The organism is Algoriphagus sp. 10J20-15 (assembly GCF_055809615.1).
In genome coordinates this window covers 115,343-279,585 of sequence record NZ_JBVVUG010000044.1, presented here as the reverse complement: position 1 = coordinate 279,585, position 164,243 = coordinate 115,343, and the positions used below count along the sequence as shown (strand labels likewise).

Here is a 164,243-nt window from a genome sequence, read left to right as displayed (position 1 = left end):
CTCAAAAGAGATCTGTCCATTATCCAATTCACAGGTTGGACTATCCACCAGCATGTTGATCATTTCAATTGCTGTTGCAGGGCCTTTTACTTCAATATTTTGAACTAAAACATTACAAGATTCAGAAGTAATTACTTCTACTTCATAAATTCCCGGTGCCACGTTAAATATATTTGTAGTAACGGGTGCTGCTCCGTTTAGACTGTAAGTAAAATTGCCAGATCCACCAGTAGCATTAATGATGATTTCACCATTTTCTCCAAAGCATACCTCATCTTTCACTGTGAAGGAAGCTGTAGGAATATTGTAAACAGTGACTTTGGCTTCCCCACAAAACCTGGACAGATCCCAGGTCCTGAAGCAATCACATAGAATACATGTTGGGTACTTTGTGCAGGTAAACCAGAAGCTTCCAAGGTACCTCCAGCATTTTGATTGAATACATAGCCATTAGAATCCGGCGTATTATCTGCAGGAATTGGTGAGGTCATTGCTTTGTCATAAAACCACTGATAACTCACTGGAGTTGCTGCGGGGTCAATAGTCGGAGCAAAAACCACAGATTCACCAAAGCAAATTGCTTCCTCATCTACCAGCACTTGTGTAGGGCCATCCACCAAGGTAACTTCCTCTGATATAACCTGGCAACCTTCGGCGTCAGCTACTATTAAGCTGTAGGTGCCTATAGTCAGTCCAGAAATTTCCAGATCTGGGCCTGATGTAGATTGAACTGAGAAAGGAGCACCATCTTTAATTAACTCCACTTGGTACGGAGCCCATCCCCCTGAAATCTTGGTGGAAATTTTTCCATTTGAAGCACCGCATCCTGGATCAATAGGTACTAGTGGGGTAATGGCGAGTGGAGCTGTTGGCCCTTCCACTTCCACAGATAGCACCTGAGCACAACCTGCCGGGGTAGCAATGGTAATAGAGATAAGTACCGGGGGAAAATTTCTTGCTTCTAATTCAGCTAAACTGCCAGGAGTGTCCGAATTCACCTGATAATTGTATGCAGGTAGATCTCCAGATACAAGACGTATTTTACCATTAGCATCTCCAAAACAAGTCTCAGGATCAGTCTCCAGGACAACTTGAGGTGTGTCAAAAACCTCTATAGCTATTGGAATTTCTTGCCCTGTGCAGACTACATAGAAATAATATGTGTATTGGCCGGCAGGAAGACCATCTATAAGTAATTCTGGATTGAGCCAGTCAGTTTCGTCAATGGTATAAGACACTCCTGAAATAGATGCATCAGGTCCTGTAGTAATTTCATCTTCCTGACCGGCAGATTTATACCATCTTACTTCTGTGGCAGCACTAGGCGGCATGCTAGGGTCAGGGGCTATGTGTATAGGTCTGATTTGAACTTGATTTCCAGTACAATCATCAATTGTAGGCACTAATTGGTAAACAGGATCGGAAGATTCCTCTACTACAAAGGAGAATGTATCGGTACATAAAAGTGAATCAGTGACTATCAAGAAATAAGTATCAGGAGCTAAATCAGTAGCGCCATTTTCATCTCCTGAGACTACAGTTCCTGTAGGACTGCCCTTTCTCCATTCTACGACATAGGTAGGCCACCCACCAGAAATAACTAGATTTTCTATGCTACCATTATCCAAATCACAAGAACTTCGGATGATATCAGGAGTATTGGTAGAAATAGCGGCAGAGGGCCCCTCAATTTCTACATCGTAAGTAATTTCACAGCCTATATCATTACGGACTGCAACCGTATAACTTCCTGGAGCCAAGCTAGACCAGGTAGATACTGCGGAATAAGCAGCTCCATTTAAGCTAAATTCAAAATTTCCGTTACCACCCGAAGGTGTAGATGTAATGGAACCATCAGCTGCTTGGAAGCAGGTTTCGTTTGTAGTCTCAACAACTGCCTCAATCGGAGGATATACAGTTACATCAGTTTTTTCTACAGAAGTACAAATTCCTGGTCCAGATATTTCGAGATAATAAGAATAAGTGCCTTGCGGTAAGCCTGAAATCGTCAAGTTGGCATTTGCTCCTGAGATTTGATAGGTATATCCATCCGAATCCGGAGTGGCGCTGGATGAGATAGGTTGAGCTAAAGCTGCATCCTTATACCATTTCATAGTAGGCGCAATTGGCGGAGTTGCTTGAAATACTGGATTCAAAGTAGCGTCCTGACCTTCGCAAATTTCAATCGCTAAAGGATCTATTGTTACATCAATTCCTGCATCATTTACCAAAGTGAATAAATCAGGTCTATCCAGTACACATCCATTTGCATCTACCACTGAAATAGAATAAGTGCCTGGCGCTAGGTTTTTCACCTCATAATTTTCTCCAGTTAAGCTGAATGCGTAGGTCTCAATAGGATTTCCATTGACTGTAACTTGGTATGCAGGAGTAGCTCCAGTTACATCGAATGAGAAAGATCCATTATCTGCATCACAGGTAGGGTCTGTTTTAGTTTCGTTTAGCAACTGCAATTCTGTTGGCTGATCTACCACCACAGTAAATTGATTATTGCAAGGTGCTCCAGCTTCCTGTGCGGTAATAGTATATGAACCAGCAGGTATATCAACAAAATTACCTGTGGCATTACTGATACCAAGTTCCTCTAGGGTATAGGTCATATTGGTAGAAGGATCACTCGAAATCAGATTGATCTTTCCATCATTTCCAATAAAACATGAGGTTGGCTCGGACTCAAAAACAACCTCAGGCAGTTTAAGCACAGATACTTTGGCAGGAATTGGGTTTTTCAGGACAAACCAAGTCACCGGTAACATTCAAATAATAAGTATATGGAGAACTGGTATTGCTTAAGCCAGCGATCTGAAGATTGTCACCAACTAGGGTATGTGTGGCTCCATTGATCGAATCCCCGTCGGAAATGCTAATGTATGAACCGGCATTTGCTGCGATCTTCATTGGGCAGGAAGATATCTGGTGCTGGATCCAGCTTGATCTATTATTACAGGAGTTAACGTTGCGAAAGCATCATTTTCACAGAGTACCACATCGGCAGTTTCAAAAACAGGAATCGGTTGAGCCAGCAAATCAATGCTGAGCTGAGCTGGACAAGAATTAGCATCCTGAACGGTAATAGTATGAATACCAGGAGCTAGGTTGGAAATTGTAAAATCATTGGTTGCATTGACCAAAAGATCAGCGCCCAAGGATGCGATTGGATTTCCATCTAAGGTAATCTGATATTCTCCTGCGGCATTTGGAGTACCTCCTGTAACTGTAAAACTCCACACACCATTAGAATTAGCACAGGTTGGGTCTGTGCTATCAGTGGTCTGTACAAGTAATTCGGTTGGTTCAGTGATCAGCAAGTCCATCCTTTCCTAGTGCTACATCCTTCAGCATTCTGAATGGTGAGTTGGTAAGTGCCTGGAATTAAGTTTTCAAAGAGACCATTATTTGAGGAAAAAGGTATGTAAACCCCATTATCACCCTGAAGGCTAAATTGAAAATCAGAAAGGTTACCTGAAGGAATTGCCGCTTGGATAGTCCCATTTCCAGCATTGAAACATGAAACCATTGTTAATACTGGATCACTCATTTCCGGTCCAAAGTTCACTAAGACCTCTGCTCAGGTAAGTAACTGGTGTCGCAAACCTTAGGTCCGGTCACCTGGAGGTAATAAGTATAGGGCGTAGCTGAGGCAGCCAGACCTGAAACACTCATGGAATTGGTAGCTGCATCTATGGAGAAACGTCCCCCATCAAAATTCGAACTTGCGGTAATTGGAGTGTACCCTCCTGCCCCATCCGTGGCAAACCAGCTATAGGAAGGAACTGCAGTAGAAAGTGTGATTGTTTGGGCTTGAACTGTAGCAGTTTGCCCTTCACATATTTCGTCATTGGTCACGGAAAATTCCGATGGTTCTTCATAAGGAACATCTATAGAGATACTGGTTTGACAGCCTTTTTCATCTACAACCTCAATTAAATAAGTCTGGCCTGCCAATCCAGATACAGTATAGGTACTACTATTTGGTCCAGATTGAACATAAGTAAATGTATTGATATCCTGACCAGCGATTGTAATTAAATAATCGGGATTACCTCCTGTCAAAGTGAATTCCAACTCTCCATTCTGCAGGTCACAATATTCGGCTGATTTTGATACTTCCAGGAGAATAAGGCTTTCATCCGGCCCGTCAATTGTAATTTCAGAGGTAAAAGAATTACAAATTGGGCTAGACGAAGTTGCATATACTTCATAATTACCTTTATTCAATCCAGTGAAATTCCCAGTAGCATTAGTTTGAATCTGATTGCCATTTTCATCTAACAAATAATAGGATATCGATCCAGATGGGTTATTCACCGAAGCCTGAATAGATCCGGATCCATCTAGGCACCAGTCATCTTGTACTTTTATTGCCGTAAAATCAATAGGTGGATAAACTTTTACCCTTGCAGCTGCTTCTACATCGCCCAAAAATGGACAAAAACTGCCACTTGGATTAACCTCGTTTTTAGCTTCCACATAAAAGATGTAATCCTTTGGGGTGGCACCATTTGAAATCAATCCAGAAACAGTCAAGACGCGATCTGATGCAATAGAAAAGGTCACATCAACCCCATCAATATTTATTATTTGACCATCCAGAATTACTCCGCCGGATTTATCTGGAGTTAGGTACCAATTAAATTTTGCTCCTGAATCATCCCCATATATTGGCGGAATAATTGGATTAAAGGACACCTCATTTCCTTTTCACAAATGATTTGATCATTTAATTCAAGATCAACGGGTGTTCCTTTTTCTTGAGTAACAGTGACGTCTATTGGTATACTACAACCTCCCAAATCGGAAGGATTCCAAACTTGAAGTGTATAAGTCCCTACATTAATTCCCGTCAATGAAAAAGTAGCTTCTCCATTAGAAATTGGGGTGACGCTTGCACCCTGCTTCCAATAGAAGTACCTTCATAAAACCATTCATAATCAAATCCATTTGCTAAATCACCAACGATAAGATCATCAATCGAACCATCTGATTGACCATCACATGTAGGATAATCAATTACCTCGTCCTGAATCTTTACTGGGTATGGATTTGAAATAATGGTAATAGTTTTAGCATAGGATAAAATGCCATAATTATCCAATACCTGATAATATGCCTGGGCAGTACCTATAAATCCAGGCTCAGGAACAAAGCGAATACTTGCTGCGTATTTTTCATCTTCAAAATTATCTGAAGTCAATTGTTCAAGCTCTACATAAAAAGTCCCTTTACCGGGAATTGTAAGCGTGCTTTTTGTTGGATAGCATTTTTCGATACAAACATTTGAAAGACCACAATTAGATAAAGAAGGATCTCCTCCTGCGGGAGGGGTGTTATCAGGATCGCCTGGGTCTGAATCAAAAAGTTGAACACACCTTAAAAATGAGTTTAAGCTTGTCATTTCAACATCAAATTCAAACAAACGCTCCTCGCCCACGCAAACTTCTGATTCTAAGTTTTCAATTTCCGGAAGGGGGATATTTGCATAATCGGAAACTTCGGCAGTTACATTTCTAATCTGGTGAAAATTAGTGTTTGGTGTTCCAGTAGAGGCAGCAAACCCTATTTTTAAATTTTTTGGAGCAGGGAAATTGTAAGGAACATTTTGAAAAATATTTTCCAATCTTAATGTTCCCCCATTATTGACAAGCATGTCGACTGTTACCAAATAATCTCCATTACCTACCGGAGCAAGGTCAATAAAAACCTTTCTATAACCATCTTGAGAGCATAATTCAGCTTTATTAATTGACCCTATTTTAAATCTGCGGGCTAAAAACTCTAAAGGAGGCAATGTTTCAAACAAATAGTAATTTGAAGGGATAGGATCTGTATACACCAGAGGTTGTTCTTCATTTAGAAAACTTCTGCTGTACGTTCTTTTTCCATCAATAAATTGATAATTGGCAGATTCTGGTCCTCTTATGGCTATACTGTTATAATATTGTCTTTCATCCGGCACGGGTCCGTACCCAATTGTAGAAGGGTCTTTAAACCCACCAAATCTACCTTCGAATTCATTACCCCAATTTCTAAAGGCGTCAAAACCAATTCCTATATAACCTCCCTTTAAGCCAGGCTGGTCAGGTATTGGTGTCAAATTTGCATTTCTCCTCCATGGGGCATAACCTAATGATCCTCCTAGCCCACCAATTTGAAAATTTGAAGGCCCTATATCTCCGTCAAACATGAAAAAACTAATCCCGTCAGCAAATGCCGGAGGATTAATACCTCCGTAGGCAAAATATTCAAAGGAAACTTTAATTCCATATGCTGAGGAAAATGGTAAATCAACAAAGACATATCCTCTTTGATCCGTAGTATTATCTGTCAATTGTAAAAACCCATCCCCTTCTCCGTCTATTCCTGCGGCGGCTGTCAAAAAAGCATCTTGTGGAGTACCGTCAAAAATTGTATTTGCTCTGGTAGTCGAATTTGTAAATGGCTCACAATAGGGAAAGCCATCTCTCGGTATAATAACTACTTGAGAAAAGCCTGAAAAAGTTAATGCCAAGAAAAACACCAACAGTAAAAAAACTTTGGCACAGTCAACTATCGCTTTGCTTTTCGGACTGCAAAAACTCATATAGTATTGATTATGAATCAAATGGTAGATATGATCTATAGTAGTAGAACGGCTAATTTTAATCAAAGCACTGAGCAACAATCATTCCATCCCAACCAGGGCTTCAGCAGTAGATTTCTGATTGAGGTGTGAAAAGATTATACAGTCAAATCAACTCGACGCTTTCTTAACTCAAAGAAAGGGAATTTTGAGGCCAATGTTTAGCTTTCTATTGTTCTTTTTTGGATTGTATATCTTGAAAAAATCAAAGTTTGGTAGGTTCAAGGAAGAAATAAATCTTTAGGAAATAAAAAAAGCCTCCCATGGAGGCTCTATGCTTATTCTTTGCGGACTTTCGGGAAAATCATCTTATTTCATCCAGTCGATAAATCTTTTTTGCTTGGATAAAGTCCAAAAATCGGGGTTTCTCAAGGATTCCATAAATAGTAGGTCGCTTCTTCCATCTCCAAATAAATCCTCTTTTTCGAAATTGCAATCTTTAGTCTTTGCTATAGCATCTATTATCTCAGCTTTAGCATAGCCACAATTAATAATATCCTGATGCAATGCGCGATTTTGTTGGCGCGTCCCAATATTTACTACCGGAATACCGTAATAAGGAGCTTCTCTGATTCCAGCGCTTGAGTTACCTACCATAAATTTGGCTTTTTTCAGCAAAGTGAGAAAGTATTCAAAACGAATGGATGGAAATACTTTGAACTGCTCCGAATCTCCCAATCTCGTATATTCTTTCAGTATAAATGAAGAACCTAAATCATTGTTTGGAAAGATTACCACCATATTTTGATTTGACTCTATGATAGCATCCACAAATTCCTTTGCGTATTTCGCCATGGCATCCACCTCTGTAGTTACTGGATGGAACATTGCCAATCCATAGCTATCAAAAGGGATTTCATAATAGGCCTTCACTTTGGCTATATCGGGAAGATTTGAGGAAAGCATAAGGTCTACATCCGGAGAACCTATTACCAATATGGAGGAGTCCTGCTCCCCCATTTGTACGAGTCTATCCTTGGCCCTTTGGTTGGAAACAAAATGTATGTGACTCATCTTGGACACTGCATGTCTGATGAGTTCGTCGATGGTTCCGGAAACTTCCCCTCCCTCAATATGAGCAACCAAAATATTATTAAGCGCACCGACAATAGCACCTGCCATGGCTTCTATTCTATCCCCATGAATTACAATCAAATCAGGACTTAAACTGCGGACATAATTGCTGAATCCTTCCACGGTTTTAGCCAAACTTAGATCCATGGTTTGCTCATGAGTATGGTTGACAAAGGGGTAGATATTATCATACCCACACTTTTCAACCTCCTTCAAGGTGTAGCCATATTCAGGTAACATGTGCATTCCTGTCACAAAAATATGCACCTCGAAACCCGGCTCTTGTCGGGTAATCTCAATGAGAGACTTCAGTTTCCCGAAATCCGCCCTAGTACCCGTAAGAAATACTATTTTCTTATTTCCCGACATTCTCCCAAACAACCTGAGTATCCACTTCTATATTTGAATTGGCTGTTTTGCCTAGAACCTCGTCATAAAACTCAGCTAAAATACCGCCCTTACCAGGTTCTTTTACCCAGATATTGTCCTTGGTGAACAGCTCGCCAGCTTTGACTGGCTTGATTGTGCAAATGGTAGCAAAAGCAAAATCTATGGTAACTTTTTCTTCTTCTGCAGGACCTTTGGTGCCTCCTCTTTGGAGTTGAAGCATTTTGGAACCTTCAATTAATTCCTTACAGGCAGCCTCATCCATAGAACAAATGATATCTGGTCCAGGCCTATCCATGGTATCTGTAAAATGCCTTTCCAAAATGGATGCTCCCAATGCTACAGCTCCAAAACAAGCGTGATTACTTAGCGTGTGGTCACTCAACCCTACCACTGCTCTTGGGAATGCTTGCTGAACTTCCACCATCGCACCTAATCTTACCAAGTGATTTGGAGTTGGATAAAGATTCGTGGTATGTAGTAAAGCATAAGGGACTTGATGCTTTTCCAAAATTGCCACTGCCTTTCGAATACTTTCAATGGTATTCATGCCAGTACTCATAATGATAGGCTTTCCAAAGGATGCAATATGCTCGAGCAGGGGGTAGTTGTTACACTCTCCAGAGCCAATTTTGAAGGCTGGCACATCCCATTTGATTAAGCGGTCTGCAGCAGCTCTACTAAAGGGCGTACTGATAAAAATCATACCCTTTGACTCTACATATTTTTTCAATGCAAGTTCGTCTGCCTCATTCAGGGCGCAGCGTTCCATGATTTCATAGATGCTTACTTTCGCATTACCAGGGATGGTTTTCTTGGCAGATCCTGACATCTCATCTTCCACTATATGTGTTTGATGTTTGACCATTTCTGCACCAGCTCTGTGAGCTGCATCTACCATTTCCTTTGCTACAGCAAGAGAACCTTCATGGTTGATCCCAATTTCAGCAATGACTAAAGGAGGAAAGTCATAGCCGATCTTTCTTCCACTAATTTCAAAAAAGGTATGTGGCATTGTACTATTTACGGTTTATGAGTTATGATATTTTTCTAATGATATATTGAGCCTGGCTTTCAGGGGTACAGTACGATTCAAAATAGGCTTTTCCCCCATTTGCAATCTTTTTGTGATAGTCCGGGTTTTTAACCAAATATTTCAGAAATTCCTCCACAGCATCTGTATTTTCTATCATGTGGATTTCCTTCTGATGCGCTGGGGCGATTGGCAATTCTATATACCAAGGCAAAGAAAGTATAAAAGCTCCACGATTCAAGCATTCCGCTACTCGCCAACTAATGGCTCCCAAAACAGCCGGATTATTAAAAACTACCAATGACTGGGCTGACTTCTCTGAAAACTCATCTGCGGAAAATCTTCTTTCTGCCAATACGGCATCGAAACCTAGATTATCCCCATCGGTTCGAGGAATCATTCCCCCTTCAAAATCTATTTCAGGTATATTTTTACAAGCCTGGATAAAATCCGCTCTGGTTTGATTTGCCCAGGCTTCTTTCTTCCAAATAGAACCGGCAAAGAAAACGTAGGATTTAAATAAATATTTCAGTTGAAAATCTTTGTAAGTAGGTCTTCTTTTCAGGGTATAGGCTTCTTTCAGGGCATTTTTTGCTCCTAAAGAAATCCAGTTTGTGCCGAAAGTTTTTAGATATAAACCTAGCTCATTGATTGGATAGTGGGGGAAAAGCGGGAGAACCTTAGCTTGCTGATAGCTAGTATTATCCAGGAGTTTATTCGTAGCAAAGTAATAATCAACCTTATCATAGATTTCTTGCTTCACACCCATAGGGTCGTCATTATCTATACAAACACGTTTGCCATTATATTCAAAAATCAAGAATGGCATTCCGTTCCAAGGACTGAATTCAGCTGCGGGTTGGAAAGAGAGTTTCGAGATCAAGCTAAACCCTCTCAGGTAATAGCCGCAATAATAATTGGGTATGTTTAAGATTTTAATGGTATCCATGATAATGGGAAAACTCAGTAGTTTTAAAGGGTTTTCAACCTTTTTCGTGAGTTAAAGCGTTCATTTTTAATGCTAGGTACTTTAGGCTTCCTTCGAGGACAAATGCTTCTTTCCAGATTTCCCTAGCCCTGATTTGACAGGCAATTAATTGCTCGGTAGACTTTGTAGCCAAAAATCGCCGAATATAGTCGCCAGTCTTAAATCTTTCTTCATAAGGCACTTTCAGAACGACATCAGAATAATCGATAAGGCCTTCAAATGGCAATTCAGAGTCAGTCACAATCTCAATTGGAATTCTACCCATAGCCAGCGTTTGAAAAAACCGAACCGAATAATTCCCGGATCCTCTGAGGCAAAGTGTGAATAGGTTTGACTCTATATTCTCGAAAAAACTCCTGCTCGATTTGAACGGAATCCTGAGTAGTTTTTGCGCCGCCCTTATACTTTTGTCTAAGTAGAAAATTGCATTTGATACCACTGAAATAGCTGAGGTATCTTAAAATTGAGGCTCTTTCAAACACCGGAAGAAAGAATGGAAAATATGCGTGAGGTGATTCGCCTGAGAGCATTTTGGACCTTAACTTTTTCATTGTGAAAAAGTCTTTTGCCAGCTTCAGCAGGTGAAAACTCGCTTGTCCACAAAAGCCTATAGAGTAATTTTTTTCAGATGAAATAGGTTTCCAATCTCCATTAAACCATCTTTCTACGGGGTCATAGGCAAGGAGTGCCGGATAAGAAATTTGATTTTCTTTACTTGCGTAAGAGCCTGGGGTAAAGATCTTGGCATTCTTCAGTTTGGGATCAACAATAAAATCAGAATTTGAAAAAAGTGCAATTGGCTTGTTGTGTACCAAAGCCAAAGCTTCAACCTCTTGATAAAATCCTTTCCCTTCTGCTGACACCATTGAAGTGGTAAAAGCGGGAATAATTATCCAATCAGCATCCTGAGGATTTTGAACCAACTTAAAATAAGGTTTTGCTACCTCGGAAATTGAGATCTGCTGCCCAGTCTTCTTAAAGATTTCAAAAAAGATTCTCTCTCCAAAATCAAAATTTGGAACAAATAATTTCTGCATTAATTGGACAGCTTTGCTTTCAATTGATTTTTCAAATTGCACCCTTTATACTATAGTGTATTAGGAGAGATAAATCTCAGAATATTTATCAAAAATAGACTATTAAGTATGTTTGCGGGGAAAGACCTACCATACAATGTTTTACAACATTGAAATGCGGGTGTAGAATTTACCTCCCCAATGCCAAGGTTCAGGAGGGACTGAATTGCATAAAAGGCTTGCATATTGTCGCGGAAAAGCTTTTAACTATTGAAGAAGATATTTCAAATCCTCCTACCTATTAAGTTTTTAGGGAAGTAAGAAACTTGAAAGCTAGTCACCAAAATTTTCTTTGTACCAGAGCGATAAGAAGAAAAGCTGTCTGATCATTCCATAATTCTTGGATTGATCTTTCATGAAATCCTCTTTAATCTTTTTGATGTTTAGTTTTTCAAACAACTCCACTTGGAATAATGGACTTTTCTCCATGTTTTCAAAATGTTGCCTGAATTCGTCCTGCTTAAGGAAATATACATCCCAGGGTACTGAAAGCCCTATTTTCGGATGCTTAGTAATGTAATCCGGGAGATTTTTTCCGATGGAATTAAACAACAACTTTTTGCCTTTACCTTCAGTATCAAAATAAGCATCCGGCAAACTGGCTGTGCCAATGACTAAATTAGGATCGAGAAAAGGATCTCTACACTCAATAGAAGCCCCCATCGTAGTACGGTCATTTCTATCGTTTAGGGTAAATAAATGAGTGTGCTGCTCTAGGTAAAGAAGTTGCCTTAATTTATTTTTAGGATAGAGTGATTTGGCCTCCTCCAGTACCTGCTCTCTATAAGGTACAGTCAAAGAAGCCGACCTACCCATTAATTGGTTGAATTCAGTTTTAAAGATCTCGTTTGAATTGCTCATCATTTGAAGATCCTCATTGGGATCTGACAGATAACGCTGCATCTTTTTTAGTCGATCTGTTTTTAGATATCTGGTAGGAACATATCGCAGACTTTGCAGGAGTTGGTATCTCCAAGCTTTATCATGCACCTTGTATCTCACATAACCTCCAAGCACTTCATCTGCTCCTTCCCCACTCAATAAAACAGAAACCTTCTCTTTTGCATATCTAGCTATTCCTAGTAGATGTCCATCCTGCAAATGCATCAGCGGCTCATCATGATTTCGGATCGCCTCGGTCACCAGGCCCATCAATTCCTCTCCTTTAAATTCCTTGGTATGGAAATCCACGTCTAGGTCCTTTGAGAATTGGGCAGCAACAGTTGATTCATCGTGCTGATAGTTTTGGAAAGAAATATTCCAGGAACTTAGTCCTTGATAGCCTTGATTAACCTGACTATAAAGTACTGAACTGGAGTCCAAACCGCCGCTTAAAAGAGTCCCAACGGCTACATCTGAAATCATTCTGTAGCGGATAGACTGATTAAAAGTGCTTTCAAACCATTCAAGAGGCTCTTTTACAGCCTCATAATTTTGGGCAGCATCTTTCAGATTAAACCATCGTTGTTCTTCCAGAATTTTTCCTGTGGTAGAAAGCTTGATGTAATGCCCAGGAAGTAATCTTTTCACTCCCGCAAATACTGTATTTTCTCCACTCACATATCGGTAGAAGAACAGTTCGCCTAGCGCATCTTCTTCTAATCGCTTAGGATACCCTGCTTTGAAAACTGCTTTGGCTTCTGAAGCAAAGGCAAAAAGCTCCGAATTATGAGCATAGAAAAGTGGTTTCACTCCAAACCTATCCCGAACTAAGGTGATTTCGCCAGTTTCCCTATCTAAGAAAGAGAAGGCGAAAAACCCATTTAATTTATCCAATACTTTTAGGCCATAAAGAATTAATAAATGCATCAATACCTCGGTATCTGAGGTGGATTTTAGATTTATACCTTCTTCTTCTAACTCCTTGTAGAATTCTTTGAAATTGAAAATCTCCCCATTGAAGACTAAAATAAACCTTCCGCAAGGTGAAAAATACGGTTGGTTTCCTGCCTCTGACAAATCCAAAATAGAAAGTCTGCGGTGAACAAAACCCACATTTCCTTTAGCGTAAATCCCTCCCGCGTCCGGGCCTCTATGCCTAATACTTTCTCCTATTTGAAGTAATAGGGACTCCTCTACTTGCTTGTCGGATTTATAAATAATACCTGCTATTCCGCACATGGTTTATTAAATGGGGTTTGATTTGGTTTCCTCAATATGTGAGATAAAATCCTTTAGTTTTCCTTTCTTTTGCCTGAAATCATGGTTTTCTATGAGTTCCAGTTCTATGTCGTGGAAGTACTTTTTGGACTCGCTAAGAATAAGATTTTCCAGAGCTGGTGTAACTGGCTCTTTAAGCCAAATCTGGAGTTTTCCAGGCTCAAACTGATGTGCTTGGAAATCTATCTTTCTATCCTTATTGAAGTAAATATTTTTGAAAATATAGTATAGGGTGAGGCTAGGATAGTTTTGACTTATTCCTTGAATTTTCTTACCTATCCTTCCGGTCACTTCTTTGATTACGGGATGTGCCATACCGCAAGGGCATACACATCCCGGTTCTGCCAATTCGATTTGATCTCCTAGTTTATACCTGATTGAGGGGAAAGAGTAACTATGAAGATTGGTGACCAAAATCCCTCCATCTGATGGATCCTGCTCTACATAGACGCCTTCCATATTGATGTGCATACTACCTTGAGGACATTCAAAAGCTATAATACCCGACTCCGTGGAGCCATACTCATTGGCAATAGACATGCCGTAAACTTGCTTTGAAATGGGCTGGTAATGTGGAAAAACCTTCTCAGAAGTACCCTTTACCAATTTCAATTCTTTAAAATCCAAGTTCTGCTTTTCCATTAAGTTGGCAAGCTCGTAGATCATGCTGCTGTACCCTTCGATAATCTGAACTTTGGAAAGCTTAGGAAGCAATTTCTTGAGTTTATCAGGATCGTAGTCAAATATTCTAAATCTATTGACTAGAAAATCCATGACAGAGAGTTTGATTCGTTTGAACCTGGCCGTATTATAGCCCCAGAAATAGAGTTTTCTATCCCAAGGAGTAGCTCCAAACCAGGAATATCCTCTCCAGATACTGGCTCTATTAAATGAATCCCAAGATTCATTCCTATGAAAAGTGAGTATTTCACCAGAAGTTCCTGAGGTTTCTACAAAAAAGCGTTTTTTAAAATCCTCTGCAGGGGTATGTATCTGCTCGTTACTGTCTATGAGATCTCTTTTAGTAGTGATGGGTATTGCCTGAAAAGCTTTAATAGACCAATTATTAACCGGATCAAAGCTGCTCTCTCTGAATAAACGCTTGTAAAAAGGAGATTTTTCAGAGACATATACGCAAAGTTCTTGTAGCCGCCTTTCGTTCATTTGGACCAGCTCAGCCCGAGACAGTTTTTCTGAGATTTTGAGGTCCCGGTAATGTGCGAAGATTGAAGGATTTCTCCTTTTTGCCCCAAATGTGAAAAGTGCTTTGTGAATGTTGCTCATTAGAAAAGTTAATTAACCTGCTCCAATAAACTTAAATAGCGAGAATAAATCTTTTTCATATTGGTAGCCAGATTGACATTTGACTCTATGTACCTTCTGTTTTGATTGATCGCAGGATAGAATTTATCTGAACTAGACAAAAAGGATTGAATTGCTCCGGCTAAAGCAACAGCATCATTTGTAGGTATTAAATAACCATTATCTCCATCCCTTATAAATGCTTTAGTCCCTGGCAACTCTGTCACAATAGGAAAACATCCAGAAGCCATTGCTTCAAATAAGGAGGCGGAAACGCCTTCAGTTTCGGGAACTGAGATGTATATAGAGGATTCCTGCAATAACTGCGGGAGGTCTTCATTCGGGATTCTTCCTACAAAGGTGACCAGATTTTCAACTTGCAATTCTTTCACCTTGTTCATCAGAAAATCTTTTCTAGGCCCATCCCCTACGATAGTGAGTTGAATTTGGGAATCTGCCAGATTAAGAATAGAGATAGCATCAATAATCACTTCATGATGATAAACATCTGAGAGCGATCTAGTGACAATTGCTTTAGCTTGAATATTTCTGGTAAAAGGGTCTTTGAATCCGTAAAAATCCAGATCTAAGCCCTTTGGTATCACCATGATTTTTTTCAGGTCAGCCTCAGCCTTAACCATTGCAGGTACCATTACTTCGCCCCAAGCATGGATTAAATCAACCTCCTTATACACCTTCTTTTTAAGCAAGCGCTTATAAAAACCTGAAAAGCCAGTTTCAGGAAATGCATCAGTGATCCCTTGCTGGGCGACAATATGAACTTTTGCATTGACAAACAAAGAGAAAAAGCCGTAGCTAGTGGCTCTTTCGGCAAGCACAAAATCATATTTGGTTTTGAAATTCAGCAGAATAAGATCCAGTCCAAATTGCAAAAACTTAAAGATCCTTCCAATTCTGGAAGAAGCTCCCATAACCTCCATAGTGTCTACTTTTTGCCCTGACTCCTTTTCTATTCCTTTGATCCAGGTTTGGGCATCAGCGCGATAAGTTTCGCCGAGAAAAAGAATTTTTGGTTTGAATGAGTTTTCCAATTAGTTAGTCGAGGTCTAGATTTCCAATGACATGGGAAGGATTCCAACGTAAGATCTCCCTAGCTTGTTGATCTTTAAAAGTCAGGGCTTGATTTAATTTGTCGAGGCGGTACGAATTGATTGGAAAAAGGGAAAGATATCCCCTACTTTGGATAAAATATGCAAAATAGACAAGGGCAAAGCTTTTACAGATTTGCCAAATTCTTTGGCTAAGTATTGATCCAATTCCCTGATGCTAGGATGGGCTCCATCTGTAAGATTAAAAACCCCACTCTTCCCTATTAGGGTAGGAACTAGCCGGGCGACATCTGAGGCTAGCACCATAGATTTTCTGGCTTCTCCCTTACCTACTCTGAAGTAGAACCCCTTTTTTATAAACTTGATCATAGCCCCCAGATTTCCGGGGGTATTTGCACCACCGGCAATCAATGGTAGGCGCAGGATTACTAAGTCAACATGATTTGTATTAGCCCAAAGTTGAATTTCCTTCTCAGCTTTCAATTTACTCACAGCATAAGGAGTACTGGCTTTAGTTTCCGTATTTTCAGAAATATCGGTTCCTGATTCCAACCCGTAAACTGCCACTGTACTTATAAAGACAAAGGACTTTGGAAGGCTTTTCGAATTGGAAAGACCTTGCAAGAGGTTTTTGGTTCCTTGCAGATTAACCTTGAAAAACTGCGCAGATTCTGCTTCTGACTTAGGAACTATATGTGCGTGGCCCGCTGCATGTACTACCATATCTACTTCTGGAAGAACGGGTATTTCATGAGAGAGATCACAGGAAATACTATTTTCATTAGATTTTCCTAAAGTAATTGCCTTTTCAAGTTCTTTAAGCAAATAAGATCCTAAAAAACCACTGGCTCCAGTGAGTAAATATCTCATAGAATTTGCTCCATTTTACTAAGTAATTTAGAAGAGAGAACATCCCTACTAAACTGAGTTTGGGCAAGTTTCATTGCTTCTATCCCCATTTTTTTCGTCAGTTCCGGGTCCGCGGCTATTGCTTCTATTGCTGAAGCCATGGTCCTAGGGTCTTTAGGGTCCACATTGATACCAGCTCCATGCTCGTCAATTAACCTGGCTATCCAGCCTCTTGTCGATTGGATAACTGGAATACCGGCAGCAAAGGAATCAAAAAGTTTATTTGGGGAATTGGTATGAAGTACTGGGATATCCTTGAAGGTCACAAAACTTGCATGCATCAGATGAAACCATTTGATCAATTCTCTTTTGGGCTTTAGACCCAAAAAGAATAGTTTTTCACCCAAACCATATTGAGCCATTAAGTCCTGTAAATGAGATTTTTCAGCTCCATCTCCTATAAAGAAAACCCGGACGCTCTCATTTTTCACCAGGTTTAAACCATGGATTATTTGCTCGCATTCATCCATAAACCCCAATGATCCTGCATAGATGAAATTTACTGTGTCCTTCCATTCTGGTCTGAAATCCACCGGGACACCTTCATTAATCGCAAAAAGGGAAACGTCTGAAGAATTAGGAATTACTATAGTCTCACACCTAGGATTCACTTCTTTCACACCTTGCTCCATTCCTTCAGAAAGAGCGACCACCAGGTCTGAGTTACTATAAATAAGTTTTTCAAAAGACAGGGCTACTTGTTGGGCAAGTTTGTTGTTTAACTTTCCAAGTTCTATACCTCCTTTAGGCCATAAATCCCGTACCTCAAAAACAAACTTCTTGGAGCGAAACCATTTTGAAAGTAAGCCTGGCAAGGCAGTAGTAATTGGTCCAGAACTGGAAATCACCAGATCATGCGGCTCTGACAAAGCAAAATATTTGGAGACTGTGGCAAACTTCAAGGCATTGATGGCTCTCTTGATAAAAGAGTCTTTATTTGAATCCGGAGCATCGATGACAATCAATTTGATTCCTTCAATTTCTTGTCTGGATATAAATCCATTTGCCTTTATATCAGATTTATAATAAGGTGCCGTAACAATGGTAACCTCATTTCCAGCAGCAACCCATCGCTTGGCAAATTCATAATATCTCGTGCTCCAGCCACCATTTGGGGTTCCGAAGTATTGGTAAAAAATTAAAATTTTCATGATATCAAACCAGAGGCCTTGCAAAGGTTTTTGCGAGCTGTGGCTGTAACTCCTTATCAGGAATCTCTTTCTTTTTTTCTTTTGGGATAGTAATAGTCAGCATGCTTATTCCGATCATAAGTGGCGAAACAAAGGTTCGCATAGCGGCATGAAAACTAGTCATTAGGCCAAGCACAAAACAGGCCGTCATTATACCTGCAACGAGGGGATTGGGATGAGATCGGGGGAGTTTTGCGCCATAAAACAGCAAAATAACAAAATAGGCTAAGCCAAGTATTCCATGCTCTGAAAGGAGTCTACTGAGTTCTATGTGAGCCACAACTCCAGTCATTTTTTCTCTGGCAAATCTAAGAGGCGCCAACACCTGCACCTAAGATTGGATGCTCCACCCATAAGTCTATGTCCCCAGTGAAAATATCAAATCTTCCTGAGGTAATAGAGTTTAATGATTTCGCTTTGGAACCCGCCAAGGTACCTGCTGTCTCTCCTTGGTATCTAAGTAGGAGCATGCCATCTGTCAGCTGGTTGATAATAAAAAATGAACCTGCAAAAATTAGAAATGCAGGAATGATGTAATTCCCGATCCTAATGAGCCGGTATTTTGCGATTTGAAGCGGAGAGGCAAAACGAAGAAAAATCAGAATAACGAAAATTGAAAGGAATCCCCCAATCATCCCTCCTCTGGAGAATGTCAGTAGCCCTTGTAAAATAAATAAGCCTAGAATGGTTGTATCTAGCCAATAATGCCCAGAGAATTTCCACTTATTTAACCAGAAAATAAACAGCAGGAAAGAAGCTAAGCCCATTCCGGTTGATACTTGATTAGATCCAAAACCACCAGCAGCCAAGGCATTTGCTCCCAGCTCAAAATCTAATTCATTTAGGTCTGGTGCTTTTACCATCACATGTGCCAAGACTGCAATGAGCGGAAGTAGAATCAGTTTAAAAATATTGGACAACATGGGTGGAGTAACCTTTTTCCCTTTGAAAAAAAGTATAGCCAATCCAACGTTGAGAGGTCCTACAAAATTAAAGATGATGTCCAAAAACCCTACAACATACGAAACATCAAAAGTAAGCGCAGGTAATAGAAACAAGACCATCCAAAGAGCCGGAGCCGAATTTGCCTTGTATTTTATAATCCCCAGAAGCAATAAAAATGACAATAGGTATTTACCTACTTCATATGGAATATAGGGTGAAGTTCCTGACATCCTGGCAAGTAGCTCCATTGAAACAAAATAGACCATAGTGCACGCATAGATTCCTATAGGTGCACCCGGTCTAAGTACTTGATATAAGGAAGAAATTAAAGCCAAGTAAAACCAAGCAATCAGAGGATAAGGGCTTACTGTACAAGCTACTCCTAGGATCACATGAAATATTATCCAGAACAAATAAGACCTTGAATTGAGGAAATATTTTATCATGCCGTAATTAATATAAAGCTTGTTTGGATCATTTCTGAGTGTGGATTAAAATCCGATTTTTGCCAATATTTTTTTTGGCCAATCCTTATCCATGCAAGGTTTTTCTACCAGTAGATAAAATACTGCACAAACGATGAGCAGTATTGAAATCGCTAGAATGGATTGAAAAACTAAATTAGGTAAGTAATTATCCGAAAAAATCAATGTTTTTGAAAATTTCACAAAGAGGTAGAAAAAGGCCAAATGAAGTAAATAGATCGAGTAACACATTCCCCCAACCAAAAAGATGAACGGAAGTCTGAATAATCTATTTAAAAGTGGGCCTTTAAAAACAGCTACAAAGGTGATAAACATCCCAATATTGAAAAGAAGATTATTTAACATGGAGGCTTGAGGCTTGTAAAATAGGAAAAACATAAAGAAGCCTATCAGACCAAATAGATCGAATAGAACTGTTTTTTTTCTAAGCCAATCTTTGTTGTACAAGTAGAACATTGCAAAAAAGGTACCTACTAAGAAATGACTCAAAAAAACCAAAATATTCGTACTTAGTCCATAAGGATGATTGTGTAACACAAAGTTTTTAAAGATAATTGATCCTACAAAAAACAGTGCTAAAACTAGCAAGCCAAGTTTTTTATTCTTCAAACCAAGTGTAAAACTTGCCAAAAATGGCACTAAGATATAAAACTGAACTTCGGTTTCAAGGCTCCATGTCACCGGATTGATGATGGAATATTGATCGTAGACGATATTATGTACGTAGAATATGCTGGCAATAAAATTAGGCAGCATTGCAGTAAACGATTCATTCAATACAAAGATGTGAACCAAGAAAAATGCCGTCAGCGCAATAATAAATGGGGGCTCCAAGCGTGTAAGTCTTCTCCAAAAGTAGTTTTTAATATTGACGGTCTTACCTCCTAACCAATACTGATTTAAGAAAGGAATGCTTAGTATAAAACCACTTATACCGAAAAACACTTTCACACCTAAGTCCAATCTCACTAACCACCAGCCAAGTTGCCAAAACTCCTGATCCGGCAGAGAGACTACCACTTCACTTCCAATTTGTTTTGCTAATAGAAAATGAAAGTGGAAAACCACGACTGTCATAATCGCAAAAAATCGTAGTCCATCAATTTCAGGGATAAAATTGGAACTGCTTGTATTCCGTTGGAACAGCTGTATTAACTTGCTATTCATTTATTTGGCTGTATCACTGATCAGAAGTTGACTATAGGATTCAAAAAACTTAACAGCTCCATACTCCTCCAAAATATGTTGCTTCAGTTGGGATGCTTTAGGTAATTGACTATTCAAATCCAGAAGACAGGTCTTCATTGCTTCAGCCAATTGTAGCGGATCTTTTGCATCTACTACAAAACCAAGTGCTCCAGACTTCAACACTTCCGTACAATCTCCGACGTTGGTACAAATAACAGGAAGCGATGCCAAGCCATATTCCAAAAGAGAAACAGGAAGTCCTTCTGACTCTGAGCTGAGAACTCCGACATGGGATTTTCCCAACAACATAGAAACATCTTCAGAAGGCCCTTGGAGAAGCACTTTACCTTCCAACTGTAGGTCGGCAATTTTATACTTAAGTTTCTCCTCCCAAGCTCGATCTACCTGTTGTCCCACGAGCAGAACCTGAAAGTTAAATCCCTCCATATTAAGGATTTTTGCTGCCTCAATTAAAGTCAATTGATCCTTTTGTGGACGGTAATTTGCTAAATTTAAAAAGGTAAAATGTTTAAATTTTCCGGTGCTCTCTTCTAATTTCAGGTATGGGAAGTTGGGCAAAAAGGCAATAGAATTCTTTCTGTAGGGAAGCAAATTTTGCCAGTGGTGCAATAACTTATGGTTGACAACTACTATTCGATTTATCCACTTAGAAAGAATAACAAACTCATTCCGTTTATTTTCTTCAAGCTGATCACTCAAGCCAAAGTGGTCATGCCAGATCAGCATAAATTTCCCAACCAAAATTTTCAACACTACAGCCCAATAAATTGAGGTGCTATGCGCATGGACATAAGTAGGTTTAATTTTCTGATTTAGCTTTACAAGCCTCCAAAAGGCACCCAAATCTCTGAAGCTTTTCTTATTTAGAAAATGCACCTGAACGTCCTTATTAAGGTAGTTTTTCAACCCTCCACTATTTCTAGAAACAATCAGATGACTCTCCCAACCATTTTCTTGAAATGTATTAGCCAGGTTTACACTCATTCTTTCAGTACCTCCTGGATCGAGAGTGTCCACGAGTTGAACGATAACTTTTTCCTTCATCTTCTTAACACTCCTTGAATTTCCTGATCAAATTTTTCCAAAGTATAGATTCTTGACCATTCCATTGCTTTGTTAGCTTTTTCCTGATACTCTGCTGGATTCCTTAAGAAGCCAATAATTTTTTCACAGACTTCCCATGGATTTGCCTCAACCAAGACCCCTCTTTTTCCATTTTCCACCATTTGTGGGACGCAGGAAACGGCCGTGGTAATGGGCAAACATGCCCAAAACATAGCTTCTGCCACTACTTTGGGCCAACCTTCACTCTCAGAAGTAAAAATTAAGAAATGAGCCCTGAAGAAAGCCTCTTTAATCGTTTGGCTAGTTTGATTTCCTCGCAAAATGATATCCTGCTCCAGCCTATTGTCCTTGATAAATGCTTCTAAAAGTGGTCGTTCAGGACCTTCACCAAAAAGTTCTAAACTGGCATTTATCCCTTGATCTTTTAATAATTTCAGCGACTGGCAGCTGATCAATGGCCTTTTACCTGGCAGTAGACCTCCTATAAAAACCAGTTTAATGGGTACGTCTAATGAACGTGGCTTGCAGGGTTCAATTTCTAAGGTTGAGTAAGTGGCGGTGAAAAAACTTTTCAGGTTTCTGGTCATGGGCTCCCAGTTGCCATAAATGAGTACCTGCATATTTCGTGTCCAGAATTCGCTTGTCAGGATTTTTTGTTGCAATCTGTAGGTTGAAGGCTGAATACTTTTCCAGTCCCAGTTACCGGCATACTTGGCTGATTTGGTTTTCCAGGAAAAAAGATCTGCGCAAAAACTCCCAAAAGCCCCATGTTTCCAGGGCACCTCAAGTGAATATGATCAGCCTTTGTCATTTCGATTAGTATGCTGATAAAAATGTAAGGGACGGTAACTAATGCCTTGAAGCGTTCTGGCCAACTTAGAAAATTAAATTCAGGAACTGACCTGAATCGAATATCGGAATGGATATACGGTAACTCGATCTGATCTTGATTTTGTGAGCTTGTTAGTGGGGCAATTACTGCTACTTGGTCCACATGATTGAACCAAAGGTTCATTTCCTTCACATAAGGACCATATCCGAAATATTGCTGACCGATTTTTTTGTGAAGTACGTGCGTTACAATCAAAAACCTCATGCAATCAACTTACTATAAAAGTCAAGATTCTTTTTTAGAATTACTTCAGGTGAGAATTTGATTTGGGCTGCATGGGCTGCTGATTGTGCAACCGCTTTCATTTTTATAGGGTGCGCAAAGGCATTGATTATTGTTCGAGCAATATCATTGGGACTATTTGGGTCACATAACCAGCCATCTACACCTTCTGATATCACTTCTGGGCCTGGCCCTAATTTGGTGAAAATCACTGGTCTTTGCATTGCCATTGCTTCAGGAGCTACGAGTCCTAAAGTCTCGGAATGGGAAGGAAATATACAGATAGATGCATTCGCGTATACTTGCGGTAATTCATTTTGGGGAATTGGCCCCATAAATGAAACCATCTTTAATGAGGTAGCTGGAAGTTTCTTTTTTAATGATTCCAGATAGCTCTGACCATCTGCGTTATTCCAATCTCTGCCGTAGGCTAGCAGCTTCACTTTGGGGAATAATTCAGCTACAATAGGAAGCGCCTCGCAAAGTTGCCTTATCCCCTTTTTCTCACAGATCGTACCTACAAAAACCAATCGAAAAGGTGTTGCGCGGCTCAACTCTGCTGGCTGAAAAAGTGAAGTATTGATGGGGTTAAAAATAACCTCAGTTGGCTTAGATAGAAATGAGATGTATTTGGACGTATGAGATACCACGTATTCGGATACGCCTATGAATGCATCAGCCTTTTTGAAGGATCGTTTTTCCTGAAAGCCTTTCCAAGCATTAACTGATCTATTTTCACCTTCTGCAAAAAAATGGTGTCCACCATGGAGACGAATCAAGTACTTAATTCCTTTAATCTTATTTAAAAATGAAAAGGACATTTCAGAACCTTCAACAATGTCTATAGGAGATGATTTATGAAGGATCCTGAGTTCCTTATTTACAGCTTGGAAATTATTCCACCAAGAGATCCCGGGAACATATCTAAAAGGCGTATAAATAATTGAAACTCCTTGATCATCTACTATTCTACGGTTCGAGTTGGTTCCATTTATAACAGACACCTGATGCCCCGCCTCAGCCAGCCCCCTACAGACTACCTTTAAAAAGCTTCCAATGCCTCCATGAGCATGCCCATCTTGAGGGTATTCATTGGATAAAAAGCAAATATGCATTAAGCTAGATTATTAACCATATCAATTAGTGCTTCAGAAACTCTCTGCGAGGAAAGCTTCATAGGGTCGGGTTGCACAATCTTTTCAAACCATTTTTTATTGTCTGGGCTAATTTTTTCTGGGTTTGAGATGGCATTTTCGACCATAGATAGAATTTGATCGGGGCTATTTATCCACCCAACGGCTTTGAAACTTCCCATAGATTTAAAATGCTCAAATCTATATACTGTATCAACTGACCAATCTGAAGAGGTATTAGGGTGATCGTAATTTAAATAAAGACCAACATTGCCAAAAGCCGTAAAGTCCAGAGCCATTGTAGAACCAATATTTACGACCACTTTGCAATGGTATGCTAGATTGACCAGCATCTGGATATCTTCAAAAAGTGGGAAATAGCTACTCCAATGGCCACCTTTTTCCCAAATTGGTTTCAGAAGTTTCATTTCCCTGAATCTATCTAAAACCGATTGATAACGACTTTCTGACTCAACCGGAACTGGTCTAAAGATTAATTGTATTTCTGCATGGCCATCCAAAGCAGATGCAACGTCATTCAGATAGAGTGAGTCATTAGGAGAGGTAATGGTATCACAACCGGAAAAGCAAACCCAACTTTTAGATGCATCTAATCCGTACTTGGTGGCAAAGGCATCTTTCTCCATAAGTAGGCCCTTATCAAAATAAAAATCAAATTGAGGAGTCCCTGTGATATAGATTTGATTGTCAGTTATTTCCGGATAATAATCTCTCAACTCCTGCTTCATATATTCAGACCAAACAAAATATTTATTCGTTCGAAATGGCAATCTCCCTTTAGGAAGATTATCCCATGAAAATATGGCAGTTGCAGTTGGGATATTTAAAGCTTTAGCAGCCTCCATAGTAGCAGTTACACTAAAAACGCGTTGATGAGTACAAAAAATCAGATCAGGATTAATCTCCTTTATGCGGTTGATTGCTTCTTTGAACTTCTTGGATTTCTGAATCAGCTTAAATTCTCTATCCTCCAAATCAGCAGTTTCTTTGTAAGACTTAGCCCTACTACCTACCCGTTCAGCCAATTTCATCAACGTTTTATTTTTAAAAGAACCTGCTCCTACCAACCAATTTGTCATGATGGTAGGATTATTCTTTTGCTGACTATTCAGCTTAAGTCTAGCGTATCTAGCACTTTCTCTAAACAGCTGAACAAACATATTATCTGGAAGATGCTGGAATTCATATTGCTCAAATTTCTCCCCAAACTTTTGCTCAGAAAGCTCAATCATCGAACTATCCAAGCTATGCCATAAAATTACTTCATGACCAGCAGTTCGGATATGGTTGATGATGTCTGAATAAAGGTAGTTTCTAATACCTACTCCATCAGGTATTAATAAACATATTCTCATATTAATTAGTGTTTGTTTTGGAAAGCAAATCAACCTCAACTTCAAGGTGGAAAACTCTCAACCAGATTTCTAAAACCAGTATGGTGAAAAGAACCCTGGCTATTCTTTGCGTTGGACCTTTCCGGAAGGAATAAAGTAATTGCTTTATTCCTGTTGTATTAAAATTAAAGTAATCTGAAGAGATGTCTTCATGTAGGTACGCCTCTAATATATCTCCCCATGATTCCTGGAGGAATTTCATGTATGGTATTGAAAAGCCTTTTTTGGAACCGTTTGACAATTCCCCTGTAAAATCCATCAAAAGACTTTTTGTGATTTCCTTATCGATTCCATTTGGCGATAAAGCTTGCATAGATGATTCCAAACTTAAATTCACCAATCGATGATCCAAGAATGGTGCTCTCACTTCTATGCTAGCATACATGGCGGCAGAGTCCACTTTATGAAGGAAATCTCCAGGAAGTCTGGTTAAAATATCTACTCCGAAGGAAGCTTTTTCGGGATTAGAAGCATATTCATCTTTTATTTTTTGATAAACTTTGGAGGTATAATCAACTTTATCGTCTGTCCTAAAAACCATTTTTCGGATACCATAGCTGAGGTTATTCTTAGCATAATAAGATTCCCAGGAACCGTATTTTATCCTATTTTTATCAGAGAGATATTTATCTGTGGAATCGGATTTAAAGTCAAGAGTTTGATTAATTATTCCTGAAAAAATGGCATTAGAACTTCCAGCTTCCTTTAAGTATAAGTTAGGTTTATTATAAGACCCAAATACCTCATCGCCACCGTCGCCTGAAAGCATCACTTTGGTATGATCAGAGACAGCTTTTGTCACCAAATAAGAGGGGATTAAGGAGGCATCTGCTAAGGGTTGGATATTTTTCAACAGATTGCTCAACACATCTAAAGACCCCGGATCAACATGAACAATTTCCTGCTTGATATCCAGCTTCTTCGCAAACTCAGAAGCAGCGGGGGCTTCGTCTGAGTGGCTTTCGCTGGTGGCCATTGTTACCGCTAAAATATCAGGTTTCAATTCCTTTGAGATAGCAGTTATTAATGATGAATCAATACCCGAACTAAGAAAAGTTGCTACTGGTACATCCGCATGAAGCTCCTGATCTATAATTTCATAAAGCAACTCCTTCACTTCCGATTTCAGTTCATCAAAACTATTCTCCCTAGTTACCTTTCTAGGAAACTCGTAATAGGATTCAATTCTGAGATTTTCACCTTTTATATGCATAAAAGATGCAGGCATTAATACCTGCACTTCATTGTAGATAGCATGGCAGCTATTAATATACATATTCTCCAAAAGGTCAACTATTGCACTCTGATTAATGGTCAGCTTATTATTATATAGCTTTCTTAGTGCTTGAAGTTCGGACGCAAAATATAGCGTGTTGGCTTGATGAATGTAGAAAAATGGTTTTTCACCAAATCTATCTCTAGCAATAAACAATGATTTATCTGAAGTATCGTATATAACGAAGACAAACATTCCTACCAGATGCTTACACAAATCCTTACCATATTCCTTAAATGCTACTAGAACCACTTCTGTATCAGAACTTGTCTGAAAAATATAGCCTTTAGCTAAAAGCTGATCTTTTAGAATTTGGTAATTATAAATCTCACCATTAAAAATGATTTTGAGATTTAAGTCTTCTCTAGAAAATGGCTGATTAGCAGTCTCTGAAAGATCAATAATAGAAAGTCTATTATGTCCTAACGCTACTGTTTCGTCGTGCCAAACACCTGTGGCATCTGGCCCTCTATGAGCTTGAGCCTGTAAACCAGATTTTAGGTTATTTAACTCAAACTCCTTGAGAGCTCCCTTCAGTTTAATTATTCCCGCTACTCCACACATAAATCAGGAAGTAAGTGCAATCTTATATTTTGTAAGCCAGTCAGAAATGGAATGGTAATTATTTAAGTATTCCAGATTTGCTACGTAGGTGAAATCCTTAGAAGCGAGATGGAATGCTTCCATCCAATTTTCTATTTTATTTGGATCTTTGACAAGATAGGCTTGATCCAGATCTTGAATCACCTCAGGAATTCCTCCGTTATCTGAAGCAATGACTTTGTTTCCTGATTTGGCTGCTTCTACCAATGAAAGTCCAAAACCTTCTTTCCATAATGATGTAAAGAAATAGATATCCCCAATCTGTAGGTATTGAGATAACTGATCGTTCGGTATTTTACCCAAAGCGCTAATATTGGGATGATCCATACTTTCAGTATTTTTCACACCTATAATAAGAACCTTGAAACTTAAATCTTTTGAAAGGATTTTATTTATAATTTTCAAAAATAAATGCAGGCCTTTTTTAGGTCTGTTATTAGACATCCAAACCAAGATTTTATCCTCTTTTTGAAAACCAAGTTCAATCTTTTTATCTTCTTTTTGTGCTTGGGTTAAAGGAAAAAAGACATCAGATCTTACGCCATTTCCTACTATAAAAACTTCAGGAGTGAAAATCTCATTTATCTCCAGAGCTCTCTTGTAGGCTAGATTTGTCAGGAATAACACCTTGTTTACACCCTGTTGGACCTGAGGGCTAATTCGAAGTTCATGGCCATGAAATGAAAAAACCAATTCAATTGAGAGATTTGAGCGGCTTTTAAAAGCTGACAATACTTCAAGCAAAAGTGTATCATCCATAACCACGATTTGGATAATATGATCAGCCTTCGCTAGATTCTTTATATCCCTAATGTAGTCTGCTCCTACTCTATTTATTAACTGCCAATTTCTAAATCTTGAAGGCAACTTCAGCAAGGATTTCTTACGGCAGAAACGAAATTGCTGATTTGAATCTTCAGTAGGTGACAAGATGAAGTCGAAGAAGCCAGGGTTCTTTTGAATAAAGAACATAATCCTGTTTGTCCAGCTACCTATCTTCTTGGAAGGAAGGGCAGTATTTGAAACAAGAAATCTCTGGATGCTCACCTAATTAATTAAATTCTTGAAGTTCTACCATTCTTTTAAACTGACCATTTTCAGATACTAAATCTTCGAATTTTCCTGTTGCCATGATTCGCCCTTTATCCATAAGTGAAATTGTGTCCACCTTACGAATGGTACTTAGCCTATGGGCAATAATTATCATAGTAAATTTACCCATCAGCATGTCAATGTTATCTTGAATAAGCTTTTCTGTTTCGGAGTCAAGCGCGGATGTTGCTTCATCAAAAATCAGCACATCTACATCTTTGAAAAGTTCTCTCGCAATAGAAATTCGCTGTTTTTGCCCTCCGCTCACCATGACACCATTATCTCCTAATCGAGTATCTTCTTTTTGCGGCAATGATTCTATGAAATTATCAATATTCGCTAAAGCGACAGCTTTTTGGAATTTACGTAAATTATTGGGTGACTTTTCAGCCCAGAGAGTAACGTTATTGTAGATGTTGTCATTAAAAATAACCGGTTCCTGTGTGATATACCCGAAGCGTTGCCTATAGGAGGACAAATTGAGAGCTTCCCTATCTTGACCATTGACATTGATTTTTCCAGAGCTAGGGTGGAAAAGCCCAATAAGCATGTTGACTAATGTGGTTTTCCCACTTCCACTTTCTCCTACAAAAGCATATGTTTTAAGGGGCTCGATATCTAAATCGATTTTGTTTAACACCTGAAAGCCATTTGGGTAGACAAAGGAAGCTGATTGGATTTCGAGCACTGTGATTTTATTTACCTCTGGAGTTATATTGAATTTCTCCTTACCGTCTTTAAAATCATCGATAAGATTGACCGAAGAGATTACCCCACCAATATTTGAAATGAAACCTTGCCAACTCCCTTGAAGTGTCACTATATAGTTCAGTGATCTATAAAAAAACAATAGACTCATAGCTATAGATGACAAAGTTCCCCCCAAAAAGTTGAGTTGAATTAGTATGATAATTAATACAACCACCAAGATGATAGGTTCTCTGGCACTTTGCATAATGGCACCATAGATTCCTATTTTTCTTTGGCCTGTCTCTATTTGATTGATGACAGACTTTAATTTATGGTTATAGCTTGAAAAATAATCTGTAGCTTTTAAATACTTGAAATTGTGAACTGCTTGGATCAAATACGACTGAAATTGATGGCCCAATAATGATAGGTTGATGGATTCTTTTTCTGTACGTGTAAAGAAGAATCTAAAGAGAAAATTAGATAGATAACCACCAAGAGAAACCAAGATTGCGAATTGCCAGTTGGACAAAAATGCCAGTCCAATATATACTAGCAATAGGACTAGATGCTGTATACTGTTGAAATAAGAAAGAAAGCCATAGGTAATCTTCACCGCTTCAGTGGAAAGAGTATTTTGTACTTTTCCTGAATCTAAGTTTAGAAAATGCTTGTAATCCAGTTCGCTCAAGCCATCCACCATTTGAAATCTGATCTTCTTTACGAACTGATTTTGGAGTTTGATTTTCACATACCCATCTAAAAATTTGAAAACTGCCTTCAACATGAACATGATGACCATAAAAACTACTACTGAGTTTAGAGTAAGGTCAAATCCAATCCATTCAATTCCAGTTAATAGGAATTTCAAGTCCCCCATGTTATCAGCAGAGGATAAATCATTACCATCTGCTGCAATTTGAAAGATGGGCATAATCAGAGCCAATCCAAATCCATCTAAGACCCCAACAAATAGACTTAGCAGGATCAATAAAATAAGTTTGGGACCTACATAGGAATAGAAAAAGCCAAAATGCCTTAAATATTTATTAAATATTTTCTCGAACATGAATAAGTAGTGAGTGGGATTTTAAGCGATGTGCTTAAAAATGAATCTCTTTAGTTTGAAATATGCCTGATATTTCAATTTTTTGACGAAAGGAAAATTGACGGGGTCTCCATAGGAACCGTCAACTCCGAAATAACTAGGGTAAACCGGCCAGAAACCAAACTCTCCACCTTGAGAAAGGTGCAAGTGAACAGCCCTAGCAAATACTCTTTCTAAAATGATATTGTTTTTCTCATCCAGATTTTTGTCACAAAATGGAGAGAAAATACCCTTGTAGAAGGACTTGCTCATCAAAAGCAGGCGGGTATCTCCCCAAGAAAGATCCCGTATAAAATTGATATAGACTGGTTTCATTTCTTCGCCCAATCCAGCTACAAACTCTTTAATATTTTGAATAATGTACCTGCCAGTGATTTTAAGGAGAAAATCAGTTTGTTCCATCAATTTGGAATGCTCCAAGGCATAATCCATTAACTGTTTTTCACCATGCCCTTTACCTAAGTGGCTACTAGTAGATTCAAATTGAAGTATTTCAAAATCGGGGAATTCTACTTTCAGGGAAAATATTCTCTCCGAATGAAACATGCTATTTTCTACGAAGACTACTGGAAAGCCCTGTTTTAAGTAAAATTCAGCTGCTCTGAAATAATCTTCCTCACGTTCTTCGATTGATCTGGCTGCCATAAATGTGTCCATATATGGTTTTATGGTAGCAGAAAGAAGGATTACTAGCTTAGGCAATTGAGAATTACTATTTAGGCTGAGAAATTGATGTTTGAAAGTTCATTATTCAAGCCTTTATAAATGAAAATCATATTATGATAAAAATGAATTGAAACAATATGTTTAGTTAAATAATCTGGCTCATAGCCTGGGATGGGGAATTCCTGATAGTTGAGCGTATCTACGAATTTTTTAAAATATCCATTTATCGTGTCAGGAGAATTCAAATCGGATATTTTACCACCAAATTCTTCCCAGTACGAAGTTTGCGTATCCTCGACCACATAAATTCCTCCTATTTTCAGTTTAGGGAAAAGATGCTGGAAAGTAGTGATCACATGTTCATTGATATGGCTTCCATCGTCAACTATTAGTTCCAACTCACCGATTTCAGCGCAAACCTTATCTAAAAACTGTAAATCGACCTGACTTCCTTGAAAAATCTTAATTCTTGATTCATTTAAGGCAGATTTATCATAGATATCTATCGCATGGATTTTGGCTTTAGAAAAGTATCTTTTCCACATTCTCAAAGACCCCCCACCTTGATGGGGATTATCATATCCACCTACTCCAATTTCCAAGAAATTAAAAGCCTTATTCCGGAGATGCTTAAAATGCTGGTGATAGTTTGGGGTGTAGAAGTGCTTACCAAACTTATCTGTCTGGAATAACTGGGCGAGGTAATCCAAATCCGAAGATTTCCCTATACTTCTGACATAATTAAACCTTCTCTTAATCCTTCTTTTCCTTTCAAATGGAAGCCCTTCCACCCAAGTTTTTAATTTTTCGAGCATAAAAATACAGACTATTTACCCCTTACTTTCTCAAAAATCCCCTTCTTAACATGGTCATCATCATAGTAACCATATCCATATCCGTAGGTGTAGCCGTAACCGTAAGTCACCTTGCTTCCATCGACACCATTAAATACAGCATATAGATTCTTAAGATTTTTACCTGTTTTTAGGCCATTGAGGGCATTTACAAAGTTTCTCTGGCTATAGTCCTGACGGAATACAAATAGGGTCAAATCCACATACGGGAGTAAGTCTAAGGTTTCGCTCACAAGTCCCACTGGAGGCGTATCCAAAATCACCACATCATATTCTTCCTTCAATTGGCCGATTAATTCTTCGAAGCGCTTGGTAAATAATAGTTCAGCCGGGTTAGGAGGTGTTGGTCCAGAGACCAATAGATCCATATTATCGAATTTGGTCTTTTTGACCCCCTGTTTCCAATCCTTTAGCTGCCCGGATAAAATAGTAGATAAACCTACATCATTACCAACTTCAAAATCTTGGAAAATCTTCGGCTTTCTCATATCACAACCGACCAAAATGGTTTTCTTTCCCGTCAAGGAGTAAACCGAAGCTAAGTTCATAGCACAAAAGGTTTTTCCCTCGCCAGAGATAGTGGATGTAATCATCAGGGTGAGCTGTTCTTCTTTTGGTGTGATGAAGCGAATATTTGCCCGCAGGGACCTAAAGCCTTCTGCCAATCCAGATTTACCTTGCTCGAAAACCACCAAATTGCTAGCTCCTTTATTGTAAAGAATAGTGGATAGAACCGGAATTTTTAATTTTTTCTCCAGTGAAGCTTACATCATCTATTTTAGTTCTTAGCAACTCTTTAATGAATATGAAAAGAATTGGCAGAAGGATACCAACCAAAAGACCAATAGTGTAATTCCTCATGGGAATAGGGCTAACCAGAAACCCTCCTTCTGCAGGTTCTATGATTTTATTTTGGGCAGTATTAGAAGCTTTGGTAATCGCAGCTTCGGCTCTTTTTTGCATCAAAAAAGTATAAATATTCTCCGTGAGACCTTGTTGTCTCTGAATACTGATTAAGTTTTGCTGAGTTTGTGGTAGAGATCGAAATGAATTTTCCATCTCAGAAATTCTATCTCGTAAATCTTGGATCAATAATTCTGAATTCTGATCTACATTTTTCAGAATCTCTTGAATAGAAGCATTGATTTCTCTTATTTTCTTATTTGTAGCTTGAACCTGCGGTGAAGCTTCAGTAAGTGTAGCAAGCTGCTTCGATTTTTCAACTTGATACTCAAGCAGGTTAGCAATTAAACTATTTAATATAGGGTCATCAATTCCTATTCCGGATGGCACGACTACATCCTGGTAATTTTCTCTAATCAAATAATCTTTGAGGTTTCTATAGTAAGACTTTTTAAACTGTTCTTGTCTTAATTCTGTCTCATACTGGGTCATTTGATCAAACACCGAAGAACTCTCACTTCCTAGGTCATAAATCTTATTGTCGGATCGGAAATTTTGTAATTGATCTTCGAAAAGCTTCAATGTATCGGCTACTCCTGCAACCTGGCTATCTATGAATCTTACCGTATTGCTAGCATTTTCATTTTTCTCAGCAAGCTCCATTGCAATGTAAGTCTCCATCAATTTATTGATATAGACTTCTCCTTTTTTGGCATGCGGCGTAAGTATACTCAGTTCGAGAATTGAGCCTTCTTTTTGAATGGAGCTAACACTCAATTTGTTAGCATATTCATTAATAATGGACTTATCATCTCTGATTTTCACTAGCAATTCCCCAGATTCATCAGCTCCTGTTTTGGAAATTCTCAGCCTATAATTGTTTGTCTCTACCCATTCCCCAAACTGAAATGTACTGGCTTCTGGTATGATTTCCATGTTGACATTCGAACCATTCGGAACATACTGGGTGTAAGCCTCGGCATCAAAGGAAAGTTTGTAGCTTTGGTTATCTTCCCATGTAAGGGTGATTAGACCATATAAGACCTGTGGGGATTTCCAATCCACCTCAACCAATACAGGCGTATTATTATAAAGCTCTTTTTTTACATAAGTCCCTTTTTCGTAGTATTCAACATTAAAATCCAATTGGCGCAAGGTTTCTTGTGCTATTGGTTTGGATTGTAGAATTACAATTTGATTGAGGAGTCCAACATCAGGGGAACCTTGTAAACTAGGTGCATCGAACAGCCCGAATTTACTTTCAGCTTCTTTGATAAAAAACATACCTGAAACCTTATATAAAGGCACAGTCATCCGAGTATGAATATATCCGATTCCTAAAAATATAATAGCTGAAACAACTATTATAGGCCAAATCCTAAGGATTTTGGGAATAACCGATTTTATATCAAACGAACTCTCTTCTTTTAAGAATTCACTTTCGTCTTGATCGAAATTCATAAGTAAATAAAATTAATTTCTTAGAGATAACACCAATGCTATGGCAGTTACCATAGAAGTTACTAGTGCCAACGTTTGAATAAAGTTTGTTCCTGCTCCAATTTCACGAACCTTCAAAGGCTCCGCGTAGAGCACATCATTAGGTCTTAAAAAGAAAAATTCAGTACCCAGCAATTTTTTATCATTCAAATTGATTTTATGGATTTTTGATCCATCAGGGTATTGTCTCAAAAGTATAATTTCATTTCTTTTTGCTAAAACAGTCATATCCCCTGCAGTGGCGATTGCTTCAAATATGTTAGCTCTGTTTTGAAGTATTGTTTGTTTCCCAGGATTATTAAATTCACCAATAGCACTGAACCTAATGCCACCTAACCTTACCTTGACGAAATATTCTCCTTCATTCACAAATCTGGAAACTTCTTTTTCAACTAATTCTTTTGCCTCCTTTGTTGTCAATCCTATCAACGTTAAATCTCCAATCAGTGGCATTTCTATTTTACCCTCTTCATCTAAGGTATAACCATTCATGAAGAAAATATCTCCCCCATTTTGGCCAGACATCATGCCTTGATTATTGGAGTCTCCAGAGATAGCACTAAAGATCAGGTTGATTTCAGTATTGGTTGTTTTTACATTGATATCTACGATATCAAATGCTTGAAGTAAATATTCCTCAGCTTCATAAGGGATAGTAGCACCAGTTGATACTACGGGATTACTATCTGCTCCCAAATCTTGCATATAGACGATACGCTTATTGGAGATGCAGGAAAAAATCAAAAATAATAGTGGCAAAAGCTTGATATACCTGTACAGATTTTTCATATAGGAATTATTCATTAAAGAGCAAAGAATGAAAATTTAGATTCAATTTGTAAAATTATTTTTAAAGGCGTGCGTCAATTTTTGATTTATCAAGAAATCCTTTGACATCGTAAACCACAAGATTATCTGACTTGCTGATATCCAGATCTTTAAATTGTTGATGCGAAACTGCTAATATAATAGCAGAATACACTTCTAAGTCCGGGGTTTGTTTGCCCCCGAGTATTTGAATACCATACTCATGTTGGACTTCAGCGGGATTGGCCCATGGATCATAGACATCCACATCCATATCGAAGGATTTCAGCTCTTTGTAAATATCTATCACGCGGGTATTACGGACATCTGGGCAGTCTTCTTTAAAGGTAAAGCCGAGAATAAGCACTTTGGCATCTATTACCTTCAAATCCTTGCGCATCATGAGTTTGATGACTTCAGTAGCAACGTGCTTGCCCATGCTATCATTTAATCGTCGCCCTGCCAAAATGATTTCTGGATGGTAGCCCATTTCCTGAGCCTTTTGAGCCAAATAAAATGGGTCAACACCGATGCAGTGACCTCCAACTAATCCTGGTTTGAATTTAAGGAAATTCCATTTTGTTCCTGCAGCTTCTAACACCTCTGTGGTGTCTATTCCAAGTAGGTTGAAAATTTTAGAAAGCTCATTTACAAAAGCTATGTTAATGTCACGCTGTGAGTTTTCAATTACTTTCGCAGCTTCAGCTACTTTAATCGAAGATGCTTTATGTGTTCCTGCTGTGATGACAGATCGGTACAGCTGATCTACAAACTCAGCAATTTCTGGCGTGGACCCTGAGGTGACTTTTAAGATTTTTGCTACCGTATGCTCCTTGTCTCCAGGATTAATACGCTCAGGGGAGTAACCTGCAAAGAAGTCTTCGTTATATTTTAATCCGGACACCTTTTCTAATACAGGTACACACTCATCCTCAGTGACCCCTGGATATACCGTGGATTCATAGATGACCACATCTCCTTTTTTCAAATAAAGGCCAATATTCTCCGAAGCCTTTAACATAGGAGTAAGAACAGGACGATTGTGCTTATCGGTGGGTGTAGGTACTGTTACAATAAAAACAGTGCAATCTGCTAATTCCTGTGAATGATTTGTAGGGAGTAAACCGTGTTTATCTGCATCTGTAAACCCATTCACCAATACTTCTTTCAATAAATCGTCTTCTACTTCAAGCGTATTATCTCTACCGGCGATCAATTCCCCTACTCTTTTTGTGTCAATGTCAAAACCCACTGTTGGGTATTGTTTGGCAAACTCAACAGCAAGAGGTAGACCTACATAGCCTAAGCCAATTACAGCAATTTTCACATCCTTCAAATCATTATTCATTGTTGCTTTTTTTCCTAAAAAACCACCCAAATGTGATTCCTTCATCAAATTTTCAAAATATGGACAGCTTCGCCCTTTCAGTCCCAGAACTTAGCCTTATTCAAAGGATATGAGCAAACCCTTTAAAAACGTATGAATTCAGCTATTAAAAAAACTCAATACTTAATCACTAACCTTCATTCTCAAGTCAAATGAGTACCAAAGTTACTCATTTGAAACTTGATGCAAAACTAACAGAATTAGAGGGATTTCAAACAGACAGTTATCTAGTTTGACCGATTCTATAGATCAAATTAAAACTACCGTAAAATGCTAATGGATTATATCCTGAGGGATAATCAGCAGTACTTATCCCTTCGTTTACCCACTGATAATTGTAGCTCTTTATAAATTGAGCTTTTCCGCTTAGAATCAGGTTGTTCCACTTCTGATCCCATATAAGTCCAAAACTCAGGTCAATCCAGGATTCCTTTTCTGGATTTCTATAAAATGCTTCTCGAATGAAAATCTTGATTATTTTCTAATCTTTCGAGCACAAATCCTCTTTTATTGAAGCCCGAGACATGGGAAACTTCTAAGCTTTGAACATTTGAACCTATTCCGCTGCCTACTCCTAGAGTTTCTCCATAATTCACAAAACCTCTTGCCAGTCCATGCGTATGCCAGGTTTGATTACCGATTTGACCCGGATAACGGATATACCTATTTACCGACTCTTGTTGATGGGTCATTTCGCTACGCACCTGAATAAATGTGTTTTCAGGACCTAAAGGAAATAGCTTTTGGAAGCCTACTAAATAAGCTCTTGCATGTTCGGGGTTTAATATAAATTCACGCCAGTTTAACGCATGATCCCTTCGACCAAATTCTCCATAAATTTCAAAGTTTCCTTTGGGAACCAAAAGTCTAAAGAAAATTGATACTTGCTGATCCTGTCCGTTGCTATCATAGACTACGGAATTGCCATTAGTAAATAGCTTATCCTTTTGAAAACCTTCAAATATTGGGAACCAATCAACAAATCTGTCGCCTTTGTACTTGCTGTATTGCTGAAATGTCCTGTTGATTCCTACAAATAAGTGCCGGATAAATGAAGGGTTATACGTCAAATTGAAGCCGTTTAAATAACGCCAGTCACCATCAAATTTTCTGAATCGTGCGTCATTTTGACTTTGGATTTGACTTGGGGCTAGCCCACTATTTTCAAGTCTTCCCATGACAATCTGCCCCTCAAAGTTCCCTATAAAAGTCCTTAGAGGTTTTCTAGTTGCAAGACTTAAATGAGGAAATCCTTGCGCATTATCACTGAATACCAAAGAATTAAACTGCCCAGGTCCCCACCAGATATTCTGAGTAGAAACACCTACTGCTACCGGGCCCGCTACAATATTTATACTTGATTGCCCCCACCACAATTTAGAAATAGACCTTGGGCCAAATCGCTCAGGGTTATCTCCATTGTTCCAGTAAAAAAATCTAGCGCTGATTTCTCTGGAAGTAAAATCCTCACCGAAGCCCTGATAAGGCTTGTTTTGAGCAAATAAATACTCTGGCTGAAATTGTATTTCTATCAGATGAAACCTTGCGTAGAATCCTGTACTTAGAGTGGTTTGGATCCCTACATTCGGAATCATTAGTTTGTTTCCCCAGCCGTATGGTCGTTTGGTATTTACTTCTGTCCCAACAAGCACAGGCAACATGCTAAATTGAACATTCTTCTTTTTTGGGATTTTGCTTCCCGCAAGGAAATGCATGACTTCTCTGACAGCAGGTGTGGAATCCCACGGAGTAAAATGATAGGGTCTTATTTGAAAAGAATAGGCGGAATCAAATTCTTCAAGAAGCTGCTTTCTTCTCAAAAACTCTTCTAAAACAGGCGTATCCGTATTTAAAATTTGACTGAAACCGGGATGGGTAACCAGGCCTAGAATTGCAAAAAGCACATAACTACCCCACAATTTCAATAATCTAAATGCTAGATTGGATTTGGTAGCCTGTCTCATTTCCTGCCAGGTTTTTTACCCATAAATACACTAAATGACTCTATAGCTTCGACCCATCTAAGGTTTTGTCTAATTCCAAAAAATCTCAATTTCTCTACTATACTCACCTCACTAAGACTAAAGATCTCGACTATATCTTTCCATTGAATACGAAATTTACCGATGAGTTTAATGGTAATTAAAAACTTGCTTTGGTCTTTTGGCAGACGCCCTCCAAAGCGAATGGCACGTACTCGAAGCTCATTCCAGGTTGATCTAGCTGGATGTCCAATTTTCAACTCCGGTCTATAGTGAATTTTAAAGCCTGCGTCAACGGCGCGGTTACAAAACTCCGAATCACCTCCAGTGAAAAGATTGGCATTAAATCCTCCAACAATATCTACAACTTTCTTTCTCACAAGAAGATTAGCAGTTACCCCGAAATTATTTTTGGAAACATAGCTAGCGTTGGGAAAAGCAAAAGCCTTTTCAAGTCGGACATATATATTATCCAGATGAGAAAAAACCTCGATGGAGCCTGCAAAAAGGTCAGCCTTGCCTTCTTCGAGAAGTCTACCCGCTTGATAAATCCAATCCTGCGCCGGTATACAATCCGAATCAGTAAATAAAAATGCATTTCCAGAGGCTTGAGAAAGCCCCATATTTCTTGCTGAATAGGATCCTGGGATATTTTGATTCAAGTATTTAATTGGAAAAGAGTACGTTTCTGAGGAAATGTGCTCTTCTGAGGGGTCGTTATTTACCACCAGCACTTCGAATGAACAAGTTGAACTCAATTGGTTATTCAAAGCATTAAGACAGAGCGTTAAGCGGTTCCAGTCCTTGAAAACAGGAATGATAACTGAAATAGAAATTGAAGTCAAATCTACTTTTTGGTTTTATGGAGATAGGTCTTCAGTACTCCGAAAATTGCATAATGCGAGAAATAATAACACGCCTGTAAGAGGTTAAGATGCTCAAATTCCCGATACACCCTCCATTGGTACTTAGCAGCTCGGAATTTATTTCCTGAAATAGAATCCCCACGTAACCGGTATTTAGCTAAGGGTTGATTAATCCCATAAGCATAAGGAATTTCCTTGAGAATTTTCAGCCATAGTGCAAAATCTTGCCTCCTTGAGATTACTGGCATGTAAACTTTGCCTATTTGACTGGTGTCATACATTGCCGTAAGACAGCCAATAGAGCAGGTTTTTAAGAGTTCCTCGTGACTAACTTTGGCAGGAACCTGATGAACCCCAACAATATCCTCACCCCGGAATTTATAATACCCTGAAAATGTAAAGGCATAGTTATTATCCAACATGAATTTCAATTGGACTTCAAGTTTATTCGGTTCCCAGAGATCATCACTATCCAAAAAAGCTATAAATCTTCCCTGAGCCATTTCTATCCCCTTATTTCTGCTGAGTGCAGCTCCGAGATTATGTGGGTTTTCATACAGATGAATTCTGGGATCGCGCTTATCATACTTATTCAAAATATGAATTCCCTTATCAGAAGAATAGTCATCAATGAGGATTAATTCCCAGTCCGTAAACGTTTGATTCAAAACGGATTGAATAGTCTCCTCAATATGAGAGTATGCATTATGTACTGGTGTAATAATTGAAACGAGCATCAAAGATTTGAGATGGAATTAAAGCCTTTAATACTTTCTTTTACGGATTGAATCACTGAAATAGATTTTTGAGGTTTCAATAGTTGCTTTACCATAAACGCAAATCCTAGCCAAAGTTGCGGAGATTTACCATATAATCTACGAACCAAAGCTCCTTTGCTTCGGAAGTAATTCTGATCTAAAATTTTGCCTGAACTTTCTAAAGGGTGAGAAACGATGTATTCAGGCACGAAATAAATAGTGAGCCCCTTATCAAGTGCATCATTAAGAAAAATCATTTCTTCACCACTTGGGTAAGCAGTACCCAAGCCAAATCTTTCATCAAATTTCAATCTTTTTTCTTTCAATTTTGATAGTCTGACAACCATTTCCACTGAAGACACCTTATAAATACTACTTCGATCATGCTTAAAGGCATGCTTTGAATAGTTCTTATAAGGTTCGCCTGAAGGCGTTTGTATCTTGAAAGTCAGAATATCAGCATCAGGAAATTTTGCAAAACCAGCTTCTATCTTGTCTTGGAGATCCTCTGTAAAAACGACATCGTCATCTGCAATCAAGCCTATTTCAGCAGATGAATGTTCGATTGCGCGATTTCTACTTTTAGAAAGTCCTCGCTCATTGAAGGAAATAAACTGAAAATTGGTACTAGACTCCTGATATTCAGTAGCATTTTGGGAAATAATCAAAGTGGGGATTTTCAAATCCCGGAATGAAGAAGGATCTTCATTCATAGTAGAAATTAATACTTGAAAATCCATTTAAATTTCGGTAAATAATGGGCCAATGAACTGGCTGCGATGCCCAGAAACAGCAAAGTGGCAGGCAGTCTGTGCCGCACAGCCCCTAGTAAGTGAAATTCGAAAAAAGCTGACATCCCAATATAGATTGCTATATATATAAACCATAAGCCATAGTTTTTCCAATGTCGCACAAACAATATACTTAGGAAAAGGATAACTAGAAGGTATAATCCATCTGCAAAATAAGCCAATTTAGTCCAGAACGGAATAAAGATGATCACTGGAAATGGCGCCAATAGAAACTGAAAAAACAAACCTGGGAAATCTATGATTAGATCAAACCAATTTGTCCAGAAAACTTCAGGAAAAGTAACCCCACTTTCAAAATAATTCAATCGCTGTAGATTTCTAAATAGCGCTAAGCTCTTTGGAGAAATTGGGATATTCAAAATAGTCTTGGAAATGAAATTTAGCCCAACGAATAAGATTGGGACCAGGACTATTGCTATGGTTACCAATTTCTTCCTGCTCAAGTTGATTTGACTTAAATACTGTAAACCAATGATAATAAAGAAGTAAAGCAAGAGCTGTATGCGAAGTATTCCTGCCAGAATAACCCCTAAAACAAGAAAAAAATTGAACGTATTCTTACGTGAAAGTCCATAGAAAAACAGCCCCAAAGCCAACACAAAATAGCTCTCTCTCAAAGGAGTGAAGGAATAAACAACTACAGAAGGTGCAACAGCTGCTAAAACTAGAAAAAAACGTTGTACAAGAACTTCCTTGATTTCATACGTTTGGTTAAATGCACCTGCTAGAAATATTAAGCCAAGTTGGAAGAAAAAGACATTGAATAAGAAATAGTTGAAAATAGACTTAAGCGAAAGAATATAAATTGGAATTGCAAGAAACTTATAACCGATTTTTACACCAATGGACTGATTATTCGGTGTTATTCTTTCTTAGATCGTCAGAGAATATTCGTAAACAGCTTGGTATCAGGGAAGAAAGGAATGAGTTTGATTTTGAAATCTATCAAGCCAATCGCCAGATAGAAAAGTAATAGACCCAAAAAATAGACATTGATAAACTTATTGTCCTTCAATAATACGCTTTTTGCGAAAACAGTCAATAAAAAATACAGTAACACAAAATAGAATGGAAGCGTGATCAGATCCCAGAATTCAATATTTTGATAATATGCTTTCAACTATTTAGCTTTCTTGTCTGAGTAAATCTATATTTCCTATACCATAGGTAGCTCAAATACTTTCTGAATCGATTAGGGGCTGATAGTATCTTATCAAAAAGATTCACCATTATTGCCAAATCTCCTTTCAAATAAGAGTGCTTATTTCCCTGTGCTTCCGTTTGAAACAATCTCTTCACCTCCTTTACATCTGCCGCAGTAAATACTTCTTCAAATCTGAAAAGTAGGTAAAGAAAAAGCCCCTCCGACTTTACAAAATCCTGGGGCCTCAAAACTGATTTCAATTTCTTGGCATACAGGAATCCTTGATCTAAAATAAACCGTCGCTTTTCAAGATCAATTTTAGTGTGGAAGGATGACTTTCGATAATAGGATGTATAGCCATGGGAAAAGTCAATTCTAAACTTTACCTCAACGTTACTCAATGCCCGAGCATGTAGTTCCACGTCTTGGAATCTTTGCTGAGAACTATCGAAACCTCCAATTTTTTGAAAAAATCTTTTTCCCCAAAGCCCACTACTCATATGCCAAGGAATCCAATACCCCCAAAAACATATCTCTATACTTAAGAGGTGCCAGATTTAAGTTTAGCCCACGAATAAATGTCGTGGCTTCTTCCACAGAGTCTGTAAAATGAGCGGTTGAAAAAATTATAAGATCTTCATCTCTCAGCGTATTCTTTCTTATTTCCAGACAGTTTTCAGATAAAAGATCATCTGCATCTAAAAAAATCAAATGTGTACCAGAGCTTTCTTTAACACCATAATTCCTGCATGAATTAGCTCCTTTCGGGAGATCCGCTGGCCTATCCAAATAACGAAAGCGCTCATCTGAATTACAAAATTTATTGACTATGGCATTAGAGTCATCCGATGAGCCGTCATCCACTACCATGCATTCCCATTCAGGAAAAGTTTGGTTTTGAACAGAAGATAAAGTCTCTGCAATATGGTCCGCATTGTTAAAACACGGAATGATTACTGATATTTTCAATTAGGAATTTTCTCCTTGATGAATTAGAAGATATTCACGAGTATAAACTGCGAATATCAAAATAAGACCAAACACAAAGCCCAAAGTTATTGCAAACCCTAAATTAAGGTAAAGTTTTGGAGAACTTGGGCTATTTGCTATGTAGGCAGGTTCTATTGCTGAGAAAATTGGTTTTTGACTATTCAATTTGATTTTCGCCAGTTCAAGTTCCTGTGCTATGGTTCGAAACAGCTCAAATTTCAGGTTGTATTCAGCACTCAGATTTTGTTCTATGGCTTTCATACTTTCCAAAAACAAGCCTTGATTCCTCTCTCTGAAAGTAGATAAAGCAGATTGGGCATCTTTAAAACCTTTTTCACTTTTGAGGTATTGTGCATTCAGGTATTCTACTTGGGCCTCTTGCTTTTCCACCAAATATTTGGTGGCATATTCTATTAATAAGTTTTCCACCAAATGGGAAAATGCAAAAGAAAGCTCTGCCTCTGGCATTTCAGTCGTGATCGTCAAAAGCCTACCGTCCGAACTTGCGAGGATACGCTTACCAATTTGGGAAAGTGCATACTGCTCAAGCGGATCATATTGAATTCTCTTTTTTCCGATCTCCTCTTTTATTTGTGAATCATCTACTCTGAGGGGAGCACTGTAAAGTGTAGATGGCCTTTTCAAAACCTTGTAAATACTATTTTGAGGTCTTGTTTCCACCATATATTTGAAGTAGGTAATTGAATCTTCGTACAGCTCCGATTTTAATTTGGAATACATCAATTCCTCCAAAAATGGTTTACTAGTCAAAATCAACGGGTATAAGGAAGGGTCAAGGGTTGACAATTGATTATCATTTCCACCTACCGAAATTCCTGCCGCTTGAGCTAAGGAGCCCAGACCACTAGGTGAGCTTGAATTCTGCGCTTCTACGAGCAAAACAGAGTTAGAAACGTAGGAAGGGGGTGTTGTCAAAAATATGGTGAAGCCAATAATCATGAAAATGACTATAGTAACAATCACCAGATATAGCTTCATTCGTACAAGTTTGACCAAATTAACAATGGTAAAATCGTGATTTTGAAGGATCTTAGTTGCTTTCTCTTTCATAAGGTAATTCTGCAATGCGCGCGAGTCATTGGATTTTGAAATGAAATGAATATCAAACTCTTTCTGCCTCTTTAATTCCTAAATCTAACTTCAACATTTCTTTCATTCCTATGCACTCCACATACCAAGTTGCAAAAAACAATTTTACTTTTTCAAATGCACTTAAATCAGAATAGGCAAAAATAGAAACATGAGGCCTGATAAAGTGTAAAGCGAATAATACTTTTTGCTTGGGAGTATAGGCACTATAAAACCTAGTGTACATACCTCCGATTGTTCTTTTCTTTTTACGAATTAATTCAGCAATATTTTTTCTTGAAGGATGGAAAACGACAACGTCTTCACCATATACCATTATAAAACCGGAAGAAGTAGCTTTTTTGGTCCACTCAAAATCACCTCCAGATAGAAGGGTTTCAGAAAATAGTCCGATTTTGGTAAAAACCTCTTTCTTACAAAATAGATTGGCAGTGACACTTTGACCCTTTTCTTCAACGTTTCTTTTTTGATCGAATCCAAATTTCTTTTCATAAATGAAAGCCAAATCTGTGGCGTCTAAGGGCTTGAAAAATTCCATCCTTCCACCAACCATATCGAATCCTTGGGATAAAAGATTTAAACCATTTTCCAGCCAATTTTCAGCTCGGTGCACAGTCAGAATCTGTAAATGCCACAAAACCAGAAGTGATTTCATTGACTCCTTTATTTCTTCCAAGCATAAGAACCAGGCGAGGATTCACTGATCACCCTCGTATTTGGAGGAAGTTCAAAATCTTGTGGCAATAAATCTGAAGGTTCATTATTTACTATCACTACTTCAAATTGATTTTGCGAAAGGGTTTGATTTTGTAGATGCTTCAAGCATTCACTTAAGGTTCGCCAATCCTTGTAAGTAGGAATAATGACAGAAATCTTTAAATCCATCTTTTTTACTAACTAGAATAATTAATTCTTAGCATCACTCGGCTTTGACTCTACAGGGTACCCCAAAAGCTGTATTCCCATCAGCAATATTCCTAGTGACTACAGAACCAGCGCCTATCTTACAATTTGCGCCTACATGAGACACCAGGAAGAATAACAGCACCTGCACCCAATTGAGTAAAATCACCAACGCTGGCATTACCCAAAACAAGAGCTCCTGGTCCTATTTCCACAAATTCCCCTATTCTGACTTCATGGTGGATTTTGGCTCCTACATTAATTAAAGACCCCAATCCAATTTGGACTTCAGGACCAATAAACGATAGATTTAAAGCATCATATAAACCAGATGAGGAAGCACTTACGCTAGCGTTTTTAGATCTTATTGGAAAGTAGATTCCTCCCATACCTTCAAGAGAATCAATCATTTTCTTTCTAATTTTAGAATTACCTATTCCCAAGCAAAAGAGAAAGGATCCTGAAACTTCTTCCCCTAATTCCTCCTCCGTATGGAGAATGCGAATATTTCCCTTAAAAATTAATTTACTGAAGTCTTTATCTAAGCAGATGATATCTTCAACCCTTAGCTCTGGGTCAAGAGTAATTAATTCATCAAAAACCTCCAAAGCATGACCACCGGCCCCAGCAATAACCATTTTCATCTACAGTTATTTTAAAAATAAAAATTTAACATATTTGATCAATCACCATTTCTAGATCTATAAGGTTTGTAACATCCTTTTTTCCAATGTGAGCGCGAATAGAAGATAATAAATTCTCAGTGCTACCGGCTACCCCACCCTTTGCTTTTTGCTCATCTATCAGGTGGTGATAAGTAACCTCCCCTATGGTCTCCAATATAATGCTGAATGTACCTAAGTCAGCAGCTTCGGAAATACAACCAGAAAACTTTGATATATGAAGATCAACTCCTTTCAATAATAGAGGCAAAGGAGTTTTATTTGCTAATTCCCATGATTTCTGATTGAAAACTCCCAATGACTCTAATGCCTCAATCAAGCTTTCCTTCGAAGCTTTGTCTATCCTAGGATGAAGACGAATCAGCCATTCAAACTCATCCTTTGTTTGGAGTATAGTATCAATAATATAATCATCAATAATGGGACTCATAGGCTGTAGTGTAAACAATATAGTAGGCTTATTACTATCCAACTTATTGCCAGTATTCCTCAGAAAATTATGCCAAGGATTTCCACTGATTTTAGTTTGAAAAGTAGAGAAATTAAAATTCCCTTTTAACTGTTCTTCAGACTTATGATCCCATAACCAGAACATAGTAGGAAGAATAGAATAATCCTCTTTAAATCCAGAATATGCTGCGTGAAACACGCCCTGAGTGCCATGTTGTATATCAATACATTCAATTCCTCTATTCCTTGCAGCGATCAATAAACCGAAGCAAGGAATATTGTAATACGATAATAAAAAGATTTTTTGAGGGTTAGTTTGGTCCAAAATCCAATCAAAACTAGCCTTCCAAATATAGACTTTTCTGAGAGTGTCAACTACTTCTTTTCGAATGGAGAAAGTTGAATTTGAATTCTTGCTTTCCAAAAAAGAGTTTAGCTCCTCAAATCCTACCCATTTAGAATAATCTATGTGTTCAATTTTAACTCTATTTTCAAAATAACTATAAACTAATTGAATATTTTCACCTCTGTTTTTGTAAGTCTTTGCTTGAACCTCCTCTCCGTACTCCAAAAAAATAAATCCCTTATTTTTCTTAGCTAAACTATCACCGATGGGATCGAAAAATTTATTGAATGATTCACCATTGAAACTTTCTCTAAAATTAATACCACTAAAAAACAGGTAATCAACAGAATCCAGCTTTACCTTTTTTAATCCAAAATATGATTTTAATCTTTTAATAGGTCTTTTTATGGAATTTTTAATCAATCCTGGATTTATACTGTGATTGGATTTAACTTTCTGTACTAGTCTTAAAAATAAAGTCGTCTTAAGTATTGGCCAGATTTTAACTCCTTCAAAAAGCCATTCTTCCGTTTGGTTTTCGTCTTCAAAAGCATTCAGGAATTCAATTAATTCTTGCCTCTCTCTAAAACTCATGCTGCAAATCTATTTTTGAAAAGGAGACCAGATAGTATCGAAATAGCTAAAACAATCAGAGTGATTACCAATTTTGTCAGAATTGAGAAATCAACTATAAAATAAGCGCCAATCGTGAGTGCCAGCGTCAAAATCAACCAAATGTAGGGATGATAGTTAACGGTATTCACTGCCTTGATGGATGGAATAAAAAAACCAATATATCCCATAAATAGTAAGGAAATAAAGGTTGTGTACGCAGCTACTTCAAATCCATAAATCGGAATTAATATAGAATTAAGAACTACGTTAATGATGCCCGCTAAGAAGGTGATTTTCCATATTATATTAGTCTTTTCTACAAAAAAGAGCTTATTACTAGATCCCATATACATAGGCCGGTAGTTATAGCCCATTACGATAATTATCCCCAAGGAATACATTTGATCTAATCCAGGACTCTTAAGCAAAAATGAGAAAAGCTCTTTAAGCCAAATACTTACTAAAAAAGTCAAAACGAAAAAGGCAAATTGTAGCCCGAAAACTAAATTCCTAGCAACTATATCTTTGCCTTCTTTGAATTTCTGCGTCATCATAGGTCCAAGGGCAAACCCAGCAGCCATACCTATTTGCTGAAATATGTTTCCGACCGTGTAAGCTGCATTGTATTTACCTATATTATTTACTCCTACTCCCAGCACATCCATCACCAATTTATCTGAAGAGTTCAGCAAATAACTTGAGTAATAGTGAGGAACAGTAGGCAAACTAACCTTAAGCGATTGCTTGATAAGTCTCCATTTGAAATTAAAAATAGGCTTTAGTCCAAATTTAAAATTAACGGGATAGTAGTAAGAGGCATTGGATAGAACAGTAGAAATCAGGCTTGCCCAAAACCAGCCCATATAGCCTAATTTCAAGTACGAAATAAAATAAAGGTTTAAGAAAACAGTTAAAACCCCAAATAAAGCCGTTCTCAACCCTATCTGCAAGGGCTTTTGCTTAAGCTGAAAATAGGTTGAACCAATGATCCCAACTGGACCAAAAATCACCAGAGGCGCTACGTTAATGAGTGTAATCAACCAACGGTTTTCCTGCGCCTCCTCCGGAACTATCCAATAGATCAGCAATCCCAAAATGAACGCGTAAACCAAATTCCAAAGGGTCAAAAAGCCATAAATTTGCCTCCATGCCCACTTAAACTGATTTGGTGATTTGTAGAAGGTATTGACTAAGATCACTCTAAGCCCTAGAAATGCCAATACAGCTATACTACTCGTATAAGCAGTAAGTATACCCGCAACTCCAAAATCAACCTCTGTTAAATCCTTGGTAATAACAGGTAAGATAAAAAGTTGGGCAATTTTAGGGATCTGAGGAGCAAAACCATAAATAACCGTGTGGCTAAATAACTTTTTGAACATATTAAAAATCTGAGCTACTTAAGAAAACCAGCAATTAATGAAATCTCCTCTCTTTCTTAAGTTTGAAGTAATGTTCTTTGTCTCTTTCCTTAAATACTTTCGCAGGATTACCACCAGCAATCGCACAGGCTGGGATATCACTCACGACTACTGCTCCTGCTTGAATAATAGCTCCCTCACCTATGGTCACTCCACCTAAAACAATTACATTATTTCCTAACCAAACGTTATCTTCTATGGTAACATCCTTAATGATATATGTATTGTCATAAGGAATCTTTCCGCCTTCATAATTATGGTACTTTGACAAAATCATGCAGGATTTACCAGAATGAAAGTTATCTCCAATCTTCACAATTCCGCCTTTAGGAATTTCAATTCCATTAAAATGACAATTGTTCCCCAAGAACACATTTTCATTAAAAACACTTTTATAATTCACTTTCAAAGGCTCTCCATACCCTCCCAAAACTTTTTCTGCTTGCTGTGTATGATAATTGATTCTGGACTTCTTTTTATAAGTCCTGTAATGATGTCGTATGAACTTAAAAAGATTCATTAATGAGAGCTATCAGATTTTTGGCTTAAAGAATACTCTGCAATTGCAAAATCCATCAAATCATCGATATCCTGAGAACTTATCTCATCCATTTCATACTTCCTGACTTTTGTGAAGTCCTGAATTGCTTTAGACTTCAGAGCATCGACATGGATGATATAGATGGCACCATTAAGTTCATAAACTTTAGGGCAATCTTGTCTTCTTGTAAAATTTCCTTCTTTGGATTTCACTAGCCACCCAAATTCATTCTCCTCTCGCAACACATAATAAGGGTTAGATTTGGTTTCTTTCACGGAAGTAAGCATCTCACAAGAATCATCAAACTCTGCCAATGCTTCTTTGATATGCGCTCCTGTTCTAAAAGGCGAAGTAGGCTGTAAAACAATCAGGGCATCCGGTTGGTAGTCTATTTTTTCGTAAAACTCCAGTGCATGCAGCAAAACTTCATAAGTGCCACTTGTGTCAGTAGCCAATTCCGTTGGTCTTAAAAAAGGAATTTTTAACCCCAAGGATTCTACAACCTCTTTGATTTCAACATTATCTGTAGAAACGCAGATACATGAATCATCAAAAACCTCCCTCGCCGCATCGATGGTATATTGAATTAAAGGTTTGCCACCAAGCAGCTTAATGTTCTTTTTAGGAACTCCCTTGGACCCTCCTCTTGCTGGTATAACTACTAAGGGTTTCAAAATTTGATTTGGCTAAAATCTTGTTGAGCTTTGCTATAATCTTCATGCTTACCTATATCTAACCAATAACCTACCAAAGGGTATGCGACCACTTTTTTCCCTTGAGCGATTAATAATTCTATAAAATCAGTAGCATTAAAGTGACTTTCTTTAGGAATGAGTTTTATTATTTCCTTTTTCATTAGATAAATACCCGCATTAGAATAATGAGTAAAAGTTGGTTTTTCTTTCAATCCTTTTACATTTTTCCCTTCAGTCTCTATAACTGCGTAAGGAATATTTACCTGATAAGGAATACAGGCTACTATTAGGTCCGCATCCTCTCTTTTCATATACAAAAAGAAATCCTCAAAATCAATATTGGTAAGTAGATCAGAGTTCATCATTAAAATATGATCATGCAAAAAATCATCTACTAATCCTAGAGCACCTGCTGTACCTAAAGGCTGATCTTCCCAAACATACTTAACTCGTACCCCCTTGCTTGATCCATCTCCAAAATAATTTACCAGCTGATCGCCTAAATACCTTACTGATAACCAAATATCATCCACCCCGAAAGATGCCAACCGATCAATATTGTGTTCAATTATTGGCTTTTCTCCTATTTTCAAAAGAGGCTTGGGAGTATGGTCTGTTAATGGTTTTAGTCGTTCACCTCTTCCGCCTGCCATAATAAGAGCATCTAACGGCAAATAAGACTTTTGATGCTTAAAGTTGACAACATGAATAATTTGTATCTGATCATTTACTACTGGGAAAATTGAAAAATGCTTCTTCCTTAACTCAATAATCTCATTCAAGTCATACTTACCTTGCTGAATATATTTTGGATTGGGCTGTATAAATTCTGACAAGTGACTCTCAAACCCTAAACCTTTAATAAAGCCTCTTCGCAGATCTCCATCTGTTAGTGAGCCTAATAGTTTGTTTTCTTGATCAACCAAAAATAAAATTGCATCTGAAGCTAGACTATCCAACTGCTGTAGAGCAACTTTTACAGAAGAATTAATATTAGTTATATGCCTATCAAACATCTGCATAAATTTCTTTTATGATTTTCATAATATTTTGAGACGGATTGGGCTGATAGTAAGGATTTTGCCCTTGAAAAGTCTGAGAAGAAAAAGTTAACGCCCTTTCTACAATTTGACTAGATGCAAAAGGTAAATGAATCACATTCTCACCGGCTAATCTTCCTTTTTGCCTATCTCCTAGGTTTAAAACATATTTTTGAAAGGAAGCGGCTTCAATGATTCCACTTGAAGTGTTACCTATCATAAGTTTACAGTACTTCATACAAGTGAAGTAAGATTGAGTCCCAAAGTTTTCAACTATTTTAACTTTCTGGTTCTTTCTAGCGAGCTCTTCAAATGCTACCCGGAAAACTAGGCCTGCGGTATCAGCATTGGGCATGGTAATGACTATTTGAAATTTTCCAGAGAGCTGTATCAACGCATGGATTACTTCCTTACAAAATTTGTCATTTAACTCAACCGCAACTGTTTCAGGATGTATAGTGACTAAGATTGTGTCCGTGTTGAGATCTATTCCCCATTTTTGATAAAATCCCCCCGGATTTAAGAAAGGTATATTTTTCAGGTTTTCTAAACTTAGGGACCCTATCTGGTAAATATTTGAATCTACATTACCCAGTAATTGAATAAGACGCTTTTTGAAAGCTCCTGCAGAAACAAAATGTATACAGCTAGAAAGTGAAATAAAATGCCTGTAGATATTATCAAATGCTCCTAAAGTAGTTTCTCCACCATGGAGATGAGCTATTTTAATTTGAAAGGGAATTGAAGATGCCACAGCTGATGCCATTTCAAAGCGATCGCCTAAAGCGAAAACAAGATCAAATTCCTGACGATTTTCTTGCCAAAAATCTGAGAATTTCAGAGCAGTTAGCGCGTAACTTGTAGAAACAGCATTAGGTGTATCACTTAATAACAAAGATTCAATTTTACAGAATGGATGGAAACCATCAGATTCAATCTGAGAAATAGTGTAACCATGAAGTTTGGAAAGGTGGGTACCGAAAACTATTATTTTCAGTTCAATCTCACTATCCTTTTCCATCGCTCTCAGTAAAGGCAAATAAATACCATAGTCAGCCCGAGAACTAGTTAGAATCCCTACCCTTATCATCTTAAGTCTCTTTTGAGAAGTTTTGTGCCTTCAGGTAGATCTTTTAGTATTTCCTTGCCTAAAACATCATCAATCTCCATGGGAGATATTCCATCCCCCGGGCGCAAAGCGATCAAATCATCAGGTCTTAGAACATGCCCCTTTTCTACTTTACTTTTCAAATGAAGGCTCTTTCTTGCTATTGCTATATTTTTCTTTTCTGAGTTACTTGGCTCCTTAATACCAGATCCAGAAATAGCTTTTTCGATGTTTCTAATTGCCTGAACCATCGCTAGTAATTCCTTGGGCTCAAGAGATGCAGCATGGTCAGGCCCAGGCAATTTCCTGTCCAAGGTAAAATGCTTTTCAATCACAACAGCACCTAGAGCTACAGCAGCAATAGGTACCTCTATTCCTAAGGTGTGATCAGAATAACCAATACCCACGCCCAGATCTTTTGCCATTTGGTTCATTGCCAGAAGGTTGACATCTTCCATGGGGGTAGGATATTCAGTATTGCAATGGAGAACTGTTACCTTATCTCTTGGCGTCCCTGCGAGAGTTAGAACTTCCACCGCAGATTTGACTTCCTTTAATGAGGACATTCCAGTAGAAAGGATGATGTTTTTCCCTTTACTAGCTATGTGCTGTAAGTAAGGCTTATTGGTGATTTCTCCAGATGGGATTTTGTAGAAAGGAATTTTAAGATCATCTAAAAAATCAATGCTTTCCAAGTCAAAACCTGTTGAAAGAAATTTAATTCCCTTTTCATGGCATCGCTGGATCAACATAGGATACCAATCTTCCCCCATTTCCAAGCTTTTGAGCATACCAAACTGCGTGTCCTCTTGGTCTTTTGTATTGTTTTTTTGATAGTCAGCCTTTTGGGCGAAAGGATTAACTATTTTCTCTGCTTTAAAAGTTTGAAATTTTACATAATCGGCTCCAGATTCAGCAGCGACATCTATCAATTCCAGTGCTTTTTTAATATCCCCATTATGGTTTACTCCTGCTTCTGCAATTACCATCACTTGCCGGATGCTCATAATTCCCTCATTTTAATTCCTACCCATTTATTTTTTTCATACGGAGTATTATGGAGTTTTTGTAAATCAAAATAACCATTACCTGGAAATCCCGAATCCAAAAGTGATTCCTTGCTCATCAAGGCTTGACCTGATAACCCAAAATGAAAACAAACTTAAATCCTAACACTACTTGGAATATTAACAATTCGCTGTTCTAGAAATTCAGCAACCTTTTGATCATCTCGGTAACAATTTTTGTACATCGGCAATCGAAACATCAGTTGCCAAATAGGACGAGTCATAGTCTTGGCCTCATTGGTCTCTTTAAGAAAAGCATTACGCTCTTTTAGATTTTCCAATTCTACACACATCAACCAATAATTTGCTTGCGTATTTTCCAATTCCTTTCTAAAGACCATGTTTTGTGTCTGGAAAAAATCAGCATAATCATAGGCGAGCCCCCTTTTATTGGTCAAAAATGAATCCAACTGTTCAAGTTGAGCACAGATCAATGCAGCATTTAGGTTGGGCATCCTAAAATTATAGCCTATAGCGTCATGGATGTACTCATACGAATGCGGGATTTTAGCGGTAGTGGTCAGGTGTTTACCTAACTTTCCTAATTCTTCATCAGTAGATACAATCATACCTCCACCTCCTGAAGTCACTATTTTGTTTCCGTTGAAAGAAAAAACGCCCATTTTACCAAATGCCCCTGTAGGTTTCCCCTTATAAAAGCTCCCTAAGGATTCTGCTGCGTCCTCCAATATAGGAATATTCCAATCTAGACATACTGATATTAGTTCCTCCAAATGAACGGGAAAACCAAATGTATGCATGGGTAAGCAAGCAGCGATTTTCTTACCTGTTTTCTTGTTGAATGTTCCTGTTTCACGTTTTTGTCCAAATTCTTGCAAGAAAGTCAAAACTGCCTTTGGAGAAAGACCCATAGTATCATAATCCACATCCAAAAAAACCGGTTCAGCGCCGTTATGATGGATGGCATTTGCTGTGGCAACAAAAGTCAAGGCTTGGGTAAGGACTTCATCTTCAGGTTGCACACCTAATAAACGTAGAGCTACCTGCAATCCAGCCGTACCATTTACTACTGCGATGGCTTTTTTCGTATTGCTAATTTCAGCAATCATTGTTTCAGCCCTATCCACATAAGCCCCAACCGAGGAGACAAATGTCGAATCCAAGGTATCTAAAACATATTTTCGTTCATTCCCATTGAATACGGGTGCATGAAGAGGGATAAAATCCGTGGATTGGAATTTATCCTGTATAAACTGTATCGTATCCTGAAAGGCCATAGTTACATCTTCGCATCTAAATATTTACCTGTCTCTTTATGAGAAAATGCAGGCAATAATTCTTTAAAAATGTGGACTAAATCGGATTTTGACCAGTTTCCTAGGGTTGCTAATCTCTTCATTTCATCCAAGAAAAAATCGAGTTTCTCCAACTGATAGTTTAAACTACTCTTTACTATACCCAACTTCTCAAATCTTTCTAAATCCAGTGCTTCACCTTCCATAAAAAACTCTTCAAAGTCCTTCTCACCTGTTGTGTCACTATGCGAAAAAAAACATGGCCAATAGTTAGTATTAGCCTTTTTGGAAAGATGCTTGTTTTGGAAAAACTCTCGGGCCTCTTCCTCAGATTCGCAGAGATAGGGGACATACCCTAATTGCTTCAAATAATTAACTGCTATTTCTGCAAAAGTGACTAAGTGCAAGTCTTCGTTGAGTTTAGGGAAGAAAATATCTCTTGAATCACCTAATATGCAAGACATTAAGCAAAGTTCTCCTGACTCCTGAGGAGTCACAAAATATCTTTTGATATCATTGGGAGCTACTATGGGTTGCTTCTTCTGAATTCGTTGGTTAAAGCCATGCAACAATGAGCCATCTGAAAAGGCTACATTAGCAAATCTTGCAGTGGAAATGGAAATTTCTTGGCTTTCCTTCATTAAATAAAGCTCCATAATCCTCTTGGAAGCTCCCATCATATTCACAGGATTTGCTGCCTTATCTGTAGATACACAAAAATATTTTTTTACTCCCTTTGCTTTAGACTGATGGATTGTCTTGATGGTATTTAAAATATTTACTTCCACCATCCGCATCAAAGTAAAAGGGTCTTTTTCGCTTCTTACATGCTTTAATGCAGATAGATTCAACACATAATCGTATTTGCCATCTGATTCCCAAAACACATCATATATGTGTGACCCAATATCCAGCGCGAAAGTTTTGAAATCTCCATCTATATAGCCAAATGAACTCCTGATATCACGAACTAACTCGACTAAGTTATTTTCACTGATATCAACGACGTGTAATTTTAAAGGATTTCGCTTAAAAATCTCTTTGGTTACAGCTTGCCCGATTGATCCAGCAGCACCAATTACCAAAAATTTTGATTCAGCGACCTTTTGAGCTAGTTCGGCTTCATTGGACTTAATGTCATTTTCAAAAAGTAAATTTTTTCGTCCAATCAAGTCAAGAATATCCATTATATAAAATCTTCAGATTTAAGGAATTAAACGTAATGTTCTCAATATGCTAGATATGCATTTTAATGAAACTCCAGAATCTGGTTCCGTAGACAAAGACCGAAGTGGCCTCAATTCTTAAGTTTAACATTTCTTACATTTGCTTTGGCCACCTTACGGGTAGAAAAGCGGAAATACATATAAGGTTTTGATTACTATTAAATTTCTTACGCTTGTTTATGCTATCAGCATAATAATATTGCGAACTAAGCATAGTAATGCCCTTGAGTTTAACCCAAGGGCAAGACAATTTACTTAGATCCGATTCCGTAAGATTCAAAACCCAGCGTTTTCAGATACTTTTTGTCGTAGATATTTCGGCCATCGAATATCACTTTGTTCTTCAATAGTCTACCTACTACATCCCAACTTGGAATTCTGAATTCTGACCATTCAGTAACCAAAAGAAGTGCATCAGCATCCACCAAAGCTTCATAAGCATCTTTGCAATAAGTCACCTTGTCAAAGATATAATGTTCTTTGGCTTCTTCCATGGCCACTGGATCATACGCTTTTACTGTTGCTCCGGCTGCTCTCAACTCATCGATGATCACTCCTGCTGGTGCCTCACGCATGTCGTCTGTATTTGGCTTGAAGCTTAGTCCCCACATTGCAAAGGTCATTCCTGTCAGATCCTCACCGAAGTGAGCCTTCACTTTCTTGGAAAGCACATATTTCTGATCATCATTCACATCCTCCACAGCTTGAAGAACTCTCAGGTCATAGCCATACTGTTTGGCCGTTTTGATGATTGCTTTTACGTCTTTTGGGAAACATGACCCACCATATCCTACTCCTGGATAGATGAACTTATTCCCGATTCTTGGATCTGAGCCGATGCCTTTTCTCACCATGTTTGCGTCAGCACCTACCAATTCACATAGGTTTGCTACATCATTCATGAATGAGATCTTGGTTGCAAGCATGGCATTCGCAGCATACTTAGTCATCTCTGCAGATGGAATATCCATGTAGATGATTCGCTCCCCACTCAACTGGAATGGCTTATATAGACGCTTCATGATTTCCTCAGCGCGCTCATCATCCACTCCGATCACAATTCTATCCGGCTTTAAAAAGTCTTCAACAGCAGCTCCCTCTTTCAGGAATTCAGGGTTCGATGCTACCGCAAATGGTAAATCAGAGCCTCTTTTGTCCAAAGCTCCTTTGATGGCTGCTCGAACTTTTTCCCCAGTGGTCACTGGAACTGTACTCTTGGTTGCAACTACAATGTAATCGGTCATCTTTGAGCCGATTTCATCTGCAACGGCCAATACGTATTTCAAATCCGCAGATCCATCCTCTCCCGGAGGTGTACCCACAGCTATAAAAGCTACCGATGCTCCTTCGATGGCTTCGCCCAAATCCGTGCTGAATTTAAGTCTTCCGCTTTTGAAATTTCTGACTACAACCTCTTCCAAACCTGGCTCATAGATTGGCATGATGCCTTTCTTAAGGTTGTCTATTTTCTTCTGATCGATGTCTACGCAGGTCACTTCGATACCTACATCTGCAAAACATGCTCCTGATACCAAGCCTACATAGCCTGTACCTACAACTGCAATTTTCATGTATTAATGATTTTTATTTCTAAGGAAGTAAACGATCTATTAGAATCCCGAGGGTTGCTAAACTTGAGGCCAAGCCTATCCATCCTGCGGCATTTAATCTTTGTCTAACTGGTTTTCTAGGAACTACTATTTCCGCTCCTGGTTCAATTTTAGGATATGACTTTATTCCTAGAAAGCTACGTGTACTTTGTGCGTCTCCATTGGCATATACAACATATGTTTTAGTTCTTCTGGAATCCTCCGTAAAGCCACCCGCTTTAGAAATGTATTTCTTGAGACTTTTTCCTGTCATAAATCTTGTGGTGGTAGGCAATAGTACTTCTCCTACCATCCTAACCGTTTGAAGCTCTTTTGGTATATGGATAACATCTCCTTCCATCAAGATCAAATCTTCTTCTGAGCCCGGGTTTTCCAAGATATACTGCAAATCAATTCCCACAAAATCCTGCTCTTTCATTCGCATTGATATAAGAGTAGAATCTTGCCTTAATGAATCAAAGGCAGGAGATATAGCGAAGAGTTTTCGTTTCTGTTCCTCTTGCTGCAATTTTAATTTCTCCAGTTCGTTTTGAGCTATTTTCTCATCAATCCTTTCAAAAAGCAGTTCTTCCGCTTCATTTCCTACCCTATTTTGATCTGGGTCAAGATTGGCCCGGATATCCAAAAGTGCTTGATCTCTCAATTCCTCTTCTGTTGGCCCTTTATAATAAACAGTTCTTCTAATCAAACTTGCTCCCTTTGGATAAGCATATTGATTAATACCCCCAGCCCTTTTGATCACATCTGATATTCGCTCATTTGCTCCAGCTATAGCAAATTCACACTGGATACATCACTTCTCCTTGAATAGTAACCAACTGCTCTCTTTCGAATTCCAGGGCTTCTGCGAATAAATACATGATCGAATGGTTGAAGAGCTTGATTTTTTTCCTCCACTGATAATTCAAGATTGGGGTCTATGGAAAGTGTAGTTATCTCCGCTATTTTACCTGAAGTGGCATCTCTCACTCTTCTTGCTATCTCAATTTGTGAATTTGTAGCAGATTCCAACATGCCTCCGGATCTTAAAATAAGATCACCTACAGTCATATTGGATGCAAAAGGATAAGTCCCTGGATAATTAATTTCTCCAGATATTTTCACATAATACTCTTCCTGAATATCATACCTACTCGGTACAAACAAAAGATCTTCGTTTCTCAATGGAATATCTGGAGATGCACCACTCAATATTCCTTTAAGATCCAGAGGTTCTGCAGCCAATGTCAAATCTGCACTAGTCCGGTATAAAGTTGCTCTGTTAGAAAATGCCTCTGGCTTAAGACCTTCTGCTTTTTCAATTAATCCTTTGACCGTAAGACCTTCTTCATCTAAGGAGTATTCTCCCGGGCGAATGACTGATCCAGTCACTTGTACTCTATTTGAAAATCTTTTTAATGCCTCACCGATTAATATTTCATCCCCATCTTTTAAAGAAAAAGACCCAAATTCACTGGATGGAACATCTACTACTTTTCGCTGATTATCTTCAATTCGCCTGACTGTTACTCTATCACGATATGCCAAGCTAGTCATTCCTCCTGTGTAGATGAATAAGTCTTGCAGCGACTCATCAGGCTTCACTTCAAAAAGCCCTTCTCTTCTTACTGGACCTATTATTTCAATACGAGTCTCTACCGCTGGAACTAACACCACGTCGTTGTCTTGAAGGGTAATATTTGAGTTTTGATCTCCTTTGGACAAAAATTCATAAATATCTACGGTCGCAACTAACCTACTGTCCCTGTAAACCTGTACTTTTCTAAATGCACCATTCTCATTTGGACCGCCAGCAGCATAAAGCCCATTGAAAACAGTAGCAAATGAAGGCAGGGTATATGTTCCCGGTTTAGTTAACTCACCTACCATCGAAACTTTTATGGATCGGATATTACCTAATCTTACTTGGATAAAAGTATTTGGGTTTACGCCATTTAATCCGGAGTATATTCTACTAAGAGCTGTTTTGATCCGAACGCTAGCTGCTTCAATACTTGCTCCACCTACTTGTACAGGGCCAATATTTGGAATAAATATCCTTCCTTCAGGTGAAACACTTAAATCAAATGATTGCTGTGAGGCACCATAAACATCAATTAATAACTGATCTCCCGACCCAATCACATAAGACTGAGGAGTTGGAATGTTGAGACTTGGACTAAAATTAAGATCTCTATTATGAAAGAGTTTATAACCGAAAATCTTCTTCTGCATTACACTCAAATCATAGTAAGGATCAGATTTTCGGATAGAATCGAACATATCAGTTTCCTGAAATCCATTCACAGATCTGCTTTCTGAAGTAGGTTGAGTACCAGCTGGTGAGTTGACTGACATTTGCAGGGCGCTGATTCTCTTGCTTAGTTTGGCCGCCTCTGAAGCCGGCATACCTCTTTCCCTTGCCAAGGCAGTCAACTGATTTGTAGTGAGTCCACTTGATTCTGCCCTCTTAATCAATTGCTCTATCTGCGCATCTGACAAATTATCCACCTTAAGGTTCTGGATATCAGAAAGACTCTGACTTTGGACAGCTAAACCCAACAATAAAAAAATCACCAGCAAAAGGTAATTTCTAGTATTAATCAACCAATTATATTTTTTCAAATCAATAATTTTCGTGTTGCACACAATTTTCACTTTCTAATCAGCTGCTAATTTCTGATTTTTAATCAATTTACAAGCTATTCCGCACAGCTTCGCCCTTTCAGTCACAAAAGCGCCTATCACAAAATTTACTCTATAAACTCGAGCTCCTAAGCCCCTACCTCTTTGTCGAACAAAACCAAGCCCGTAGAGACCATCCTATCAGATAGCAAGGTCAATACCACTTTTCGTTCTATCATTTCCTCTATCTTATTCGAGAGGTTCAAAATGTAGCTCTCGTTAAGGTTATCTCCGGTGACTACTACATCTATTTTTCCTGAGTCTATGCCTTTAGATAGATCCCCTACCAGGATTACTTGACTCACCTCTCCCATTCTCTCCAGAATTTGCTCGAGCAACTTGTCCAAACCTAGATATTTACGAATGATATCTTGTATGTTAGAGAAAAAGGGATGAGTAACATTTGCCTTGTAGGCAATTTTATTTTTATCTGATTCCTTTACTAAAATACCTGCTTGTGTTAGGTTATTCAATTCCTTGCGAATTGCATTGGTCGACTCACCAAACTCGTCAGCCAAACCTCGCAAATGACTTTGTGTTTTGGAGTTAACAAAAAACTTAACAAGTAACCTCAACCTTGTTTTTGAGGTAATTAAGGATTCAAGCATAAAAATTCACTTCAATAGTGAGTAACAAAGGTACTCAATCGATTGAAATGGAAAAACAAAAGACTGGTTTTTGAAGTCAGACTAAGAACTTTTAACTAATTTCTTTTTTTATGATTATCAGCAATAATGCCAGTCGCCTGATAGTCTTTGCATATCAGATTGGAAGACCGAAGTAGCACAATCCCTAAGATTAACTACTCCTACCTTTCTTTTCCCTCCTTATTGGAATAGAAGCGGAGATACATATTGCTTTTTATCATTCTCATCCCCCATAGATATTATCAGGCTTTCTTTTGAAAAGATTGCGCAACAAACTTCCTGTCAAAGCGCTAAAAGCACCCAGTAAAAATCCGAGTATACCTGTGAGAGCCAAAAGTGGCATTTCAGAACCAAACCCCATTAATTCGCCCATTTTATCAGGCAATGAACTACCTGAAAAAGTACTGATATAGATACTTTGACCTAGCCACGCTAAGCCCATGCCTAAGCCACCTGCAAAAAAAGCCGCTACGCCGCCATTACCAATTAAAGCTGCAAAAATTGCTATGATAATCATTACAGACCAGTAAGGCAGAAAGGGGTTGAAAATGAGGACAAGTACAGCCGTGAGAAAAGTAAATAATATAAATTTCATGTGTTTATAATTTGTCTTTTAATTGTCACATGGAATCTCGCTGGGTTTATAATTATCCTAGTGAGAGTCGTTTGCGACCTGCTCAATTTTATAGCGCTTAGTTTAAATTAGTTTTGAATAATAGGCCATCTACGTGATCAGGTGTTCTCAGGTCAAAGTTTAGGTATTCACCATTTGCCCAGATGGGGATGAAATTGCTATAAAATTTACTTTCCAGGATTTCCGGATTGACCACCTGGATAAACACCAAATGCTTTGACTTCTGGTCCTAATTCCACGACCATTCTCCAGCTTGCACCTGATCTACCACTTGTAGCATTCAAAATTCCAGCACCCCCTCCTGTGTAGACATTTTCCACAGAAAATGAATTAAACTGGGGAACAAGATGCTGAATCTTGGTTCTTTTATAATTAGCCCAAGAGTAATCCCCCTCCTCTTCTTCCCATTTTGTCATGACTTCTAGCAATCCTTTGAAACCGAATTTGATGTGGGTTGCTGCAGTCTCCCTTTCAGAGGTCTTCTTATGGTCAAACACTTCACTATTCGGCTCATTTTTCATAAATAATACCGTTTGATAATAGTTTGGAAGTACAACAGGTGCTAAATTTTCTGACAAGTCCTTCCATATCTGACTGTAAGTTTCGCGCCACCAGATATAGAATAAAGTTGGTGCTTTCTGATTTGGATCTGCATAAAAATCCCATTGCTTCAAAATAGAAATGTATTTTTTTGCGGCAGCGTCATTTTCAACATCACTCCCAAGCAAGTCCAACATAATCGGAAGGGCTTCGGAAGCGTGTAGGTAAAAATCATCAAACTGTAGCCCTTGCATATCCTCCACAGTAATATTACTCATTTCAGATAGTCTGTTGTTCAGTCTGCGATTTCGATAAAATTCGTAGCTATTATCAAAAACATAGTACGGATACGTTGAATCCGTAGGGTGCTGGTTAGCTGAGCTAACAAAACCGCGAGAAGGATTTAATGTACTTGCATTTTGTTCATTCGGAATATATCCTTGCCATTCCATTTGCGGGTCTGCTCCATCCATAAAGAATTTTCCTTGCCCTTTCCATTTCAACGGGAATTTACCCTGAATCCTCATAGCTATATCACCACTTTTGGATGCGAAGACAAAATTTTGAGCTGGAGCAGTGAAATTATCTAGGGCAACATTATAGTCATCATGGTTTTTTGCTGTATTTAACTTTAAGAAAGTTTTTTGCTCATTTGATCCTTCATGTACATTCCATTTTAAGGCGAAATTGACATCTTGACGGTTGGAATTGAAGGTCTTATCATACACCACAGGTCCATAATGGGTATAAACTACAGTGTCTATTAAAGCAGGCTCACCTTTTACTTTAATTTCTTCTATTCTAAAAGTAGTCTGCTCCCACCTTTCGCCGTATCGGTAGGCTTTTCTAGCTTTATCCTGAAAAGTAATTTTATACCAATCACGTGTATCGCGAGTTGCATTGGTGACACCCCAAGCAATATTTTCATTAAACCCGGAAATAACACCTAAGGCACCGGGAAGAGTGGCTCCTTTCACTGAGTGATTAGGTGTGGTCAATTGCATGGAGTACCAAAGCGAAGGAAGATTTAAACTCAGGTGGGGATCATTGGCTAAAATTGGATTACCACTTTTCGTTTTCGAACCAGATACTGCCCAATTATTAGAACCTGTACCTTCTTCTGGTTGTGGTAAAGGATCAATGACTAGTTGATCGTTAGGGTAATTAATACTATCTGGCCGGGTAACTTCGAGAGACTTAAAGTCCCACTTGTGTCCTGCTTCAATGATGGGTTCCACACCAATTGGATATTCTGGATATAATTTATCCAGCATCACTTCGCCTAGAATTTTTCTCAAATTCGAATATTCCAAATCCCGATCACCAACCAACATATCGGTCATATATTTCAACAAAAGAATGGATTTAAATGCAGTCCAAGGTTCTGGTCTATAGTTTAGGATTTTATATTCTACCGGTAATTGTGCATCTTCTAGCTGATCGATGTATTGATTCACTCCATCCGCATAGGCCTCTAATAGGGCATACGTCTCAGGGTCGGTTTCTTGGGTGAATTTTATTCCTTTTTCCGCTCCATATGCCAAGCCTTTTCGTCTAGTCATCCTATCTAGATCTATAGCTAAGGGTCCGACTATTTCGGAGATTCTGCCTGCAGCAGCCATAGTCTGGAATTCCATTTGCCAAAGTCTATGCTTTGCAGTAATGTAACCTTGAGCTCTGTATAGGTCAGCTTCATTAGCAGCAAAAATGTGAGGAATCAAGTTCTCATCGTAAACCACTTGCACTTCACTGCTTAGGTTATTGAGTTCCAGTTCATCCTCAGCCAATTCATCTTCTGAAATTGAATTTTGCCAAAACCCATGATTAGGGTCAAGCAAAGGCGCTAAGGGCGGTATCGCACCAAAGGGAGTGGAAACAGCTACTCCAAGTGCGATAGTCAGCGCTAAAACCACTAAAAAACCTATATACTTCATCGAATCATATTTAAGTAAGGAGACGAATTTACCCTAAACCTAATATTAAAACACATATCCGTTTGCCCTTTTGGTATTTACCTAAAAAAAAAAGCCCTCAATTTTGAAATTGAGGACTTTTTCAGGGAATGTAATTCCTTAGTTTATTGTAATTGGTAGCTTAAGCTTCTCCCAGCGGATAACGATACCTGGGTTTTCAATGTCTATAGAAAGTGACTCTTGGGTTGATTCTTCCCATACAGGAGTCACGTCTACTCTTAGCACGTCATTCTTTTCATCGTATTGGAAATGACCATGTTCCAGATCCCATTCCGAATTAAAAATAACTGTCCAAGCTCCTGTTTCTTTGGGAATTGTAAATAAGGAATATTTACCTGCTTCCAACTTCTTGCCTTCAACCGTCATGTCCTCAGCTAGGTCAACATAGGAGGCTTCATTTGCACCTGTTCTCCAAACCACATTGTATGGAACCAAATCACCCCACAGGTCTCTGCCTTTTACTGCGGGAGATCCATACTGTACTTTGATTGCCTTTCCGGCAATTTGACCTTCTTTCACCATTAATGGGCTTGGTCTGGATTCTGCTTCTGTAGCTGCTTCCATGGTCTCCTCAGCTACTACTGACTCTGAAGTTTCAATAGCCTTTGGTTCACTACATGAAGCAAAAACTATGGCTAAAATTGCTGCCGATAAAATAGGATGGTTCGTTTTCATCTATTAATGTTTTGTTTTTGAATTGGCGACCCGAAAACTATCGGGAGAAATCTGGCATGAGGAATAATCCTTCCAGGGTGTAGCGACCTTCGTCATGCGCGATTTCCTAGTGGTAATTTTCTATTGAAATAAGTAATAATTGACAAAGCTGCAAAATTCAAGCCTCTATTTTACCATTTGTAGCACAATCATTTTATGGAGAAACAAATATTCTACCTTTACCGATTAGTTAAATGATATTTTGAATTCAATCTTCATTTGGATCGAAGATTGTGTATAAAGTTAAAACACGAATCACTATAATAGGGACATGATTTATTGCTTACTTTATTTCCAGAATAATTTCAATTCATGAAAGTCATTACCTGGTTAATTTTTGCCGTTACCTTAGTGTTATTTGCCAGCGTATTTATCTCTCCGGAGTATTTCAAATACGTGGGACTTTTACCTTTCTTCATTCCAGTTTTTTTACTACTGAATCTATTTTTGCTAGTAATTCTGATTTTATCATGGAGAAAACTATCCTTTTTGCCTCTACTGGCGCTAATTCTGGGCTATAAATTTTTCCTTGCCACATTCCAGATTCATCCTAAAAATGAGAATGTTGAAGGACTAAAAGTATTGACCTACAATGCTCATATGTTCTACTATAAATCCAGTAATAAAGGAGCGGCAGACTCGAATGTATTCACCTGGCTTCAGGATCAAGAGGCTGACGTAAAAGTTTTTCAAGAATTTTACCAAGATAACACCACGCCTTCCCGAGATGCAGTAAAAATTCTGGGGAAGAATTCTAACTACAAAGTTTCGTACCACATCACAGACGGTAATCCAAAGAAAAGATCAAATGGATTGGCGATTTTCTCTAAATACCCAATTATCAATGACGGGAAAGTATTTGATGCTCAAGGCACAAACGGGGCTATTTTCGCTGATATTTTGGTGAATAGTGATACGATTCGAATTTATAATGCACATCTGGAATCCATGCGAATTGATTCAGATGGCTTGGAAAATATCGAAGGCGTAAAGGAAAATTATAGACAAACCTTAGGAAAGCTTCAACGAGGAAGTTTAGCCCGAAGCAAGCAACTGAAGGTCCTTTTGGAGCATATGGATAACAGTCCGCACCCATTGATCTTGATGGGAGATTTAAATGAAATCCCATATTCCTATACCTATTTCAAACTGAGTGAAAATTATGATAATGCTTTCGAAAAAGCTGGGACAGGATTTGGTTTCACTTACAATCGCATACTTTTCTTTCTAAGAATTGATCATATTTTTTCAAGCCAAAAGCTTCAAGCGGTGCAATTCAAGACTCACAGAGAGGTTGACTATTCCGATCATTATCCTGTCACAGCTACATTCAGTTGGGACGGTTTTAAGCAATAATTTTACATTTATTTATTGAATTTTTGTTCCCACATTTTCTTCAAGGGCAAAAGCAAAAGCGGGAGAAGTAACATATCTGCCAATAGCGCAAAAATCAACGAAGCTGAAATCAACAAGCCTGTAAAGTGAGTTACGCCAAACTGGCTAAAAATCAGCAAACCAAATCCAGCTGTTAAGACCACTGTAGTCAAAGCTATCGCTTTCCCGGCTTCTAGACAGGTACGCTTCAGCGCATAAATTAGGTTTTTGCCCAAGCTAAGCTCATGCTTTAGCCTGCTCATAAAATGAATGCTGTCATCTACCGCAATTCCAAAGGCAACAGTAAAAAGTATGGCTGTGGTCAATTTAAATTCTATATCCAGTAAATACATTAGTCCTAGCATCCAGATAAGCGGAATTAAATTAGGGATCAATAACAGGAATGAGATTCGCCAACTTCGAAACAAAAAACCAACAATAATCCCTACTAATAAAAAAGCGACACCAAGACCTTTTGCCATTTGCTTGGTGACTGACTTATGGCCTTTGTCAATTAGATAAGCGGTCCCTGTCCATCGAACTTTTAATAAGTCAGAATCAATTTCATTGTTTACAAAATCATTTAGTTCATCCCTGAGTTCAGACATTTTCAAAGACCCTAGATCAGGTACCCTGGAGCTGATTCTACCAGTTTTTCTATCCTTACTGAGTACTTGCTTACCATTTAGTTCCAAAGCTTTATCAAGCCAGCGCCCCATTCGCTGACGCTGCCCAGAGGACGGAAGAGTAAATGCTTTAGGATCTCCTTGATTCTGCGCCTGATTGATAGATTTGATCAGTGTCAAAGGTGAAATTATCTTGCTATCTCCAAATAACTCATGAATTTTAGCCTCAACTTTTTCCAGTTCTTTTAAGACCTCTAGGTCTAGTAAAGAGATTGCTTTGGGACCAATGGAAACAGAAATCTCTAATGGATTTGACCCTCCAAATTGCCCATCAAAGTATTCAAAATCTTTTTGAATCGGGTGGTCCAAGGGCAGGTTATCCAGTAAGTAGCCGTTTATCTCCAACTTTGAACCAAGAAAAACACAAAGCATTGTAATCCCTAAAAATGAAAGATAGATCGATTTTCTCTTTTTTAATTGCCAAGCAAAAAGCCTGTGTAAAATGTCAGGTTGTTCAACCTTTGGGATTGAATAACTTTTAGCTATTGGGATGAGAAATAATAAGCCTGGAGAAATAAGTATTACTGCCAAAAAAATAACCAAAACTCCCAATCCAGTTGTCCAGCCAAAATCCTGAAGCGCTGGAATTGTGGTGAAATAAAGTGAAACAAAACCTAACGAGGTGGTTAATACTGTCAACCAGACAGGCATGAGAAGTTCCTTGTAAATAGCTGTGATAGCGTCCCCTTTATTTACTCCAGTTTTGAGTTTCTTAGTTAGATGGGTGAAAAAATGGATTAAAGCGCTCAAGCCAACAATCATAAAAATAGTTGGCTGCATGATTGACATTACATCGAATGGTTTTCCCAAATAAAGAAGTAAGCCAAAAGCCCATGCAACTCCAATAAGAAGTACAACTAGGGGAATAACTACACCCCACCAAGAACGAAAAATGATAATCAGCAAGAATACCATGAGCAAGATCGAGCAACCAAAAAACAGCCCGAATTCATTTTGCATTAGCACGATAAAGTCACCTTGCGTTTGAATTTTCCCTGCTATGGCAAGTGGTTCAATTTCAAATTGGGAGAATAATTCTTTGATTGAACCATACAGTTCGTCACCAGCAACCTTGGATATATTTTGTTCATTCTTGATCAATAAGAGCAGTGCATTCCCGTCTTTCGATATCAATTGGGAACGATATTGATTCAAATTAGCCGACGTGTTGGCCAAAGATTTTTCATCAGACCAATCCAGTAATTTTCTATAGGTTAAGCCAAAAACACCAATTACCGGTTGCCTCAAGTTAAGAATGGAAATGACCGTATCCACTTTCTCCAATTTTTGAATTTGGGACTGGATCCTATTTGCCTTTTCTAAAAAATCTGGCTTCATTAGCTCATCCTCAGAATTGCTGAGGGCAATAAGCAAGTAGTCATTATCATTTTCAAACTGACTTTTGAAGCTATTATAGAAATCTAGATCTGTGTCATTCTGCGGAAAAAAGGTCTCAAAATTATAATTAAATTGAGGTAGAGGACGGAATATTATGAGTAAAATGCTGAGAATGGCAGCAACAGCGAGTAAAGAATAAGCGGTAGATTTTTGGAACATTAACTAATCTGAAATGGCATTTAGACCTGTTTGCCTCTCCAAGTATAATAATATTGAAGGTGGTTTGTTTTAAATCAATTCCATTTATTATCTGAACTGATTAACTTGCCGAAACTTGAAAATCAAACTTAGAAGATGAAGCAATACCACGATTTGATGCGCAAAATCCTTGATGAAGGAGCTGTAAAAGGAGATAGAACGGGAACAGGAACACGGAGTATTTTCGGTCATCAAATGCGTTTTGATTTATCAAAAGGTTTTCCAGTAGTCACTACCAAAAAGCTCCACCTTCGCTCTATTATCATCGAGCTGCTTTGGTTTCTAAAAGGTGATTCAAATATCAAATACCTTAACGACAACAAAGTTTCTATTTGGAATGAATGGGCTGACGAAAATGGTGATTTAGGGCCGGTTTATGGTTATCAGTGGAGACATTGGCCAGATGGCAAAGGCGGAGAAATCGACCAGATCAAAAACCTTATTCATCAGATCAAAACTAAACCTGACAGTCGCAGACATATTGTAAGTGCCTGGAATGTAGCCGATGTAGACAATATGGCATTGCCTCCATGTCACACTATTTTTCAGTTTTATGTAGCGGATGGCAAATTAAGTTGTCAGCTCTATCAAAGAAGTGCAGATGTTTTTCTTGGAGTACCTTTTAACATTGCGTCCTATGCTTTATTTACCATGATGGTGGCGCAGGTTTGCGGGTTGGAAGCGGGTGATTTCATTCACACCTTTGGAGATGCACATTTGTATTCCAACCATCTGGAGCAGGCAGAATTACAATTGAGTCGGGAGATCAGGGATTTACCTACTATGAAAATCAATCCTGAAGTCACTGATATTTTTGAATTCAAATACGAAGATTTTGAATTGATTAATTACGATCCACACCCACATATTAAAGCTGCAGTTGCGGTATAATCGCTCCGAAAGAAGTTTGAAGAAATAGTTTGGCTGATGGTTAGAATTACCAGAAATAGTTAGATTTAGGTTAACTATTTTTACCAGTCACACTTACATCATATGAAACTAAACCACTTAAGTGCTTTGCTAATTCTATTAGCATGTTGTGGATGCTCTTCTGAAGAAGAGTACCCGGTAATTGAAGCCAATTTTGAATTAAAATCCGACAAAACTTTAGCCTTTGTCCCTGTGCAATTTGAATCAGTTGTAGATGGTGCTTATGCTTATTTCTGGGATTTCGGTAATGGCACCACATCAAATGAGAAAACGGTATCTCCTATTTACGAAGAGCCTGGGACCTACACAGTAAGCTTAACCACCACCTCGCTCAATAAAGTGAAAAATACGGTTAGAAAAGAGGTGAAAATCGGCGCCTATTTCATCAATAAAATAACCGCAATCCCAAGAAATGGGTATTCGAATGGGGATTTGTATTTTGGAATCCAGCAAGATAAACCATCCGGCTGGATTGCGGTCGATCAGAATAAAATCCCTTTTGAGCTTAGTTCCTCAGGAGAGCCATTTCAGATCTCCACTCCAAAAATTGCATTTGGAGGTAATAGCTTTGACTTTGGACTCCCCATTATCATCCTAGTTGATAACACTACAAATACAGAACCTGCCAACTCCTATTTACAAAGTGGTTCAGCAAAGATGGAGTTGAATGAAGAGGGAACTGCAGGAAAGATATATCTTAATTTAAGAGCTGTGGCTAAATATGATTTTGAATTAGAGTTTAGCTATGAATATGTAGATTAAGTTTCTAGTATTTACCTAAAAAAGCCCTGAACCGTGAGATTCACGGCTTTTTTGCGTTTAGGGTGCTACCCGGTTTAAACACCTGTTCACTGCTTCCTGATCATTCCATATAAATACTTGTGAATGTCCGAAAACATCAAGAATCACGGAATAATGATCATTTGAAATAAAATAGCGATTACTATCCTCTTTAGATTTTCTGATTTCCATACTAGAAATTAAATTAGTTTTAATTTCATTAAAGTATATACCATGATCATAAAGTCTAGAAAAAAAGGCGAATGTGTAATCATTTTCACTATATGCATAAATACTCACAGGTGTCTTGCCTTCCTTCGAAACATACCTAGATATTTTATACGTACTGCCATCAATTTGAAATTTGGCAGAACAAGAAGGCAATACATGTTTCACCTTCGCCAACCTTGTTTCCCAATGTTCCTTAAAATCAAAAGAATCAACATTTACACGTGGAGTAATAGAGATTTTCTCCTTCAATTCTTTCAAGAAAGCTAATGGACTAGTAGTGGGGAATTTACCAACGTAAGATATCTTGATTTCAAAGCCATCTACAGCTATATTTTTTATTTTATAACCTGTGAAAGCCCGAAGAATTTTATTAAGCATTGTGTGGTTTTGAAAAGATTTGAAGCAATTAGTGAAGATACATTAATAGATCGACGAAACACATTATATAAGCTATAAAAAACCCTGAATTAGTTAAAATTTAGTCAAAAAAAAATGGCCTCCATTATTAATTGAAGACCATTTTAGTAAAAATCAATTATTGATTGAGCTCATATTTTAATGTCTTACCTTTCTGCACAGCAGGCAGCCCTTCTGTCATCCAAAGAGGTGCTGGAGCTCCCTTTAGGTAATGATCAAAGAATTGACTTAATCGAACTGATAAATCCTTTCTATTTTTACGTTGTACCAAATTGTGATCCTCACCATTATATTGAAGTAACCAAGCTGGCTGATTCAATCGCTTCAATGCCATAAACATCTCTATCCCCTGATACCACGGCACAGACCCGTCTTCGTCATTATGCATGATCAGTACTGGCGTTTTGACTCTATCCATAAAAAACAGAGGAGAGTTCTCTATATAATAGACTGGTTTTTCCCAAAGAGTCCCTCCTATTCTAGATTGTGTTTGCTCGTATTGGAACATGCGGCTCATACCTGTTCCCCATCGGATTCCTCCATAAGCTGAAGTCATATTCACTACCGGCGCACCAGCTCCTGCAGCTTTAAACATGTCAGTTTGAGTGATAAGATAAGCTACTTGATAACCACCCCAGCTCTGTCCCTGAATCGCAATATTATCAGCATCTACGAAGCCTTTGGCCACAATTGACTGAACACCTGGGATAATACAGCTATAGGCACTTGGCCCTGGAAGTCCCAATTCATATTTGATATCCGGTACAAAAACCAAGTAGTCGTTACTGACAAAATATGGGATGTTAATCGTTGAAGCGCTAGGTGCGGGAGCTCTATAATTGTGTAAACCATCACTATTTCTCTCATAGAAATAAACCATCATTGGATATTTCTTTGACTCATCAAAATTCTCAGGCTTGAACAGTAGGCCTTGCAAAGGATCTCCATCATTGCTCACATATTCCACTAATTCCACTGACCCCCAATTTACACTGGCCTGTTGAGGATTGAGGTTAGACACCTTCTTAAGATTCTTAAAACTCAGATCACCTAGATAAAGGTCTGGGTTCTCTTGATAAGTAGATTTGTTTAAAATAATTTCTGAACTTTCCTTGGCTTTGGTCAGTCCGGAATAACGATTTGCTGTCATTATTAACTGCTTTGGAGCAGTTTTGCCATCAAAAGAACCAGTGAAATAGCCAGCATCTTTTGTTTTTTCATTAAATGCAGTTAGTAATAACTGCCCTTTGGGATCGATACTACGCTCTTCTCTATCCAGATCCTGTCTTCTAAAAACTATGGAAGACTTTCTTCCTTCTCCCTGAGTCAAGTTAATAGCAGAAGAAGGATTTTCAGGGTCTATTTTCCAAATATCGAACCTATCATATACCAGAAATGCCTCATCACCAGCTAGCCAACCCGCGTTACCATAGCTTCCAGGAAGAGATGGTGAGTCATGCAACTCTTCGTAGAATACTTCTGAGAGTTGTTTGGTTAGATTAATTTTCGATTTCTTCGCTACATCGTAAGCTACCCAGCTACTATCACGTCCATCATACCAGTAAACATACTTGCCTTCTGGTGAAATCGAAGGAAATCCTGAAGCGTCCTTCTCAATCAAGGTCTTTGAACCATCGGTGAAATCAATCAAGTACAAATCTCTACCAATCTGAATATCCCAACTGTAATTGATCCGATAAGGGGCATCTGAATAGGCCAGCCCAAAATCACGCTCTACTTTTGGTTCCAAGCTCACATTTTTCACTTCTAAATCAGCAAGTTGAGTGATTTTATCAGTGGTAAGATTTATAGCAGCTAGGTAAGAGAAACGTTCTTCCCTTCCCTTATTCTTGAGCTGCATGGGCTGAATCTCCGAATCCTGCCATCCCCAAATATCCAAGCTAACTCTTTGATCGTCTAATATTGTGGTATCACTTTCATAGCTATAATCTACGTAGTCTGGAGCTACACCAAAAAATAGGCGTTCTTCACTTTCAGAGAATTTAAGATTACCATTCTCGCTTATTCTCCCATTACTTAAAATTCCCTCAGAATCTTTTGTTACAATTTCTTTAAGATCAGCAGTAGCAGTCTTTACAAGGAAAAGTGAATGATATGGTTTCTTAGACTTTGCAGAATCATCGGTTGCTAAATATGCCAGGTACTTTGTTTTAGGTGAGAATGTTACTTCAGAATAGGAAGTCATGCCTTCAGAGATCAGTTTACTCTCCCCGCTCTCAAGGTTAAGTAGGTATAAAGCAGCATTGTCTAAGGTATCTTCCTCGGCAAGGACGTAATGAAGAAAAGCTCCATCTTTGGAGAAGCTGTATGACTTCACTCGTTCAAAATCATAGCTCAGAGATCCATCCAATTTCCTTACGTTAAGCAGGGTTCCGTCAGTCTTTTTAGGTTTTTCAGCTTTAGTGGTAGAATCATTTTCGACTTCTTTATCCACTTTAGCTTTCTCTTTTTTCTCTTTTTCAAAATGAATAGCAACCCAACTTCCAGCCTTTTCAGGGAGTGAAAATGATTTTACTCTTGGGAATTTCTCCAAACTGCCGGCTTCCATATTATAAATGAATAGGCTGTCAGTTGGCATATCCTCCTTCTTAGCCTTTTTCAATTTCAATAAATAAACTGAATCAGCCTCAGGAACTATTTTTCCCACCGCATATAAATCATCTGCAGAAAATTCAAAGGAAGTTCCTCGTGGAATAACCTGACGGGTTGAGGGATTTTTGAAAGAAAAAATCTCCAGCCTATCATCTCCATCTTGAGGGCTGATTTGAAAACCCACCCATTGGCCATTTTTAGTTATTTTCTCAGAAGCCATTCTTTCCCAACCATCATAATCGGCATGGGTCAATGGTCTTTTCTGTTGCGCAAAAAGAATTTGCGATACCAAGAGTAACACTAAAAGTGTAGCTCCCAATTTGTGAAATTTCATAGTAAAGTAGATTAGCTAATAGTATAGGACCAAGAACCCAAAAATCGCATTTTCGATAATACTTTTCGAAAAACCGGCTATCAGGCACCCCTCAAAAGTAAATTACCCACATACTATTCACTAACCGCTCAAAAAAAAGCTGGAAAAACCAGCTTACTATTTTTGTATGATTAGCTCAAAAGTTTCTACACCATAAGTATCGAAACCAGGAACCGGTTTACAATCAGGCAACTTTCTAAGCACATAATCAATTCGTTCATGCAACCCTTTATCTACATCGCTTAACACTTCAAATCCCATCAAACTTCCCTTGGAATTTACTTGAAGTAGAATTTTCACCTCGTCAATCAGAGCAGATTTTTTGGTTCTAAATAAAAAAGGGGAATAACTATCTATGATATCAAGCGTATTTTCAGACCAAACCCAATGAGAATTCAAGTTGGTAGCTAAATTATTTTCCACAGCAGAAAGTGGCGTAAAAGTCAAATCTGTTGATTCACTGGTTTTTGAGGAGCTAGAAGCACTTTCTACACTTCTCAACTTCAGCTTATGGTATTCAACAAAATCATTTGTAGCGATAGCACCACCATTAGAAACCTGGGCCACCAGTGGGTTACCTGCAATAGGTGTAAACAGACAAAAAATAACGACTAAATAACTTAAAACTCTTAGAGAGCGCATTTTCATAATATCGAAGTATAAAAACAAAATATGATTAACCTCAATGTTGCCAGTCAACTTAGATTCTTTGCTTATCAAATTGGAAGAGCGGTGACCGAAGTGGCCTCACTTCTTAAGTTACCTTGCTTTTGCCACCTTCTGGTAGAAAAGCGGATATACATAACACAAAAATACAGCTTTTAATTTTTCAAATACAATTTTATGTATTATAAATTTTAAACAGAAAACAAAAAAGTCTCGCCAAAAGCAAGACCCTTTTCAGAATATAAACCCAAATATAACTTTAGAGATTAAAAGTTTCAGAAGAAATTAAACTAAAATTTGGAAATGCAAATGATCTCAAATTTTAATTCGACTTTTTACTCTATGAACAAAATATTCGATTGAACATTTATATCAGGTCCAAAGTAAGTAGATTTTACTTTTAATTACAAATTGAAAAAAAAATTTTGCTATATTTTGAACAATCTCTAATTTACAGGCAGATTCATTAACAATCATCCAAAATCACTCGATAAAAATGGACAAAATTTTAGATATCGATAACATAGACTTAAAGATCATTTCTCTTTTGAATGAAGATGCGAAGACTCCATACACGGAAATCGCTAAAAAAGTCTTTGTATCCTCAGGAACTGTTCATGTGCGCATGAAAAAACTAGAGGATATGGGTATCGTAAAAAGTGCAACTTTGAATATTGATTTCTCAAAACTAGGATATGACATTTCCGCATTTTTAGGCATCTACCTTGAAAAAAGCTCCTTATACGATACTGTTATTGAAAAACTCAAGACAATTTCCGAAGTAGTAAGCGCTTATTATACGACAGGAAACTATTCGATTTTTGCAAAAATTATATGTAGAGACACCAATCATCTGCGATTTGTGCTTGACAATATTCAAAAAGTGGAAGGAATTGATAGAACAGAAACATTGATCGTATTGGAAGAATCAATAAACAGACCTATACAGTTTTTTGATAAGGAGAAATAAGCCAATTAAGATTAAATCTAAATAAAAGATTTATACAAATTCATTTAAAACGAAAAGTATTGAACCTTCAATACTTTTTTTTTGTAAAGACGGTATAGATTGGACGATAAGGGCATTTTCTATCGAACACTTATATGCTCGATAGAATTATCCAATGAGTAAAAACATATTATTTTCATTATATGTTGTACCTTCGCCGTTAAAATGTAATTAGTCTAAATAACTCAGCAAAAATGAGCAAAGACAATCAAATTTTAGAAGAACTAACGTCAAAAGAATACGAACACGGATGGTCAGTGAACTATGAAGCCGATGAGGCTCCTGTAGGGTTAACTGAAGAAACTATCCGATGGATTTCTGCCAAGAAAGAAGAGCCTCAATGGCTTCTTGATTGGAGATTGAAAGCGTTCAAAACTTGGGAGGGCATGGCTGAGCCGAAGTGGGCTAATGTGCACTACCCTAAAATTGACTTACAAGCTCTCAAATATTATTCTGCCCCAAAACAGACTAACAAACCAAAGAGTTTGGATGAAGTAGATCCTGAATTGCTGGATATTTATAAGCGCTTAGGTATTAATTTGAATGAGCAGAAGAAACTCCAAGGGATAGCTGTGGATGCAGTTCTTGATTCAGTTTCTGTAGCTACTACATTCAAAGGAACTCTTTCTAAACTTGGAATCGTATTCTGCTCTTTCAGCGAAGCTGTAAAAGAGCATCCTGAATTGGTTAAGAAATATTTAGGTTCGGTCGTACCAATGACTGACAATTATTATGCAGCGCTAAATTCTGCTGTATTCTCTGACGGTTCCTTCTGTTTTATTCCAAAAGGCGTTCGTTGCCCAATGGAGCTTTCTACCTATTTCAGACATCAATGCTGCAAATACCGGTCAGTTTGAAAGAACACTGATTGTGGCTGAAGATGAATCTTACGTATCCTATTTGGAAGGTTGTACAGCACCGCAGCGTGATGAGAATCAATTGCATGCGGCAGTAGTAGAAATCTACGCTGGAGCTCATGCTGAAGTTAAATATTCAACTGTTCAGAACTGGTTCCCAGGTGATAAAGAAGGAAAAGGCGGGATTTACAATTTCGTAACTAAACGAGGTATCTGCGCGGGTGACTTCTCCAAAATCTCTTGGACACAAGTAGAAACAGGTTCGGCAGTGACTTGGAAATATCCTTCTTGTATCCTTAAAGGAGATAATTCGATCGGCGAATTTTATTCTGTAGCCGTTACTAATAATTATCAGCAGGCAGATACGGGAACGAAAATGATTCATATTGGTAAAAACACTAAGTCAAGGATCGTTTCCAAAGGTATTTCCGCAGGTAAATCCCAGAACTCTTATCGAGGTCAAGTTCAGGTAATGAAACGTGCGACAAATGCACGTAACTTCTCTCAGTGTGACTCTCTACTGATGGGTGATCGCTGTGGAGCACACACATTCCCTTACATAGACATCAATAACCCAACAGCGAAAGTAGAGCATGAAGCGACTACTTCGAAGATCGGTGAAGACCAGCTTTTCTATTGCAACCAACGAGGTATCGCTACTGAAGATGCAGTTGCTTTGATCGTCAACGGTTATGCAAAAGAGGTATTGAATCAATTGCCAATGGAATTTGCTGTTGAAGCACAGAAGTTGTTGGCATTGACGCTAGAAGGATCTGTTGGGTAATGGAATTTGAGATTTGAAATTTCTGATTTGAAATTATGGCAACCATCACTCGCTTTGAAGATCTAGACATCTGGAAAAAGGCGAGAGAATATTGCAAGATTATCTTTGACTTAACTCAACAAGAGGGTTTTAGCAATGATTTCAGTCTGAAAAATCAAATTAATTCATCTTCTGGATCTATCATGGACAATATAGCTGAAGGTTTTGAGCGAGAAGGAAATAGAGAATTTATCCAATTCTTGAGTATTGCCAAAGCATCAGCAGGAGAGTCAAGGTCTCAACTTTACAGAGCTTTTGACAGAAAATTTATCACAGAAGAAACACTTAGTATAACTAGTGAAAAAAGTCTCGAAATCAGCAAGTCTATTTCCGGCTTTATAAAATATTTAAAGGACAGTGAGATAAGGGGAAACAAGTTTAAAAGCTAAAAGTAAGGTTGCCCCAATTTCAAATATCAAATGTCAAATTTAAAATTATGTTAACAATAAAGAATTTGCACGCCTCTATCGAAGGGACTCCAATCCTAAGAGGTATCAACCTAGAAGTGAAAGCAGGAGAAGTTCATGCGATCATGGGACCAAATGGTTCTGGTAAATCTACTCTTGCCTCAGTTTTGGCAGGTAGAGAAGAATATGAAGTGACTGAAGGAGAAGTTTCTTTCAAAGGAAAAGATTTACTTGACCTTTCTCCAGAAGATAGAGCAAGAGAAGGTGTATTTCTTGCATTCCAATACCCTGTAGAGATTCCAGGAGTTAGCTCGACTAACTTCCTAAGAACTGCAGTAAATCAAGTGAGAGAATACCGTGGTGAAGAAGCCCTTGACGCGGTGAAATTCTTGACACTGATGAAAGAGAAAATGAAACTGGTAGAAATGGATCAGAAGCTGCTAAGCAGAGCACTGAACGAAGGTTTCTCTGGTGGAGAAAAGAAGAGAAATGAGATCTTCCAAATGGCTATGCTTGCCCCTACCCTTTCTATTTTGGATGAAACTGATTCAGGACTTGACATCGATGCGCTTCGTATCGTTTCAAACGGAGTGAATCAACTGAAATCAAAAGATAACGCAACTATAGTGGTAACTCATTACCAGCGTTTGTTGGATTACATCGTTCCTGATTTTGTTCACGTTTTATATAAAGGACAAATTGTAAAATCAGGTACTAAAGAGCTTGCACTAGAGCTAGAAGAAAAAGGATACGACTGGATCAAAGACGAAGTAGATTCCAAGGCGACCGTTTGATTTTCATCCTAACACATCACTCATGAGTACGCTTATTAAGCAAGATATACTTGTGGAATTATTGGCAAATGCAGGAACTGGCTTTGAGCAAGTTCGTGTAGCAGGAAAGGAAGCTTTCCAAGCCCAAGGATTCCCTACCAATAAATCAGAAGAGTACAAATTCACCGCGATCACTAAAAAGATAGAGCAGAGAATTCAAAACTTTCAGTTAGCAGGAGCTTTTGAAGTAACTGCTGAGCAAGTGAAATCAAATGTATTTGAAGGTTTCGAAGGAGATGTTTTGGTATTTACCAATGGGCATTTCCAGCAAGCACTTTCTTCTACTGTAGAGGGTGTGGAGACCTCACCTCTTTCAGAAAAAGCTAGTACAGCCCTTGGAAGTATTGCTAAGCCAGAGAAAGATCCGTTTTGTGCTTTGAACCAAAGTTCTTTTGACGGAGGGGTTTTCATTTCCGTTCCAAAAAAAGCTCAGATCCAGAAGCCTATCCTATTCTTGAATTTCTTTAAAGCTAACGCTGGTCAAGTGATTCAACCTAGAGTTTGGATTGAAGCTGGGGATTTCGCAGAAGTAACTTTCATCAATCACAGTGTGAACCTTAGTGACGCATCCTACTTTGTAAATAAAGTTGTGGAAGTGAAAGGAGGAGTAAACACTCAGATACGTTACTACAAATTGCAGAATGAAGGTGAAAATGGGATCGAGGTAAGCAATATAGAGACCGACATTCAGAAAGACGGAAGATTCACTTCAGTGAACATTTCACTCTCTGGAGAAATGGTGAGAAACAACCTCAGCATCAATATCCTTGGAAGCAATTCTGAAGGCAATATGTACGGTTTATATTTGCTTGATGGCAAATCTCACGTGGATAATCATACCAATGTGGATCATACTGTACCACACAGTGAATCCAATGAGCTATATAAGGGTATTCTGGCTGGCAGTTCACGAGGAGTTTTCAACGGAAAAATCTTTGTAAGACAAGATGCTCAGAAGACCAATGCTTTTCAGCAGAACAACAATATCCTCTTATCAGAAGATGCTGTGGTGAATACTAAACCGCAACTCGAAATCTGGGCTGACGATGTAAAATGTTCTCACGGCTGTACAACCGGTCAGTTGGATGAAGAAGCATTATTTTACCTACAAGCAAGAGGAATTGGCAAAGAGCAGGCAAGAGGTCTATTGCTTTATGCAGTAGCTGGAGAAGTAATCGAGCATATCACAGATGAGAGCTTCCGAGACTATTGCATAGCGCAAGTTCAGGAACGCTTAGGAAGTAACTTCTAAGAAATGGGATTAGACATAGAAAAAATCAGAGGTTTGTTCCCCGTGCTTCATCAAGAAGTGCATGGCAAACCTTTGGTCTATTTTGATAATGCCGCTACAACTCAAAAGCCTCAAGCTGTACTTGATGCACTGACGAATTATTATCAGCATGATAATTCAAACATTCACCGCGGAGCTCATGCGCTAGCTGATCGAGCAACTCGTTATTTCGAAGAAACGCGAGAGGCTATTCAGCATTTTATAAATGCCCGCGAAGCTGCAGAGGTCATTTTCACTAAGGGAACTACAGAAGGCATCAACTTGGTAGCTTCTACTTTTGGGAGAAAATTCGTGGAAAAAGGTGACGAGATCATCATTTCTACATTGGAGCATCACTCCAACATTGTGCCTTGGCAAATGCTTTGCGAGGAAAAAGGAGCTATTTTAAAAGTAATTCCTATCAACGAGGCTGGGGAAATTCTTTTCGAAGAATTCGAAAAACTACTTTCTCCTGAAGACCAAATTGGTGAGTATCGTTCACGCATCGAATGCGTTGGGAACCATCAATCCTGTCAAGCAGGTAATTGATGCAGCACATGCTGTTGGAGCAAAAGTTTTATTGGACGGAGCGCAAAGTTCCAGTCACTTGAATATTGATGTGCAGGAGTTGGATTGTGATTTCTTTGCTTTCTCAGCGCATAAACTTTATGGTCCTACGGGTCTTGGCTGTTTGTACGGAAAAAGAGAAGTATTTGAAACCATGCCTCCTTACCAAGGTGGTGGAGAGATGATCAAAGAAGTGACGTTTGAAAAGACTACTTACAATGAAATCCCTTTCAAATTCGAAGCTGGCACTCCAAATATTGGCGATGTCATCGCTTTCAAAGCGGCTATTGACTTTATCAACGAACTAGGTAAAGATGCTATTAGAGCACATGAAGACGAGCTACTTAGCTATGCGAACGAGCAACTGTCCCAAATCAAGGGCTTTCTCCCAGTAGGAACAGCTAAGGAAAAAGTCAGTGTACTCTCATTCAATATCAATGCAATGCATCCTTACGATGTAGGAATGATGCTCGATGCTAATGGAATAGCGGTAAGAACTGGTCATCACTGTACGCAGCCATTGATGAAAAGATTGGGACTGGAGGGAACTGTGAGAGCCTCTTTCTCGGTTTATAACTCGAAATCAGAAATAGATAAATTGGCAGAAGGCCTAAGCCGAATTGCCAGAATTAAAAATAAATGAGCAGTATTCAGGAAGTTCAAGATGAGATAGTTTCGGAATTTGAAATCCTTGGGGATGACAAAGAATCCACGATTTATTACATCATGGAGCTGGGTGGAAGCCTGGAAGATTTCCCTGAAAATGAGAGAATCGAGGAAAATACCATCAAAGGTTGCCAATCCAAAGTATGGTTGATTGCGGATGAGAAAGATGGAAAAGTACATTTCCAAGCTGATTCCAACACAGATATTACCAAAGGATTGATCTCACTTTTATTGAGAGTATTGAACTATCGTAGCCCAGAAGAGATTATCAAGGCGGAATTAAATTTCGTAGAGAGAATCGGAATGGGCTCTATCATCGGAAGTCAGCGTTCAAATGGATTTGCCTCGATGATCAAGCAAATAAAACTATACGCTTTGGCTATTCAAACCAAGCAAAATGCCTGATAGTATGTCAACAGAAAGTAAAACGGAAACATCAGTAGGACAAATAGAAAACCTAAAGGAAAAAGTGATCCAAGCCATTAAGTTGGTTTATGACCCAGAAATTCCTGTGGACGTGTACGACTTAGGGTTGATCTATGAGATCACAGTTTACCCCGTAAATAATGTATATGTGTTGATGACATTGACATCGCCTAATTGTCCTTCTGCGGAATTTATCCCTTCAGAGATCAAGGATAAAATCCAGCAGATTCAGGGAATCAATAATGTGGAGATCGAACTAACCTTTGACCCACCTTATTCTCAGGATATGATGTCTGAAGCAGCCAAACTTGAATTGGGCTTTCTTTAATTAAGAACTATATAAACTAGTAATATTATGTATCCAGAAGAATTGATCGCTCCAATGAGAGCGGAACTTTCCAGCGTAGGATTTGAAGAGTTCAGAACAGCTGAGCAAGTTGCAACGCATCTTGGTCCAGACCATAAAGGTACTACCCTTGTTGTAGTGAATTCAGTTTGCGGTTGCGCGGCAGGAGCTGCAAGACCAGGAGTAACTTATGCGGTAGAGAATTCACCCGTAAAACCAACTACACTTGCTACCGTTTTTGCAGGAAACGACAGAGATGCAGTGGAAAAACTTAGAGAGCTTTGTCTTCCTTACCCTCCATCTTCTCCAGCAATGGCACTATTCAAAGACGGGGAATTGGTTCACTTCATCGAGCGTCACCATATTGAAGGTAGAAACGCAAAAATGATCGGCGACCACTTGGTTGAAGTATTCGAGCATTTCTGCGCATAATATAAAAATAGCCCTTCGGGGCTTTTTTTATTCCTGAATTTCAATAATCAGGTACAAACAATAGAAACAAACTAGACTTATTGGAGGTTTAATAGTAAATCGATAGAATTTCTTAAAATTTCTTTCACTTTCACAGGAATATTATTCCACCAAGCTATTTTCACCGCCAAAAAACTACCTGATTTTATTATCTTACGACCCTAATTCGAGGTTTTTTAAAATACGCAATCCAAACAATAATTATATGTCTGAATCAGCTAAGCTTTCTTTCAAAGGACAAGACTATGAATTCCCGGTAATCACCGGAACAGAAAATGAATCAGCGATTGATATCGCAAAACTTAGAGCATCCTCAGGTCTTATCACCCTAGACCCAGGATACAAAAACACAGGAGCTACAAAAAGCGCCATTACTTTTTTGGATGGTGAAGAAGGAATTCTTCGCTACAGAGGTTACAGAATTGAGGATCTGGCGGAGAAATCCACCTTCCTTGAGGTTTCTTATTTATTGATTTATGGAGAACTCCCTACTCAAGCTCAGTATGAAAGTTTCTCAAAAGAAATCACACATCACACACTAGTTCACGAGGACATTAAAAAGATTCTTGAGGGATTCCCGTCCAATGCTCACCCAATGGGCGTGCTTTCTTCAATGATTTGTGCACTTACGGCGTTCTATCCTGATTCGTTGAATCCTAACAGAACCGAAGAGGAAGTAAACTTGAGCATTATTCGTTTGATCGCAAAGATGCCAACTTTTGCAGCATGGGCATACAAAAACGAAATGGGTCATCCGGTAAACTATCCAGACAATGCATTGGACTATTGTTCAAATTTCCTGAAAATGATGTTTGCGCTTCCTGCTGAAAAGTATGACGTAGATCCAGTAGTAGCATCAGCATTAGACAAACTTTTGATTCTTCACGCAGATCACGAGCAGAATTGCTCCACTTCTACTGTTAGAATTGTTGGTTCTTCTCAGGCAAGCATCTACGCTTCTATTTCTGCAGGTATCAATGCGCTATGGGGTCCGCTTCATGGTGGAGCAAACCAATCTGTAATCGAAATGCTGGAAGCAATCAAAGCAGATGGTGGAGACGCGAAGAAGTATCTTGACAAAGCTAAAGACAAAAATGATCCATTCAGATTGATGGGCTTTGGTCACAGAGTTTATAAGAACTTCGATCCAAGAGCAAAAATCATCAAGAAAGCAGCTGATGATGTATTGGAAAAATTAGGTGTTAATGATCCAGTTTTGGATATAGCCAAAGAGCTGGAGCAAGCAGCATTGAATGACCAATACTTCATCGATCGTCAGTTGTATCCAAACGTTGATTTCTACTCAGGAATTATCTACAGAGCGCTTGGTATCCCAACAGACATGTTCACAGTGATGTTTGCACTAGGCAGACTTCCAGTGCTGGATCGCCCAGTGGAAAGAAATGCGTGAAAATGGTGAACCAATCGGTCGTCCAAGACAGGTATATACTGGAGAAAATGAGCGTGACTACGTATCAATGAATAAGCGTTAATCGTAGAATACTTTCCCCAACTCAATAAAATAACCAGCTGAATCAGCTGGTTATTTTATTTATATGCAAGTATAGCTGCAAATTAACAACTGGTATTAAATTTGGGCTTTCACCCCTAACCAAACACTATAGAAATGTCTAGCAACACCTTTGAAGAAGCCGTAGCAGCAACAAAAAAATTCACTTCCAAACCAAGTAACGAGGAGCTATTAAAGCTTTATGGCCTATACAAGCAGGCTACTGAAGGAGACAATGAAACAGAACGTCCTGGTGGATTTGACTTCAAAGCAGCTGCCAAGTACAATGCTTGGATGAACATGAAAGGTAAGTCCAAGGAAGAAGCTGCTGATCAATACGTACAACTAGTGGATCAACTCTCAAAAACACATGCATAACAATAAAAGCCCGAAATTGGGCTTTTGTAGTTCTTAGACTAATGCAGATTTTCAAGAAGTGGTATCCTTTCTCGAAAATCTTGATGCGATAATACTACCTGCAATTAGTTGCTGAATGTGATACAACATGAGTGGAAGCAGAACCAAACCCAACGTAGCAGGATCTGGGAAAATCACTTTCCCAATAACTACACCTTGGACAAGTGACTTTTTGGAGCCACAAAATAATGCCGTCACCCGGTCTTCCCAGCTAAAGCCCAGCATTCTCGTCAAGACTTCAATAACCACCCATACAAGGAAAAATAATCCAAGCATGGTCGCTCCCACCTCGAGCAAAACGCTGGATTTGTATGGCGAAAAGACATCCTGAGAAAATGACTGTGCAAAAGAGGTAAATACGATGATCATGATGACCGACTGATCCACGTATTTCAATGCTGATAGATGTTTCTCTATTTTTGGGAAGAGCCATCTATGTGCTAATACACCCACTATTACCGGCAATAAGACTTTCACAGAAAGCTCTCCCAGTGTAGGCAAGAAATCCATTTCAATGTCTGAGGAATCTGCCAGAATCCCCATCCAGGCTGGAGAAATTACCACTCCAAGTAGACTGGAAATACTGGCATTGAAAATAGCCCCCGGAATATTACCATGTGAAATAGAAACCATCACTACCGAGGCACTGACTGTGGATGGAAGTACGGAGAGGTAAGTAATTCCTAATTGAAAATCCTTGTCTATCCAGCTCATAAAAGGCAAAAGAGCAAGCACTAGCAATGGAAAAATCACAAAGGTGGTGAGCTGAATGAGTACATGTAGCTTCCAGTTTTTTAACCCGGTAGCCAACTGTACTGGATCAAGCTTCACTCCGTAAAAAAAGAAAACCAACCCTATTCCAACATTGATGATAGGTTTCCAAGGCACTGGAGATTGATTAGAACCTGCAAATGGGAATAACCATGCTAAGAAAATAGCGGCAAATAATCCTAGCAAAAACCCGTTAATTCCGACTTTATTGAGTGTTCTGGCTAACTTTTGAATCATCTGACTAACAATCGCTTGAAATTATCGCAAAGTATGGCGGTAGCGATAGCTACATTCAATGACTCAGCTTCACCGAATCCCGGAATCGTCACCTTATCTGTCACTACAGCTTCAAGTTCTGTAGAAATTCCGTTTGATTCATTTCCCATCAAAATCACTCCCTCCTGGATTTGATTCATTTGGTGAACATTTTTTCCGTTCAAAAATGCTCCATACACAGGAACATTCCATTGCTTAAAAACAGCTTTTAAATCCGCATAGAAAAAGTTGACTCGGGTAAAAGAGCCCATGCTGGATTGGATTACTTTAGGATTGTAAAAATCAGCCGTCTGGTCAGAAAAAACCAGATTTTTAATGCCATACCAATCTGCAATTCTAATGATAGTTCCGACATTTCCTGGATCTCTCACATCGTCAAGGCCAATTACGAAATTACCCTTTGGGAAATCAAAAGCGCTGTTTGTTTTCATGTGAACTACGGCTAGCGCACTGTCATTGCTTTGGTATTGACCTAGAGTTTCAAGTTGATTCTGAGTAGCCAAAATCACCTGGACACCAGACTTACCGATGAGACTTTTATACTTTTCAAAGAATGAATCTGTAGCCACAAGTAAGTCCAGCCTGAAATCTGAGTTCAATACTTCTACAACACTCTTTTCACCTTCCACAAAGAACTTTTGTTCCTGATTTCGGAATTTCTTTTGATGTAAGGATTTAATAAACTTAACTGTATTTTTGCTAAGCATTCGGATCGACTCTGCCATTTTGAAATTCACCAAATATATACTTTTTATCTGTGTCCTCTGGGCCATGTATGCGTGCTCGCTGAGCAAAAATTTGCCTGAGGGCAAGTATGTCCTTGAGAATAATGAGCTTAAGGGAGTACAGAAAGCTAATCATCTTGAAATTGAGAATTTATTTTTTCAAGAACCTAATACCAGAATCCCACTTACCAATTCCTCCCTCGGGGTGAGTATTTACAGATTTGGTCAGCTCTTTTACGATTCTGCGAAAGTGAGAGCAAAACTAGCTCTGAAAGAATCGGAACTACAAGAGATAAAAACATCTCTTGATGAAGAACAGACAAATCGAAAGCTTATTAAAAAGCGTGATAAAGTCCAGACAAAAATTCAGGATCTGGAAAAAATGGAAGAATATGGCAATTTCCTAATGAGAACAGGAAATCCGGTGACTATCCTTGATAGTGCAGAAACCAAAAAAACGGTAATAGAAATTGATAATTACCTCTATAATAAAGGTTTTTTGGATGCTCAAGTCTCCTTTGAAGTAGAGACCAAAAAGAAAAAAGCGACAGTAACATATATTCTGGAAGAAAAAGAACCCTACGTACTAGATTCGATTTATACCAACTCGGTGAATGAAGGCTTATTAACCTTGATCAGAGAAACAAACACAAAATCATTTATAGTAAAAGGAGATAGCTACGATCAAAGCAATTTCACTAAAGAAAGAGCACGTCTTGAAGAGCTTTTCAAAAACAATGGATATTACATGTTTACAAAAAGTTTTATCGATTACAATCTCTATTACGATACAACTTCCAAAAAAATTAACGTTGAGCAACGGATCCTCAAGCCCTCTTTTGCAGATAAGCATGAAGTCTATAGTGTTGATTCAATCACTTTCAAAATAAGTCCGCCTAGTGATGAGTTTGTGGATGAAAAAATCCAGCGAAACTATCGTGATATTGACTTTACATTTTATAGAGATCGTTTTTCCACAAAACTCCTTAGCTCCAGAATATTGTTTGATGAAGGGCAAATTTACAAGCGAATAGACATCGTAGAAACTCAAAAGCAGTTAAGTAACCTTGACCTCTTCAGGTATATAAACATTTCATTTGATACTGTTGGGACGCGTCTTACGGCCAAGATCCTAACTCAGCCTAATCAGAAATATCAGCTGACCAATCAGCTAGGTTTGAGCATAACAGAGCAATTGCCCGGGCCATTCTTCAGTACTGTGCTGAGAAACAGAAATTTCTTTAGAGCGGGGGAAATTCTGGAGTTCAACGCACGAATAGGTTATGAAGGAGTAGCATCAGCAACAGATCAGGGAGTTTACCAAAGTAAGGAATTTGGCGCATCTGCCTCTGTTATTTTCCCAAGATTCCTTATTCCATTTTATGGAATAAGCTTACAGAAGTTTGGACAGTACAATCCAAACACTAGAACCCAACTTGGCTATAATTATACTAATCGCCCGGAATACACCCGTTCTGGTCTCAATGCACTTCTCGCATATACCTGGGTTACCCGAGGCAATAGACAGCAGTTCACCATCAATGCTGCAGATATTAATTACATTAGAACACCTAATATTTCTGATGAATTTGGGCAGGTATTGCTGGATTTGGAAGACCAGGGAAACAACCTAATCTGGTCTTTTCTTCCATCTTTAATCAGTAGCGTATCTGCTCAGTCTATCATTAACTTCAATGATTATGGCAACTATAATTCAACCAATAAAGCGTCGCTGCTCAAGCTCTTTGTAGAAAGTGGCGGAACTACTCTGAATTTTGTAAACGCATCAAGCAATAACGAAACTACTGATTTTGCCCGATTCCAATGGCTAAAACTTCAAGCTGATTTCAGAAGATATTATCCCTTAAACCAAAAGTCTACTATTGCTTATCGCGCTAATTTTGGAATAGCAAACCCCTATGGAGTGAGTAGCGGAATTCTCCCGTACGAAAAGTATTTTTTCGCAGGTGGAGGTACAAGTATAAGAGCTTGGCAAGCGAGGCGATTAGGTCCAGGAAGCTATACACCTCCTATAGGCGAAAAAGGACGGTATGATTATGCTTTCGAGCAACCTTCAGAGATGATCTTTGAAACTATGTTGGAATATCGAAGAAACTTGGCTGGATATTTCGACATGGCAGTTTTTGTCGACGCAGGAAATGCTTGGATGATCGGTACTGATAGCTCGCGTCCAGGATCTGATTTTAGATTTAATAGGTTCTATAAAGAAATAGCAGTGGGAGCTGGAGTAGGTTTACGGATGGATTTCAATTTCTTGGTAATCAGGCTTGACTTGGCTACCAAAGCAGTAGATCCCTCAATGCCTGAAGGAGAGCGCTATGTGTTGGATAATATATCCTTCAATAGACTCTTTGGTTTAAAAGGTCAAACTGTGCTTAACTTTGGCATAGGTTATCCCTTCTAATAAAAGAATTACAATAAAAATGTCACGCAAGAGCAAAGAAGAAATAGCTGAAATCTACAGCCAAATTCAGGATTACATCTGTAGCCAACTAGAAATAGCCGATGGATCTGGCAAGTTTATCGAAGACAAGTGGGAAAGACCAGCTGGTGGTGGCGGTAGAACCCGAATTTTTAAAAATGGACAAATTATTGAAAAAGGCGGGGTTGCTTTCTCGGCTGTGCATGGGCCAACCCCTGATAAAATTCTAAAAAAGCTAAACTTAGATCAAACTGACTTTTTTGCTACAGGCGTATCTATAGTCTTGCATCCAAAAAGTCCAATGGTTCCGATTATCCACATGAACATTCGTTATTTTGAAATGGAAAATGGGGAATATTGGTTTGGAGGAGGAATAGATTTAACTCCACACTATATAGATGTGGCAGATGCAAAATATTTCCACCAAGAAATAAAAAAAGTCTGCGATGAATATAATGTAGACTATTATCCGAAATTCAAGAACTGGGCAGATGATTATTTTTACATCAAGCATAGAGATGAAACACGTGGAATCGGAGGTATTTTCTACGATAGACTAAAGGCTAAAGACGATCAGGAGTTTGAGCATATCTTACAATTCAGCTTGTCCTTAGGACGTTTATTTCCAGCTATTTACGGGTATTTCATGAAGAAAAACTCTCAAATTCCATTTGGTAAAAATGAAAAAGCATGGCAAAATCTAAGAAGGGGACGCTATGTAGAGTTTAATCTCGTTTGGGATGCAGGAACTAAGTTTGGCTTGGACACCAATGGAAGAACTGAGAGTATCTTGATGAGTATGCCTCCTACGGCCGAGTGGGAATATATGCATGAACCAGAAATTGGCTCACAAGAAGAATTGACACAAAGTCTTCTAAAGAAAGGAATTGACTGGTTAGCTTAAAACTTATGTTAGAAAAACTCAAAAACTGGGATGAAGAATTATTCCTCTGGTTGAATTCCTATCACGTTGATTGGCTAGACGCGGTATTTTTCCAAATCACTCAAACGATCACTTGGATACCCTTCTACTTAATCGTTTTGTATTTCATTTATAAGAGTGACCCGAAAAAGTAGCTGGTGGGTATTTGGTGGCATTGCTTTAACAATACTTTTGGCAGATCAGACTACATCAGGTCTAATGAAACCCCTATTTGAACGTTTGCGGCCTTGCCATGATGAGCGATGGTCAGGAATGATTCATAATTATGGGAGGTGTGGCGGATTATACGGGTTTGCTTCGTCCCATGCAGCAAATACATTTGGGTTTGCCACTTTTCTTAATTTAAAAATGAAAGGAAAACTTCGATTCTTGCCTTGGTTGTTTTTATGGGCAGCGGTAATATCCTATACCAGAATATATTTAGGGGTGCACTATCCTACAGATATACTGGTAGGAGGAATTGTCGGTGTTTTGGCAGGGTTTATTAGCTGGTTTATTATAGTGTTTGTCAGAAGAGAGATTTTAAAACTAATACTTAAAGATTGATACACAGAAATACCCATAGTTTTATTAAAATCATTCTATTTTTTAAACATTATTCAAATTCAAGTACTTTTTTCCTTAGAGTTTTTAAATTTGGGGAAGGTTTTTTATTGAATAGCTTTCTGACTTTTAATTAGACGCCAGCCGAATGTATTATTCTCTTTTTCGAAAATTATGTTGCCTGCTTTTTCTGCCTTTGGCTATAGGTGTAGACCTTCATGCTCAGGACACGCATCACTGGAGCAAACAATTTGGTACTAGAGCTGCTCTCCTTGGTGGTGCTGTGCTCACTGATACGTTGGACAATGCTGGAGTATTTTATAATCCTGGTAACCTCGGCTACTTGGACACCACTTCTCTTTCTATAAATGCCAACCTCTATGGTCTAGAAAACATAAACATTCAAAATGCACTAGGTCAACGAGCTGATTTTAAAGGCATTCAATTCAATACTGTCCCGCTGCTAGTGAGTGGATCGCTTGCCACAAAATCAGATTGGAATCTGAGTTATGGCTTACTTACTCCTGTAAGTTTTAATTTCAATGGAGTAGCTAGAATAGTGGGGGAATTCGATGTCGCAGGAGAGGAATTAAGTCCAGGTAAAGAAGAAGTAGTCTCTGAATCAGGCATTATTACCAAAGTCCAAGAGACGACAGTAGCTCTTGGGATCGGCAGAAAACTAAGCTCTAATTTAGGGTTTGGGATAAGTCTATTGAATACCATTCGCACAGTCAACTATTCTTACCGATTCTCTGCAAAAGCATTAACGAACAATGAAGATTACATTTTGATGGCTAGAACTCAAAATGAATTCATTAACTATTTCGCCTTGCGAACCGCATTAAAATTAGGCTTAAACTATCAGAATGACAGTTATGGTTTCGGGTTGGCAGTGACTAGTCCAGGACTTGACTGGCTAGGCAATGGTACAGTAGCACAGGATCTTACCCTATCTAATATTAATACTGCTGGCTCAGATCAGCCTTTAACCGCATTTGCTTCAGATCGACAGGAAAAATTAAAAACTAATTATAAATCTCCATTTGAAATAGCATTTGGTGCTCATAAAGCTTTTAATCGTTCTATCATTAGTTTCAACCTCACCCACTTTGGAGGATTTGACAGATATAGAATTATAAATGCATCCCCGGGAACACTTGTTAGACCCGATAATGGAAATTCAATCGACAGTCAGGATTTTTTAAATGTAGAAACAGCAATGAAACCAGTTACAAATTTTGCGATTGGATATGAAAATCGATGGAAAGAAAATATCACATTATTAGGGAGCTTTAGAACTGATTTCAGCTATTTTGATAAAGAAAGTGTAGAAAGCAGACAATTAAAATCCGAAATCACTCAATGGGATATCTTCCATATATCAATGGGTACAGAAATAAAAAAATCTCGGAGCAGCCTAACACTTGGTATTATTTATAGTTTTGGTTCAACTCAAGAATATTTACAAAGGGGTAGTTTTTACAATGTAGAAGCAGATCAACTGCTGGAAGGCGCACTAGTTGTGACTAAAGCAGGATATACAAATTTTGGACTTTTAATAGGGTATGCATTCAATTTTAAGAAATTCAATTAACAGACTATGAAAAAACTTATATTCTTTGCTTTAGTCTTTGGATTTTGGTCACAAGAAATTAAAGCTCAAGTGACTACAGTCAATTTAGACCTGATCACTGGCAAAATAAACGGTGGTAAACCTCTTCCGACTGAGGAAGAGTTTTATATACAGGGATCAATTCCTGAAAAAATAGAAATGGTAAAGCTGTTGATTTACCCATCTAAAAAAACCGACAAGGCGGGCTATACATATTTTTGGAAAGCTCCATTTGGTTATGATGACCTCTCCTATCACCTATTAGTGGCTGATCCACTGCGGTCAAACACTGACTATTATTTAGAATTTGGTTATTACCAAAAAGCTGGCGCCGATCAGATCACGGAGGTGCGTTCGCTCATTCATCAAAACATCAAAACCTACCTTAGTACCGTCACTACGATCAAAAAAGGAGGAATAAAATTTTCAGAGTCAGATGAAGTTTTGATCAACAATCTATCAAAAATTGTTGAGCAGGGTGCTTATTATTTTGAATTGCCAAATGGAGAGAAATTCCCTGGAATTCAGTGACATCACCAAAGCAAAACTGGAGCAAAGAGGAAAGCTGAAAATGGGCAAGGCAAAGTATAATGTAACCGGAATGTCGGAAGCTGATAACGCTAGGGCATTGTTTGCGGATGAATACATTACCGATTTAGAGAACATACTCTTCTCAGAAGTAGATCAATACCTAAGTCCTAATATGCTGGTAAGAGTAAATGAAAATACCTTTGATAGTTATCCTACTGAAAAAACAGCAAATTCCCTACCTATCAATGTGGGCTATGGAGCTATCTCCCTAAGTAAAGGATTGCCAGATCAGGAATTTGTGACCAGCCCTTATGCAGGAATTTCCTTTCCTCTTGGAAATAGAACATTTGCTAGATTCATGAATAACATGTCCATCTCAACAGGCTTCTTTTTGTCCAATAAAATGGAAAACCAACTTGGCGAAAAAATCTCAGGACCAGTTTTAGATAGACCTATTTATGTAGGCTTGGGTTATAATTTCTTCAGATTCATCCGGTTAAACGCCGGAGGGACATTCATCACCACCGAGCAACTTAGTGGGCAAAGCGCAAAATCCTTCCAACCATTTGTTGGAATAAGTGCTGAATTCAATCTTTGGTTGGGTATTGGAAACAAAAAAAGATAGGGACATGAAAAAGCTAAGTTTATTAATTCTCGCTTTTGCCTTTGCCTATTCTGCACAGGCTCAACTGCATGGCTACAAATGGAGATTTGGAGCAAGTGCTGGCACCACCAACTACTTTGGAGATATTCGTCCTCTTAAAGCAGATAATTTCCAGAATTTTACACAATACTATAAACGCTACAAAACCTATTCAGAGCAACTATCCTATCAAGTTTCTATAGAATACGCACTTGGAAATTCCGTGGGATTAATGCTTACAGGAGGCAGTTATCAATTTGGTTCCAGTGATAGGTTTATACAAAATGATGGAACGCTCTATACTGAGAGTCCTTCATTTGATCGTGCATTAAATTTTCAGACGGATGTATATGATGCAGGATTATCTTTTGTAATCAAGCCTGATAACAATTGGCTGCTATCAGGAAAGTCATTCTTTGCACCCTACCTGACTTTAGGCTTAGGGGTTCAAAGCTTCAGCGTCAAAGGAGACTTGCTTGATGCTGATGGAAATCGATACGATTATAACAACCCTAATGTAATTCCTGATGGAACTTTCGAAACTGACTTGACATCATTAGGGACAGAGCGATCTGATAATTATAAAACAAGTTCCTACTATGCCAATCTTGGTTTAGGCGTACGTTTCAGAATCACAAAAACCATTGAAATATTTGCCCAATCAGATTTCAAGAGAACTAACACTGATTATTTGGATGATGTGTCCGGGCTTTACAGATCCACTTATGACAATGATTTCCAAGCATATGCAGCAAAGCCAGGCACCAATATAGTACCTGCTGAAAACCCATATAGAGGAATGGAGAACGGCCGTCCTGACTGGTACATTTACCATGGAATAGGTATTAAATTCAGTCTAGGTGCTAATAAAAAATCCTTCAATCCACCTGTAATTACGCAGCGCTACACTTACGTCCCAACTGAGCTTTCAAATTCTCAATTGGCTAGAGAAGACTCGCTGGAAAGAGCTAAAATGGGGGCACAAGCTATTACCAATAATTACTTCACAGTAATTCAGCTACCTGAAACTAGACAATCACTAAGAACGCAAACAGTAACAGACTCGGCTGCTTTGGTACAAATAAAAGCCATGAGAGATTCTCTGCAGAACAGTAGAGCGCGGGTGAATGAAGAAATGGCATCAACTGAACGTGAGTTAGCAGGCATTGATGAGACAATTGCTCTTGCCCAGCAAGATTCAAGCGTTTCTGAATCCGTGACACAAGCCAGAGTACAGAACTTAGAAGGTGAAAAATCCATAGCCCAGGGGAAAATGACAACTTTGAATACCCTTGCTTTAGAAAACCAATTCAAACTGGACTCTCTCAATTCTATTCAAATTAACACCACCACTTCATCTATTGACTCTGCGTCTATGATGAAGGAATTAATTATATATCCTGGTCAGGTAAGTAGAATTTTATATTCCAGCAACGGATCAGTATTGTCTCTAGATTCAGCCTCACAAGCACAATCTGCTTCATCAAGATCGGCATCAAATCCTGAAACAATGACACGGGAGAAATTTGATGAGGAAATGGAGAAGTTCCGTGCTGATATGCTTACAGCCCAAGCGACAAGAGATTCTGCCATGATGATGGCCTTTGCAAATAAAATCCCGGTGTATGAAACTCCCGAGCAAGTCGAAGCGGCCCCTCAAGAGTTGACGATCAACACTGAAGCTATGGATGACAAAACCGCTAAGAAATTAGAGAAAAACAGAAAGAAACAGGAGAAGCTAGACAAGAAAAACAATGAAGTCCTCAAGGATGCCTCGCTCGTAGGAGGTACTGCAGCAACCACGGCAGCAATTACCTCTAGTGGAGATAAAAAGACAGAAGAATTAGCAGCGGCAAATGACTCTACACTACGTGCCCGCATAGCTATGGACTCAATACTTATAGACAGTCTCTCAAATCTCCCACGTATGGTGGACACAGTGACCGTCACGGAAGTAATCGAAAAGAACATAGAAACGTTACTTAATGAAAGTAAAGTAGAAGTGTACTTTGCAATAAATGAATCTACGCTAGCTGATGAAGAGCGCGAAAAACTTGAACCTATATCAGAATTCTTAAAGAAAAATGAGGATGTAGTGGTAGAGTTAGTTGGATTTGCAGATAACACCGGTTCGGTAGCCTACAATCTCGCACTTACTGAAAAACGTGTAGCTGCTGTCACCGAGGCTTTCACTGATTATTACAAAATAGATGCAGAACGGATAACAGTTAGCAACGGGGGATTAATCGTGAGAGGAAGATCTAAAGGGTCTGTTGAAACAGACCGAAAAGTAGAAATTCGTGTATTAAAAAAATAAATCATATATAAATTAAAGAAACTAAACTTTCAATGAGATGAAAAAGGTATTCACAACCCTCTTTTTGCTTACCGCGATTACAGCCATATCATATGCACAGGAATTAAGAATCAACACCTACGCTGGGTATGTATTTAAAGATAATGTAGATTCATATTATTCTAGTAGTTCCTATTTCAACGGTCAGATTCAAGATGGATTGAGATGGGGAGCAGGGATAGAGTACCATATCCCAAATAAAGGAGCAATCGAACTCCAGTATCTACGTCAAGACACTAATGCGCCTACGATTTATCAAGATGGTGGCATTTTTGGGGGACAAATCCAAAACACTGATTTCGATATGGCCATCAACTGGATCATGTTGAATGGCACGAGGTATTTCAAGGTGAATGAAATCGTAGAGCCATTTGCTGGAGCGGGTTTTGGGTTGGGTATATTTAATGTTTCAAATCCCGACAATGGCAATGAAAATTCTGCCACAAAGTTTGCCTGGAATATCCGTGGAGGATCTAATTTTTGGTTAGCCGAAAATATTGCTATTCGAGTTCAAGCTTCATTATTCTCAGCAACTCAAGCTATTGGCGGCGGTCTTTACTTTGGTACAGGAGGAGTTGGAGGAGGTCTTTCAAGTTATTCCAGCTTATATCAATTTGGCTTAGAAGGAGGTTTGGTTTTTAGAATACCTCAGCCTGCAAAATAGTTTCAAAATCCCATTTCAATTGAAAACCATCGAGAAACCCCAATTATTCTCGATGGTTTTTGCGTTATTTGCGCTTCAAATTACGAAGCATTTCATTTAATAATCAGTCAAAGTGCATTTCTTAACTACCACTCGAACAGTTGTATTGTGTTTACTTCTCATTATAGGATTTACACCTTCAATTGCCCAAGAATCAGATAGCATTCAAACAAAGACTGAAAAAAAGGAATCATTTCTCAATCATACCTCAAAGGGATTTATTCTTAAAAGTGAAGACGGTAATTATGAAATGCAAATCGCAGCCCGATTACAACTTAGGTTTGCACTGCCTGATGATCAGGATCCAATAACTTTCGCGGATTTCCGAAATCAGGATCAACGTGTCTTTAAGATAAATAGAGCTAGATTAAAAGTTGGTGGTCATGCTTATCAGCCTTGGATAAAATATTACTTCGAGTACGAGCTATCCCAAAGCCTTCTCCTTGACTACAGGGTAATGATCGAAAAATGGCCCTGGTTAAACTTTAAAGCTGGACAATGGAAGGTGGAATTCACACGAGAAAGATTTATTAGCAGTGGAGATCAGCAATTTGTAGATCGATCACTATTGAATAGGAAGTTTACAGTAGACAGGCAACAGGGAGTAGAAGTCTATGGAAATTTAAACGGAGGAGGAATTGCGAATTTCAACTATTGGGCAGCTATTTTAACCGGACTGGGAAGAGGTGCACGTCAAAATGACGATTCCAAAATGATGTATTTCGGTAGATTTCAATGGAATTTCCTAGGCAGAGAAGTGCCTTTTTCTGGAGGTGATTTGAAAATATCTCAAAAACCAGCCGCAATTATTGCCATAGCTGCTGTGACCAATACGAGTCCTTACACTAGGTTTTCAACTTCAGGAGGAGGAAATCTTTCTGGATATGAAGGCACAAACGATGGTCAGTACACCGTGAAACAGTATCAGATAGAGTCTGCATTTATCTATAAAGGTTTCTCTTGGTCAAGTGAATTTCATCGTAAAAGTATCTACGACAACTTTGACGAAATAGAGACTAATCTTGGTGGATACTATTTAACAGCAGGTTATCTTGTTCATCAAGCGCTGAATTTCTGGCCAGAGCCTTTGGAAATAGCATTTAGGTATGCAGTAGTTAATCCAGATCTAGAGATTACAAGTAATAAACAACGAGAGGCAGCAGTAGCTTTTAACTGGTTCTTTTCTGGACATAAAAATAAATTGACCACAGAACTAACTCGATTTACTTTCCAAGATAAGGAACTTCCTCAAGACGATGAATTACGTTTCAGGCTTCAACTAGACATTTCATTCTAATGAAAAAGCTCCAGCTTATTTTTTTGTTTTGCATAGCAGGTCTTAGTGTGAATGCGCAGGAAATTGACACGATAACTTATACTCCAAATCGGATTAACAATTTCAGTATTTTGCCATTGCCTGCCGTTGCATACAATCCCGCCAATGGCTGGATGTTTGGTGTGGCAGCTTCCACTTCTTGGTTTATGGGAGATCCCATATCTACCCACCAATCAAATTTGGTTTTCAACTTTTTATACACCACTAAAAAGCAGTGGATTATTAGTTCAAAGAGTAATGTATTTCTAGCTGATGATCAGTGGAATCTGATTGGTGATTGGCGCTATTTCATCACATCACAGCCTACTTATGGCCTAGGTAGCTTCACTCCGAATGACTTTGATTTGGAACAAATCGGCCAAGAGTCAGTGATTGTTGGAGAGCAGCAGATGGATTTTACGTTGATCCGCTTTCATGAGACTATACTGCGGAGAGTAGGGTTTAGCAAATTCTATCTTGGTGTTGGGTATCATTTGGATATCCATCAAAAAATTGAAAGTTATCTAATAGGCGATGACTTGATAGACTTCAATGCTGAATTTAGTCATGACTACTACAATGAATCTATAGGAGTTCCAGTGGATCAATACACTTTATCTGGAATTTCCTTAAATGGAATCATGGAGAATCGTGATGTAGCAGTCTCTCCCTATGAGCATAATTATGCTATGATTTCCTACAAAATCAACCCGGAGTTTCTAGGGTCTGACAAATCTTCCTCTACACTCCTACTTGACTATAGACATTATTTCAACCTAAGTGAAACTCGGAAAAGACATATTATAGCTGCATGGGCGATGGGAAACTTTTTGGTATCAGGAGATCTGCCTTATATGAATCTACCGAGTATTGGCTGGGATATGTTTGGGCGAAGTGGCAGAGGTTATTCCCAAGGAAGATTCAGAGGTGAAAACATGCTGTACTCAGAAGTAGAATACCGCTTCCCACTCATGAAAAACAAAGATCTTTTTGGAGGTACTATATTCCTGAATGCGGCCTCTTTCAGTAGTAAAATGACAGGAGAGAAACTCATGGAAACCATCAATCCAGGATACGGGGTGGGGCTACGGGTAATGATCAATAAAGAAAAGCGTACCACTATAACGGCTGATTATGGATTTGGACAAAAAGGTAATTCAGGCTTTTACTTGAATATCAACGAGTCCTTTTAGCTATATTTAGGCCTTGATACCTAATTTCAATAGTTTTTAGGATTATTCCTTCATTTTTTTTCACTCTAAAACTTAATTAAGTATAACTTTGTCTTTAAGATGTTTTCAGTTTTTAAATCCAACATTTATGAAAAAAGCACTTTTAATTTCAGGGTTCTTAATTCTCATTTCCTTCCAAACATCCTTTGCGCAAAGCGAATTGGAAGATGAGATCACTATTATTCAGTCCGCTTTTGGTATGGACAAAAAACAAATCATCGAAGGCTATATGGATTTACCAGAATCTGTAGCGCCTGGTTTTTGGACGATATATCAGGCCTATGAGGCAGAAAGAACTCTGATAGCTAGAGAACGCATGAATATCATCAACGATTTTTTGACAGAATATGAGACTATCGGTGAGGAAGAAGCAGATAACTTAGCCAAGCGAACATTTAAAAATGACTTGGAGCTTTCTAAACTTCATTCAGCATATTATAAAAAATTCAAGAAAGCTACCTCAGCATTCGATGCTGCCAAGTTTATGCAAATAGACACCTATATCCACAATACGATTAGGAATGCAATGCAACAGGAATTGCCATTCATAGATCAATAAGAAAACAAACCAAAATAAATTTTATGCTTAAAAAACTACAACTACTAGGAATAGGAGTATTAGGATGGTGCATGCTGCTGTCATGTACTCCTGATGGGGCTGAGTATATAGACGAATTGGATGTCGTCTATACCAATTACAGATGTCAACCATAATTTTGCTTCTAATAATACATTTGCTGTTCCGGATAAGATTGTCAAAATCGAAGGACAATTTATCAACGGAGCAGGTGGTAATTATGAGCCGGAATATGTTTCTCCAGGCTATACCGCTGCAATATTAGCTTCAATTAGAACTAATATGAGAAATGCGGGGTACACCGAGGTAGATAAGAGTGCAAATCCTGATTTGATTATTCTACCCTCAGTGATTCAGACAGACCAGCTTTTCTTTTACTACGATTGGTGGTATTGGAACTGGTTCTATCCAGGATGGGTCCAGGATGGAGCTGGTACTACCCTGGATATTACCCACCGCAAGTTTCTTCTGTGCGTACTGGAACAGTATTGCTGCAGATGACCGACCCTAATAATATCTCGGAAAATGATCAGATTCCTGTTGTTTGGACATCAGTAATCAATGGTTTGCTAGAAGGAAGTACTTCTGCAATTAACAGTAGAATTAATACAACTATTGACCAAGCATTTTCTCAATCACCATACCTAGCTAAATAATCATGAAAAAGTCAATCATATTAGCAGCACTTCTGGTAATGGTAGTTGCTGGAGTTGCGCAAGCCCAATCATCCTTCTTCTCAATCAACTATTCTGTAAGTATCCCAACTGGTACCACTTCAGATTACATAGATCAGGTTTCTGGCAGAGGGATCAAGTTGGAATACCAACGATTCATTAAACCTAATTTTGCTATAGGTGGAGAAATAGGTAGTTATACTTTATACAAAAGAGAAGAAAGCAAAGTATATACTGAAGGATCAGCCTCTCTATCTGGAGTTCAATACCGCTATCAAAACAACTATCCTATTTTAGTCACAGGTACTTACTTTGCTAACAGAACTGGTGAATTCAGACCATATGCTGGTTTGGGACTTGGGACAATAGCGCATGATAGAAGAATTGATATGGGTGTGTTTTCTTCAGAGGAAACTCATTGGCAATTTGCTTTGAGACCTGAACTCGGAATATTATACAGACCAGCACAAAATGTAGGGTTCAGATTAGGAGCCAAATACTACCAATCATTTAGCAGCAGCAATTTAGATGGTCAATCTACTGTAGGGCTTGATTTTGGTATCGTTTTCATACGATAATTAACTACTGAATAGTTAAGCAATAATCCGGCAAGTAAAACAACTAGTTCTACTTGCCGATTTTTCTACCTGTAAGATCTCTTGATGATTAAACAGTTTCTTTTGAAGGTCAAAATTCAAACTAAATTATATTAAATTAGTATTGAATTCCTACCTCCTTAAATCATATTTCTTTAGTAAATTAGAGCTATATAAATTCATATTAATCATGACAAAGTCTACTTTACCACTCCTGTTTCTGATAATTATGTTTATGGGTTGTACTGCTACAAATGTCACAGTTGAGCCCGGACTTTATGACGATTTTAAGCTTTCTACGTATAAGACTTATTCTTTTCTAGAAGTAGATCAAAGTGAAACTGAAGTTCCAGCTTTTTCCCAGTCTGTGGTTTATCTTAAACAGGAAATAGCAAAGCAGCTCGCTGCAAGAGGCCTTTCAGAAGATAATTCAGATCCTGAATTGAAAATTAACCTTGGAATTGTGATCGAGAATAAAGAACAAACTCGTGAAACAAGTCTCGCCACCGATCCCTTTATGTATACAGGGCAAAGAAACTATACATGGCAAAGCGAAGAAATTGTGGTAAATAACTACAAAGAGGGCACTCTTTCAATTCATTTAGTAGATGCTAAGACAAATGAAGCTGCCTGGGTAGGAGTAGTTTCCAAAATCATCCCATCAAAACAGGAAAAGAAACAAGAGGCAATCGAAGATGCAGTGCAAGAAGTATTTGAGTCAATAGACAGTAATAACTAATTAAAACAACTATCAAATAATGAGGAAATTAAATTCATTCATCGCCTTAGTGCTAATAGGGACACTGGCCGCATGCTCACCTAGCACAAAAATCACAGGTTCATGGAAAGCTCCTGAAGCAAAAGCAGGAGGATATAGCAACATTTTTGTTACTGCGTTGACAGACAAACTAGTTGCCAGACAAACTATAGAAAATGACATAGATGCAATTCTAGAAGAGGATGGTATTACTGCCAACAGTAGCTTTGACATCATCCCTCCAGGCTTCAAAGCTACCCCTGAAAATAAAGAGAAAGTAGTCTCTGCAATTCAAGCTGCTGGGCACGACGCAATTCTTACTGTTGCGCTTTTGGATCAAACATCTGAAACGAGATATGTACCAGGAACTACCATGTACTCGCCTATGGGCTATGGTGGATATTATGGTAGATTTTATGGATACTACTCCTACTACAATCCAGTAATGTACGATCCAGGATACTATGCAACAGACAAAAATTATTACTTAGAGATAAATCTGTATGATGCACAAACAGAAGCTTTGGTTTGGTCAGCCCAATCCGAAACTACCAACCCTTCCACGATTGAATCATTCTCGAAAACTTTTGCCCAATCTGTAGAATATCAATTGATCAAGGACGGAATTATTGCAAAATAATTTTAAAAATAAATTCATGAAAAAGCCCCGAGAGAAAATTCTCTCGGGGCTTTTTTTCGTTTGTCGCTAAACTGTTTATTTAGCTGCGTTTTTCATCGCCGTTACTTCAGCTCTGATTTCTTGCGCAAGATTTTTAAGTGCCTGCATTCCAGTTCTTACTCTAGTACCGGCAGCCTTGTTGCCATTTTCGTAGAATTTCGCAAAGTCTGCTTCTAAAGAATCGACCAAATCTTTCACTTCTTGGTGTTTGCTCATAATCGTTTTATTGGTTGGTTATAAAATGTAATTAGACACAATAAACATCATTTATAGTGCCATTAGAAGTGTTTGAGCGTTTATTTTTAATTTTTAGTGCAGAAAAATGGCGTTTGCATTAAAACCTTCATTTTATTCAATTTTCGGCAATATTATATGCAAAAAATTAACTAAAATATCTTGGTTAAAAATTAACAAATTACCTCTAAATGAACTGAAAATTCCCCAAGATGTATTTTCAGGGACTTAAATCATCACTTTTTCGCCTTTTTCAGCAGACTCTAGAATAGCCTGAACAATTCGAATATCTCTTAATCCCTCTTCTCCCGGAACGGACTGAGGCTTACCATCCATTATTGTCTGTGCATCATTGTCCATTTGGTAAACTTGTTCCATTGGTTGCTGAAAAGGAAAATTTATTTCACCTAATGGACTCTTACCTTTATTACCTGCATAGGCAGAAAAAGGCTGCATTTCTATCATTCCCTTTTCGCATTTGATATTCAGAAAATTCATATTGCCACCGAATGAGGTTTTGATAGTGCCTATTACACCACCTGGAAACTCCAATTCTGCCTCAACAATTTCGCCCAAACCATCTTTATAAATTTCCGGCCGCTCAGTCCAGACTTTAGCAGAGTTCACTGCAATTGGCTCCATACCTGATCCAAGTCTTGCTCCTTGAATAGAATAAACCCCCATATCATAAATCACCCCTCCACCCATTTCACGTTTTTGCTTCCAGTGATCTGTACGGTTTTCGCGATATCCAGCGGCACAATCTAGGCCTAAAACCTTACCCAGACTTTGTTCCTTTACTATTTTTTGAAATGCCTGCGTATTAGGTTCATGTTGACAGCGATAGCCAATAGATAAGGAGACATTGGCCTTCTTACAAGCGTCTATCATTGCCTGACACTCTTCGACTGTAACAGCCATTGGTTTTTCACACCATACATGTTTGCCTGCTTTAGCTGCTCTTATCACATATTCCATATGCATAGATGGTGGCAACACAATGTAAATCACATCTATAGCTGGATTTGCAGCAATAGAATCAAAATTCTCATAGTTATAGATATTCTCCTTGGGTATTTTATATTTCTCCTTCCAAATAGCTGCCTTTGATGGAGTACCAGTGACTATGCCAGCGAGATAGCATTTTTCAGTTTTTTCTAGAGCTGGAGCCAATAAGTCAGTACTGTAGTAGCCAAGTCCAACCAAAGCTACGCCGAGCTTATCCTTTCTTGATATAGTAGAAGACAATACACTAAAAGGAGATAACAAACTTACTCCTGCACCTAAGGCAAGAGATTTCAAAGTGTTTCTTCTTGAGGTTAAATTCATAATATTGGGTTTAAGGTTTGAATGTTAATACACTTATCAAGTTAATGCTTTCATTTATACCTCCAAAAAAATATTAAATTCAGACTTAGTATTAATTCCACCATAATCCAACCCACCTATGAAAAAGTTAATTATTCTGGTTCTTTTATTCTTCCCATTGTATATCCATGCTCAGACCAACTTACAGCCTTATTTAACGCTTGAGGATGCAACAAGAATTTCAGATGCTGCAGAAGCAAAATCCAAAGCTGAAGGTTGGAACATGGTGATCGTGGTCCTCGATGCAGGAGGCCATATGATCTCCCTTCGCAAAATGGATGGAGTACAAATAGGAAGCATTGATGTTGCCCTAGGTAAGGCCAAAACTGCTGTCTATTTCAAACGTCCTACAAAAGTTTTTGAAGATGCAATGAAGACTAAAGGAGGAGGTAGAATAGCCACTCTCCCAAATGCAGTAGCTATTGAAGGAGGCCTTCCAATAGTTAAAGACGGTATAGTCGTTGGAGCAATCGGAATATCAGGTGCCAGCTCTGCTCAAGATGGAATTGCCGCGGCAGCTGGGCTAGCTGCCTATTGAATTACGTCCTTTAAAACCCAAAAGCCTCAGGATAAAATATTTAATTGAACCTGAGGCTTTTGGGTTTAATAATAAAATCACCCTTCATTTGAAAGTGTAGATGTGGGAAAAGACTCGTTAATCGCTCACATTGGAAGTATAGGATCTCTCTTTTGGAATACAGCAAGATTCACATAAACCTACCTTCTCTTTGATAACCAATGCTTTCCTCAAGGCTTCTTTGCCTGAATTGTATGGTCCAAGGTAGTCCCGGTCATATGCACTCGGAATATGCTCACACTCTCGATCGTGCACTTCATGTATGCCATTGTCGTTTGGATTGGAAGAAAGGTAAAAGAATTTCATAGATATAGGAATAAGATTTACGTAACTCAAATTTACCACCTGAGATAAAGCAAAAAAATACCCTATGTAGGGTATTTTTCAGGTAAAAACTGAAATATTTTAATTGAAAAAAGTAGAATCACCAATTAATTCTGACTTCCTCATCGGCATTTGATCAATCAAATGAAAAATACGGTTTAAAGAAAAATCATCTCTCTTTCCAGAAGCTTTTATACCTCCATCTAATCCTATTAAAACCCATTCGGGATTTTGGCTGTTACGAGACAGCACCTTGAGAAATCCAGCAGGATCAACTTCATCCTGTTCCGTATTTTTGATGTATTCACCGTGTTCAAACTCAACGAATAAAAGCTTTCTCTCATCTATACTTTTACCCTTTCCTTCCAGAATCGGATCGAGTTTCATGTTCTCAAAATTTGTGATCACGATTCGCTTTTCCCACCTGTAGTCTTCAATAGTCTTGACAGCGTTGGTAACCATAAAAAAAAGATACACTAGTAAAACCAAGGATTTCATGTGTATGTAACATTCACTATTCCATTTGGTTATATTTTTTCAGCACTATTTCAAAAAGCGACTGAGCAGTTCCGCCCATTCTTCATCTAAAGTGAGATTAGGCTTACTTTCTCCAGCTCTTCTGTACCAGTAATCAGCATTCCATTGATCGCCCTCCTTTCTATGCAAATAAGCATGGATTCTCGCGGCATCTTGTCCACCCAGACTATCTACCTCATCGTGAGCTTTCTCCCAGTTCCCATTTCCATCATACCAAAGTGACTTCAGGATAGGATCATACTCGTTTATCTTATCATTTGATTCTAAAAAATCGGAAATCTGCTTATCGTCAAGTTTCATAGTTATGCTGTTTTTCTCTCCAAAGAAAAGAACCTTAGGTATAAATTGTTTACTCTTCCGTGACTTTTTTGTGATATCCTGAGAGCAATTTTGAATAAATCAAAACCTCATAATCATGAAAAAAGTATTTATCCTATTTTATGTAGCCTTTTTAGGCTTAGTCTCATGTGCAGACGACACGGATCCAGTCACTATAGATCCAACCACACCAACAGGCACTCTGAATGTAACTCGAAGCGGCACATTCATAGATCAAAACGGAGCTGGATCAATGGGAACTGCCGGGTTAGGGCTGGACACAGAGGGCAAGGAGTTTTTACAGTTTGGCTCTAACTTCAATACTGCACTAGCCACTGGTACGGTGACTGTTTACTTGTCCACTTCTGCGACTTTTATGGCAGACCCAGGCAACGGAAATCCTGACTTATTGGTTGTTGGTCCAGTAAGAATGGCTGGGGAAAATTTCTTCGCTATTCCATCCGGAGTAAGCACCGCCAAATACACCCACGTTTTATTGTGGTGTGGATCGGTAGGGATTCCTTTCGGAAATGCTCCACTTCAATAACAAAACATGGAATTCCAACGCCCACTTACATCTAAACTCAAGGCAGTTGTCCTTGGGTTTATGTGTTTAATTTCTTTGGATATAGCTGCGCAAAGTGGGTGGACCAAAGAAAAAACAGAAGGATTTTACCAACTCAGTTTTCAATCGCTGAAATCAAAGGATTACTATTCTCTTGAAGGAGAACTGCTGAAAACGAATCAATTTTCACAGCAATCATTGGTTTTCTATGGGGAGTATGGAGTCACTGACAAATTCACGATTATAGCCAATTGGCCTTTACAAACCTGGAATGCTTTTGAAACTACTGAGACAGTAAGCGGCATCGGTGACTTACGGTTGGAGTTCAAGCACGCGCTTCTCAAAAAGTATTTCCCCTTGAGTATTTCCGTGGCCCCTGAACTTCCAATAGGGAGGGCAAATCATTTTGCCAAAAGTAAGGTCAATGACTTTGAGCAAATCAATCTCCCATCTGGAGATGGAGAATTCAATGTTTGGACAACATTGGCCACTTCTTTTGCACTTCCGTCCATTCCTTTCTATGGGAATCTCTTCAGCTCCTATAATTTCCGAACTCAGTACGAAGGCGTTTCCTTTTCTGACCAATTTGCCATTGGTGCGGAGATAGGCTATCACATTGCGGACATTGTTTGGGTAAATGCCCGATTAAATGCACTCAAATCTGTGAACGAAGTGGAAGTAGCAACGGACTTTGTCCGAGGTGACGGGACCGAATATACTGGCTATAGCTTTGGGGCAAGTATGCCCGTTTACAAAAACATTCATCTGAGTTTGAACTACAGAAACTACAACGATTGGATTTTCGAGCGAAAAAACATCTACTCCTCAGGAGTTTTCGGCTTGGGAGTCTATTACGAACATAAACCACAGAAAAAATGAATACTAGTCTAATACAACCCTCGAGAGAGTCAATCCAGGCTACTTTCCCTGTTTTCAAAAGTTACTCCAAAGGACAAAGCATCTATAAGCAAGATCAGCACTCAGAAGGGTTTTATCTTATAAAAAAAGGAATCGTTAAACTGCAAAAAATGCTTCCAAATGGCCATCAAACCATCTTGAAAATAGTAGGAGAAGGCGAAATTATCGGTGAAGGCGAAGTTGACTCAACCTTTCCAAGACAAAATTTGAGCTATGCAATAGCAATCCAAGATGGCACCCTGATTCAAAAAGTGGGCAGCTTTGCTAATTTATCCTTCCAGGAACAAAAAAGTTTAAACCAAAAACTCATTGATAGAGCTTTAGAATCAGCTCAAAGACACGAACGCCTTATTTCGTGTGATGCTGAGCAGCGAATCAGAGCTGTACTAAAAGAACTTGCGGTGAAATTAGGAAAGAAATATGGGGACGAAACCCTTCTGAAAATCAACCTAACCCATGAGGATTTTGCCTTACTTTCTGACTCCAGTAGGCAAACTGTAACCAAAACCTTGTCTAATCTGAAGCAAAAGGGGATTATCAACTACAGCAGAAATAGAATTCTCTTCCGTGACTTAGCCAACTTTAAACTCTCGTAATCATGAAACTATCTATCACTTACTCACTTGTATTCTCAATACTTCTTTTTTCCAGTGCATGTAATAACTCAAAAGACTCTGATCCCATCATCCCTGATGACACTAGCGGTATTCCCGGATCAGTGAAAGTAACAGGAGAATTAGAAATCCTTATAACAGGAACATTCACCTCTCAAAGTGGCTCCAATACCAAGGGAATGATAGATTTGGTCACCGACGAAAGCGGTTCATACTTTATCAAACTTGGCAGGGACTTTACTTCAAGTTTTCATACCGGAACTGTCACCGTCTATCTTTCTTCATCAAAAGACTTAACACTTTCAGAAAAGGAAAGCTTCCAATTAGTAGCTGTCGTGGATGAACCTGGAGTAAGCACTATTTCAAACTAGCCAACTTTCCAGATTCAAAGTTTTCACACGGAATCCTATGGTGTGGTGCAGCGGCTATTCCATTTGGCTTTGCTGAGCTTAAGTAGGCAAACTTTCACTGTAAAAAGTTACAGCCCAACTAAATAACCTCCTTTTGAAATGCATTATTAAAGTTTGTCATATAGAACATCATAGCAAAAATCAGCGGGGCAACCCTGATAGACAGACAATACCTGATTATTTTCCAATAATTTGTAAGACATCTTTCGGGACATTGGAGTACCATAGAGTACAAGTTCTTCTTTGGGAATGTATTCGAGATTCCCTGATGCGGATTCGCTTCTGAAGGTAGTGTAATCGGAAAACTCTATAAATCCATCTTTGGTGGCATACTCACTGGTTGCTAAAAACAAATATCCTTCTTCACCACTTTGTAGATTTCTTTTTAGATATCCTTCTTCTAAAGTAGCGTCGCTTTTCATCACATAGTATAAAACTAGAACGCTGGTGCTGTCATCAGGGTCAGGAAAGCTATTTTCCCATCTCCCTGTCAGTTCATCTGTTTCCTTCTCAAGATCTTCAACACATCCATTCATCAATAGGAAAACACCAAAAAGACAGAGTATACAGATTCTTTTCATCACATCAGAATTTTAACAGTTTGGTATTCAGATAATTGAAACTTTTATTCCTGAATACCAACTCAATTACCAAAAAAACTAAGTTGGAAGTTCAAATATAAATTCTGTATACGTATTGGAATCTGATTGGATGTAAATATCTGATCCATGGACTTCCAGGATTCTCTTTACTATGGCCAAGCCAAGTCCTGAGCCTTCTACTCCTTCCCGCTCCTTGTCAATCATATAATAGCGATCAAAAATCGCTTCCAAATCTGCCTGAGGAATTCCTCCACCTGAGTTTTTGATTTTCACCTGTACTGCTCCAGCTACAGAATTTGCTTCAATACTGATCTCTCCATCATTGGGAGTGTATTTTACTGCATTATCAAGCAAATTTTGGATCACACGATCAAGTAAGTAAAGATCAGCTTTCACCATGGGCAACGAAGAGGAAATGCTTGTGTCGATTGAAATGTTTTTTGACTTAGCCAAAAGCTCATACTTCAAACTACTGTCCTGAAGCAACTCCTGAATATTCAGGTTCTCTTTCTTCACCTGCATTTGTCCCGATTCCAACTTGGACAAATCAAAAAGATCTGCAACCAATTTGGTGAGCTTATCCGTACTATTTCCGATGATTTTCAGGTAGCTCTCCCTTTCTTCCTGGGAAAGGGACTCTCCTTTCATCTGCAAGGTTTCTATATAGCCATTTATAATCGCGAGAGGATTGCGGAGGTCATGAGACACATTGGCAATCAACTCCCTACGTAAAGAATCTACATTTTTGAGTTCCTCTATATTATGGAGAATCCGATCAGCCATGTGATTAAAAGTCTCACCCAACACAGAAAATTCTGAGTTAGCCTTATAATCTGGCACTCTTGCGTTCAAATCTCCATCCTTAAATCGCTCCACAGTTTTAACTATGGTGCGCAAATGCCTAGTTAGCCATGCGATCAGGACTAAGCCAATCAGCAATGCCACCACTAGTGTGATCAGAATAGAATTGAAGGTCAGCTGCATCCAATAGCTCCCTAATACGCCAGAAGAGATGGTTTCATATTTTTCACTAGCCAAAATAATGTACACGTAGCCGAGTAACTTCTCATCATCATACACAGCAGTGGCCGAAAAGACCGATTGTTCACCTGGATTTCTTGGGTCATCCCCCATCACAAAATCATCACCTTTTGCGGCGATAAATTCTTTAACTGGAGCTAAATCGACTCGTTTTAACTTGACAAGCTGATCCAAAACAACGTAGGAAATAATTTCTCCAGTTGGGTCCAGCAGATATACTTCAATCCCTGGGTTGACAGCCATCATGGAATGCATAATTGTACCTAGGGCGGCTTCATTCACTTCTCCATCTACAAAAGGATTGACCTCCTCAATCATGTATTCCGCGACTGTGGCATTAAGACGCTGGGTAGTTTCCTGAAAATAGCGCTGAGCGGTCGTAGCAGTGATAAAAACATATGAACAACCAACAATCAGTAATACCAGAATGAAGATGAGAGAAATTCTCAGAAATAGACTTTTCATAGCTGTAGCTTAAAATTCATCATTGAATCTATATCCTACTCCCCATGTAGTTAGAATATAAACCGGATTATTAGGATCTGCTTCGATCTTTGCTCGAAGCCTATTAATATGCGCATTTACAGTATGTTCATAGCCAGAGAAATGATACCCCCAGATCAATTCCAGCAATTCAGCCCTGGAATAACTTCTCCCAGGATTCTTTGCCATGAGCACTAATAAATCAAACTCTTTTGGAGTCAAATCCACGCGTTTTTGAAGGAGCAAGACCTTTCGTTTTTTCTCATCTATTTCCAGAGACTCGAATTTGATCAGTTTGACCTCATTAGCTGAAAGTATTGCGAACTGATCCTGACGGCGCATGATAGCTTTGACTCTGGCGCAATTCCCGGATCTTAAATGGCTTGGTGATGTAATCATCAGCACCGGATTCCAAACCGATCACCTTATCTATTTCCTCCGATTTGGCCGTGATCATAAGAATTGGAGTGAAATTATCCAATGCTCTCAGTCGTTGGCAAATAGCTATACCATCCATTTCGGGAAGCATGATGTCAAGAATAAGCAAATCGTAAGAATTGGAATTTGCTTCTTCAAACCCTTCCCTCCCATTATTCCTGACTTTTATTTCATAATCCAGATCCTTAAGATGAATCTGAATCAGTTGGCTGATATTGGGATCGTCTTCTACTATTAGTACTTTTTTCATCTGAAAAATAATATGAGTGCGGAAGTTATACTCTAATCATCACGAAACTATCACAATGTGCTTTCGAGCAGTCATTCTACTCCAAAAAGCTTAAGAAATCAACTTGAGCGGAGTAAATCCTTGGTTGGATTATCTAAAAAATGTATATCCGCTTTTCTACCAGTAAGGTAGCAAAAGCAATGTAAGATCTATTAAACTTAAGAATTGAGGCCAAAATTCACCATATTTATTTTCCAAACTCCTAATTCTATGACTTTAAAAAGCGCATTGGTTCTATCCATTTTTATTTTGGCTTTTACAACTAAACTTCAGGCGCAGACTACATTAGACCAGGAACTGACTTCATCGATTAAAGAAATTTCAGACAACTCCTCGCGCTCAGAAGTCTTTTAGGTCAATGCTCCAGAAGGAGATTCTCTCTGTGCAATTTTTACAAACAACAATGAGGATCAAAGTTGGAATTATGATAATGAAGCATGGGTGATCACTAGGGAAATCTCAAATTTTGTCTGGAATTATTTCAATACCAGCCAGCCCTATTCTCAGCCAAAAAGCGCTAGTAAGTACTTGGTAGGATTAGCCTTATTAGGTAGGTTAAATCTCCGCTTTAGCCAATACTTCTATTTTGGTCTGCAGAAATCTTAAATTTTTCTCTTTTCCTTGTTGAAAAAATTTTGCGGCGTATTCCGTGTGATAATGGTGATTTATCATAAATTTTTCACTGTTTTTGAGCCAATCCAGCAGCTCAATAGAATTTCCACTTAACTGTTCAGTTTCCTTTTTTAGCAGTAAAGTTTGAGTATAACACTGATCAGAACTCAAATGATATAGATCAGCGTCGCAAATGATAGCCTCCATGAGATTATGAGGTTGCTGAGGGACTTTGGTCGCTAGGATAGCTCCGCAAATACGCTCAATCCCCTCCTCACTGACATCATACTGCTTCAAAAATTCTCTGGCAAATGCGGCCCCTCTCAATTCATGATCCATCGCGACCCCGTTCCAATAGCCTACATCATGTAACCAGCCGGCCAAAAACAACTCGTCTAACTGCTCCTGTTCTAAATTATAGTATACCCCGATTTCTTTCACCTTAGCTACAATGGATAAGGTGTGGTCTATATTATGGTAGCAAACGTCTGGATTTAATCGCTCGGCAAACAATTTTCTAATCGCCAGTTCAAAAGTATCGAGAAGTATATCCACAGGCTTTACAGTGATTTTTACAGATAAAAGAAAACTAATTTACTATTTATATTGAAATTTGAACATTTAAACAATTGAATTTTAGCAATTTAAAACAAACACTACTACAAACTGGAGGATTTTACCTACTTATCTTCTATAATATTACCTTTTTGGTTTTTGAAAATATCCCTAAAAATTTCCTTCGATTAAGTTTTTCAAATGTTTCACTAATTCACGAATTGTCAACGGATTAGCAAAATTCACAATGAAATTGAAACTGACTGCAACTTTCATTGAATAATCACTAATAAATTTCTCAAAAACAGCATATTATACGCTAATCTTCTGCGATTGGTCGGTAAGTGAGAAGTTATATATTTGCTCAATTAACAAATTCAAAATTAACAGTAAGATATACCCTATGGAACAAGCTTTAATTTATGGAGTCCCTGCGCTGGGACTGGTGGGCCTGATTGTGATGGCCATTAAATCCGCTTGGGTTACTAAGCAGGAAACAGGTGATAAAAACATGGTGGAACTCGCTGGATACATAGCTGACGGGGCCATGGCATTTTTGAAAGCAGAATGGAAAGTACTTTCCTACTTTGCGGTCATCGCAGTGATTCTTTTGGCCTGGCTGGGAATGTCAGTAGAGACTTCCAGTCCCGTGATCGCGATCTCCTTCCTGATTGGAGCGGTGTTCTCAGCTTTCGCAGGTTATATAGGAATGAATATAGCTACTAAGGCGAACGTGAGAACCACCCAAGCAGCCATGACAAGTTTGAAACACGCCCTGAAAGTATCATTTACCGGAGGTTCTGTCATGGGACTTGGTGTGGCAGGTTTGGCCGTATTAGGATTAGGTTCACTATTTATCTTATTCTATAACATGTATGTACAAAGTGTAGGTGCTGGCGTAAATGGGGTAGAAATGGAAAAAGCGCTTGAAGTACTGGCAGGCTTTTCTCTAGGAGCAGAATCAATTGCACTTTTTGCAAGAGTTGGCGGTGGTATTTATACCAAAGCGGCCGATGTAGGGGCGGATTTAGTAGGTAAAGTTGAAGCTGGCATTCCTGAAGATGATGTCAGAAATCCCGCAACCATTGCTGATAACGTAGGTGATAATGTAGGAGATGTGGCCGGAATGGGAGCCGATTTGTTTGGATCATATGTAGCCACTATCCTAGCGACTATGGTGCTGGGACGAGAGATAGTTTCAGTAGATAATTTTGGAGGAATTGCTCCTATCCTACTTCCAATGGTTTTGGCAGGATTGGGCATCGTATTCTCTATCATGGGAATGTTCTTTGTGACCATCAAAAATGACAAAGGTGATGTGCAACATGCCTTGAATATGGGAAACTGGTCATCTATAGTATTTACGGGTATTGCCTCTTTTTTTGTAGTGAAGTACATGCTTCCAGAGAACTTATCTATAAGGGGATATGACTTCACTAACATGGACGTGTTTTATGCAATTATCCTAGGTCTTGTGGTCGGAACTTTGATGAGCATCATTACAGAATACTATACTGCCATGGGCAAACGTCCAGTCAAGTCCATCATTAATCAGTCTGCAACCGGTCATGCGACAAACATCATCGCAGGTCTTGCTGTCGGCATGGAATCCACAGTTCTTCCGATTTTAGTTTTGGCAGGTGGAATCATGGGATCCTATGCATTTGCTGGTCTTTACGGGGTTGCGATTGCGGCCGCAGGAATGATGGCTACCACTGCCATGCAACTTGCTATTGATGCATTTGGGCCGATTGCAGATAACGCTGGTGGTATTGCAGAGATGAGCCAACTCCCAGAGGAAGTTCGGGAACGCACAGATATCCTGGATGCTGTGGGTAATACTACTGCAGCTTCGGGTAAAGGATTTGCAATTGCTTCGGCAGCATTGACATCCCTCGCACTTTTCGCTGCATTTGTGGGTGTAGCTGGTATTGATGCCATTGATATATTCAAAGCCCCAGTGTTGGCTGCGTTATTTGTAGGCGGGATGATTCCATATATTTTCTCCTCCCTTGCTATAGCAGCAGTAGGTAGAGCTGCGATGGATATGGTAAATGAAGTAAGGCGCCAGTTTAGAGAAATTCCAGGCATTATGGAATATAAGGCTAAGCCTGAATATGATAAATGTGTAGAGATTTCTACTAAAGCCTCGCTCCGTGAAATGCTTCTTCCAGGTGCCATTGCACTGATCACTCCTATTTTGGTAGGATTTGGCTTCCAAGGTGTATTTGAGCAAGTTTCCTCTGCAGAAATGCTTGGTGGCTTATTGGCTGGGGTGACAGTTTCAGGAGTTCTAATGGGGATGTTCCAGTCAAATGCCGGTGGAGCTTGGGATAATGCAAAGAAATCTTTTGAAAAAGGCGTGGAGATCGACGGTGAGATGTATTACAAAAAGTCTGAGCCGCATAAAGCGTCTGTGACCGGCGATACAGTAGGTGATCCTTTTAAGGACACTTCGGGGCCATCAATGAATATTTTGATCAAACTGATGTCCATCGTAGCCCTGATTATTGCGCCGCATATCAACCAAAGTCCACATGGCGGAATTATGACAGATAAAGTTGAGATCAAAAAAGAAATTCAGTATGAAGATGGAAAGAAAGTGGTAACAGAAACCATCAAAGAAATAAAGACGGTGGAGTAATCGCACTTATTTTCAAGGTTTAAAAAGACTGCCTTTTCTAGGCAGTCTTTTTTTTTAACCTGAGTCCTAACCACTTAGCTCATTCTTGCATGTATTCGGAATTTAATACGGCAGAAACACGCAAAAGCAAATTTTATTTGAGCTAAAATAAATTATTACGATTTCATTAAAAATCAGTCTCAAAAAATTGAAATAACCAATACATTATTCTTAATTTATGAAACAATGATTACTATAATGGCTGAATTACGGCTAAAATCTTGTCGATATTAATAAATCAGGTCTAATTATAGCCGAACATGACAAGTTTTAGAAGGTCAAAACTGCAACTAGGCTTATTATTAATAATAGTTTATTAGGCTTTTGATCATGTGCCACATGTACTACTAAACCATATAATGCTTGCAGTAATTTGCCAGATAAGATATTAAAACAACAAACAAATTTATTCACATAAAATAAACACAATGCACATGAAGAAAAACTACGCAATGACCTTGCTTTTTCTTTTGGGTTTTCTGGCTAACATACCGCTCTATGCACAGCAAACTGTAAAAGGGAAAGTAACCTCTCAGGCAGACGGCATGCCACTTCCGGGGGTAAGTATAGTTATTCAAGGTTCCTCCACAGGAACAGTGGCTGACCTGGATGGCAACTATTCCATCTCTGTACCAGGATCTGAATCAGTTCTGGTTTACTCCTTTATAGGATATACAACCCAACGAAAAATTGTAGGTAACGCTACTGAAATCAATATCGCTTTAGCTGAAGACGTCTCTCAACTGGGCGAAGTAGTAGTGACTGCACTTGGTATCACAAGAGATGAGCGATCCATAGGGTATGCTACTCAAGAGGTGACAGGCGAGAACCTGACCTACACTAAAGAGCAAAACGTCCTTGGCTCACTTTCTGGAAAAGTAGCAGGTGTTCAAGTTACTGGCTCTTCAGGAGCAAGTATGGGTGGTACACAAAAAATCAAAATCAGAGGGGTTAACTCTATTTCTGGTGGTGGAGAGCCTTTAATGGTAGTCGATGGTACTCCTATCTCCAATTCTAACTTCTCAGGTGCTTCTGGTCAGGATTACGGTAATCTGGGTCAAGATGTTAACCCTGAAGATATAGAAACAATCAACGTGTTGAAAGGCCCTGCTGCATCGGCGCTTTACGGAATCAGAGGCCAGTATGGTGTGATTATGATCACTACCAAAAAAGGTAAGAAAGGTTCAGACGTTAAAGTAGAATTGAGTTCAGCCGTTTTTGTGGACAAAGTAGCCAACCTGATGCCATACCAAGATATTTATGGTGGTGGTTCAAGCCAGACATGGAGAACACTACCTAATGGCGACAAGTATGTAGATATGCAGGTGGATGAAAGCTGGGGCCCTAAAATGGATGGTACTTTAGTAAGAGAAGTTATGAGCTTTTACCCTCAGGACCCAACTTATGGTCAGCTGACTCCTTTCGAAGCTCACCCAGACAATATCAAAGATTACTACGAAACTGGCACCAATGTAAACAATGGTGTAACAATTACTGGTGGTGGAGCCAACTCAAACTTCCGAGTTAGCTTAAATGACACACGGATTCAAGGTGTAGAACCTAATACTTCTTTAAAGAGAAACAACGTAGGTCTAGGACTTGGTGTAGACCTTACTAAGAAACTGAGAGTAACCACCAATATTAACTATGCAGCTAACAAGGGTCGTCGTCCACTGGACAAGGATCTGAAGATGGTTCTAGGTATTTGGGACAGTGGTTCCAACGATCATTGGATATGAATAGATTAAAGGACTACAAATATGATGATGGCACTTTCCTACACTGGAACCTAAGAAGACCGAGTTCTTCTACGGGAGAAGTCACAAACTTCAACCCTCTTTATTGGGCTAACCCTTATTTCTTGGCTTACGAAAACTACAGTGATGACAATAGAGATAGATTTTTTGGTGACGTAGGGCTGTCTTACCTAAATCACTCCAGAATTAAAGGTTAGTGGCTTTGTCAGATCTGACATGTATACTCAAAATATTAATTCTAGAGCTTCTTTTGGTGGAACTGGTAACCCTGGTATTCCGTAGGAAAATATCAGAACACAGAAATGAACTATGAATTTCTAGCCCAATATACCAAAACCTGGAACAAACTTTCTCTAGACGCAAACGTTGGTGGCAACTTCTATGATAGAAATTACTCCTACCTCTCGATGGCAACTGTAGGAGGACTTTCTTCTCCAGGATTCTATAATATCAATGCATCCATAGATCGTCCGTCAACAACATCGTATCAGCAGAAAAAGCAGATTAAAAGTGCTTATGCAATGGTTTCTTTAGGGTACAACAACACGTATTTTGTTGATGCTTCTATCAGGAATGATAATTCAAGCACCCTTCCTGTCGATAACAATTCTTACTGGTACCCTTCCATTTCTACTTCAGTTGTATTTAGTGAGTGGATAAAGTCTGATGTAATGACGCTCGGCAAACTAAGATTAAGTTATGCGCAAGCAGGATCAGATTTAAGCCCATATAGCACTACCTCCTATTTCAATGTTGGAAGTGTATATTCCGGATCTTCTACAGTAAATACTTTATCTGTTCCTGATAACTTGAACAATCCAAATATCAAACCTTCATTCGCTCATTCTTATGAAGCTGGAGTGGATTTCAAGTTTTATGAAGGGAGAGTAGGTCTATCTTTCACTTATTACAACCAGCGAAATGAGAATCAAATTCTAAATCTAGATGTATCTGGCACTAGTGGATATGGTTCTGCTACTATCAATGCTGGCGAAATAGTGAACAGAGGTCTTGAACTAGCAATTACTGCTACCCCATTCCGATCTCAGGATTTTAATTGGGACATGTCCTTCAACCTAAGTAGAAATAGGAATGAAGTTGTGGAACTTTACCCAGGAATAGATGTGTACCAATATGGAAGCACTACCTATTCTTCTACATCAAGCTACTTGAACTCTTATGTAGGCAAACCATTCGGTAGCCTTGTGGGACAAGCTTATCAGAGAGATGAAGCAACCGGGAAAATCCTCTTAGGCAGCAACAACTTACCCCTTTACACAGATGCAACGCATGATTTCGGAACAGTCCTTCCTGACTTCAATGGTGGATTCCAGAATGTATTGAATTACAAAAACTTCCAATTGGCAGCCATGATTGATTTCCAAGCTGGAGGTCAGTTCTTCTCAAGATCGAAAATGCTAGCAGTAAGAACTGGATTGGATCCACTTTCGGCTGCGACCAATGACAATGGAATGAATGTAAGGGATCCACTTGCAGATGGTGGTGGAGTGAAAGTAGAAGGTATTTCTGCTGAAACAGGTGAAGAAGTGACTGCCTATGTAGACGCCAAAGCATATTATGGTGTAGTGGCTAGAAGAATCTACGAAGATTGGTTATATGATGCTTCATTTATCAGATTGAGAGAAGTTAGCTTAAGTTATAATTTCAACAAAGCTCAATTCGCTAAACTTCCGGTAGAAAATGTAAGGCTAGCCCTAGTTGGTAGAAACTTGGCGATGCTATTCCAAAATGCTCCAAAAGGAATCAACCCAGCTGAGCTTTCTACTGGATCTCAAGCAATCGGCTGGTATGAATCAGGACAATTACCAAGTGTACGTTCTTTTGGTTTCAATCTTAACGTTACTTTCTAATTACAGAACACATGAAAAAGATTAATATAATGATCGTTTCAGCGCTACTGTTGGTAGGCTGTAACAATTTCGATGATGAAATAAACATCAATCCAAACGTGCCTAGCCAAGCATCTGGTACGCAATTGATTGCTAATGCCATGCTATCACTCTCTGGGCTTAGTTCCTCCCCTCAAGGTGAATTCATGTCACAGTACCTAAGCGAAACTCAGTATGTGAATGCTTCTCTATATCCCCAGTCTTCTACAAGCTTCTATGGCTGGTATCAGGGACCATTGATGAACTTGGAAACTGTCCTAAATGCTGATGATCTAAGCGGTGTAGAAGGCCCAGTAGCCAATCAACTTGCAGTAGCAAAAATCCTGAAATCCTATTACATGTGGCAACTTACGGATAGATGGGGAGATATTCCTTACTCTCAAGCTTTGATGGGTGCGGATAACTTCACTCCTGCATATGACACTCAGGAATCTATCTATATGGATATATTCTCCGTATTGGATGAAGCTACAAGCCAGATTGTTTCCGGATCTATCACTAATGACATCATCTATAACGGTGATATGACTAAGTGGAAAACCTTCGCTAATACACTTAAAATGCTAATGGCGCTGCGCCTTTCTGAAGTCAACCCTACGCTCGGTAAAGAAAAATTTGCAGCAGCTATGCAAGCAGGTGTAATGACTTCAAATGCGGGTAGTTTTGTTTTCAAACACCTAGAAGACGCCAACAATCAAAATTACTGGTACAGTCAGATAAATCTTTCTGGAAGAGAATGGTGGGCTATCAGTGCTACATTAATGGATAAAATGAAGCCAGTAGGCGACCCACGTTTGATGGTTTATGCGAACGCAAACAGAACCGACGGCGACTACACAGGATTAGTTTTTGGCGAAACAGTGGATATTGATACTGAAAAATATGCACTTCTTGGAGATGCAATACATACTCAAGATGCTCCAGTTTATCTTGTGACTTATGCTCAAGTATTATTTGCGCAAGCCGAAGCAGCTAAGCTTGGCTGGATTTCCGGTGGTGATGCAACTGCTGAAGAAAAATACAACCTAGCGATAGAAGCATCCATGAATCAATGGGGTGCTGACACAAGCAACTTGGAAGATTTCATGGCTCAACCGGAAATCGCCTACTCAGCAGATATGGCTATAGAGCAGATCGCTACACAGCGATGGGTGCACTTATTTATGCATGGCTATGAAGGATGGGCTGAATATCGTAGAACTGGCTACCCAAATAATATGGTAGCACCAGGCGGAGCTGAAGTTCCAAAAAGACAGATCTACATCGAAACAGAGCAATTCAACAACACTGAAAACTACAATGAAGCTGTGCAAAGACAATTCGGAGGTCCTGAAAGTCTTTACGGAAATGTGTGGTGGGACGTTAATTAATTAGAATTTGACTATAAAAAAATCTCCTGAGGTACTCAGGAGATTTTTTTTGCTTAATTATGAATACTATGAGAAACAAACTATTATTTATTCTCCTGATATGCTCCTCCTGCACAGTTCAGCGCATCAATAAGTCACTCAGCAAATCTGATGTCTTTAATAAAGGCCATCTTGGTTTTATGCTTGTGGACCCAGTAAAAGATAAAATCCTGGTGGATATTAACTCAGACAAGTATTTTATCCCTGCATCTAACACCAAGCTTTTTACCTTTTACACTTCCTACACAGTTTTGGGTGACAGTTTGGTGAATGGTTTGAATTACTTGGAAAAGGGTGATTCCCTTATCTTTTGGGGAACAGGTGATCCCAGTTTGCTTCATCCAGATTTAAAAAACACCAAGGTGATAGATTTCCTGAAAAATCAGGAAAAGAAATTATACCTGCTTGATAATTTTGATCAAGTAGATGCTTTTGGATCAGGCTGGTCTTGGGACTGGTATAATGCCTATTATGCTGCTGAACGATCTGCTTTGCCTGTATATGGAGACATTGTTCGCTTCGCAAAAAGCGAAGGGGATTCAGCATTTACTATATACCCACCTCGTCTTCGAATCCGCAATGGAACTAACAGAACCACGAGGAAATTCAAGCTCAAGCTTTCGAAGAGACCATCTGGAAAACAAGTTCTCCTACTTCGTGACTGCAGATGCAACAGAGAAAAGATTTGAAACTGATATTCCTTTTATTACCTCTGTAGATTTTGCAGCTCAATTACTTTCAGAAGAAGTTGGCAAGAAAATTACGGTCATTACTAATAGCAACTACTTTGCCGAAGAACCGAAGAAATTACTTACCGCAGCAGCCGATAGCATCTACTCCCAGATGATGAAAATCTCTGACAATTTCTTAGCTGAGCAACTTTTGCTTTTGGTATCTGATCAATTGGACAATAAACTCAGTACGGCTGATGCTATTGCTTATGCAAAGGAAAACCTATTAGCAGACTTGCCTGATGAGCCTATTTGGGTGGATGGCTCTGGCCTTTCTTCCAAAAACATGTTTACTCCAAGGAGCATTATCGCTTTGCTAGCCAAGATTAGATCAGAAGTTCCAATGGAAAAAATAATGGCATATTTCCCAGCAGGTGGAGAATCTGGGACGATCCGAAACTACTACCATTCAGATGAAGGCCAGCCTCCCTACATCTACGCCAAAACCGGCACGTTATCAATGAGTAATGCGCTTAGTGGCTATCTGATTACAAAAAGTGGCAACATCTTGCACTTCTCTTGCCTGATGAATAACTACGCCATTTCGGGCAGTGAATTAAAAACCGAACTGACCAAAGTATTATACTATATCCATGATAAATATTGAGTTACACTAACCCATGAAAACTTCTTTTCCCTTTGCTCCCATCTTGAAAAAATGCTCCAACTGAAAGGTATTCACCATATTGCAATTATCTGTTCTGATTATGAACGTTCTAAAAATTTCTATACTGAAGTTCTTGGTCTTCAAATAATTCGGGAAGAATATCGAAAAGAAAGAAATTCGTACAAATTAGATTTAAGTTTAAATGGACTGTATGTAATCGAACTATTCTCTTTCCCATCACCTCCATCCCGAATATCAAGACCGGAAGCTTCAGGTCTAAGGCATTTAGCTTTTGCAGTAGCAAATCTTGAGGAATCCATAAGGGAACTGAGGAAACATCAAGTCCATGTAGAGCCCATCCGGGTAGATGAAGCCACAAACAAACGGTTTACATTTATCGCAGATCCTGATAATCTGCCTATAGAGTTATATGAAGTGTAGCTTCAGATTGAAAACAAAAAAACCCGAGGAAGTTTCCTCGGGTTTTTAAGTGAATGGCTAATCCTTAAGAAGGATTCTGTACCATATTTTCATTAGCATTCAATTCGTCAATTGGAATTTGCCATTGCCAAGCGTTAGTGCCAGCAGCTTCAGTGTATTTTCCGTTGATTACAGACTCTACAAAGTTAGCTCCAGTTCTATCCAAAGGAAGATTTAATCTCTTAAGGTCATAGAATCTAAATCCTTCACCCCAAAGTTCGATTCTTCTCTGAACCATGATTTCTTCGATTAGCGCATCACCTGTATTAGATGACATAGTATATTCCGGATCTCTCTCCGAAACAAAATCATACAAAACCTGCGCAGCCTGAGAATCATTTCCTCCTCTAGCTAAAGCTTCTGCTTCAGTCAAATACATTTCAGCAGATCTCATGTAAGGGACATCACCTACAGAAGATGCATTACCCTGAGCAAGAAACTTACGGTTCATGTAGTCTTTTTTCGTGAAACTAGACAGCGTAACTTCATCTATGAAAGGATCTCTCAAAGCAGGGTCGGAAGCATTAGGATCCCAAAGCCCTTTTCTGTAATCTGAATCAGGAATCATATCATAAAGTGAAGAATTGATCGCCTTTGGATTTGATCTAATGTTAGTAGAAGAGAAGTTTAGAGACATATACGCAAAGAATGATGCAAAGAAAGTCTGCTGATCATCTTGCTGAAAACTGCCCCAGATCCACTCTGAATTATTCACATTGTTGAATCCTTCATAAAGAGCAGATTCGGACATTAGGTCAAAGCCTTCACGAGCTTCACTAGCCAACTGAGCTGCAGAAGAGTAATCCTCTTTGATCATTGCTACACGAGCTTGGATACCTTTTACTACATTAATATTCAGGTGAGACTTAGCATTTCTAGTCCCTCCAAGTGGTGCCAATAAGCTTTCCGCTGCAGCCAAATCTTCAGTAATCTGTGCGTAAACTTCTCCGACGGTATTTCTAGCACCACCTTCAGTGATAGGCTCTATAACGATAGGTACTCCCAACTGGGAATTAGCTCCAGATGCATCATAGCGCTCTGCAAATAATTGCACAAGATTAAAATGAGCCCAAGCTCTGTAGGCCAAAGCCTGACCTTTGATTTCATCTCTTTCTCCCTGAGTACCTTCAGCATCATCAATGTTAGCGATAATCATGTTTGCATTACCGATTACCTTATAGTAATACCTCCACACGAAACGCACATCACCTGCATTTTCATTTGAGTGAGTCAACCATCTACCCATTGACACAAACCAGCCATTACCAGTAGTAGTAAATACCACATCATCAGACATCACGTCACGCATGATCATCACGCCGCTTTCTGCAGGCTGCCCTTGGCTATCAAAACGTAACAAAAGCATTCTATGAATACCATTCAAGGCAGTCATCGCATTCTTAGTAGTCGTAAAGACCAATTCCTCCGGAACAGCATCTGTAGGAAGCGTTTCCAGATAATCATCAGCACAGCTAGTGGTTACTAGAAGTGCTGCTGCTATAAATAATTTATTTATATGTTTTTTCATCATCATTCTAAATTACAGGTTCAAATTAAGTCCCAAGGTGAATGATCTTGCTGGAGTATAGGTATTCGAAGTTGTACCATTGAAAGTACCCGACACATACATACCTTTTCTAGAAGATACCCATCCAAGATTTTCACCAGCTAGATAAACCGTAGCATGCTTAACCTTTATTCTATTCAAAAATGCTTTTGGAACAGTGTAAGAAAGGTTCACAGAACGGAAATTCAAATAAGAAGCTGAAGTCAACCAACGATCAGATGCTACATTAGTATCAGCAGCTCCAGTTACGTCCATTTTAGGTACATCTGTGATATCACCTGGCTGTTGCCATCTGTTAAGTATATCAGTATGCAATGCACCACCTTCAGTAGCCGCATCCATCAATCCACCGTAGATTCCATCATAGATATCTCCACCTACAGAGAAGCTCATCAAAACACTTAGAGAAAAACCTTTGTATGTGAAGGTGTTAGTCAAACCACCGAAGAAGTCAGGAATCGCGCTTCCAGCATAATGGAATCTCGCATTTCCTTGGTCCACTGTAAGGGTATCTGAACCGATTATTCTAATATCGGCGTCATCTTCAGCATACTCATCAGCACGGAATAATCCGTCACCAGTTGCAGGATCTACGCCATTTACCAGCTCGAACCAGAAATCATAGATAGAGCTACCAACTTCATACTTTTTCGTACCATTGATTTGATCTTCAAAAGGAAGCTTCTTGAATTCGTTATCAAAAGTTGAAACATTCAAGCCTACATTCCATGTGAAATCACTTGCTCTAACCACATCACCAGAGATGCTGAACTCAATACCTTGATTGCTCATTGTACCAATGTTTTGGATTCTGCTAGACAAGCCAGTTGTTAAAGACAAAGGAACTTCAAATAATAAGTTTTCAGAAACTCTATTGAAATACTCAATAGTACCCTGGAATCTATTGCCAAAAGCAAAATCAAATCCTATATCAAAGGTATTATTAGACTCCCATACGAGTTCTCTCGCAGATAAGGAAGATTGCAAGATTCCTCGGCTTCAGGTCCGTTATTGTTCCCAAGGTCATAAAGTGCCTGCCACGGATAATATCCATCAACATTATTATTACCTACCTGACCATAAGAGGCTCTTAATTTTAACAACTGAATAAAGTCAGAGTTGAAGAAATTCTCCTGATCAATAGTCCAAGCACCACCTACAGAGAAGAAGTTACCCCATCTTACATCTTTGTAAAACCTGGAAGAACCATCTCTTCTGAATGAAGCAGACAAAGAGTACTTATCATCATAAACATAGTTTACTCTGCTGAAGTAAGATTCAATTCTATCAACGTCAGTTCTACCAGTAGCAGAGTTAATCGTCACGAAGTTGTCTGGCTCAATATTACCGTCCAAAATCTGATCTTGCTTAGATAGATACTGTCTTACTTGCTGGTAATTGTAATTCTCATGTCCAACTAAAGCTTCTACGAAATGCTTCTCCTGGAAAACTTTGGAGTAAGACAAAATTTGGTTGAAAGTAAGAGAGTTTGTTCTATAGTTTCCTCTGTTAGTTCTACCAGCTGGAGCACCATCACCTACGATTTGGTTATCATAACCCACTTCCAATAAGGAAGTCATATCTGTAGATATATTAGTTCTAATGGTAAAATTCTTTAGAAATTTCGCTTCTACATATGCTCTACCTGAAATGACATCTCTGTCGAAGGAATCAACATTTAGTAAGGTTTCTTGTACTGCGTGACGACCTGCTGAAGCGTCTGAACCTCTACTAGGAAGCCCTAGCTCAGATAAGTTACCAGTATCGAAGATTTTATTACCATTCTCATCAAGAATAAAACCACCAGTTTGCATGTTCTGAGCATATACCGGGTAGATTGGACCTATATTTCTAGCAAAGAAGAAAGGATTTACATAACTAGAGCTACCAGTAGATCTAGAGTTATTTCCTTCACTCATTGTAGCAGAAAGGTTCAAACCAGTCTTCAACCACTTAGTAGCTTGCGTATTAACATTCACACGACCAGTAAATCTTTCGATATCAGATTGAATGACGAATCCTTTTTCATTCAAATAGTTGAAAGAAGTATAGAAATCCGTCTTTTCTGATCCTCCGGAGTAGGTTAAGTTGTACTCTTTTCTGTCACCCCTTCTCTGTAGTTCGTCAAACCAATCAAGTCCTTCAAAGTTATTTACCGCATTTGGATTCAAAGTTCCGTCTAATCCAACTACCTGATCATTTGGTACATTATAAATATTATACTTAAGAACGTTGTCGATCAAATTGGTAGAAGCATATTGTGCAGGCATCAGCCGCTGATTGACCAGCGCCTAGTCTACTGTTGCTCGAAAGACTCCCATACCAAAGGATAGTACTGATCAGGATTCACACGGTTCATACTCAGGAAGTGCTCTTTCCTGAAAAATCCTTGCTGAATCTTCAAGTTGAATGTAGGTTGATTTCTCTCTTACCAGTTTTGGTAGTAATCATAATTACACCGTTCGCAGCTCTAGCACCGTATAATGCAGAAGAAGATGCATCCTTTAGGATAGTCATATCCTCGATATCAGATGGGTTTAGGTTAGAAAGATCTCCGTCATAAGGAACTCCATCTACCACATAAAGTGGAGAAGAGGAAGAGTTCACAGAACCTACACCACGAATCCTAACTGCTGGAGTTGCACCTGGCTGACCAGAAGCAGAAGTAGTGATTACACCTGGAGCTTGTCCTTCTATCGCGTTTACTACGTTGTTTATAGGGCGATCCGCAATTTTGTCACCTTTCAGGGAAACCGCAGAACCAGTAAAGTTACCCTTGTCCATAGTACCACCATAAGCAGTAATAATTACTTCGTCAAGACTTTGAGCATCTGGAGACAAGGTCACATTGATCTCAGATCTATTACCTATAACCTCTTCTTTACTCAAATAACCTATGTAGCTAAACACCAAAGTGGTAGCACCGTCAGGCACTTGTAAAGTATAACTACCGTCTAAATCGGTAATAACACCTGTACCAGTTCCTTTAACCAAAATGTTGACTCCAATGAGTCCTTCCGGCTCTTCTTCTGAAATCACCCTCCCAGTGATGGTACGCTGCTGCGCAAACACCGAGCTGGAGATCAGTAATCCAAAGAGCATACTGAGTAACGCTTTTTTCATAAAGTTTAATTAATTGTTTACACTGACAGCCTCACCTTGAAGCTGCTTATTTAATTTAATCGAAATTTTGTAGTGGTTTATTTTTTAAAGCAGAAGTCCGAGAAATCACAATTTTCTGATAGCTAAAAATCAAGTATCTACCGCTGAAACTATTTCTCATAATCTTTCATTTGGTGCGTCAAATTTTAAATGGGAAAAAATAGAAAAAACCATATTTTCAAAATCGGACACTTTTATTACTATATATCTGGGTTCTAAGAAGGCAAATTTAACCTGATTTATGATTTTATATTCAACTTTTGTCAAAAAAACATCCATTTTTTGAAAAGCATAATATTCACTATTCAGAATAGTCCATTTTGACCTAGCCTTTTTTACGAGATTAAGAAGAATAAAACCTCACCTATCCCCTTTGTAGAATAGGAATAAGTGAGATTTTAAATCAGCCCTTAATGGCTACAAATCTGTTTTTTCTATTTGATTTTTATTCTTCACGTATTTCTCTAGCCAGTTATCCATTTCCCACAGCATATGGTTAATTGATTCCTTAGCTGCGTATCCATGACTCTCATTTGGTAGAAATACAAGTCGTGCAGTGGCACCATGACCTTTAGTGCATTGTAATATCGCTCAGATTGTATAGGAAAGGTTCCTGAATTATTATCTGCCTGACCATGAAGAAGCAGTATCGGAGTTTCTACTTTATGTGCAAAGGAGAAAGGAGACATATTGAAATATACCTCTGGGGCTTCCCAATACGTTCTTTGCTCATACTGAAACCCAAATGGCGTCAATGTCCTGTTGTATGCGCCACTTCTAGCAATTCCCGCCGCAAATAAATTGGTATGTGAAAGCAAATTTGCAGTCATAAATGCCCCATAAGAGTGGCCACCGACTGCAATTCTATCTCTGTCACCTATCCCCAAGTCCACGATTTCATCTATGGCCGCTTCCGCATTAGCAACAAGCTGATCAATAAAATAATCGTTAGGCTCTTTATCCCCTTCACCTACGATTGGCATTTCGGTTCTGTCCATGATCGCATAGCCTCGAGTCACCCAGAAAAGAGGTGATCCAGAACTTACCCTCGTAAAGGAATATTGCGAGCCTCTTACTTGAGCTGCTACTTCTTTGGATTTGTATTCCCTTGGATAAGCCCACATTAATACTGGCAAGGGAGCATCTTTCCCTGGCTCAAAACCCTCAGGGGTATAAATCACAGCAGAAAGATTCAACCCATCATTTCTTTTATAAGTGACCAGCTGTTTTTGTATTCCCTTGATTGATTCATAAGGGTTGTCAAAGTTGGTCAGTTGACGCGGAGCTATTCGCTTTTTGGTATTGACTAACCAATAATTAGGTTGAATATCAGTGCTCTCCTTAATAGTAATAAATTCTGAAGCATCATCATTTAACACCTTGGTGACTCTTTCATAAAATGGAGCTTGTGATCTCCAAAGGATCTTCTCCTCTTTTGTTTTGGTATTGAAAGTTGATAAATAAGGCATATCTCCTTCTGGCGATCCTCCTGGGCTTGTCATATAAACTAAGTCACCTTTGCGAAGCATTACATTTTCCCCAAATTCATTTTCCACCATCACTGGATCACCCGGATCATTGTATAAATCATCAGATGAACGCTCTATGATCACCTGCTTTGGCTGGGAAGGATCTGAAGGATTAATGATTGATCGCTTATCCATTCTAGTTCTCGACCAGCGCTCACCCATAATAGCAAAAGAATCATCGGACCAAATTATACCTCCGAATCTATAAGGGGTAGTTGCCAGTTTTTGCTTTGCACCAGCAAATGGTACAGCCAACGTGTAAATAATCTCACGCACTTCTACCTCTACCCGTGCATCCCCACCGTCCTGGGCTTCCACCCAATACAGCATGGCAGGCTTATCCGCTCTCCAATTGATATTTCTAGGACCTGTAACTGTAGCATCAAAACCAGTCGGTCTATTTTCATCCAAAGGAATCTGTGCCAAAGCTTTCACTTTCCTACCATCTATAGACCAAATTTCCACATCATATGGAAATCTACTCGCTGGCACCAAATATGAAAATGGCTTCTTAATCAAATCCACCATAATATAGTTTCCATCTGGAGAAAGATCCATTGATTTGATCATTCCAGACGGACCAATAGGTGTTTTATTCCCTTCCAAGTCAATCTTCATCAACTGAGAATCCATGAAATAGGCAAAAAGCGCTTCATCATAAGAATTCTCCAACAAATCCTGATAAGTTCTGCTCGGAGCTGCATCGCCGGTAGTCTCCTGAATAATCGGACCCGCTGGGGCTGCGGGTCTCTTTGGAATCTCTCCTCGGGTTGGATTTACTGCTTTTACTAGCAATTTATTATCTGGAGTCCAAGCAACTGGATTTCCATAGACATCATTGATGATCTTATCAGTAAGCTTTTTCGCGGAAAAGGTATTCAAATCGACAAGCCATAAACTTATACCATCAGCATCAGTCTGAATGAAGCTCATGTACTTTTCGTCATGAGAAAAGCTCATTCCGCCCATATTTGGCATGGAAGGCAATCCTGTAATCTGAATCTCCTCTCCTGATTGAGTTTTCTTAATTTTGATATTCTCTACACCTATTTGGCGGCTTGGGCCAGATGTGGCAGGATTAATTCTCATTCCAGCTATTTTTAATTCTGGTTGAGAAAGCGTCTCTATACTTGGATTATCTGAACGCTCCATGAGCAGCATCCATTCCCCATTTTTGCTCCATCTTACTGAAGGCGTACTTGGCGCATTGACCAAGTCAGCTATTGCTTTGGGAGGAGTTTGATATGTGCTCTGCCCAAACAGTTCTACCCCTTGGAATCCGAGGAAAATAACTAAAGCAAAGATTTTAGTAGCTCTTATTTTCATATTGTTATATTTTGGTTAGTGAAAAGTACCATAAACAAACCAAAGCCATAACAGGATTACGATAAGAGGCTAAAAAACAGTTTAAATCACATTTTTATTGAAAAAACTGGAAAACAACACCTTATATCTAGAAATTCAACTGCCAAAAAAGCTATTATCATAAATTCTCTACCCAACAAAAAAGAAATACACTTTTATCAAGTATGTCAGAACTAAAAACCCAACCCACAAATGCTTCGGTGGAAGACTTTCTCAACGCCATAGAACATCCTACCCGAAAAGACGATGGATTTAAACTACTTCAAATCTTCAAAGAGGAAACCGGTAAAGATGCCGTAATGTGGGGACCAAGTATTGTAGGTTTTGGCAGCTATAGTTACCAGTATTCTTCTGGTAAAGTAATGGACTGGTTTCCAGTAGGCTATTCACCAAGAAAACAGTCAATTGCCATTTACATCATGCTTGAATGGACAATTTTGGAACCTTTTCTTTCAAAACTAGGTAAACATAAAAAATCAAAAGGATGTCTTTATATCAACAAAATGTCTGACGTTGATGAAGAAATTTTTCGGGAAATGATCCGTACTTCCATAAATTTAGTCTATCACAATAACCAAAAATAAAATCATGCTACACGTTTTAAATGGTGACGCCTTAGCTGAAGTTTTTCCGGCAAGTATCCTGGTAAAATCGCAGTTGCCAGGGAAGCTCTCATAGATGGCCCTGTAAAAGCAAATTCAATAGAAGGGCTCTGGCTGATTCGAGAGAAATTTCTAAAATCGAATTATACAGGGGCTTCCGAAGAGGATTATTTTACAAAAGTGGTTCCTGAGTTTGAAAAAATCATGACTGCTACTGCAGATACCAAGGTGTATCTCTGGTTTGAAAATGATCTTTTTTGTCAGGTCAACTTGTGGTTTTCCATGTTTTTACTGAAAAATCACACAGGCGACGTTTACCTGGTGTCGCCAACTACCGACCTCATTGAGGGTTTTGGAGGCATGAATCAACTGCAATTAGAACAAGCCTACCGAAATGCCAAATTGCTCACCAAAAACGAAAGGCATATCCTGCGTGATATGTGGGATCTTTACCAAAGACCGGACGTTTCTGAAGCTCTTACCCTTTCCAAACAAGTGAGCCCAGAGCTACCATTTCTGTATCCCGCAGTAGTAGCTTGGAAAGAATCCCTTCCGCATGGAGAATATTTGGGCAAGCCAAAAGAGGCTCTGAAAGAAATCTCAGCACAACTGGAAACAGATGATTTCGGTAAAATCTTTCGCGCCTTCCACATCAAATATCATATTTATGGATACGGCGATTTGCAAGTGAAACGACTTTGGGAAGAACTGAAAAAAGAAGAAAAACAAGTGAAATAATTACTAAAAAGGAGCTGCTCAACACAGCTCCTTTTGTTTTTAATCAATCGATGTCACGAAGCATTTTTTCAGAAGCTGAAATTGTCCCTTTATACTTTTTATAAACGAAGCGTGTGAATAAAAACATAAATATTAAACCTCCTGGAACATATAATCCCCAAAACCATGGTTTCTGAATTATCTCATCAGCCCCATTCAACTCCACAAGTGGCGGCAATATGGCAATCATTAAGATGACACCAAAAATCATCCCATAGCGCTGAACCTTCCAAAACCTAACCTTGCTTTTGACAAACTTGTCCATTATCCCAGCCGGAGTTTCAGTATCAATTTTCAAATCCCTCATTCCTTTTATTGCTGTCAAACTAGCTGTTGGTAGTGCGATCATAAGAAAGATACAGACGAGTGCAAATATTTGATTGTACCACAATTCAAACTCTCCAAATCGAGAAAGAAAGTACATCGCATAGCCCACACAGACCAAAGATCCTATTATTTCGGGGATTCTGACACTGTTAAGCTTACTTCTGAATTTTTGCTTGGTGATTTCCATAAGAAGTTCTTTTTGGATTTTATCTTGTTTTTCCACCTGCAGGCTGAGGTCAGCCCAAAGTGACTTCATTTCATCGAGTTCCATCGGTAGTAGATTTAGGATTCATTTCTGATTTTAGTTTTTGCCTGATTCTAGACATTCTTGTACCTACGTTGCTCACTGAGATTCCGGAGATCTCAGCGATTTCCTCGTAGGTTTTTTCTTCCAAAAAGAGAAAAATGATTCCCCTATCCAGCAGATTCAATTTTCTGATCTGGGTATAAAGTAGCTGGATTTTCTCTTCTCGCTCAGAATCATTTGACTCAGAAAATTGAATAGTTACCTGGTCAAAAGGCAGGGTATTCAACTGTTTTTTGGACTTATTCAAATGAGTAATAGCCGTGTTCATTCCCACTCTGTACAACCAAGTACTAGGCTTCGAAGCTTTTTTGAAATGGTCAAAAGACTTCCACGTCTGGTAAACAATCTCTTGATACAAATCATCCTGTTCGGCTTTTTCCTTCGCATAGATCGTGGCGATCTTATAGATCAGCCCCTGATTTTCATGGATAAGATTGACGAACTCTTCCTCTTTACTCATTTGATTTCATTTACTCCATTAGTCTTGGTTCTTAGATAAAAATCACAGAATTGCTGAAAAATTTTTAGAAAGTATCCAAAATTAATTGGAAACGCATATTTCTTTCAGTTAGGGAATCGACTCACAATGCTTAATTTCGGGTATGCAATGGTCCACCGAATTCACTATTCCTGAATCACAATTTCCTATTTCCCATCAGAGCAAAATCCTAAGTATGGGTTCCTGCTTTGCGCAGACGATTGGGCAGAAGATGATTGATGCTAAAATGGATAGCCTGATCAATCCTTTCGGGACGATCTTCCACCCGATGATTCTGGGTGATCTGCTGGATCATGCCATGTTTCAGGATAAAATGGAAGAAAATGGAGTGATCGAACGTGATGGGGTATTTTTCTATTTTGGCACACACTCAGATCTCCATGGTTTTTCTAAGGAAGATTTGGAGCAAAAATATACCCTAAAACTAGCGCAAGTGAAAGAGTATCTGGAAACAGGAACTCATCTAATCCTGACATTTGGTACATCTTGGATTTACGAGACAGAAGAATTCGGAAGAGTAGCCAACTGTCACAAAATTCCGCAGAAGCATTTTAGAAAGAAACTCGTGTCTTTGGATGAGATGACTTCTCATTTCGATCACATTTTTGGAAACATTTCCACAGCATATCCGAACCTTAAAATCATCTTAACTGTCAGTCCAGTCCGACACATCAAAGATGGGCTACCTGAAAACCAACTCAGCAAGAGCCTCCTAAGGGTGTTATGCTATGAGTTAGAAAAAAGATACAACAACATCACTTACTTCCCTGCTTACGAAATAATTATAGATGAATTGCGAGACTATCGCTTTTATAAGTCTGACTTGATTCATCCGAGTGAGGAAGCAGAAAATTATATCTGGGAAAAGTGGAAATCCACACATTTCACAGCAGAAACTAAGGCTAAAGCAGAGGAAATTCGAAAAATCCACCTGGAACTTTCCCATAGCCCACTCAATCCAAAAAGTGAGGCCCATCAAAAGTTCCTACAGAATCTTCTAAGAAAGCTGGAACGAATGAATGAGGAATTTGATTTTTCTAAGGAGATCTCTTCAGTTAAAACACGAATATTAACTAGTTAGATTTACGAAGTACGCTATACGATTTACGAGATTATCCTTAGTGTTATGCATATCCTACAGTCATTTCCATTCAAAAAAACCTTACAACCCTCCCACTTTCCAACCCATTATCTTTTAATTTTTCAATTTTAAAATATTTCAATTTTCCAATTAACTATGTCCAATCGCCTAATTCATTCCCAATCTCCCTACCTACTCCAACATGCACATAACCCTGTCGACTGGATGCCTCTGGGGGGCTGAAGCATTAGAAAAAGCGAAAAGTGAAAACAAACCTATCTTGGTTTCAATTGGCTATTCGGCATGCCACTGGTGTCATGTGATGGAGCGTGAAGGTTTCGAAGATGAGGCTACCGCTGAGATCATGAATGCTCATTTTGTCTGCATCAAAATCGACCGGGAAGAGCGACCTGACATCGATAATATTTATATGGATGCGGTTCAGGCGATGGGATTGCAAGGAGGTTGGCCTCTGAATGTTTTTTTGATGCCAAATCAAAAACCTTTTTATGGGGGTACCTACTTCCCAAATCAGCAGTGGAAAGGACTTTTGTCAAACATAGCAGACGCATTTGAGAAGCATGAAGATCAATTGGCTGAAAGTGCCGAAGGATTTGGCACCAGTCTCAATAGAAGGGAAACTGATAAATACGGGATTTCTGCCGGAAATCAGGAATTGGACCCGGATGAACTCGCAGAAATTGCTACCAAGATAATCGCTCAATTTGATTCAGAATGGGGAGGTATGAATCGCGTTCCTAAATTCCCTATGCCAGCAATCTGGCATTTCATTCAAGATTATGCAGTGCTGTGCAAGAATGAAGCTATGCTCGAAAAAGTCTTTTTCACTCTGAAAAAGATCGGAATGGGCGGGATTTACGATCAATTGAGAGGTGGATTTGCCCGCTATTCTGTGGATGGAGAATGGTTTGCCCCGCACTTCGAAAAGATGTTATACGACAATGGGCAACTGCTAGAATTGTATGCAAAAGCATATCAAGTAAGCAAAGATGAGTTCTTCAAAGAAAAAGTCACTGAAACCGTTGCTTGGCTAGAAGCAGAAATGCTAACTAAAGAAGGTGGATTTCATGCGGCACAGGATGCAGATTCTGAAGGTGTGGAAGGTAAATTCTATGTTTGGACTTACGAGGAGTTGAAGGAACTGATTCCAGAGGAATTACCTTGGTTCAGCAAATTATATAATCTCAAACCAGGTGGAAACTGGGAAGAAGGAGTGAAATATTCTCTTCCAAACAGAAGAAGAAGCTGCGCTAGCGAAAGAGTTTGGAATGAGTGCATCTGATTTCAAATCCAAGCTCAAGCATATAAAATCCCATCTTCTAGAAGTACGAAACCGACGGATTTTCCCAGGAAAAGACGATAAAATCCTAAGCGGATGGAATGGTCTGATGAGCGCAGGATTAATTCAATCCTATTATGCAACTGGAGAAAAAAGTATGCTGGATTTGGCTATCCGCAACTTGGAATTTCTTCAGGAAAAACTACTGATTGATGGAGTTTTACATCGAGCTTACAAAAATGGCAAGGCTTACACTCCTGGATTTTTGGAAGATTATGCAGCAGTGATCAGAGCATCTATAATGGCATTTGAAGCAAATGGAAATGCTAGATGGCTGGATTTGGCAAGATCTCTCTCAGATTTTTGCATGGCAGAGTTTTACGATGAAAGCGATGGTTTTTTCTTCTTCAACAACCCTCAAGCAGAGAAACTGATCGCTAATAAAAAAGAGCTTTTCGATAATGTCATTCCTGCTTCCAACTCGATCATGGCGAGGAATTTTCATCGACTTTCTCTTTTTACCTACGAAGAGAAATACTCTGAAATCGCTTCAAAAATGCTCGGAGGCATGAAAGAACTTATCCTTAGAGAACCAGGATTTCTGTGCAACTGGGCAAATCTATTTTTGGAAAAGCTTGTCCCAACTGCCGAAATCGCTATTATCGGAAAGGGAGCATCCGAGAAGGCTAAGGAATTTCAACAAAACTATTCATCTAATATGATTTTAGCTTTTTCAGATAGTTTGACACAAAATGCCGCTATTCTTGCTGACAAAACTCCTGATTCGTCGGGAAATGCCTTAATTTATGTGTGCTTTGATCATACCTGCCGCAAACCAGTGAGCACGTATGAGGAAGCGATTTCACAACTCCCCTATTTAGCTTAATCCTTGGAAAGCCTTTTTTCAGATCAAGATTTATATCCATCCGGAAGCGGAAATAATTTCGCAGATATCATCCTGCCCGTACCGATACCGAGGATGTTTACTTACAGCATTCCGCATTCCATGCAGCCAGAGATCAATCTAGGGGCTCGCGTCATTGTACAGTTTGGAAAGAAAAAAGTCCTCACGGGAATCATTGGAAAAGTCCACAATAAGCCCCCACAAGCTTATCAGGCCAAACCAATTCTCGAAGTTCTGGACGATACGCCTAGCGTAAATCCGCTTCAAATCCGGTTTTGGGTATGGATGGCAGAATATTACTTCTGTCATATTGGGGAAGTGATGCATGCCGCATTGCCTTCAGGATTAAGATTGAGTAGCGAAAGTAAGGTACAGCTCAACCCTAACTACGATCGGGAAACGAGCAAATACCCGCTTGATGATCGGGAAATTATGATCCTGGACGCTTTAGACTCCAAACCTGAGCTTTCTTATGACGACTGCGAAAAGGTGCTTTCCATCAAAAGTATCCACCCTATTCTGAAGAGCCTTGTCAAGAAAGAAGCCATTCTGATTTTTGAGAAAGTGCAGGAGAAATATACTCCAAAGGTGGAGACGAGGATTCGATTGATGCCGGAATTATTAGCTAGCAAAAACGCGTTACAGGAAGTTTTTGAAGCCTTAGCTGGCAAGGCAAAACAGGAATCAATCCTTTTGAAATACCTACGAGATGTCCCCGTCCTTCAAAGACCAAAAGCAAATTCAACAGGACTTGATAAAGCTACCTTATTAGAGGAAGGTGATTCTGAGAGTTCGCTGAAAACACTGATTAAAAACGGAATATTCGAGTCCTTCAAAGTCGTAGTAAACAGACTTGCCGAAGAAGAACCTGAATCCGAACCAGCCGTACTTTCTACCAGTCAGCAAGCAGCTTTCGAAGAAATCAAGCATCAATTTGAAAGTAAGCAATCCGTCCTGCTTCATGGAGTAACAGGAAGTGGCAAAACTGAAATTTACATTCAGATGATCCGGGAGGTACTGGATTCTGGCTCTCAGGTTTTACTGCTTTTGCCAGAAATCGCACTAACCACCCAGATTGTAACTCGGCTTAAAAAAGTATTTGGAAGCCAAATGGGTGTCTACCACTCCAAGTATTCTGACAATGAGCGGGTGGAAGTTTGGAATGGCGTATTAAGCGGAAGGTTCTCTTTCGTGGTTGGTGTGAGATCTTCTATTTTCTTGCCATTTGATAGCTTAGGACTAATCATCGTCGATGAAGAGCATGAGTCAAGCTATAAGCAATTTGATCCTGCGCCACGCTTTCAGGCAAGGGATTCTGCAATTATGCTTGCCTATTTCCATCAGGCAAGGACGCTTTTAGGATCGGCTACGCCCTCATTCGAATCCTATTTCAATGCTAGTCAGGGTAAATTTGGCTATGTAGAATTGACTCACAGATTTGGTGATGCCTCTATGCCTAATTTTCACTTAGCAGACTTGGCAGCGGATAAGAGGAAGAACCTGCTGAAACTCGATACTACACGAATTCTCAGAGAAAAATCCAGGATGCACTCGCCAAGCAAGAGCAAGTCTTAATTTTCCAAAATCGCAGAGGATACTCACCTTATATACAGTGCGAGGATTGCGGCTGGACAGGTCAGTGCGTGCAGTGTGATGTGAGCTTGACTTACCATCAATTCTCAGAAGAACTCCGATGCCACTATTGTGGGTACAAGGAAAAGACTCCTAGTTCCTGCCCTGCTTGCGGAAGTACGCAACTCACCACGATGGGCATGGGAACGGAGCGAATAGAAGAATCTTTGGGTTTACTTTTTCCTGAAGCTAGAATTGGCAGAATGGATCTGGACACGACCCGAAACAAACATGGTTATCAGCGCTTATTAGACGAATTTGGATCTGGAAATTTGGATATACTTGTAGGAACTCAAATGATTACCAAAGGATTGGACTTCGGCAGAGTGACAGTTGTTGGGATTTGGGATGGCGATCGGATTTTAAACTTCCCTGATTTCCGCGCTGGAGAAAGAGCCTATCAGCAAATCACACAAGTGGCAGGTAGAGCAGGGCGAAGAGAAGCTCAAGGCCAAGTAATCGTTCAAACAAGAGATCCTGAAACACAGATTTATGCTCAGGTGATTAAAGGTGACTATTTTGAGTTTTTCAATCAGGAAATTCATGACCGGAAGAAGTTCTATTACCCGCCATTTGTAAAACTGGTGAAAATCACGACTCGTCACACAGATTACAAAGTGGCGGAAAAAGCCGCGTTGAATCTTCATCACGGCATGGCTGAAATTCCTATTAAGAAAATTGTGCTGGGTCCCGAGAAAGGCATCATCGCCAGAATAAAGAATCAGTATCAGTTTGAAAGTTTGATCAAATTGGATCGAAGCAGCAATACAGGTGTGATCTTCAAAGAAAATCTGTGGAAAATAACAGAAGAGCTCAAATCAAGACCTGAGTTTCGCTCGGTGAGATTCGTGGTGGATGTGGATCCTTCTTAGATTAATTTATTGGAAGAACTTGTCCGCCGTGGCAGATTGGAAGATTGAAAAATTGAAAGATTTTTTAAAATTTTAGATTATTGCCTATCAACAAGTTAAGTACCACACCTTATATTTATGCGTATATTTAGAGGATCATGCGCATAAATTTTGAAATCGAGCATAACAAAATCGTCATACGGTTGGATGATTATCTAGTATGCGAGATTCCATGTGACCTTTAAAATATTTCTGCCCACATGAAGAAGAGACTTAACATCACTATAGAAGAAAACCTGCTGGATAAGATCAAGGCTTACGCGGATCAAAATGAGACGAGTATTTCAAGTCTTGTGGAAGAGCATTTCGAAGCGCTAATCAAACCAAAGCCAAAATTGAAAAACGGAATGAGCTTGGTGGAATACATGAAATCTTTACCAAAATCGAAAGTAGATTACCCAGAAGGTTACGATTGGAAAGAAGAGATTTATAAGGAACGAGCTAAAAAATACGGCTTTGAAGATCTTCTTTGATGTCAATATACTCCTTGATTTTTTCTTGGAGAGAAGTCCAAAGCAAGAATTGATCAATTCAATTTTTGAAAAACTGGACAATAACCAAATACAAGGTCATGTAACCATCTCAGTAATTCAAACTTGCGCTTATTACCTCAAGCAGGCTAAAGATCTTCCCGTTTGCAAAGAAATAATAGGTGTGATTTGTGACAAGTTTACACTACTTGAAGGAGATCAAAATTCAATTCTTTCTGCAATTCAATCCACCCACACAGATATAGAAGATTCCATCCATTATTTCATTTGTCTTAATCACCATATGGATGCCATTGTCACCTCAGACAAAGATTTCCTCAAGCTCTCTAAGCCTTACCTCCCTGTAATCACTCCTGAGGAATTGATTGATAGTTTGGTGAAGTAAGAATTCAAAAATCAATTCTCCTCAATAAATCCCAAAACATCTTTATAGACTCTGCCACCAGTCCATAGAAACTGTGTAATCATGGGAATATGCTTTTTCTTAGGATAGATTTTCACAGTTACATCGTCAATTCCTTTCTCCTCTATTCGTTTCATAAAACGGATTCGGCTGGCTTGAATACTAGGATATGTCCGCTCTCCTTCCAAAATCAGCATAGGTGCTAAATTCTCTTTCAAAAAGTACATCGAAGAATATTTCTTCCAGACTGCAGGGTCATCGGTAAATGCATTCAGATACTTCTTACCTTCTCCTTCACTCGTTTCTTCTAAGTAACCATACATATCTAATCCGGCAGCATCAATCAAAATAGAACCCGCCAACTCCTTTCTATTCTCTGAAGGATTCAATTCATTTTCTTTCACTGCAATCAAGGATGCAAGATGCCCTCCTGCAGAATGTCCAGAAACGAAAATCCGATCTGAATCTCCTCCAAAGCTTTCAATATTTTCTTTCGTCCAATTTACAGCTGACAAAGCCGATGCTTGCATAGCTGGAACCTGATAATCAGGGGACAAAGGATAATCAGCAATCACAACGATCACATCCCTTCTAGCTAATCTATTCCCAAGAAAGTTATACATCTCCTTCTTCCCCGACTTCCAACTTCCACCATAGAAAAACAACAATACGGGGAGGTTTTCAGCATTTTTAGGAGCGTAAATATCTAGAGACTTTTGGGGTAGACCCGCTTGGTTCCCGCTAGAAATGAAATTGACTTCTTTCGTTCTGTGCAAAGTTTGAAAAGCGCAGGAGCTCAAAAGAAAACTAAAAACGCAAATTGAAAAGCTGTAATAAAGGGCTTTAATCATGTAGAATTTGGAAGTAGAAATTTAAAGCTGGTTTAATAGAAATTCTATTTAAGATAATTACGAAGTAAAATGCTTCTTTGCTCAAAATAACTGGTCTTATCTGCTAATTGTCTTTAAATTATGAATCATTTCAATTCTTTTATTCAAAGAATACTTATGAAAATACTTCAGATTAAGAACCCAAATTGCCTCTCTCTTTTTAGTGTATTACCTCTAAGTGTTATTTTTTTGAGTTGTGGGTCAGATTCCCGAGAGCCTATTCAACCCGAAATAACTGGGATAACTGAATCTGTCTATGCATCTGGCAATATCAAAGCAGTGGATCAATACGATGCATTCACTAATGCCAGCGGTCCTATTCAAGAGATTTTTGTGGAAGAAGGAGATTCAGTTTCTATTGGCACTCCTCTATTGGCTGTCTTTAGCGAACGGGAAAAATTGAGTAGAGAAAATGCAGAAATAGCAAAAGCCTACGCAGGACTTCAAGAAAACCAATCCAAACTAAAAGATCTCCAACTCACCATCGATCTGGCTAAAAGCAAGATGCAGAACGACTCCTTACTTTACGTTCGCCAGAAAAATCTCCATGATCAAAACATTGGAACTGAAGTTGAATTTGAGCAAAGACGTCTCAATTGGGAAAATTCAAAAACTGCCTATGAATCATCTGTAATTCGATACAATGATTTGAAAAGAGAAATCCAATTCAACTCCAGCAGCGCTTCCAAGAATCTTGCAATCAGTAAAGTCCTGGAAAGTGATTATGTGCTGAAAAGTAAAATCAATGGCAAAGTTTACTCCCTTTTGAAAGAAAAAGGTGAAATGGTTACACCACAAGTAGCACTTGCTGTCTTGGGAAGTGCCAATGACTTTATTCTTGAATTACAGGTAGATGAGTATGATATCTCCAAAGTCAAACTTGGCCAGATCGTTTCTGTGTCGATGGATAGCTACAAAGGCCAGACATTTGAGGCTGAAGTGAGCAAAATCTATCCGATCATGGATACTCAAACCAAAAGCTTTAAAGTTGAGGCTGCCTTCACCAAAGCTCCTCCTCAACTCTACCCAAACCTGAGTTTGGAAGCTAACATCATTACGGAAGTTCGAGAGAAAGCATTGGTGATACCAAGGACCTACCTTATAGCGGATTCATTGTTGATCAATGAAAATGAGGATACACTTGCAGTAAAAGTTGGAATAAGAAACTATCAATTTGCAGAAATTCTGGAGGGAATTACTTCTGAAACAAGAATCATCAAGCCTGGCCTATGAAATGGTCGCTTATTATCGAAATAGCTAGAGCATTAATGTTTGCGCGGGTAAAGCAAACATTGGTAGCAGCTATAGGAGTAACTTTTAGCATTACGATGTTCGTAGCATTACTAGGCTTTATGAATGGGCTAAACACGCTATTAGATGGGTTAGTACTCAATCGGACTCCACATATCAGATTCTACAATCAGATTAAGCCAAACCCGAACCAACCTATAGACCTTTCTCCTGAGTTTGGTTCAGGAATCAACGTCATCAGATCTATCAAGCCAAGTAATTCGAGGTTATCGATTTATAATTCAGAGCCAATTTTAAACACGCTAAATAAGGATCCACGAGTAAAAGGAGTAAGTGCTAAAATAGCTTCCCAAGTCTTTTACAATGTAGGAAGTATCGATTTGACAGGAATCGTAAACGGAATAGACCCCGAAATGGAAACCGAATTATTTGCCTTCAAAGATTATGTCACCGTTGGTAATCCGGCTGATTTACTCCAAACTAACAGCATTATTTTGGGTAAGGGTGCCGCCGATCGGATGTTGGCAGATATTGGAGATGTGATCCAAGTGACAACAGCAAAAGGAAATAAAGCGCAGCTCAAAGTAGTTGGGTATTATCAATCGGGATTAGCAGATTTTGACAATGCTAATAGCTTCGCCTCCATCAATACTGTTCAAAAAATGATGGGAGAGCCAAGTTTTTACTTAACAGATATTCAAGTAAAACTCTTTGATTTCAATCAGGCACCTGCCTTTGCAGATGAATACAGAGACATTTTTGCAATTGAAGCAGATGATATTCAGACTGTCAATGCGCAATTTGAAACTGGTTCTAGCATCCGGACTTTAATCAGCTATGCCGTCGGTATTACGCTATTGGTGGTCTCAGGTTTCGGGATTTACAATATCCTGAATATGATGATCTATGAGAAATTAGACACGATTGCCATTCTGAAAGCAATCGGTTTCAACAGCTCGGATGTAAAGCGCATTTTTATCACAATTGCATTATCTATTGGGTTTATTGGAGGCTCCTTGGGGTTGTTGTTAGGCTATCTGAGCTGCCTGGGAATTGAGCGAATACCATTTGAAACAGATGCACTTCCCACAGTAAAAACCTACCCCATTGATTTCAGTTCGAAATACTACTTAATTGGTGGGATTTTTAGCTTGGTAACCACCTATTTAGCAGGTTTTTTCCCTGCAAGAAAAGCCAGTAGTGTAGATCCAGTAGATATAATCAGAGGGAAATGACAAAGACAAATCAATCTGTACTGGAAGCGAAAAACATTAATAAGTTTTTCTACAATCCCATCGAAACTCAGGTATTGAGAAATGTCAGTTTCAGGATTAATCGTGGAGAATTCGTATCAGTAGTAGGGAAAAGTGGTTGCGGAAAATCCACTTTGCTCTACATTCTATCAACCATGGATACGGATTACAAAGGAGAGCTGCTGATAGATGAACAAATCACAACTGGAAAACCCTCGAGTTACCTTTCCAGGCTTCGAAATGAAAAAATAGGCTTCGTCTTTCAGTTTCATTATTTACTCAATGAATTTTCAGTATTAGAAAATGTGCTGATTCCGGGTTTAAAGCTTGGGAAATTCTCTAGAGAGGAATTGGAGCATCGGGCAATGGAAAAGCTGAAAATCTTTGACATGCAGGATCATGCATTAAAAAAAGCAAACCAGCTTTCGGGAGGCCAAAAACAACGCGTAGCGATTGCCAGAGCGCTAATCAATGACCCACTACTGATTATGGGTGACGAACCAACCGGGAATCTGGACAAAAAAAATGCAGATATCGTATTCAATATTTTCAAAGAATTAACCACCGAATTCAACCAAACGATTCTTATCGTGACTCATGACCCTGAATTCGCTGCTGGAACAGACCGGATTATTGAAATGGAAGATGGAAGGGTGATTAGTGGGCAATAAAGATAATCTGAAGGCTAAAGTCAGAATTCTGAAAATTTCAAACTTCTAACTTTAGACTTCTGACTTTAAAAATAGCAACTACACACTCGGTTCCTGCTGACTCAGGCAGTGAAAACTACCCAATCCCCAGATGATATCTGTAGAATCTACGCCTACTACTTTTCGATCTGGAAAACAGTCTGAAATAATATCCAGCGCTTGCTGATCCTTTTTATCTCTGAAAGTCGGAACGACCACAGCATGATTAGCGATGTAGAAATTGGCATAGGAAGCAGGAAGTCTCTGATCATCCCAAATCACCGGACTTGGCATTGGAAGCTCAACCACGTTCAATTGCTTACCGTTTTCCAGACGCATCTTGTGCAATCTCTCCAAATTCTCCTGGAGCAGCTGGTGATTTTCATCTGCCCTATTTTCTTCCACCACAGTCAGCACGGTATCCTCATTGACAAAGCGGGTAATGTCATCTATATGTCCATCTGTATCGTCACCAATGATCCCGTCTCCAACCCAAAGGATATGGTTCACACCGTAATAATCCTGAAGGTAGCGTTCGATCTGCGCTTGGTTCAAATGAGGGTTTCTGTTTTCATTCAAAAGACAGGCTTCTGAGGTCAATAGCGTCCCTTTTCCATTGAATTCTACAGAACCACCTTCCATGACCATTCCAGGTTTGAAGCATGGAATACCTAATTCAGCAGCGATTTTGATCGGAATCTGGTTGTCTAGATCATGAGGAGGATATTTCTCTCCCCAGGCATTGTAATCCCATTTCACCAAAACCTTCTTCACATCTGCCTCCGGATTAATTAGAAATGCAGGTCCATGATCTCGACACCATGCATCATTTGTTGGGAAAAAGTGAAACCGGATATTTGTCAAATTTACTCCTGCTTTTTCCAGATGTGCCAAAGCAAAAGCCTTCATAGCCTCATCCGCTACGTTGATATTGACGATTTCGCCAAGAGCCACGTATTTGATAAACTCAGAATACGGAGCAAAAACAGTATCAAGTTTCCCTGGCCAAGAACCTTCTTTATGCGGCCAACTTAACCAAGTAGCCGTATGTGGAGCAAATTCCGCAGGGAAATAGTAGCCCAACTCAGCCGGAGTTTTTTCACCGGTTTTGGCCAATTCAAATATATCTTTCATGGAAATTTATTCTTCGTCCAGGTATCGCTTGGTAATTGGCTGATAGGAATCAATTCTACGATCTCTCAAGAAAGGCCAGTGCGTTCTGTATCTATCAGACCCAGCAAAGTCAAGTTCCTCCACATGTATTTGCTCCTCTTCGTGGGAAGCTTTAAATAATACTCTTCCAAAAGGATTGGAAACAAAGGAACCTCCCCAGAATTTCATATCACCCTCGATGCCACAACGGTTTACAGAAACCACAGGAATACCATTGGCCACTGCATGTGAACGCTGAATCGTCTGCCAAGCACCATATTGCTCGTCATTTGTCAATCCATCCTGATCCTTGTGCCAGCCGATTGCAGTTGGGTAAACCAAGAAATCCGCACCTTTCAGAGCCGTAATTCTTGCTGCTTCCGGATACCACTGATCCCAGCAGATCAACACACCAATATTTCCGAATTTGGTTGGGAATACTTTGTAGCCCAAGTCCCCAGGAGTGAAGTAAAACTTCTCAAAATAGCCCGGATCATCAGGAATATGCATTTTCCGGTACTTGCCAAGATAAGAACCGTCCGCATCTAATACTGCTGTGGTATTGTGGTACAAGCCTTCTGCTCTTTTCTCAAAAAGAGATGCAACGATGACCACTCCAAGTTCTTTTGCCAAGTCACCAAAGGTATCCGTAGAAGGACCTGGGATGGCTTCAGCCAACTTGAAGTTTTCGTAGTCTTCTACATCACAAAAATAAAGGGAACGGAACAACTCCTGAAGGACCACAACTTGAGCACCTTGGGCCGCAGCCTCACGCACACCAGCGATGGTTTTTTCAAGGTTTTCTGCCACATTAGCAGAACAGCTCAACTGGACCAAGCCCACTTTTACAGTTTTATTTGCCACTATAGATCGGTTTTAAAGATTAAGGTTACAAAGATACTTTTGCCTGCCGCCATTCACAAATGAAGATTTTTAAATTCAAGGACGTGAATTTGAACGGCAAGGATGAGAGTAACAGAGAGCGGTAGAAAAAGATTCAGAGGTTGAGTTGCTAATTAGAAAGATATAGAATCACAATAATATCAATCACAGATTGTACTGGGAACTAAGTTTGTCCTAAATTGAATGACTAATAGCTGATAATTTTGAAAAAAAATGGATGAGTGAAAGAGCTTTAAAAATTTATAGAACTATGCTAATAGCAATAGGGCTGTTCTATCTCCTTATAATCAGGTCAACAAACGTTTACGCTAAGCCAATATTTTTGGCTAGCACCTCGGTTTTAGTTGTATTGTTCTTTTATTTAGCTGGGAAAGAAAAATTAAAACGTAAATAATCACAAAAAAACATAACCAAAATGAGAATATTATTTACTGGAGGATCAGGAAAAGCAGGAAAACACGTAATCCCTTACCTACTTGATCAAGGACATAGAGTGATGAATGTGGACTTGAAGCCTTTGGATCATCCTGGAGTAGATAATTTGATTGCCGATATTACCGATTCCGGACAGATGTTTAATGCCATGAGTTCCTATGCTGGCTTGGATGAACTAGAACCCGGTAATGGAGTCCCAAAATTTGATGCAGTAGTACACTTTGCGGCCGTCCCACGAATCCTAATCAATCCTGATAATGAAACTTTTCGGGTGAATACCATCGGAACCTATAATGTGATTGAAGCGGCAGTTAAACTTGGGATTAAGAAAGTCATCATTGCTTCTTCGGAAACTACCTACGGAATCTGTTTTTCAGATGGTGAAACGGATCCTAAATCTCTGCCTTTGGAAGAAGATTATGACGTGGATCCAATGGATAGCTACGGACTTTCAAAAGTAGTAAATGAAAAAACGGCGCGTGCATTCCAGCGAAGATCAGGAATCGATATTTACGCCCTTCGTATTGGAAATGTGATCGAACCCCATGAGTATGCTGAGCTTTTCCCTCATTATTTCAAAAACCCAGAAGTGCGTCGTAGGAATGCATTCTGCTATATAGATGCGCGTGATCTGGGACAGATTGTGGATTTATGTCTGAAAAAGGACGGCCTTGGATTTCAGGTTTTCAATGCTGGAAACGATGAAAACGGTGCAGTTATTCCTACCAAAGAACTGGCTGAAACCTTCTTCCCAGGTGTACCTCTTACCCGAGAAATGGGAGAGCATGAAGCCCTGTTTTCAAACCTAAAAATCCGTGAGGTACTAGGCTTCAAAGAGCAGCATAACTGGCAGAAATATGTGAAGTGGGGGTGAGATCACCCAATAGAACTTCAAACCTGCAAAGAGATAATTGATTTTTTTGGTTTGTGCCCAATACTACTTATCAGCCTTCATCTTTAGTGGTTTTGACTAACCCTATGCCAGCTATAAAAAATACGAGGCCCAATGATCCATAAACAATCATTTGTTTTGTACTTGCCGAATCATTTGCAAATGTGACAGCGGCATAAATAAGTCCTACTATGCCCAATATGGTAAGAATGGCTCCGAAAATTCTTTTCAAATTCATAATAATGATGTTTTAAAGAACCTCGGGTTCCACAATCATGCCACTAGAAATAAATTGAAAGGTTGGGTTTCAATAGTTGGATAAGCATGAACATCGGTAATACCAACAAATAACTACCACTCTTTCCCAAATCAATAACAACGTTGCTACTGGTAGGAATATGTAATCGCACCCAAAAATCATGATTATCCCTTAATGAAAGCGGATAGTCCGCTTCTCTGACGGAGAGTTAACCTGCCTAATCATACCAGATGCAAAACTGATATTACCTATCCACAAATTCTCACATTCAAAGCATATATAACGGTTTTCAACCTTGGAACTTCTTCTTTTTAATAAAATCCTTACTATTAGCTCATCAGTTAAGTTCCCAATTTGGGGAAATTAAGTCATGGGAAACTCCAAGAAACACTAATGAAAAAAGTAAAGCTACTTGGCTCTGATAGAAAAGAACTAATATTCTCCCCCACCTGAATTTAGGTAGACTTTAATTGTATAAGGAAGCGTTGACTACCTCAATCTATAACTACCTCTACCCTTTTATAAAAATTCACCAAGTAGGTGTTTAGCAGCTTTCAACCTATTTACCTGAAGATTCACTCTTCAACACTGAAGATTCACCCTAATAGCTGAAATTTTAATGTTCTAAGACTGAAGTTTGAACCTATTAACTCGAAGCTTGAACTTCGGACACTAAATTTTCAACCTATTACTCGAATTTTCATACTTCAATACTGGACGCTCAGCCTTTGAGGTAGAATCTTCATACGATTTTCCCAAATGTTCATACTAGGAATATGAATCTCCAGCATTTTTGCCTTAAGAACAGCTCCCGATTTTATAAACATCACCACCCCAACAACCAAACTCAGTTTCATTGCAATTCGAGTATACTAAAAAACAGAAAATCGAATTTATCTTGGTATTCTGATTCGGCTATTTAAAAAGCAGGATCCTGTCTTTCATACGCACTTCAACACAGGTAATTAATGTCTCTGATTCGAAAATCATTCTTCCTCGCTTCTCTGGGTTTCCTGCTTTACTTTAGTGCTTTTGCACAGGACGAAGCTATTCTCAACGGGAAAATGCTAGCTGAAAGATACTGTAGCTCTTGTCATGCTTTTCCTTCGCCCTCCCTTTTACCCAAAGCTATTTGGAAGCAAAAAGTACTCCCACAGATGGCAGCCATGATGGGCATCAAAGCTGCTCAGGAAAGTTTGGGCGTTTATGAGAATAAATCTGCTGAAGAAATCACAATCAGCAAAAAGTTAGGAGTTTATCCGACCACTGCTATGATCAGTACCGCAGACTTCAAAGCAATTGTGGATTATTACGGAGCAGAAGCACCAAAGGAGTTAGCTCCTCAAAACCTAAAAGAAAGCCCCTATCCTTTACTGAATTTTGCAGCGAAGAAGCTTTTCATAGAGGGGATTCAAAGTCCAAAAACTAGCCTGGTGGCGATTAATGAGGAAAGGTCAGAGCTTTTTATCGCAGATGGCACGACCAATCAACTCTTTGTGAAAGTTCAAAACGATGAACTTTACACCCTTCCTCAGACTGCAAGTCCAGCAGTAGATTTCATCAGAAAAGAACCCAATGTATTTAATTTTATTTCCATCGGATCAATAGCTCCAAGTGATCTTTCTCAAGGTGCGCTCTATGAAATGGATTTGAATTCTGACGGTTGGAATCAGGTTTTGGGTCAGCTTCCCCGACCTGTCTTTGGGATTTGGGAAGACTTAGAAAAGGATGGAAAAGCTGATTTCTTGCTTTGTAACTATGGCCACCATGGAGGAAACTTGGCGATCTATCCGGACGGCAACCTTACCTCCGCCCCCATTCAACTTGGTGGAGCTGGTGCAAGAAAATTAGAAGTTGTTGACTTAAATCACGATGGAAAGCTAGATATCGTGGCGCTCTTCTGCCAGGGCAATGAGCGAATCTCAGTTTTTTACAATCAGGGAAATGGTCTGTTTGAAGCAGAGCAGATTTTGCTAAGATTCTCACCGGTGATGGGTTCCAGTTACTTTGAATTGAATGATCTGAATGGTGATGGAGAACTGGATTTGCTTGTTAGCAATGGCGATAATTGGGACTATTCATCAGTCGCCAAACCTTATCATGGCTTTAGAATTTATGAAAATAAAGGAAAAGGGATTTTTGAGGAAGCATGGTTTTACCCGCAGTATGGTGCAGCCAAATCCATGGCTCTGGACTTTGATAAAGACGGAGATTTAGACTTTGCGACCATCGCTTTTTACGATGAGCTTGAAAATCCCAAGTACCAGTTTCTACTTTTTGAAAACGTAGGAAACATGATTTTTCAACCTAAATACATTCCTGAGGCTGCCTTGGGAAAATGGATGACAATGGATGTAGGAGATCTCGACGGAGATGGAGATAAGGACATCGTATTGGGTTCATACCTGCACACTACTATAGAATTCACCAACCTAGTAATCCAAGGGATCAATGAACTTCCAAGCGTTTTGATATTGGAGAACCGGCAAAGCAAGTAGTCAAGCTAATCTGCAGTAGAAAATTCACCAAACGTGCTATAATCTAGAAAAATTGGAGCTACTCCTCCTTCAATCTTTCAACAAAATACATATCTACTTCTCCTTTGTTCTTGGCTTCTACTTTACCTCTATGGATACAAGAAAAATGATCTTTTATGAGCTCATAGGTGGCGCCGGAAACGTTTATTTTTCCAGCCTCTCCACTACTTTCCATTCGCGAAGCAAGGTTTACCGTATCTCCCCAGATATCGTAGGCAAACTTATTTAGCCCGACAATTCCAGCCACAATATTTCCTGTATGAATTCCGATTCTAAGTTCAAAAACAGGTTTATTTTCACGGATATTCTCAGCCTTATGCTGTTCTACAAAATCCCGAATTTCAATGGCTGCATTAATCACATCAAAAGGATGAGTCGTATTAGCAACTGGAATGCCTCCGGCAGCCATGTATGAGTCTCCAATTGTTTTGATTTTTTCTATCCCATGTTTTTCGATGATTCTATCAAACTTTTTGAAACAATAATCAATCTCCGCCACCAAATCAACCGCCGTCATTTGCTCAGCAATGAGAGAAAAACCAACAAAATCAGTGAAAATCACGGTAACACTAGCATACTTCTTAGTCTGCGCGGATCCATTTTCTTTCAGTTCTCTGGCTATATCAAGAGGCAAAATATTCAGTAAGAGCTCATCTGATTTTTCCTTTTCGTTTTGAAGATCCAACGTTCTTTCCTTGACTTTAGATTCCAGATTGGCATTATACTCTTCTAGCCTCTTCTCGTTCAACCTCAAGTTTTCCTCCACCTCTTTTCTCACTTCCACTTCTTGGATCAATTGTTCATTGAGCTGGTTTGTGCTCTCCAGAAGCATAGCATTCTGTAGGGAAATAGCCGTTTGGGTAGCCATCACCTGCAGGATCTCAATCCGTTCCTTAGTAAATGCTCCAGACAGCAAGCTATTCTCCAAGTATAGCAATGAGAATCCAACACCGGAATGCTTCTGAGGTATACACAAAATAGATTTCACCTTGTTCGAATCGATATATTCTTCATCCGAATATGGCAAAGTCTTCGTGGCATCTTCCAGCACTAGAGTTTCACCAGATCTCAGTACATAATTGATTACCGAGTGGCTAATCTCATCAAACTCATCATAAGGTATATTCTGTAGTACCTGAATCTCATTGCTGGAATTATCAATAGACGCTTTGATCAATTTACTATCCTTTTCGATAGTGATCAGGAAAGCCCGATCGGCTCCCGCATTTTCACTTACAAGTTGCATCAAACCAGTAAGGATGTTCTCCAATTTCATCTCTCCTGAGATTAGATTTATAGTCTTCAGGATAGTATCTAGGTCGAGAATATTGGCATTTACTCCTATTTCTTCAGCTGAAATAAATCCAGCATAAATATCTTTCATTTGAACTAGTTTGGCCTTGGCACCCCACTTCTCGTAGGATTTATAGGCATTTGAAAGGTAAAATTGTGCAGCTTCGGGTTGCTGCTGAGCATTAAAATAAACGCCTGCTCTCTCCCACATCAACGCCTCATCCTGAACATATTTGTGCATTCTGGCATATCGGATCGCATAAGTAAAGGATCTCACAGCATTATCAAAATTTCCTTTCAGCGCCTCATACTCCGCCTTCATAAACTCATGACGATGCTGAAAATTAACCTCAGAATGCTTTACTAATCCGCCGATCAGCTTGATATTTTTCTTACAGATTTTCAAAAGCTCCTTTTGCTCTGCATTAGATCTTGAATGAAAAATCGGAGAAATGCAGAGATTTTCGTAATAGAAAAAGAGCATTTCTGTAATGGAGCCTTTGACAGGAATCAAGTGCTGCTTTTCCAAGGAACAAAACTTCCACGCCGTTTCATTTTGATTGTAAATCAAACTCAAAAACTTCTTCTGGGAATACAGATTATGATAGTATAAACTGAAAGCAGGAATATCAGGAAAGTCTATTTTTCGCTCATCAAAAATCTCCCCTCTCAAAACTTCATAGTCCTTCACACCTTCCAATAGACATAAAGCTGATTGGCGGAACAAATCTATTCGCTTGATCTGCATGATTTGATTCAATGGCGTGATTTGTTTGCTAAGTAATTCTCCTCTCAGCAAAATCTTAGGGATTGGCTCACCGCCATAGAAATTCCAATAAATAATCAGCTGTCCAATGATGGAAGTAAACTCGAAATCACCGGTTTCAAGTCCTTTTTTCAATGCTTCTTCCAACTCCGGGATGCTTTCCGCAAGATGCTTTAACCAATGCGAAATAAACATCACATACACCTGCTTGAAAGAGACGAACTCGTCTTCGTTTTCGATAATTTCAAAAACACTATTTCCTAACTGACCCATTCTGAGACCCTTCGCCATATTACCCATAAAGGCAATGTTGATGTAGCCAAAAACCACAAAAGCAACAGGAGTCTTGGAGCCCAACCCAAATTTCAGAGTTAGCCGAATCAACTCAAACATGATCAATGGAAGCAGATTAGGCTCAGTTAAGTAAGCTGCCAAAGACATATGATGCATGATAGACATGGCTATTAACAGCTTCTCATCCTTTATTTGTGGGAGTTTTAGAATTTTCTCTTCTGAATAAGATAACAATCTAAGGTTGGTCCTGATAAAGCCAAATAATACATTCAACTGGCTAGGATGGCGCTTTAGATCTATATTAACTAAGCGAAGTATATCAAGCCCTATTTCTATTACTTGCTTCTGATCGTTTTCAACATTGGCATTCTGGATCTTAAGATCAGCCAATTTCAGCTTATCTAAAACGCTTACCGCATTGGCATCTAGCAAGGCTGTGTATTTTCTAAACAGTTCCTGATTGTTGCACTGGTAGGCAGCAACAGCAGATTTCAGATAAAGGTCATAGGTGAATTCCCTGTCATTCTCCCAGGCATTTGGCGCCAGAAGTTGCAGAGCATTTTCAAAATACTGCATTGCCAACACATAGGCTGTTGAGTTTTGCGCCCGTTGACCTGCAATGCTATTGAGCTCACAAAGGGTCTTAATCTCTAATGGTTCTTTAATTAACTCCTTGCCAAAATTGAATTGATTTACAATTTCAAAAACATCATCTCTTGGCCCGCTTTCTTTGGTTTTTGACAGCAGAGTTCTGCCAATTTTCAGGTGATTTTCCTTTTTACCATTTTCATCTATCAGGGAATAGATAGCTTGCTGTACCCGATCATGAACGAAATAATAACTTCCATCCAGGCTTTCGATAACCAAATCAAGGTCGAGCGCAAGATTGAAATCCTGACTTACTTTTTCAGCTTCTTGTTCCGAAACCCTAACTAAATCTTGTATGAAAAATTTATTACCTATGCAGGAAGCAAGCTTGAGGATAGAAATAGTGTCTGATGGGAGCTCATTGATCGTCTCAAGAAATAAATTAACAATATCTCCCTCTACATTGTAACTGATCAACTTATCGATTTTCCATTTCCAAGCCCCTTCTTCACTATCGAAATATAACATCTCATTCTTGTAGATGGCCTTCAAGAATTGATTAGCAAACAAGGCATTTCCAGCAGACTTTTTGAAAACCAAAGAAGCCAATTCATCCAAAGGTCTTTCAGATTTCCCCAGCGTATTTGTGACCAATTGCTTGATATCTTCTTCCTTAAGATTCTCCAGTAATATTTCTTCAGGCTGTATTCCTTGCTCCTCCAACTCCATTTTAAACTGAAGAAATAAATGCCCTGGGGTAATTTCGTTATCTCGGTAAGCGCCTACAATGAGAATATTATTGAGTTCAGAATTGACAAGTATAGTCTTCATCAAATCGAGAGAAGAAACATCAGACCATTGTAGATCATCAATAAAAATGAACACCGGCTTACCCAATTCTGCAAACACCTGGAAAAACTTGGTGAGAGCATAGTTGAAACGCAGCTGTGCTTCTGTACCTGTCAAAACCGGGATTTCCGGTTCATTATCCAGCAATTTTTCCAAACCTGGAATGACCTCAAACAACACCCTTCCTATAGGCTGTACAAGACTATGTAATTTAGTTTTCCACTTATCAAGCTCTACCTCGTTTAGGAGCAAAACTTGGTTGACCAACTTCCCCAAGGCTTGGGAAAAAGCGGAATAAGGAACATCAGCGCGAAGCTGGTCGAACTTTCCCGATATGAAAAAGCCTCCAGATTGAACTACCGGTCTGTAAAGGCGCTCTACTAGAGCTGATTTCCCAACCCCTGAATTACCATATACATAAACCAACTTTTTCTCATTGAGCGATATACTTGAGAAAGCATCTTTTAGCTGCTTTAATTGCTTATCTCTGGCATAAAGCTGGTCGGTAAATAGCAGGACTCCAGATGAATCCTGTGTTCCGAGTAAAAATCCTTCAATGTCCAATTCCTTTTGAACGGAGTATAGAATCATTTCCAAATCATACAAGACTCCCTGCGCTGAATGATATCGATTTTGCACATCCTTCTCGATCATTTTCATGATTAATTCGGAAAGCACTTTTGGAATCTCAACTATCTCGGAAGGATGCTTGGGAGTTAAGGCAATATGGGCATGGATTTTCGAAGCTCCTTCCTTTGATTCAAAAGGCAATTGCTTTGTGAAAAACCAATAAAAGATCATCCCAAGGGCATAGATGTCTGAGTATAATCCGATTTCTGTACTGATTCTGCCAGTTTGTTCAGGAGCAATGAAGTCGTAATCAGCTTCAAAAAAAACTAACCTTTTTTCGATTCCAATTTTTCTCTTGATTCGGGTAGCTAGGCCAAGGCTAATAAAAACAACTTCATTGGTCTCATCCTCAATAATAATATGCTCTGGATTCAGGTTGAGATGGACGTATTCTTTACGATGAACTTCTGCTAGCTTTTTAGTGATTGCTACACAAATTTTCATCTTATCACTTAAGCTCAGAGGCTTAGAACCATATTCTTTTAAACTCTCACCCTTTACATACTTCAACTTTAAGCTGAGGTCTGTCCCCGTATTTTCACTTTGCAAAACCGTCCTAAACCCAGGTACTGAAACATCTGAAAAAGATGCTTCATTATTAGCTTTTATAGTTTCAATCTGGGAAAGTGTGGCAAGAGATATTTTCTTAGTAACAATAGCATTTTCCCCAGATGTGATAGAATTCTGGGTATCAGAATCATTAGTTGAAAATAAAATTTGCCATTTCATTAAAAAGAGGTGTTAAAACTGCCAATTGGAAGAATAACCTATATAAAATGGATAATAGGGTGATCCATTTCACTAAATTTAATACAAAATCCAATATAAAAAACACAAAATAAAATTCTCATCTGCATTAGCTTCACCTTATTTTTAATTACATTCCAATCACTTTTATTGTTTTTTAAACTCGCTATAAGGAATAACATGTCAATCTCAGCCGAAGCTCCAAAAAAAATAGGACATGAATATGTACAATATGATGAAGATCGTATTGGGTACGAAATGCTTCAGGAATTTGAAGCTCAAGTCACCCGAATGTACAAGGACAAAAAGATGCTCCGACAAGTACATACCAAGATGCATGGCTGTGTAAAGGCCACTTTTGCTGTAGAAAAAGATTTACCAGAGGAGCTTAAAGTCGGAGTATTTGCAGGCAATCCTAGAAAATACAATGCTTGGGTTCGATTTTCCAATGGTAACACAAAGCCTCAAAAAGACAAGAAAAAAGATATCAGAGGAGTGGCTATTAAGTTGCTTGGTGTGCCTGGAGAGAAGATATTGGAAGACGAAATCAATGCCGAAACTCAGGATTTTTTACTGATGAGTACCGAGACTTTCTTTGCAAAAACCATCAAAGAATTAGCAAGACTCCTCAAGGCATTAACATCTCCAAACTTCTTTAAAAGCAAACTTTTCATTCTAAACCCAGTTTTATGGCCCATAATACTGCGTGCATCGAAAAGTAAAGTAGCCTGCAAAAACCCTCTTGAAATCCCTTATTGGAGCACCCAGCCTTACCAATTTGGGACTGTAGACCGTGCTGTCAAATATCACCTTCGCCCATCTCCAAGTAATAACATAGTCATAGAAAACACCACAGATTACAATTATTTGAGGTATAACATGGCCCAAACGCTACATGACAATGAGGCCAAATTTGATTTTTTCGTTCAGTTTCAAACTGATGCTGATGCCATGCCGATAGAAGACCCTACAGTTGCCTGGAGTTCTCAAAATATCAAAGTTGCAACCTTGACCATTCACCCCCAAGTTTTCGATACAAACGCACAGATCGAATATGGGGATAACCTTTCCTTTAACCCTTGGCATTCTCTGCCGGTGCACAGACCTTTGGGAGCTTTTAATAGAGTCAGAAAACGTGTCTATGAAGCCATGTCTAAATTCAGACATGATATGAATAAACTTCCCTCAGAGGAACCTAAAGACTCTTCTGATTTTCTGGATGACATTCTTCCGGTAAATACGAAGGTGACACTCGATCAGCAAGTACCATCCAAACATATCATATTTACCACGGCTGAAGTCATTGTCAATTGCGATAAAAAGACAGCATATGAATTCGTAGCAAGTGTAGAAAAACTTTCGAGTTGGCTACTGAAAACTGGCCCTATTTACGGTATCATAAAAGTGAAAAAGTTACGTGGCAATTGGGCAGAAGTTGGTGACAATAGGCTGGTAGAAAGAGGTGACTCAGCTACATTAGTGGAAGAACTTATCTCAGTTCACAGGTACTCTAACTACTCCTATCAAACGACCGATTTCAGTGATATTTTTAAGAAATTCACCAGCAAAACCTATGGCCACATGTGGTTTGATACAGTAGATGATAAGACAAGACTGCGATGGGTTTATACTTTTACGTACAAAAACCTATTTGCACGAATTTTCCTTTCAATATTTGCCCCACTTTTTCTGAAAAAGTACCTTCAAAATGGCTTAAATAATGCCAAAGCATTTTTAGAAGAGTAGATGCAGGGATTTAAATCGTAGATAGATATCGGAGTACATTTATAGATGGAAAAAAGAAATAGGCTCCACCCTTCACTGTGATCACTCTTGGCAGATCCTTAATCGTTTTGCTTACCGGTTCATCTTGCACAGTGAAATTCTGTTCTTCTCCAGGCTCGACTGTTTCCTTTACGCCAATAATTGGATCAGGGTCATTATACAGTTCCTTGTTTTTCGGGAGATTTGCCCAGGTATATTGGAGAAATTCAAACTGACGGCTGATATCTGCATTGAAGCAAATAAACAAAAGTCCAACATCTCCTTTTGGAGTAGTATTGGTAGGAGATCCCTCATAGATTTCTCCATAAAGCCTCGCTCGTCTGATTATTCTATGCTGCTTACTCAGTTTTAGCGATTCTTTTTTGCCATGGTCATCCACATTGTCTCTTGGATTTGTTCTTCTTAAGTGTGACCCAAACGGGCACTTCAAACCATCCTTATCAAATTTAGCATAGCCAAAATCATTGACATCACTATATGGCCCAGGATCGCTATCTGGAAAAAGGGTAACTGGTGCACCACTCTGCCATCTTCCCATAAACTTTGCACCCAACTTTAAGCTCTCGGCTACATTAATTGAACCATCTGGATTTTTCGTTTTTTCGTTCAAATAACCCCAAAACTTATTTACATCCTGATCCAATTGGCGCATTACCATGAAAGTCCCATCTTTTCCTATGTCCTTGTGACCGCTCCCACCTGCATCAGGTGTTAGTAAATTCAAATCTCCTTGATCTTTTACAATCAAAGGCGTGTCCGGATATACACCAAATTCGTTTTTGTAACCAAATAGAAACTCCCCCGCTTTGATGACATCATCTTTATCTCCTACTCTGCCAGAGCCTTCGATGATTGGTTGAGATATTCCGTCTCTAAACCCAAAGTGTTCTTTATTATCTGGCTGAGTTTGACCATCCACATAGAAGAGTTCCTTAACCCCAATTGCATCAAACTGGGATGCTAACGCATCATAATAATTTAGACACACGATTTTATCTTTTTCAAGATCATCGTTTGCAGATTTATCATTTCCAAACACCATTAAACAGAGATGGATGGTTTCATTACGAGGTCCTCCCCAATTCCAAACTTCCGGTCGACTGGTGCCAAAATCTCCCAATAATCTGGTTCTATGGTCAGAAACCATCCCTTGTCTAAATTCTCTAGAAAATGCACCAAGATTCTCTTCATGCAACCCCAACTTTCCTAATCCAGCATGAGTAAAAGCAATATTCAAATGCGTAGAAGAGATTTTGGACTTATCGGGTATATGTCTTGCTGATGTCATTTCCTTCCACGACTGTGACAACCATTTTTTGAATGACTTAGCATCTGAAATCTGTAAATAAACAAACCTCGAATACAGCATATGAGCATACCCGCGGATAAGATAACCTTGGATATTTTCTAGTTCTAGCCTTGTCATAGTCTATAGGAGTTTAAGAAATTTGGCAGCCTGACGCTCTGAAAGTGTTTTCATCAATTGAACCCTAATTCGGGTGTTATTATTGACATTTTTTATGGAGAGGTAAGGATATGCTGTGTACCAAAAATTAGTCACTAGCTCGGAATTGCGGCTCCAAGCCAAAAAGTACTCTTCCTTGTAAGCACCACCAGTAATTAGAAAGTTTGTCTTTGGAAAAACCTTGGTATTGGAGAAAATCCCAGTAAGTCCCCAACCGCTATTATCGATGAAATCTCCAAGATATTGCTGCCAACTCCCATCGAAATTGGAGAAAAACAGGACTCGGGAATTTTTCTCAAACATAACCCATTTAGCAAAGTGAATCGTAGGGATACCCATTAATTTGCCCTGAGTGAAGATGAATTTGATGAGGAAATTAGAAAGCAAAAACATGAACTTAATTGCTAAAAGACGGACATTCCCTTCTTTCATATCTACGAGCTGGGTAAATTGATTTTGATTTTTGAAATCTTCATACACTTCCAATTCAGTCAAAAAGTCATTGTCTAACTGGCTTCTCTTTTTTGTGAAATTCTCATCTTTTCGCTCGTAAAAGAAGTGTACAATCAACAATAAAATAATGATAAAGGGCAATAAGGCGAGCAAGCAAATTCCTAATAAAACTACCCCGAAATAATTGATATGAGGCATTGAAACTCTTTCCTCTTTCAAATAAGAGAAATCGGGATTAGCTAATACCTGTTCTTTAATTTTCCTATGTACAGTATCAGGTGAAACATCTTCCCAAGTCCTAGAATCGATAAAATCACGGATAAAATCCCGAAGCTTTTTTTCCTTTTGTATCTGCAAAACAGACCTTCCCGGAGCTCCTATGTAAACAGCTGCATCTTTGATCACATGACTGGCCAAAAAGGATTTCCTACTGGCTGTGTTTACTGTATTTAATGGTGGATATCCTTCACAAAAAACATAAACTAAATCCAATATGGTACTGGAATTTTCGCTGACTTTATGGAGCATTTCTCCTTCCTCCCCATCGTAATCTATCACAAAAAGTAACTTCGGGTTTCTTTTCTTCTCATCATTTATATAAGACTTCCCATGATCTATCACGACCCATCGAGCATAATGTATGATGGACAAAGCATCAAATTCTTTGGAGATACCTTCCTTGGAATTCCGTTTGATTTCTACCAATTGGTCTAGTAAACCCTGAACCTTATCAGCGATTACAGGAACCAGAATAGTAGTTGAGTTTTGTTGCATATAGATTTATTAACCTATAACTAATTTAATATTTAAAAAACCATAGCCCTGAAAGTCAAATAAATAAGGTGAAAACAAGCTTATTTGGATCAATTTCCTTGAAAAACTAAAAGTAGAAATTGGTTTCATTCTCATTTCAAGAAAAGATTTCTAACCGGTAATTATTGGTGAAAGGCCTATTTTAAAAATACTAACAATGCCTCTTTCAATATAAAATTAATTATCCATTATCACAATTTTGATCTAAGAATAATCCTATAAGAGAGGAATCAGGAAATTAGAAAAATCGTCGATTACTTATAAAATGAATTAATATGGACAAAACGATGAAGCAAGTTTAGATAACCATCCAATTCTAAATATCTTTAAAGCAATTCTTAATTATATTAAACACCGCAGTTACAATGAAATTATCCTATATAGTATTTATCCTATTTCTCCTAGCAAGTTTTACAGCCACTGCACAACAAACTTGTATGACGGAAGCTAACATCAAAGCCTTAGATGCAAAGTGGGAAGAGATGAACTTAAAACCTGATCCGGAATTTTTCAAAAGTAGACTTGCAGAGAATTTTGTCTGGGTGCACAATCATGCTTCAATGGTTGATACGAAAGCTGCCGCTATAAAGAGAGCAGAAACTCAAGCTGCCAATGGAACGAGTAACACACGATCTAGGGTTCAAAGTGACGTGAAAGTCGCCATTACAGGAAATGTGGCTATTGTTACTGGATTCACAATAGTAGATAGAGGCCCTACTCCTACACGATACCACTTCATGCGAACCTATATGGAAAAAGATGGACAGTGCCTTTTAGTTGGAAATCACACCATGGCGGTTCCTGAAGAGGAATAGTGGATCAAAGCTTTAGACAAAATCAACCTTTACGAAGTTTTTTTTAATCTTAGGTTTTTCCCAAAACCGAACAAAATTGTCCGCGGATTTTATTATCACAATTTGAAAAAGCTTCTCTCAAGCTCTCTATGCGGGTTTAGGGAAGGCATGCCTTTTGGTTTTTTGTGTGGAAGCAAAAAAGAGATACAGATTTGTTTCTCCAAAATTTGAGAATACCATGTGGAAAAATTATCTGAAGACATCTTTTAGAAATCTGAGACGACAGAAGGGCTATACCTTGATCAATATTCTTGGCTTAACATCTGGAATAGTAGCAAGCATTTTTATCTTTTTGTGGATCCTAGATGAACTATCGTTTGATAAGTTTCATATTGAAAGCGATAGAGTCTATAGTGTCATGGTTAATAGCGAAAGACCAGATGGAATTATTGATACCTATCCCGCTAATCCATCCAGACTGAAAGAAACTCTTGTCAATGAAATTCCTGAAATAGAACTAGCGACTCAATACAGTTTTGAAAGTGCTGTATTGGTAAAGCATAAAGCTGAGGGCTTTAATGAAATAGGAATTTATGCTGATCCCAATTTTTTCAGGGTCTTTAGTTTTCCATTGGTAAAAGGCAGCGTTGATAACATTCAGAATAAGTTAAACAGCGTGTATATTTCTGAAGACTTGGCGAAAAAGCTTTTCAAGGATGAAACCTCATTAGAAAAAACTATTCTACTTGGGCAAGATCAGGAATTGACGGTGGCTGGTGTATTCAAAAACATCCCTAATAATTCTTCCCTACAATTTGATTTCGTTGCTCCTTTTGATCTCTATCTACAAGAGAATCCATGGATGCAAAACTGGGCAAGTGGTGGATCGAGAACGACAGTCTTGCTGAGTGAGAATTCAGAAATCCCTACTAATAAAATTGCTAATCTGATACAAAAAAACTGTACAGAATGCACTAGCCAGCCATTTCTTTATCCTTACCATAAGCTTCGACTTCATGGAGAATTTGAAAATGGGGTGAATATTGGCGGAAGAATTCAACAAATTTATCTTTTTGGGATTGTAGCTATTGTGATTCTAATCATGGCATGCATCAATTTCATCAACCTTGCAACTGCAAGATCAGGTTCAAGAGGTCGGGAAGTAGGAATCCGTAAATCTATAGGTGCAAATAAATCTGAACTCGTAATTCAATTTATTACTGAATCTATTTTGGTCTCTTGGATAGCATTAATTCTAGCGATCCTTTTGGTGCAATTGCTCCTTCCCTTTTTTAATCAACTCACAGGAAAAAATCTAGCCCTTGACCTAACCAACCCTATTTTCCTACTAGGTTTAGTGTCAATTACCATCATTACCGGAGTTCTTTCTGGGGCCTACCCTGCATTTATTTTATCCCGCTTCAAACCTATTTCTGTTTTGAAAGGAGATAATAAATCGATTCTGAAAGGACAGACTTTGCGAAGAATTCTGGTCATTGCCCAATTTTCTACTTCGGCCATATTGATCGTGGGAAGTATTGCTATTTATCAGCAAATAAATTTTATCAGCAACCGGAATCTTGGATTTAATAAAGAAAACATCCTCCTCATTGATCAAAATGAAGGCATTGTCAAAAGCTATGAGGGGATAAAAAATGAATTACTTCAGCTTCCAGGAATCGAAAATATTGCCTTTGGTGGGAACAGCATTTTTACCGTTCCAATCACCACAAATGATCCCGTTTGGACTGGAAAACCTGAAAATTCAAACATCAATTTTAAAATTTATCGATGCGACGAGGCGTTTATTCCTACCCTAAACATCCCTATAAGTAATGGCAGAAATTTCTTAGGTGCTCAAGATGCCTCGAATTACATCATCAATAAAAAAGCTGTAGAAGCGATGGGGTTGGATCTTGAAACTGCAGTCGGTACTGAATTGGAAATGTGGCATGGAAAAGGTCAAATCATTGGAGTTTCAGAAGACTTTCATAACGATAACCTGAAGTTTGATATTGAACCGATGATTTTCATGTTTTCTGAAAATCTTGGTTCACACTATTTCATCAAAGTTTCCAATCAAGCTTCCATGGCTGGATTAATTGACCAAGTAAAAGGAGTTTTTAAAAAATACAATCCGGAATATCCTTTTGAATTTTCTTTTCTAGAGGAGGTTTTTGAAAGAGAATATCAAAATGAACAAGTCATAGGCAAACTCGCTCTTTCTTTTACAATCATTGCAATTTTAATCTCTGGTTTGGGTCTTTTTGGTTTGGCTTCATTCACAGCAGAACGAAGAACCAAAGAAATTGGAATTAGAAAAGTCCTTGGCGCCTCTTCCAAAAGTCTTTCTCTATTATTATGTAGCGACTTTGCTATTTTAGTCTTTGCCAGCTTACTGATTGGCTTTCCTATCGCTTGGTATGTTATAAGGGAATTCTTATCCAACTTCACTTTTCATACAGAGATTCATTGGACATTGTTCTTTTTCACTGGCTTGCTGATGCTGGGACTTACATTCCTATCCGTCGGATATCATGCGATCAAGACTGCCTGGTCCAATCCTGTGAATTCCCTGCAGAATGAGGAGTAGGGTTTTGTTAAGAGATGGAAAATAACATTTTCTATTCAACAGGCCCCAATTTACCTTTTGCAGCTTCCAGCAGCGTTTTTGAATCGAACACTTTTCCCGCTTTAACCACAGTATGAACGGATCGGGTTCGATTGATATCCTCTATTGGGTTCCCTTTGATTATCATTAAATCTCCCCACTTTCCAGGGCTAATGCTACCGGCACGGTCGTCTATTCGAAAAGCCTCAGCGTTTTGCTGGGTAGCATAGTAAAGTACTTCGGCAGCTGGAATTCCAATTTCCACCATGGCTGCCATTTCCCTATGAATAAAGAAACCACCGATCCCTCCACCCAAATAATTATCCAATAACAAAGGACGATCCGTACCTATTGTGATCAAGCCTCCTGCCTCATAATACCTCAAAAGGGTTCCTTGTTTTACTGGATATATTAAGGCACAAAGTTCATTGAAACTCGAGGGTTTCACATCAGCTATAATCTTTTGAGAAAATGGAGTCAAATACTGCGCTTCATTTGCCCAATCTTCAAATATTGGAGAATCTATCATTCCAATCGCCCCGTACGTTCCAAGAGTAGCATCGAAATAAACTCCGTTTTTGATATACAATTGAATGATTTCTTCCAGTCTGGGATCTGCAGGGTCTAGGTCTTTCAAACTATTATAAGCATTGGTAGTGGTCACCAACAAATCTCCTCCCAAGAAATGCTCTACTCGATCAATCCCAATTTTGATCGCATCCTGAGGATTGACCGAGTTTCTAAATCCAGAATCCAAATGTCCGGTTACCGTAAGATTATGCTTATGAGCTTGGTCGATTAGAATTGCAAGATGCTCTTTTGAAATCCCTTTAGCTTTGAAACCAATTGCACCTCTTTTTGCCCAATAATCCACTCGATCTCGGATTTGTTTCTCAGTAAAATCAGGGTTCCAATCAGGAGCCGCCGAACCAAAATACGGTCCAGAGTGCAGGATTCTAGGCCCAAGCCTTTTATTGGCATCGATCGCCTCTTGAAGATCCCACATTTTCTCAGGCTCAATTTCTCCAGCAGGAAAAGTACTGGTAATGCCATTGGCAAGAAAAATCTTGGGCATAGCTACCGTATCATCAAAGGCTTTATTGGCATAGCTCACTCTGTAATGTGCATGCAAATCAATTAAGCCCGGAAGCACATAATCCTCATCACTTAAACTGAGAACCTCCCAATCTTTTATTCCTTCTCCATTTCTAAAAAGCCCATCTCCAATAAAAATCCCTGAGTTCTTTTGAAAACTTTTACTATCAGTATCAAACACCCAACCTCCTCTGATCACAAGGTTCTGGGAGTAGGTTTGGAAACTTACCAAAAGGATAAAAAATATGATAAGGAAAAGGGATTTTGTCATGTTTAGAAAGGAGTTTGCGTTAAAAATGAATACTGAATATACAGAAATCCCTTCCAGTATTATTTGATCTTCAAAGTCAGCTCCCCCATTCTATCTCTGTGATAATCACTCCCAGAGATCTCGTAGGCCTTTTTTACAAATTCCAGAGCGCTCACTATGTCGTTATTTGCTTCAAAATAATCAGCCATAGAATCATACATATTGGCACTTTTGGGAAAATATTTGAGCCCCTGATCAAAGAACATTTTCGCCTTTTCCATTTGCCCCATATCCATATTCATATAACCTGAAATGGTGATCAAATCTTCAGGAAAGGGTGGCACTTCAAAACCAAAATGACTCCTTAGCTTCTCTGCTCTATAATTCAAGATATCGAGTAATTCTGAGGTGGGCGTTTCAGGAATATTAAATAATTCGGTTTTTTCCATTTGAAACCAATCAAAAAGAGAAATCATCCCATTTCTTAAGGAAGGTAGAGGTACGGTTCCATGAAGGTCTTTAGGGAAAATCTCCCAATCAAACGCTAATCCTTGATCTGAATAAACTCGGCAAAGCTCAGCAAAGGCAATATTGCTTCGGGCAAACATGGTGAATTCAGAATCGTCATCCATGACATTGTCAATAGTGATTTCTGGCTTTTGCATATGCAGCTGACCACTTAGAGAAATATAGAGCGATTTTCCATTCAGACCTTCTTTCGTAAATGCTTCCTTGGCTTGCTTTAGCATCAATTGATCATCCCAATCCAAACTCGGATCAATCGCCAAATAATTCTCAAAAAGTTCGGGCTGATGGATCAAAGTATAGATCGAAAAGAGTCCGCCATAAGAATGTCCGATTAACGTTCTATAATCGCTGGCCGGATAGTTTTCTTCCACATATGGAATCAATTCCTCTCCTAGGAATCTCAAAAATTGAGCGGCCCCTCCATTCGGACCATAGCTTGGCTCGACAACTGAAGGAGTCAAATCTCTGGTTCTATTTTCTTGATTAGAAACTCCGATTAGGATCATATCCGGCAAAAAACCACCCATATAAAACTTTTGAGTCACTGTAAGAGCCGGAAACAGAATTTCCCCATCCAGAATAAACGCAACAGGATATTTCTTATCACTCTGAGTGTCAAATTCCTCAGGAAATTGTACAAAAAATTGTCTGGACTCATTTAAAACCTCTGAATAAACAGAGTCTTTTAAGCCTATCTGGGAAAGGAATTGGGCATTAGTTTCACTTATTATGCTAAACAAGATAGCAAGACAAAGCACTGCTTTTTGAATCAGGGATGACATCAGAATGGTGTTAGGGAAATACTTTAAATGGAAATTTATTTGGCTTCTTCTATTTCTACTTTTCTAATCCAGCTCAGGATAAAAGTGGTAGAATACCCCAGAATAAAGACTATTAATCCAAATAAGGGTGAGAGCAAGGTGATTTTTAATCCACCTGCCAGGTATAGCTGGATCCGCGCCGCCAGTTGCCTCTAGGGCATCAAACCCCTGGATCAAGCCCATTAAACTGTTGGCAAATGAAATCACCAATCCGAGAAGTACTGCTTGGTTGATCAGCTTTTTATACTTCAAAAAAGTAGCCACCTCCCCATTCAGATTGGCAATGGCCTTCAGCGTAAAAAAAACCGCTAGCAGTGAACAGGCTAAAATAAGTAACATCCCGATCAATCCTCCTTCTACAAATCTTTCGATGATTACATTTGATAGAACCAATTTCTGAGTTAAAATAGCTGTGATGGTGTACATAGATTTTGTGGTTAGTTGATGATACAAGTTTACAGTACTTGGTATTCTCAAATAAGATTTTGCGACCAACAACTGACTAAACTACCAAATTGACAGGAATTCGTTTGGTTTTGAAAAATACCAGCTACTCAATGTTGCCTATCCAGCAAAACCCGTCAACCATCGCAAATTCTTTGCAAATACAAATTTTTACAAGACCTTGTCCGTTTCAATGAAGAATAATAAGCGGTTGTTAATTCAGGTATCAAAGAAGCTACTGGAACAGTTATCGATCTGTTTAGGCACTCTTTTGTTCTTTACTTTTTACTTCGGCATTACTATTTCCGATCTCGCTCCTGCCTTTACTTTCGGAGTCTTTTTACTCCCAGTTACCATGGGAATGGTTAATGTATTCAGTTTTCGCCTTATTCCAGAATACCTATTTCGGCAAAAGTACTTCTGGTTTGCGCTATACACGGTTTACACCCTAGTTATTTCATTTTTCTTAATTGCCTTATCCTCCTTTTATGGCTTTATTTTCATTAACTCTTTGGAGACAATGGATAGTGACTTTATGCTGAGCAAGAATCTTTACCTCATCATCATTGGGGTATATATTATTGTGTTATTGACTTCCTTATTTTCTGCTTACCGAGAAAGCTATAAAATTCACCTGCGAAATCAGGATCTACAATATGCGCTGGTAAATGGTGAACTTCAACTAAAACAAGACGAACTCTCCTACCTCAAAATGCAGATTCATCCACATTTTTTATTCAATACACTAAATACGATTTATGGCTCAGCAATTTTAAAAAGCAATCAAACACCTGAGTTGATACTTAAACTCTCTAATCTATTGGACTATATCTTGTACCAAACCAAAAAGTCTATGGTTCCCTTACAAGATGAGATCGATCATTTGAAGGATTACCTGGATTTGGAAAAGTTGAGAC

General features: G+C 38.8%; 149 protein-coding genes and 6 pseudogenes (1 of these 155 cut by a window edge). 61 read left to right on the top strand and 94 right to left on the bottom strand.

Features of this window, described 5'->3' with window-relative positions:
* From AC0L6R_RS19645 to AC0L6R_RS19345, 61 genes and pseudogenes are all read right to left on the bottom strand, one after another.
* Window positions 1–282: SprB repeat-containing protein (locus tag AC0L6R_RS19645; RefSeq protein ID WP_473272759.1), on the bottom strand; the 282-nt coding region annotated here is incomplete at its 3' end.
* On the bottom strand, window positions 279–2,777 hold the full coding sequence (locus tag AC0L6R_RS19640) for a hypothetical protein (protein WP_473272758.1): 2,499 nt from the start codon (window positions 2,775–2,777) through the stop codon (window positions 279–281). The genes AC0L6R_RS19645 and AC0L6R_RS19640, both read right to left, overlap by 4 nt.
* Window positions 2,716–2,919, bottom strand: a complete 204-nt coding sequence (locus AC0L6R_RS19635; protein ID WP_473272757.1) for a hypothetical protein — start codon at window positions 2,917–2,919, stop codon at window positions 2,716–2,718. Before AC0L6R_RS19635 ends, AC0L6R_RS19640 begins: the two co-directional genes overlap by 62 nt.
* Window positions 2,916–3,335, bottom strand: a complete 420-nt coding sequence (locus AC0L6R_RS19630; protein WP_473272756.1) for a hypothetical protein — start codon at window positions 3,333–3,335, stop codon at window positions 2,916–2,918. The genes AC0L6R_RS19635 and AC0L6R_RS19630 overlap by 4 nt, the downstream gene beginning before the upstream one ends.
* Window positions 3,323–3,559 (bottom strand): hypothetical protein, encoded by a 237-nt coding sequence (locus tag AC0L6R_RS19625; RefSeq protein ID WP_473272755.1) that lies wholly within the window; start codon window positions 3,557–3,559, stop codon window positions 3,323–3,325. Before AC0L6R_RS19625 ends, AC0L6R_RS19630 begins: the two co-directional genes overlap by 13 nt.
* 17 nt (window positions 3,560–3,576) lie before the next feature.
* Complete coding sequence (locus tag AC0L6R_RS19620) at window positions 3,577–4,710, bottom strand: hypothetical protein (RefSeq protein ID WP_473272754.1); 1,134 nt, start codon at window positions 4,708–4,710, stop codon at window positions 3,577–3,579.
* A gap of 154 nt (window positions 4,711–4,864) precedes the next feature.
* Window positions 4,865–6,601 carry a hypothetical protein gene (locus tag AC0L6R_RS19615; protein ID WP_473272752.1) on the bottom strand — a complete coding sequence of 579 codons (1,737 nt, stop codon included), beginning with the start codon at window positions 6,599–6,601 and terminating at the stop codon, window positions 4,865–4,867.
* A gap of 348 nt (window positions 6,602–6,949) precedes the next feature.
* On the bottom strand, window positions 6,950–8,083 hold the full coding sequence (gene neuC, locus AC0L6R_RS19610) for a UDP-N-acetylglucosamine 2-epimerase (RefSeq protein WP_473272751.1): 1,134 nt from the start codon (window positions 8,081–8,083) through the stop codon (window positions 6,950–6,952).
* Entirely contained in the window at window positions 8,070–9,116 is a 1,047-nt protein-coding gene (locus tag AC0L6R_RS19605; RefSeq protein ID WP_473272750.1) for an N-acetylneuraminate synthase family protein, read from the bottom strand. The genes neuC (AC0L6R_RS19610) and AC0L6R_RS19605 overlap by 14 nt, the downstream gene beginning before the upstream one ends.
* A 22-nt stretch (window positions 9,117–9,138) precedes the next feature.
* Window positions 9,139–10,083, bottom strand: coding sequence for a glycosyltransferase (locus AC0L6R_RS19600; RefSeq protein ID WP_473272749.1), 945 nt, complete (start codon window positions 10,081–10,083; stop codon window positions 9,139–9,141).
* A 34-nt stretch (window positions 10,084–10,117) separates the two neighbouring features.
* Window positions 10,118–10,387, bottom strand: coding sequence for a hypothetical protein (locus AC0L6R_RS19595; RefSeq protein ID WP_473272748.1), 270 nt, complete (start codon window positions 10,385–10,387; stop codon window positions 10,118–10,120).
* Entirely contained in the window at window positions 10,380–11,159 is a 780-nt protein-coding gene (locus tag AC0L6R_RS19590; RefSeq protein ID WP_473272747.1) for a hypothetical protein, read from the bottom strand. Before AC0L6R_RS19590 ends, AC0L6R_RS19595 begins: the two co-directional genes overlap by 8 nt.
* A gap of 312 nt (window positions 11,160–11,471) precedes the next feature.
* Window positions 11,472–13,319: an asparagine synthase (glutamine-hydrolyzing) gene (gene asnB, locus AC0L6R_RS19585; RefSeq protein ID WP_473272746.1), complete on the bottom strand. Its 1,848-nt coding sequence runs from the start codon at window positions 13,317–13,319 to the stop codon at window positions 11,472–11,474.
* Between the two features lie 6 nt (window positions 13,320–13,325).
* Complete coding sequence (locus AC0L6R_RS19580) at window positions 13,326–14,642, bottom strand: phenylacetate--CoA ligase family protein (protein ID WP_473272745.1); 1,317 nt, start codon at window positions 14,640–14,642, stop codon at window positions 13,326–13,328.
* Between the two features lie 8 nt (window positions 14,643–14,650).
* Window positions 14,651–15,712, bottom strand: a complete 1,062-nt coding sequence (locus AC0L6R_RS19575; RefSeq protein ID WP_473272744.1) for a glycosyltransferase — start codon at window positions 15,710–15,712, stop codon at window positions 14,651–14,653.
* Window positions 15,713–15,805: 93 nt separating this feature from the next.
* Window positions 15,806–16,600: an NAD-dependent epimerase/dehydratase family protein gene (locus AC0L6R_RS19570; protein ID WP_473272743.1), complete on the bottom strand. Its 795-nt coding sequence runs from the start codon at window positions 16,598–16,600 to the stop codon at window positions 15,806–15,808.
* The gene (locus AC0L6R_RS19565) at window positions 16,597–17,790 is read right to left on the bottom strand and encodes a glycosyltransferase family 4 protein (RefSeq protein ID WP_473272742.1); all 1,194 of its coding nucleotides are present in this window, start codon (window positions 17,788–17,790) and stop codon (window positions 16,597–16,599) included. The genes AC0L6R_RS19570 and AC0L6R_RS19565 overlap by 4 nt, the downstream gene beginning before the upstream one ends.
* 4 nt (window positions 17,791–17,794) lie before the next feature.
* On the bottom strand, window positions 17,795–18,151 hold the full coding sequence (locus AC0L6R_RS19560) for a hypothetical protein (protein WP_473272741.1): 357 nt from the start codon (window positions 18,149–18,151) through the stop codon (window positions 17,795–17,797).
* Window positions 18,138–19,187: a hypothetical protein gene (locus AC0L6R_RS19555; RefSeq protein ID WP_473272740.1), complete on the bottom strand. Its 1,050-nt coding sequence runs from the start codon at window positions 19,185–19,187 to the stop codon at window positions 18,138–18,140. Before AC0L6R_RS19555 ends, AC0L6R_RS19560 begins: the two co-directional genes overlap by 14 nt.
* Window positions 19,188–19,265: 78 nt before the next feature.
* Window positions 19,266–20,426: an acyltransferase family protein gene (locus AC0L6R_RS19550; protein WP_473272739.1), complete on the bottom strand. Its 1,161-nt coding sequence runs from the start codon at window positions 20,424–20,426 to the stop codon at window positions 19,266–19,268.
* Window positions 20,427–21,512 (bottom strand): glycosyltransferase, encoded by a 1,086-nt coding sequence (locus AC0L6R_RS19545; RefSeq protein WP_473272738.1) that lies wholly within the window; start codon window positions 21,510–21,512, stop codon window positions 20,427–20,429.
* Window positions 21,509–22,153 carry a glycosyltransferase family 4 protein gene (locus AC0L6R_RS19540; protein WP_473272737.1) on the bottom strand — a complete coding sequence of 215 codons (645 nt, stop codon included), beginning with the start codon at window positions 22,151–22,153 and terminating at the stop codon, window positions 21,509–21,511. Before AC0L6R_RS19540 ends, AC0L6R_RS19545 begins: the two co-directional genes overlap by 4 nt.
* 23 nt (window positions 22,154–22,176) lie before the next feature.
* On the bottom strand, window positions 22,177–22,629 hold the full coding sequence (locus tag AC0L6R_RS19535; RefSeq protein ID WP_473272736.1) for a hypothetical protein: 453 nt from the start codon (window positions 22,627–22,629) through the stop codon (window positions 22,177–22,179).
* On the bottom strand, window positions 22,626–23,762 hold the full coding sequence (locus AC0L6R_RS19530; RefSeq protein WP_473272735.1) for a glycosyltransferase family 4 protein: 1,137 nt from the start codon (window positions 23,760–23,762) through the stop codon (window positions 22,626–22,628). The genes AC0L6R_RS19535 and AC0L6R_RS19530 overlap by 4 nt, the downstream gene beginning before the upstream one ends.
* Window positions 23,762–25,156 (bottom strand): MGDG synthase family glycosyltransferase, encoded by a 1,395-nt coding sequence (locus tag AC0L6R_RS19525; protein WP_473272734.1) that lies wholly within the window; start codon window positions 25,154–25,156, stop codon window positions 23,762–23,764. Before AC0L6R_RS19525 ends, AC0L6R_RS19530 begins: the two co-directional genes overlap by 1 nt.
* 1 nt (window position 25,157) lies before the next feature.
* Window positions 25,158–27,035: an asparagine synthase (glutamine-hydrolyzing) gene (asnB, locus tag AC0L6R_RS19520; RefSeq protein ID WP_473272733.1), complete on the bottom strand. Its 1,878-nt coding sequence runs from the start codon at window positions 27,033–27,035 to the stop codon at window positions 25,158–25,160.
* A 3-nt stretch (window positions 27,036–27,038) separates the two neighbouring features.
* Window positions 27,039–27,833, bottom strand: coding sequence for a glycosyltransferase family 4 protein (locus AC0L6R_RS19515; RefSeq protein WP_473272732.1), 795 nt, complete (start codon window positions 27,831–27,833; stop codon window positions 27,039–27,041).
* A gap of 292 nt (window positions 27,834–28,125) precedes the next feature.
* A complete protein-coding gene (locus tag AC0L6R_RS19510; RefSeq protein ID WP_473272731.1) occupies window positions 28,126–29,925 on the bottom strand; it encodes an ABC transporter ATP-binding protein in 1,800 nt (599 codons plus the stop codon).
* Window positions 29,926–29,946: 21 nt separating this feature from the next.
* The gene (locus AC0L6R_RS19505; RefSeq protein ID WP_473272730.1) at window positions 29,947–30,666 is read right to left on the bottom strand and encodes a hypothetical protein; all 720 of its coding nucleotides are present in this window, start codon (window positions 30,664–30,666) and stop codon (window positions 29,947–29,949) included.
* Window positions 30,667–30,680: 14 nt separating this feature from the next.
* Complete coding sequence (locus tag AC0L6R_RS19500) at window positions 30,681–31,445, bottom strand: class I SAM-dependent methyltransferase (protein WP_473272729.1); 765 nt, start codon at window positions 31,443–31,445, stop codon at window positions 30,681–30,683.
* Between the two features lie 11 nt (window positions 31,446–31,456).
* Complete coding sequence (locus AC0L6R_RS19495; RefSeq protein WP_473272728.1) at window positions 31,457–32,176, bottom strand: tyrosine-protein kinase family protein; 720 nt, start codon at window positions 32,174–32,176, stop codon at window positions 31,457–31,459.
* A gap of 16 nt (window positions 32,177–32,192) precedes the next feature.
* Window positions 32,193–33,848 (bottom strand): GumC family protein, encoded by a 1,656-nt coding sequence (locus AC0L6R_RS19490; protein ID WP_473272727.1) that lies wholly within the window; start codon window positions 33,846–33,848, stop codon window positions 32,193–32,195.
* A 12-nt stretch (window positions 33,849–33,860) separates the two neighbouring features.
* Entirely contained in the window at window positions 33,861–34,676 is an 816-nt protein-coding gene (locus AC0L6R_RS19485; protein ID WP_473272726.1) for a polysaccharide biosynthesis/export family protein, read from the bottom strand.
* Window positions 34,677–34,737: 61 nt separating this feature from the next.
* Window positions 34,738–36,042 (bottom strand): nucleotide sugar dehydrogenase, encoded by a 1,305-nt coding sequence (locus tag AC0L6R_RS19480; protein WP_473272764.1) that lies wholly within the window; start codon window positions 36,040–36,042, stop codon window positions 34,738–34,740.
* Window positions 36,043–36,524: 482 nt separating this feature from the next.
* The gene (locus AC0L6R_RS19475) at window positions 36,525–38,045 is read right to left on the bottom strand and encodes a capsule assembly Wzi family protein (protein WP_473272725.1); all 1,521 of its coding nucleotides are present in this window, start codon (window positions 38,043–38,045) and stop codon (window positions 36,525–36,527) included.
* A complete protein-coding gene (locus AC0L6R_RS19470) occupies window positions 38,042–38,908 on the bottom strand; it encodes a glycosyltransferase family 2 protein (RefSeq protein WP_473272724.1) in 867 nt (288 codons plus the stop codon). The genes AC0L6R_RS19475 and AC0L6R_RS19470 overlap by 4 nt, the downstream gene beginning before the upstream one ends.
* Window positions 38,909–38,910: 2 nt before the next feature.
* Window positions 38,911–39,666, bottom strand: a complete 756-nt coding sequence (locus AC0L6R_RS19465; protein ID WP_473272723.1) for a glycosyltransferase family 2 protein — start codon at window positions 39,664–39,666, stop codon at window positions 38,911–38,913.
* On the bottom strand, window positions 39,666–40,427 hold the full coding sequence (locus tag AC0L6R_RS19460; protein ID WP_473272722.1) for a glycosyltransferase family 2 protein: 762 nt from the start codon (window positions 40,425–40,427) through the stop codon (window positions 39,666–39,668). The genes AC0L6R_RS19465 and AC0L6R_RS19460 overlap by 1 nt, the downstream gene beginning before the upstream one ends.
* On the bottom strand, window positions 40,409–41,116 hold the full coding sequence (locus AC0L6R_RS19455; RefSeq protein ID WP_473272721.1) for a hypothetical protein: 708 nt from the start codon (window positions 41,114–41,116) through the stop codon (window positions 40,409–40,411). Before AC0L6R_RS19455 ends, AC0L6R_RS19460 begins: the two co-directional genes overlap by 19 nt.
* A 263-nt stretch (window positions 41,117–41,379) precedes the next feature.
* Complete coding sequence (locus AC0L6R_RS19450; protein ID WP_473272720.1) at window positions 41,380–41,619, bottom strand: hypothetical protein; 240 nt, start codon at window positions 41,617–41,619, stop codon at window positions 41,380–41,382.
* On the bottom strand, window positions 41,616–42,143 hold the full coding sequence (locus AC0L6R_RS19445; protein WP_473272719.1) for a hypothetical protein: 528 nt from the start codon (window positions 42,141–42,143) through the stop codon (window positions 41,616–41,618). The genes AC0L6R_RS19450 and AC0L6R_RS19445 overlap by 4 nt, the downstream gene beginning before the upstream one ends.
* Window positions 42,136–42,612 (bottom strand): glycosyltransferase family 2 protein, encoded by a 477-nt coding sequence (locus tag AC0L6R_RS19440; RefSeq protein ID WP_473272718.1) that lies wholly within the window; start codon window positions 42,610–42,612, stop codon window positions 42,136–42,138. The genes AC0L6R_RS19445 and AC0L6R_RS19440 overlap by 8 nt, the downstream gene beginning before the upstream one ends.
* Complete coding sequence (locus tag AC0L6R_RS19435) at window positions 42,613–43,704, bottom strand: Wzz/FepE/Etk N-terminal domain-containing protein (protein ID WP_473272717.1); 1,092 nt, start codon at window positions 43,702–43,704, stop codon at window positions 42,613–42,615.
* Window positions 43,705–43,756: 52 nt separating this feature from the next.
* Window positions 43,757–44,248: a glycosyltransferase family 2 protein gene (locus AC0L6R_RS19430; RefSeq protein WP_473272716.1), complete on the bottom strand. Its 492-nt coding sequence runs from the start codon at window positions 44,246–44,248 to the stop codon at window positions 43,757–43,759.
* Window positions 44,249–44,406: 158 nt separating this feature from the next.
* Window positions 44,407–44,628, bottom strand: a complete 222-nt coding sequence (locus AC0L6R_RS19425) for a glycosyltransferase family 2 protein (protein WP_473272715.1) — start codon at window positions 44,626–44,628, stop codon at window positions 44,407–44,409.
* Between the two features lie 119 nt (window positions 44,629–44,747).
* Window positions 44,748–45,290 (bottom strand): PglD-related sugar-binding protein, encoded by a 543-nt coding sequence (locus AC0L6R_RS19420; RefSeq protein WP_473272714.1) that lies wholly within the window; start codon window positions 45,288–45,290, stop codon window positions 44,748–44,750.
* 25 nt (window positions 45,291–45,315) lie between these two features.
* Window positions 45,316–46,719 carry a hypothetical protein gene (locus tag AC0L6R_RS19415; protein WP_473272713.1) on the bottom strand — a complete coding sequence of 468 codons (1,404 nt, stop codon included), beginning with the start codon at window positions 46,717–46,719 and terminating at the stop codon, window positions 45,316–45,318.
* The gene (locus tag AC0L6R_RS19410; RefSeq protein ID WP_473272712.1) at window positions 46,716–48,122 is read right to left on the bottom strand and encodes an MATE family efflux transporter; all 1,407 of its coding nucleotides are present in this window, start codon (window positions 48,120–48,122) and stop codon (window positions 46,716–46,718) included. Before AC0L6R_RS19410 ends, AC0L6R_RS19415 begins: the two co-directional genes overlap by 4 nt.
* Window positions 48,123–48,156: 34 nt before the next feature.
* Window positions 48,157–48,681: an acyltransferase gene (locus AC0L6R_RS19405; RefSeq protein WP_473272711.1), complete on the bottom strand. Its 525-nt coding sequence runs from the start codon at window positions 48,679–48,681 to the stop codon at window positions 48,157–48,159.
* A complete protein-coding gene (locus AC0L6R_RS19400; protein WP_473272710.1) occupies window positions 48,681–49,376 on the bottom strand; it encodes an acylneuraminate cytidylyltransferase family protein in 696 nt (231 codons plus the stop codon). Before AC0L6R_RS19400 ends, AC0L6R_RS19405 begins: the two co-directional genes overlap by 1 nt.
* Window positions 49,373–50,413, bottom strand: coding sequence for a nucleotidyltransferase family protein (locus tag AC0L6R_RS19395; RefSeq protein WP_473272709.1), 1,041 nt, complete (start codon window positions 50,411–50,413; stop codon window positions 49,373–49,375). Before AC0L6R_RS19395 ends, AC0L6R_RS19400 begins: the two co-directional genes overlap by 4 nt.
* Window positions 50,406–51,527, bottom strand: a complete 1,122-nt coding sequence (gene neuC / locus AC0L6R_RS19390) for a UDP-N-acetylglucosamine 2-epimerase (protein WP_473272708.1) — start codon at window positions 51,525–51,527, stop codon at window positions 50,406–50,408. Before neuC (AC0L6R_RS19390) ends, AC0L6R_RS19395 begins: the two co-directional genes overlap by 8 nt.
* On the bottom strand, window positions 51,524–52,552 hold the full coding sequence (neuB, locus tag AC0L6R_RS19385) for an N-acetylneuraminate synthase (RefSeq protein WP_473272707.1): 1,029 nt from the start codon (window positions 52,550–52,552) through the stop codon (window positions 51,524–51,526). The genes neuC (AC0L6R_RS19390) and neuB overlap by 4 nt, the downstream gene beginning before the upstream one ends.
* Before the next feature lie 155 nt (window positions 52,553–52,707).
* A complete protein-coding gene (locus tag AC0L6R_RS19380; RefSeq protein WP_473272705.1) occupies window positions 52,708–53,850 on the bottom strand; it encodes a LegC family aminotransferase in 1,143 nt (380 codons plus the stop codon).
* A gap of 2 nt (window positions 53,851–53,852) precedes the next feature.
* Window positions 53,853–55,055: a UDP-N-acetylglucosamine 4,6-dehydratase gene (locus AC0L6R_RS19375; RefSeq protein ID WP_473272704.1), complete on the bottom strand. Its 1,203-nt coding sequence runs from the start codon at window positions 55,053–55,055 to the stop codon at window positions 53,853–53,855.
* Window positions 55,056–55,345: 290 nt separating this feature from the next.
* Window positions 55,346–56,665, bottom strand: coding sequence for a UDP-glucose dehydrogenase family protein (locus AC0L6R_RS19370; RefSeq protein WP_473272703.1), 1,320 nt, complete (start codon window positions 56,663–56,665; stop codon window positions 55,346–55,348).
* Window positions 56,666–56,684: 19 nt separating this feature from the next.
* Window positions 56,685–59,287, bottom strand: a pseudogene (locus AC0L6R_RS19365) (SLBB domain-containing protein).
* A gap of 170 nt (window positions 59,288–59,457) precedes the next feature.
* Entirely contained in the window at window positions 59,458–59,895 is a 438-nt protein-coding gene (locus tag AC0L6R_RS19360) for an ArsR family transcriptional regulator (RefSeq protein ID WP_473272702.1), read from the bottom strand.
* 343 nt (window positions 59,896–60,238) lie between these two features.
* A complete protein-coding gene (locus AC0L6R_RS19355) occupies window positions 60,239–60,610 on the bottom strand; it encodes a hypothetical protein (RefSeq protein WP_473272701.1) in 372 nt (123 codons plus the stop codon).
* A gap of 206 nt (window positions 60,611–60,816) precedes the next feature.
* Window positions 60,817–63,123, bottom strand: coding sequence for a penicillin acylase family protein (locus AC0L6R_RS19350; RefSeq protein WP_473272699.1), 2,307 nt, complete (start codon window positions 63,121–63,123; stop codon window positions 60,817–60,819).
* Between the two features lie 138 nt (window positions 63,124–63,261).
* Window positions 63,262–63,837: a DUF2911 domain-containing protein gene (locus AC0L6R_RS19345; RefSeq protein ID WP_283412632.1), complete on the bottom strand. Its 576-nt coding sequence runs from the start codon at window positions 63,835–63,837 to the stop codon at window positions 63,262–63,264.
* A gap of 351 nt (window positions 63,838–64,188) precedes the next feature.
* Here AC0L6R_RS19345 and AC0L6R_RS19340 point away from each other — a divergent pair, with 351 nt between their 5' ends.
* The gene (locus AC0L6R_RS19340) at window positions 64,189–65,232 is read left to right on the top strand and encodes an endonuclease/exonuclease/phosphatase family protein (RefSeq protein WP_473272698.1); all 1,044 of its coding nucleotides are present in this window, start codon (window positions 64,189–64,191) and stop codon (window positions 65,230–65,232) included.
* A gap of 8 nt (window positions 65,233–65,240) precedes the next feature.
* Here the strand turns inward: AC0L6R_RS19340 and AC0L6R_RS19335 are convergent, their stop codons facing one another.
* The gene (locus AC0L6R_RS19335) at window positions 65,241–67,493 is read right to left on the bottom strand and encodes an efflux RND transporter permease subunit (RefSeq protein WP_473272697.1); all 2,253 of its coding nucleotides are present in this window, start codon (window positions 67,491–67,493) and stop codon (window positions 65,241–65,243) included.
* Between the two features lie 135 nt (window positions 67,494–67,628).
* On the opposite strand from AC0L6R_RS19335, the gene AC0L6R_RS19330 reads away from it, so the two are divergent.
* Window positions 67,629–68,423, top strand: a complete 795-nt coding sequence (locus AC0L6R_RS19330) for a thymidylate synthase (RefSeq protein ID WP_283412635.1) — start codon at window positions 67,629–67,631, stop codon at window positions 68,421–68,423.
* A 102-nt stretch (window positions 68,424–68,525) separates the two neighbouring features.
* On the top strand, window positions 68,526–69,224 hold the full coding sequence (locus AC0L6R_RS19325; protein WP_473272696.1) for a PKD domain-containing protein: 699 nt from the start codon (window positions 68,526–68,528) through the stop codon (window positions 69,222–69,224).
* Between the two features lie 57 nt (window positions 69,225–69,281).
* On the opposite strand, the gene AC0L6R_RS19320 is transcribed toward AC0L6R_RS19325, so the two are convergent.
* From AC0L6R_RS19320 to AC0L6R_RS19310, 3 genes are all read right to left on the bottom strand, one after another.
* Window positions 69,282–69,851, bottom strand: coding sequence for a hypothetical protein (locus AC0L6R_RS19320; RefSeq protein ID WP_473272695.1), 570 nt, complete (start codon window positions 69,849–69,851; stop codon window positions 69,282–69,284).
* 157 nt (window positions 69,852–70,008) lie between these two features.
* Window positions 70,009–72,837 carry a S9 family peptidase gene (locus AC0L6R_RS19315; protein ID WP_473272694.1) on the bottom strand — a complete coding sequence of 943 codons (2,829 nt, stop codon included), beginning with the start codon at window positions 72,835–72,837 and terminating at the stop codon, window positions 70,009–70,011.
* Between the two features lie 156 nt (window positions 72,838–72,993).
* Entirely contained in the window at window positions 72,994–73,596 is a 603-nt protein-coding gene (locus tag AC0L6R_RS19310) for a hypothetical protein (protein WP_473272693.1), read from the bottom strand.
* Window positions 73,597–74,038: 442 nt separating this feature from the next.
* Here AC0L6R_RS19310 and AC0L6R_RS19305 point away from each other — a divergent pair, with 442 nt between their 5' ends.
* From AC0L6R_RS19305 to AC0L6R_RS19255, 11 genes and pseudogenes are all read left to right on the top strand, one after another.
* A complete protein-coding gene (locus AC0L6R_RS19305; protein WP_057935770.1) occupies window positions 74,039–74,512 on the top strand; it encodes an Lrp/AsnC ligand binding domain-containing protein in 474 nt (157 codons plus the stop codon).
* A 233-nt stretch (window positions 74,513–74,745) separates the two neighbouring features.
* A pseudogene (gene sufB / locus AC0L6R_RS19300) lies at window positions 74,746–76,192 on the top strand (Fe-S cluster assembly protein SufB).
* Between the two features lie 35 nt (window positions 76,193–76,227).
* Window positions 76,228–76,620 carry a four helix bundle protein gene (locus AC0L6R_RS19295; RefSeq protein ID WP_473272692.1) on the top strand — a complete coding sequence of 131 codons (393 nt, stop codon included), beginning with the start codon at window positions 76,228–76,230 and terminating at the stop codon, window positions 76,618–76,620.
* Window positions 76,621–76,667: 47 nt separating this feature from the next.
* Window positions 76,668–77,432 (top strand): Fe-S cluster assembly ATPase SufC, encoded by a 765-nt coding sequence (sufC, locus tag AC0L6R_RS19290; protein ID WP_283412642.1) that lies wholly within the window; start codon window positions 76,668–76,670, stop codon window positions 77,430–77,432.
* Between the two features lie 22 nt (window positions 77,433–77,454).
* Complete coding sequence (gene sufD / locus AC0L6R_RS19285) at window positions 77,455–78,723, top strand: Fe-S cluster assembly protein SufD (RefSeq protein WP_473272691.1); 1,269 nt, start codon at window positions 77,455–77,457, stop codon at window positions 78,721–78,723.
* A 3-nt stretch (window positions 78,724–78,726) separates the two neighbouring features.
* Window positions 78,727–79,951, top strand: a pseudogene (locus AC0L6R_RS19280) (SufS family cysteine desulfurase).
* Window positions 79,948–80,379, top strand: coding sequence for a SufE family protein (locus tag AC0L6R_RS19275; RefSeq protein WP_283412645.1), 432 nt, complete (start codon window positions 79,948–79,950; stop codon window positions 80,377–80,379). Before AC0L6R_RS19280 ends, AC0L6R_RS19275 begins: the two are co-directional and overlap by 4 nt.
* Window positions 80,372–80,728, top strand: a complete 357-nt coding sequence (locus AC0L6R_RS19270) for an iron-sulfur cluster assembly protein (RefSeq protein ID WP_283412646.1) — start codon at window positions 80,372–80,374, stop codon at window positions 80,726–80,728. The genes AC0L6R_RS19275 and AC0L6R_RS19270 overlap by 8 nt, the downstream gene beginning before the upstream one ends.
* A 27-nt stretch (window positions 80,729–80,755) precedes the next feature.
* Window positions 80,756–81,178: a BrxA/BrxB family bacilliredoxin gene (locus AC0L6R_RS19265; RefSeq protein WP_283412647.1), complete on the top strand. Its 423-nt coding sequence runs from the start codon at window positions 80,756–80,758 to the stop codon at window positions 81,176–81,178.
* Between the two features lie 244 nt (window positions 81,179–81,422).
* Window positions 81,423–82,710, top strand: a pseudogene (locus AC0L6R_RS19260) (citrate synthase).
* Between the two features lie 134 nt (window positions 82,711–82,844).
* Complete coding sequence (locus AC0L6R_RS19255) at window positions 82,845–83,105, top strand: acyl-CoA-binding protein (RefSeq protein ID WP_339868240.1); 261 nt, start codon at window positions 82,845–82,847, stop codon at window positions 83,103–83,105.
* Between the two features lie 51 nt (window positions 83,106–83,156).
* Here AC0L6R_RS19255 and AC0L6R_RS19250 read toward each other — a convergent pair whose 3' ends face one another.
* Together AC0L6R_RS19250 and AC0L6R_RS19245 are read right to left on the bottom strand one after the other, a co-directional pair.
* Window positions 83,157–84,152, bottom strand: coding sequence for a bile acid:sodium symporter family protein (locus AC0L6R_RS19250; RefSeq protein WP_473272690.1), 996 nt, complete (start codon window positions 84,150–84,152; stop codon window positions 83,157–83,159).
* The gene (locus AC0L6R_RS19245; RefSeq protein ID WP_473272763.1) at window positions 84,149–84,898 is read right to left on the bottom strand and encodes a TrmH family RNA methyltransferase; all 750 of its coding nucleotides are present in this window, start codon (window positions 84,896–84,898) and stop codon (window positions 84,149–84,151) included. The genes AC0L6R_RS19250 and AC0L6R_RS19245 overlap by 4 nt, the downstream gene beginning before the upstream one ends.
* Before the next feature lie 19 nt (window positions 84,899–84,917).
* On the opposite strand from AC0L6R_RS19245, the gene tamL reads away from it, so the two are divergent.
* The 16 genes from tamL (at window position 84,918) to AC0L6R_RS19165 (ending at window position 100,481) form a co-directional block, all read left to right on the top strand.
* Window positions 84,918–87,341, top strand: a complete 2,424-nt coding sequence (gene tamL / locus AC0L6R_RS19240) for a translocation and assembly module lipoprotein TamL (protein WP_473272689.1) — start codon at window positions 84,918–84,920, stop codon at window positions 87,339–87,341.
* Between the two features lie 19 nt (window positions 87,342–87,360).
* Window positions 87,361–88,263 (top strand): oxygen-dependent coproporphyrinogen oxidase, encoded by a 903-nt coding sequence (gene hemF / locus AC0L6R_RS19235; protein WP_473272688.1) that lies wholly within the window; start codon window positions 87,361–87,363, stop codon window positions 88,261–88,263.
* 237 nt (window positions 88,264–88,500) lie between these two features.
* Entirely contained in the window at window positions 88,501–88,848 is a 348-nt protein-coding gene (locus AC0L6R_RS19230) for a phosphatase PAP2 family protein (RefSeq protein ID WP_473272687.1), read from the top strand.
* Between the two features lie 145 nt (window positions 88,849–88,993).
* Window positions 88,994–90,439 (top strand): hypothetical protein, encoded by a 1,446-nt coding sequence (locus AC0L6R_RS19225; protein ID WP_473272686.1) that lies wholly within the window; start codon window positions 88,994–88,996, stop codon window positions 90,437–90,439.
* A gap of 6 nt (window positions 90,440–90,445) precedes the next feature.
* Window positions 90,446–90,988 carry a hypothetical protein gene (locus tag AC0L6R_RS19220; protein ID WP_473272685.1) on the top strand — a complete coding sequence of 181 codons (543 nt, stop codon included), beginning with the start codon at window positions 90,446–90,448 and terminating at the stop codon, window positions 90,986–90,988.
* Window positions 90,960–91,613, top strand: coding sequence for a hypothetical protein (locus AC0L6R_RS19215; protein ID WP_473272684.1), 654 nt, complete (start codon window positions 90,960–90,962; stop codon window positions 91,611–91,613). Before AC0L6R_RS19220 ends, AC0L6R_RS19215 begins: the two co-directional genes overlap by 29 nt.
* A gap of 4 nt (window positions 91,614–91,617) precedes the next feature.
* Window positions 91,618–93,948 (top strand): OmpA family protein, encoded by a 2,331-nt coding sequence (locus tag AC0L6R_RS19210; protein WP_473272683.1) that lies wholly within the window; start codon window positions 91,618–91,620, stop codon window positions 93,946–93,948.
* Between the two features lie 37 nt (window positions 93,949–93,985).
* Window positions 93,986–94,651, top strand: coding sequence for an outer membrane beta-barrel protein (locus tag AC0L6R_RS19205; RefSeq protein WP_283412657.1), 666 nt, complete (start codon window positions 93,986–93,988; stop codon window positions 94,649–94,651).
* A 145-nt stretch (window positions 94,652–94,796) separates the two neighbouring features.
* A complete protein-coding gene (locus tag AC0L6R_RS19200; protein ID WP_473272682.1) occupies window positions 94,797–95,987 on the top strand; it encodes a porin in 1,191 nt (396 codons plus the stop codon).
* Complete coding sequence (locus AC0L6R_RS19195; protein WP_473272681.1) at window positions 95,987–97,198, top strand: BamA/TamA family outer membrane protein; 1,212 nt, start codon at window positions 95,987–95,989, stop codon at window positions 97,196–97,198. The genes AC0L6R_RS19200 and AC0L6R_RS19195 overlap by 1 nt, the downstream gene beginning before the upstream one ends.
* 127 nt (window positions 97,199–97,325) lie before the next feature.
* Window positions 97,326–97,796: a hypothetical protein gene (locus AC0L6R_RS19190; protein ID WP_473272680.1), complete on the top strand. Its 471-nt coding sequence runs from the start codon at window positions 97,326–97,328 to the stop codon at window positions 97,794–97,796.
* A 120-nt stretch (window positions 97,797–97,916) separates the two neighbouring features.
* Window positions 97,917–98,315 carry a DUF4136 domain-containing protein gene (locus AC0L6R_RS19185; RefSeq protein ID WP_473272679.1) on the top strand — a complete coding sequence of 133 codons (399 nt, stop codon included), beginning with the start codon at window positions 97,917–97,919 and terminating at the stop codon, window positions 98,313–98,315.
* Window positions 98,312–98,470 carry a hypothetical protein gene (locus tag AC0L6R_RS19180; protein ID WP_473272678.1) on the top strand — a complete coding sequence of 53 codons (159 nt, stop codon included), beginning with the start codon at window positions 98,312–98,314 and terminating at the stop codon, window positions 98,468–98,470. Before AC0L6R_RS19185 ends, AC0L6R_RS19180 begins: the two co-directional genes overlap by 4 nt.
* A gap of 2 nt (window positions 98,471–98,472) precedes the next feature.
* Entirely contained in the window at window positions 98,473–99,066 is a 594-nt protein-coding gene (locus AC0L6R_RS19175) for an outer membrane beta-barrel protein (protein ID WP_283412662.1), read from the top strand.
* A 208-nt stretch (window positions 99,067–99,274) separates the two neighbouring features.
* Window positions 99,275–99,823 carry a DUF4136 domain-containing protein gene (locus tag AC0L6R_RS19170; protein WP_473272677.1) on the top strand — a complete coding sequence of 183 codons (549 nt, stop codon included), beginning with the start codon at window positions 99,275–99,277 and terminating at the stop codon, window positions 99,821–99,823.
* 19 nt (window positions 99,824–99,842) lie between these two features.
* A complete protein-coding gene (locus AC0L6R_RS19165; protein ID WP_283412664.1) occupies window positions 99,843–100,481 on the top strand; it encodes a hypothetical protein in 639 nt (212 codons plus the stop codon).
* A gap of 75 nt (window positions 100,482–100,556) precedes the next feature.
* Here AC0L6R_RS19165 and AC0L6R_RS19160 read toward each other — a convergent pair whose 3' ends face one another.
* On the bottom strand, window positions 100,557–100,736 hold the full coding sequence (locus AC0L6R_RS19160) for a histone H1 (protein ID WP_091691154.1): 180 nt from the start codon (window positions 100,734–100,736) through the stop codon (window positions 100,557–100,559).
* Between the two features lie 246 nt (window positions 100,737–100,982).
* The gene (locus AC0L6R_RS19155) at window positions 100,983–102,083 is read right to left on the bottom strand and encodes a Gfo/Idh/MocA family protein (protein WP_473272676.1); all 1,101 of its coding nucleotides are present in this window, start codon (window positions 102,081–102,083) and stop codon (window positions 100,983–100,985) included.
* 118 nt (window positions 102,084–102,201) lie between these two features.
* On the opposite strand from AC0L6R_RS19155, the gene AC0L6R_RS19150 reads away from it, so the two are divergent.
* The gene (locus AC0L6R_RS19150; RefSeq protein WP_473272675.1) at window positions 102,202–102,660 is read left to right on the top strand and encodes a GlcG/HbpS family heme-binding protein; all 459 of its coding nucleotides are present in this window, start codon (window positions 102,202–102,204) and stop codon (window positions 102,658–102,660) included.
* 117 nt (window positions 102,661–102,777) lie between these two features.
* Here the strand turns inward: AC0L6R_RS19150 and AC0L6R_RS19145 are convergent, their stop codons facing one another.
* The 3 genes from AC0L6R_RS19145 to AC0L6R_RS19135 all read right to left on the bottom strand — a co-directional run bounded on the left by AC0L6R_RS19145 (window position 102,778) and on the right by AC0L6R_RS19135 (window position 103,860).
* Complete coding sequence (locus AC0L6R_RS19145; protein WP_283412667.1) at window positions 102,778–103,005, bottom strand: hypothetical protein; 228 nt, start codon at window positions 103,003–103,005, stop codon at window positions 102,778–102,780.
* Between the two features lie 99 nt (window positions 103,006–103,104).
* Window positions 103,105–103,485 carry a DUF4174 domain-containing protein gene (locus tag AC0L6R_RS19140; RefSeq protein ID WP_473272674.1) on the bottom strand — a complete coding sequence of 127 codons (381 nt, stop codon included), beginning with the start codon at window positions 103,483–103,485 and terminating at the stop codon, window positions 103,105–103,107.
* A gap of 81 nt (window positions 103,486–103,566) precedes the next feature.
* Complete coding sequence (locus AC0L6R_RS19135; RefSeq protein ID WP_473272673.1) at window positions 103,567–103,860, bottom strand: hypothetical protein; 294 nt, start codon at window positions 103,858–103,860, stop codon at window positions 103,567–103,569.
* A gap of 115 nt (window positions 103,861–103,975) precedes the next feature.
* Here AC0L6R_RS19135 and AC0L6R_RS19130 point away from each other — a divergent pair, with 115 nt between their 5' ends.
* The 4 genes from AC0L6R_RS19130 to AC0L6R_RS19115 are packed head-to-tail and all read left to right on the top strand — an operon-like array spanning window position 103,976 to window position 106,346.
* Complete coding sequence (locus AC0L6R_RS19130; protein WP_283412670.1) at window positions 103,976–104,425, top strand: DM13 domain-containing protein; 450 nt, start codon at window positions 103,976–103,978, stop codon at window positions 104,423–104,425.
* A gap of 6 nt (window positions 104,426–104,431) precedes the next feature.
* Window positions 104,432–105,322, top strand: a complete 891-nt coding sequence (locus AC0L6R_RS19125; protein WP_473272672.1) for a hypothetical protein — start codon at window positions 104,432–104,434, stop codon at window positions 105,320–105,322.
* Window positions 105,319–105,957 carry a Crp/Fnr family transcriptional regulator gene (locus tag AC0L6R_RS19120; RefSeq protein ID WP_473272671.1) on the top strand — a complete coding sequence of 213 codons (639 nt, stop codon included), beginning with the start codon at window positions 105,319–105,321 and terminating at the stop codon, window positions 105,955–105,957. The genes AC0L6R_RS19125 and AC0L6R_RS19120 overlap by 4 nt, the downstream gene beginning before the upstream one ends.
* Before the next feature lie 2 nt (window positions 105,958–105,959).
* On the top strand, window positions 105,960–106,346 hold the full coding sequence (locus tag AC0L6R_RS19115; RefSeq protein ID WP_473272670.1) for a hypothetical protein: 387 nt from the start codon (window positions 105,960–105,962) through the stop codon (window positions 106,344–106,346).
* Between the two features lie 146 nt (window positions 106,347–106,492).
* Here AC0L6R_RS19115 and AC0L6R_RS19110 read toward each other — a convergent pair whose 3' ends face one another.
* From AC0L6R_RS19110 to AC0L6R_RS19090, 5 genes are all read right to left on the bottom strand, one after another.
* Complete coding sequence (locus AC0L6R_RS19110) at window positions 106,493–106,966, bottom strand: hypothetical protein (RefSeq protein ID WP_473272669.1); 474 nt, start codon at window positions 106,964–106,966, stop codon at window positions 106,493–106,495.
* Between the two features lie 78 nt (window positions 106,967–107,044).
* Window positions 107,045–108,493 carry a sensor histidine kinase gene (locus tag AC0L6R_RS19105; RefSeq protein WP_283412675.1) on the bottom strand — a complete coding sequence of 483 codons (1,449 nt, stop codon included), beginning with the start codon at window positions 108,491–108,493 and terminating at the stop codon, window positions 107,045–107,047.
* 9 nt (window positions 108,494–108,502) lie between these two features.
* Window positions 108,503–108,853: a winged helix-turn-helix domain-containing protein gene (locus tag AC0L6R_RS19100; RefSeq protein ID WP_473272668.1), complete on the bottom strand. Its 351-nt coding sequence runs from the start codon at window positions 108,851–108,853 to the stop codon at window positions 108,503–108,505.
* Entirely contained in the window at window positions 108,816–109,199 is a 384-nt protein-coding gene (locus AC0L6R_RS19095; RefSeq protein WP_473272667.1) for a response regulator transcription factor, read from the bottom strand. Before AC0L6R_RS19095 ends, AC0L6R_RS19100 begins: the two co-directional genes overlap by 38 nt.
* 594 nt (window positions 109,200–109,793) lie before the next feature.
* Complete coding sequence (locus AC0L6R_RS19090; RefSeq protein WP_473272665.1) at window positions 109,794–110,405, bottom strand: HD domain-containing protein; 612 nt, start codon at window positions 110,403–110,405, stop codon at window positions 109,794–109,796.
* A gap of 403 nt (window positions 110,406–110,808) precedes the next feature.
* On the opposite strand from AC0L6R_RS19090, the gene AC0L6R_RS19085 reads away from it, so the two are divergent.
* The 8 genes from AC0L6R_RS19085 to gloA2 all read left to right on the top strand — a co-directional run bounded on the left by AC0L6R_RS19085 (window position 110,809) and on the right by gloA2 (window position 119,943).
* Window positions 110,809–113,049, top strand: coding sequence for a sodium-translocating pyrophosphatase (locus tag AC0L6R_RS19085; RefSeq protein ID WP_473272664.1), 2,241 nt, complete (start codon window positions 110,809–110,811; stop codon window positions 113,047–113,049).
* A gap of 473 nt (window positions 113,050–113,522) precedes the next feature.
* On the top strand, window positions 113,523–114,827 hold the full coding sequence (locus AC0L6R_RS19080) for a carboxypeptidase-like regulatory domain-containing protein (protein ID WP_473272663.1): 1,305 nt from the start codon (window positions 113,523–113,525) through the stop codon (window positions 114,825–114,827).
* The gene (locus tag AC0L6R_RS19075; protein WP_473272662.1) at window positions 114,824–115,042 is read left to right on the top strand and encodes a hypothetical protein; all 219 of its coding nucleotides are present in this window, start codon (window positions 114,824–114,826) and stop codon (window positions 115,040–115,042) included. The genes AC0L6R_RS19080 and AC0L6R_RS19075 overlap by 4 nt, the downstream gene beginning before the upstream one ends.
* Before the next feature lie 105 nt (window positions 115,043–115,147).
* Window positions 115,148–116,716 carry a TonB-dependent receptor domain-containing protein gene (locus tag AC0L6R_RS19070; protein ID WP_473272661.1) on the top strand — a complete coding sequence of 523 codons (1,569 nt, stop codon included), beginning with the start codon at window positions 115,148–115,150 and terminating at the stop codon, window positions 116,714–116,716.
* An 11-nt stretch (window positions 116,717–116,727) separates the two neighbouring features.
* A complete protein-coding gene (locus AC0L6R_RS19065; protein ID WP_473272660.1) occupies window positions 116,728–118,125 on the top strand; it encodes a SusD/RagB family nutrient-binding outer membrane lipoprotein in 1,398 nt (465 codons plus the stop codon).
* A gap of 68 nt (window positions 118,126–118,193) precedes the next feature.
* On the top strand, window positions 118,194–118,853 hold the full coding sequence (locus AC0L6R_RS19060) for a D-alanyl-D-alanine carboxypeptidase (RefSeq protein WP_473272659.1): 660 nt from the start codon (window positions 118,194–118,196) through the stop codon (window positions 118,851–118,853).
* On the top strand, window positions 118,822–119,502 hold the full coding sequence (locus AC0L6R_RS19055; protein WP_473272658.1) for a D-alanyl-D-alanine carboxypeptidase: 681 nt from the start codon (window positions 118,822–118,824) through the stop codon (window positions 119,500–119,502). Before AC0L6R_RS19060 ends, AC0L6R_RS19055 begins: the two co-directional genes overlap by 32 nt.
* A gap of 51 nt (window positions 119,503–119,553) precedes the next feature.
* Window positions 119,554–119,943, top strand: coding sequence for an SMU1112c/YaeR family gloxylase I-like metalloprotein (gene gloA2, locus AC0L6R_RS19050; RefSeq protein ID WP_473272657.1), 390 nt, complete (start codon window positions 119,554–119,556; stop codon window positions 119,941–119,943).
* A 64-nt stretch (window positions 119,944–120,007) separates the two neighbouring features.
* Here the strand turns inward: gloA2 and AC0L6R_RS19045 are convergent, their stop codons facing one another.
* The 5 genes and pseudogenes from AC0L6R_RS19045 to AC0L6R_RS19025 all read right to left on the bottom strand — a co-directional run bounded on the left by AC0L6R_RS19045 (window position 120,008) and on the right by AC0L6R_RS19025 (window position 127,566).
* The gene (locus AC0L6R_RS19045) at window positions 120,008–121,510 is read right to left on the bottom strand and encodes a RagB/SusD family nutrient uptake outer membrane protein (protein ID WP_473272656.1); all 1,503 of its coding nucleotides are present in this window, start codon (window positions 121,508–121,510) and stop codon (window positions 120,008–120,010) included.
* 12 nt (window positions 121,511–121,522) lie between these two features.
* Window positions 121,523–122,536, bottom strand: coding sequence for a TonB-dependent receptor domain-containing protein (locus AC0L6R_RS19040; protein ID WP_473272655.1), 1,014 nt, complete (start codon window positions 122,534–122,536; stop codon window positions 121,523–121,525).
* Window positions 122,476–123,819, bottom strand: a complete 1,344-nt coding sequence (locus AC0L6R_RS19035; RefSeq protein ID WP_473272654.1) for a SusC/RagA family TonB-linked outer membrane protein — start codon at window positions 123,817–123,819, stop codon at window positions 122,476–122,478. Before AC0L6R_RS19035 ends, AC0L6R_RS19040 begins: the two co-directional genes overlap by 61 nt.
* Window positions 123,820–123,949: 130 nt before the next feature.
* Window positions 123,950–124,672, bottom strand: a complete 723-nt coding sequence (locus tag AC0L6R_RS19030; protein WP_473272653.1) for a carboxypeptidase-like regulatory domain-containing protein — start codon at window positions 124,670–124,672, stop codon at window positions 123,950–123,952.
* Between the two features lie 456 nt (window positions 124,673–125,128).
* A pseudogene (locus AC0L6R_RS19025) lies at window positions 125,129–127,566 on the bottom strand (S9 family peptidase).
* Between the two features lie 203 nt (window positions 127,567–127,769).
* Here AC0L6R_RS19025 and AC0L6R_RS19020 point away from each other — a divergent pair.
* Both AC0L6R_RS19020 and AC0L6R_RS19015 read left to right on the top strand, forming a co-directional pair.
* A complete protein-coding gene (locus AC0L6R_RS19020; RefSeq protein WP_473272652.1) occupies window positions 127,770–128,189 on the top strand; it encodes a DUF1801 domain-containing protein in 420 nt (139 codons plus the stop codon).
* A 222-nt stretch (window positions 128,190–128,411) separates the two neighbouring features.
* Complete coding sequence (locus tag AC0L6R_RS19015; protein ID WP_473272651.1) at window positions 128,412–128,945, top strand: hypothetical protein; 534 nt, start codon at window positions 128,412–128,414, stop codon at window positions 128,943–128,945.
* Window positions 128,946–128,988: 43 nt separating this feature from the next.
* Here the strand turns inward: AC0L6R_RS19015 and AC0L6R_RS19010 are convergent, their stop codons facing one another.
* Window positions 128,989–129,582, bottom strand: a complete 594-nt coding sequence (locus AC0L6R_RS19010; protein ID WP_283412688.1) for a hypothetical protein — start codon at window positions 129,580–129,582, stop codon at window positions 128,989–128,991.
* Window positions 129,569–130,078 (bottom strand): RNA polymerase sigma factor, encoded by a 510-nt coding sequence (locus tag AC0L6R_RS19005; RefSeq protein WP_283412689.1) that lies wholly within the window; start codon window positions 130,076–130,078, stop codon window positions 129,569–129,571. The genes AC0L6R_RS19010 and AC0L6R_RS19005 overlap by 14 nt, the downstream gene beginning before the upstream one ends.
* Before the next feature lie 142 nt (window positions 130,079–130,220).
* Between AC0L6R_RS19005 and AC0L6R_RS19000 the strand changes: the two genes are divergently transcribed.
* From AC0L6R_RS19000 to AC0L6R_RS18970, 7 genes and pseudogenes are all read left to right on the top strand, one after another.
* Window positions 130,221–131,198 carry a GSCFA domain-containing protein gene (locus AC0L6R_RS19000; RefSeq protein ID WP_473272650.1) on the top strand — a complete coding sequence of 326 codons (978 nt, stop codon included), beginning with the start codon at window positions 130,221–130,223 and terminating at the stop codon, window positions 131,196–131,198.
* Window positions 131,199–131,354: 156 nt separating this feature from the next.
* Window positions 131,355–131,441 carry a DUF255 domain-containing protein gene (locus tag AC0L6R_RS18995; RefSeq protein ID WP_473272762.1) on the top strand — a complete coding sequence of 29 codons (87 nt, stop codon included), beginning with the start codon at window positions 131,355–131,357 and terminating at the stop codon, window positions 131,439–131,441.
* Entirely contained in the window at window positions 131,401–132,501 is a 1,101-nt protein-coding gene (locus tag AC0L6R_RS18990; RefSeq protein ID WP_473272649.1) for a thioredoxin domain-containing protein, read from the top strand. The genes AC0L6R_RS18995 and AC0L6R_RS18990 overlap by 41 nt, the downstream gene beginning before the upstream one ends.
* On the top strand, window positions 132,488–133,384 hold the full coding sequence (locus tag AC0L6R_RS18985) for a YyaL domain-containing protein (protein ID WP_473272648.1): 897 nt from the start codon (window positions 132,488–132,490) through the stop codon (window positions 133,382–133,384). Before AC0L6R_RS18990 ends, AC0L6R_RS18985 begins: the two co-directional genes overlap by 14 nt.
* Window positions 133,385–133,387: 3 nt before the next feature.
* Window positions 133,388–135,906: pseudogene (priA, locus tag AC0L6R_RS18980) on the top strand (replication restart helicase PriA).
* Window positions 135,907–136,145: 239 nt separating this feature from the next.
* Window positions 136,146–136,418, top strand: coding sequence for a DUF6364 family protein (locus tag AC0L6R_RS18975; RefSeq protein WP_473272647.1), 273 nt, complete (start codon window positions 136,146–136,148; stop codon window positions 136,416–136,418).
* Entirely contained in the window at window positions 136,402–136,821 is a 420-nt protein-coding gene (locus AC0L6R_RS18970) for a type II toxin-antitoxin system VapC family toxin (RefSeq protein WP_473272646.1), read from the top strand. Before AC0L6R_RS18975 ends, AC0L6R_RS18970 begins: the two co-directional genes overlap by 17 nt.
* Window positions 136,822–136,832: 11 nt before the next feature.
* Here AC0L6R_RS18970 and AC0L6R_RS18965 read toward each other — a convergent pair whose 3' ends face one another.
* Window positions 136,833–137,615 carry an alpha/beta hydrolase gene (locus AC0L6R_RS18965; protein ID WP_473272645.1) on the bottom strand — a complete coding sequence of 261 codons (783 nt, stop codon included), beginning with the start codon at window positions 137,613–137,615 and terminating at the stop codon, window positions 136,833–136,835.
* A gap of 231 nt (window positions 137,616–137,846) precedes the next feature.
* Here AC0L6R_RS18965 and AC0L6R_RS18960 point away from each other — a divergent pair, with 231 nt between their 5' ends.
* From AC0L6R_RS18960 to AC0L6R_RS18950, 3 genes are read left to right on the top strand one after another with little or no spacing between them, the layout of a single operon-like run.
* Window positions 137,847–138,962, top strand: a complete 1,116-nt coding sequence (locus AC0L6R_RS18960) for an efflux RND transporter periplasmic adaptor subunit (RefSeq protein WP_473272644.1) — start codon at window positions 137,847–137,849, stop codon at window positions 138,960–138,962.
* A complete protein-coding gene (locus AC0L6R_RS18955) occupies window positions 138,959–140,215 on the top strand; it encodes an ABC transporter permease (RefSeq protein ID WP_473272643.1) in 1,257 nt (418 codons plus the stop codon). The genes AC0L6R_RS18960 and AC0L6R_RS18955 overlap by 4 nt, the downstream gene beginning before the upstream one ends.
* A complete protein-coding gene (locus AC0L6R_RS18950; protein WP_473272642.1) occupies window positions 140,212–140,904 on the top strand; it encodes an ABC transporter ATP-binding protein in 693 nt (230 codons plus the stop codon). Before AC0L6R_RS18955 ends, AC0L6R_RS18950 begins: the two co-directional genes overlap by 4 nt.
* 78 nt (window positions 140,905–140,982) lie before the next feature.
* Here the strand turns inward: AC0L6R_RS18950 and AC0L6R_RS18945 are convergent, their stop codons facing one another.
* Both AC0L6R_RS18945 and AC0L6R_RS18940 read right to left on the bottom strand, forming a co-directional pair.
* Window positions 140,983–142,056 (bottom strand): agmatine deiminase family protein, encoded by a 1,074-nt coding sequence (locus AC0L6R_RS18945; RefSeq protein ID WP_473272641.1) that lies wholly within the window; start codon window positions 142,054–142,056, stop codon window positions 140,983–140,985.
* A 6-nt stretch (window positions 142,057–142,062) separates the two neighbouring features.
* The gene (locus tag AC0L6R_RS18940; RefSeq protein WP_473272640.1) at window positions 142,063–142,938 is read right to left on the bottom strand and encodes a carbon-nitrogen hydrolase; all 876 of its coding nucleotides are present in this window, start codon (window positions 142,936–142,938) and stop codon (window positions 142,063–142,065) included.
* A 454-nt stretch (window positions 142,939–143,392) separates the two neighbouring features.
* On the opposite strand from AC0L6R_RS18940, the gene AC0L6R_RS18935 reads away from it, so the two are divergent.
* Window positions 143,393–144,286 (top strand): NAD-dependent epimerase/dehydratase family protein, encoded by an 894-nt coding sequence (locus tag AC0L6R_RS18935; RefSeq protein ID WP_473272639.1) that lies wholly within the window; start codon window positions 143,393–143,395, stop codon window positions 144,284–144,286.
* Between the two features lie 70 nt (window positions 144,287–144,356).
* Here the strand turns inward: AC0L6R_RS18935 and AC0L6R_RS18930 are convergent, their stop codons facing one another.
* The gene (locus AC0L6R_RS18930) at window positions 144,357–144,542 is read right to left on the bottom strand and encodes a hypothetical protein (protein WP_283412702.1); all 186 of its coding nucleotides are present in this window, start codon (window positions 144,540–144,542) and stop codon (window positions 144,357–144,359) included.
* Between the two features lie 989 nt (window positions 144,543–145,531).
* Here AC0L6R_RS18930 and AC0L6R_RS18925 point away from each other — a divergent pair.
* Window positions 145,532–147,061 (top strand): FG-GAP repeat domain-containing protein, encoded by a 1,530-nt coding sequence (locus AC0L6R_RS18925; protein WP_473272638.1) that lies wholly within the window; start codon window positions 145,532–145,534, stop codon window positions 147,059–147,061.
* A 58-nt stretch (window positions 147,062–147,119) separates the two neighbouring features.
* Here the strand turns inward: AC0L6R_RS18925 and AC0L6R_RS18920 are convergent, their stop codons facing one another.
* On the bottom strand, window positions 147,120–152,249 hold the full coding sequence (locus AC0L6R_RS18920; RefSeq protein WP_473272637.1) for an adenylate/guanylate cyclase domain-containing protein: 5,130 nt from the start codon (window positions 152,247–152,249) through the stop codon (window positions 147,120–147,122).
* Window positions 152,250–152,447: 198 nt separating this feature from the next.
* On the opposite strand from AC0L6R_RS18920, the gene AC0L6R_RS18915 reads away from it, so the two are divergent.
* A complete protein-coding gene (locus tag AC0L6R_RS18915) occupies window positions 152,448–154,013 on the top strand; it encodes a hypothetical protein (RefSeq protein WP_473272636.1) in 1,566 nt (521 codons plus the stop codon).
* A gap of 10 nt (window positions 154,014–154,023) precedes the next feature.
* Here AC0L6R_RS18915 and AC0L6R_RS18910 read toward each other — a convergent pair whose 3' ends face one another.
* The gene (locus AC0L6R_RS18910) at window positions 154,024–155,478 is read right to left on the bottom strand and encodes a Dyp-type peroxidase (RefSeq protein WP_283412706.1); all 1,455 of its coding nucleotides are present in this window, start codon (window positions 155,476–155,478) and stop codon (window positions 154,024–154,026) included.
* Window positions 155,479–155,481: 3 nt separating this feature from the next.
* On the bottom strand, window positions 155,482–156,744 hold the full coding sequence (locus AC0L6R_RS18905) for a hypothetical protein (RefSeq protein ID WP_473272635.1): 1,263 nt from the start codon (window positions 156,742–156,744) through the stop codon (window positions 155,482–155,484).
* 404 nt (window positions 156,745–157,148) lie between these two features.
* Between AC0L6R_RS18905 and AC0L6R_RS18900 the strand changes: the two genes are divergently transcribed.
* Both AC0L6R_RS18900 and AC0L6R_RS18895 read left to right on the top strand, forming a co-directional pair.
* Window positions 157,149–157,598, top strand: coding sequence for a nuclear transport factor 2 family protein (locus AC0L6R_RS18900; RefSeq protein ID WP_473272634.1), 450 nt, complete (start codon window positions 157,149–157,151; stop codon window positions 157,596–157,598).
* Window positions 157,599–157,815: 217 nt separating this feature from the next.
* Window positions 157,816–160,170 carry an ABC transporter permease gene (locus AC0L6R_RS18895; protein ID WP_473272633.1) on the top strand — a complete coding sequence of 785 codons (2,355 nt, stop codon included), beginning with the start codon at window positions 157,816–157,818 and terminating at the stop codon, window positions 160,168–160,170.
* Window positions 160,171–160,201: 31 nt separating this feature from the next.
* On the opposite strand, the gene AC0L6R_RS18890 is transcribed toward AC0L6R_RS18895, so the two are convergent.
* The 3 genes from AC0L6R_RS18890 to AC0L6R_RS18880 all read right to left on the bottom strand — a co-directional run bounded on the left by AC0L6R_RS18890 (window position 160,202) and on the right by AC0L6R_RS18880 (window position 163,308).
* Window positions 160,202–161,554: an amidohydrolase family protein gene (locus AC0L6R_RS18890; RefSeq protein ID WP_283412710.1), complete on the bottom strand. Its 1,353-nt coding sequence runs from the start codon at window positions 161,552–161,554 to the stop codon at window positions 160,202–160,204.
* Between the two features lie 59 nt (window positions 161,555–161,613).
* Entirely contained in the window at window positions 161,614–162,843 is a 1,230-nt protein-coding gene (locus AC0L6R_RS18885; protein ID WP_473272631.1) for an alpha/beta hydrolase-fold protein, read from the bottom strand.
* Window positions 162,844–162,906: 63 nt separating this feature from the next.
* Window positions 162,907–163,308, bottom strand: coding sequence for a hypothetical protein (locus AC0L6R_RS18880; RefSeq protein ID WP_473272630.1), 402 nt, complete (start codon window positions 163,306–163,308; stop codon window positions 162,907–162,909).
* A gap of 211 nt (window positions 163,309–163,519) precedes the next feature.
* Between AC0L6R_RS18880 and AC0L6R_RS18875 the strand changes: the two genes are divergently transcribed.
* A protein-coding gene (locus AC0L6R_RS18875) for a sensor histidine kinase (RefSeq protein WP_473272629.1) crosses the window boundary here: on the top strand, window positions 163,520–164,243 show its 5' portion. Its footprint extends 362 nt past the window's final position; 724 of the gene's 1,086 nt are visible here — the first part of the coding sequence; the start codon lies at window positions 163,520–163,522; its stop codon lies off the right edge, out of view.

What these genes read in the sequence shown, in the direction of transcription:
- AC0L6R_RS19640 (WP_473272758.1), bottom strand. Translation starts at nt 2,777, where the DNA reads ATGTTACCGGTGACTTGGTTTGTCCTGAAAAACCCAATTCCTGCCAAA.
- AC0L6R_RS19635 (WP_473272757.1), bottom strand. Translation starts at nt 2,919, where the DNA reads ATGAAGATCGCAGCAAATGCCGGTTCATACATTAGCATTTCCGACGGG.
- AC0L6R_RS19630 (WP_473272756.1), bottom strand. Translation starts at nt 3,335, where the DNA reads ATGGACTTGCTGATCACTGAACCAACCGAATTACTTGTACAGACCACT.
- AC0L6R_RS19625 (WP_473272755.1), bottom strand. Translation starts at nt 3,559, where the DNA reads ATGAGTGATCCAGTATTAACAATGGTTTCATGTTTCAATGCTGGAAAT.
- AC0L6R_RS19615 (WP_473272752.1), bottom strand. Translation starts at nt 6,601, where the DNA reads ATGAGTTTTTGCAGTCCGAAAAGCAAAGCGATAGTTGACTGTGCCAAA.
- neuC (WP_473272751.1), bottom strand. Translation starts at nt 8,083, where the DNA reads ATGTCGGGAAATAAGAAAATAGTATTTCTTACGGGTACTAGGGCGGAT.
- AC0L6R_RS19605 (WP_473272750.1), bottom strand. Translation starts at nt 9,116, where the DNA reads ATGCCACATACCTTTTTTGAAATTAGTGGAAGAAAGATCGGCTATGAC.
- AC0L6R_RS19600 (WP_473272749.1), bottom strand. Translation starts at nt 10,083, where the DNA reads ATGGATACCATTAAAATCTTAAACATACCCAATTATTATTGCGGCTAT.
- AC0L6R_RS19595 (WP_473272748.1), bottom strand. Translation starts at nt 10,387, where the DNA reads ATGGGTAGAATTCCAATTGAGATTGTGACTGACTCTGAATTGCCATTT.
- AC0L6R_RS19590 (WP_473272747.1), bottom strand. Translation starts at nt 11,159, where the DNA reads ATGCAGAAATTATTTGTTCCAAATTTTGATTTTGGAGAGAGAATCTTT.
- asnB (WP_473272746.1), bottom strand. Translation starts at nt 13,319, where the DNA reads ATGTGCGGAATAGCAGGTATTATTTATAAATCCGACAAGCAAGTAGAG.
- AC0L6R_RS19580 (WP_473272745.1), bottom strand. Translation starts at nt 14,642, where the DNA reads ATGAGCAACATTCACAAAGCACTTTTCACATTTGGGGCAAAAAGGAGA.
- AC0L6R_RS19570 (WP_473272743.1), bottom strand. Translation starts at nt 16,600, where the DNA reads ATGAGATATTTACTCACTGGAGCCAGTGGTTTTTTAGGATCTTATTTG.
- AC0L6R_RS19565 (WP_473272742.1), bottom strand. Translation starts at nt 17,790, where the DNA reads ATGAAAATTTTAATTTTTTACCAATACTTCGGAACCCCAAATGGTGGC.
- AC0L6R_RS19550 (WP_473272739.1), bottom strand. Translation starts at nt 20,426, where the DNA reads ATGAATAGCAAGTTAATACAGCTGTTCCAACGGAATACAAGCAGTTCC.
- AC0L6R_RS19545 (WP_473272738.1), bottom strand. Translation starts at nt 21,512, where the DNA reads ATGAAGGAAAAAGTTATCGTTCAACTCGTGGACACTCTCGATCCAGGA.
- AC0L6R_RS19540 (WP_473272737.1), bottom strand. Translation starts at nt 22,153, where the DNA reads ATGCAGGTACTCATTTATGGCAACTGGGAGCCCATGACCAGAAACCTG.
- AC0L6R_RS19535 (WP_473272736.1), bottom strand. Translation starts at nt 22,629, where the DNA reads ATGAGGTTTTTGATTGTAACGCACGTACTTCACAAAAAAATCGGTCAG.
- AC0L6R_RS19530 (WP_473272735.1), bottom strand. Translation starts at nt 23,762, where the DNA reads ATGCATATTTGCTTTTTATCCAATGAATACCCTCAAGATGGGCATGCT.
- AC0L6R_RS19525 (WP_473272734.1), bottom strand. Translation starts at nt 25,156, where the DNA reads ATGAGAATATGTTTATTAATACCTGATGGAGTAGGTATTAGAAACTAC.
- asnB (WP_473272733.1), bottom strand. Translation starts at nt 27,035, where the DNA reads ATGTGTGGAGTAGCGGGAATAATTAAACTGAAGGGAGCTCTCAAGGAG.
- AC0L6R_RS19515 (WP_473272732.1), bottom strand. Translation starts at nt 27,833, where the DNA reads ATGGATGATACACTTTTGCTTGAAGTATTGTCAGCTTTTAAAAGCCGC.
- AC0L6R_RS19510 (WP_473272731.1), bottom strand. Translation starts at nt 29,925, where the DNA reads ATGTTCGAGAAAATATTTAATAAATATTTAAGGCATTTTGGCTTTTTC.
- AC0L6R_RS19500 (WP_473272729.1), bottom strand. Translation starts at nt 31,445, where the DNA reads ATGCTCGAAAAATTAAAAACTTGGGTGGAAGGGCTTCCATTTGAAAGG.
- AC0L6R_RS19490 (WP_473272727.1), bottom strand. Translation starts at nt 33,848, where the DNA reads ATGAATTTCGATCAAGACGAAAGTGAATTCTTAAAAGAAGAGAGTTCG.
- AC0L6R_RS19485 (WP_473272726.1), bottom strand. Translation starts at nt 34,676, where the DNA reads ATGAAAAATCTGTACAGGTATATCAAGCTTTTGCCACTATTATTTTTG.
- AC0L6R_RS19480 (WP_473272764.1), bottom strand. Translation starts at nt 36,042, where the DNA reads ATGAATAATGATTTGAAGGATGTGAAAATTGCTGTAATTGGCTTAGGC.
- AC0L6R_RS19475 (WP_473272725.1), bottom strand. Translation starts at nt 38,045, where the DNA reads ATGAGACAGGCTACCAAATCCAATCTAGCATTTAGATTATTGAAATTG.
- AC0L6R_RS19465 (WP_473272723.1), bottom strand. Translation starts at nt 39,666, where the DNA reads ATGCTCGTTTCAATTATTACACCAGTACATAATGCATACTCTCATATT.
- AC0L6R_RS19460 (WP_473272722.1), bottom strand. Translation starts at nt 40,427, where the DNA reads ATGGATTTTCAAGTATTAATTTCTACTATGAATGAAGATCCTTCTTCA.
- AC0L6R_RS19445 (WP_473272719.1), bottom strand. Translation starts at nt 42,143, where the DNA reads ATGAGTAGTGGGCTTTGGGGAAAAAGATTTTTTCAAAAAATTGGAGGT.
- AC0L6R_RS19435 (WP_473272717.1), bottom strand. Translation starts at nt 43,704, where the DNA reads ATGAAAGAGAAAGCAACTAAGATCCTTCAAAATCACGATTTTACCATT.
- AC0L6R_RS19425 (WP_473272715.1), bottom strand. Translation starts at nt 44,628, where the DNA reads ATGGATTTAAAGATTTCTGTCATTATTCCTACTTACAAGGATTGGCGA.
- AC0L6R_RS19420 (WP_473272714.1), bottom strand. Translation starts at nt 45,290, where the DNA reads ATGAAAATGGTTATTGCTGGGGCCGGTGGTCATGCTTTGGAGGTTTTT.
- AC0L6R_RS19415 (WP_473272713.1), bottom strand. Translation starts at nt 46,719, where the DNA reads ATGAGTTTTAGAGAGAGGCAAGAATTAATTGAATTCCTGAATGCTTTT.
- AC0L6R_RS19410 (WP_473272712.1), bottom strand. Translation starts at nt 48,122, where the DNA reads ATGTTCAAAAAGTTATTTAGCCACACGGTTATTTATGGTTTTGCTCCT.
- AC0L6R_RS19405 (WP_473272711.1), bottom strand. Translation starts at nt 48,681, where the DNA reads ATGAATCTTTTTAAGTTCATACGACATCATTACAGGACTTATAAAAAG.
- AC0L6R_RS19395 (WP_473272709.1), bottom strand. Translation starts at nt 50,413, where the DNA reads ATGTTTGATAGGCATATAACTAATATTAATTCTTCTGTAAAAGTTGCT.
- neuC (WP_473272708.1), bottom strand. Translation starts at nt 51,527, where the DNA reads ATGATAAGGGTAGGGATTCTAACTAGTTCTCGGGCTGACTATGGTATT.
- neuB (WP_473272707.1), bottom strand. Translation starts at nt 52,552, where the DNA reads ATGAGCATCCGGCAAGTGATGGTAATTGCAGAAGCAGGAGTAAACCAT.
- AC0L6R_RS19380 (WP_473272705.1), bottom strand. Translation starts at nt 53,850, where the DNA reads ATGGCCTTTCAGGATACGATACAGTTTATACAGGATAAATTCCAATCC.
- AC0L6R_RS19375 (WP_473272704.1), bottom strand. Translation starts at nt 55,055, where the DNA reads ATGGATATTCTTGACTTGATTGGACGAAAAAATTTACTTTTTGAAAAT.
- AC0L6R_RS19370 (WP_473272703.1), bottom strand. Translation starts at nt 56,665, where the DNA reads ATGAAAATTGCAGTTGTAGGTACAGGCTATGTAGGCTTGGTATCAGGA.
- AC0L6R_RS19355 (WP_473272701.1), bottom strand. Translation starts at nt 60,610, where the DNA reads ATGAAATTTATATTATTTACTTTTCTCACGGCTGTACTTGTCCTCATT.
- AC0L6R_RS19350 (WP_473272699.1), bottom strand. Translation starts at nt 63,123, where the DNA reads ATGAAGTATATAGGTTTTTTAGTGGTTTTAGCGCTGACTATCGCACTT.
- AC0L6R_RS19345 (WP_283412632.1), bottom strand. Translation starts at nt 63,837, where the DNA reads ATGAAAACGAACCATCCTATTTTATCGGCAGCAATTTTAGCCATAGTT.
- AC0L6R_RS19340 (WP_473272698.1), top strand. Translation starts at nt 64,189, where the DNA reads ATGAAAGTCATTACCTGGTTAATTTTTGCCGTTACCTTAGTGTTATTT.
- AC0L6R_RS19335 (WP_473272697.1), bottom strand. Translation starts at nt 67,493, where the DNA reads ATGTTCCAAAAATCTACCGCTTATTCTTTACTCGCTGTTGCTGCCATT.
- AC0L6R_RS19330 (WP_283412635.1), top strand. Translation starts at nt 67,629, where the DNA reads ATGAAGCAATACCACGATTTGATGCGCAAAATCCTTGATGAAGGAGCT.
- AC0L6R_RS19325 (WP_473272696.1), top strand. Translation starts at nt 68,526, where the DNA reads ATGAAACTAAACCACTTAAGTGCTTTGCTAATTCTATTAGCATGTTGT.
- AC0L6R_RS19320 (WP_473272695.1), bottom strand. Translation starts at nt 69,851, where the DNA reads ATGCTTAATAAAATTCTTCGGGCTTTCACAGGTTATAAAATAAAAAAT.
- AC0L6R_RS19315 (WP_473272694.1), bottom strand. Translation starts at nt 72,837, where the DNA reads ATGAAATTTCACAAATTGGGAGCTACACTTTTAGTGTTACTCTTGGTA.
- AC0L6R_RS19305 (WP_057935770.1), top strand. Translation starts at nt 74,039, where the DNA reads ATGGACAAAATTTTAGATATCGATAACATAGACTTAAAGATCATTTCT.
- AC0L6R_RS19295 (WP_473272692.1), top strand. Translation starts at nt 76,228, where the DNA reads ATGGCAACCATCACTCGCTTTGAAGATCTAGACATCTGGAAAAAGGCG.
- sufC (WP_283412642.1), top strand. Translation starts at nt 76,668, where the DNA reads ATGTTAACAATAAAGAATTTGCACGCCTCTATCGAAGGGACTCCAATC.
- sufD (WP_473272691.1), top strand. Translation starts at nt 77,455, where the DNA reads ATGAGTACGCTTATTAAGCAAGATATACTTGTGGAATTATTGGCAAAT.
- AC0L6R_RS19275 (WP_283412645.1), top strand. Translation starts at nt 79,948, where the DNA reads ATGAGCAGTATTCAGGAAGTTCAAGATGAGATAGTTTCGGAATTTGAA.
- AC0L6R_RS19270 (WP_283412646.1), top strand. Translation starts at nt 80,372, where the DNA reads ATGCCTGATAGTATGTCAACAGAAAGTAAAACGGAAACATCAGTAGGA.
- AC0L6R_RS19265 (WP_283412647.1), top strand. Translation starts at nt 80,756, where the DNA reads ATGTATCCAGAAGAATTGATCGCTCCAATGAGAGCGGAACTTTCCAGC.
- AC0L6R_RS19255 (WP_339868240.1), top strand. Translation starts at nt 82,845, where the DNA reads ATGTCTAGCAACACCTTTGAAGAAGCCGTAGCAGCAACAAAAAAATTC.
- AC0L6R_RS19250 (WP_473272690.1), bottom strand. Translation starts at nt 84,152, where the DNA reads ATGATTCAAAAGTTAGCCAGAACACTCAATAAAGTCGGAATTAACGGG.
- AC0L6R_RS19245 (WP_473272763.1), bottom strand. Translation starts at nt 84,898, where the DNA reads ATGCTTAGCAAAAATACAGTTAAGTTTATTAAATCCTTACATCAAAAG.
- hemF (WP_473272688.1), top strand. Translation starts at nt 87,361, where the DNA reads ATGTCACGCAAGAGCAAAGAAGAAATAGCTGAAATCTACAGCCAAATT.
- AC0L6R_RS19230 (WP_473272687.1), top strand. Translation starts at nt 88,501, where the DNA reads ATGAAACCCCTATTTGAACGTTTGCGGCCTTGCCATGATGAGCGATGG.
- AC0L6R_RS19225 (WP_473272686.1), top strand. Translation starts at nt 88,994, where the DNA reads ATGTATTATTCTCTTTTTCGAAAATTATGTTGCCTGCTTTTTCTGCCT.
- AC0L6R_RS19220 (WP_473272685.1), top strand. Translation starts at nt 90,446, where the DNA reads ATGAAAAAACTTATATTCTTTGCTTTAGTCTTTGGATTTTGGTCACAA.
- AC0L6R_RS19215 (WP_473272684.1), top strand. Translation starts at nt 90,960, where the DNA reads ATGGAGAGAAATTCCCTGGAATTCAGTGACATCACCAAAGCAAAACTG.
- AC0L6R_RS19210 (WP_473272683.1), top strand. Translation starts at nt 91,618, where the DNA reads ATGAAAAAGCTAAGTTTATTAATTCTCGCTTTTGCCTTTGCCTATTCT.
- AC0L6R_RS19205 (WP_283412657.1), top strand. Translation starts at nt 93,986, where the DNA reads ATGAAAAAGGTATTCACAACCCTCTTTTTGCTTACCGCGATTACAGCC.
- AC0L6R_RS19195 (WP_473272681.1), top strand. Translation starts at nt 95,987, where the DNA reads ATGAAAAAGCTCCAGCTTATTTTTTTGTTTTGCATAGCAGGTCTTAGT.
- AC0L6R_RS19190 (WP_473272680.1), top strand. Translation starts at nt 97,326, where the DNA reads ATGAAAAAAGCACTTTTAATTTCAGGGTTCTTAATTCTCATTTCCTTC.
- AC0L6R_RS19185 (WP_473272679.1), top strand. Translation starts at nt 97,917, where the DNA reads ATGTCGTCTATACCAATTACAGATGTCAACCATAATTTTGCTTCTAAT.
- AC0L6R_RS19180 (WP_473272678.1), top strand. Translation starts at nt 98,312, where the DNA reads ATGACCGACCCTAATAATATCTCGGAAAATGATCAGATTCCTGTTGTT.
- AC0L6R_RS19175 (WP_283412662.1), top strand. Translation starts at nt 98,473, where the DNA reads ATGAAAAAGTCAATCATATTAGCAGCACTTCTGGTAATGGTAGTTGCT.
- AC0L6R_RS19170 (WP_473272677.1), top strand. Translation starts at nt 99,275, where the DNA reads ATGACAAAGTCTACTTTACCACTCCTGTTTCTGATAATTATGTTTATG.
- AC0L6R_RS19165 (WP_283412664.1), top strand. Translation starts at nt 99,843, where the DNA reads ATGAGGAAATTAAATTCATTCATCGCCTTAGTGCTAATAGGGACACTG.
- AC0L6R_RS19160 (WP_091691154.1), bottom strand. Translation starts at nt 100,736, where the DNA reads ATGAGCAAACACCAAGAAGTGAAAGATTTGGTCGATTCTTTAGAAGCA.
- AC0L6R_RS19155 (WP_473272676.1), bottom strand. Translation starts at nt 102,083, where the DNA reads ATGAATTTAACCTCAAGAAGAAACACTTTGAAATCTCTTGCCTTAGGT.
- AC0L6R_RS19150 (WP_473272675.1), top strand. Translation starts at nt 102,202, where the DNA reads ATGAAAAAGTTAATTATTCTGGTTCTTTTATTCTTCCCATTGTATATC.
- AC0L6R_RS19145 (WP_283412667.1), bottom strand. Translation starts at nt 103,005, where the DNA reads ATGAAATTCTTTTACCTTTCTTCCAATCCAAACGACAATGGCATACAT.
- AC0L6R_RS19140 (WP_473272674.1), bottom strand. Translation starts at nt 103,485, where the DNA reads ATGGTTACCAACGCTGTCAAGACTATTGAAGACTACAGGTGGGAAAAG.
- AC0L6R_RS19135 (WP_473272673.1), bottom strand. Translation starts at nt 103,860, where the DNA reads ATGAAACTTGACGATAAGCAGATTTCCGATTTTTTAGAATCAAATGAT.
- AC0L6R_RS19130 (WP_283412670.1), top strand. Translation starts at nt 103,976, where the DNA reads ATGAAAAAAGTATTTATCCTATTTTATGTAGCCTTTTTAGGCTTAGTC.
- AC0L6R_RS19125 (WP_473272672.1), top strand. Translation starts at nt 104,432, where the DNA reads ATGGAATTCCAACGCCCACTTACATCTAAACTCAAGGCAGTTGTCCTT.
- AC0L6R_RS19120 (WP_473272671.1), top strand. Translation starts at nt 105,319, where the DNA reads ATGAATACTAGTCTAATACAACCCTCGAGAGAGTCAATCCAGGCTACT.
- AC0L6R_RS19115 (WP_473272670.1), top strand. Translation starts at nt 105,960, where the DNA reads ATGAAACTATCTATCACTTACTCACTTGTATTCTCAATACTTCTTTTT.
- AC0L6R_RS19110 (WP_473272669.1), bottom strand. Translation starts at nt 106,966, where the DNA reads ATGAAAAGAATCTGTATACTCTGTCTTTTTGGTGTTTTCCTATTGATG.
- AC0L6R_RS19105 (WP_283412675.1), bottom strand. Translation starts at nt 108,493, where the DNA reads ATGAAAAGTCTATTTCTGAGAATTTCTCTCATCTTCATTCTGGTATTA.
- AC0L6R_RS19100 (WP_473272668.1), bottom strand. Translation starts at nt 108,853, where the DNA reads ATGCGCCGTCAGGATCAGTTCGCAATACTTTCAGCTAATGAGGTCAAA.
- AC0L6R_RS19095 (WP_473272667.1), bottom strand. Translation starts at nt 109,199, where the DNA reads ATGAAAAAAGTACTAATAGTAGAAGACGATCCCAATATCAGCCAACTG.
- AC0L6R_RS19085 (WP_473272664.1), top strand. Translation starts at nt 110,809, where the DNA reads ATGGAACAAGCTTTAATTTATGGAGTCCCTGCGCTGGGACTGGTGGGC.
- AC0L6R_RS19080 (WP_473272663.1), top strand. Translation starts at nt 113,523, where the DNA reads ATGAAGAAAAACTACGCAATGACCTTGCTTTTTCTTTTGGGTTTTCTG.
- AC0L6R_RS19075 (WP_473272662.1), top strand. Translation starts at nt 114,824, where the DNA reads ATGAATAGATTAAAGGACTACAAATATGATGATGGCACTTTCCTACAC.
- AC0L6R_RS19070 (WP_473272661.1), top strand. Translation starts at nt 115,148, where the DNA reads ATGAACTATGAATTTCTAGCCCAATATACCAAAACCTGGAACAAACTT.
- AC0L6R_RS19065 (WP_473272660.1), top strand. Translation starts at nt 116,728, where the DNA reads ATGAAAAAGATTAATATAATGATCGTTTCAGCGCTACTGTTGGTAGGC.
- AC0L6R_RS19060 (WP_473272659.1), top strand. Translation starts at nt 118,194, where the DNA reads ATGAGAAACAAACTATTATTTATTCTCCTGATATGCTCCTCCTGCACA.
- gloA2 (WP_473272657.1), top strand. Translation starts at nt 119,554, where the DNA reads ATGCTCCAACTGAAAGGTATTCACCATATTGCAATTATCTGTTCTGAT.
- AC0L6R_RS19045 (WP_473272656.1), bottom strand. Translation starts at nt 121,510, where the DNA reads ATGAAAAAACATATAAATAAATTATTTATAGCAGCAGCACTTCTAGTA.
- AC0L6R_RS19035 (WP_473272654.1), bottom strand. Translation starts at nt 123,819, where the DNA reads ATGCCTGCACAATATGCTTCTACCAATTTGATCGACAACGTTCTTAAG.
- AC0L6R_RS19030 (WP_473272653.1), bottom strand. Translation starts at nt 124,672, where the DNA reads ATGAAAAAAGCGTTACTCAGTATGCTCTTTGGATTACTGATCTCCAGC.
- AC0L6R_RS19020 (WP_473272652.1), top strand. Translation starts at nt 127,770, where the DNA reads ATGTCAGAACTAAAAACCCAACCCACAAATGCTTCGGTGGAAGACTTT.
- AC0L6R_RS19015 (WP_473272651.1), top strand. Translation starts at nt 128,412, where the DNA reads ATGACTGCTACTGCAGATACCAAGGTGTATCTCTGGTTTGAAAATGAT.
- AC0L6R_RS19010 (WP_283412688.1), bottom strand. Translation starts at nt 129,582, where the DNA reads ATGGAACTCGATGAAATGAAGTCACTTTGGGCTGACCTCAGCCTGCAG.
- AC0L6R_RS19005 (WP_283412689.1), bottom strand. Translation starts at nt 130,078, where the DNA reads ATGAGTAAAGAGGAAGAGTTCGTCAATCTTATCCATGAAAATCAGGGG.
- AC0L6R_RS19000 (WP_473272650.1), top strand. Translation starts at nt 130,221, where the DNA reads ATGCAATGGTCCACCGAATTCACTATTCCTGAATCACAATTTCCTATT.
- AC0L6R_RS18995 (WP_473272762.1), top strand. Translation starts at nt 131,355, where the DNA reads ATGTCCAATCGCCTAATTCATTCCCAATCTCCCTACCTACTCCAACAT.
- AC0L6R_RS18990 (WP_473272649.1), top strand. Translation starts at nt 131,401, where the DNA reads ATGCACATAACCCTGTCGACTGGATGCCTCTGGGGGGCTGAAGCATTA.
- AC0L6R_RS18985 (WP_473272648.1), top strand. Translation starts at nt 132,488, where the DNA reads ATGAGTGCATCTGATTTCAAATCCAAGCTCAAGCATATAAAATCCCAT.
- AC0L6R_RS18975 (WP_473272647.1), top strand. Translation starts at nt 136,146, where the DNA reads ATGAAGAAGAGACTTAACATCACTATAGAAGAAAACCTGCTGGATAAG.
- AC0L6R_RS18960 (WP_473272644.1), top strand. Translation starts at nt 137,847, where the DNA reads ATGAAAATACTTCAGATTAAGAACCCAAATTGCCTCTCTCTTTTTAGT.
- AC0L6R_RS18955 (WP_473272643.1), top strand. Translation starts at nt 138,959, where the DNA reads ATGAAATGGTCGCTTATTATCGAAATAGCTAGAGCATTAATGTTTGCG.
- AC0L6R_RS18950 (WP_473272642.1), top strand. Translation starts at nt 140,212, where the DNA reads ATGACAAAGACAAATCAATCTGTACTGGAAGCGAAAAACATTAATAAG.
- AC0L6R_RS18945 (WP_473272641.1), bottom strand. Translation starts at nt 142,056, where the DNA reads ATGAAAGATATATTTGAATTGGCCAAAACCGGTGAAAAAACTCCGGCT.
- AC0L6R_RS18935 (WP_473272639.1), top strand. Translation starts at nt 143,393, where the DNA reads ATGAGAATATTATTTACTGGAGGATCAGGAAAAGCAGGAAAACACGTA.
- AC0L6R_RS18930 (WP_283412702.1), bottom strand. Translation starts at nt 144,542, where the DNA reads ATGAATTTGAAAAGAATTTTCGGAGCCATTCTTACCATATTGGGCATA.
- AC0L6R_RS18925 (WP_473272638.1), top strand. Translation starts at nt 145,532, where the DNA reads ATGTCTCTGATTCGAAAATCATTCTTCCTCGCTTCTCTGGGTTTCCTG.
- AC0L6R_RS18920 (WP_473272637.1), bottom strand. Translation starts at nt 152,249, where the DNA reads ATGAAATGGCAAATTTTATTTTCAACTAATGATTCTGATACCCAGAAT.
- AC0L6R_RS18915 (WP_473272636.1), top strand. Translation starts at nt 152,448, where the DNA reads ATGTCAATCTCAGCCGAAGCTCCAAAAAAAATAGGACATGAATATGTA.
- AC0L6R_RS18910 (WP_283412706.1), bottom strand. Translation starts at nt 155,478, where the DNA reads ATGACAAGGCTAGAACTAGAAAATATCCAAGGTTATCTTATCCGCGGG.
- AC0L6R_RS18905 (WP_473272635.1), bottom strand. Translation starts at nt 156,744, where the DNA reads ATGCAACAAAACTCAACTACTATTCTGGTTCCTGTAATCGCTGATAAG.
- AC0L6R_RS18900 (WP_473272634.1), top strand. Translation starts at nt 157,149, where the DNA reads ATGAAATTATCCTATATAGTATTTATCCTATTTCTCCTAGCAAGTTTT.
- AC0L6R_RS18895 (WP_473272633.1), top strand. Translation starts at nt 157,816, where the DNA reads ATGTGGAAAAATTATCTGAAGACATCTTTTAGAAATCTGAGACGACAG.
- AC0L6R_RS18890 (WP_283412710.1), bottom strand. Translation starts at nt 161,554, where the DNA reads ATGACAAAATCCCTTTTCCTTATCATATTTTTTATCCTTTTGGTAAGT.
- AC0L6R_RS18885 (WP_473272631.1), bottom strand. Translation starts at nt 162,843, where the DNA reads ATGTCATCCCTGATTCAAAAAGCAGTGCTTTGTCTTGCTATCTTGTTT.
- AC0L6R_RS18880 (WP_473272630.1), bottom strand. Translation starts at nt 163,308, where the DNA reads ATGTACACCATCACAGCTATTTTAACTCAGAAATTGGTTCTATCAAAT.